Here is a 227,862-nt window from a genome sequence, read left to right on the forward strand (position 1 = left end):
GCATCACGATCTGGTGTTCGCGGTCCGCTCGATGCAACTGGATTTCCTCAAGCCGGCCCGGCTCGACGACGCGCTGTCAGTGTCGGCGGTATTGCTGCGATGCAAACGGGCCAGCCTGCTGTTTGCGCAGTCGGTACGTCGCGAGGGCGAAGTGCTGCTGACCGCCGAGGTGCGCATTGCCGCACTCGGCACCAGCGACTTCCGCCCACGCGGAATGGACGATGCGCTGTATGACGTGTTGAAAGCTCTAGAAACTCCAGAATCCGATTACTGAGGAACAAACGGATGTCGATTGCATTGCTCCTGGCCCTGCAGGACACGGTAGTGGAAGCACTACCGCAGGACGTTGCCGCCGCTGCGGCACAGACCGCCAGCGTGGCGCACAACAGCAGCATCAACTATGTCGATCTGATCCTGCGGGCGAGTATCCCGGTCAAGATCATCGTGTTGCTGCTGCTGATCGGCTCGTTTATCAGCTGGGTGATCATTTTTCGCAAGGCGCGCGCGTTCAAGCAGGCCAACCGCGAGGCGGACGAGTTCGAAAACCGCTTCTGGTCCGGCGCCGATCTGGCCAAGCTCTACGCGTCGGCCACCGACCGCAACCGCACCGTCGGCGGTCTGGAGTCAATGTTCGAGAGCGGCTTCCGCGAGTTCTCGCGCCTGCGCGACCGCCGCCGGCTGGATGGGCGGGTGCAACTGGAAGGCGCACAGCGCGCCATGCGCACCGCCTTCACCCGCGAAGTCGACCAGCTCGAGCGCAATCTCGAGCTGCTGGCCAACATCGGCTCCACCGCGCCGTATGTCGGCCTGGTCGGCACCGTGTTCGGCATCATGGTGACCATGCACGACATGGTCAGCAGTGGCGAGCAGGCTGGTATCGCTGCCGTGGCGCCAGGTATTTCCGAAGCCCTGTTCGCCACCGCCATCGGTCTGTTCGTGGCGATTCCCGCCGTGTGGGCCTACAACCGCTTCACCACCCGCGTGGAACGGCTGTCGGTGCGCTACGAGACCTTCGCCGACGAGTTCAGCTCGATCCTGCAGCGCCAGGCCGGCGCGGACGAGTGATGCGCGTGCCCTGTGCCAGCTGGCAGGCAGGCGGGTCGCTCGCCGTGGCCCGCGCATCACGGTGCGCGGGCGTGGCAGGTGCGGCGTTCGCTCGTGCCCGTTTCGCGCGGCGCAAGGCTCGGACAGGCCAGCCACTCGCGACAGCTCGCACATACGTGTGCGAGGGATTGGATGGGCGAGTCCCTCGCAAGAGCCCGCACATCCATGTGCGGGGGATCAATAGGAACGTTCCGCGATGATTTCCGGTATTTCCCGCCGTAAGAAGCGCAAGCTCAAATCCGACATCAATGTCGTGCCGTACATCGACGTGATGCTGGTGCTGCTGATCATCTTCATGGTGACCGCACCGCTGCTGACCCTGAGCACCGACGTCAACCTGCCGAGCTCCCGCGCCAAGGCGCTGGAGAGCAAGCAGGATCCGGTCGTGGTGGTGGTCGCCGCCGACGGCCAGCTCGCATTGCAGCTGCCCAAGGGTAAGCCGCAGGCAATGGACGTGGCTGCGCTGCAGGCGCAACTGGCTGCCATCGTGGCGCAGGACAAGGAAGCGCGCGTGGTCGTGGCCGGCGACCGTGCCGCACCCTATCAAAAGATCATGGACGCCATCGACGTACTCAAGCAGGCCAAGGTCGAGAAGGTCGGCCTGATCTCCGACTCCGGCGGCACTGCAGGCAGCGATGCACGCTGACGCACTCTCCCCCCAGACGGCGCGCGAGGATGGTTGGCTGCGGCCGGTCGTGCTGGCCCTGGTCGTGCACGTGCTGGTCGCGCTGGTGTTCATCGCCGGCTGGTTGTGGTCGCCCGAACGCTCGGTCGAGCCTGCAGCGGGCGATCCCAGCATGGAAGCCTCGCTGGACGTGTCCGCGGCTGAAGCACGGGTCGCGCGCCAGGCACTGAAGGCCACGCCGGTGGAAGCGCCGCCACCGCCGGCGCCGCTGCCCGAGCCCGCGCCGGAAGATACCGTTCCGCCGCCGCAGCCGATTCCCGAGCCGCGTCCGCAGGATGCGCCCACGCCGCAGCAGGCGCAGGCGCAGGAGCGCGTCGCGCAGCCGGACAAGGTCGACCAGGACCGCGTCGACGCGCTGGCGCTGTCGGCGGAAAAGGCCAAGCAGGAACAGGAGGCCAAGCGCCGTCAGGAGCAGATCGACCTGACCGAGCGCAAGCGCCAGGAAGAGGCCGAGCAGAAACTGCGCCTGGCCAAGCAGCAGGAAGAAGCCGACGCCAAGAAGAAGCAGGCCGCAGCGCAACAGGCTGCCGCCGATGCCGAGCGCGAGAAGAAGATCGCAGACATCCGCCGCCAGCGCGAGCAGGCCACCAAGGAAGCCGCGCTGGCCGAGCAGAAGTTGCGCCAGGTCGCCGCCGCGCGTGCGCAGCAGGCCTCGTCGGCTGCCGCCGCCACTGCGCAACCGACCGCAGGGCAGGGTGGAACCAATACCGATCTGTCGGCCAAGTACGCCGCGGCGATCCAGCAGAAGGTGCTGGCGCAGTGGGTGCGCCCGCCGTCGGTGCCGCCAGGTCAGAAGTGCAGCATCAACATCCGCCAGTTGCCGGGTGGCACCGTGATGGAAGCCAAGGTGGCGCCGGGTTGCCCCTACGACGAGGCCGGCCAGCGCTCGATCGAGGCCGCGGTGCTGAGTGCGCAGCCATTGCCGTATCGTGGGTTCGAGTCGGTGTTCCAGCGCAACCTGACGTTTGTGTTCACCCCGCAGGACTAGCGATTCCCAGGTCCCGGGTGGTCGGGGTGCGGCAGCATGACCTGCGCTGCGCCTGGGCTGGGGTGCGGGTTTGCGGGTAGTGGCAGACTGTCTGGCGCAGGTTTGCCGGGTGGTCGATGTTGCGCACCACCGCACGCATGCTCGCTCGTTTGCATCGACGCAATTGCCTGATGGTCGACCACTCGCTCCATTTTCACGCTGTTTCGTTCACGATTGCGAGTATGTTCACTCGCTGATTGGTATCCCTTGCACACTTTTCCTGCCATATCCGAGCCGTCCATGAAAAAACCGCTGCGTTGGCTAGCTGCCTTGACCGCCCTGTTGTTGCCGCTGAGCGCACTCGCGCAGCAGCAAGGGCTCACCATCGATATCGTGGGCGGTAGCGCTTCGGCGACGCCGATCACTGTCGTTCCAATGCCGTACCAGGGCTCCGGCACTGCGCCGCAGACCGATGTGTCTGCCGTCGTCGGCGCCGATCTGGACCGTTCCGGCCAGTTCCGCACGTTGCCGGTTGCGCAGATCGTCGAAAAGCCGACCCGCGGCACCGAGGTGCAATTCCAGACCTGGCGCACGCTCAAGCAGAACTACATCGTGGTCGGCCGCGTCATGGATGCCGGCGAAGGCGCCTACCGCGTGGAGTACGAACTGTTCGACGTGGCCAAGGGCGAGCGCCTGCTCGGTCTGGCGATGACGGCGCGTGCCAATGCGATGCGCGATGTCTCGCACCAGATGGCCGATGCGATCTACGAAAAGATCACCGGCGTGCGCGGCGCGTTCTGGACGCGGATCGCCTACGTGACCGCCAGCGGCAAGGGCGGCGCGATGCGCTATGCGCTGATGGTGGCCGACTCGGACGGCTACAACCCGCAGACCATCGTGCGTTCGGCCGAGCCGCTGCTGTCGCCGAACTGGAGCCCGGACGGCAAGAAGCTGGCCTATGTGAGCTTCGAGCGCGGCAATTCGTCGATCTATCTGCAGGACATCGCCACCGGCGCGCGTGAGCTGGTGTCCAGCTTCCGCGGCATCAACGGCGCACCTTCGTTCTCGCCGGACGGTCGCCGCCTGGCGCTGGCGCTGTCGCGCAGCGGCAACCCGGAAATCTACGTCATGGACCTGGGCAGCAAGCAGCTGACCCAGCTGACCAATCACTTCGGCATCGACACCGAGCCGACCTGGGCGCCGGACGGCGGCAGCATCTACTTCACCTCCGATCGCGGCGGTCGCCCGCAGATCTACCAGGTGGCCGCAAGCGGCGGCAGTGCCAACCGCGTGACCTTCCAGGGCAACTACAACGCCACCGCCAGCGTCTCGTTCGACGGCAAGAAGATCGCCGTGGCGCAGGGCAGCGGCAATAGCTACCGCATCGCCATGATGGATCGCAGCCTGGGTTCGCCGAGCTGGAGCACGCTCTCGCCGGGTTCCCTGGACGAGTCGCCGAGCTTCGCGCCGAACGCCAGCATGGTGCTGTACGCCGCACGTGAGGGTGGTCGCGGCGTGCTCTACGCCGTCTCCTCCGACGCGCGCGTCCGCCAGCGTCTGGTCCTGGCCGATGGCGATGTGAGAGAACCTGCATGGGGGCCTTACCGAACCGCGCATTAATGTTAATATTTCGCTGCGTTAAACCACTCATTGGCCCAGAGCCTCCATAGGTATCCCATGAACAAGTCCACCCGCGTCTTGCTTGTCTCCCTGTTGTCCGTTGCCGTGCTGGCCGGTTGTTCGAAGAAGGTGAAGGAAACTCCGCCTGCTCCGACTGACACCACCGCTGGTTCCTCCGTTCCCACCGGCCCGGCCACCTCTGGCCTGTACGGCCCGGGCGACCTGGATACCGATGCCTGCCTGCGCCAGCGCGTTGTCTACTTCGATCTGGATCAGGACTCCCTGAAGCCGGAATTCCAGGCCATCATGGCGTGCCACGCCAAGTACCTGCGTGACCGTCCTTCCTCGCGCATCACCCTGCAGGGCAATGCCGACGAGCGCGGTTCGCGTGAGTACAACATGGGTCTGGGCGAGCGTCGCGGCAATGCCGTGTCGTCCTCGTTGCAGGCTGCTGGCGGTTCCGCCAGCCAGCTGACCGTCGTCAGCTACGGTGAAGAGCGTCCGGTCTGCACCGAAACCAGCGAAAGCTGCTGGTCGCAGAACCGTCGTGTCGAAATCGTGTACACGGCTCAGTAATAAGCGATGCGCTTTCGAGTGACATCCCTGTTGGTCGCGGCGGCCTTTGTGGTCGCCGCGCCCGCTCACGCGCAGCGAGCCAGTCTCGCTGATCGTGTTGCCGTTCTCGAGCAGCAGCAGGCCAACAGTCAGGCCAACAACGATCTTCTCAATCAGCTGCAGCAGGCGCGTTCGGACCTGCAGGGCTTGCGAGCGACGGTGGAGCAGCTGCAGCACGACAACGAACAACTCAAGCAGCAGTCCAAGGATCAGTATCTCGATCTGGACGGACGCCTGAATCGGCTGGAAGGTGCAGGTGGCGCAACACCGCCATTGCCATCGCCCACCGGTAGCGTCACACCCGCCCCGGCTCCGGCCGCGCGGCCTGCAGCGGCGGCAACTTCCGAGAAGCCGCCCAGCGTGCATGGCGATCCAGGCACGATGGCCGTCAGCAACGAAGAACGCACTGCCTACAATGTCGCCTTCGATGCATTGAAGAACGGCAAGTACGACGATGCCTCGCAGTTGTTCCTGAGCTTCCTGGAGCTGTATCCAAACGGCGTCTACACCCCCAATGCCTTGTATTGGCTGGGCGAAAGTTATTACGCCACCCGAAATTTCCAGCTGGCCGATGCGCAGTTCCGCGATCTGGTCAGCCGCTATCCCACGCATGACAAGGCCTCCGGCGGCCTGTTGAAGCTTGGCCTGTCGCAGTACGGCGAAGGCAAGAACGACGAAGCCCAGAAGACCTTGCAGCAGGTCGCATCGCAGTATCCCGGCTCCGACGCAGCGCGTGTGGCCCAGGAGCGTCTGCAGTCCATCCGTCTCGGCCAGCAACTGCGCTGAGCCCGCGCGCGCGCCTTCGGGCGTGGCGCATACTTTGTCCATGAACGCCGCAGCCGTCCCCAGCGAGATCGTCCAGTCGCCGTTGCCGCGATTGAAGATCACCGAAATCTTTTTGTCCCTGCAAGGCGAAGCCGAGGCCGCAGGCTGGCCGACCGTGTTCGTGCGTCTGACCGGTTGCCCGCTGCGCTGCCATTACTGCGACACCGCCTACGCCTTCCACGGCGGGGAATGGCACGACATCGACGCGATCGTTGCCGAGGTTGCCAGCCACGGTGTGCGCCATGTCTGCGTGACCGGCGGCGAACCGTTGGCGCAGAAGCGCTGCCTGGTGCTGCTGCAGAGACTGTGCGATGCCGGCTTCGATGTCTCGCTGGAAACGTCCGGCGCATTGGATGTGTCGGCCGTCGATCCACGCGTCTCGCGCGTGGTCGACATCAAGACCCCCGCATCCGGCGAGGAACAGCGCAATCGCTGGGAGAATCTGCCGCTGCTGACCGCACGCGACCAGATCAAGTTCGTGATCTGCAGCCGCGCAGATTACGAGTGGTCGCGCAAGCTCGTCGCTGCGCATGCGCTGGACCGCCGCTGCACGGTGTGGTTTTCGCCCAGCAAGAGCGAAGTGACGCCGCGGCAGCTGGCCGACTGGATCGTGGCCGATCGTCTGCCGGTGCGTTTCCAGATGCAGCTGCACAAGCTGCTGTGGAACGACGAGCCGGGGCGCTAGGCGCAACCGACACGACGCCTGCGCTTGCCGCCAGGCAGGCACGGGCGTTACTCGGCATCGGCATGTGCCACTCATACACTGCGTTTCCTGGCACGCCGTCCGCACTATCTGACCACTCGCGACGTTTTGTTGGTCGCTCTGGTCCTTAGTGCAAGGCGCTGCCTGCCAAGAGGCAGCGCTCTGCGTTGTTACGCCGCGATCCTGTTCAATTCCTCGACGGCATTGGCCGGCAGTTTCAGTTCTGCTGCGAACAGATTCGCGCGCAGATGCGCCACCGATGACGTTCCCGGGATCAGTAGGATGTTGGGCGAGCGCTGCAGCAGCCATGCCAGTGCCACCTGCATCGGGGTTGCGGCCAGGCGCTCGGCAACAGCGGTGAGCGTCGACGATTGCAACGGCGAGAAGCCGCCGAGCGGGAAGAACGGCACGTAGGCAATGCCGTCGCGCGCGAGCGCGTCAATGAGTGCGTCGTCGTGTCGATGCGCGATGTTGTACATGTTCTGCACGCAGACGATGTCGGTCATGGCACGTGCCTCGGCCACCTGCGTCGCGGTGACGTTGCTGATGCCGATGTGCCGCACCAGGCCATCGCGTTGCAGTTTGACCAAGGTCTCCAGCTGTTCGGCAATCGAGCCTTCTGCCGGTTCCTGCGTCTTGAACATCACGCGCAGGTTGACCACATCCAGCGTTTCCAGGCCCAGGTTGCGCAGATTGTCGTGCACCGCCTCGACCAGTTGCTGTGGCGAGAAGGCCGGTCACCAGGATCCGTCATTGCCGCGGGCACCGCCGATCTTGGTGACGATGGTCAGCGCCTGCGGGTAGGGATGCAGTGCCTCGCGGATCAGCTGGTTGGTGATGTGCGGCCCGTAGAAATCGCTGGTGTCGATATGGTTGATGCCCAGCGCAACGGCTTCGCGCAGCACCGCCAACGCGCCCTCGCGATCCTTGGGCGGGCCGAACACGCCAGGCCCGGCAAGCTGCATCGCGCCGTAGCCGATGCGGACGACGCTGCGATCTCCAAGAAGAAACGTGCCGGCTTTATCGATGTTGGTCATGGCGTTGCGCTCGCGTGTCGTTGAGCCAACAACGATAGGAAACGTGGTGCGGCTTGTGAATTCGCATTTGCTGCGGCGCCAGTTCATCGCTGCCAAGGCTTGCAATGCATGGGCGCAGGGGTATCGGCTGAGCTGATCCTCGGGCGGGATGTGCCGGAGTTTCAGGTTTTGATGGTCCCACTATCAGTGCTTCCGCTGGGTTTTCTCGCAACCGTCGCCGCAGCATTGCGCTTGTGCGTTGACAGGCTTCGAAAGGCACCGTCATCGACCTGCCGGCGCTGGAACAGACGCTCGGGTACCGGTGGTGGAAACAGTGGTGCGAAGCTTCTGGCCAATCCCATGGACGTAGGACAGGCTCTCCCGGCCGCTCACCTTTCCGATGATTTTTCAAAGGCACAAAAAAAAGCGCCTTCGGCGCTCTTCAAGCTGCTGATTCGATTGGTGGGCCGTGATGGATTCGAACCATCGACCAAAAGATTAAAAGTCTTCTGCTCTACCGACTGAGCTAACGGCCCACTGTCCCGGCAGTGCGCCGGGGTGCGCATTCTACCCTACACCGGCGTCAAGGCGAAATGGCGTAGTGGGTGGGGTCCGGGACGCCGGCGTCGGCAAAACCGGCCGCGCGCAGGCGGCAGGCGTCGCAATGGCCGCAGGCGCGTCCGTCGGCGTCGGCGCGGTAGCAGGACACGGTCAGGCCGAAGTCCACGCCCAGGCGCACGCCTTCACGCACGATGTCGGCCTTGCTGAGGAACTGCAGCGGCGCGTGCACGCGCAGGCCGGCGCCTTCCACGCCGGCCTTGGTGGCCAGATTGGCCAGCACTTCGAAGGCGCGCACGAATTCGGGCCGGCAGTCGGGGTAGCCGGAATAATCGACCGCGTTGACGCCGCAGAACAGGTCGTTGGCACCGATCACCTCGGCCCAGCCCAGCGCCAGCGACAGCATGATGGTGTTGCGCGCCGGCACGTAGGTGACCGGGATGCCGGCGCCACCGGCATCGGGCACGTCGATGTCGTCGGTGAGCGCCGAGCCGCCGATGCTGCGCAGGTCCACGTCCACCACCTTGTGCGCGATGACGCCTTGCGCCGCCGCCACGCAAGCGGCGGCGTCCAGCTCGGAGGTATGGCGTTGGCCGTAGCGCACGCTCAAGGCATGCACGGCGAAGCCCTGCTCCTGCGCAAGCGCGATGACGGCAGCGGAATCCATGCCCCCGGACAACAGAACAACGGCTTTTTTCATGACGGATCGGCAATCACAGCGGAATAAGCGGAAAGGCTAGCAGGCTCGGCGTGGCACGGCGACCCGGCAATCGCTGCGGCGCGACAGCGAGGCGCCAGACACGGCGTCTGTGCCAACCGCGCGAGGGCAGGGCAGCGCTCCCTCTGCACTCCAATCCAGTGCGGCACTCCGCCAGCGGTTGCGCGCCCCAGGCGCCAACGCCGCCAGCCGAGATTGCGCGCGCTATGGCCGGCCTCAGCGCAGGCTCGCAGCCGCCGCCTTGCGCAATGTCTGGCCAGGCTGCTGCAAGGCGCGCGAGCGCACTGCCGCGCATTGCCAATAAAGCGGTACGTCGAGCCAGCGAGTTGGTTCGATAACGCTCAGCATCTGCCCCTGTGATCCGGGAGATGCCCGTGTTTCTTCAAACCGCAATCGCTGGCTTAATCGCCAGCGCGGGTCTCATCATCGCAATCGGTGCGCAGAATGTATTTGTGCTGCGGCAGGGACCGCGGCGCCAGCATGTCGGTCTGGTGGTGGCGATCTGCGCGTTCGGCGACATCGCGCTGATACCTTCCTCAACCCGCACGTCTATCTGCACACGATGCTGCTGCTCGGCAGTCTGGCCGCGCGCTACTCGGGCCAGTTGCGCTGGGCGTTCGCTTCGGGCGCGTGCCTAGCCAGCATCACGTGGTTTCCGGCCTGGACTATGGCGCGCGTTTGCTGCAGCCGGCCTTCCGCGATCCGCGCGCATGGCATGTGCTGGATGCGGCGATCGCAGGATTCATGCTGATGCTGTGCGCACTGTTGCTGTTGCCCTCGCAGGCGCTACTCTGAGGCCTCACTGTCCTGGAGTTGTTGTCATGTCGCCGCTGCGCGTCTCTACCGATCAATCCGAGCTCGATGTTGCGCTGATCCATCGCTACCTGGCGCAGCACACCAACTGGGCCAGGGACATCCCGCTTGCGGTGGTGCAGCGCTCCATCGCCAACTCGCTGTGTTTCGGCGGGTTTCTGGAGGGCGGGCAGGTGGCCTTTGCGCGGGTGGTGTCCGACTACGCAACCGTCGCGTATCTGGGCGATGTGTTCGTGTTGCCCGAGCACCAGGGCAAGGGCTATAGCAAGCGATTGATGGACGCGGTCATGGCGCACCCCGATCTGCAGGGGCTGCGCCGTTTCAGCCTGGCGACCAGCGATGCGCATGGTCTTTATGCGCGCTACGGCTTCACCCCGCCGCTGTCTCCGCAGTCGCTGATGGAGCGCTATCTTCCCGGTCTCTACACGCGCTAGCCGCTTTACGCCGACTGCTGCAGGGCTGCACCGGCATGGCGCTGCGTCGAGGCAGAAGGACGGTTCAAACGCGCCGCCACGCCGCCACGCCGAGCGATGCTAGGCGTGCACTGCGACCTCGCCGATGATCCTTCCTGATTGAGAAGGCGTGCCGAGCGGTGACGAGAGCACGCACGGACACACCTGCAATGCCGGCATTGCCGGCTGCGGATGTCGTGGGTACCGATGGCGAAGATGCCGCCTGCGCTGCAGACGGTGGCCGGGCTACCATCCGGCCTGCTCTCTTTCGACTGGCGCAGCGTAACCAGGCATGGCATTCAAAAAAGCACTCTTCGATAACTCAAGTGTTTGTTTTCGTAGTTATTTTGTGTGCAATGGGGCGCGTTCCGGATTGCCCGGAGTGCATGCGGCGGATGCCGGTGGAGCGTTTCGGGATAAACGAAGAAAGCGCCCTTGCGGGCGCTTTCTTCGTGTGCGACATCGGTCAATGGCGGCGGCCACATCCGCACCGTCGCGTCAACATGCCTGCGCCGAGGATCTGATCGACGGCGCAGTGCCGACCGCCAGCTCAGGCAGTTCGGACCTTGCTCAGCAACTGTGCGACCGGTGCTGCTGCGCGCGTGGCGGACTGCCGCGCCTGCCGTGCATCGATCTTGAAGATCGCCACCGCATCGGTGAGCTGCACCGCCTGTTCTTCCATCGCGCGTGCAGCGGCAGTGGCTTCTTCCACCAGTGCGGCGTTCTGCTGCGTGGTTTCGTCCATATGCGTGATGGTCTGGTTGACCTGCTCGATGCCGGCCGACTGTTCCTGGGAGGCTGCAGAAATTTCGCCCATGATGTCGGTGACGCGTTGCACGCTGGCCACCACCTCGCCCATGGTCTTGCCGGCGCTGTGCACCAATGCCGAACCCTCGGCCACGCGTTGCACCGAGTCGTCGATGAGGCCCTTGATCTCCTTGGCGGCGCCGGCCGAACGCTGCGCGAGCGTGCGTACTTCGGAGGCCACCACGGCAAAGCCGCGCCCCTGTTCGCCGGCACGTGCGGCTTCCACCGCCGCGTTCAGTGCCAGGATATTGGTCTGGAAGGCGATGCCGTCGATGACGCTGATGATGTCGGCGATCTTCCTGGACGAGGCCTCGATACCGGTCATGGTGTCCACCACCTTGCCAACCACCTCGCCACCTTGCGAGGCAACGCGTGCGGCGCCGATCGCCAGCTGATTGGCCTCGCGTGCGCTTTCGGCATTCTGCTTGACGGTTGAGGTCAGTTCTTCCATCGATGCTGCGGTTTCTTCGAGGTTGGCCGCCTGCTGTTCGGTACGTTGCGACAGGTCTTGATTGCCGGCGGCGATTTCGCTGGCCGCGGAGTTGATCGACACAGCCGATTCCTGGATGTCGCCGACGATCTGCGCCAGCTGGCTGGCCGTGGCATTGGCGTCATCGCGCATCTGTGCGAAGACGCCGTGGAATTCGCCACTCATGCGTGCGGTGAGGTCGCCAGAGGCGATGGACTGCAGCAAGGACGACAGCGACTGCAAATTGCCGTCGGCCGTGGACATCAGGTGGTTGAGGCTTTCGACCATGATGCGGAAATCGAACTGGAAGCGCTCGGCATCGCCGCGCGCGCTGAAGTCGCCATTGGCGGCCGCCTGGGCGAGATGCTTGATCTCATGATTCATCGCCGACAGGTTGAGCTTGACCTGCGACATGGTTTCGCTGAAAACGGCCTTTTCGCCCGGCAACGGCTGCATGTCTTCCGAGAGTTCGCCGACGGCATACCGGCCCATGATGCGTGCCAGATCGGTTTGCACTGCCACGTGCGCGGCGACCAGCAGGTTGGTGTCGTTGGCCATGCGTCCGTAGTCGCCCGGGAATGCCGCCGCATCTATACGGAAGCTGATCTGGCCGTTGTCGTGATGCCTGGCCATGTCGGTTTGCGCGGCGATCAGATTGCGCAGCTGCAGCTGCATGTTGTCCATGGCCTTCAGCAGACGGCCGGTTTCGTCGGTGGCGCTGGTGTGCACATCGTTGTGCAGGTTGCCGGCTGCGATGGCTTCCGCAGTGCGTGTGGCCTGGCTGAGCGGTTGGGTCAGGCTGCGTGTAATCAACCATGCGAGCAGGCCGCTGATGACCAGTGCCGCAATACCGCCAGTGATCAGGGTGACTTTAGCTTTATGCATCGATGCAACCGCGGCCGCATAGGCATCTTTGCTGAGGCGGCGTTCCAGTGCAGCGTTATCGCGGATCGCGGTCTGCTGCGCGTCCATGGCTGTTGCGGCGTCGCCTTGCAGCAACGCCTGTGCTTCCTGATTCTGATCGCGAAGGCCGTACTCGAGAACCTGGTTATTGAGCTTGACCGAGATGTCGCGCTTGTCCTTTAACAGCTTGAGCGCCTGCTTTTCAGGCTCACTGCTGGGCATTGCGGCCAAAGCGTCGTGTGCCTGCTTGTAGCGTGCGCGGTTCTTTTCGATCGTGTCCATCGCGCGGCGATTGGCGGCTTCGCCAGCGACCATGACGATATCGCGCAGACCGATCGCCACATTGGTATTGGCGTCGAGCATTTCCGAGGATAGCTGGATCCTCTCCATGTTGCTGTTGACGATGGTATCCAGCTCGAGACGAGCGTTGGACATGGTGACCATGCCGATCGCAACAAGCAGGCCCGACAATAGGATCAGGATGCCGAAGGCCATGCCCAGGCGACGACCGACATTGAGGCGTTGCAGATATGTGTTCATTACCGCATCCAGGTAGGGCAACTGAGGGCTCGGTGGATGAGGTCATCCACCCAAACGTCTTGCTCAGCTAGCGGCCGGATCGCGACGAGCTAAAGGCGCGTATTTAAAAATACTTACATTGAATTCATCGTGTGGAAGAAATTTCCCGACAGCTGTCAGTAGCGACCTGACGCGCGCGCAGAAACTGTGTCTTCATTGCGTTACGGCTGGATCGACGCACGCCAGCAGCGGAACCCTTTTCCGACGTTCTGCCGAAACGCACCTGGAGCAAGTCAGATCTCGGGACAGGAGCGAATGCGTCATGTGTCGAGGTACCGTCAATACGCTGTCTTCAGGCAGTGCCGGTGCCGGTGCTGCGGAGTGGTCACGCGATTCGATCGGCTGTGATGCGGTGCGACAAGGCCGACNCGGCGCTTGAGGCATCACGCGTGTGGCGGCACTGTGGGTGTTGCGCTCAACTTTCCAGCGCAGCAAGCACCTCTGCATGTAACTGCTCGGCGCCGCTTTCGGTATTGAAGCGTGCAAAGATTTCCTCGCCGGAGAGCAGGCCGACCCGTACCGAATGGCAATACGACCCGAAGTTTTCGCCTGCATTGAAGGGATCGCTGATGACGGAGATATGGTTGAGGCGGACCCGGGTGGTGCCGAACTTGATGAACATCTGCAATCTCCTGTGTGAGCGCCCAGTTTCCCACTTTGTCGGGCAGCGCAGAAGCCGGCCTCACGCATCCGTCGACCCAGCACGTACACTGCCGTCCCCTGAAGCCGAGCTCGCCCGATGTCCGATCCGATCCGTCTCGACAAATGCGTGGCCGCGTTGTTCGGCTGCTCGCGTGGCGAGGCGCAGCAATACATCGAGGGCGGCTGGGTCAGTGTGGACGGGGTCGTGGTCGAAGAGCCGCAAGCCTTGGCGACCGCGGCGCAGGTGACGCTGGCGGACAACGCCGTGCTCGAACCTGCCGAGCCTGCCACGCTGCTGCTGCACAAACCGGCAGGCATGAGCGCCGAAGCGGCGCTGGCACTGGCTACTGCCGAAACGCGCAGCGCACTGGACCAGCTCGAGATGCGTGTGCTGAAGCGGCACTTCCTGCGCTTGAACGCGCCGCTGCCGTTGGAGGACGAAGCGAGCGGTCTGCTGGTGCTGAGCCAGGACGGCCGCGTCCTGCGCAGGCTCAGTGCCGATGCATCCTCGATCGAACAGGAATTCCTGGTGGAGGTGCGCGGTGAGCTGCGCCCATACGGCATGGCGCGGCTTGCGCATGGCCTGGTGTATCAGCAACGCAGCCTGTCGCCGTGCAAGGTGAGCTGGCAGAACGAGGAGCGCTTGCGGTTTGCGATCAAGCACGTGCAACCCGGCCAGCTGCGTTACATGTGCGGTGAGGTGGGGCTGGAGGTGGTCAGCATCCGGCGCTTGCGCGTGGGCCGCGTGTCGCTGGGCAAGCTGGCCATCGGCCAATGGCGCTATCTGCCGACAGGCGAACGTTTTTGATTGGCATTGCACGTAAAACGCGTGTGGTTGCAACGCGGTCGTCTGCCGATATTGTGGACACCTCGCATGCATCGAACACCGCGCGGCCTTGACCCCGCGGCGTCGTTACCGAGCGCTGCTGTTCGGGCAGCTTCAGCACTGGTGCGTTTTTGCGCGGGAACTGGAGCATAACGGCTCATATCAGAAAATGGCCGGCCCGATTTAGACCGGGCCCGGCAGATCAGCAATTCAGGACGATTGCGCATCGAACGCAAGCTGCGTTGCGTATCCCGATATCCGACCCGCTCCCTTCACCGCTTACTTCTTGTTGCGTTTCTTCTTGGCGCGCGTCACCAGCCAGAACACAACGGCAATCACACCGACGACCAGAATGATGAAGGCCGGTGACAGAAACGAATTGTCGCCCATGAGAATTTCCTGAAAGTCTTCGCAGCCAAGCGCTGCACTGACATCAGCCTAGCGAGCGACCTGCTTGATAGTGTGAAATACACCGCATTGCGTTCCGCCATACCGTTGCGGCCGTCTACGTCATGCAACCGGGGTAGAAAGCACCAGGTGCTTGGCCATCACACTGCGGATCGCGCTCAACAGCTGCTCGGGGGTATAAGGCTTTTCGAGGAAGGCCACACCGTCCGGCAGGATCTCTTCCACATACTCGACCGCCAGTCCGGAGGTCAGCAGCACGGGCAGGTTATAGGGCGCGTGCGTCGTCTTGAGTGCCAGATCCACGCCGGTCAGACCACCCGGGAAATGGATGTCGGAAAACAGCACGTCGACGCGCGGGTCGCTTTCGATCAGGGCCAGGGCCTCTTCGACCGAGCCTGCGCTACGGCAGGTAAAACCATAGCTTTCAAGCACAAGGCAGCTGAGTTGTCGGGTGCCATCGCCGTCTTCGACGACGAATACAACTGGCCGTTCCTTGTTCTGTGACATGAGCACGTCTCGTAAGGCAGGCCACATTCTCAGCGATGCGGCAGTGAACCCTCTGTCAACGCAGACGGAGCCGTACGGTTACCAGCCGAACGGACCCGGACCATAGCCGCCGGGGCCGTAGCGCGGTCCGAACAGCGCGCCTTCGCCGCGCCCGACGCTGATGCTGACGCCGATCTGATGCGCCTTGCCGTCGTCGTCGTAATAGGTCTTGCAGGAATTCAGGTTGACGGCCTGCCAGTTGCTGTTGCCGCCGCGGTTGGAGTAGCCCATGCCGGTTTCGACCGCGCCATGCAGCTTGCCCTGGCATTGCTCGGCGCGTTCGGCAGCAAGCGAGGCCGCGCCGGGGCGGGTCAGCGCAGGCTTGGGGCCGCTTTTGTCGCCGTAGAAGGTGCCCGGTGGGTCGGTGCTGTATTCCGGATCGGAGCGGTACTGTACCGGTGCCTGCGGAACGCTCAGGTCCAGCGACCGCGCCGACACCGGCTCGGCGCTGCTCTCGCCGGCCTGGGCGAGCGCGCTGCCGGCGGCAAACAGAGTGGCCAGGAGAAGCAGGCTGCGTTTCATCGGGTGGACTCTACCAAGAGTGACTGACAGCGCGTGCCAGATCGCCTTGTGAAACTAGCAACGGCTGATTGAATGCGCGCTGTCGATTGTGCGGATTTTTGTGCCAGCGCCGTCACTGCGATGACACATGCTGTCGCATCAGCCCTGCTCGCGCACGATCTCGATCAGCTGCGCTCCATACCGGGCCAGTTTGCCGCCACCGATACCGCCGACACGCGACAGGGCGTCGATGCTGGTCGGCCGCTGTTCGGCGATATTGCGCAGCGTGCTGTCGTGGAAGATCACGAAGGCCGGCACGTTCTGCTCCTTGGCCAGCTCCGCGCGCAGGCCGCGCAAGGCGTTGAACAGCACCAGATCCTGCGGCTGCACCGGCAGGCCGGTACGTTGCGCGCTGCGCTCGCGCCCGGCGGCCGGGTTTTCGCGCCGCATCATCACCTGGCGCTCGCCCTTGAGCACCTGGCGGCTGGCGTCGGTCAGGCGCAGGCCGCCATGGCCTTCGCTGTCGACCTCCAGCAGGCTGGCCGCCACCAGCTGGCGGAACACTCCGCGCCAGGTGCGCTCGTCCAGGTCGCGGCCGATGCCATAGGTGCTCAGCTGGTCATGGCCGAGCTGCTTGATGCGCTCGTTCTCGCTGCCGCGCAGGATGTCGATCAGATGGCCTACACCGAAGCGCTGCCCGCTGCGGTACACGCAACTGAGCGCTTTCTGCGAGGCCACGGTGGCGTCCCACGCGGCGGCGGGCGTCAGGCAGTTGTCGCAGTTGCCACAGGGCTTGGGATAGGTCTCGCCGAAGCCGGCCAGCAGCACCTGGCGGCGGCATTGCATCGATTCGCAGTAGCCGAGCAGGTGATCGAGCTTGGCGCGCTCCAGGCGCTTGCGCTCCTCGGCCGCTTCGCCCTGTTCGATCATCTGCTTGAGCAGCACCACATCGCCCAGGCCGTAGCAGAGCCATGCCTCGGCGGGGTCGCCATCGCGGCCGGCGCGGCCGGTTTCCTGGTAGTAGCCTTCCAGCGACTTGGGTAGATCCACATGCGCCACGAAGCGCACGTCCGGCTTGTCGATGCCCATGCCGAAGGCGATCGTGGCGGCCATGATGATGCCGTCCTCGCGCAGGAAGCGGCGCTGGTTTTCCGCACGCACCTCGGCTGGCAGGCCGGCGTGGTAGGGCAGGGCATTGAAGCCTTGCGCACACAGATACTGCGCGGTCTCTTCGACCTTGCGCCGCGACATCGCATAGACGATGCCGGCCGAGCCGCGGTAGCGGCCCAGGAACTCCTGCAGCTGCTTGCGCGCGTTGTCCTTCTGCACCACGGTGTAGCGAATGTTGGGGCGGTCGAAGGAGCTGACGAAGTGGCGCGCGTCGACCAGATCCAGCCGTTCGGCGATCTCGCGCTGGGTCGGCGGATCGGCGGTGGCGGTCAACGCCATGCGCGGGATATGCGGCCAGCGTTCGTGCAGCACGGTGAGCTGGCGGTATTCGGGGCGGAAATCGTGGCCCCATTGGGAGACGCAATGCGCCTCGTCGATGGCGAACAGCGCGATGCGGCTGCGTTCCAGCAAGGACAGGAAGCGCTGGGTCAGCAGGCGCTCCGGCGCGACGTAGAGCAGGTCCAGCTCGCCCGACAGCAGGGCGCGTTCGACCCGCTGGGCGTTCTCCGCATCCAGCGTGGAATTGAGGAATTCGGCGCGCACGCCGAGCTGGCGCAAGGCCTCGACCTGATCCTGCATCAGCGCGATCAGCGGCGAGACCACAATGCCGATGCCGTCGCGCAACAGCGCCGGCACTTGATAGCACAGCGACTTGCCGCCACCGGTGGGCATCAACACCAGGGCATCGTTACCTGCAGCGACGTGTTCGACAATGGCTTGCTGTGGGCCGCGGAAGTCGTCGTAACCGAAGACGCGGCTGAGCAGTTCGTGGGCGGGGGAAGACATCCGCTTAGGATACCGCGAGGGTCAAGCCCTGGTCGGTGTCGTGCCGGCGGTGTCGCGCGATGGCGGGTCGGGGATTGCCGTGATGTGAGGGTGTGACGAACAATGCCCAGGGGAAGGGCAGGGGGGAAGGGGCATTGTTTGCGTGGCGCGGGCGATGCCAAGTAGACGCTGCAGCTGACATAGTCGGGCTTTTGCGCCGTACCCTCACCCCAACCCCTCTCCCGGCGAGAGAGGGGCTCAATTTCCGATCGTCGATGCGGATGGCGTGGCAAAGGAATGCTGTGTACTGCAGAGCCGGTGCACCCTGCGCTCCATCACCATGAACATGACACCAAGAGCCCCTGAGTCAGGGGCGCGCCAAAGGCGCGGGGTGTGGCAGGGAATGGAGCAGGGGCCCAAGGTTTCGGCGCAGCGAAACCTTGGGCAAACCGGCAGGGGTCAAGCCCAAGGGTTTACTGCAGCAGCGAGCGCAGCATCCAGGCGTACTTCTCGTGGGTCTGCAGGCGCTGGGTCAGCAGGTCCACGGTCGGGTCGTCGCCGGCGTCGTCGGCGGTACCCAGCACCTTGCGCGCGGTGCGGCAGACCGCTTCGTTGCCGCTGACCAGCTGACGCACCATTTCACGCCAGTCGGCGCTGTCGCTCAGTCCCTGTTCTTCCGGGATCGAGGTCAGGGCGACGAACTCGCTGTAGGAGCCCGGTGCGTTGTAGCCCAGGGCGCGGATGCGCTCGGCCACTTCGTCCAGCGCGGCCCACTGCTCGGTGTACTGGGTCTCGAACATGGTGTGCAGCGAGTTGAACATCGACCCGGTGACATTCCAGTGGAAGTTGTGGGTCTTCAGGTACAAGGTGAAGGCGTCGGCCATGTAGCGGGCCAGACCATCGGAGATCTGCTTGCGATCGCTGTCCTTGATCCCGATATCGATGTGTGGTGCCGATGCTGCGGCGACCGGCAGTGCGTCCAATGCTTCATTGACGACGACGGGCTTGTTGGCGTTCTTTTTCTTGGACATGGGAATGGTCCTCCTGAGGAAACTGATATCGGGTCACAATAGACAGGCTAAAGGATCTCTTGTCATTCAATCTTTCACATTTTTCCATCAATGAGCGCTATCGACACCGATCTTGCCAACACCTTGCGTGAGCGCCGCCGCGCCGTCGATGGCGCGATGAGCCGCGACCGTGGCCGGTTGCTCGGTCTATGGTCGCGCTGGCAGGGCAAGCCCGGCAACCCGCAGGTGCGCGAGGCGTTCGAGCAGGCGCTGGCGGCATCGCAGGCGCAACGCCAGGCGCGCGTCGAGCAGCAGCCGGCCATCACGCTGGATGAGCAACTGCCGATCGCGCGCGAGGCCGAGCGCATCATCGCGCTGATCCGTGACCATCAGGTCGTCGTCATCGCTGGCGAAACCGGCTCGGGCAAGACCACCCAGCTGCCCAAGCTGTGTCTGGCCGCCGGGCGCGGTGCGGCCGGCATGATCGGTTGCACCCAGCCACGCCGGATCGCCGCGCGGGCGGTGGCCGCGCGCGTGGCCGAGGAGCTGAAGACGCCGCTGGGCACCACGGTGGGCTTCCAGGTGCGCTTTACCGACCGGGTCGGCGAGCAGTCGCGGATCAAGTTCATGACCGACGGCATCCTGCTGGCCGAGATCGCCAGCGACCGCTGGTTGTCGGCCTACGACACCATCATCGTGGACGAGGCGCACGAGCGCAGCCTCAACATCGATTTCCTGCTCGGCTATCTTAAGCAACTGCTGCACAAGCGCTCCGATCTCAAGTTGATCGTCACCTCGGCCACCATCGATACCGAACGCTTCGCCCGGCATTTCGACAACGCGCCGGTGATCGATGTGGAAGGCCGGACCTTCCCGGTCGAGGTGCGCTACCGGCCGCTCGAAGGCGAGGCCGACGACGGCGGCGACGGCGATGGCGAGCGTGGCAATGGCCGCGATGGCGAGCGCACCGTCAACGATGCGATCGTGGCGGCGATCGACGAGATCACCCGCATCGATCCGCGTGGCGACGTGCTGATGTTCCTGCCCGGCGAGCGCGAGATCCGCGACGCGCACCAGGCGCTGGAACGGCGCAAGTACCGCGAAACCGAAGTGGTGCCGCTGTACGCGCGGCTGTCGGCGGCCGACCAGGACCGCGTGTTCAACCCGGGGCCGCGCCGGCGCCTGGTGCTGGCCACCAACGTGGCCGAAACCTCGCTGACGGTGCCGCGCATCCGTTATGTGGTGGATCCGGGTTTTGCGCGGATCAAGCGCTATAGCCCGCGCCAGAAGCTGGACCGTTTGCATATCGAGCCGATTTCGCAGGCCAGCGCCAACCAGCGCATGGGCCGCTGCGGACGCATCGCCGAGGGCATCTGCTACCGCCTGTATGCCGAAGCGGATTTTGCCGCGCGGCCGGCATTCACCGATCCGGAAATCCGCCGCTCGTCGTTGTCGGGCGTGATCCTGCGCATGCTGCAACTGGGGCTGGGGCGAATCGAGGATTTCCCGTTCCTGGAGGCGCCGGACGAGCGTGCAGTCGCCGACGGCTGGCAGCAGTTGCTGGAGCTGGGCGCGATCGATGCCGATCGGCGCCTGACCGCGACCGGTCGCCAGATGGCGCGCCTGCCGGTGGACGTCAAGCTGGCGCGCATGCTGGTGGCCGCGCAACAGCATGGCTGCCTGCGCGAGATGATCATCATCGCCTCCTTCCTGGGCATCCAGGATCCGCGCGAGCGCCCGCCCGAGGCACGCGAAGCGGCCGACAACGCGCATGCGTTGTTTGCCGATGCACGCTCGGAATTCGTCGGCATCCTGCGATTGTGGGAGGCGTATCGACAGGTGCACGAGGATCTCACCCAGTCCAGGTTGCGCGACTGGTGTAACCGGCATTTCCTCGGCTTCTTGCGCATGCGCGAATGGCGTGAGCTGCATCGGCAGCTGCGCCTGTTGTGCGAAGAGCTGGGTTGGAGCGAGGAGCCGGCCGCTGCGATGCTGGCGCCGCTGCTGGCCGGTGCCAGCGCGCCTGCGCGCGAGGACGGGCACAACGCCAACCGGCCGACGCGCGGGCAGCTGCATCGCGCTGCGCGGCTGGCGCGCGAAGGCAAGCCGGATCCGAACGCGCCACCTGCACATCACGCCTCCGCCGCTGCCAGCAGGCAGGCCGAAGCGGCCGAGGCGTCGGCACGCACCAGCGAGCGCGAACGCGCAGCGGCGTATCAGGCCTTGCATCGCGCGCTGTTGGCCGGCCTGCCGACGCAGATCGGCCATCGCACCGAAAAAGGCGATTTTCTCGCCGCGCGGCAACGCCGGTTCGTGCCGTTCCCCGGCTCGGCATTGGCACGCAAGCCACCGCCGTGGATGTTGGCGGCCACGCTGCTGGATACGCAAAAAGTCTGGGGCATGACCAATGCCGCGATCGAGCCGGACTGGGCGATCGCCGAGCTGGGGCATCTGCTGGCACGCAAGCATTTCGACCCGCATTGGTCGCGTGCGCAGGGGCAGGTGGTGGCCTCCGAACAGATCAGCCTGTTCGGCCTGGTGCTGGCGCCGAAAAAGCCGGTCCATTTCGGCAAGATCGACCCGGCCGGCGCGCATGACCTGTTCGTGCGCCAGGGCCTGGTCACGGGCGAGATCACTACGCGTGCGGCGTTTATTGCCGACAACCTCAAGGTGCTGGAGCAGGCGCGCGAAGAAGAAGCCAAGCTGCGCCGCGCCGGTATCGTTGCCGATGAAGACTGGCAGGCGCGCTGGTATCTGGACCGCATTCCGGCCGAACTGCATTCGGCCAGCGGGCTGGATGCATGGTGGAAAACCCTGCCGCCGGACAAGCGCCGCAGCCTGCACTGGACGTTGAACGACCTGTTGCCGGGCGAAGGCAGCGAGGCCGATCGTTTTCCGAAGTATTTCCCGCTGGGCGATGCGCGGCTGCCGCTGCATTACCGCTTCGAGCCGGGCGCCATCGATGACGGGGTGACGCTGGACGTGCCGCTGCACCTGCTCAACGCGCTGGATCCGGCGCGGCTGTCGTGGCTGGCGCCGGGCTTCGTTGCCGACAAGGCATCGGCCTTGATTCGCAGCCTGCCCAAGGCGCAACGGCGCAACTATGTGCCGGCACCGGATTTCGGGCGCGCGTTCTACGAGGCCTACAGCATCGCCTCGGCCGACGATCTCCGCGGCGAGCTGGCGCGCTTTCTGACCAAGGCCACCGGCACGCAGGTGGCGGCGCTGGATTTCGACGAGGAGTCGCTGGACACGCATCTGCTGATGAACCTGCGCCTGCGCGATGACGACGGCAAGGTGTTGGCCGAGTCGCGCGACCTGGACGGATTGCGCGCACGCTTTGGCGAGCGTGCCGGCCACGCCTTCGCCGCCCGTGCAGGACGCGCCCTGGCGGCCGAGGGCTTGCGCGACTTTCCGTCCACGCCGATTCCCGAACAGGTCGCCGGCGAAGCCGGCGTGCCGGCGTACCCGGCGTTGGTGGATCAGGGCGAAGACGCAGCGCTACGCATCTTTGCCGACCGCAACGAAGCGGCGCAGACGCATCCGCGCGGCGTGCGCCGGCTGCTGGAGATCGCGTTGGCCGACAAGATCAAGCAGGCGCGCAAGCAGCTGCCGGTGTCGCCCAAGACCGGCCTGCTGTACGCGGCGATCGAATCGCAGGAGCGCCTGCGCGGCGATCTGGTCGATGCCGCGCTCAACGCGCTGCTGGCTGATGGTCTGGGGGCGATTCGCGACCCCGGCGCCTTTGCGCAGCGCCGCGACGAGGCGATCAAGCGCCTGTTCGGCGAGGCGATGGAACGGCTAAAACTGGCCGAAAGCATTCTCGGTTCGGTGGCCGAACTCAAGCCCTTGCTGGAAGCGCCGTTGATGGGCTGGGCGCGCGGCAATCTGGACGATATGGAGCAGCAGTTGCGCGCGCTGGTGCATGCCGGCTTCCTGCGCGAAACACCGGCCGAGGCGTTGGCCAATTATCCGCGCTATCTCAAGGCGATGATCCTGCGGACCGAGCGCGCCAAACGCGATCCGGCCCGCGACCAGGCGCGCATGCTCGAACTCAAGCCGTTCGTGGATGCGCTGGACGAGGCGGCTGCGCGTGGTCTGCAGCAACGTGATGCGTGGCAGTCGCTACGCTGGGATCTGGAGGAATTGCGCGTGTCGGTGTTCGCGCAGGAGCTCGGTGCCAGGTCGGGCGTGTCGGCGAAGAAGCTGTCGCAGCGGGTGGCTGCGTTGCGCAACTGAATGATGCTGGATGCGCTGATGAGGACGGCTTGCCGTCATCGCCAGCGCGCTGCCTCAGCGCAGGTCCTGCCATCGACCGGCCGCTCAGGCCGAGCGCTGCGCTTTGAGCGGTGAACGCAACCCAGCGCGCAGTGGTCAGCTGGGCGTGGACGGTGCCGGGAAAAACGGCGTGTACGCCCGGTACATGCCGGTTCCGGGCACCGGCCGCACCGCCTGGCGGTGCGCGCCGTCCTGTTGCCAGCCGCTGTCAGAACTTCATGTGCAGGCTCGCCATGTAGCGACGCCCGCTCCTGTAGCGACCGGCCAGGTGGTCGGTGTCGCCGAGATACTGCAGGTATTGCTCGTCCAGCAGGTTCTGCGCGTCGATCTGCAGCGACCAGTTCGGGCTGAATGCATAGCCGATGCTTGCGCCGAGTTCGGCATAGTCGTCCACGCTTGCCGGCGCGGCGCCGGCCACGTAACCGCCGGCCAGGTAGCTGTCGCGCCAGTTGTAGGTCAGCCGCGCATTGAGCGGGCCTTTTTCGTAGTACGGGCTGACTGCCACGCTGTTGCGCGACTGGTAGGGCAGGGCATCGCCGGTGTTGTTTTCGCCGTTGGCGTAGGTGTAGTTGGCGGTCAGGCCGAAGCCGCTGTCGCCGAACGGCTGCTGGAACGCGATGTTGAAGCCCTTGACCTTGCCATCGCCGGCATTGCGTGGCCGCTGGATGCTGTAATCGCAATAACCATCGGCGGTGCAGCCGTTGCTGCCGAGCAACTGCGCCCAACTCTGCGGCGCGGTATCGCGCAGCGCGTTGTACTGGCGCTCCACGCTGGCACTGGTGTCGATGTAGTTGTCGATCTTCTTGTAGAACAGCGACCACGCCACCACCGACTGCTGCGCGAAGTAATACTCGGCCGACAGGTTGAAGTTCCAGGATTCGTACGGCGACAGCTCGGCATTGCCACCACTGCCGGTCAGCGTGGTGTCGTTGAGGAAGGTGTTGTTGACCATCTGGTTGTACGGTGCCCAGGCGATCACCTTGGCCGCAGCAAAACGGAACACCCAATCGTCGGCGGCCTCGTAGGCCAGCGTGAGCGAAGGCAGCAAAAAATCCTCCTTGCGCGTGCGGGTCTGCCACAGGCTGTCGGCGTTCTGCAGGGTGGGCGTGCCGCTGTAGACGAAGCCGCTGCCGTCGGTTTTTGAATCGACATAACGCAGCCCGAGGTTGCCGCGCAGGCCGCCACCGGAGACGTTCAACTGGGCATAGGCGGCGTTATTGGTCTGCTGCAGCGCCCAGGTGTTGTTGAGGAAGCTGGCCGGATCCGGCGCGCCGTAGTCGACCGGGCTGTTGCGGATCCAATTCAGCACGTTGTTGCGGCCTGCCTGCACATGGCGGCCGTGGTCGGGATGGAAATCCTGCAGATCGGTCAGCCCGATCGTGCCTACATCGGCCAGCGTGCCCGGCGTCACGCCGCCATAGACGTTGAGCTCGAAGCGCTCCTCATGCTTGCCATGGCGCACGCCCAGCAGCAGTTGGTTGAACACGCTGTCAAACTGCAGATTCATATCGAGTTGGCCGTAGGTGTCCTTGCTTTCGGTGGAAAAGATGCCGTTATTGCCGAACCAGCCGCCGGCCGAGCCCCAGTTGGCCGGATCGCGCGCGCGCGCCGGATCGTCGAAGCGGATGCCGCGCCGCGTGTCCCAGCTGAAACCGCCGTTGTAGAACGGCTCGATGAAGTACTGCGACAGGTCCCTGTTCTCGGATCTGCTTTGGCCCACCTGCCCGTTCAATCCCCAGCCATCCCCGCGGAACGCGCCGCGCAGGTCCAGGCCCTTGGTGGTCACTTCCGATTCGCGCACGTTGTTGTCGTAGATCACGGTGCCGCCGAGCGGGTCGGCATTGGCGCCGGAGTGCCCGCTGGTCACCACGCCGTTGCGCAGGCCGCCGAGTCGATCCACTGCCGCTACCGTACCGGCATTCCAGGTCAAAAAGCTGTACATCGACTGGTTGTAGTTGTCGAAGTTCTCGTTGATGTACAAACCGCTGAGGTTGAATTCCAGCGCCTGGCTGGGCTTGAGTTGCAGGTTGACCACGGCGCTGTCGCGCTCGCGATCCTGCTGGAACCAGGCCGCGTTGATGGAGTTGGGCACGTCCGCATCGGCGGGCACGCCGCCTGCGGCATTGGCGAACGTGCCGGCCGGCGCGTAGCCGAACACTTCCATGCCGCGGCGATCGACGCGTTCTTCGTAATGCTGCGCCGACACCGCGATGCCGAAGGTGTCGGCCGCGTTTTTCCAGCTATACAGCAGTGCAGCGTTCGGTTTGCCTTCGCTGGCCTGCGCGCTGTAGCTGTAGCCGATGGAGGCGGCGACCTCGTTGACGTCCAGGTCCAGCGGCTGCCGGGTGTGCATCAACACGGTGCCGCCCAGGCTGCCCTCGGTCAGGCGTGCTTCGGAGGATTTGAGGATTTCCGCACGGCCCAGGATCTGCGGTGCCAGCAAGGTGTAGTCGAATCCGCGGCTGGGTTGCTCGCCGTAGAGCCAGATCGCCTGTGCCACCGGGTGGCCGTCCAGGAACGACAGATTGAGGCTGGGGTCGGTGCCGTCGATGCTGACGCGCTCGCCCTGGCCGAAGCGCCGGTCCAGGGTGACGCCGGGAATCTGCGACAGCGCCTCGGCCACGTTGGTGCTTGGAAACTTGCCGATGTCTTCGGCGGTGATCGCTTCGGAAATGCCTGTGTTGTTGCGTTTGGTGTCGAGCGATTTTTCCAGGCTGGCACGGATGCCGACCACTTGCACGGCATCCAGATCGGTGGCCTGTCGGTCAATCGTGTCCTGGGCTTGCGCAGCGAATGCCAGCGACAACGCGATCGCGCTGGACAGCAGGGTGATGCTGTATTTCATGATGTCTCTCCTCATCACGCACAGGGGTGGACGGCGGGCTGCTGCTCGCCGGATGCGGGGTCTTGCAGACGCGCGCTCGTGGCCGAGCGCGTGGTGAATCGCTTACGACACGTCAGCGTGGTGTTGCAGATACCAGTTGGCCGCGCCGAGCACGCCCAGTTGCCCATGCTCGACCAACTTGACCGGAATGCGTTCGAGCACCGCGCGCATGCGGCCCTTGGCCAGAAAGCGTTCGCGGAAAGCGCTGTTCTGCAGGAACGGCCCGATCGTCGGCAAGAAGCCGCCGGTCAGATAGATGCCGCCGGCCGCGCCGTAGGCCAGCGCCATGTCGCCGACCGCGCTGCCTAATATGGCGCAGAAGATCTGCAGGCAATCGCGTGCCAATGCATCGTCTTCGTGCAGCGCGGCATGCGTGATTGCGGCCGGCAGCCGATGGCGCGGCGTGGCGCCCTGCAGCTCGCACGCGGCGTCGTAGAGATGCAGCAAGCCGGGTCCGGACAGCACATGTTCGAGCGGCAGATAGCGCTCGCCACGCAGCAGGATCCGCAGCAATTGCACTTCCATCTCGTCGTTGCTGGCCAGGGCGACCTGACCGGCTTCGGTGGCGAGCACGATCGCCCGCGGCCTGGCATCGATCCAGACCGCCGCACCCAGCCCGGTGCCTGGGCCGACTACCAGGATCGGGCCGGTGGCGCGCGCATGCGGCGGCGTCGGCCCGCTCAGTTGCAGCGCGACGCGGTGTTCCATCAACGGTGCGGCGTAGGCCACCGCTTCGAACGCTTCGAAATCGTTGACCAGGTGCACGCTGGGCACGGCAAGCGCGGCGCGAATGCGGCCAGGCGAAATCGTCCACGGCAGGTTGTTGCTGATGAAGCTGCCATCGTCCAGCGCGACCCCGGCACTGGCGATCACCACCGCCTCGACATCGCGCCGTTGCTGCAGGAAATCGGCAAGGATGGCGTCCAGACCGGCATGTTCGGCGCAGCGGTAGGTGCGGTAATGCGACAACTCGATCGCAGCGTTGCCCGCCCGCGCGATGTGGCCGACCCGCACATGCGTGCCACCCACGTCGGCCGCGATGAAACCGGTGGCAACCGGTGCGGTGGGCAAGCCAGAAGCGAGAGCAGAACGCGAAGTCGCAGCCACGTGCAGTCCTTTGGATTCGTCCGACCGGCCAATGCGATCGGCGGGTAGCGGCCTGTGTAGAAGTTGGTGACAACGATGTCAATGGTTCAGTCGGGTTGGATCGATCTTGCTGGCGGACTCAAGTGCGAAATCGCCCGGCTCAATGCTGTGTGCGCGGATGTGTTTGCGCACTGCGGGAGAGTTTCCACACAAGTCATTGTCCGTCTGCGACGGTGGCGTCTGTTGTCGCTATCTGGACGCTTGACCATCGTCGCGGTCGCCGCAGATATTCGATATTCGATACCGACAGCGTGTTGGTTGCGTCTGCTATCGGAGGAGTCGCAGACTCATCGGGCAGCCGCCGCAGAGGCAGCGTCCGGCAGGGTGCTGCAGGCCGCGCCGTCGGTGGGTGGCGCCTGCGTCGGGTAGTGCTGCTTGCCGAGCACGTAGGTCTGGCTGGTGGCGACGAAGCCATCCGCGTAGGTGGCCTCGACGAAGTACGCGCTCCAGCCGGTGTCGGGAATCTGCACCGGTACCGACACGGTGTTGCCGCGTACAGGCGCGACCGGCGTTGCGCTGTAACGAATGCCGCAGGCATAGCGGAAATCGCGCGCCGCCGGGTTGCTCGCCTGCCACAGACGCAACTGCGCAGGCCGCTCGGAGGAGTGGAAGCGGATCTGCGGGTGCTCGCCCGTGCGCAGGGAAGCGCGCACCGTCGGCAACGTACGCTGCTGCTGAAGACGGGTCACGAAGGGCACCAAGCTGTCGACGATCGAGGCGCGGATGCCGTTGTGCGCGCTGTTGGGCACCATACGCAGCGCCTTGCTGCCGGGTAGCGCGTTGTAGAAGAACTGCGTGTTGTCCGGCAGGAAGAAATCGTCGCCGCAGGCATTGACGATGTACTTGGGCACGGCCAGGCGTTTGCGCTGCGGCGTGTGCAGATAACTCAGCGGGTCCTGCAGTTGCACCAGTTGCGCAAATGCCGGCGTGTGCAGCTGCGCGGTGATTCCGTGCCTGGCGTAGGCGCCGAATGCGATCGGCCAGTTGCCGCCATAGGCCCGGGACATGTGCTCGAGCACGGCCGGCAGATTGAGGATGTCGATCACGAACGGCACCACGGCCTCCACGCGGGCATCGGCAATGGTGGCGTGCCAGCTCGCCCAGCCGCGCTTGGAGGCGCCGGCGAGGATGAAGCGATGAATCCGCAACGGCGCCAATTCGCGTTCGGCCAGGCTCATGGTGCGCGCGATCGCCGCGGCCATCGGCACATGCAGCGGCATGGTCTTGCGTTGGTGCGGCGATGTCAGAAACAGCGACCAGCTGTAGGCGACGCTGTCGTCTTCGCGGCGCGGCGTGCCATCGTTGCGATAGGTCAGCGCCTGGCTGGGGATGTCGCCGAGCGCGATCACCACGGTGCGGCTGCGCTTTGCCAGCGCCGCCAGGGCATCGGGCGACAATTCGCTGGACGGCTGCGGCGCGCCGCCATCGACTGGATGACGGGTGCCATTGGTGGAGATCAACAGTGCACGTGTCGGCAGCGCATCCGTTGGTACATAGATCGCGACATCGTGTTGCCAGCTGGCCGGCTGCACCAGTGCCTCGGGCGACCATTGCTGCGAGGTCAGCAGGTAATCGCGCCGCTCGACGCCGGCCACCGTGCTGGTGGCCACACGCCGGTAGACCAGCGGTTGGCGCTCGATGGCATCGTGATAGCACACCAGCGCCTGGCTGAAGCCGACCTCGGGCGCATCGGCGCACTGCTGCGCTGACAGGGCGGGTGCAGTGGCCGTCGCTGCAGGCGCAGCGCCCGCCAACCAGCCCAGTGACGCCAGCAACACCAGGCTGCAACGTGTCATCGAACGCATGGGTGTCCTCCGCGTGTCGTGCGTGCGTCAGTCCCCGGTGGTGGGCCGCGCCGCGCCCCGGTCGCGCTTACTTGATCCGGCGGACCTTAGCCTGCGTGTTGTAGCCCTCGATCTGCAGATACCACACGCCGACCAGACCCGGCTTGATCTTGACCTTGGGCGCGGCCTTGCGCACGCCCGACAACGTGGCGGCGTCGGTCTGCTCCCAGTCCTGGCCATTGGCGAGCGTGTAGACGCGCCCGGTCGAAAAACCCTTGAACTCGCCAACGATGTTGCTCTCGATCGGCTCCTTGCTGCCGAAATCGAAGAAGCCGCGGTTCTTGACGATCACTTCCTGGCGGCCGGCTTCCTTGGCCTGTTCGACCACGACCGCAGCTTCCTTGGCGACCTTGCCCTGCAGCCAGTCGTTGAGCGCGGCCAGTTCGCCGGCATCGAGCTTGTCCAGGCCGGCGGCCTTGAACTGTTCGGCGCTCATCTGCGACTGCAGGTCGCCCTGCACCGCGCGCTGTGCCAGGGCCGGGCTGGCGTTCAGGGCAAGGATCAGGCAGACCAGCAAGGGAATGCGGCGCGCGAGCGACATGGAAGCCATCCAGAAGACGAAGAGGCCGCTAGTGTAGACGCTGGAGCGCAGCGTGCAGCCTGAGACCACAGGTGCTGATGTGTGCGGGACAGCCCCAAACCGCCTCGCACAGCGTGGAGACACCACCAGCGTGTGGGGGCGCTCCGCCACCGGCGACGTAAGGTCTACGCGGGCACTTTCGCACGCTCGGGACGGCGGTAAACAAACTCCGGCGGCGTTGCGGCGGCCTCGCGTTCGGCGGTGGCGCGCACCTCGGCATGCCGTGGCGAGCGTTCGCAGACCGGGTCCAGCGTGGCGGCATCGCCGCTGAGCGCCAGCGCCTGGCAGCGGCAGCCGCCCCAGTCGATCTCGCGCTTGGGGCAGCCCTGGCAGACCTCCGGCATCCATGCGGTGCCGCGGAAGCGCACGAAGGCCTCGCCGTTGTTCCAGATGTCGGCCAGCGAACGCTCGCGCAGGTTGTCGAAGCGCATGCCCTCGATGGTTTCGGCCGCGTGGCAGGGCAGCACGTCGCCGCGCGGGGAGATGTTGACGAAGCGCTGGCCCCAGCCGCCCATGCACGGCTTGGGCTGACGGGCGTAGTAATCGGGGGTGACGAAGTCGATCGCCAGGCGGTCGCCGAGCTCGCGGCGGGCGGTTTCCACCGCATCAATCGTGGCCATCAGCTGCTCGCGGCTGGGCATCAGCGCGGCGCGATTGCGCAGGCCCCAGCCGTAGTACTGGGTGTGCGCCACTTCGATGCGTTCGGCCTGCCATTCCAGCGCCAGCGCGATCATGCCGGGCACGCGCTCGGCGTTATGGCGATGCAGCACCGCATTGAGCGTCAGCGGCAGGCCGCGTGCACGCACGGCGGCGGCGAACTCGCGCTTCTTCGACAGACTGTTGCGGTAACCGGCGATGCGGTCGGCACCGGCCGGGTCGACGTCCTGCACGCTCAGCTGCACATGCTCCAGTCCGGCCGCCTGCAGCTGGTCCAGCATCGGCTCGCCGCCGGCCACGCCGGAGGTGATCAGATTGCTGTACAGCCCGAGCGCGCGTGCATGCGCCACCAGCTCGGGCAGGTCCTTGCGCAGCATCGGCTCGCCGCCGGAAAAATGCGCCTGCAGCACGCCCATGTCGGCGGCCTGCTGCAGCAGCGAGCGCCAGCCGGCGGTATCCATTTCCTCGCGCAGCGCCGCCAATGCGATCGGGTTGGAGCAATACGGGCAGGCCAACGGGCAGCGATGGGTCAGCTCCAGCAGCACCGACAGTGGCGGCGGGGCGATGGTCATAGCCGCAGCAGACGCTTTTGATGCAGCGTGTTGGTGAACTCGATCACGTCGCGTTCGATATCGGCCGCGTCGGCATCGAATTCGTCAGCCAGTTCCTGCGCGATCTGCGCCAGCGAGCGCGCGCCATCGTAGCGCTGTGCCACCACCACTGCGATCTCGTCCAGCTCGACCACGCGTTCCGGCGCCAGCAGCACCCACTGGTCGCGTGCGCGGTCGTGCTGCAGGCGCACGCCTGCGCGCAGGGCTGGCTGGCTGTCGCGGGTGATGCTGCTCACGCCGCGGCCCGGCTGGCGTCGCGGTCGGGCACGAACGCATCCGGCCACACGATGCCCGGGGCGACGTAGGCCACGTGCAATGCATCCAGCTGCACCCACAGCACCGAGCACTTGAAGTGCAGCGCGGCCTTGACCAGGTCCTGTTTCTCGACGGTATCGGCGTGCCGCTTGACGTAGTCCAGCGCGAAATCCGAATCGCGTGGCGCTTCGGTCAGGCGATGCTCGAAATACGCCAGCGCTTCGGGCGAGACGAAGTCGTAATGCTTGAGCATGCCGGCCACGCGCCGGCCGATGATGTTGGGGGCGAACAACTCGGTCAGCGAGGAGGCGATCGCCTCGAGCAGGCTTTTTTCGCGCACGAAGTGCAGATAGGCCTGCACCGCAAACCGGGTGCCGGGCAGTAGCGCACGGCCGGATTCCACCAGTGCGCGATCCAGGCCGAGCGCATCGGTCAGGTGCAGCCAGCGCGCGATGCCGCCATCGCTGGGGCTGTTGCCGTCGTGATCGACAATGCGTTGCCGCCAGATCCGCCGCAACGCCGGGTCTTCCATGCGCGCCAGGATCGCGGCGTCCTTCAATGGAATGCAGCGCTGGTATTCGAAGCGGTTCAGCGCCCAGGCCTGGACCTGGCCGCGATCGAGCTTGCCCTCGTGCAGGAGCGCATGGAAGGGATGCTGGTCGTGGTACAGGCGGGCGCCGATGGCGCGCAGGTCCGCCTCCAGCTGGTCCGGGGTGAGCAGGGTGGTCACAGGGTGATCTCCAGGCCGTCGTGCGCGACGTCCCAGCCGCTGGCACGCGCGCTGGCGTACTCCGGGGAGTGGATGTCGAGCACGGGATTGGTGGTGTTGAGATGGATGAAGATCTTGCGCGCCACCTCCAGCGGGGCAAACGCGGCGATGCTGCCGTCGGGGCCATCGATGCTCATGTGGCCCATGCGCTGACCGGTCTTCTGGCTGATGCCCAGTTGCACCATCTCGTCGTCGCGCCACAGCGTGCCGTCGAAGAACACCAGTTCTGCGTCTTGCAGGCGCACACGCAAGGCATCGGTCATCGCCGCGCAGCCGGGGATGTAGTGCACGCGGTGCTGGCCATCGTCGATGGTCAACCCGAGGGTTTCTTCATTGGAGCCGGCCAGGTCGCCCCCGCTGCGCGATTCCATGAACAGCGGCACCTTGCCGGGCACCGAGAATGGCGTGAGTTGCAGGCCCAGCAGCGCCAACGGCGTGTCCAGCGCAAACGGCTGGCGCTGCACGTACGTTGGATTGACCGCATCGAAGATGGGGTTCTGCGACAGCAGATCGAGCACGCGGCTGCTGGCATGCAGCGAGAACGCCTGGCTTTCGCGCATCGACAGCAATCCGGCGATATGGTCGATCTCGCCGCTGGTCAGCAGCACCGCTTCGATCGGCGAATGCCGCAGACCGTGCTGCGGCCAGAGTGCCGGCGTTGCAAGAATTTGTTGACGGAAATCGGGTGAGGCGTTGATCAGGACCCAACGCTGGCCATCGGCGCTGACGGCGATGCTGGCCTGGGTACGACGTCGGGCACCGTCGGCTTGTTGCCATGCCCGCCGACTGGCGGGTGTATGGCAATTCCACTGCGGGTGCCCACCGCCGGCCGCCGATCCCAGAACGATGATGCGCATGGAGAACTGTTACCTGTCTGCCGGCGACTGCCGGTCATGCATCGGGAGCAAGGGCGGCAGGTGAACTCAGAATTCGCCGGAGACGTAGCAGTTGATCTCGGCGCCACAGTTGACTTCACGAACGACAGGCTTCTTCCAGGTCTTCATCGGCTACCTCGCAGTTGGTTGGGGTGACGTCGCCGCGGCAGGACGCAGCGACAACGCCACTGGAGGATAGGCAGGCGGTTTAAGCGAGTTGTAAAAAGCATGTAAAAAGCCGATTGAGCGTTCCGATCGGCCTGCAGCGCTGCACCTGTTGCGGCGCACAGCGGTTGCGAATCAAGGCGTTGGCGGGTGAACCGACCATAAGCGCAAGCGTGCGGGATTGCGCCGACGATGCAGCGATTGCGCGTTGTGGAGAAGGTGACGCGCACGTTACCGTAGCTGTCAGTTCCCTGTTGTTGCCCATCGCCGTGTCCACCGCTGTGACCAGTTCTTCATTCGACCGTCTGCATACATTGCTGCAGCGTCCCGCCATTGCGTCGATCGCGCCGGACTTGCGTGATGCGTTGGCGCAGGCCTGGCAGCAGCTGCCGGCGCCGAGCGAGAACATGGCCTGGGCGCTGCTCGCCGACACGCTGGACGCATTGGCGTTGCTGGCGGCGGATGAGGCCACCCTGATCGCGGCACTGCTGTTCGACCTGCCGGCGTTGCGCGGCACGATCGCCGGCCTGCCGTGGCAACCGGCGGAGCGCCGGGTGGCAGTGGAAGGACTGCTGGAGGGGCTGGATGCGGCCGACCAGGTCTGGGCCCTGCACGCCGGTCGCGAGGCCGGGCGCAACAGCGAAGGCCTGCGGCGGCTGTTGCTGTCCATCATCCACGACCTGCGGGTGGTGCCGATCCTGCTGGCGCGGCAGTTGGCACGCATGCGCGTGGCCGACCGTCTGAGCGAAGAACAGCGCCGTGCACTGGCCCAGCTCACCCGCGACATCCATGCGCCGCTGGCCAACCGGCTGGGCATCTGGCAGGTGAAGTGGGAGCTGGAAGACCTGGCGTTCCGGCATCTGGAGCCGGACACTTACCGCCGCATCGCCCGCGAGGTGGACGAAACCCGCGTGGCGCGCGAGCGCTATCTGGACGCGGTCAAGCGCACCCTGTCGACGACGCTGGCCCAGCAGGGCCTGCGCGCGGAGGTGAGCGGGCGGCCGAAGCATATCTACAGCATCTGGCGGAAGATGCAGAAAAAGCGCCTGTCCTTCGACCAGCTGTACGACATCCGCGCGGTGCGGGTGATGGTCGAGGACGTGGCCGCCTGCTATGCCGCCCTGGGTGCGGTGCACTCGCTGTGGGCGCCGGTGCCGAGCGAGTTCGACGATTACATCGCCCGGCCCAAGGCCAACGACTACCGCTCGCTGCATACCGCGGTGGTCGGCCCGGAAGGGCGCACCATCGAAATCCAGATCCGTACCCACGAGATGCATGCGCAGGCCGAACTGGGCGTGGCCGCGCACTGGAAGTACAAGGAAGGCGGCAAGGGCGGCGAGAAGGCCTTCGACCGCAAGATCCTGTGGATGCGCCAGCTGCTGGAACAGGTGCAGGAAGGCGACCACGGCGAGCTGGCCGGTGCGCTGGATGCCGAGCTGATCGAAGACCGCGTGTATGCGCTGACGCCCAAGGGCGAGGTCATCGACCTGCCGCAAGGCGCCACGCCGCTGGATTTCGCCTACCACGTGCACACCATGGTCGGGCATCGCTGCCGCGGCGCGCGCGTCAACGACCGCATCGTGCCGCTGACCTATCGGCTGCGCAGCGGCGACCGGGTGGAGATCATGACCGCCAAGGAAGCCGACCCGCGTCGCGACTGGCTGCTGGTGTCCAACGGTTTTCTGGCCAGCGGGCGCTCGCGCGACAAGGTGCGCGCGTGGTTCCACAAGCTTGACCGCGCGCGCAACGTGCAGGCCGGCAAGGACCTGCTCGATCGCGAACTCAAGCGGCTGGGCTTGCAGCACGCCGACCTGGGCGTGGCCACACGCAAGTTCCACGCCGAGACTGTCGACGATCTGTATATCCAGGTGGCGCTGGGCGATACCGGGCCCAACCAGGTCAGCCGCGCCTTGCTGGAAGCCGAGCGGGCCGCCTCGCAACCCGCGGTGCCGGCGCCGCCACGGCCCACCGCGCGCCGCGAGGGGTTGGGCAAATCCAAGTTCACCGTGCAGGGCGTGGGCAATCTGCTGGTGCAGCTGGCGCGTTGCTGCCAGCCGGTGGCGGGCGAGCCGATCGCCGGCTATCTGACCCGCGGCCGCGGCATCACCGTGCATCGCACCGATTGCGCGGCACTGTCGCGTCTGGCAGCGGCACATCCGCAGCGGGTGTTGCCGGTGGAGTGGGGCCAGGCCGGCAGCGGCTACGAGGTGGATGTGCAGGTGCGCGCGGTCGACCGCCGCTGGCTGCTCAAGGACATCACCAACCTGATCGCGCAGGAGGACGCGCACGTGCTGGAAATCAACAGCGACAACGTGCGCGACACCGGTAGGGCGCAGCTGCGCCTGCGCCTGAAGGTCAGCGATTACGATCAGCTGTCCAGCTTGCTCGGCAAACTTGATGCTTTGCCTGGGGTGAGTGAGGTGCGGCGACTCGGTTGAGTGCGCCGCAGCTCGCCGGCGCCAATCGCTTTGAAACAGGCGGCACCCACAGCAAGCGCGGTGTGCTTGCCTGCCGATTCCCGATTCCCCAAACCCACATCGTCTTCGCAGCAGACAGCTACCATGGTTGGGTGAAAGCGTCCCCCTCAGGTCGCGCCAAGGACGGACGCCACCGCATGTTCCCGCTTCCGCGCTGGGCCAGATCGCCCCGCCTCTGGGCGCCATTGCGCAGTCGCGCGCTATGGCGCGTGGTCCTGGCGTTGTGTGCCTGTCTATTGCTGACCACGGTCGTGCTACGCAAGCCGTTGGCCGATTGGCTATGGCCGGACACGCGCATCCAGCAACTCCTGCAACGGGGCGATGCGGCGCTGGCGCGCGGCCATCTCAGTGCGGCCGATGGCAATGGCGCGCGCGAACTGTTCGCTGCTGCGCTTGCCCTGGACAGCGACCGTGGCGAGGCCCGCGCCGGCCTGGCGCGCACTGGTGCCGCCGCCGTGGTGCAGGCACGTGCGGCGGTCGCAGCCGGGGACGCCGCCGCTGCACAACGTGCGTTGACGCTGGCGAACGCGCTGGAGGTGCCGCAGGCGCAGACCGCCCCGGTCGCGCTGCGCCTGCGCGCGCTGCAGGCGCGTCGGGCCGGACTGGACGCCTTGTTCGCACAGGCGGTGTCCGCGCAACAGCAAGGACGCCTGGATGGCAGCCCGGACAGCGCGCTGCCGTTGTACCAGCGCATTCTGACCCTGGCGCCGGACCGTACCGATGCACTGGAAGGGCGCGAGGACGCATTGACCGATCTGCTGGCGCAGGCCCGCCATGCACTGGCACGCGATGCGCTCGGCGATGCGGCGATGCTGCTGGCCGCCGCCAAGCGCTATGACCCCGGGCATGCCGATGTCCCGCTGACCGAGGGCCACTACCACCGCGTGCTCGAACAGCGCCGTCAGCGCGCGCAAGGCCTGTTGCGGCGTGGGCGCCTGGCACCGGCTGCACGCGATTTCAACGCGGTGCTGGGAGCCGAACCGGAGGATGCGGCCGCCCAGCGTGGGCTTGAGCGGGTGGCAGGCGAATATGCCGCGCAAGCCGGCCGGCAGGCGGCGGACTTTCAGTTCGACGCCGCGTTGCAGTCGCTGCAGGAAGCGAAAGCGTTGCTGCCGGGCGCTGCATCGATCGCGCAGGCCGAGCAGGCGATTGCGCGTGCACGCGATGCGCAACGCAGCCCGGAAACCGGGCTGTCGCGCGGTGCCCGCGAGCGCCGCCTGCGCGCGCTGCTGCAGCGGGTGACGGATGCCGAAGCGCGACAGCAGTGGATGACGCCGCCCGGCGCCAGTGCCTACGACGCGGTGCGTGCTGCGCAGGCGCTGGCGCCGCGCGATCCACGCGTGCTGCAGGCCGCCGCACGCGTGGTGCCGGCGAGTCAGCGCTGCTTCGAGGACGAGCTGCGCAACAACCGCCTGCGTGCCGCGCGCGGCTGTCTGGATGCCTGGCAGGCGCTGACGCCCAATGGCGATGCGCTGGCCGGCGCGCGCCGCCGACTTGCGCAGCGCTGGGTTGCGGTGGGCAGCGAACGCCTGGGACAAGAGGACGCAGCGTTCGCGCGCCGCGCGCAGCACGAAGCGCACCAGCTGGATCCGGGGCTGCCGGAACTGGCCGAGTTCACGCGCCGGGTCAAGGCCGTGGTGGAGCAGCGTTGACGCGGCGGCTGTCTTCGACGGCACCACCCAGAGCGCAATGCCCGAGCGCCCGGCGCACACTCACCCCGCAATGAACAGCTCGCGCACCGTGCCACGCGCCGCATCCAGCGAAAAATGCCGGGCCACGTTATGTAACCCGTTGTCGGCCAGGCGCTGCCACAGCGCCGCATCGCGATACAGACGCACGATCGCATCGGCGAACGCGTCGGCGTCGTCCGCCACGCAGACATCCTCGCCATCGCGCAAGTGCATGCCTTCCACCGCACACGTGGTGCCGACGACCGGCTGCCCATGCGCCATGCTCAGGTTGATCTTGCCTTTGACGCCGGCGCCGAAGCGCAGCGGCGCCACCGCGATGCGTGCGGTCTCCATGAATGGCAGCAGATCCGGCACATGCCCGTGCAATTGCACGCCGGGGCATTCGTCGGCCAGCAGCGTCAGCGCTTGCGGCATGTCCGCGCCGATGCAGTGGAAGGTCACCTCCGGCAATTGCGCGCGCACCTGCGGAAAGATCGCGCTGATGAACCACTGCACCGCATCCACATTGGGTGGATGCCGGAAGCCGCCGACGAACACCAGATCGCGGCGTTGCGCGAAAGGCTGCCCGCTGCCGGCCACCTCATGCAGATTGGAGAGCAGGGCGGTGCGGATCTGCGGTGCGTCCGCCTGCAGTTGCGCCTGCTCGGCCGCCGAGACCAGCAGCGTGACATCGGTGGCCGCCATGATCTCCAGTTCGCGCAGGCGGGTGCGCTCTGCCGCGCGCAACAGGTTGGCATCGCCGGCCAGCTCGGCGCCGCGGCGCTCGCGCAGGTAATGCAGGTCGACGGTGTCGAACAGGGTGCGCGCCTGCGGGGCGTAGCGTCTGAGCAGCGGTAGACAGGCATGCGCGACGTGGTGACGTACCAGCAGCACCACGGCAAACCGCGGGCCGTGCGTGCGCAGCCAGCTGCCGATGCCCTCAAGAAACGGCGCGTACCAGACTTCCACGCCCAGTTGCTGCAGCGCCTGCGTGTGCCGTCCGGCGTGTTCGCGGCGGGTCGGCACGAACACCACGTGCGCGCCTTCATCGCACAGCAGGCGGATCAGGTTGAACTGCCGCAACGAGCCGGAGTCGCGATCCGGTTGCGGCACGCATTCGTCCAGGATCAGCACCTGGCGCTGGCCACGATGCAGCAGCGCAGGTCCGGGAACCGTGCCGACCGGCAGTTGCGTTGCCAGCGCCTGCTGCCATTTGTCGGCGAACACGCCTTGATTGCGCACCTGATACGCCTTCACCCCGGTGCGGGTGTCGGTGCCATTGCTGGTGCCCTCGTCGTGCACCACCACGCTGGCCGGCTGCACCAGCACCCGGTGGCCGGCCGCACGCACCGCAAACGCCAGGTCGGTGTCCTCGTAATACGCCGGCATGTAGCGGCGATCCAGCCCGCCCAGCGTCTGCAACAGCACGCGTGGCAGCGCGATGGCCGCACCGGAGCAATAGTCCATCGCACGCACATAGGCATGGCGCGGGTCGTCGGCCGATTCGAAACGGCCATAACTCCACGCGCTGCCATCGGTGAACACCACGCCGCCGGACTCCTGCAGGCGTCCATCCGGATACACCAGCTGCGCGCCGACCAGGCCGGCGGTGGGGTGCTGGGCAAAGGTGTCGATCAGCCGATCCAGCCAGCCAGGCTGCGGGATGGTGTCGTTGTTGAGCAGCACTACGTACTCGCCGCGTGCCAGCGCGATGCCGTCGTTGCAGGCGGCGATGAAACCGCCATTGCTGATGCGCCGGTGGTAGTGCAGCCCCTGCACCTGCGGCAGCTGCGCTTGCGTGGCATCGCTGCTGCCGTCGTCCACGACGATGATCTCCACCTCCAGCAACGGCGGATGCGCCGCCAGTGCGCGCAGACACGCCAGCGTGTGCGCGATGTGGTTGTAGACCGGAATCACCAGCGTCACGCGCGGGGCGTCGCTGTGCGGAACCGCAAACGCGGCAAACGGCGCCGCCTCCGGCAACCACAACGGCGTGCCGAGCGCCACCGGCGGTGCCTGCGTATGCACGCGAATGCGCTGCCAGGTGGCGCGCCAGCCGCGTGTGCGCATGCTCGCCACGCTGCGGTGGATCAGCCCGAGCACGCGATTGAACAGATAGCGTGCGTCGGCCAGGGACATCGACATTCCGTTGGAACTCCAGACATGGCGTGGCGAGGAAAACCGGGCGAGCAGTGGCCAGGCAGGCGAGGACGGCGCAAGGCAAGCGCGGGGTACGCAGGGTACCCGCAGATGCCGAGGATGGTCCTCGCCCGCCTGACGGCAGGCGTCGCAGGTTTTGTTAGCCGCTCTTAAGTCAAAGGGTCCGGCTGACCACAACCACGACAGCGCTGCGCTAGACTCGCCGGACTCTACATTCTCGCATCCCTGTGCCCCGACGCCACGACAACGACGCTCCCGACGATTTCGAGGACGATTCCACCGAGCAAGGCTCCCGCTGGCAACGCAGGCTGATTGTCTGGGCCTTTGCGGCATTCGCGCTGGCGCTCGGGTTCCTGATTCCCTACACGGTATATCTGAACAAGCAGGTCACCCAGCGTTTCGGCGAGCTGCGTTGGCAGATCCCGACCCGCGTGTACGGGCGGCCGCTGGTGCTGGCGCCGGGCAATGCGCTGGATGCGGCCACCCTGAAGACCGAGCTGGACGCAGCCTCGTACCGCGACGACGGGCAGGCCAAGCTGGCCGGCACCTACCAGCAGGACGGCAGCCGCTTCACCATCGCCAGCCGCGGCTATATCGATGTGGACGGGCGCGTGCCCGCGCGGCGGGTTGAGGTCAGCCTCTCCGGTGGGCGCGTGGCCAGCCTGCGCGACGCCGGCGACCGCAAGGCGCTGAAGAGTGCGCGGCTGGATCCGGCGCGCATCGCCACGCTGTACGGGCAGAAGCAGGAAGAACGCCGCCTGGTGCGCATGGAAGAAGTGCCCGAGCTGCTGGTCACCGGCCTGCAGGCGGTCGAGGACCGCGACTTCAACAGCCACCACGGCATCGACCTGAGCGGCATGGTGCGCGCGGCCTGGATCATGGCGCGCTCCGGCGGCCAGGTCCGCCAGGGCGCCAGCACCCTGACCCAGCAGCTGGCGCGCAGCGGCCTGCTCGGCATCGGCAAGGAACAGACCCTCACCCGCAAGTTCAACGAGATCCTGTACGCGGTGATCATGGAGGCGCGTTACGACAAGCGCACCATCCTGGAGGCCTATCTCAACCAGGTCTATCTGGGCCAGCGCGGCGGGCAGGCGATCCACGGCGTGTCCTCGGGTGCGGAGCTGTGGTTCGGCCGCGAGCTGAATTCGATGACCACCGAGCAGATCGCCTTGCTGATCGGGCTGGTCAAGGGGCCGTCCTACTACGACCCGCGACGCAACCCGGAGCGCGCGCTGGATCGACGCAATTTCGTGCTGGGCAAGCTGCACGAAAACAACCTGATCGACGCGGCCGAATACAAGCGCGCACTGGCCGCACCGCTGGGCGTGCCGACCGAGCCCGGCCTGGTCGCGGCCAACCGCTTCCCGGCCTATGTGGATCTGGTGCGGCGCCAGCTGGCGCACGACTATCCGGAAGGCGTGCTGCAGGGCGCCGGCATGAGCGTGCTCACCGGCATGTCGCCGTCCGCGCAGGCGTATGCCGAAGGCGCGGTGACCGGCACCATCAAGCGGCTGGACAACAAGAAGCGCCCGCCGCTGCAGGCCGGCCTGGTGCTGACCGACGTGCATAACGGCGATGTGCTGGCGGTGGTCGGCAGCCGCGACGTGGCCAAGCCGGGCTTCAACCGCGCGGTCGAAGCGCAGCGGCAGGTCGGCTCCTTGCTCAAGCCGTTCGTGTACCTGCTGGCGCTGGCCTCGCCGGACCGCTGGGCTCTGTCCAGCTGGGTCGACGATGCGCCGGTGACGGTGCAGCTCAGCCGCGGCAAGACCTGGTCGCCGGGCAATTCCGACAACCGCAGCCACGGCACGGTGCGGCTGATCGATGCGCTGGCGCATTCCTACAACCAGTCCACGGTGCGCGTGGGCATGCAGGTCGGCCCGGAGCGCATCGCCCAGCTGATCCAGGTCTTGGCCGGCATCAAGGCCGACACCAATCCCTCGCTGATCCTCGGTGCCACCGACCAGAGCCCGTACGGCATGGCGCAGCTGTACCAGTTCCTGGCCGCCGGCGGCGAAATCCAGCCGCTGCATGCGGTGCGCGGCGTGCTCGATCCGCAGGGCAAGCTGCTCAAGCGCTACGACAAGACCCCGGCGCCGGCGCAGGAGGGCGATTCGGTGGCCGCCAACCTGATCAGCATCGCGCTGCAGCAGGTGGTCAGCGGCGGCACCGCACGGCAACTGCTGGGCGATGGCCTGGGGCGGCTGTCGCCGGCTGGCAAGACCGGCACCTCCAACGACGGCCGCGACAGCTGGTACGCCGGCTACACCGGCGACCATCTGGCGGTGATCTGGATGGGCAACGACCAGAACGAGCAGACCGGCCTGTACGGCGCCACCGGCGCGATGCGGGTGTGGTCGAGCATCTTCGCGCGGCTGCCGAGTGCGCCGTTGAAGGTCAGCGGCAAGGGCCTGGACTGGCAGTGGGTGGATGCGGCCGGCACCGGCGTCACCGATGCCGGCTGCCCGGGCGCGCGTCAGTTCCCGTTCGTGGTCGGCTTCACCCCGGCCTATGCCCCCTGTGCCGGCAATGTACCGTCGATCGAAGGCGTGCCTGGCGATGCATCCGCGCCGGCCGAACAATCCGGCGGTGGTGGCTGGCGTCGCTTCTTCGGTCTGGAAAAGAAGCCGGAAGACCCCGCGCCGGCACCCGCCGCGGCTCCACCTGCACGTTGACTGGAGTGACCCGATGAACCGACTGCACCGTTTGCTTGCCCTCGCTGGCGTGTCTGCCGCACTCACCGCCTGCGTCAGCGCGCCGCCCGCGCCACCACCGGCCCCGGTGGACCCGACCACGCCGACACAGCGCCTGTTGCTGATCGAACGCGAGGCCGGCGTCGACGACACCGAGCTGTCGGTGCAGCCATTGCGCGACCCGCAGGTGGACGATCTGCGCGAGACCGCCAAGAGCAAGCGCCAGGCCGGCGACCTGGCCGGCGCGGCTGCGGCGCTGGATCAGGCCGTGGGCCTGGTCTCCGGCGATCCGGCCATCCTGCAGGAGCGTGCCGAAGTGGCGGTGCTGCAGGCCGATTGGCCCGCCGCCGAGGGTTTCGCCAAGCAGGCCATCGAGCTGGGCTCCAAGACCGGGCCGCTGTGCCGTCGGCATTGGGCCACCATCGAACAGTCGCGGCTGGCGCGTGGCGAGAAGGAAAACGCCGCCTCGGCCAAGTCGCAGATTGCCGGGTGCACGGTGCCCGGCGTGAAACGCTACTGAGCACGGCAGCGACGCCGGCTGCGCTTGCCGCAAGGCAGGCGCGGCAAGCGTGTGGCCTGTACCACTTGCGCCCACCTGCACGACGCGAGCGATTCCTGCCCGCGCACGACCGCCAGCGGCGCTGCGCAGTTCGCCGTGGGTCGTAAGTGCCGCTGCGCGGCTGGTGCCGCCACCGGTCCACAAGCGCAAGCCAGGCAGCGTCACCGCGCACGCGCTAGGCTGTCGCGCTTCCTGCCCCAGCTTCCGGTCCCATGTCCCAACTTGCCACTGCCAGCATCGAGGCGCTCAGCGAGGGCGGGGCGCTTGCGCGTCAGCTCGATGCGTTTGCGCCGCGTGCCGCGCAGTTGCGCCTGACCGGCGCCATCGCCGAAGCGTTCGAGGCGCGCGAGGTGCTGCTGGCCGAAGCCGGCACCGGCACCGGCAAGACCTACGCCTATCTGGTGCCGGCGCTGCTGTCGGGGTTGAAGACCATCGTGTCGACCGGCACGCGTGCCCTGCAGGACCAGTTGTTCCATCGCGACCTGCCACGCGTGCGCGCCGCGCTCGGCATCGGCCTGCGCAGCGCGCTGCTGAAGGGGCGCGCGAACTATCTGTGCAAGTACCGCACCCAGCAGGCGCGGGGCGAGCCGCGCTTTGCCACGCCCCAGCAGGTCTCGCAGTTCCAGCGCATCGTGGCCTGGAGCGGGCGCACCCAGTTCGGCGACATGGCCGAGCTGGAAGCCTTGCCGGACGATTCGCCGCTGCTGCCGCTGGTGACCTCCACCGTCGACAACTGCCTGGGTACCGAATGCCCGTTCTACAGCGAATGCTTCGTGGTGCAGGCGCGCCAGCGCGCGCAGGCGGCCGATCTGGTGGTGGTCAACCACCATCTGCTGCTCGCCGATCTGGCGCTCAAACAGGAAGGCTTTGGCGAGATCCTGCCCGGCGCGCAGGCCTTCGTCATCGACGAGGCGCACCAGCTGCCGGAACTGGCGGCGAACTTCTTCGGCGAAAGTTTCGGCATGCGGCCGTGGCAGGAACTGGCGCGCGATTGCATGGTCGAAGCGCGCCTGGTCGCCGGTGCGCAGGCCAGCCTGCAGGAACCGATCCTGGCCCTGGACGAGGCCTTGCGCGGCCTGCGTGCGGGCATGGAAGGCCTGCCCTCGCGCGGCACGCAATGGCGTGCGCTGTCCAGGCCGCAGGTGCGCGAAGGCTTCGATGCGGTGTTGTCGTCGTTGGCGCGCTTGGGCGAGGCCCTGCTGCCGTTGCGCGAGGCCTCGCCGGGGTTCGATGGTTGTTCTGCACGTGCGCAGGAAGCGTTGGCGCGGTTGTCGCGCTGGCTGGGCGAGGACGCGCCGGTGCCGGATTTCGACCAGGAGCTGCCGGATACTGTCGACAACGACGTGCTGTGGTACGAGCTCAGCCCGCGCGGTTTCCGCTGCCAGCGCACGCCGTTGGACGTGTCCGGGCCGCTGCGCGAGCACCGCGAGAAATCCCACGCGGCCTGGGTGTTCACCTCGGCCACGCTGGCGGTGGGCGGCGAGTTCGACCACATCGCGCAGCGCCTGGGCCTGAGCGATCCGGTGACCTTGCTGCAGCCCAGTCCCTTCGATTGGGCGCGCCAGGCGCTGTGCTATCTGCCGCCGAACCTGCCCGATCCGGCTGCGCGCGGATTCGGCACGGCGCTGATCGCGGCGCTGACGCCGGTACTGGACGCCTCCAACGGCCGCGCCTTCCTGTTGTTCGCCTCGCACCGCGCGCTGCGCGAGGCCGCCGACGCATTGCGCGGTGCGCCGTGGCCATTGTTCGTGCAGGGCGAAGCGCCGCGTGCCACCTTGCTGCAGCGTTTCCGCACGTCCGGCAACGGCGTGCTGCTGGGGTCGGCCAGCTTCCGCGAGGGCGTGGATGTGGTCGGCGATGCCCTGAGCGTGGTGGTGATCGACAAGCTGCCGTTCGCCGCGCCCGACGACCCGGTGTTCGAAGCGCGCCTGGATGCGATCCGCCGCGACGGCGGCAACCCGTTCCGCGACGAACAGTTGCCGCAGGCGGTGATCGCGCTCAAACAGGGCGTGGGCCGGCTGATCCGCAGCGAAACCGATCGCGGCGTGCTGGTGCTGTGCGATCCGCGGCTGGTGAACAAGGGCTACGGCCGCACCTTCATGAAGTCGCTGCCGCCGTTTGCGCGCACCCGCGAGATCGGCGACGTGCGCGCGTTCTTTGGCGTCGCCGAGCCGGTGGGCGACAATGGCGTGCTCGCGTTGCCGTTCGGCGACGACTGAGCTCTCCCTTCCTGCCTGCGGTCCTGCCATGAAAGTCCTCGCGTTCGAGACCTCCACCGAAGCCTGTTCCGTCGCGCTGCACGTGGATGGCCGCGTGCTGGAGCGCTTCGAACTGGCGCCGCGTCGCCATGCCGAACTGGCGCTGCCATGGGCCGGGCAACTGCTGGCCGACGCCGGCATCGCGCGCCGCCAGCTCGATGCGATCGCGGTCGGTCGTGGCCCGGGCGCCTTCACCGGCGTGCGTCTGGCGATCGGCATTGCGCAGGGCATCGCGCTGGGCCTGGACGTGCCGGTGCTGGCGGTGTCCACGCTGCAGGTGCTGGCTCTGCGCGCGCCCGCCGAGGCGGCGCAGGTGGTGGCCTGCATCGATGCGCGCATGGGCGAGGTGTATGCCGGCGTCTTCGCGCGCGATAGCGACACGCTGCGGGAGCTGGTGCCGGAAGTGGTGTGCGCACCGCAGGAATGCGTCGTGCCGGACACGCTGCACCGCTTTGCCGGTGTCGGCAGCGGATTCGCCGCTGCCGATGCAGTGCTGCAACAGCGATTTGCAACCCGGCTGAGCAGTATCGATGCCGCCGCATTGCCGCATGCCGCCGATCTGCTCACGCTGGCCGTGCCGGCGCTGCTGCGCGGCGAAGGCGTGGCGCCGGAGCGGGTGGAACCGGCGTATCTGCGCGACAACGTGGCGCTGACCCTGCTCGAGCAGCAGGCCGCACGCGCAGCCAAGGCCGCTGGCGCCGCGCCATGACCGACGCGTTGCAGCGCGCACGTTTCCGCGGCTGCCTGCTGGGCCTGGCGGTGGGCGATGCGCTCGGCACCACGCTGGAATTCTGCGCGCCGGGCAGCTTCACCCCGATCGACGACATGTGCGGCGGCGGCCCGTTCGCGCTGCGCGCCGGGCAGTGGACCGACGACACCTCGATGGCCCTGTGCCTGGCGCACAGCCTGCTGTATCGGCAAGGCTTCGACGCCGCCGACCAGATGAACCGCTATTGCAACTGGTACCAGCACGGTTACCTCAGCAGCACCGGCGCCTGCTTCGATATCGGCGCAACCGTGCGGCAGGCGCTGGAGCGCTATCTGGAGGGCGGGCCGGCCTTCAGCGGCAGCACCGATCCGCGCTCGGCCGGCAATGGCTCGCTGATGCGGCTGGCGCCGGTGGCGATGTATTACGCGCACCGCCCCGCCGAGCTGGGCGAGCGCGCCGCCGACAGCTCGCGCACCACGCATGCCGCTGACGAAGCGCTGGATGCCTGCCGGCTGTTCGCCTTCCAGTTGCGTGCCGCGCTGCTCGGCAGCCAGCGCCAGCAGGTGTTGCAGGCCCGCTGCGAAGGGCTGTCGACGCCGGCGCTGCGTGCGTTGTCGGTGCGCGACCATCGGGCGGTTCCCGCCGCCCGGATCCGCGGCACCGGCTACGTGGTCGATGCGCTGTCGGCGGCGCTCTGGTGCGTCGCCACCACCGACACGTTCGCCGATGCGGTGCTGCGTGCGGCCAACCTGGGCGACGATGCCGACACCACCGCGGCCATCTGCGGTCAGCTGGCCGGTGCGTTCCATGGCATCGACGGGATTCCCGCCGCCTGGCGCGCGCGCGTGCAGGATGCAGACGCGATCGTCGACCTGGCCGATCGGCTGTACGCAGCTGCGCAGGTCGCGTAACGCCGCACCGCGCACTGGCCAACGCAGTCCGCGGGAAGGCATGCCGCAGAAAGACGCGTCCCGACCGGACGCGCGACAGCTCAACGATCGTCGTGCAGTTCGCCGCCGGGCAAAAACAGCCAGGTGCGGGTGACCTGCAGGATATCCACGTCGTCTTTGGTCCTGGGCAACGGCGGGAACGGCTGTGCCAGCTGCACCACCCGCAGCGCTGCCGCATCCAGGGCCGGGGTGCCGCTGGAGATCAGCACGCGGCTGCTTTCCACGCTGCCGTCGCGGCGCACGCCCACACTGATCACCACCTTGCCGCCGAGTCGGCGACGGCGCGCCTCATCCGGGTAGTTGAGATTGCCGACGCGCTCGGCGCGGTCCACCCAGGCACGCAGGTAGTTGGCGTAGGCGTACTCGCGGGTACTGGCCGAGACGAACTTGCGATTGGGGCGCTTGGCATATTGCTCCGAGCGCAGATGCACCTCGGCGGCGAGCCGGGCCATTTCCGCATCGCGCTGCACGCGTTGCGCATCGGTGGGCGAGAACGGGTCGGTCTGCGGGTTCGGCTGCGGGGTGGGGACGGCCTGCTCGCCGCGGCGACTGACCACCACGCGGGTCTGGGTCGGTTCCGGCGCCTGCACCGTGGTCGCGTGTTGCGCCTGCGGTGCCAGCCCGCTGCGGTCCTGCGGCACCACCCCGGGCTGGCTGTCGCGCGGGCGTTGCGCTGTGGCGTGATCGCCGCCGCCCTGCTGGTTGGCCTGGGCCAGGAAATCGGCCTGCCTGGGCGTCAGCGGGGTGCTGGTCTGGCTGAAGATCACATCCAGCGTCGGCACCAGCGGTGCGTCCTCGCTGACCGCAAATCCTACGCCCAGGATCAGCGCGCCGTGCAGCAGCAGCGAGATCGCCAGCGTCGCGGTCAGCCGTCGACGCTCGTCCCTGAGAGCCGCCGGTGCCGCGGCCGCGCTCATTGCGCCGCGCCGGCCTCGATCGCGTCGAACAGCAGCCCGGCGATGTTCAGGCCGAACTGCGCATCCAGCTCACGCACGCAGGTGGGGCTGGTGACGTTGACCTCGGTCAGGTAATCGCCGATCACGTCCAAGCCGACGAAGCGCATGCCGCGGCGGCGCATTTCCGGGCCCACCTGCGCGGCGATCCAGCGGTCGCGCTCGGACAGCGGCCTGCCTTCGCCACGTCCGCCGGCGGCCAGATTGCCGCGGAATTCGTCGCCTTGCGGAATCCGTGCCAGGCAATAGTCCACCGGCTCGCCATCGACCAGCAGGATGCGCTTGTCGCCGGCGGTGATGTCGGGGATGAAGCGCTGTGCCAGGGTCAGCTTGCGATTGCCGTCGGTCAGCGTTTCCAGGATCACGTTGAGGTTGGGGTCGCCGGCGCCGCTGCGGAAGATCGAACGCCCGCCCATGCCGTCCAGCGGCTTGAGCACGGCCTGGCCGTGTTCGAGCACGAAGGCCTTCAGCGCCGCCGCATCGCGGCTGACCAGTGTCGGCGGGCAGCACTGCGGAAACAGCAACGCGGCCAGTTTTTCGTTGTAGTCGCGCAGGCCCTGCGGGTCGTTGACCACCTGCGCGCCGGCGCGCTGGGCCACGCTCAGTACCTGGGTGTCGTAGACGAACTCCGCATCCACCGGCGGGTCCTTGCGCATCAGCACCACCTGTCCGGGACCGAATTCCAGTTCGGCGAACTCGCCCAGGCTGAACCAGCCGGTCTTGTCCTCGCGCACGCTCAAGGGCGCGACCTGTGCCACCGCGCGTCCCTCACGCAGGCTGAGTCCGCCGGGACGCACATACTGCAGCCGGTGACCACGCCGCTGCGCTTCCAGCAACATGGCGAAGGTGGTGTCTTTGGCGATCTTGATGGAGGCGATGGGATCCATCACCACAACGACGTCGAGCGACATGGGAAGCCAAACCTTTAGAACAGGCTGCAGATGGTAACTTCAAGCGGTGGGCGATGGCGCGCCCGGCCGGGCGTGAATGCGCGACTTGCCGGTCGGCCCGCAGCTGCGCACAGTCGGAACGTCCGCCCGGCGGGCCCCCGGCAACGCGCCCTTGACAGTCAATGCGGGTCTTGGGATATACATGCAGTTTCGTAGCGACGCCGGAAGGTGAAGAAGCGTCGCGCGTCCGGGGATCTTTGCATGACTGAAAATATTGCTGCGGGTGGGGAACTCGCAGGACTGAAGGTGATGGTGATCGATGATTCGAAGACCATTCGCCGCACCGCCGAGACGCTGCTGAAGCGGGAAGGCTGTGAAGTAGTGACGGCGACCGATGGTTTCGAGGCACTGGCCAAGATTGCCGACCAGCAACCTCAGATCATTTTTGTCGACATCATGATGCCGCGCCTGGATGGGTACCAGACGTGCGCGTTGATCAAGGGCAACCAGCTCTTCAAGTCGACGCCGGTGATCATGCTGTCGTCCAAGGACGGCCTGTTCGACAAGGCACGCGGCCGCATCGTCGGCTCCGAGCAATATCTGACCAAGCCGTTCACACGTGAAGAACTATTGAGCGCGATTCGCACGTACGTCCACGCCTGACCAGGGGGAAAGGCAACATGGCTCGAATTATATTGATCGAGGACTCGCCCACCGACAGGGCAGTCTTCAGTCAATGGCTGGAAAAAGCAGGCCATACGGTCGTCGCCACCGACAATGCCGAGGAGGGACTTGCGCTGATTCGCAGCCAGGCGCCCGATCTGGTGCTGATGGACGTGGTGCTGCCCGGCATGAGCGGCTTCCAGGCAACGCGTGCATTGGCGCGCGACCAGGCCACCAAGGACATCCCCGTGCTGCTGGTCAGCACCAAGGGCATGGAAACCGACAAGGCCTGGGGTTTGCGACAAGGTGCCAGCGACTACATCGTCAAGCCGCCGCGCGAAGACGACCTGATCGCCCGCATCAAACAACTGGTGCGTTGATGCGTTCTCCATTCGACATTCTCGAAGACTACGAGCGTCGTAGTCTTGCGCACGCCACGCCGCTGCCGGAACGCCAGTTCTCGGCCGATATCTGGCGCGGCGTCGGTTATCGCGTCGGTACCCGGCGGCTGGTCTCGGATTTCCGCGAAGTCGCAGAAATCGTGCCGATGCCGCCGGTCACGCCGGTGCCGGGCGCACAGCCCTGGTTGCTCGGCGTGGGCAACCTGCGCGGCAACCTGTTCCCGGTGATCGATCTGAAGCAGTTCCTGGAGGGCCGGCGGACGGTGCTGCAGGAAGGCCAGCGTGTGCTGATCATGCGCCAGAGCGGCGGCGACGTCGCGCTCACCATCGATGAGCTGTACGGCCAGCGCAGCTTCGAGCAGGTCCAGGCGGTCGAACCCGGCGAGCTGGCGCAAGGCCGCTACGCCCACTTCATCGACCGTGCCTTCCGCAACGAGACGCAGGACTGGGGTGTGTTCTCCCTGGCGTTGCTGTCGCGCACTCCTGAATTCCGGCAGGCCGCGGCCTAAGCCGCGACCCCGCCACGTCATACAGATCGAGGTCGAACCATGAGTACCGCCCCGGACGCCCGCAAGACCAACAAGCTCGGCAGCGTCAGCACCAGCTTCTGGCTTGGTTTGCTGGTGTTGTCGATGATCGTGTTCGGCGCCAATACCGGCGTCGCCACCTGGCAGGGCAGTCGCCTCGCCGGTGCCGGCACCGGCGCGGCCGATCTGCAGGTGCTGTCGCAGCAGCTGGCCAACCAGGGCCGCGAAGCGGTCTCCGGCGACCCCAAGGCGTTCGCCGCGTTCAAGGAGACCAAGGGCCGCATCGACAGCACCGTCAGCGAACTGGATGGCCGCTACGGCCAGGAAGGCTCGGTCGCCAGTGCGATGGCCCAGCTCAAGGCGACCTGGGTGCCGCTGAGCAAGAACGCCGATCAGGTCATCGCCAGCGAACCGGCGGTGCTCGGTCTGGCCGGCAACGCCGAACGCTTCTCCGGCAGCGTGCCGCAGCTGCAGGCGCAGTTGAACGAAGTGGTGCGCGCGATGACGGTCAGCGGCGCGCCCGCGTCGCAGGTCTACAACACGCTGCAGCAGGTCGTGGTCGCCGGCACCATGGCGCGCCGGGTGACCGAAATGCGCGCCGGCGGCGCCAGTGCCGCCGCCTCCGGCGATGCGCTGGCGCGCGACTCGGTGGTGTTCACGCAGATGCTCGAAGGCCTGCGCGCAGGCAACGAGGAACTCGGGATCGTCGCAGTGCGCAACCCGGCCGCGCTGTCGGCGCTGGAGCAGTCGCAGGCGCAGTGGGCGACGATGAAGAAGGACGTCGACGCCATCCTGACCAGCTCGCGCAACCTGTTCGCCGCGCAGTCCTCGGCCGCCGCGCTGACCGCCGGCTCGAACAGGATGCTGGACGACAGCAAGAAGCTGTTCGATGCGTTCTCGGCGTTCGGCTCGGTGCGCGACACGCGCCTGTTTCCGAACTTCTGGCTGGGCGTGGTGTCCGGCCTGCTGGCGCTGCTGGCCATTATTGGTTTCGTCTGGAGTTGGGTGCGGGTGCGCTCGCGCGAACAGGACGTGCGTTACCAGGCGCAGGTGGAATTCAACAGCCGCAACCAGCAGGCGATCATGCGGCTGCTGGACGAAATCAGCTCGCTCGGTGAGGGCGACCTGACCGTCAAGGCCTCGGTGACCGAGGACATGACCGGCGCGATTGCAGACGCCATCAACTACGCCGTGGACGAATTGCGTCACCTGGTGACCACCATCAACGACACCTCGGCCAAGGTCGCCGTGTCGACCCAGGAAACCCAGGCCACGGCGATGCAGCTGGCCGACGCGGCCGGCCAGCAGGCCAACCAGATCACCACCGCCTCCGAGCGCATCAGCGAAATCGCCGCCAGCATCGAACAGGTGTCGCGCAACTCCACCGAGTCGGCCGAAGTGGCGCAGCGCTCGGTGGTGATCGCCGCCGAAGGTGCCGGCGTGGTGCGCGAGACGATCCAGGGCATGGACCAGATCCGCGACCAGATCCAGGAAACCTCCAAGCGCATCAAGCGTCTGGGCGAATCCTCGCAGGAGATCGGCTCGATCGTGGAACTGATCAACGACATTTCCGAGCAGACCAACATCCTGGCGCTCAACGCCGCGGTGCAGGCGGCCTCGGCGGGCGAGGCCGGTCGCGGCTTTGCGGTGGTGGCCGACGAAGTGCAGCGCCTGGCCGAACGCACCTCCGGTGCGACCCGCCGTATCGAGGGCCTGGTGCAGACCATTCAGGCCGATACCAACGAGGCGGTCAGCTCGATGGAGCAGACCACCTCCGAAGTGGTGTCCGGTGCACGCCTGGCCGAAGACGCCGGTACCGCGCTGACCGAAATCGAGCGCGTGTCCAACGCCTTGAACAACCTGATCAAGAACATCTCCATCGCCGCGCACCAGCAGTCGGCCGCAGCGACGGATATCACACACACCATGGGCGTGATCCGTCAGATCACCAGCCAGACATCGCAGGGTGCGGAGCAGACGGCCGAGTCGATCGGCAACCTGGCTCAGCTCGCTGCCGATCTGCGGCGTTCGGTCGCCGACTTCAAGCTGCCGGCGTGAGCACGACGCGGAACGGGAAAGGATCAGCAGATGGCGCGTAGTCGCGTTACGTCGATGCAGGAACAGACCGGTGGCCGCCTTGGCGGTACGCCGGCCGTAGGCAGGGGGCTGCAATGAGTGCGCTTCGCGATGCGATGAGTCACGCCGCGCTGGGCTGGGTCAAGCCGGAGCTGGACGAGACGTTGCGCCAGGCGCGCAACGAGATCGAGTACTTTGCCGAAGAACCGTCCGACACCAGCCGGATGCGCTTCTGCGCCGGCTATCTGCACCAGGTGCAGGGCACCTTGCGCATGGTCGAGTTGTACGCCCCGGCGATGGTGGCCGAAGAGCTCGAGCTGCTGGCCCAGGCCGTGCAGGTCGGCGAGGTGGCCGACCGCGACGAAGCCTGCGCCATGCTGATGCGCGGCACCGTGCTGCTGCCCGATTACCTGGAGCGCCTGCAGAACGGTCACCGCGACATTCCGATCGTGCTGCTGCCGCTGCTCAATGAAATCCGTGCCACGCGTGGTCAGCTCGGTCTGAACGAAAGCGTGCTGTTCGCGTTCGATCCGCAGGCCGGCGTCGCCACCGAGGCCGAACTGGATCATGCCCGCGGCAGTCTGAGCGGGCGCAATCGCGAATTGCTCGACACCGTCGGCAACGCGGTCAAGGAAGAATTGCTGCGCGTGAAGGATGCGCTTGACCTGCACCTGCGCACCGGCGGCGAGATCGCCGAACTGCAGACCCAGGTCAAGGATCTCGGTAGCGTTGCCGACACCCTGGGCATGATGGGACTGGGCGTGGCGCGCAATGTGGTCGTGCAGCAGCGCGATGCGCTGGCGCGCGTGGTCGACGGCCAGGTGCAGATGGACGAAGGCGTGCTGCTGGATATCGCCGGCGCGCTGCTCTATGTCGATGCCTCGCTGGATGACCAGGTCGCCAGCCTCGGCGCCGATGTCGGCGACGGCAATGAAGCCAGCAACAGCGCCACTTCTTCGGAAGTGCGGCGCACCGTGGACGTGCTGGCGCAGGAGGCGATCGCCAATTTCGGTGCGGCGCGCGAGCATTTCGTCGCCTTCATCGAGACCAACTGGGATCATGCCCGTCTGACCGATGTGCCGCATCTGCTCGGCGAAGTCGGCGGTGGCCTGCGCATCCTCGAACTGCCGCAGGCGGCCGATTATCTGGAAGGCGTGCGCCGCTACGTCGATCTGGAATTGATCGGCAAGCAGCGCGTGCCCAGCGGTCGCCAGCTGGACACCCTGGCCGATGCGATGGCGAGCCTGGAGTACTACCTGGAAGCCCTGCGCGAGCGCCGTCCCGGCCGCGAGGAGATTCTGGAGATCACCCGCAACAGCCTGGAAACGCTGCGCTACTGGCCGCTGCCCTCGGGCCAGCCGTCCGACCTGCCGGTCGGTGCCGACCAGCCGGGCAGCGTGGCCGAGCCGCAGCCGCTCGCCGCATCGCTCGCACAGCAAGCCGGTGCTCCGGCGCTGGCGGCCAACGACGCTGCACCGACGCCGTCGCTTGAGTGGGCCAACGAAACCGTGGTCGAGGTGCCGTTTGCCGCCAGCGTGGTGCACGACACCGGCGCTGCCGCCACCGATACGGTGTTCTCGTTCGACCCGGTCGCCGCCGAGGAAACCGTCTCCGGCCAGGCGCATGTGCCGTTGACGGTTGCACCGCTGGACCTGTCCGACGATGGCGCGCAGGCGCCCGGCGACTGGCAGCTGGAAACCACCGAGCAGACCGCACCGATCGCCACCTCCGTATTCGACCCGGTGTCGGCCGAGCAGGACGGCAGCGTGTCGGCCGATGCCACGCAGGTCAGCTACACCGTGGACCTGAGTGCGCTGGAGCAGGACGACAGCGCCACGCCGGCGGTTGCCGACCAAGCGCCGCTGCAGATCGAGCAGATCGAGCTGCCCGGCGACGCCGACCAGACCGGGGCACCGCTGGACTTCATCGCGCAGGCTCAAACCGGCCGCGCGCAGACCAGCATGGACGATGCGTTCTCGCCGCCATCGCTGCCGCCCGTCGCGCCAAAGGAGCTGGACGACCCGTTCGTCGAATCCGTACCCGAACCGCAGCCAGCCCCGGCCGACGAAGGCTCCGAGCACGGCACGCCACGCGTGCAGCAGGCCGTGGTCAGCGAGTTCGAACTGGACGCCGCATCGACGGCGTTCCTGGCCCAGCTCGACGCGGCCGCCGCGCAGTTCGACGTGCAGCATCTGCAGGCAGCGCAGACGACCGCTGCCGACGCCCAGGCTGCGAAGGCAGCGCCCGAGCCTGCAGGGAGCGAACCGGCCCAGGCCGATGCCGATGCCGGCATCTTCGGCGGCTTTGGCGACAGCGATATCGACGACGATATCCGCGACGTGTTCCTGGAGGAATTCGACGAAGAACTGGTCAACCTGGGCCAGCTGCTGTCGGTATGGCGTGCCGCACCGCACAGCCAGGACAACCTGCGCCCGATCCGCCGCGTCTTCCACACCTTGAAGGGCAGCGGCCGCCTGGTCGGCGCGCAGGTGCTCGGCGAGTTCAGCTGGAAGATCGAGAGCATGCTCAATCGCGTGCTCGACAATTCGCGGCCGGCCAGCCCGGCGGTGGTGGCGATGGTCGAACTGGCCTACGAAGTGCTGCCGCAGTGCAACGCCGCATTGCGCGGCCAGGGCCGCATCAGCGCCGATCTGCAGGACATCCAGGCAGTTGCCGAGCGTGTGGCCGCGGGCGAAGAGGCCTATTACGTGGCCGCGCCGGCGATGCCGGTGGCTGCGGAGGTCGCCTTCGTTCCGGCAGTGGCAGGCGTGTTCGCTGCGAGCGGCGGCACCCCGGCCTCGGTGGACAGCGTGCTGCGCGAGATCCTGGAAGCCGAAGTCGCCACCCATCTGGACACCGTCAACGCATGGCTGCAGGCCAGCCAGGCCGAGCCGCAGTTGGCGAGCGAAGCATTGCTGCGCGCCGTGCACACCATGAGTGGCGCGTTTGCGATGACCGACGTGCCGGAAATCACCCTGGTGACCACCCCGGCCGAAAGCTACGTCAAGCGTCTGCTCGCCGCATCGCTGACTCCATCGCAGGAAGGCATCGACGCCATCGCCGCAACGGCAGCGGCAATCGCCACCACCGTGACCGCCTTGCGCGCCGATGCGCCGTTGATTCCGTCGTTTGCGCCGTTGACCGAGCGCCTGCGCGCGTTGGTGGAGACGCTGCCGGAAGCGCAGTGGCCACCGCAGGCACTCCTGGACGAACTGGAGGAACTGGAGGCGCCGGGCGAAACGGCCATCAGCAGCGAGTCGGCGGTCGAGCTGACCGGTGCGCAGGATCTGTCGCAGTATCTGGACGCCAGCGCCCTGCCGTCGGATGCGACCGATCCCCGTGCGCCCGTGCATGTCGCCGATGACGCGGCGCAGGATGCCGATGCGCCCGCCGACGCAGCGATCGCGGTGGACGAGCTGGCCGAGGCCGAGGCCGAAGACACCTCGGCGCTTGCGCTGGAAGCACCGGCACCGCACGAACAGGCGCAGGCGGCTGACGTTGCTGCGCTGGAGCAGGAGCAGGGTGTCGAATCGGTCGATACCGCGCAGGTAACGGCCGGGGATGCACGCGCATCCGATGCGGGAACGGAGCAGGTCGCCGAGGCGTTGCACGGCGGTACTAGCCAGCACCAGCAACAGCGCCAGCACGCAGACGAAGCCGAGTCGCTTGGCGTCGATGCGCACGACACGCCGGCCGATGAGCCGGTGGTCGACGCCGATGCCTGGGATGCGACCGGGTTGCAGCAGGCCGGCAGCGTCGATGCTGCATCGCATGATCAAGCAGGCGACGTAACGGAAGCTGGCGAGCACGTGGCAGTGGACGAGTTGTCCGACGCCGAAGCCGTGTTGGGCGACGCGCAGACGCTCGCCGCGCCCGAAGCCGGGCATGTTGATGCCGAACGTGCAGACGCCGAGCAGCCGTCGTTGGGCGAGCGGTCGTCTTCCGAACAGCACGCCCTGTCGGGCGAGCAGGCGCAGCCGCAGGAATCTGCGTACGCGCCTGCGCAATCGGAAGCGCCCGTCGATTCGAGCGAGCAGGAGCGCCCGGACGCACACGCACACGCGCATGCCAACGAAGCCCGATACGTTGCGGAGGCAGACCACGCTGCAGAAGCGGAGCACGCTGTAGCGGCAGAACAGGCCGCAGATGCAGAGCACGCGGCGGAAGCCCAGCAGGCTGCCGAAGCGCTACCCGAGCAGACCATCGAGTCGGTGCAGGCCTTCGAGATGGCGCAGGTCGCCGATCGGGTCGAAGAGACCGGCGATCCGCAGTCGGACATCGCGCCGGAGCTGCAGTCGGACGTCGTCGCGGACGCCGAGGCGGATACCCATGCCGATGCCGAGGTCCACGCGCAGCATCCAGACGCAGACGCAGACGCAGACGCGACGCTCGAGGCTACCAACGCAACGGATCCTCTCGGGCATCCGGAGCAAGTCGAACACACCGAACAAGTCGGACACACCGACCAAGTCGAGCAAGTCGAACAAGCCGAATCCGCAAGCGAACACGAAGGCGCTGCAGCCGTGCCCTTCAGCGCGCCGGTGGAAGACGCCGCATCAGCCGATATCGCCGCCAACGCTGTGGGCGCAGCCTTCGATACCGGCCCGCTCAACTTCGACCAGCTCGATGGCGAACTGGTCGACATCTTCGTCGAGGAAGGCCGCGATCTGCTCGACCATTGCGATGGTCTGCTCGCCCGCATGCGCGAAGTGCCGGAAGACCGCGAGGTCCTCAACGGACTGCAGCGCGATCTGCACACGCTCAAGGGCGGCGCGCGCATGGCCGGCATCAATGCCATCGGCGATCTCGGCCATGCGATCGAATCGCTGCTCGAAGCGGTGGCGGCCAACCGTACCGACATCGACCGCGACGACGTGCGCCTGTTCGAGCGCGGCTTCGACCGTCTGCACCAGCTGTTGACCCGCACCGGCATGCACCGCGCCGTGGCGATGCCGACCGACCTGGTGGACGCCTTCGAGACCCGTACCCGTGGCCGCAATGCCGCCGCGCCCAGCGACGCCGATGCGCGTGCGATCGCCAAGGCATCGGTGGAGCCGGCACCGCTGTCGGCGCCGGTGCCGGTCGAGGGCCAGAGCGAAGAAGACTTCCTGCCGCGCGTGCAGCAGGAGCAGGTGCGCGTGCGCGCCGACCTGCTCGACCGCCTGGTCAACCACGCCGGCGAAGTGGCGATCTACCGCTCGCGGCTGGAGCAGCAGTTGGGCGCGTTCCGCGGCGCCATGGGCGAACTGGATCGCACCAACGCCCGTCTGCGCGACCAGTTGCGGCGTCTGGATCTGGAAACCGAAGCGCAGATCGTGGCGCGTTATCAGCGCGAGCAGGACCAGGGCGATCGCACCTTCGACCCGCTGGAACTGGACCGCTTCTCCACCCTGCAGCAGCTCAGCCGCGCGCTGAACGAATCGGCCGCCGACCTGGGCGGTCTGCAAGGGGTGCTGGAAGATCTCTCGCGTCAATACGACGGCCTGCTGCAACAGCAGTCGCGCGTCAGCTCCGAGCTGCAGGACGGTTTGATGCGCGCGCGCATGGTGCCGTTCGACGGCCTGGTGCCGCGTCTGCGCCGCGTGGTCCGCCAGGCCGCCAGCGACACCGGCAAGCAGGTGCATCTGCTGCTGGAAGGCACCCAGGGCGAGCTGGATCGCAACGTGCTCGATCGCATGGTCGCGCCGCTGGAACACATGCTGCGCAACTCGGTGGCGCATGGTCTGGAAACGCCGGAGCAACGGCGCGACGCAGGCAAGCCGGAAGAGGGCAGCATCGCGATCCGTCTGCGCCGCGAAGGCTCGGAAATCGTGCTGGAAGTGGCCGACGACGGCGCCGGGCTGGACCGCGAGGCGATCCGTCGCCGCGGCGAGCAGCGCGGCCTGATCGAACCCGGCCAGGAGCTCAGCGAGGCCGAACTCGATGGGCTGATCTTCGCCTCCGGCTTCAGTACCTCCGAGCAGGTCAGCCAGCTGGCCGGCCGTGGCGTGGGCATGGATGTGGTGCGCAACGAAGTGCGTCAGCTCGGCGGCTCGGTGGACATCCACTCGGTGCGCGGCCAGGGCGTGACCTTCACCCTGCGCCTGCCGCAGACGCTGGCGGTCACCCAGGCGGTGTTCGTGCGTATCGGCGACACCACCTTCGCGGTGCCGGTGGGGTCGGTCAGCGGTATCGGCCGCATCTCGCGCAGCCGTTACGAGTCCGGGCAGGGCGGCTACCACTACGCTGGCGAAGAGTACGTCCTGCACGATCTCGGCTCGCTGGTCGGCCAGGCCGCCGCGCGTGCCGATGGTCAGGCGCAGGTGCCGTTGCTGCTGGTGCGCGCGGGCGATCTGCGCGCGGCGGTGGCGATCGACCAGGTGCTGGGCAACCGCGAAATCGTGGTCAAGCCGGTGGGCCTGCAGATCGCCTCGGTGCCGGGCATCTACGGCGCCACCATCACCGGCGATGGCCGTGTGGTGGTGATCCTGGACGTGGCCCCGCTGGTGCGTCGCTATCTCAGCCAGCCGGCGCGTCCGGCGCTGGAAACACCGGCCGAATCGCAGCGCCAGGTGCCGTTGGTGATGGTGGTGGACGATTCGCTGACCATGCGCAAGGTCACCAGCCGCGTGCTGGAACGCCACAATCTGGATGTCACCACCGCACGCGATGGTGTCGAGGCATTGGAACTGCTGCAGGAGCGCGTGCCCGACCTGATGCTGCTGGACATCGAAATGCCGCGCATGGACGGCTACGAGCTGGCGACCGCGATGCATGCCGACCCGCGCTTCAAGGCGGTGCCGATCGTGATGATCACCTCACGCAGCGGCGAGAAGCATCGCCAGCGCGCCTTCGAGATCGGCGTGCAGCGTTATCTGGGCAAGCCTTACCAAGAGTTGGATCTGATGCGAAACGTGTATGACCTGCTGGGGATCGCCCGTGTCCGAGAATAATGGCCCAATGGGAACTCCGGTCGCCCTGCTGGGCCGTCCCGGGCAGGCGCGCGAGCGTCTGCGTGAAGCGCTCGGCCTGGCCGGTGCGCACGTGGTGCTGGAAGACGAGCCGGCGGCGGTGGACGTGCAGATGCTGCGCGATGCCGAACCGGTGGCGGTGCTGGTCGCGCTGGAGCCGTCGATCGAAGATGCGCTCGAGGCGCTGGAGCCGGCCTTCAACATGCCCGGCGTCACGGTGATTTTCGACGAGGCCGAGCTGACCGTGCGCCGCGAGGGTTGGGAAGCGCAGCGCTGGGTGCGCCATCTGGCCGCCAAGCTGCATGGCCACGCCGACGTATTGCCGCCGGGCACCGAGAGCGAGCCGTCGCTGCATCCCGAGCCGGGGCTGGAACTGGCGCCGCGGCAGCATTCGGATCTGCAGCTGGACCAACACCTGCAGGCAGCCGCGCACGCCTTCGACAGCGTGCCCGGCGATGCCTTGTTCGCGCGTGGCGCGGGCACGTCCGAGGCCGCAGCGGCGGTCGACAAACCGGCCCTGACGCTGGGCGATTCCAGCACCTGGGGCCTGGTCGACGAGGTCGCGGTGGTGGTGCGCCCGCGCGCCGAATTGAACATGGACGCGTTGTCGACCGGCGGGCTGTCGCTGGTGGAGCTGGACCAGGCCGGTGACATCACCGGTGCGGTGCTGGTGCTGGCCGGTATCGGCGGCCCGGATGCGATCCGCCGCCTGCTGTCCGCGCTGCCGCCGGAGTTTCCGCGCGCCGTGCTGGTGCGCATGACCCTGGACGGCGGCCAGTACGGCAACCTGGTGCGGCAGATGGGACGCGTATCGGCGTTGCCGGTCGAACTGGGCGAAGCCGGCCAGGTGATTGCATCGGGCAAGGTCTACGTGTTGTCCGACGACATCGGTGTGCAGCAACATGCCGGCGCGCTGGCGTTTGTCGCGCAGGCCGATCCGGCCGGGCTGGTGGCCGCGTTGCCGCCGGCCGACAGCGCGGTGCTGATGCTCAGCGGCGCCAACGAGGCGCTGGTCGAGTCAGCGCTGGCGCTGGCCGAGCAGGGCGGCTGGCTGGCGGGTCAATCCGCCGACGGCTGCTACGACCCGGCCGCGGCGGCGCGTCTGGCACGCCAGGGCATTCTGACCGGCGACCCTGCGCAGTTGGCGCAGGCGTTGGCACAGCGCTGGCCGGCGTAAGCCGGGCGCTTCCTCTCAAGATCGGAACAGGTGCGATGAGCTACGCCAACAATGACGAAATCCGCGGCGTCCTGATCCAGGCCGGCACCGAGCGCGTGCTGCTGCCCAACGCCACGGTGGCCGAGGTGATGTCGCGGGTGGCGGTCGAGCCGATGGCCGATATGCCGCGCTGGGTAGTCGGGCGCATCGACTGGTACGGCTGGAAGGTGCCGCTGCTGTCGTTCGCGCGCTTGAGCGGCATGGGCGATGAGCCGACCGCAGTCAACAACAAGGTGATCGTGTTAAAAGCGCTGGGCGGCAATCCGGGGCTGCCGTATTTCGCCTTGCTCACCGCCTCGTTCCCGCAGCTGATCTCGGTGCCGCGCGACGGCCTGCTGGCCGACGCCTCCGAAGACGCGTTGCCCGATGGCGTGCACATGCGCGTGCTGCTGGGCGAGCAGAGCGCATTGCTGCCGAATCTGGATACGATCGAAGCGCAGGTCGCGCAGGCGCTTGGGGCGATTGCCGCGTAAAGCGCCATTGCTGGACGACGACGCTGCCCACTTGCGGGCAGTGTCGGGATGAGGATCGGGATGGGGGCTGTAACGGCCGGTCGGGCGCCGGCCTTGCTGCGTGCAGTCGCTGCCGGCATGGCAGATGCCTGAGCCTCTTGCTGGCTTTCGGCGACCATTTGCGGGGGCGTGATCTGTATGCGGCAGCCTGATCCACACAACACGCATGACGCGCGCAAGGCGCGACCGCGGCCGTCATGAGTCTTCCCGTCTTCGCCCCCGTCCAGCATGCCGAGGGTGTACTGCTGTGCGATCTGGCCATCGTCGATCCGGCCGCGATGGCCGACTACCACCGCCGTAATCGCGCGCATCTGGCCGCTGCGATGCCGCTGCGGCCGCCGGCGTTCTACACCACCGACGGCTGGCGCCGGCTGAGCATCGCCTACCGCACTGCAGTGCCGGGCGAGCGCGAGTTGCAACTGGTGTTGCTGCGCGATGCGCAGGCGATCGGCACGGTCGGCTTCACCCAGATCCAGCGCGGTGCCTTCCAGGGCTGTCATCTGGGTTACGGCCTGGATGCGCAGCAGCAGGGACGCGGTTTGATCCAGTGGGCGGCCACGCAGGGCATCGCGTTTGCGTTCGGCCCGCTTGGCCTGCACCGGGTGATGGCGCAATACGTCCCCGACAATCTGCGCAGTGCGCGCGTCCTGCAGCGGCTGGGCTTTCAGATCGAAGGCTATGCGCGCCGTTACCTGCAATTGAACGGCGTCTGGCGCGACCATGTGTTGACCAGCAAATTGCGCGCCGACGCCGACGCCTGTGCCGGGTGAGTCTTTCCGCCCCTCATGGTGGGGGCGGCCCGGCTGTAGCGCGCACACAGCGGGCCCGACGCAGCGGCGGTTGTGCGCGGATCCGCAGCCGACAGCGCCGCAAGGCGGTTTATCCGCGCGCAGCGCTGCCGCATGATGGAAGGCTGTGGCCGCGCAGTGCGGCTGCCTGTCTTCTTCCTGCATGGAGTTCGCCCGGATGATCCAACGTCGTCACTTCCTCAAGAGCGCCACGCTTGGTGCGATCGCTTCCGGTCTGGCCGGGTGGGGCGCACGTGCGCAGGCAGCCGTCGGTGCCGGTACGGGCGGACGCGTTACCGCGTTGCCGCGCGGCGCGGCGCGGGTGATTTCCACGTGGGATTTCGGCATTGCCGCCAATCAGGCGGCCTGGAAAATCCTCGGCAGCGGCGGCATCGCACTGGATGCGGTGGAAGCCGGCGTCCGGGTGCCCGAAGCGGACCCGAGCAATCCCACCGTGGGGCTGGGCGGCTATCCGGACCGCGACGGCCGGGTGACCCTGGATGCCTGCATCATGGATCACCTGGGCAATTGCGGCGCGGTGGCATCGCTGGAAGACGTGGTACACGCGATCTCGGTGGCACGCGCGGTGATGGAAAAGACCCCGCATGTGATGCTGGTTGGCGACGGCGCGCGGCAGTTCGCGCTGGAACAGGGCTTTCCGCAGACCAAGCTGCTCACGCCCAGTTCGGAAGCGGCGTGGAAAGAGTGGTTGAAGACCTCGAAGTATTCGCCGGAAGCCAATATCGAAAACCGCGCCTGGCGCGATGCCAAGCTGCCGGGTGGCAAGGACAACCACGACACCATCGGCATGCTGGCGCTGGATGCGCACGGCAACCTGTCCGGCGCGTGCACCACCAGCGGCATGGCGTGGAAGATGCACGGCCGGGTCGGCGACAGCCCGATCATCGGCGCGGGCCTGTATGTGGACAATGAGGTGGGCGGTGCGACCTCGACCGGCGTTGGCGAAGAGGTGATCCGCAATGTCGGCAGTTTTGCGGTGGTGGAAATGATGCGCCAGGGCAAGTCGCCAGCCGATGCCTGCCGCGAGGTGGTGATGCGGCTGATCCGGCGCAAGCCCGAACTCACCCGCACCTTGCAGGTCGGATTTCTGGCGATGAACAAGCGCGGCGAGGTGGGAGCGTTCGCGATCCAGAAGGGTTTCAGTTATGCGGTCTGCGATGCGCAGCGGCAGGATCTGCTGGTGCCTGGCGAAAGCCACTACACCACCGAGCCTGCAGCATGAGTGCGTTGGGGCTGGAAGTGGCCGCCGATTCGGTGGGGTCGGCCCTGGCGGCGCAGGAAGGCGGTGCGATGCGCGTGGAGCTCTGCGGTGGCCTGGATGGCGGCGGGCTGACGCCGTCGTTCGGCACGCTGGCGGTGGTGCGTGAGCGGTTGCAGATTCCGCTGTATGTGTTGATCCGTCCGCGCGTGGGCGATTTCGTCTTCGATGCGGCCGAGGTCGAGGTGATGCGGCGCGATGTGGAGCAATGCGTGCGGCTGGGCTGCGATGGCGTGGTGCTGGGGGCGCTGGATCCGCATGGGCAGGTCGACATTCCCACAATGCGGGTGTTGACCGCCGCAGCCGGGTCGCTGGGTGTGACCTTCCATCGTGCGATCGACGTCAGTGCCGATCCGCCGCGCGCGCTGGAAGATGCGATCGCGCTGGGGTGCGAGCGCGTGCTGACCTCCGGTGCGCGTGCGAGTGCGATGGAAGGTGTCGACACCATCGCTGCGCTGGTGCAGCAGGCGGGCGACCGTATCAGCATCATGCCGGGTGCAGGCGTGTCCGAGAGCAACGTGCTTGCGCTGCGCGCCAGCACCGGCGCGCGCGAGTTCCATGCCTCCTCGCGCGGGCCGGTTGCGGCGCAGGTGCATGCGCCGCATGCGTACATCTCCGACCTGGGCGGCGATTACCAGCGTACCGATGTGGCGCGTGTGCGGCGGATTGTGGGGTTGTTGCAGCAGATGTGAGGCGCTGTGTGCCGATTGTGGAGCACGTGATCTGGGGCCTTTTTGCAAGCTGTGGCTGGCAATTTAGGTGAAGCGAAGACGTAGCATGGGATCTGTAGCTTGGCTGCCGGGCCCTCGACCAACCAGGCTTTGTTGCGTTGAAACGGCGGCAAATCAATTGCGCAGCGCTGAGGACGCTGCGCGCTCGACCTATTCCGGACTGTGTGGCAGTGACGTCGTGTCATCCGCTTTGTTGCCAAGGCGTGTCGGATCCAGGACGACATGCTTGATGCGTTGGCGCTTCCAGGTGTAGCTGATATGGACCAGGCCATCGCGGGTCTGGATCACCGCCGGATAGGAGAACTCGTCCTTTGCGCTGTGTTCCAGCGTGAGTGCGCGTTGCCAGTGCACGCCGTCGGTCGATAGCGCCACCGCAAGCGTGCCGCGACCGTCCCACCAGTCCTTGCCGGCGATACCGGGGTTGTAGACCAGCAGGGCGCGGCCGTCGCGCAGCATCATCGCGTCGGTCCCGGCGTTGGGGTTCTCCACGTCCAGCAACTGCATCGGTTGCCAATGCAGGCCGCCATCATTGGAAAATGTACTGAACAGCTTGTTCTGCTGGCTGCGTCCGAGCACCTGCACGCGCCCGTCTGCATGCAGCAGGACGCTGGGCTGGATCGCGCCGATCACCGCCGGTTCGTTGAGCGGCATGCCGCGTTGCCAATGCGCGCCGTCGTCGTCGCTCCATTCCAGATGCGCACGCCAGCTACGGTCTTCGCTGCTGCTGGGTGCAAGGATGCGTCCATTCGGCAACTGCACCGGCTTGTTCTTGATCGGGCCGAGAATGCCGTCGGGCAGGCGCTGCGGTGGCGACCAGTGCGCACCGTCATCGCGTGAGCTGATGCGCAGGCCCCACCACTGCCGCGGATTGGGACCGAGCCTGTAGTACAGCTGCACCGGGCCGGTGCCAGACTGGAACAGCACCGGATTCCAGGCCGGCAGCGCGGCGCCATCCACGCCGGCATGCGCGCCGTCGGCGATACGTCGCGGCGGCTGCCATTGCTGCGCGCCGCGTTGTGCGAGCCAGATACCGACATCGGCCGCTCCCTCGTGCGCGCCGCCGAACCAAGCCGCCAGCAGCGTGCCGTCGCGGGTTTCCAATAGCGTGGAGGCGTGCGCCTGTGGCGTCGGTGCGGTGTCGGCGATGAACTCGCTGAGCACGATGGGCGAGCGCGGTGGCAACTGCGGCGATGTGCCCGATTCGGCCTGGACTGCGAAGGCGGCAAGGCCTGCGACCAGGCAGGTCAGCAGGCGTGACGGATGCATCGTGGTCCAGTCCTGTGCGGATTTTAAAGATACCTATTTATCATCTATTAAATACCATATGCTCTGGTCATCCCAGGCGGCCGTGGTCGCCGACCACTGCGAGGACCCGCGATGTCATCACACCCGCTCTCCCCGTTGCGCTGGCTGGCCGCCCTCGGCCTGACCGCGCTGACCCTGCCCACCGCCATCGCGCAGAACGTTGCCGAGGTCAAACCCTCGCCGCAGCAGGTGGCCTGGCAGGATCTGGAATTCGGCGTGATCGTGCACTTCAATCCCAACACCTGGCTGGACCAGGAGTGGGGTGACGGGACCGCCAGCGCCAAGACCTTCAACCCGACCAATGTGGACCCGGGCCAGTGGGCGCGCGCGGCCAAGTCGGCCGGTGCGAAGTACGTGATCCTGGTGGCCAAGCACCACGACGGGTTTGCGCTGTGGCCGACCGCCGAGAGCAATTATTCGGTCAAGAACAGTCCGTGGATGGGTGGCAAGGGCGACCTGGTCAAGCTCACCAGCGATGCGGTGCGCAAGGAGGGCATGGGCTTCGGTGTGTACCTGTCGCCGTGGGATCGCCACGAGCCCAAATATGCCGATTCCAAGGCCTATGACAAGTTCTACGCTGCGCAGTTGGTGGAGCTGGCCTCGCATTACGGCCCGATCACCGAGTGGTGGCTGGACGGCGCCGGCAGCGCCGGCCACGTGTACAACTTCGACAAGTACATGGAAGAGCTGCGCACCTATCAGGCCAATGCGATGGTGTTTGCCGACACCGCCTTGTTCGAGTACGGCGACGTGCGTTGGGTGGGTAACGAGGCCGGCTTCATCGAAGGCGAAAACTGGAACGTGATCGATCGCCATGGCTATCTGCGCTGGCGCCCGGTGGAAGTGGATACGCCGCTGCACAAGCTGCAGTGGTTCTGGCATCCCAACAGCGACCAGACACTCAAGAGCGTCGATGAGCTGGTGGAGATCTGGGAAAAGAGCGTCGGCCTGGGCGGCCAGCTGGTGCTGGGTCTCGCGCCGGACAAGCGCGGCCTGTTGCCGGAAGCCGACGTTGCACGCCTGCAGGAACTTGGCCAGGCGCTGCAGGCGCGCTACGGCGCAGACAGGAATCTGGTGGCCGGCAACATCAAGAAAACCGATGCTATCGACGCGGCAGTGGACGGCGATCGCGAGACGTTCTGGAGCGCGCCGGCCGGTTCGCATAGCGCGGTGCTGGAGCTGCAGTTCAAGCAGCCGGTGACCTTCGACAGTGCGCTGAGCATGGAGTGGATCAACGACGGCCAGCTGGTGCAGAAATACGCGGTGGAAGCCTGGCAGGACGGCAAGTGGGTGCCGCTGGCGAAGGCGCAGGCGATCGGCCGGATGAAGATCGATCACTTCGCGCCGGTGACCGCGTCGCGGGTGCGCTTGAACATCCAGTCCAGTGCGGATGCGGTGCATATCCGCGAGTTCCAGTTGTTCAATACCGGCAAGGGTACGGCGACGCGCTGAGCGCGGTTGATCGGGTTGTTGGCACGTAACGAACGTGCCGATGGCCCGGACCGGCTCCCGATCGGGAGCCGATTGGCCATGTGGTGACAGGTGGCATCGCCCAGCGGTTGCGCGCGGCCACAGTGCGCCTGCGCTGTCGCCGGCGCCGCGGCTGCGCTCAGGCGGCGCTGTCGTTGCGTTCCTGTGGCGGCAGCAGGATCTGCGGCTGCCTGGCCGAGTGGGTCTGGCTCAGGAAGGTCATCAGGTGCGCCGCTTCGGTGCTGCCGATCGGCTGGCCGGGGGCGGGCTTGCTGTGGACGTGTTCGGCGAAGGCGTGCTGGGTCTGCTCCGGCACCGCGGAGACAGGGTCTTGCGTAACGGTGGACGACGACATGAAACGCTCCTGGAACTCACGAACTGACCGTCGCCCGATGGAACGACGGGAATGCACCACTGCCTTCCACAACGGCGTGAGCCGGTGATCTTGCCTGGAATGCGATCGGTCCGATACCGCAATCGGTAGCAGACGCTGCGCGGGCAGCGGACGTCCAGATAGCGGCGCGCGCGCGGCAGTCTGAAGGCCCGTCAGTCCGGGAGCGCCCGGCGGGTTGCCTGGCGGTTGGTTTGGGCGTCGGCGGGCATGGACGTGCGGCTTGCGATTGCCACGCCAGGCCGGGCCGGACCGGTGCGCGATCGCCAGCGGCCCGCCACCCGCGTGCCCGTTACTCCTTCGGCGTAATCCACACCTGCTGCTGCAGGCCGCGCACGCCGGGCTTGGCGGTGCTGTCCAGGTCGAACACCACCACGCTGTTGTCGCCCTTGCGCTGGAACGGGGCCGGGAAATACAACGCCCGCTGCGGGCCGATGGCCCAGTGGCGGCCCAGGTTGACGCCGTTGGCCCAGGTCATGCCCTTGCCGAAGGCGCGCATGTCCAGATAGGTGTCGGTCGGTGTGCCGATGCGCAGGGTGCCGCGGTGGAAGGCGGGGCCTTGCACGGGCTTGCGGGTCCAGCCGCGGATGCTGTCGGGCGAGCGCATCGGCAGCGGGAAGGCCTGCCAACCGGTGAGCTGCCGGTTGTCCAGCAGTACCGGGTCGACCAAGCCGGCGCGGCCGTCGGCCATGCGCGGGCCGTAGTTGATGCGGCCGCTGTTTTCGACCAGCACATCCAGCGTGTGCTGGCCTGCAGGAATATCCACATCGGTGGAGACCTGCTGCAGCCGGCGTTCGACACTGCCGACCGGCTTCTGATCGACGTACACCCGCGCCACATCGCGCACCTCGCCCAGGTACAGCGGCCCCTTGCGCGGGCCGGTGACGGTGGTGCGGTAGAGGATGTAGCCGTAGTCCTGACCGAAGTGCTCCATCGGCTGCGGGGTGTCGATGGCGATCGGTGCGGGCAGGTTGTCCCACAGCGAGGCGGATTCGCGCAGTTGGGTGTCTGGCAGTGCGGCGATCGCGATCGGTTTCGGCAGCGCGGGCGGCTGCACGCCGGTGACGCGGGCGATGGCGTCGCGCATCAGTGCGAACTTGGGCGTGGGGCGGCCGGCTTCGTCCAGGATGGCGTCGTAATCGTAGCTGGTGGTCTGCGGCGCATAATGGTCGCTGGGATTGCCCTGGAAATTGGCACCATTCATGAAGCCGAAACTGGTGCCGCCGATGAACATGTAGAGGTTGGCCGAGTGGCCCTGGCGCAGGATCCACTCCAGCTCTTCGGTCTGTTGCCTGGCGTCGGTGCTGGCATGTGGCTTGCCCCAGTGATCGAACCAGCCGGCCCAGTATTCGCCGACCATGCGCGGTTGCCCGGGGCGGAACTTGATCAGTTTGTCGAAGGCGCTCTTGGCCTCGCCGGGGGCGAAGTTCACCACCGCCAGGGTGTCCGGCAAGGTGCCGTTGGCGAGCATGTCGGCGCCGTCGGAGGTGAACAGCAAGGCGTCGTCGAAGCCGGCCTTGACGTACATGGCGCGGTTGTCGGCCATGTAGGCGTGGTCGTCGTCGTAGGAGCCGTATTCGTTCTCGACCTGCACGGCGATGATCGGCCCGCCGTTGTGATTGAGCAGCGGACGTACCTGTTGGGACACGGCATCCAGATAGGCATGGCTGGCGGCGAGAAAGCGCGGGTCGCGGCTGCGCACGCGGATATTGTCCTTGCCGAACAACCAGGCCGGGTAGCCGCCGGCTTCCCACTCGGCGCAGGTGTAGGGGCCGGGCCGCAGGATCACGTTGAGGCCTTGCGCGGCGGCTTCGCGTACGAACGCGGCCACGTCGTTGTTGCCGGAAAAATCGAACTGGCCTTGCTGCGGTTCGACCAGGTTCCAGAACACGTAGGTCTCCACCGTGTTCAAGCCCAGTGCGCGCGCCTTCTGCAGGCGGTCCTTCCAGTAGGCGCGCGGGATGCGCTGGAAATGGATGGCGCCGGAGAGCAGTTGATACGGCTTGCCGTCACGCACGAACTGCGTGCCCTGGGTGCCGAAGCTGGGCCAGGTGTCTGCGTTGGTGTCGGCGGCACTGGCGGCGACGGGAAGCGCCAGCGCGAGGGCCAGGACGAGGGGGCTGAGGGTGCTGCGCAACATGGGCGATTCTCGGCGGTAACGAGTGACTGGTGACGATGGGGGTGGATTGGTTTTTGCGTGAGGCCGCTTGCGTGTTGGCCCTCATCCGCCCTTCGGGCACCTTCTCCCGCTTGCGGGAGAAGGAAAAGCAAGCCTCCCGCTTGCGGGAAAGGGAGGGGCAGCCTCCCATTGCGATCGGCGCGATGCCGGGCAAGTACGCTATGCGAACGAAGGCGGCAGATCCTCCTTGTTCGCGCCGAAGGCCGGATTCGGTTTGGCACCCATCGTGAATTCCAGCGTGCCGCCAGCGGCCAGATCGGCATGCCGCATCCAGCTGCGGTTGATCGGTTTGCCGTCCCAGGTCAGCGACTGCACATAGACATTCTGCGCGCTGCTGTTGTGGGCGACGATGCGCAGCGTGCGGCCGTTGCCGACATCGAGTTCTGCGCGCTTGAACAGCGGGCTGCCGAGGATGTAGTTGCCGCTGACCGGGTCCACCGCATACAGCCCGAGCGCACTGAGCACGAACCACGCGCTCATCTGCCCGCAATCCTCGTTGCCGGACAGGCCATTGCGCGCGTCGTGGTACTGTTCGCGCAGCAGCCGGCGCACCATCGCCTGGGTCTTGTACGGCTGGCCGGCATAGGCGAACAGATAGGCCACGTGATGGCTGGGCTCGTTGCCGTGCGCATACTGGCCGACCAGGCCGTCGATATCCGGTGGCGCATCGGCGGGCAGTTCGGAGCTGGTGGAAAACAGCTCGTCGAGCTTGGCGACGAAGCCGTCGCGGCCGCCGTACAGGTCCATGTAGCCGTACAGGTCGTGCTGGTTGAGGAAGCTGGCCTGCCAGGCGTTGGATTCTGTGAAGTCGCGCCACTTGCCGATGTGGCCCATGCCGCGCGGGTCGAACGGTGTGGCCCAGCTGCCGTCTTCCAGCCGCGCCTGCACGAAGCCGCTGTCGCGATTGAACACGTTGCGGTAGTTGCGCGAGCGCTCGCGCAGTGCGCGTGCATCGTCGGTGGCACCGGCGGCCTGCGCCAGATGCGCGCAGGCCCAGTCGTCGTAGGCGTATTCCAGCGTGCGGCTGACCGCTTCGTCCACCTTGTCGGCGGGGATGTAGCCGAGCTTGCGGTAATACGCCAGGCCGTGGGTGGTGTCGTCCATGGCGCGCTTGCGGTAGGCCGGCCAGGCGGCGGTGTAGTCGATGCCGGTGAAGCCCTTGGCATGCGCTTCGGCCAGCACAACCGCAGAGTGGTAGCCGATCATGCAGCCGGTTTCCACACCTTGCAGCGGCCAGATGCCCACGCCATCCGGGCATTCGTTGGCGCCGCGCACCAGGCATTGCAGCAGGTCCGGTACGCGCTCGGGCTGCACCAGGGTGAGCAGCGGATGCGCGGCGCGGTAGGTGTCCCATAGCGAGTAGGTGCTGTAGTTGTGATAACCCTTGGGCGCAGTGTGAATCTGCAGATCCATGCCGCGATAGCGGCCATCCACATCGCTGAAGAGGGTGGGCGCGAGCAGGCTGTGATACAGGCCGGTGTAGAAGATGCGGCGCTGCGCGTCGTCATCGCTGTCGATGCGTACGCGTGCCAGTTCCTTTTCCCAGGCGGCCACGGCCTGCGCGTGCACGCGGGCGAAGTCGAAGTCCGGCAGTTCCGCATCCAGATTGGCCAGCGCATTGTCGGCGCTGACGGCGGAGATGCCGACCTTGATCAGCAGCGGTGCGTCGGAGGCGTCGGGGTAGTGCAGTGCGGCCTTGAGGTGTACGCCGTCGACGCTGCGCGTGCCTGCGGCCAGCGGTTGGTCGTCGTTGTACAGCTGCACGTGTTTGAACGGCCGCGACAGCCGCATGGCGAAATAGATGTAGCGGCCCTGCGCCCACTGGTAGACGCGCCGGCCGCCAGTGAGGGTGCGCTCGTCGACCACGCGCAGGTGCGCGTCGGTGATGCGGGTGGGGATGCCGGGTTTGTCCTGCATGCCGTGGCACAGGTCCAGCAGCACATGCGCCGGCTTGCCCTTGGGGAAGTGGTAGCGATGCAGGCCGGCACGCGCGGTGGCGGTGAGTTCGGCATGCACGCCGCTGTCCTTGAGCCGCACGCGGTAGTAGCCGGGCGAGGCAGCTTCGTCGGCATGGTCGTAGCGCGAGCGGTAACCGCTGTCCGGTGCGTCGAGTGCACCGGGCACGAGCTTCACGTCGCCGGTGGCAGGCACCAGCAGAACGTCCAGCATGTCGCCGATGCCGGTGCCGGACAGGTGCGTGTGCGAGAAGCCCATGATCGAGCCGTCGGACGCGTGATAGCCGGAGCACGAATCCCACACCGCGTTGTAGGTGTCCGGGCTCAGCTGCACCATGCCGAACGGCAGCGTCGCGCCGGGGAAGGTATGTCCATGGCCGCCGGTGCCGATGAACACATCGACATGGCGGGTGAGCTCGGCGCGGGTGCGCGCATCGGCCGGCAGTGCGTAGTTGCCGGCGCGTGCGCGGGCAAGCCCGGGCAGGCCGGTGCTGCCGAACAGGGCTGCTGCGATGGCGCCTTGGAGAAAACCGCGTCGTGTTGCCATGGTGTGGTCTCTGAATTTGCGGGCCGATGCCGGGGGACCCTCATCCGCCCTTCGGGCACCTTCTCCCGGCGGGAGAAGGGAACATCAAGTGCTGCGCCGTTTCTGCCCGGGGTGGCAGATCGCGCGCTTCGAACCATCAGCTACTGCGCAGCAGCTGGGGCTTGCGTTGGTGCAGGTCGATGATCAGTTCGCCGAACAGGGTGTTGGCCCAGGCGAACCAGTCGCGGGTGAAGGTGCTCGGGTTGTCCTTGTCGAAGGCTTCGTGCATGAAGCCGGTGCCGGCATGGGTGGTCTTCAGCCACTGCAGGCATTGGCGCAGTTGTGCGTCGTCGTCGCTGACCAGTGCGTACTGGATGATCGACATCGGCCAGATCGTGCCCATGCCGCTGTGCGGGCTGCCGACGCCTTCGGCCGCACTGCCGCGCGAGAAATACGGGTTGCGTTCGCTCCAGGCCAGCTGGCGCGTGCGCAGGAACACCGGGTCGGCGCGGTCGCAGCAGCCCAGGTAGGCCAGGCTGAGCAGGCCGGGGGCGTTGGCGTCGTCGATGAACAACTGGTTGCCGTAACCGTCCACTTCGAACGCCCAGTACGCCTGCCCATCGGCGTCGCGTTGCTGGCCGAACTTGCGTGTCGCCGCTTCCACTTCGTCGGCCAGCGCGGTGCAGTCGGCGGCGAACTCGGCATCGCGGTGCAAGGCCGTGCTCATCGTCGCCAGCTGGCGCAGCGAGGCCACCGCGAACAGGTTGGCCGGCACGAACAACGGATACACGCAGGCATCGTCGGAGGGGCGGAACATCGAGTGGATCATGCCGTTGGGCCGGGTCGGCTGGCCGTAGCCTTCCAGCACCAGGGTCTCGGTCGCCAGCGGCGAGGGCCGCTGGAACACGTACGGGCCGCGGTTGTCCTTGCGCTGCTGTTCGCGGAAGGTCCTGACCACCACGTGCATCGCCGCGCGCCAGTCGTCGTCGAACGGGGCGCTGTCGCCGGTGGCGCGCCAGTATTCGTGCGCGATGCGGATCGGGTAGCACAGCGAATCGATTTCCCACTTGCGCTCGCCCACGCCGGGCTTCATCTCGGTGATGTCGTTGAGCGACCACTTCAGGCGCTGGGTCTGGCCATCGGGCAGGAAGGCGTTGGCATAGGGGTCGAGCCGGATGCACGCGGCCTGGCGCTGGATCAGGCCATGGAACATGCGTCGCAACGCGGGGTCGCGCCTGGCCAGCGGCACGTATGGATGTACCTGGGCGGAGGAGTCGCGCAGCCACATCGCATGGATGTCGCCGGTGATGACGAAGGTGTCCGGTTTGCCGTTGCGGGTGCCGGTTTCCACCGTGGTGTCGAGCGTGTTGGGGTAGCAGTTCTCGAACAGCCAGGCCAGTTCGGGATCGGCGATGCGCGCGGTGATCTGCACGATCTGCTGCTCGACCGCCTTGCTGACGAAGCGGCGCTGCGCCTTGGGCGGGCGCTTGCTGACGAAGTTGCCGGCGGCCGTGGAGGTGCCGGCGGCGAAGGCGGGCAGTGCGCCGGCCAGCAGGCCGGCGCCGGCGCTGGCGCCGAGCAGCTGAAGGATGTCGCGGCGGGTGTGCATGACCTGGAGCTCCCTGGGATTTCAGCAAGCGGTCGACGCAACGGGCACCCTTCCATCGACGGCATGACGTGCCCGGTGGATGATGAGACCTATGCATGACCAATTCTCGATGACCATACAACGTGTGCGCCGAACGTGCATAGTGCGTCCGCACAATTCGCTGCGGTATGCGTGGCCTGCGGAAGCGGGTGCGACGGAGCCGGCCACGACGTCTGCTGTCTCGTTACCATCGCCTTGCCGCCTTGCTATGGGCGTGGGCGCGGAAAAACCACAGCTGGATCCGGAGGCGCGTGCAGCGCCGAACACGCTGCCGACCGACATCGCCTGCGCTGCGGCGTGCCCAGTAGGCAGGCGCCATCGCCGACGCCGCGGCGGACGGCATCTTCGTCCGGCTCGCCGAGTGCGTGCGATGGTGGGGCACCGCGCCACCGGCATGTCGCCGCTGCTGACCACGCGCACGCGGGTATGCGCGCTGATGGCCTGGGGGATCAGCCCGGCCGGGTTGATGAAGCTGACCCGCCGGGCGTCCGGACTCAGCCGCTCGGCCAGGCGCGCCCGGTCGAGCGCCACCGGTACGTGCGCAAGGCCTTGGCCACGCCGCGGGGGCCGGTGGTTTGCCGGCTGGAATGACCGTTGCCGATCGGTGGCCATACAGCCGATGTCTGCGGGTAGTTGGCGGCCGCGTTGCTTACTTCGGCAGCGGCGAACGCCCCTGAATTGTCAGCGCGGCCGCTGCACCGGGTGCGCTGGTGCCTGGCTGCCCGCCACCGACGAACAACTGATAATCGCCGGCTTCCACTGCACGCTGCCCGGCGCGATCCACATCGCTCAAGGCGCGCGCATCCAGGGTGAAGCGCAGCGTGCGCTGCTCGCCCGGTTGCAGATGCACACGCTGAAACCCGACCAGGCTGCGCAACGGAGACTGCGGCCGATCCGGATATTGCAGATACACCTGCGCCACCTCGTCGCCGGCACGCGTGCCGGTATTGCGTACGGTGGTGGTCACCTGCAACGGACTGCCAGCTTGCAGGGTTGCAGTGGACAGCTGCGGCGCGCTGTAGGCAAAGCGGGTGTAGCTCAAACCGTAGCCGAACGGAAACAGCGGCTCGCCCTTGAAGTAACGGTAGGTGCGGCCCTTCATGTCGTAGCTGATGTAGGGCGGCAGGTCCTTGGTGGAGCGATAGAACGTCACCGGCAGGCGCCCGCCGGGGCTGTCGTCGCCGGCCAGCATGCGCGCGATCGCGATGCCGCCTGACTGGCCCGGATACCACGCCGCCACGATCGCATCGGCATGCGTCCTGGCCCAGTTCAGGGCCACTGCGCTGCCGCTCATCAGCACCACCACCAGCGGCTTGCCGGAAGCCTTGGCGCGTTCCAGCAGCGCCTGCTGCGGGGCGGGCAGGGCGATGTCGTTGCGGTCGCCGCCGTCGAAGCCAGGTACGTCGATACGCAGTTCCTCGCCTTCCACATCCGGCGACAGGCCGACGAAGGCCACCACCGCATCGGCTTGCGCCACCGCCTGCTCGGCCTCGGCCAGTTGCGCCGCCGCCGGTGCCAGCCACTCCAGGCGCACGCCCTGATCCTGGCCGCGGTGTTCCATCTCCAGGCGGATCCTGCGCGGGCGGGCGTCGTCGAAGTGCAGCACGGTTTCCACGCTGCGGCCGTCGGCATTGTGCATGCCGGCCGGCACGTGCTTGTCTTCGGCATTGCCGGCGACCACCAACTTGTCGTCGATGTACAGCCGCACCGGATCGTGGCCGGCGCAATCGAAGCAGCGCGCCACCCGCACCGCCAGCGTGTAATCGCCCGCGCTCGGTGGCAGCAACTCGCCGCTCCAGCGCACCGCGTAGCGATCGGCCGGCACGCCCTTTGCGGGGGTGACCTGGTCCCAGTTGAAACTCACCGTGCGATCCTGCCGCACCACGCGCGGCGCACCGTTCAGATCGACAGTGTCGAAATATTCGCCACGCAAGCCCGGCTTGCCGTCGCTGCGCAGCGCGGTTTCCGGAATCATGCCGGGCACGCCTGCGGCCAGCGGCGCGCCTTGCGCATAGCTGACCTGCTGCACGCCGAAGCGCTGGCGCAGGCCGAGCAAGGGCGTCACCGGCTCGGACGAGGTGCCTTGATAATTGGCTTCCAGCGCCGCCAACGCATCGGCATTCGGGCCGATCACCGCCAGCCGCGTGCCGGCCTTCAGCGGCAAGGTGTCGGCCTGGTTCTTGAGCAACACGATCGACTCGGCGGCCGCTGTCAGTGCCAACGCACGATTGGCGGCGTTATCGATGTCCCTGGCGCCAAGCCGCGCGTACGGATCCTTGCGCGGCGCTTCCAGTTCGCCCAGGCGATAGCGCGCCGCGAACAGGCGCACCAGCGACTGGTCGAGCAGGGCTTCGTCCACTTCGCCGCGTTCGATGGCCGTGCCCAATGCGCGATACGCGTAGCCGCAGTTGAGATCGTGCCCGGCCTTGAGCGCGGCGGCCGAGGAGCCGGCATTGTCGGGGCGGAAGTAATGGAACTGGGTCATGTCGTCCACCGCGTCGCAGTCGGACACCACAAAGCCCTTGAAGCCCCAGTCGCCACGCACGCGGCCATTGAGCAACCAGTCGGCCGCGCAGGCCGGCGTGCCGTGCAGCGAGTTGTACGCGCACATCACCGAGCCGGCCTGACCGTCTATCAATGCGGCGCGGAAGGCGGGCGTGTAGGTCGCCTCCACATCGCGCGGCGACACGTCCACATCGAAGCTGTGCCGGCCCGGCTCCGGGCCGCTGTGCACGGCGATGTGCTTGGGCGTGGCGATGGTGCGCGGGTGATTGAGGTCCTCGCCCTGCAACCCGCGAATGAAGCCCACCGCCAGTTGCCCGGTGAGAAAGGGATCCTCGCCGTAGGTTTCCATGCCACGGCCCCAGCGCGGGTCGCGGAAAATATTGATGTTGGGCGACCAGATGGTCAGGCCCGCGTAGCGCTTGTGATCCTTGCCAGGCCCGCCGGCCTGATTGAACTTGGCGCGCGCCTCGGTCGACACCACCGCGCCCACCTGCTGCATCAGCGCGGTGTTCCAGCTCGCGGCCAGTCCGATCGCCTGCGGAAACACCGTCGCATAACCGTTACGTGCGATGCCGTGCAGGCCTTCGCTCCACCATTCGTAGGCGGGGATGCCCAGGCGCGGAATCGCCGGCGCATCGTTCATCGCCTGCGCGACTTTTTCCTCGCGGCTCATCTGCGCGACCAGCGCGGCAGCGCGTTGCTCCGGTGTGCTGTTGCGGTCGGCGTGCGCGATGCAGGGCAGGCCCAGGCTCAGGCCCAGTGCCATGGCAAGACGCGATACAAACACGGATGACATCGATTCACTCCTGCGCAGCGGCGAGATTCGCCCGGCGTTGTTCTGGTGTTGCCGCAGGGGGCTGCGGCGGGTTGAGGATCTGGCGTGGCGGCGTCACGCACGCCAATGGGTGTGGTGGCTGTTGCCAGTACTGCGGGCCCTCATCCGCCCCTGCGGGGCACCTTCTCCCGCCAGCGGGAGAAGGACACCCAACGCGGGACGAGGCCACGCGAGGAAGGAGAGGCGCGCGCCTGTGGGAAAGTGCACGCATGACAGGACATCAAGTCCTCTCCCCGCGCGCGGTAGATGCCATGCGAAAGTGCGAAAGAGCACGTATGACAGGAAACCACATCCGCTGGAGACGCCATACGCGGAACAAGCGTGTGCCTGAGCGGACATCACGTCCTTCTCCATGCGCTGCGGGAGCCGCCATACGCTGGAGCCGCCATACGCGGAAGAACCCATACGCGGAAGACGCGCATCCAAGACCGGACATCGAGTCCTTCTCCACGCGCTGCGGGAGCCGCCATACGCTGGAGCCGCCATACGCGGAAGAACCCATACGCGGAAGACGCGCATGCAATACCGGACATCGAGTCCTTCTCCCGCCTGGCGGGAGAAGGTGCCCGAAGGGCGGATGAGGGCCGTCTCGCGGGTCATTTCGCCGCCGCTGCCTCCGTTGGCTCCGGCGGAGCGCCTGCCAGCGTCGATGCCAGGTCGCGCACCTGCAACGCAGACTGCACCTGCGCCATCGGCAGCTTGCTGGACACGTGCACCGTCAGCGGTTCGCCCGGCAGCAGGTCGAAGGCGTTATCGGCCACGCTAACGTCCACATCGCCGAACGACAGCCACACCTCGCGCGCCAACGTGTTGCTGGACAACGTCAGCGCGTAGCCATCGCCATCGGCGCGCCACTGGCTGTCGATCTTCGCGGTCGGCAAGGCCAGCTGCTTGGCCGGCGCGAAGAACACCACTGCGCGCGACAGCAGCTTGTCGCCGTCGAACAACTCGAACACCGCGTAGCTGCGCTTGGGATCGGCGCTGCCCAGCAGTTGCTTGTCGCTGAAGTTGCCCACCTGCAGGCTGCTGAGCGGTTTGACGGTGGCCTTTTCCTCGCGCTTGCTCAGCAGCTTGCCGTCCATGCGCATGACCCGCATGCGCCAGCGGGCCGCCAGCGGGGTGGTGCGGTCGGAGACTAGCGACACCTCGGTTTGGCCCTTGTCGTTACGCAATGCGGCGATCAGCTCCGGCGCGTAGAAGCGGCGTGCGTGGTAGTGCAGCGCCTTCCAGCGGCCGTAGTAGTCCACGCTGGACCACGACGCACCCGGCCACACATCGTTGAGCTGCCAGTACAACGAGCCCATCGATTGCGGGCGCGAGGCGCGTAGATGCGAGGCGGCCAGGTTGATGCCTTCGGCCTGCATCAGCTGGCTCAGGTAGACGAAGCTCTCGAAGTCCTTGGGCTCGCCGAATTCGCGCCGGATGTACAGCATCAGCCGCTTGTTGCCGTTGCCCTTGTCGAACTTCTGATGCACGCGCATCACCGGCGATTCCGGATCCATGTCGCCGGGTTCGGCGAAGGCACGCACGGTGCGCATGTCCGGGAACGACTGCAGGCCGTATTCGGACATGAAGCGCGGGGTGACGTTGAGGTATTCGGTCACCGGCAGCGCGGGGCCGCCCCAGACCTTCCAGTAATGCATGTCGCCATCGTTGGCCTGGTCGGCGGCGCCGTCGAAGTTGGTGCCCGGCGAGGTGGACCAGTACGGCACGTCGCTGTCGTAGGTGGCCACCACTTCGCGGAACACGGTGCCGAACAAGGTGGTCATGCCGCGCTCGATGCGGCTGCGTTCTTCCGGGTCCACCGACTGCTTGAACTTGACCCGGTCGCCCCAGTTTTCCCAGCCGGTCTGCACTTCGTTGTTGCCGCACCACAGCACGATGCTGGGGTGGTCGCGCAGGCGCTTGACCTGTTCGATCGCCTCCTGCCGGGTGTTCTCGCGGAACTCCACGTCGTACGGCGGCACCGCGCCGCCGAACATGAAGTCCTGCCAGATCATGATGCCCAGCTCATCGGCCACCTCATAAAAGCGGTCGTCCTGATAATGCCCGCCGCCCCACATGCGCAGCATGTTCATGTTGGCATCGCGCGCGTCCTGCAAGGTGCTGCGCATGCGCTCGGGGCTCACGCGCGCGGGGAACGCATCCAGCGGGATGAGATTTGCCCCCTTTGCAAAGATCGGGATGCCGTTGATCACGATCTCCATGCTCTTGCCGTACGTGTCTTTCTCGCGCCGCAGCTCCACCGAGCGCAGGCCGGTGACCCGCTTGATCTGCTGGCTGTCGCCATCGGCATCGCGCACGCTGGCCACGAAGGTGTAGCGGTCCTGCGCGCCGTAGCCGGCCGGGAACCAGCGCTTGGGCTGGGCGATCCGCACCGGCAGATCGATGCGGTTCTGCCCCGGGTCGACCACCGCCTGTTGCGTGAATTGCCCCACCTTCTGCCCATCCGGGCCGACCACGTCCAGCGTCACCTGCACCGGCCCGCTGCGGCCGGCCTGCAGTTCCAGCTGCGCCTGCAGCTGCGCGCTATCGGCGTCCACGCGTTGCTGGGCGATATGCAGCCCGTCCACGCGCACCGCGTCCCAGGCTTCCACACGCACGTCCTTCCAGATACCGGCATTGACCATGCGCGGGCCCCAGTCCCAACCGAAGTTGTACGGCGCCTTGCGCACATAGGTGGAGCTGTGGCGCGACTCGGGCTCGTCGCCGAAGGCGGAATCGTAGGCGCCCGGCAGCGCGTACGGCTGCTTGGCCAGCCACGGCTGGATCTTCTTGATCGGCGAGAACAGCCTGACCTCCAGCACGTTGTCGCCGCGCTTGAGCAGGGATTTGGCGTCCACGCGCCACTGCCGGAACATGTTGTCGGCGCTGAGCAGCGGCTTGCCGTTGAGGGTGACCTCGGCAAACGTATCCAGGCCGTCGAACACCAGCTCGACATGCGCGCGCTTGAGCGTGGCCGCATCCACGTTGAAGCGGGTCTGGTACTGCCAGTCGCTCAGACCCGCCCACTGGATCTTGCCTTCGTTGTCGCGATAGAACGGGTCCGGCACGATCTTGGCGGCGATCAGATCGGTCTGCACCGCGCCCGGCACCTGCGCCGGCAACCAGGCCGCCGCTTTCGGATAGGTCCTGGCCTGTTCCTGGCCCGGCACCAGCCGCACCTGCCAGCCGCTGTCCAGGGGCGTTGCGGTGGGCGGGGCGGCCCAGGCCTGCGAAACGGCAACGGCCAGGGCAAGCCCGAGGCGGGCGGGGGCGGGAACGCAACGACGACGGGACAGGGGCATGGATGACTCTCCTTGGATGGATCAGCGCGTGGCGGCGGGGGGCGCCTGCGCGGTGGTTTCAATCAACTGGACGGCGCCGATGGCATACAACGGGCCGCGAATCGGCGCGGTGAAGCGCAGGCACAGATCGTGGATGCCGGTGCGTGCAGGCAGTGCGGTTTCCAGCGTGAACTGTTCGCCCAGCGTGGCGCTGTTGGGCAATTGCACGCTGGCGATCAGCTCGCCCTCGCAGCCCTGGCGCACTTCCAGCTCGCCGCGGCGGCTCTGGGCCGGGTACTGCACCACCTTGGATTGCTCGTGCGCCAGGCCGAAGTTGTTCGGCAGGCGTGCGGCCTCGATGCGGATCGCGCGGACGCCGTCCAGGCGCGCCTGCGGATAGAGGCGGCAGGCATGGAACAGGTCGACGTTGTAGACCGGCGTATCGGCAGCGGCCAGTTCCGGCAGCAGCGGCAGGCGCAGGCCGAGCGCGCCTGTGTCAACGCAATCGCGCAGGCCCTGGGTGTCCATGCGCAACAGGCCGGCACGATCGAACGTGCGGCTGCGCGTGGCCGCCAACGCGGTGCCGCCGGCATCGAAGGCGGTCGCCTTGACCGTGGTCGGCAGCTGGATCGTAAACGGCGCCTCGTAGCGCGGCGATGCCGGCGTGGGATCGCTGCCGTCGACGGTGTAGCGTAGCGTGCCCGCACCGGCCTGGGTGCCGAGCGCCACCTTGGCCGGGCCACCGGCCAGCACCGGGTTGGGTCCGCTTTCCAGTGCGATATCGGCGGCGAAGGCGCCGTCGCTGTAGTCGATGCCCAATGCCTTGTAGCGCTGCAACTGCGCCGGCATGCGCGCCAGGAAATCCTTCCAGTTGCGTGCAGCCACCGGCGACCAGGTCACTTCCGCGATGGCGGACAGACGCGGGAACAGCGCGTGATCGATATGCCACCTGGATGGAATGTATTCGGCCCACAACGCGCCTTGCGCGCCGAGTACATGCGTGGACTGCTCGGCGCTGAGTTCACCAGGCACCGGGTCGAAGGCGTAGACCTTGGACAACGGCAATATGGTCAGGCGGCCGTTGGGTTCGTCGCTGCGCGTGGTCTGCAGGTTGTCCAGATACAGCCAGTCGCCTGGCGCAAGCACCACATCATGGCCTTGTCTGGCCGCCGTCACCGCACCTTCGATGCCACGCCACGACATCACCGAGGCACTGGCCGGCACGCCGCCCTCGAGGATTTCATCCCAGCCGATCATGCGCCGGCCGTGCTGGGTGAGGTATTGCGCCAGTTGCGCGTTGAACCAGCCCTGCATCGCATGCGCGTCCTTGACCCCGAGCTTGCGCATCTGCGCGCGCACCGCAGGCGAGGCTTCCCATTGATCCTTGATCGCCTCGTCGCCACCGATGTGGATATACGCCGACGGGAACAAGGTCAGCACCTCATCAAGCACATTGGTGATGAAGCGCAGGCTGCGCTCGCTGGTGTTGAACAGGTACGGATTGACGCCCCAGTTCACACCGACCTGCGTGCGCTGGCCGGGCACGCCGACGTCTTCCGGATACGCCGCCACCGCGGCCTGCGCATGCCCGGGCATGTCCAGCTCCGGCAGCACGGTGATGTGCAGGCGCGCCGCGTAGGCGACGATCTCGCTGATCTGCTGCTGGGTATAGAAACCGCCATAGCGCTCCGGTGTGCCGTGCTGGCCGGCGCCGGGCGGGGTGCGCCAGGCACCGACCTCGGTGAGTTTGGGGTAACGCTTGATCTCGATGCGCCAGCCCTGGTCGTCGGTGAGATGCCAGTGCAGCACATTGAGCTTGTGCGCGGCCATCGCATCGAGCACATGCTTGACCGTGGCCACATCGTGGAAGTGGCGTGCCGCATCCAGATGCTGGCCGCGCCAGCCAAAACGCGGCCAGTCGCGGATCGCCACCGCCGGCACGGCGACATCGCCCTTGCGCGCGTCCGGCGTCATCAGTTGCCAGGCGCTGATCGCGCCATAGAACAGGCCCGCGCCATCGCGCGCGGCGATGCGGATGCCGTTGCCATCCACGTCCAGGCTATAGCCTTCCCTGTGCGCCACCGGCGCCTGCGGTGTGCGCTCCAGGCGGATGCTGTGCGGTGAGGCGCTGGTTTCGGTGCGCACTTCCAGGGTCAGGCCGCGGGTGCGTTGCAACAGGCTGGCCAGCGACTCGGCGCTGCGGCGCACCTCGGCATTGCCGGTGGGAATGGAGATCACCGTGCCGGTGCCGACGCGAAAGCTGCCGGTGCCACGCCTGGCTTCGGCCGGGGCGGGAATCAGCGGCAGCGGCGCAGTGGTCGCAGGCAGTGTCGAGATGGTGCGGGGATTGGCCGCAGCCGGCGCGTTCGCCGTATCGCGTTGGCCGCAACCGGCCAACACCATCGCCGTAAGCGCCATCGCAAGCAGGCGCGAGCACGGTCCGTGCGATGACGGCAGGCGCGACGATAGGCTGCGCGGCGACGGCTGCCTGGATAACGGTGAGCGCACGCTCGGTGCGGAGTTCGACATCATGCAATCACATCCCGGTGTGGCGAGGGAAATACGGCAGCCACGCACAGTAGCAAAGCCGTGCCGGATGGCGCAGGGACTGGCGCACGCTTCGCCGGGGTGCGCGATGTGTGGTGTCCTGCAGCGATCGCGCATTCGCCTCATTCGCTGCAGGAGGGGCGCGGGCAGTGCATGCGTCGGCTTGCAGTGGATGCATTTCGATGCGAACACCGACCGCGCCCGTCATGTCGTGCAGCAGTGCGATGACGCGTTCAGCGCTGTGCAGTCGGCAACTCGTCCCACACCTTCGGGTCTTCGGCGCCCAGCACCCAGCAGCTGAAACCTTCCAGGCCGTACTGCTTCACCAGGTCGTAGCGTGCCTTGAAGCTGCGCGCGTCCGGGCGGAACACCCACTCGCGCATGTCGTCGCGGTAGAAGTAGAACCACGATTCCTGCTCGACCGGATCCCATTGCACGGTGGCGTTCTGCTCGATCGCCAGGGGGAACGATTCGTCGGCATCGATGTAGGTGGCGGAGATGTTCGACGCCTCGGTGCCGTCTTCCTTGACCGGGTTGCCGGTGTACCAGCGGTAGCCGTAGGTGGCGATGCCGAGCGAGAGCTTGTCCTTCGGCACCTGGGTGATCGCGTAATCCAGATGCTTCTTCAGCCACACCATGCCGTCGACCGGGCCTGGCGTGGTCCAGCGGGTGTGCTGGTCGTAGGTCATGATGCTGACCAGATCCGCGGCCTGGCCCAGCGCCTTGAGGTCGTACGCACCGCGCCAGTATTCCCACATCCACTTGGAGAACTGGCCGCCTTCGGCATGGCCCGGGGCATTGGGCACCACCGCCACCGACATCTTGAAGCCGGCCTTGTGCAGCGCATCGGCGGTCTGCTTGACCATCAGCGTATAGGCGTCGCGGTCGGTCCAGGCGATGTTCTCGAAATCGAACTGGAAGCCGTAGTACTTGTGCTGCTTGCCGTGGATCAGCAGCGATTCGATCATGCGCTTCTTGGCGGCTTCGTCGTGCATCAGCTTGTGGAAGCCGTCGCGGCCGGTGGTCATCGACAGGATCGGCATCACCCGCAGGTTCTTCTGCTTGGCGATGTCGTACAGGTAAGTATTGGGCGTGCCGTTGACCAGGCCGTTCTGGTCGACGCCATACCAGGTCGGCACCACCACGTCGATCTTGTCGACATTGGCCAGGAACGAGTTGGTCGATTTCTGCGTGTTCATCAGATAGAACAACGCCGTGGGGGTTTTGGCCAAGGCCGGCGCGCACACCAGCGCCAGCGCCAGCAGGATCCAGGTCAATCGCTTGCTCATGAAAACAGCATCCGTCAGGGAGTGGAGGAAGAAGAAAGATCGATGCGCAGCACGTAGGCGTGCTCGCCGACCGGCTTGGCAGGCAGGCTCAGATGCAGGCCGTCGGCCTGTTGCTCGAACGGCACCTTCCTGCCGTTGGCCAGCAGCGTCACGCCGCGCACGCCATCGGCCGGCGTGAGCGAACGGATCACCGCCTTGCCACCGGCCGGCCAGCCGAGTTCGATCGCATACAGCGCACCATCGCGTGTGGTGAAACGGAAATCTTCGGCCGTATACGGCTTGGTCTTGACGTCCTGGAAGGTGCCGCCGACCACCTCGGTCGGGCCTTCGCCATATACGCGCCACGGCTTGCTGTCGTAGATCGCGCCGCCGTTGGTCTTGAGCCACTTGCCGATCGAAAGCAAAATGCCGCGCTCGGTGTCGGGGATCGAGCCATCGGCACGCGGGCCGATGTTGAGCATCAGGTTGCCGTTCTTGGCCACCACGTCGGCCAGCATGTGGATGATGAAGGTCGGCGACTTGTAGGTGTCGTTCTCGATGTAGCCCCACGACGCATTGCTCACCGAAGTGTCGGTCTGCCAGTGGGTGGGATGGATGCCGGTGAGCTGGCCGCGCTCGATGTCCAGCGTGCCGGCGCCTTCCGGAAATGCGCCGAGCTTGTAATTCACCACCACGCCGCGATCGGCTTCGGTGCGCGCTGCACCCTGGTTGTAGTAGTAGGCCAGCATGGTAGGCAGACTGCTGCGGAAGGTGGGGTGGGCAATCCACCAGTCGAAATAGATCAGGTCCGGCTGATAGGTGTCGATCAGCTCGGTGGTGCGCGCCAGCCAGTCGTCCAGCCAGGCCTGCGACACCGGCGTCCAGTCGTTGGCCACATCGGCATCGTCCTTGCCCGGCAGGCGCACCTGCGCCGGGCCGTACAGCGCTGCATAGCGCGGGTCGTTGACGTCCGAATCGAACTTGCGCCCGCCGTCGAAGAACCAGTTGTGCTCGGCGCGATGCGAGGACAGCCCGAAGTGCAATCCCTGTGCGCGGATCGACTTGGACAACTCGCCCAGCAGATCGCGTTTTGGGCCCATCTTGACCGCGGTCCAATCCGACAACCGGGAGTCGTACAGCGCAAAGCCGTCATGGTGCTCGGCCACCGGCACCACATAGCGTGCGCCGGAGTCGCGGAACAGCTTGGCCCAGCCATTGGGGTCGAACTTGGGCGCGGTGAACTTGGGAATCAGATCCTTGTAGCCGGAGCTGGCCTGCGGGCCATAGGTCGCCACGTGATGCGCGAACTCCTTGGAACCTTGCAGATACATGTTGCGCGAGTACCACTCGCTGCCGAACGCCGGCACCGAGAACACGCCCCAATGGATGAAGATGCCGAACTTGGCGTTGTCGTACCACGCCGGCGATTGATAGGCCTTGAGTGCGGCCCAATCGGGACGGAACGGCCCCTTGCGCGCGCCTTGTTCTGCCTCATGTACCAGGCGCTCGCGCTCGGGTGCGTACTTGGCGGTGGCGCTGAGCCACTGCTGGTCGATCTGTTCCGGGCTGAGCGTGGTGGCGGTGGGCGCGGTGGGCGCGGTGGGCGATTGCGCGCTGAGCGTGGCAGCAGGCAACGCGAGCAGCAGACCGAGCGCGAGCATTCGCGTTTTGGGTGCAGCTCCGGCGTGGCGGCGGGATGGAGCCGCAGGGCGGCTATCGGACGTCATGGGAACTGCACTCCTTCAAGCGAGACATGTCGGTTGCAGCGCAGCCGGCACGTGGATGGCAAAAGCGGGCCTGGCCATGCTCCCTCAACCGCGAAGGGGCGTGGCCAGTACCACTCCTTGGTACAACATCGAGCTGTGCGCTGCATGCAACGCACAGCTCAAAAAAACGCGCCACCGTGGAGGGTCGGTGGCGCGCCGGTGCTACATCAGAACTTGAAGTTCAGCTGGGCCTGATAACCGCGGCCGTTCTTGTAGAACGCTGTGGGGGTATCACGGGTGTTGCTGAAGACCCGATAGGTGGAATCGAGCAGGTTGGTCGCGCCGAAGGTGATGCCCATGTAATCGGTGATTTGATACGAGGCATTCAGATCCAGCTGCTTGTAGGCATCTGCAAAGTCACGCGATTCCAGGCGGCCGATCTGGGTGAAGTACTTGGAGCGGTAGCTGTAGTTCACGCGCACCGTCCAGTCGCCGTGTTCCCAGTACGGGATCACGTTGTAGGTGTCGCGCGACAGGTAGGGCAGGTTCAGGCCGGAGCTGGAATCGGATTCGGCAAACGTGTAGTTGGCCTGCAAGCCAAAGCCCAGGCCGAAGGTCTGCTGGTAGTTGACCGACACGCCCTTGACCTTGGCATCGGACACGTTGACCGGCGTGGTCACCTGATACAGGCCGGCAATGGCCGGCGGTGCCGGATTCAGCTGCTGGGTGGTGGTGGTGCTGACGATGTAGGAGCTGATGTCGCGATAGAACACTTCACCGGACAACATGCTGGACGGAGCGAAATACCACTCGGCCGCCAGGTCGTAGTTGGTGGATTCGTACGGCTTCAGATCCGGGTTGCCGCCATTGGCGGTCAGATCGCCGGTGCCGCTGTTGATGGTGAAGGTGCCCGCCAGATCGGCGTAGCGCGGACGTGCGATGACCTTGGCCGCCGAGAAGCGCAGCACGGTGTCGTCGGTGATGTCGTAGGCGATGTTGAAGCTCGGCAGCGCCTTGCGATAGTCGTTGGTCTCGGCGACACGGTCGAAGTTGGTGCCGCCGTCGTTGCTCTGCCAGAACTCGGACTTGTCGGTGGTGTCGACCAGGCGCACCCCGACATTACCGCGCCACTGGCCGGATTCGAAGTTCAACTGCGTGTAGACGTTCTGGGTGATTTCCTTGACCTGGAACGAGGCGCCGAAATCGGTGCGGTACGGGCCCTGCGGCTGCGACAACAAATAGTTGCGCACGGCATTGAGGTTGGCGGTCGGCCAGGTGGTCAGGTCGCCGCTGGCGCCCAGGCCGTCGTACAGGCTGCTGGGCGTGCTGCCCGGATTGAACTGCGTCAGCGAGACCGCATCGGTGGAGTTGATGCGGTTGCCGCGCGCGTCCACGCCATTGTTGTGGTTGATGTACTTGTAGCCGAATTGCAACTTGGTGAACGGGCCCCACTCAAGATCGCGCGAAGCATCCCACTGGAAGTACTTTTCCTCGTCCTTGCTCTTCTGGTACGCGATACCGCCGGCCTGCATGATGCCGGTGTTGGTGCCGGGAATATTGCCCTGCTGACCCGGTGCCAGGCCTGCGGGATTGCCCGGCAACACCCAGTTCGAGGCGCCGCCGTTGTCGTAGTTCACCGAGGTGTTCTGACCGTCGAAGGCGTAGTTGTAGCCGCCGTCCTGCATCAGGAACTTCATCAAGTACTCGGGGTTCTTGCCGCCGGTGGCCTGCGTGCTGCCGACCTGGCTGGTGAACACCCACTTCTCGCCGGACCAGTCGTGGCGCAGGTTCAGGCTCTTGGTGGTGACGGTGCTTTCGCGGTAGTTCGCATCCAGCTGCGCGTAGGGCTGCCCGGCGGCGCCATCGCTGACCGTGGCCGAGGTCACCACACCATTTTCCACGTTGGCGCTGGTGATTTTCTGGCGGTCGTCATTACATGCCGGGCACACGTAGCGCGCCTGGCTGAAGTTGTTGTACTTGCCCTTGATGTACAGACCGGTCAGGTTGAACTCGTTCTGCTCGTTCGGCTTCCACTGCAGTGCGCCCTGCACGCCGCTGCGTTCGCGGGTTTGCTGGAAGAACGCGCTGCTGATGCCGGCCGGAACGCGTGCGGTAGCCACATCGCTGCCGTCGCCGGTGATGGTGGCAGTCGGTGGAATGCCCTGGCCGGTGGTGTAGCCGAAATATTCGATACCGGCGCGTGCCAGGTCCTGCTTGTCATGCGTGGCGGAGATCAACGCGCCGAAGGTTTCGTCGTCGTTCTTCCAGCTCCACAGCGCCGAGCCGCGCGGATTGCCTTCTTCCGAACGGTCGTTGTAGTTGTAGCCGACCGAGCCGCGGATGGTGTTCTTGGGCAGGTCCAGCGGCTTGCGGGTGTGCACGATCACGGTACCGCCGATCGAGCCTTCGTCGATGCGCGCTTCCGGGGTCTTGTAGACCTCCATCAGGCCGATGATTTCCGGCGACAGCAGGGTGTAGTTGAAGGTACGGCCGCTGGTGTCGGTCGGGTTGCCGCCCCAATCGCCCGAGGCGATGGTCTGGCCGTTGAGCAGCACGCGGTTCAAGGCCGGGTCGGTGCCGTTGATGCTGACCTTTTCGCCTTCGCCGAACTGACGATCGACGCTGATTCCCGGCAGGTGCGACAGCGATTCGGCGGCGTTGATGTCCGGGAACTTGCCGATGTCTTCGGCGCTGATCGCATCGACGATCGAGTTGGCCGAGCGCTTGACCGACTGGCTCTTTTCCAGCGATGCGCGGTAACCGGTGACGGTGATGGCATCCAGCTCGGTGGTCGCCGACGGTGTGGCGGCGGAAGCCTGTTGGTCTTGTCCGGCAGCCATTGCAGAGCCGGAGCAGTACAGAGCGGCAGTGATACAGAGTGCTAACGTCGTGGTGCGGCTGTGCATGGCTAAACCTCGTTGGTTAGTGCTGTGAGCGCGCTGCCTTTGAAAGGCGTCACGCGCTCGGCGTGGCCGGCAAAACAACACGCCCTGACCGATCGCGGTGATCGCACTGGCGCGTGTCGTGAGAGGCCGGTCCAGGTGATTCGCGTGGTAGAGGAGGTGTCCCCCGTGTGGTGAAGCGGTGAAGCGAATGCGACTTCAGCGAGTCGAACATCGGGTGATGTCCCGCTCACGAATCTGGAATGCGCCGGCGAGGGAGTAGCCCGTTCCTGAGTACCGAACAGTCCGTGGCCCCTCCTGCCAGAACTCCGATTTGGATCGAGTCTCGCGTAGCGTTGACAGCGTTGTCAACACATCGTCACAGATCTCTGACGCTGCTGCGATTGCGCTGCAATGCAGCATTTCCCGGTGGTGCCGCGCACTGCGCCGAGACGGCTGCGCAGCGCGCCGATGGGGCCTCCGCATTGCGATTAGCTGTTTCTATGGGCAATCACGCGCACGCAGGTGAGCGGGTGCGATTTGTGCTGAAATCGTTGCCCCAGGTGCGGATTTTTAGTGGATGATGAAATTGGCAGCATCCTTTGCAAATCGTGATCGCCACGGTTGCGTTACAAGGCGATTGCTGACAACGTTGTCTATCCGTGACCGTTCGTCGGACAACGGAAGATGACGCCAGCCCGCGGCCACTTATCAGGAGAATGCGTGAGCGCAAGCAGTCCAATGGAAGCGGCGGCCTTTCCGCGCCCCGACACCTTCGTTGCCGCAGATGTGGGCGGGACGCATGTGCGCCTGGCGCTGGTGTGCGAAAGCGTCGATCCACGCCAGCCGGTCACGGTGCTGGACTATCGCAAGTACCGGTGCGCCGATTATCCGGGCCTGGGCGAGATCATGGCCGCGTTCTTTGCGGAGCTGGGCTGCGCACCGGTGACGCGCGGCGTCATCGCCAGTGCCGGTTATGCGCTGGAAGACGGCCGCGTGATCACCGCCAATTTGCCGTGGGTGCTGGCGCCCGAGCAGATCCGTCGCCAGCTCGGCATGCAGGCGCTGCATCTGGTCAACGATTTCGAAGCGGTGGCGCATGCGGCCAATTACATGGCCGGCAATCAGGTCCTGCAGTTGTCTGGCCCGCCGCAGGGCGCGCCGGGTCCGGCGCTGATACTGGGCCCGGGCACCGGCCTGGGCGCGGCGTTGTGGATTCCCAACGGCGCCAACCCGGTGGTGTTGCCGACCGAGGCCGGCCACGCCGCGCTCGCCGCCGCCAGCGATCTGGAAGTGGACTTGCTGCAGGAGCTGCGCCGCACCCGCACGCACGTGGCCACCGAGCACCTGCTTTCCGGCCCGGGCTTGTTGAATCTCTATACCGCACTGGCCGCGCTGCGTGGCGTGCCGGTGCTGCACGCCAGCCCGGCCGAGGTCACCGCCGCCGCACTGGCTGGCGAGGACGTGCTGGCCCGCGATGCGCTGCAGGCGTTCTGCGGCTTCATGGGCAGCGTGGTGGGCGACATGATGCTGCTCTACGGCGTGCGCAGCGGTGTCTATCTGGCGGGTGGATTCCTGCCGCAGATCGCCGCATTCGTGGCCGCGAGCGATTTCGTCGCACGTCTGCTCGACAAGGGCGCATTGCGTCCGGCGCTGGAGCAGGTGCCGGTCAGCATCGTCGAACACGGCCAGCTCGGTGTGATCGGCGCGGCCAGCTGGTTCCTGCAGCACGGCCGCTGAGCGCCCGCGCATCGCCAGGTGCAGCAGTCTGGCTGCACCAAACCGATCAACTCTACATCCCCGTAGGAGCGCACCCGGGCGCGACGAGGTGTTGCCGATGACGCTCCGTCGCGCCCAGGTGCGCTCCTGCGACGACAGCGCGTTATAAATCCCCGAACCGCGACTGCAGCGCCGCAATCGCCGCCAGCCCCGCCGTTTCGGTGCGCAAAATACGCGGTCCCAGTTGCAGGCCGCTGAAGCCGGACTCGGCGAGGGTCGCGCGGTCGCGCGGCGACCAGCCGCCTTCCGGGCCGATCGCCACGATCACATGCGGTTGCGCACCCAGCGCCAGGCTGCTCAGGCGATGCTCGCCGTGCGGGTCCAGCGTCAGCCGTAGCGCCTGTGGGTCGCTGGCCTGCGCCGCCTCCTGCAGGCCGTGCGGCGCAGCGACCGTGGGAACACGCGCACGCCCGGATTGTTCGCAGGCCGACACCACCACGCTGCGCCAATGCGCCAGGCGTTTTTCCATGCGCGCCGGATCCAGCTTGACCTCGGTGCGCTCGGCGTTGACCGGCACGACTGCCGTCACCCCCAGCTCGGTGGCCTTCTGCAGGATCAGATCCATCTTCTCGCCGCGTGCGATGCCCTGGATCAGGGTGATCGACAACGGCGATTCGTTGCACAGCGGCTCGACACGTTCCACCAGTACGCGCGCCTCGCGTTTGCCGGCCAGGATGATGCGCGCGTGGTAGTCGCTGCCGTCGCCGTTGAACAGCACGCAGGCATCGCCTTCGCGCAGTCGCAAAACGCGTAGCAGGTGACTGGCCGACGCTTCCGGCAGCGTCACCTCCTGGTCGCAGTACAGCGGCAGTGCGACATGGGAGCGGGTCAGGCGCATGCCACGGCCTCCTCGATGGCGTGGCGGGTGGTCGCCGCCAGTAGCGCAAGCTGCGCGTCGTCCACGCAATACGGCGGCATCCAGTACAGCACGTCGCCGAGTGGGCGCAGCACCACCCCCTTGTCCAGTGCGGCGCGATAGGCCTTCAGGCCCACCCGCGCCGCAGACGGGAATGGCGTGCGCTTGTCGCCCCCCTGTGTGAGTTCGAAGGCCACGATCATGCCGGCCTGGCGCACGTCCGCCACTGCCGGGTGTTCGCCGATCTGCGCAGCGAGCGTGGTCATGTGCGCGGCGGTGCGCCGGTTGCGCGCAATCACATCGTCGTCTGCAAAGATCTGCAGGGTCGCCAGCGCGGCGGCGCACGCCAGCGGATTGCCGGTGTAGCTATGCGAATGCAGGAACGCACGTTCGCGCGAGTCGTCCAGGAACGCCTCGTACAACTGCTGCGTGGCCAGCACTGCCGACAGCGGCAGGAATCCGCCGGTCAGCCCCTTGGACAGGCACAACAGGTCGGGCATGACCGCGGCCTGTTCGCAGGCGAACAGGCTGCCGGTGCGACCGAAGCCGGTAGCGATCTCGTCGGCGATCAGGAATGCGCCATGCGCGTCGCACAGTTCGCGCGCGCGGCGCAGATAGGCCGGGTGATACATGCGCATGCCGCCTGCGCACTGCACGCGCGGTTCCAGGATCAGCGCGCAGATTTCGCCGGGCGATTGTTCGAACACCGCCTGCAGCGCATCGGCCGCCTGCAGTGCGTAGTCTTCCGCGCTCTGTCCAGGCTCGGCCAGGTAGGCATCGGGCGAGGGCGCAAAGATCGACTCCAGCAGCAACGGCGCATACACGCGCCGATACAACGGAATGTCGCCGACCGACAGCGCGCCGATGGTCTCGCCGTGGTAGCCGTTTTCCAGCGCGACGAAACGCGTGCGGCGATGCTCGCCGCGGTTGTGGAAATAATGGAAGGCCATCTTCAAGGCCACTTCCACGCCGGCCGAGCCATTGTCGGCATAGAACACCTTGGACAACGGCGCGCGGCCGGCCTGGCGCGGCGCGATCGCCAGCAGACGCTCGGCCAGCTGCACGGCGGGCGCATGGGTGAAGCCGGCCAGCATCACCTGCTCCAGTTCGCCAGCCTGGCGCGCGATGGCCGCGCCGATGCGCGGTTCGCGATGGCCGAAGAGGTTGGTCCACCAACTGCTGACCGCGTCCAGATAGTGGCGACCGTCGTGGCCGATCAACCACGCACCATCGCCGCGGGCGATCGGCACCAGCGGAAGTGTGTGCGGGTGCTCGCGCATCTGCGTGCACGGGTGCCACAGCACCTCGAGATCGCGTTGCCGCCAATGTTCGTCAGCTTGAGAGGCTGCCGGGTCTGCTAGGATTTCGGGCTCATGAACATGTCGATGCATACGCCTATTCTATCGGTCGGCTCCGCCGCTGCGTGCGACGCATGAGCCCGCGCCTGCCGACCATCCACAAGATCATCGATCTGGGCGACGGGCCGTTCCGTCGCCAGCAGCTGGATCTGGAATTTTCCAACGGCGAGCGTCGCCTTTACGAGCGCCAGCTCAGCCAGGGCCATGGCGCGGTGGTGGTGGTGCCGATGCTCGACGCGCAGACCGTGTTGCTGGTGCGCGAGTACGCCGCCGGCGTGCATCGCTACGAGCTGGGTCTGGTCAAGGGCCGCATCGATGCCGGCGAAACGCCTGAGCAGGCAGCCGACCGCGAGCTCAAGGAAGAAGCCGGTTACGGCGCGCGCCAGGTGCAGGTGCTGCGTGCGATGACGCTCGCTCCTACTTATATGAGTCACCAATCCTGGTTGGTACTGGCACGCGACCTCTATCCCGAGCGCCTGGTGGGCGACGAGCCGGAAGAGATGGAAGTGGTGCCCTGGCCGATCGCCCGTCTGGACGAATTGATGCTGCGCGACGATTTTTCCGAAGGCCGTTCGCTGGCCGCCTTGTTCATTGCGCGCGAGTGGCTGGAGCGCAACCCATGATCCGCATCCCGATGGAACTGCGCGAAACCGTGATCGCCATCGCCCGCGAGGCGGGGGAGGCGATCATGGATGTCTATGCGCAGGAGTTCGCGGTGGAGATCAAGGACGACGCCAGTCCCCTGACCCAGGCCGACCTGGCCGCCAATCGCGTCATCGTCGATGCGCTGCGCCGGGTCACTCCGGACGTGCCGGTATTGTCGGAAGAATCCGCGCACGTTGCCTGGGAAGACCGTCAGTTCTGGACCAGCTACTGGCTGGTCGACCCGCTCGACGGCACCCGCGAGTTCGTCAAGCGCAACGGCGAGTTCAGCGTCAATATCGCACTGATCCACATGGGCGCACCGGTGCTCGGCGTGGTGCAGGCGCCGGTCGATGGCCGGGTCTGGTACGCCGCGCGGGGCGAGAACGCCTACCGCCGCGATGGCGACCGCGACGAGATGCTGCATACGCGCACGCCGGCGGCCACGCCGCTGCGGGTCGCTGCCAGTCGCTCGCATCGCGACGCGCGCACCGCCGCCGCGCTGGAGCGCATGGGCGAGATCGAGGTGGTCGCGCAAGGGTCGTCGTTGAAGTTCTGCCGCATCGCCGAAGGCGACCTGGATGTGTATCCGCGCTTCGGCCCCACCTCCGAGTGGGACACTGCGGCCGGCCAGTGCGTGCTGCACGCTGCCGGCGGTGTGCTGCTGGCCGGCGGCACCGGCAAACCGTTCCGTTACAACCGCCGCGACACCTTGCTCAACGGCGATTTCATCGCGCTGGGCGATCCCAATCTGCCGTGGCGCAGCTGGCTGGTGTGAGCAGCGCCGATCGCAGCCTGCGCGCTCGCCGGATGGATCCGGCGGCGGCGCGTCGTGCCGAAGCGGTCATGTCCAACGCGGTCCTTGTCCATCGCCTGCCGCCAGGTGACGCTGCGCGTGCCGGCGGCATCGCCTGGGCACACAACCCAACTGCACCACACCTGCCAGGAATACACCATGCCTCAGTCCCCGCCGACCGGCGACCTCCAGCACTTGCTTCAGCTGATGGCGCGTCTGCGCGATCGTGAGCACGGCTGTCCGTGGGACGTGGCGCAGACCTTCGCCAGCATCGCGCCGTACACCATCGAAGAAGCCTACGAAGTCGCCGACGCCATCGATCGCAACGACCTGCCCGGTCTGCGCGACGAGTTGGGCGACCTTCTCTTGCAAGTGGTCTTCCATTCGCAGATGGCGGCCGAACAGGGCGCGTTCGGATTCGCCGAGGTGGTCGCCACGCTCAGCGACAAGCTGGTGCGCCGCCACCCGCATGTCTTCGCCGATCAGCGCGCCGACGATGCGCAGGCGGTGAGCGCCAACTGGGAGCAGATCAAGCGCGACGAACGTCGCGCGGCGGGCCATCAGGACGACTCCGCACTCGCCGGCATCGCACGCGGCCTGCCGGAATGGCAACGCTCCACCAAGCTGCAGGCGCGTGCGGCACGGGTCGGCTTCGATTGGCCCGGCCCGGCACCGGTGCTGGAAAAGTTGCAGGAAGAAATCGAGGAGCTGCGCGTGGAGTTCGCCCGTGGCCCGGTCGCCGACAACCAGGCCCGGCTGGAAGACGAGCTCGGCGATGTGTTGTTCGTCTGCGCCAACCTGGCGCGCCATGCCAGGGTCGACGTGGGTGCGGCGCTGCGGCACGCCAATCTCAAGTTCGAGCGCCGCTTTCGCGCAATGGAGGCACAGGCGCAGGCGGACGGCACCACGTTGCCCGCCCTATCGCTGCAGCAACAGGAGGCGCTGTGGCAACAGGTCAAGCGCGGCGAACGTGGTAGCGATCCGTCTGCTCTCGGTCAGCCGGCTGCCGCGACGCCTGCCACTGACGCGCCCGTGGTCGGCGATCAGGCGCGCGACACCTCGGAGCTGCAGCAGGCTGACATTGGCAAGCAGGGCTTCGACAAGCCAGTACGCGAATGAATGTCGCACCGACCACGCTGTTGCTGTTCGCGGCCACCGCCGTCGCCGAGCTGGTCGGTTGCTATCTTCCTTATCTGTGGCTGCGCAAAGGCGGCAGCATCTGGTTGCTGCTGCCGACGGCGTTGAGCCTGGCCATCTTCGTATGGTTGTTGAGCCTGCATCCCGATGCCAGCGGGCGCGTGTATGCCGCCTATGGCGGGGTCTATATCGCCAGCGCGCTGCTGTGGCTGTGGTGGGTGGATGGGGTGACGCCGACGCGTTGGGATCTGCTTGGCGCAGTGTGCTGCCTGCTCGGCATGGCGATCATCATGTTCTCGCCGCGCAGCGCCTGAGCGTGCACGCGCACCAGCGTCGGCGCGGCGCAAACCACGGCTGCCTGCCCGTTGCGGCGAGATACGCAACGACGACACCCTGCCCGAGGGAGTGCGCCACAGCGCCGCTCCGATGCGATCGCCAACGGCAGCGTGCAGGCGATCAACTGCTTCGTCGCACGGAAATGTGTGGAGGCGTTCAAGGCGCTGGTCACCGCGCCCAACCGCAAGGGCGCGGCAGCGCACTGCCGCGTCGCCTGCGCCGTTCCCCCAAGCGCGGCTGGGCGGCGATAATGGTCCCCTTTCCCTTGGACCGGCGCCCATGACCCAGAAGACCATCCTCAACGACACCCATCGTGCGCTAGGCGCCAAGATGGTCGACTTCGGCGGTTGGGACATGCCGATCCATTACGGCTCGCAGCTGGACGAGCATCATCAGGTGCGTCGCGACGCCGGCATGTTCGATGTCAGCCACATGACCGTGGTCGACCTGCACGGTCCACGCGTGCGCGAGCTCCTGCGCTATCTGCTCGCCAACTCGGTGGACAAGCTCAAGGTCTCCGGCAAGGCGCTGTACACCTGCATGCTCAATCCGCAGGGCGGGGTGATCGACGACCTGATCGTCTACTTCCTGCGCGAGGACTTCTTCCGCCTGGTGGTCAATGCCGCCACCCGCGAGAAGGACCTGCAGTGGATCGGCGAACAGGCCGCACCTTTCGAGGTGCGCGTGGAAGAGCGCGGCGACTTTGCGATGATCGCCGTGCAAGGCCCCAACGCGCGCGCCAAGGTCATCGCACTGGTGGATCCGGCCGATACCGCAGCGGCGAGCAAGCTCGGCCGTTTCGCAGCGCTGCAGACGCGCTCGCGCGATGGCGTGGAGCTGTTCCTTGCGCGTACCGGTTACACCGGCGAAGACGGTTTCGAAATCGTGTTGCCGCAGGATGCGGCAGTGACGTTCTGGAACGCGCTGCTCGCGCAAGGCGTCAAGCCGGCCGGCCTGGGCGCACGCGACACCTTGCGTCTGGAGGCCGGCATGAATCTCTACGGCCAGGACATGGACGACACGGTCAGTCCGTACGAAGCCGCGCTGGCCTGGACGATCGCCCTGGACGAAGGCCGCGACTTCATCGGTCGCGCCGTGCTTGAGTCGCAGAAGGCGCAGGGCGCACCGCGTCAATTGATCGGTGTGGTGATGGATGAGAAGGGCGTGCTGCGGCATGGCCAGACCGTGCTCAGCGCCAGCGGCGAAGGCGAGATCCTGTCCGGCACCTTCTCGCCCACACTTGGCAAGGCGATCGCATTCGCACGCGTGCCGGCCGGCAGCATCGACGCACTGCGCGTGGACATCCGTGGCAAGCAGGTGCCGTTGCGCGCGGTGAAGTTTCCGTTCGTGCGCGACGGCCAGGCGCAGCCCGGCGTCCTCGGCGAATGAGTCAAACGCTGCCGGGCGCACAAACGTCCGGCAGCGTGCAGCATCCATCGCCACCCACCAGCCGACACGCGTGCACCTGTCTTGTCGTGCGGTCTAAACTAGCCACCTGTCCCCAACCCATCAGTTTTCCCGGAGCACACCCATGAGCGAGATCCCTGGCGACCTCAAGTTCCTCAAATCCCACGAGTGGGCCCGCGTCGAAAGCAGCGGCCGCGTGACTGTCGGCATCTCCGACCACGCGCAGGGCTTGCTGGGCGACTTGGTCTACGTCGAATTGCCGGGCGTCGGCGACACCGTGCAGGTCGGCAACGGCGCGGCGGTGGTGGAGTCGGTCAAGGCCGCCTCCGACGTCTACAGCCCGGTCAGCGGCACCGTCGTCGAGGTCAACAGCGCACTCACCGACAAGCCGGAAACCATCAACGAAGACGCCTACGGCGACGGCTGGATCTTCGTGGTCGAACTCGACGACAAGGAAGAGCTCAACGACCTGCTGTCGCCGGACGACTACGCCGAGCTGCTGGAAGACGACGCGCACTGACCTCGCCTCGCCAGTCGCAGACCGGGATGGCCGTTCTTTGGAGCGGCCATTTTTCTTGCCTGCGCGGCGGTGACCGCGCGTCCATCCTCCTGGCGATGGCGTGCTGCGTGCGACCGACCGGCGACGGCTGTCGATCGTAGTCGAAGCCTTTGCCGAGGTTCGACAATCACGCACTCGCCGGCGCCATGCGCGCCATATCGTCGAACGCGACGCGACTGTCGCGGTGTCGGCTTTCTGACGTGAGCCAGTCGTGAGGAGATGGCGTGCGGCAGGTGAAAAATGTTTGCAGCATCGCGTGCGTCCAACCTCGACACAGTGTGCAACGCATGCCGTTGGCAGCGCATGCGGATGCACGCATGGGTCGAGAACGGCGCAATAAGTTTGCGCATTTCTGCTTGTGCGACGCCTCGAGCAAGGTTGGCGGATAAAAAATTTTCAGCTGGCGGACAGGCGGCACGCACTGCGGCGAGCAGGCGTGCGCCGCTACGTCGGTGCAGTGGGGAATATCGCACTCGTTTGCCTCGCTAAAAAAAAACAGCACAAAAGAAGTGCTTTTTTGAAAGCCCCGTTGCGCGACTGCCTACGGAGGACAGCTGCGCGCGCCATCGCGCGGCGTCTTTGGACCATCTCGACAGGACGCATCGCGACACGGTGTCGAAAAAAAAATGCAAAAGAGTGTTGACAGTAAAAAAAAGCGTGATTAGGTTTCGCCCAGCAGACGTTGCTGCGAAAGAGAGTGAGCAGAATCGACATCAAGCCGACACGCTTGTTCCCGATGTCCACCCAAGCGCTATCCACGGTGGAGTCGGGTCCGCTTCTCTCCAAAAAAGCAGCAGTCGCTCCGATCACGCACCCGCGTCGCTGTTCGATGCGGGTGTTTCTGTATCCGTCCCGTCGCGCATTACCTGCGGATGGTTCCCGCCGACGGCGTGCCGTTGCGGGGTTTGCTTCAACTGGGCGTTTCACCTCCATAGTTCACTGACGAGGAGCCAATTACATGGCCACTGCAAAAGCTGCGAAAAAGAAACCCACTGCCAAGAAGGCAGTGAAGAAGACTGCCGCCAAGAAGGCAGTCAAGAAGGTCGCCAAAAAGGCAACCGCCAAGAAGGCAGTGAAGAAGACTGCTGCCAAGAAGGCCGTCAAGAAGACTGCAAAGAAGGCAACCGCCAAGAAGGCAGTGAAGAAGACTGCAAAGAAGGCAACCAAGAAGACTGCCGCCAAGAAGGCAGTGAAGAAGACTGCAAAGAAGGCGACCAAGAAGACCGCCGCCAAGAAGGCCGTCAAGAAGACCGCAAAGAAGGCAGTAAAGAAGACCGCGAAGAAGGCAGTTGCCAAGAAGGCGACCAAGAAGTCCGCCACCAAGAAGACTGCCGCCAAGAAGCCTGCTGTGAAGAAGGTCGCCAAGAAGAAGCCGGCCGTTCGCAAGAAGAAGGCCGCTCCGGTCGCGCTGCCCGCAACCCCGGCGCCGCTGATCTGATCCGCACTACCCGATCGCCGTAAACATCGAGCTCTCTCCCCGACGCCCAGCGGGGAGGGAGCTTTTTTATTGGATGGCCGAAGGCGCCCATGATCTCGGGAGTGCCGATCGCGCGCAGACAACCGCAGCTATCGCCACCGGACGCGCGCGATCCGTATGCCGGGATGTCGGGGCCGGGTGACCGTGCCGATCGCCGCACCATCGCCACTGGCCATTCGTCACTCGCTTGCTCCGGTCCAACGCTGCCGGTGGGCTGGGCCGCTGCGCCACCCATGCAGCTGGCCATCGTCTATCCCGATCGGGAGTGCCGCCGTCGATTGGCGTCGCGGTGCGATGTATTGGTCGGTGCGAAGTGAGGAGATGCAGGGGGTAGCATCGTGCGTGGGGCGAGCTATCCGCCCGCCTCTCGGCGAGGTCTTACGCACGCACTCGACAAGGTTGCCCGGGCGTGCACCGGCAATGACCGGCACCGCATGGCGGTGGATCGATGTCCGGCCTTCCGGCTACTGATGTCGATACGCCACGATGCAATCCTGCAGGCCAGAAACAACACAGGCGGCCGAAGCCGCCTGTGTGAGGTCGCAGCAAGGCCCACTCAGCGCGGCGATGCCACCGACTTGCCGGACGAGGCACCCTTGCCGGCAGGATCGGGACGCTCGGCCAGCATGTTCTCGCTGCCGAAGTCGCCATCCACATCGATATCCAGCCAACGCTTGGCGGGCAGACCCAGCGCACGATCCAGAATGGTCGGTAGCATCCCGGAGGGCAGGCCGCTCTCGCCGTTCCACATGATCGCGATGCCGAGATCGCGCTCGGGCAGCAGCGCGACCAGGCCGCGATAGCCTTGCACTGCGCCGGCATGGAAGACGACCTGATGGCCTGCGTAATCGAACACGCGCCAGCCCAGCGCGTAGCTGGCAGCGTCCACACGCTCGTGGCGCCAACCCGAGCGCATCTCCCCTGGCGTGGAGATCAGCGGCGCGTGCAGCGTCGCCAGCAGCGGCGCAGGCAGCACGTCGGTACGGTGGCCGGTGTGCGCGAGCAGCCACTGCGCCATGTCGCTGGCGCTAGCATTGACGCCGGCAGCGGGGGCGAGACGGTAGTAGGTGGGCTTGGGCGTCAGCGACACCCAGCCATTGCGGCTGCGCACGTGCGGGCGCGCCCAGCGCGGGCTGGCCTGGATACCGGCCAGACCCATGCTCGCATCGTTCATGCCCAGCGGCTTGAAGATGCGGCGTTCCACCGACTGCTCGTAGAAGCTGCCCGATGCAGCGAACACCACATCGCCGACCAGGCTGAAGGCCACGTTCTGATACGCATAGCAATTGCCGGGCGCGCAGCGCAGCGGGGCGGCGGCCAGCTTGTGGCTGAGCGAGTAGTAATCGACGTTGGATTCGATATCGCTGTCGTAGGCATTGCGGGTCAGCCCGACGCGGTGGCTGAGCACCTCGGCGACGGTGAGCTGCCGAGTGGCGACGTTATCGCTGAGCTGGAAGCCGGGCACGTAGTCCACCACCTTGCTGTCCCAGCGCAGCACGCCGTCGTTGACCAGCAGCCCGGCCATGGTGCCGGCAAACGCCTTGGACAGCGATGCAAGACGGAACACGGTGTGGGCATCGACCGGCTGCGGGTGATTGACGTCGGTGACGCCATAGCCGCGCGCGCTCAGTACCTTGCCGCCCTGCACGATCGCCATCGCCATGCCGGGCAAACGATTGCCGTAGGTCAACTGGTTGGCCATCGATTCGAACGCGGCCACATCGAACCCGGCGGCCGGGGCCAGCACTTGGCTGGCCGGGAGCGACGCACGGTATTGCAGCGGGGCGGTGGGCGACTGCACGACGCCGGCCGGCTGCAGCGCAGAGGCAGTGGGCGCGGGTGTCTGCGCGGTCGAGGAGAGAGCCAAAGGCAATAACGCCCCGAGCAGCCCGATGGCCAACGGTCGGAACCGTCGGCGCCTGCGCATCTGAGTCATGGTTGTCCTGCCTGTTCCGCTGCCTTCGGCGATTCTAGCGCCGCGCTTCCCAATAGCACAAACTGCCAGAAGATGAATGGGCATCATATTGATCCTATTGATGATTTTAGGTTCATAATTCGCCCTGCGCGGCGCCTTTGCAGCGCAACTCGGAGCCTGTGCGAAGACGGATGCAAGCAGCGTGCCGTATCCATACGCGATCGATTACGCGATCGATGTGGTCCGTGCCGGCCGCTGCTGCTGGTGATGCAGCGCGGCATCGGCTAACTTGCGCGCTTGTTTCGCGGGTATTGCCGCCGCCATGTCCTTGCTGTCGCGCCCGTTGATGCGAGCGAGCTTTACCCGATGACCAGCCCATCTTCGCCGCGCTCTGCGGCTGGCCGTCTGAGCGCGGCATTGCGCAGCTCGCCGCCGCTGGCGTGGTCGTTTCTGTACTTCTTCTGCCTGCTCAGCGGCTACTACGTGCTGCGCCCGGTGCGCGAGGCGATGAGCGCGTCGGCGGACGTGGAGGCGATCTTCCCCACCGGCATGATCGCCTTCTTCGCCGCGCATGGCGTGCCGCTTAAAGACTTCACCCTGCAGGTGCTGTTTACCTGCACCTTCCTGATCATGGTGTTGCTGCAGCCGGTCTACGGTGCGCTTGTCAGCCGCTATCCGCGCCGGGTGTTCCTGCCGGCGGTGTATGGCTTCTTCATCGCGACCCTGTTGCTCTTCTACGTGCTGTTCGACAGCGGCGTGCCCGGGCGCGGCATGGCGTTCTTCTTGTGGGTGACCGTCTTCAACCTGTTTGCGGTGGCGGTGTTCTGGAGCTTCATGGCCGACGTCTTCAGCAATGCCGAAGCGCGCAATTACTACGGTTATATCGGTGCGGCCGGCACGCTGGGCGCGTTTCTCGGGCCGATCCTCACCCGCACGCTGGTCGAACGCATCGGCATCGCGCATCTGATGCTGGTGTCGGCAGGGTTTCTGGCGGTGTGCGTGGTCTGCGTGCTGCGTCTGCGCTTGTGGGCGGTTGTGCGCGAGCAGGAGCGACAGCTGAGCTCCGGCGAAGTGCCGATGGGCGGCGATGTGCTGGGCGGGCTCAAGCTGATCGTGCGCGAGCCGTTGCTGCGCTGGCTGGCCTTCATGGTGTTGTTCGGTGTGGGCGTCGGCACCTTGCTCTACAACGAGCAGGCAGCGCTGGTACGGCGGCTTTACACGGACGCAGCGGCGGCTACCGCGTATTACGCCAGCATCGACCTCGCCATCAACGCGCTTACCCTGGTGTTGCAGCTGCTGGTGACGCGCGCGCTGTTATCGCGTTTCGGCATCGCGCCGGCGCTGCTGATTCCGGGCGTGGCGATCATGCTGGGTTATGCCGTGCTGACGGCCTCGCCGTTGCCGATGATGCTTGCGATCGTGCAGGTGATCACCCGCTCGAGCGAATTCGCACTCGCCAAGCCGGCGCGCGAGACCTTGTACACGCGGGTGGATCGGCAGTGGCGTTACAAGGCCGGCGCGGCGATCGACACCGTGATCTACCGCGGTGGCGATCTCACCTTCGTGTGGGTGCACAAGCTGGTGTCGGCCTTCGGCTCCAGCGCGGTGTTCGGCGTCGGTCTGCTGGTGGCCTCGGGCATGACCCTGGGCGCGTTCGGCCTGCTGCGCGAGGCGCGCAAGCTGCCCGCAGAGCGCGATGCGCAGACGAGCAGGCAGACCTCCGACTAGGCGCGGCCAACAAACGACTTCGTGGGCATCAGGCGGGCGTGACCGTTGTTCGGTGCGACATGGTGTGGGAGGACCAGCCGGTGCGTAGGGTTTTCGACAACGCAACCTGCAAACCTCCGCGTGTGGTGAGGGCGGCGTGGATTCGGTTGACCAGTTTTTTTGATCGATCTACCAAACGTCGCTTTGACTCGGTGTTCGGTTGTCTTGTCCGGGGTTGGTAAGACAGTGCGGATAGATCACTTATACAGCGGATGATCTGTGGCCTGGTTGCATGGCCCTTGCCCGCCCACCATCGCGCGACACGCCGCACGTACGTCCATATCGCGCTGGCGCGTTGGGTTCCATCGCCTGCTCTGAACAGCAGGGCCGCAATCGCAGCTATGCTGGCCGCCACATCCAGCATGCCGATCTGCCATGCCCCTGTTCGCCATCGTCGCCGGCCTGTGCGTCGCTCTGCTGCACGTCTACATCCTGGTGTTGGAGATGGTGCTGTGGACGCGGCCACTGGGCTTGAAGACCTTCCGCAATACCCTTGAGAAGGCGCAGGACACGCGCGTGCTGGCGGCCAACCAGGGCCTGTACAACGGCTTCCTGGCGGCGGGCCTGTTCTGGGGCGCGTTGCAGGCACGCACCGACGTGCTGAGCTTCTTTTTGGGCTGTGTCGTCGTGGCGGGCTGCTACGGCGCCTACAGCGTCAACCGCCGCATCTTCTTCGTGCAGGCATTGCCTGCGTTGATTGCCCTGGCGTTGCTGTGGTTGCCGCGGTGAGGCGGAGTCCCCGCCTTCTGTAGGAGCGGACCTGGCCGCGACGGGGCTTCACCGGTAACGCCTCATCGCGGCCAGGTCCGCTCCTACCTGGCAGCACGCTGGCATTGCAGCTGCGATGAACTCGTCGAAGACCACGGCGACAGGCAGGCAGCCGCGAGATGGTCGGTCTCCACAATAGCCAGTCTCCACACACGACAACGGCGGGCCGAAGCCCGCCGTCGTCTGCTGTCACCCTGGCCTGAGCCTTACGCCGCTTCGCGCGGTTGCTGGGCCTGCGGTTTGTCGTAATAGCTGGCCGCGCGCAGCTCATGCGGATCGAAGTCGTCAACGGTGATGGTGTCCATCATGATTTCGCGCAGCTCTTCCAGCTGCCTGCGTTCGTCGCCGGTGATGACGCCTTCGGCCACCGCCTCGTCCAGCTGCGCAGTGAAATCCAGCGCTTCGATGCCCTTGGTCTTGAGCGCCTTGAGGAACTTGCGCTCCACCGGCTCAGCCAGCACGGCCTTGGCCAGGTAGCTGGCGATACGTCCGCCCGGATTGTTGGCGCACGGGGTCAGGAACACGCCCTGGCCCAGACGGTCACGCGCTTCGTTCGGCGTCATCAGGATCGATGCCACGCGGTGCCCCAGGCGGTCGCCCGGCGCTTCGGCACGCCGGCCCAGCGGGAAGATCAGCACCCACATCAACCAACCCACCGGCCGGATCGGGAAGTTGCGCAGCGCCGCGGACAGCGCGGTTTCGATCTTGTGCACGCTGTCGTGGAACGCCCAGGCCAGCAGCGGCTGATCGGTCGCCGGCGCGCCTTCGTCGTGATAGCGCTTGAGCATCGCGCTGGTCAGGTAGATGTGGCTGAGCACATCGCCCAGACGGCCGGACAACGATTCCTTGAACTTGAGCTTGCCGCCGAGCATCAGCATCGACACGTCGGCCATCAGCGCCAGGTTGGCGGAATACCGATCCAGCTTGCGGAAGAAACGACGCGTGTACGCATCGCCCGGCGCCGCACCGATGCGCGCACCGGTCAGCCCGAACCAGAACGAACGCACCGCGTTGGAGATACCGAAGCGGATATGCCCGAACAGGCTCTGGTCGAATTCTTCCAGGCCACGACGCGTGTCCGGATCCTGCGCCGCCTGCATTTCCTTCATCACCCACGGATGGCACAGGATCGCGCCCTGACCGAAGATCAGCAGGCTGCGGGTCATGATGTTGGCGCCTTCCACCGTCACGCCGATCGGCGCAGCCTGCCAGGCACGGCCGGCGAAGTTGCGTGGCCCCAGGATGATGCCCTTGCCGCCGATCACATCCATCATGTCGCTGACCACTTCGCGCCCCATGGTGGTGCAGTGATACTTGGCGATCGCCGACGGCACCGACGGCACATCGCCACGGTCCACCGCCGCAGCGGTGGCCTGCGACAACGCACTGATCGCGTACGCCTTGCCACCGATTCGCGCGAGCGCCTCCTCCACGCCCTCGAAGCGGCCGACCGACAGGCCGAACTGCTTGCGAATGCGCGCGTACGCACCGGTGACCACTGCGGCGTACTTGCCGCCGCCGCTGGCCGTGGAGGGCAGGGTGATCGAGCGGCCCACCGCCAGACACTCGTTGAGCATGTTCCAGCCTTTACCGACCATCTCCACGCCGCCGATCAGCTGGCTCAGCGGGATGAACACTTCCTCGCCGTGGATCGGGCCGTTCTGGAACGGCGAATTGAGCGGGAAATGGCGACGGCCGATTTCCACGCCGGGTGTCTCGCGCGGCAGCAGCGCCAGGGTGATGCCGATGTCCTTCTTGTCGCCGATCAGGCCATCCGGGTCGTAGGCGCGGAACGCCAGGCCGATCAGCGAGGCCACCGGCGCCAGGGTGATGTAGCGCTTGTCGAAGGTGAGCTTGACGCCGAGCACATTGGCCCCGTTCCACTCGCCCTTGCAGACGATGCCGTAGTCGGGAATCGAGGTGGCATCGGAGCCGGCGAACGGGCCGGTCAGACCGAAGCACGGTACCTCGGCACCCACCGCCAGACGCGGCAGGTAATAGTCTTTCTGTTCGGGCGTGCCGTAATGCAGCAGCAGTTCACCCGGCCCGAGCGAGTTGGGCACGCCGACGGTGGAGCTGACCACGCTGGAGATCGAGGACAGCTTCTGGATCACCTTGTGATGCGCCAGCGCACTGAAGCCCAGGCCGCCGTACTGCTTGGGAATGATCATGCCGAAGAACTTGTTCTTCTTGATGTACTCCCACAGCTCCGGCGGCAGGTCGGCGTGGACATGGGTGATCTCCCAGTCGTTGACCATCTTGCACAGCTCTTCGACCGGGCCGTCCAGGAATGCCTGCTCTTCGGCGGTCAGTTGCGGCTTTGGATAGTTGAGCAGCTTCTGCCAATCCGGGTCGCCGGTGAACAGCTCGCCTTCAAAGCCCACCGAGCCGGTTTCCAGCGCGATGCGTTCGGTCTGCGACAGCGGTGGCAGCACCTTCCGGAAGAAGCCCATCAGCGGCGTGGTCAGCAGCGGCTTGCGCAGGAACGGCAACAGCACCGGCGCCGAGACCAGCACCACCAGCACGGCAGCGACGATGGTTGCGGTGAGATTGGCACCCAGCAACCAGCAGGCCACCAGGGCACAGGCGCTCAGCGCAACCCAGGTGGCAAGGCGCATGCGGTGATAGGCAGCGATGCCCGCCGCCAGGATGACGAAGAGGAACGGTGCAACGATGCTCATGGTCTTGCTCCAGTGACATGCTCGGTAATGTTGGACGCTGCGATGGTGCCAACCGAGGGCAGTGCGTCCAGATAATGCAACACGGTTGCGGTAAACGTGGTGTTGTCGTCGCCTGCCAGCATGTGCGTGGCATCGGGCAGATGCACGTGCTGCGCATGCGGCGCGATCGATAAGAATTCGTTGATATTGTCCGGCGTGACCAGATCGCTGCGTCCGCCGCTGATCAGCAACATCGGGCAACGCACCTGCGCGGCGGCGTCCAGCAAGGTCTGCTGCTGTGCGTGCGGCTCCTGTCTTACCAGCTCATCGACCAGCCGCGGATCCCAGTGCCAGTGCCAACGGCCGTCCGCACGCTGCCTCAACAAAGCCTGCAACTGCTCGGCCGTCTTGCGCGGGCGCTGCGGCAAATACGCGGCAATCGCGTCGGCAGCGGCATCCAGCGATGCGAAGCCACCCGGATGCGCGGTCATGAAACGCAGGATGCGTTCCACGCCTGCAGTCTCCCAGCGCGGCGTGATGTCGACCAGCACGAGCGCGCGAAACAGACCTGGCCAGCGCGCTTCCGCGAGCAGGCCGAACAGGCCGCCCATCGATGCGGCGACCAGCACCGGCGGCGCGGCCTGCTCGCCTGCCAGCACAATCAAGTCATCGGTGAATTGCGTTGCCGAGTAGGGCAGGTTCACGTCATTGAACCCGGAATCGCCATGACCGCGCGCGTCGTAGGCCAATGCCCGGTAGCCGGCTTCGGCCAATCGGGCCGCAGTGCTTTCCCACGCATGCCGAGTTTGTCCAAACCCGTGTGCCAACAGCACCGTCGGCGCGTGGGCCGCGCCTCGCACCGATACCGCAAGCGATGTCTCGCCAGCGTCGATGCGCGTGGTGGACGCACTGTGGGCGAGGCTAGGAGAAGAGGTGACCATACCTCATGGTATGGACCTGCCTGGGCTGCTGTCAATACTGCCTGGTATGGACGGTTAAGCCATTGAATCGTGGCAGTTGTGTGTCCTTTTTGTGATGCATACTGCAACTGACTCAAGCGTATGGTTAAATCGCGGCAATGAATGACATCACCGATCCAAGCCTCACCACGCCCCGCGCCACGTCCGGTCGCGGCAACCGCCTCAGCGCGGACGATTGGGCGCAGGCCGCACTGGACCTGATCGCCGAACAAGGGGTGGGCGCCGTCGCGGTCGAGCCACTGGCACGCCGTCTTGGGGTGACCAAGGGCAGCTTCTACTGGCATTTCCCCTCGCGCGATGCGTTGCTGCAGGCAGCCCTGGAACGCTGGGAGATCTTCGAACAGAAGGAAGTGTTCGGCAGCCTGGAAGACGTCCCGGATCCCAGCGCACGCCTGCGCGCGCTGTTCCAACTGGTGGCGCACGAAGTCAAACCGCACGTCATCTATAGCGAACTGCTCAAGGCACTCGACCACCCGGCCGTGCGCCCGGTCATCGACCGCGTCTCGCAGCGCCGCCTCGATTACCTGATCGCCTCGTTCCGCCAGGCCGGCCTGAGCCGCACCGACGCCCAACACCGCGCCCGCCTGGCCTACGCCGCCTACGTCGGCTTCCTGCAGCTCTCGCTGCAACTGCAGCAACCCAAGCAAGCCCGCGAAGACTTCGAAGCCTACGTCGAGCATGTGATCCAGACGTTGATTCCGGGGTGAGCAACACCCGTTGGGTGCTGAGTTCAACACTCCCTTTTTAAACTTCAGACAAAACTACGGCCCCATTTGGGGCCGTAGTTGTTTTCATCCCGCAGCCTCTATCAGAAGCGCTGACGGTACTGCATGTACATGTAGCGGCCCGGCAGGTCGTACTGCGGGTCAAACATGTTGTATGCGGTGCTATACGCGACCGGCGGATCCTTATCGAAGGCGTTGTTCAAACCAACCGATACCGTTGCATTCCAAGGAGTGCTGTAACGCACCTGGATGTCGTGATACGTGGTTGCACCGATGTGGTTGCGCGGCGATGCGCCATCGGCGGTAACGCGGTCAGGCTCGGAGCAATAAGCCTGCGCCAGTGCTGCCGACAACGGGCAGACTTCCTCCATGCCGGACTTGTAACGCAGGCCCCAATTGATGCCGAAATCGCCGAACGACCAGTCGACATAGAGGTTGGAGCGAATGCGCCAGTACGGATCCTGATTCAGGTAACGTCCCTGGAACTGTTCCAGCTCGGAGTCTGCAGTAGCCTTGGTTTCCCAGCTCGAAAGATAGGTTGAATCCCAGCTGATGGTGAACTGGCCGAAAGCCGTTTCCGGCAAGCGGTAGTTGATGCCCAGATCCCAACCTTCCACCTTGTACGACGCCAGGTTTAATAGCGGCATGTTGATGTTGGTGACGGTATAGGCGCCATCACTGTAGTTCGGATCACGCGTGACGAGCGCGCAGTATTCGGCCTGCTCGCCAGCACTGCCGCCATAGCACTTGTCCAGAATGAACTGCGCCGCCGGGCGCGTAATGGCGTTTTCGATTTCGATCTGCCACCAGTCCAACGTCACATTCAGGCCCTGCACGAAGCTGGGGCTGAACACGAAACCGAGGGTGCGGCTGGTCGATGTCTCCGGCTGCAATTGCTCATTGGAGGTGTAGGTGAACGGCTCCAGCGTCTGCTTGGCACCGGTACCTGCACCGGGCTGTATGAAATTGGCAGGCACGCCTGCTGCGGCGCAGTTCTGTGCCACAACCGGGTTGCTCAGCTGACCCGCCTGGGTAGAGCAGGGATCGGCGTAGGTTTCGAACGAATCCGCATTACCTGCGAACAGGTTATTGATGCTCGGAGCGCGGAAGCCTTCGCTGTAGTTACCGCGGATCATCAAGTCCTGGATAGGCTTCCAGCGGAAACCGAACTTGTTGTTGACGGTATCGCCGAAATTGCTGTAGTCCGAATAACGTGTGGCGAGGCTGAAATCCAGCAATTGGGCGCCCGGCAGATCTGCCAGAACCGGGACCGAGAGTTCCAGATAGAACTCGTCCAGGCTGTAGGAGCCTGCAGTCGGACGCGCGCCGTTGCCGGTGCTAAGGCCTGCTGCGATAAACGCGTCCGGATCGAACTGGCCGCTCTCCTTGCGGTATTCGTAGCCGGCAGCGAAGGCGAGCGGGCCAGCCGGCAGATCGACGATGTCACCGCTGAGATTGGCTGTGTAGCCCTTGGACTCGACGGAGGACGAATCGTGCGCGGTGAAGCTGGTGTAATCCAGCGCCGCCTGGCTGATCGAGCCACGCGGTCCCAGCGGATTGACCGGGACGCATCCAGGAATTACATCGCCGCCGGGCGCGGAGACGCATACCGGCACGCCACCACGCAGCTCCGAGGGGCCGTAGGCGTTATTAAGATTAGCAAGGTTGAACAAGCCGTAGGTCAGGTCATTCTGATCGGACTTGTCGTAGCGATAGCCCACATCCCAATCGAAGCTGTGATCAGCAAATTCAAAGAAGCCTTCCAGGCCACCGTAGAAGTGCCAGTTTTTGACGTTCTGATTGAACGAGCGACCACCGGTTTCGATGAATCGACGGTTGACACTGGTCAGGTTCTGATCAAACGGGTTGTAGAGGCTATCTGCACTCAGGGTCAAGCCGGTGACTGGCATTGCTGCCAGCAGCTGCTCGGACTTGCGTTCGTTGTACATCGCCTCGGTGCGGAACGTCACGTTATCGGTGAAGTTGAAGCTACCTTGAGCGAACAGCGAGGTGCGTTCCTGCGGAGTCAGCAGGTAGTTGTCCGGCGCGGTGTTGTAACCGTGCACATTGGCCACGTACGGCGTTTCGACGCCATTGATCAAGATACGCCGCGTACCATTACGCACATACGAACCCGGGAAGCCGGTACCGCTCTGACCGCTGAAGAACGGAGGACCGCCAGCAGAGATCTGCCGATCGCCCGCCATGACCGACTCTTCCTGTACGTAGGAGGCGCCCAGCAGCAAGCTTGCGCGGTCAGTGGTGGTGCCGATCGTGAAATCGTACGCCTGGCGCTGGCCATCGCCATCGCTGTACTGACCAACGTTGACACCGGCCTCTGCGCCGTCGAAGTTCTTGCGGGTGATGATATTCACCACACCGGCAATGGCGTCGGAGCCGTAAATCGTGGAAGCGCCATCTTTCAGGATGTCGATGCGCTCAACCATTGCAGTCGGAATGGTGTTGAGGTCGACGCTGCCATCCAGACCTGTGGTCCAGCGGCGGCCATTGACCAACACCAGGGTACGTGCGCTGCCGAGGTTGCGGAGCGCAATGCCGGAGCTGCCGTCGCCACCATTGTTGAAGGTGCGGTTCAGCGCCGCACCGTTGGCTGCCACGCGTTGCAACACATCGGCAACAGAGGTGACGCCCTGCTTGTCGATATCCTGACGAGTCAGTGTCAGGACGGGCTGCGACGTTTCAACGTCTGCGCTCTTGATGCGGGAGCCGGTCACTTCGATCTTGTCAAGGTTGGTGGTGCCGGCTTCCTGAGCGATGGCGGTACCGGTACCGCCGACGCCCACGACAAGCGCGAGGACGACTGCATCGCGCAGCTTGTTGGACTTGCAATTCATTAGCTCTCTCTCCAAGTGATCTTGGGTACTGCCAAGGGTTGTTTGCCTGTCGGGGGTCCGAAAGAAGCGGATCCAAAACGTCAGGGTGAACCGATGGTATATGCGTTATGCGAGAAATTAAAGTCCCGTTAACGAAAAAGAAGGAAGGCGTGAAGGGCGGCTGTAAGCACAGACCCGGAACGCAGAACGCCGCCGGCTTTAAACCGGTGGCGCTACGTTAAATCATCTAAAATCAATGACTTAGAGGTCTTGCTCGTATCGGACGTACGGAATCGTACCGTCGCTGTTGCTCTCGTTACTCGGCGCAAACGGGTTCTTGCCACGGGAAATCACGTTCTCTGCGCCGACCGTCAACTGGCCGCTCCAGGGGGTGCGCCAGGTCAGGCCCAGGCCCAGGCCTTCCCACTTTTCCGGCTGGCCGGGGACGTCGACGACGCGGCCGATGACGTTGGCGCTGAAGGCGCCGTAGCCGCCACCGACGCTCAGGGTCTTGCTGTCCCACTGGTCGGCGATCGCCGGCGAGACGTCGGCCAGCGGTACCAGGCGCGCGCGCGCATAGGTGCCGCCGATCGAGACGAAGCCTTCGCGGCCAATGTTCTTCTGCCCGAATACGGTCAGGTCGTTCTGTTCGACGCGGGTCAGCGGTGCCTTGCCGGCGCCGATCAACCAGGCCGGCAGGGTGTCGCGGCCAGTGCCGGCGGTGACGCCGGCGCGGGCGCCGGCACGGTTGAAGCCCAGGGTGGCCGAGACGCGGCGCGATGCAGCGGCGCTGTCTTCTTCGTCATCGCCGATGCCTGCGAGCAGACAGTGGCTGGCGAGTCCGTTGATGTTGGTACCGCGGCTGCTGTTGCAGATCAGGCCCAGCGAATCGCCGGAGGTCAGGCCGAAGGCTGCGTCCAGCGAGTTGCGCCCGAAGTGCCAGCGTGCACCGGCTTTCTGCTCGCCCGTGGGCTCCAGGTACAGAAAGGCCTCGACCTTGCCGCTGCCCTTGTTCCACACCGGCAGGATGGTGCTCTCGCGCAACTGCTGCGATGCCGACTGCGCGTGCACACCCGTGGCTGCCGCGAGGGCAACCAGCAAAGCGAGCGGAAGGCGAAGACGGTGGCGCATACCAGAGTTCAGACCCAGGGGCAGTTGTTAAGTTCCCGAGAGCGGGCAATGAGAATGCTAGGGTGTTTATGATTATTTAACAAGTGGCCGCGTTCCCCGGAAGGCGGCGTCAACGCTATCTATTGCAACCTTTCCGGCGCGTCCAACGACGGTTGGGCCCCGCTGAAAAGTACGTCCAGCGCGGTCAACGGAAAGTGATACTCACGCCCGCAGAACTCGCAACGGACCTCGACCTCGCCGGTCGCCTCGGCAGCGGCGCGCGCCTCGTCTTCGCCCAGGGACTGCAGCATCGAGGCGACCCGCTCGCGCGAGCAGGAGCAGCCGAAGCTGAGCGGCTTGCTGCCCAGCAATTGGGTGTCTTCCTCGTGGAACAACCGGTGCAGCAGGTCCTCGCTGGCGACCGAGAGCAATTCCGCTGCGCCCAGGGTGTCGAACAGCGCGCCGATGCGGGTCCAGCCATCGTTGTCGCCTTCGTCGCCGGGCAGCTTTTGCAGCAACAGGCCGGCGGCCTGCTCCGGGCCTGCAGCCAGCAGCAGGCGGGTCGGCAGCTGCTCGGACTGATGAAAATAGGTTTCGAAGGCTTCTGCCAGATCCGGCGCCTGCATGCCCACCAGGCTCTGGTAGCGCTGTGGTTCGCGCGGATCCAGGCCGGGGTTCTCGATGGTGATCGCCAGCAGCGCTGCCTCGCCCAGTTCGCGCAGGTCGGTGGGCGCATCGGCGCCGTCGGCCAGCTGCACGATGCCGCGCAAGGTGCCGGCCGCGGTGCATTCGGCAAACAGGGTGCGTAGTGTCTGGTTGCCGCGCAGTTGTACCGACAGGCGCCCATCGACCTTGGTGTGGCCGGTGAACAAGGCTGCGGCCACCGCTGCCTCGCCGAGCAACTGGCGTGCGGCGGGCGGGTAGTCGGCGGCTCCCTGGATGTCGTGCCAAGCCTGGGTCAGGCGGACGTGGACGCCGCGCACGCCGGCAGCAGGCAGCAGGAAACGAGAAAGCTGATCGTGATCGGTCATGGGAACATCGGACGTAAGGGACGCCGGTTGCCGGATAATGCAACGAGCATCGGGATGAAAGGTCGTAGCGAACAATGGGGACGGATGCATTGGATGGCAAGCAGGTGGCGCCACCGCGGCGTGTGCGGCGCTGGCTGCGTTGGCTGTTGGCAGCACCGCTGCTGTTTGCCGCCGCGAGCGTGCTGCAGGTGCTGGTGTTGCGGGTGATCGATCCGCCGATCAGCAGCATGATGGTCGGGCGCTATCTGGAAGCCTGGGGCGAGGGCGATTGGGATTTTTCGCTGCACCAGCAATGGCGCGACTACGACAGGATCGCCGCCAGCCTGCCGATTTCGGTGGTGGCTGCGGAAGATCAGCAGTTTCCGCTGCATCACGGCTTCGACCTGCAGGCGATCGAAAAGGCGCGCGATCACAATGCGCGCGGCGGACGCGTGCGCGGGGCCAGCACGATCAGTCAGCAGGTCGCCAAGAACGTGTTCCTGTGGCAGGGCCGCAGTTGGGTACGCAAGGGCCTGGAGGCCTGGTACACGGTGCTGATCGAGTTGCTGTGGCCGAAGCAGCGCATTCTGGAGATGTATCTCAACGTGGCCGAGTTCGGCGACGGGGTGTATGGCGCGCAGGCCGCTGCCCGGCAGTTCTGGGGCAAGGATGCGGCGGGGCTGTCGCCGACCGAGTCGGCGCGCCTGGCGGCGGTGCTGCCCTCGCCGCGCCGCTATGACGCGCGTCGTCCCGGCGCCTATGTGCAACGGCGGACGGCATGGATCCAGCGGCAGGCGCGCCAGCTGGGTGGCCCTGCGTATCTGCAGGCGCCGTGAGCATGCGCACGTCCGGCCCCGCACAGTTGCCGGTGGCAGCAGATCGCCTGACGGTGGTGATTGCAGCCTATAACGAGGAGACCAGCATTCCGCTGCTGCATCCGCGCTTGTGCGCAGTGCTGGCAGGCCTGAGTGGAGTGCAGACGCATGTGCTGTATGTCGACGATGGCAGCAGCGATGGCACCTGGGGCGTGTTGCAGGCACTTGCCGATGCAGACGCACAGGTGAGCGCGGTGCGCCTGTCGCGTAACTTCGGCAAGGAAGTGGCCATTTCTGCAGGTCTGGACCATGTGTTGCCCGGTGCGGTGGTGCTGCTCGATGCCGATGGGCAGGACCCGCCGGAGTTGATCCCCGAGTTCGTCGCGCTGTGGCGGGCCGGTTACGACAACATCTTCGGAACGCGGATTTTTCGCGAGGGCGAGAGCTGGTTGAAGCGCAGTGCGGCGCACGCGTTTTATCGGGTGATCCGGCAGTTGTCGCGCACACCGATTCCGGCCGATACCGGGGATTTCAGACTGTTGTCGCCGCGGGTGGTGGAGGCCTTGCAGCAGCTGCGCGAGCGCCATCGTTTCATGAAGGGCCTGTTCGGTTGGGTCGGGTTTCGCCAGGTGGCATTGCCGTACCGGCGTGCGCCGCGGTTGTCGGGGCGCAGCAAGTTCACGGTGTGGCGGCTGTGGAACTTCGCGCTGGATGGCATCACCAGTTTTTCCACCGTGCCGCTGCGCGTGGCGACCTATCTGGGCTTGCTCACCGCGCTGGTGGCATTCCTGTTCGGTGGCTGGGTGGTGATCAAGGCGGCGCTGATGGGCGACCCGGTGGCCGGCTGGCCGACCATGATGTCGGTGATCCTGTTCCTTGGCGGCATCCAGCTGATCGCCCTGGGCCTGATCGGCGAATACCTGGGCCGGTTATATGACGAGGCCAAGCAGCGTCCGCTGTACCTGGTCGATACCCACCGCGGCGCGGTGGGAGTAGTCTGCGACCACCAGACCAAGCGCGGAGCGGGCCATGCAGACCGTACGACAGCTGTTGGGGACCAAACAGGTTGAGGTATTCGCGGTAGCGGCAGACGCCGCAGTGATCGAGGCGATCCGGCTGATGGCCGAGAAAGGCATCGGCGCGGTATTGGTGATGGACGGGCCACGCCTGGTCGGCATCGTGTCCGAGCGCGATTACGCGCGCAAGGTGGTGCTGCGCGATCGCGCCTCATCGACCACCAGCGTTGCCGACATCATGAGTGCCCAGGTGGTGACGGTGTCGCCATCGGACACGGTGGAGCGCTGCATGCAGTTGATGACCAACGGACGCTTCCGGCACCTGCCGGTAGTCGACAACGGCCGCGTGCAGGGCGTGATTTCCATCGGCGATCTGGTCAAGGCGGTGATCGAGAACCAGCAGCGCGATATCGATCAGTTGCAGCGTTACATCGCCAGCTAGAGCCGTGCCGGCTGAGTTCCCTGCGTCTTGTCTTGAACCACGCTGCTGCGCGACATGGCTGCGTGTGCCTGCTGAGGCGTGTGGCGGGCGGATAGGTCAGCGGTAGAGCGATTGATCTGCGGGGTTGCTGCCAGGGCCCTTGCCCGCCCACCATCGCGGGACCCGCTGCAAGTACGTCCATGTAGCTCTTACGCGGCATCCATGCCGCGTAAGGTCCCGCGACAGTGGGCGGGCAAGGACCAGTCGAGATGGTCGGTGTGCATGGTGTAAGCAATGCACGATGCAGTTGTTCGATAACGATGCGTGTCAGCGTCCGATGCCCTTTGCGCTACCCGCAGCTTTTCACGTGACCACCGACCAACGTTCTGGTGCGGTGTCCTTGCCGGTTGCGGGACCCTTGGCGGCATGGATGCCGCCACGGAGCCTCCAGGGACGGATCTACGGCGTGTCCCGCAAGCGGTGAGGGCACCGCGCGCTCGACTCACCGAGTTACAGCGCTGGACAGGTTTGCTGGTCGCCCAAAGTGGTGTAGTGCACTTACTTCGCGAACTTGCCGCCGCAGTCGCTGTCCTTGCCGGGACCCGGTTCGAAAGTTGCGAGCAAGGCAGCCGGCGGGGCGATCATGCCCAGGCCGACCGCAAGCGCGCCGCGCAGACCCAATGCCTTGAAGTCGGGACGGAAGGTCGGGTCCTTGAAGCTGCCGCCGATCCGTAATGGCGAGCGCAAGCTCAGGATGCTGCGGTCTTTCGGGCGTGGGCGCAGTAGCAGATCCAGCGTCTCGTCTTTCAAGCTGATGCTGCCTTCGCCAATGATGATGGTGTCGGTGCTGTCGAAGGCCAGCGCACGCGATTGCATCAGACCGTCCTGCACCCCGAAGTCGCCGAAGATGCAGCGCACTGGAATCTGGCGATCCTTGGTGAACAGATACTTCAGCGACTCGGCGATATCCAGCCCGGCCAGTTCCATGATCAGATTGCCCACATGACCGCGGCCCATGCCGACGCCGATCGTGCCGTCGGCGGTACCGAGCATCGCCCCGATCGAGTTGCCGCGGCCACGCAGATCGAATTCGCCACCGATGGCACCGGAGGCCTGCTTGGCAAGCGCGGTATCGGGGAAGAGCTGATCCAGCCGAATGCCGCGAAGGCCTGCCTTGAGTTGCGTGGTGATCACTTGCTTGCGCGCATCCATGCGGATGGTGGAGCGGATATCGCCACCTGCAACGCCGAAGTTGAGCGGATCCAGCTGCAGCAGACCGTCCTTCAATGTGAGCGAGGCATCCATGTCGTCCAGCGGCCACGATGGCGCATTGATGCGCTGTGCACGCCAGCGTACCTGCGCATCCATCGCGCGTAGCTTCGACAAGTCGTAAGGGGTGCTAGGCAGCACGCGTGCACTGGCTGCGAGTTGTGCCGCCTGCTTTTTCTGTTCGGCATTTGCCGACTCGTTCGCGCCGGTTTTCGGTGGCGCGCCGACGAACCCTGCCAGGTCGTCGAAATCCAGGCGTTTGGACGCCAGATCGGCACGCAGGAACGGACGCTTGTTGCGCAGGTCCACTTCGGCAGTGCCCGACAGATCGCTGTCGCCGGCGATGCCGGTGAACTTTTCGTAGCGCCAGAGCTGGCCGTTGCGGCGCAGATGGCCATCGAGCTTGTACGGCGGTGTCGACGGCATGGCCACGCCGGTCAGCGGATACAGATCCTGCATGTCCTGGCCGCTCAGGGCCATTTGCAGATCGAACACCTGAAACTGGAACGGGTTGGTCAAGGTGCCGCGTACATGGGTGCGAGTTGCGCCGGCGCTGCCGCGCAGATCGATACGGAACGGATGCTCGCTCTGACTCAGCTCCAGCGGCGAGGCGGTATTGCCCTTGAGCGTAAAGGGATAGCCCTTCCAGCGGCCCTTGCCGTCGATGCCGATCGGCGCCGCACGCTGGTCGCTGCTCGGCGGGGCGAGGCTGTTGATCGCCACATCCACGTCCGAGCGATTGGCTGCATCGATGTACTGCAGGCGCCCGTTGTTCACCAGCAGGCGGCCAAGGCGCGGCATCGTGCCATCGCTATCGTCCTGATCGAATACCCAATTGCCGGGATGGGTGTCGTCGCCGGCTTCCAGCAAGACGGTTGGGTGATCCAGACGGATTTCCGGCAGACGCAGCTTGCCGCGCAGCAGCGGCCACAACTCGACATCGATCTCGGCCGAGTTGAGCTCGGCCATCGGACCGCGCTTGGACCATGCTGCGTTCGCCAGGCTCAGCCGATTGCCACGCACGGTGGTCGTGCGACCCAGCTTCACATCCAGATAGCCAAGATGGAATTCGCGACCGGTCTTGGCGCTGACCACGCGCTCGACCGGCCCACGCAGCCAGTTCCACTGGAACAGCAGCACGAAAACCACCACGATGGCGGCGACGATCGCGAGCCCGGTCAGCCAGCGTCGACGACGCGGCGTGCGGGAAGAAGGTGCGGTTGAGGTGTCGGTCACGTTGTTCACGCGGCCATGGTTGGCGATGCCTCGTGCACGGCGCGCGAACGTGCCGCAGATCGTGCCTCACATCACCTGCGCAATCACCGCAACGAAGTGGCAAGCGCTGCCGGCCAGCACGAACAGATGCCAGATCGCATGGAAATAGCGCTGCGTGTCGCGTTGGTAGAAATACGTGCCCAAGGTATAGAAGAGTCCGCCAGCCAATAGCCAGCACAGAGACCAGGTATCGACCGAGCGCAGCAGTGGCTGGATCGCCACCACGATCAGCCAGCCCATCGCCAGATACAGCACCGTCGACAGCAGGCGGAAACGGCCGGTGAAGAACAGTTTGAAGACTACGCCGGCCGCGGCGATCGTCCAGATCGCGGCGAACAACCCCCAGCCCCAGGAGTCGCGCAGATTGATCAGCGTAAACGGGGTGTAGGTGCCGGCGATCAACAGATAGATCGCGCAGTGATCGAGCACCTGCAGGCGCGCCTTGGCGCCCGGATGCGGGATGGCATGAAACAGCGTGGAGGCCACGTACAGCAAGACCAGGGTGGCGCTGAAGACGATGGAGGTGGCCAGTTGCCAGCCGTCGCCATAGATGGCGGCCAGCGTGATCAGCACCGAGCCGCCAGCCAATGCAGCAATGGCACCCAGGCCGTGGGTCACGGCACTGGCTATCTCGTCGCGCAGGTCGGTCGAGGGGGAGGCGTCTGCGTTCATGCCAAAAAGGTACCGCAATTGCGAGCAATTCGCATCGCCGGCAGGCGCGGTTGCATGCGTCGGTTCAAGCCGCGGTCAATCGATCGCCTTGGCATGCGCATGCTCGCGCGTTGCCGAGAAGCGCACGTCCGGTGCGCGTTCCTGCGCCAGTTGCAGATTCACGCGGGTGGGTGCGAGATAGACCAGCTGGCCGGCCGCATCGATGCCCAGATTGCCGGCGTTTTTCTCGCGGAACTCCTCCAGCTTCCTGGCATTGTCGCAATGTACCCAGCGCGCGGTGGTGACGCTCACCGGCTCGAAGATCGCGTCCACACCGTATTCGTCCTTGAGCCGGTAGGCCACCACGTCGAACTGCAGCACGCCTACCGCACCCAGGATCAGATCGTTGCTCATCAACGGGCGGAAGAATTGCGTGGCGCCTTCTTCGGAGAGCTGTGCCAGGCCCTTTTGCAGCTGCTTGAGCTTGAGCGGGTCGCGCAGGCGCGCACGCCGGAACAACTCTGGCGCAAAGTTGGGAATGCCGGTGAACGACAGCGATTCGCCTTCGGTGAAGGTGTCGCCGATGGAGATGGTGCCGTGGTTGTGGATACCGATGACATCGCCCGGCCAGGCTTCGGCGGCGATCTCGCGGTCGGAGGCCATGAAGGTCAGCGCGTTGGCCAGCTTGACGTCCTTGCCGCTGCGCACGTGCAGTGCCTTCATGCCGGCAGTGAACTTGCCCGAGCACACGCGCATGAAGGCCACGCGGTCGCGATGCTGCGGGTCCATGTTGGCCTGGATCTTGAAGACGAAGCCACTGAGCTTGGCTTCGGTCGCCTCGACCCGGCGGCCGGTGGTGTCGCGCGCCTGCGGCGGCGGTGCGTGCTCGATGAAGAAATCCAGCAGCGGCTGCACGCCGAAGTTGTTGACGCCCGAGCCGAAGAATACCGGGGTCTGCTGGCCGGCGCGGTAGGCCTGCAGGTCGAACGGATTGCTGGCGCCTTGCACCAGTTCCAGTTCGTCGCGCAGCTCGGCCAGCATCTGCGGGCCGATCTTGTCGGCCAGCCCCGGCGCATCCAGCGACGGGAAGATGGTCGAATCCTGACGGGTGAAATTGCGGCCCTGTTCGTACAGGTGCACCTCGCCGGTGATCAGGTGCACCACGCCCTTCAGGCGCTGGCCCATGCCGATCGGCCAGGTGACCGGGGCGCACTGGATGCCGAGCACGGTTTCGACTTCATCCAGCAGGTCGATCGGGTTCTTGCCCTCGCGATCGAGCTTGTTGATGAAGGTCATGATAGGGGTGTCGCGCAGGCGGCAGACTTCCATCAGCTTGATGGTGCGTTCTTCCACGCCCTTGGCGACGTCGATGACCATCAGCGCCGAGTCCACCGCCGTCAGCACCCGATAGGTGTCCTCGCCGAAGTCGGCGTGGCCGGGGGTGTCGAGCAGATTGACGATCTTGCCCTCGTACGGGAACTGCATCACCGAGGAGGTGACCGAGATGCCGCGCTCCTTTTCCAGCGCCATCCAGTCCGAGGTGGCGTGACGGGCGGCCTTGCGGCCCTTGACCGAGCCGGCCATCTGGATCGCACCGCCGAATAGCAGCAGCTTTTCGGTCAGCGTGGTCTTGCCCGCATCGGGGTGGGAAATGATGGCGAAGGTGCGGCGGCGCGCGGCTTCGTTGGAGACGTCGGACATGGGCTGAGCGCGCCCGGTCGGACGCCTGCGGAAACTGAGGAAGCCGGTGATTATAGCGGCTTCGCTGTGGCGGGCCTCTCTGGCCCTGGCCTGGGCCTCCCCGGTCGGCAGGTTGGCGCTCCCGGGCGGCCGCCGCTCACGGTGCCGGCGAGGGAAACTGCAACTCGCCTTGCGGGCCCAGCATCCGGAACGGCAGCGAGATCAGCCGCATGTCCGCATTGCGCTGGAGCGCGAAATGCAGGTGCGGGGCCGTGCTGAAGCCGGTACTGCCCGAGGCACCCAGGCGCTCGCCGGTGCGCACCACCTGGCCCGGGCGCACCGCCACGCCATCGGGCGCCAGGTGGGCATAGATGGCCATGCTGCCGTCGGCGTGCAGCACCCGCACCAGGTTGCCGCCTCCAGCTGCCTGGTCCTGCCGGCCGCCTTCGATGACATCTTGCCGCACCTCCATCACCACGCCCTCGCGCGCTGCCAGCACCGGCGTGCCCTGCGGCAGCGCGAAGTCTACCGCGTGCCAGTTGGGCGCATCGGTATGGCTGAAGGCCCCACCAAAGCCCTGGTCGACTTGGATCGGTGCATCGCGAAACGGGAGCTGGTAGCGCACCTGCTGCTGCGGGTGGGCCTGCGGATCGCCGGGTACCACGTCGAGTTTGAGTCCAAGCCCACCCAGGCTGCGCCGGTTGCTGGCCGGATACAGCCGGGCGAGCAGGCGGCGCTCGTGCGCAGCCAGTTGCACCGTCAGCGGCAACTGCGGCACGGCGCGGTAATCCTCGCTGGGCGGTGCGTTCAGCTGCACCTGTGCAGGTCCGGACAGTGGGTTGTTCACCCAGGCCAGATAAGCCGGGGCCTGCCATTCCAGCTGCAGTGACGGGCCGGCGCCGGGCGATGCGGTCGCAGTCTGCGCAGCTGCGACTGCTGGCGAGCTCGCAATCGTGTTTGCGGCACCGGGCCAATGCCAGCGTTGCTGCGCGTTGGCGGGCGCTACGCACGCCAGGGCCGCAATGATGAAAGACCAGGCGAGGGCGGTCGGGGCGCTGCGAGACACGTGGTGGCGCACGCGATCAGCTCGAACACAGGGGCCTCAAGTATGCGGTCCATCACAGGCGAGAGTGGTATCGGATGAAAATATATCTTTCCATCCGCATGAAGAGATTGACATCGCAAAAAAGCGGTGGCATCTTAGCCTCACCATCGAGACCGGCGGAGGGACAGGCCCTTTGATGCCGGGGCAGCCAGCGGAGCGCGCAAGCGCCCGCGTTTGGTGCCAAATCCTGCGGGGACCACCGCGTCCGCCGAAAGATGGTTCGAATCGTGCCTTGCGCACGTCGAACGCGAGCTCCCGCGAAGCTCGATGGCCGATCCACCCCCGGATATCGCCATGAGTCTCGTGAATACAGCATCGCCGTCACCGACCGATTACGCCGATACACCCGCCGCTACCGATGACGGCTTGCTTGCCGTGCGCGGCGAGCGTGTCATTGCCTTGCCGATGCGCCATGCCGGCATGCGCGAGCTACGGCTGCGCTATGAGCTGGTCGGCGCCGCCCATGCGCCGGTGGTGTTCGTGGCCGGCGGGATTTCCGCGCATCGCCATCTGGCCCCCAGCGGCCTGTTCCCCGAGAAGGGCTGGGTGGATGGCCTGGTTGGCGCCGGCCGCGCGCTGGATCCGGCATCGCGTCGTCTGTTGGCATTCGATTTTCTAGGTGCGGACGGCACGCTGGATGCGCCGATCGATACCGCCGATCAGGCCGATGCGATCGCCGCATTGCTGGATGCGCTGGGTATCGCGCGTTTGCATGGCTTTGTCGGCTACTCGTACGGCGCGCTGGTCGGCTTGCAATTCGCGACCCGTCATGCAGCCCGCGTCGGCACCTTGGTCGCGGTCAGTGGCGCGCATCGCGCCCATCCCTATGCCGCTGCCTGGCGTGCACTGCAGCGTCGCGCGGTGGCGCTGGGTCAGCTGCAATGCGCCGAAAATCATGGGCTGGCGCTGGCACGGCAGTTCGCCATGCTCAGCTACCGTACCCCGGAAGAATTCAGCGAGCGCTTCGACGCGCCGCCGGAAGTGATCAATGGCCGCGTGCGCGTGGCGGCCGAAGACTACCTGGATGCCGCCGGCGCGCAGTACGTCGCGCGCACACCGGTGAACGCCTACTTGCGGCTGTCCGAATCCATCGACCTGCATCGCATCGACCCGGCGCAGGTGCGCGTGCCCACCGTCGTCGTTGCGGTGGAAGGCGACCGCCTGGTGCCGCTGGCCGACCTGGTCGGCCTGGTCGAAGGGTTGGGGCCGCGCGGCAGCCTGCGCGTGCTGCGCTCGCCGTATGGCCACGACGCCTTCCTGAAAGAAATCGATCGCATCGACGCGATCCTCGCCACTGCCCTTCGCCTCACCGGAGAAACCGCATGAGCTTTCGTGACCCCACCGACGCCCCCTGTACCGCTGCTACCGCCGCTGTCCGCGCCGGCATCGATCGCGACACCGCCTACGGTGCGGTGACGCCGCCGATCGTGCTGTCGTCGAACTTTTCCTTCGATGGTTTCGGCAACAAGCGCCAGTACGATTACACCCGCAGCGGCAACCCGACCCGCGATCTGCTCGGCGAAGCGTTGGCCGAGCTGGAAGGCGGCGCCGGCGGGGTGGTCACCTCCACCGGCATGGGCGCGATCAACCTGGTGCTCAATGCGCTGCTGCAGCCTGGCGATACCCTTGTGGTGCCGCACGATGCCTACGGCGGCAGCTGGCGCCTGTTCAATGCGCTGGCCAAGAAGGGCCACTTCGCGTTGATCACGGCCGACCTCACCGACCCACGTTCGCTTGCCGATGCGCTGGCGCAGTCGCCCAAGCTGGTGCTGATCGAAACCCCGTCCAACCCGTTGTTGCGCATCACCGATCTGCGCTTCGTCATCGAAGCGGCGAAGAAGGTGGGCGCGCTGACGGTGGTGGACAACACCTTCCTGTCGCCGGCATTGCAGAAGCCGTTGGAGTTCGGTGCGGATCTGGTGTTGCATTCCACCACCAAGTACATCAACGGCCACAGCGACGTGGTGGGCGGTGCGGTGGTCGCGCGCGATGCCGAGCTGCACCAGCAGCTGGTGTGGTGGGCCAATGCGCTGGGCCTGACCGGTTCGCCGTTCGATGCCTTCCTCACCTTGCGCGGTCTGCGTACGCTGGATGCGCGTCTGCGCGTGCATCAGGAAAACGCCGACGCGATCGCCGAGCTGCTGGACGGACATGCGGTGGTCAATCAGGTGTATTTCCCCGGCTTGGCTGCGCATCCGGGTCATGCATTGGCCGCGCGCCAGCAGAAGGGCTTCGGCGCGATGATGAGTTTCGAGCTCGATGGTGGCGAAGCCGCGGTGCGCGCGTTTGTCGATGGCCTGCGTTATTTCACCCTGGCCGAGTCGCTGGGCGGTGTGGAAAGCCTGATCGCGCATCCGGCCTCGATGACGCATGCGGCGATGACCGCCGAAGCACGCGCTGCCGCCGGTATTTCCGATGGCCTGCTGCGCTTGTCGATCGGTATCGAATCGGCCGAGGATCTGTTGATCGACCTGCGCGCCGGCCTGGCGCGTGCCGAAGCGACGCTGAGCACCGCAAGCCGCAAACAGGTCGACGCGTGAGCACCGTGCTGCCTGTTTCGCGTCGTGCTTCGGTGGCAGCGGTGACGCCGACACCACGGCTGGCCTTGCTGGGCACCGGGACGGTGGGGCGCGCGTTCGTGGCGCGCTACACCGCGCTGCAGGAGCGCCAGCTGCAGTTGCCGCGCTTCGACTGGCTGGCCAATTCGCGGATTGCCCACGATTGCGGCACCAGCGCCGCCCAGGCCTTGCAACAGGCCAACGCCGCGCCGCGTGGTCAGGCCGTGCTGCAGCCCTGGGCGGAGACCACCGCCTTGCGTGCCGGCGATGTGCTGGTGGATGCGACCGCCAGCGATGTCGTTGCCGATTGGCATGTGGAATGGCTGCTGCGCGGCGTGCACGTGGTCACTGCCAACAAGCTGGGACAGGGCACCGCGTTGTCGCGGGCGCAGGCCTTGCACGCAGCGCGTCACGCCAGCGGTGCGCACTACGGCGATAGCGCCACCGTCGGAGCGGGCTTGCCGGTGTTGAGCAGCGTGCGCGCGCTGGTGGTGGGCGGCGACCATATCCATTCGATCGAAGGCGTGTTGTCCGGGTCGCTGGCCTGGCTGTTCCATCGCTACGACGGCAATGGCGCGTTTTCCGATTGCGTGCGTGAGGCGATGGCGGCCGGCTATACCGAGCCGGATCCGCGCATCGATCTGTCGGGCGAGGACGTGCGGCGCAAGTTGCTGATCCTGGCGCGCGCGGCGGGTTGGCAGCTGGAAGCCGAACAGGTGCATGTGGAATCGCTGGTGCCCACGCGCATTGCGCGGGTGCCGCTTGATGCCTTGGATGCGCAGCTGGACGCGCTGGATGCCGTGGTCGGTGCGCGTTGGCAGCAGGCGCGCGGCGCAGGACGTTGCCTGCGCTTTGTGGGCCGTGTGGATGCGCATGGTGCCAGCGTCGGCTTGCGCGAGTTGGCGCTGGATCACCCGCTGGCAGGTGGTGCCGGCACCGATAACCGCGTCGCCATCAGCAGCGATCGCTATCGCGAGCAGCCGTTGCTGATCCAGGGACCGGGCGCGGGTGCCGAGGTGACCGCGGCGGCCTTGCTGGATGATGTGTTGCGGATTGTGGCTGGGTAACCGCTCGAGAAGTGGAGAGGCGCCGGCTCTGCTTGAGCGCGGCTGCCGGTGCGCGTGCAGTCGATTACCTCATCGACTGCACGGATGACCTGCCGTCCGTTCTGCACGTTGCAAACGCATCCAGCTGCAGCCCGCCTGTGCGCGAGCTGCAGCTTTCGGAGACGTGCTGGTCATGCCAATCGCATTGCCGCCGGCACTGTTCACTGCGCAATCGCCTTCAATAACGCGGCATTGAAACGCGTCGGGTCCTGCACCTGCGGCGAATGTCCGAGCTCGGCGAATTCGACGAGCGTCGCGTTCGGGATCGCCTCGGCTGCGCGCTTGCCCAGCCTGGTGTAATCGCCGACCCGTGCCTTGACCTCGGGCGGCGCGGTGTCCTTGCCGATCGCGGTGCGGTCCTTGAGGCCGATGAACAACGTGGTCGGCACGGCGAGCTTGGGCAGTTCATAGACCACCGGTTGGTTGAACACCATGTCGTAGGTCAGCGCCTGGTTCCAGGCGACGGCCTGCCTGCCGTTGCCCAGCGACATGCCGGCCTGCATGCGCGCCCAGCGTTCGAACTCGGGCTTCCATTGGCCGGCGTAGTAGACCTCCATCTGATACTTCTTGATGCGCTCGAAGCTGATTTTCAGCTCGTTGTCGTACCAGGCATCGACACTACGCCACGGAATGCCTTCGGCCTTCCAGTCTTCCAGGCCGATCGGGTCGACCAATGCCAACTGCTCGGTGGCCTGCGGATACATCAGCGCATAGCGGATGGCAAGCATGCCGCCCATCGAATGACCGACCACCACGGCACGCTCAATGCCCAGCTTCTTCAGCAGTGCCTGCGTGTTGTCGGCCAGCTGGGCGAAGGAAAACTGATAGGTGGCCGGTTTGCTGGATTTGCAGAAGCCCACCTGGTCCGGCGCGATGACGCGGTAGCCGGCGGTGCTCAACGCGGCAATGGTCTGCTCCCAGGTGGCGGCGCAGAAGTTCTTGCCGTGCAGCAGCACGGCGGTACGCCCGTTGGGCTTGCCGGTGGGCGCGACATCCAGGTACGCCATTTCCAGCGGCTGCCGTTGCGAGGTGAACGCAAAGGTCTTGACCGGATAGGGGTAGTCGAAGCCTTCCAGGCGCGGGCCGTAGCTGGTTTCCTGTGCCATCAAGGGGCCGCAGGCAATGGCCAGGGCGAGAGTGCAGACAAGCTGTCGCATCGCGATCTCCGTCGGAATCCAGCATAAGACGGTACACGGCCGCATGTGGTGGGGACGTACAGCGTCGCTGCGCCGGGTGGACATGCATGGCGCGGCCCGCGGCCGCGCCCGGCTCAGCATTCGATGACGTTCACCGCCAGGCCGCCGCGGCTGGTTTCCTTGTACTTGTCCTGCATGTCGCGGCCGGTGTCGCGCATGGTCTTGATGACCTTGTCCAGCGACACCTTGTGCTTGCCGTCGCCGCGCATGGCCATGCGGCTGGCATTGATCGCCTTCACCGCGCCCATTGCGTTGCGTTCGATGCACGGGATCTGCACCAGGCCGCCGATCGGGTCGCAGGTCAGGCCCAGATTGTGTTCCATGCCGATTTCGGCGGCGTTTTCGATCTGCCCCGCGTTGCCGCCCAGCGCGGCGACCAGGCCACCGGCCGCCATCGAGCAGGCCACGCCCACTTCGCCCTGGCAGCCGACCTCGGCGCCGGAAATGGAGGCGTTCTCCTTGTAGAGGATGCCGATGGCCGCAGCGGTGAGCAGGAAGTCGAAGATGCGCTGCTCGGACGCGCCGGGGCAGAAGCGGTCGAAGTAATGCAGCACCGCCGGGATGATGCCGGCCGCGCCGTTGGTGGGCGCGGTGACCACACGGCCGCCGGCTGCGTTTTCTTCGTTGACGGCGAGTGCGTACAGGTTGACCCAGTCCAGCGTGGTCAGCGGATCGCGCATTGCCGCTTCCGGTTTGGACGACAGTTCGCGGTACAACGCCGGTGCGCGCCGCGAGACGTTCAGGCCCCCCGGCAGCGTGCCTTCCTGGCGGATGCCGCGCGCCACGCAGGACTGCATTGCCGCCCACAGCTCGCGCAGGCCGGCGCGGATCTCGTCTTCGCTGCGCCAGCTCTTTTCGTTTTCGAACATCAACGCGGCAATGCTCAGGCCGCTGCGCGCGCATTGCGCGAGCAGTTCGTCGCCACTGAGGAAAGGGTAAGGCAGCGGCGTTTCGTCGGCCACGATGCGGTCGTCGGCGGCATCGTCCTGGTTGACCACGAAGCCGCCACCGACCGAGTAGTAATCGCGCGTGGCGATCACCGCCTCATCGGCGTCGTACGCGGTGAAGCGCATGCCGTTGGTGTGATACGGCAGCTTCTGCCGCTTGTTCATCGGCAGGTCGCGCTTTTCGTCGAAGGCGATGGCGTGCTGGCCCATCAGGCTGATGCGCTTGCTGGCGCGGATGCGCTCCAGCGTGGCCGGGATGATGTCCGGGTCGATCAGGTTGGGGCGGTGGCCTTCCAGGCCGAGCAGCACGGCCTTGTCGGTGCCATGGCCGCGGCCGGTCAGGGCCAGCGAGCCGAAGACTTCGGCGCGGATGCGCACCACATCCTGCAGGCGGCCGGCGTCGAGCAGCCAGCGATGCACGAAGCGCTCGGCCGCGCGCATCGGCCCCACGGTGTGGGAGGAACTCGGACCGATGCCGATCTTGAACAGGTCGAACGTGCTGACAGCCATGCTTGCCGGAGAGGTGAGCGTAAAGGCGGCTATTCTAGTCGGTCGGCGATTGCGGCACGGCTGCAGCGCAGCATGAGACCTCCCGATGGCCTTGATCCTGTACCAGCGCGACGACTGCCACCTGTGCGACCAGGCCGTGGAAGTGTTGGCGCAGTCACGCGCTGGCGAGTTCAGCAGCGTCTTCATCGATGGCGATGCGGCGCTTGAGTCCGCTTACGGTGAGCGTGTGCCGGTGTTGCGCGATGCGGATGGGCGCGAGTTGGACTGGCCGTTCGACAGCCGGCGTTTGCGCGAGTGGTTGGATGCCGGCACGCGATGATGTGGCGTGCGCGCACTCGGCACGCGCCAGATGTGGATTCTGAGCGGCTGAAAACGACGTCGCGCCGGCCTGGTGCAGAGCGGATGATCTGGGCCTTCGCTGCAGGGCGATCTGCCACTGGGCTGCAGGGCCCTTGCCCGCCCACCGTCGCGGGACACGCTGCAAGTACGTCCTTGTAAGCGCTTACGCGGCATCCATGCCGCGTAAGGTCCCGCGACGGTGGGCGGGCAAGGACCAGTCGAGATGGTCGGTCTGCATGGCTTTCAACAGAGCAATCGGCAAATTTTCTGGTGCGGTGTCTTCGCCGGTTGCGGGACCGTGTGGCGGCATGGATGCCGCCACCGAGCCCCATGGACGGGTTCACGGCGTGTCCCGCGAGCGGTGAGGGCGCCGCACCCTCGACCGACTCAGCGTTTGACCTTGGCTTTTGACTGCATCTAACAAGATGGGGCCAACGAACTCATTTTGTCGGCCGCCCGTTCAAGCTGTCAGCCGTACCCGGGATGGATGCCGAGTCTAGCTGTCGCGCGGTGTCATCCGGTCCCCAGGCATAAAAAGACGGCGGACCCGACGAGGTAGTCCGCCGCCCAATGGCCGCATCCGGTTGCGGCCGGTGGCGTTACTTCGCCTTGAGCACGACCCTGGTGCTGATCGCGGTTTCGTTGGGGATGGTCTTGGTATCGGCCCAGTCGCCGCCGCCCACGCCGAAGTCCAGGCGCTTGACCGTCGCCTTGCCGGCCAGCACCGGCTGCGCGCCCGGGGTCCAGGTGAAGGTCAGCGTGACCGGCTTGCTGACGCCGCGCAGTTCCAGCGTGCCGTCGGCAGCGTACTGATTGCCGCCGAGTGCGCGGAACTTGTCGGCGCGGTAGCGCGCGGTGGCGAACTTGGCGACGTTGAAGAAGTCCGGCCCCTGCAGGGTCGAATCACGATCGTTGTTGCCGCTGATGGCGCTGGCCAGCGGAATGCGCACATCGAGCTTGGCGCCGGCAAGATTGGCCGGGTCGAAACTCAGCGTGGTGTTGAAACCCGGGAACTTGCCGGTAAACACTTCGCCGTCGTACTTGCTGGCAAACACCAGCGACGAGCCGGGCGCCTGCACGTAGTCGGCAGCGAGGACCGGGGCGGCAGCGAACGTGGCCACCAGGGAGGCGGCGACCAGCAGGGGAGAGGCGAACAACCTGGACGACATGGGGAATCCTTTAGGGTTTGGAAGAGAGCCAACCGCGCGGCAACATCCGCACCAGGGTGGCGTCACGCTGGAACAGGTGGTGGTAGAGCGCAGCGCCGGCATGCGCCAGCACCACCGCAATCAACAACCAGAAGCCCCACTCGTGGATGAAGTGCGCAATCGCGCGCAATTGTTCGTCCGGCGGGCTGAGCTTGGGGACGGCAAACAGGCCAAACCAGCGGAACGGGCGCAGTCCGCTGGTGGAGTCGTACAACCAGCCCGACAGCGGCATTGCGAAGATCATCGCGTACAGCAGCCAGTGGGTCAGCCCGGCGATGCGTTCCTGCCAGCGCGGGGTGCCGGCCACCGGCGGCGGCGCGCCCGCGTAGACGCGCCAGCCCAGCCGCACGATCACCAGTGCCAATACGGTCAGGCCCACCGATTTATGCGCGGTGTAGACCCAGAAGTATTTCGGCGTCTTGGGCAATTCGCCCATGGTCAGGCCGACGATGCCCAGCACCAGGATCAGCAGTGCGATCAGCCAGTGCAGGGTCTGGCTGACACCGCCCCACCGTTCGACGTTCTTCAGGGTCATGCTCAGGATTCCGGGCTGGTGGCAGTGTCAGGGGCGGCGGGTGCGCTTTGCGGTTGCGGCGCGTCGTCGTCGGCGCGGCCTTCGCGCACGGCTTCGGCTTCGATGCGCAGTTCCACCGTATCGCCGATCATCGATTTCCACGCGTCGATGCCGAACTCCGCACGGCTCAGCGTTGCAGTGGCCGAGAACCCGGCGGTGCGGCGGAACGGCGGCAGCGGATGGCGCTTGAGCGCATTGAGGGTGACATCCAGGGTGACCGGGCGGGTGACCCCGTGCAGGGTCAGATTGCCGGTGACCCTGGCGTGGTTCTGCCCGCTGGCTTCCACCTGCGTGGAGACGAAATGCGCGTCGGGAAACCGCTCGGCGTCGAGTAGGTTGCGTGCCAGGGTGGCCTCGTTCCACTTGGCATCGCCCAGGTCGGCGCGCTGCAGCGGCACGGTGACGTCCAGCCGTGCCGAGGCCCAGTCGTCCGGGTCGAACACCAGCGTGCCGCTGGTTCCGGAAACGGTGCCCAATGCCTTGGAAAAGCCGGCATGTTCGACCGCGAACAGCACCCGCGTGTGCACCGGATCCAGCGCATAACGCACCGGCGCGGCGGTTGCGGCGAGACTGGTCGCGAACAGGGCGGGAAGCAGCAACAGGCGGGCGAGGGTTGTCATGGGTGGATTCTAGACATATCCCGCTGCAGCGCGCTCGGCTTGCGCTCGCAACGATCCGTTGCGAGCATGCGGGCTGGACGTGGAAAGGATGCCCACATGCGTGCGCTTGCTGTTTTGCTGGTCTTGCTGCTGGGCGCACTGCCCTGTGCGGCGAAGATTCCGGAGATTCCCCGTTTCCGGATCGTAGGTCCCAGCGACGGACTCCCATCGACCATGGTGGTTGCGATCCACCAGGATCGTGCCGGCTATCTGTGGCTTGGCACCCTGGATGGTTTGGTGCGGTACGACGGCGCAGGATTCAGGACCTGGCGACACGATCCTTCCGACCCGGCATCGTTGCCCTGCAACGCGATCCAGGCGCTGCACATCGATGCCCTAGACAGGATCTGGATCGGCTGCGGCAAGACGCTGAGCGTCATGGATGCGGGACGAAGCCACTTTCGGCACTACCGCACGGTTGACCACCCGGCGATGAAAGATGGCGAGATCTACAGCATCGCTGCGTTCGACGGCGCTATCTGGGCCGGAACCACGACCGGTGCGCTGATTCGTATCGATACGTCCGGGGCGATGTCGTCGGTGGATCTGGGTGCGGTCGATGGCGACCTTGACCAGGCCATGGTCATGAATCTTGCGGCGGACAACCGGCAGCGGCTGTGGATCGGAACCAGCAGTGGACTGGCGTACTACGACGGAAAACGTCTGCACCGCGTCTATGTCCCGGACGAACCGAACCGTCAGTCTGCCATCTTCGGTCTGCAATGGGCGGGGAACCGTCTGTGGCTGGGTAGTGAGTCGGGGTTGCACGTCATGGGCCCCGGCGATCGATGGCGGCCGCTGCCCTGGGGGACGATGTTCGGCACCGGCAACGAATTCTGGGGTGCAGTGGCTGCCCCGGACGGCGAATTCTGGCTGGGAAGCGGACGCGGTCTGTGGCGTACCCGCGGCGAGCGTCCACCGGTCCCCGCCTTCAGCGGAGAGGGGCCATTGTCACGCCGTAATGTCATCGGCCTGCTCGGAGCGGCTGATGGAGGGCTATGGGTTCCGATGCACGGCACCGGCCTTGGGTATTTGCCGGCAGACTGGAAGCGCACTGCGGTGCTCAAACCCGCCGTGCCGACGGGCGATGCCATCTATTGCAACCTGGCCCCTGCCACACGTTCCGGTGGCTTGTGGCAAGTGGATGCGGAAGGTCGCTTGTTGCGTGTCGATCCAAGCACTGGCGACACGTTTCGGACAGGGTTGCAGTCGTCGCATCTCAAGGACATGGAATTGGTGTCGGCGCTGGAAGATCGCCTGCAACGTGTCTGGCTGGGCAATTTGAGCTTTGGCCTTTCTCGCATGGATCTGCGTACCGGCGAATTCATCCACTGGCCGTCCGATGGCCCTGAACCGGCGTCGGCGCTATCGGCGCCTGACTGGATCATCGAGCATGGCGATACGGTGTGGATGGCCTTCATCGACATGCTGCAGCAGCGCGATTTGCGTAGCGGGCGTGTCTTGCAGCGCATCACGCAGCAAGACTTGCACGGCCTGCGCGATATCGCCGTACAGCAGCTGGAACAAGGTCCGGACGGACGTGTCTGGGTTGCAGGCGAAGGCGGCATGTTTGCCTGGGACGAAGCGTCACACCAGTTCGTGCCGGTTGCAGGGCTGGAAGGGACACAGATCCAGGCGTTTGCCAGCCAATCGCCGGAGATGGTGTGGGTGTATCGAGCCAGCGGTGCAGAGCAATGGAAAAAAACCGCAGCAGGTTGGATGCGCGTGCGCCAGGTGGGCCAGGCCGACGGCCTGACCGGGTTCGACGCGTCCGCCATGCGGATCGACTCGCGTGGCAGGGTCTGGATTTCCAGCTTGCGCGGGCTGTGGCGGATCGACCCTTCGGTGACGCCGGCACGGCTGCGCAATATCGGCACGCGCGATGGACTGACCAGTCAGGAGTTCATTCAGCATTGTCTGCTGATGGCGGGCGATACCTTGATCGGGGCGACCAGCGATGGCTCTACCGTGCTGCTGGATACAGCGATGCCCGATGTCGCACCGTTTGTTCCGGCATTGCAGCTGGAGCATGTCAGCGTGCTGCGCAATGGCGCACGCATCGCGTTGCCAATGGATCGCCCGTTTCAGCTGGGTCCTAGTGATCGGCAGTTGCAGATCGTCAGCCGCCTGCTGTCGTACAGCGATCCGCTTTCCAATCGTTATCGCACTTTCTTGAAAGGCTTCGACACCGAATGGCAGACCTCGGGCAACGCGGGAATCCGGGAATTCGCCAGCTTGCCTGCCGGTAGCTACGAGCTCGCGCTGCAGGGAGTAGATCCGCTGGGTAATCGCTCACAGATGCGCTCGCTGCGGTTCTCGGTCAATCCACCATGGTGGCGCAGTGACGCAGGCATCGCGCTCATTTGCCTGCTTGTATTGCTGCTGAGCACATTCCTCGCCGCCGCCTATCGCCGCCGTGTGCGCATGCGCGCGCAATGGCAGCTGGCCCAGCACAAGCGCGAGCTGGCCGAACAGGCATCGTTGGCCAAGACGCGCTTTCTGGCGACCCTCGGGCATGAGGTGCGGACGCCGATGACCGGTGTGCTGGGCATGAGCGAGTTGTTGCTGCAGACGCCGTTGGATGGACGTCAGCAGGGCTATGCCGGCGCGATCCAGTCGGCAGGCAAGCATTTGCTGCGGCTGGTCAACGATGCGTTGGATCTGGCGCGGATCGAGGCGGGCAAGCTGCCGTGGGATTATCGCGACTTCGATCTGCGTCAACTGATCAGCCAGGTGGCCGAGCTGGTGCGCCCGAGCGCCGCGCAGAAGCAGTTGGCCTTCGCGTGCGAGCTGGATGACGCGCTGCCGCCGGCATTGCACGGCGATGCCAGCCGGGTGCAACAGATCCTGCTCAACCTGTTGTTCAACGCGGTCAAGTTCACCGAGCGTGGCAGCGTCAGCCTGCGTGTGGCGGTGGTGCCGCAAAGCCATAAGCAAGGGATCCGGATCGAAGTGTGCGATACCGGCCCGGGCATGAGTGCAGAACAACGCGGGCGCCTGTTCCAGCGCTTCGAGCAGGCCGAAGGCGCTGTGACGCTTGCCCGGCATGGCGGCAGCGGCCTGGGCCTGGCGATCTGCCGCGAACTGGCAGCGGCGATGGGCGGTGCGGTGACGGTCAGCAGCGAACTGGGGCAAGGAGCATGTTTTGTGGTCGAACTGCCGCTGCGCTGGGTGAGTGCGCTCCCCGCGATACCTGCACCTGCACGCGCAAGCTCGCCGCAGGCACAGGCGCCATTGCAGTTGCTGCTGGTCGAAGACGACCCGACCGTGGCGCAAGTGATCGTTGGCCTGTTGCAGACGCGTGGTCATCAGGTCACCCATGTCCTGCATGGTCTGGCGGCGTTGGCCGAGGTGAGTACCCGCACCTTCGACGCGGGTCTGTGCGATCTGGACCTGCCGGGCATCGACGGTGCGGCGTTGGTGGCGCAGTTGCGCGCGCGCGGCGTGGGCTTTCCGATCGTCGCGGTCACCGCCCGTGCCGATGCCGACGCCCAACCGCAGGCGATGGCTGCCGGCTGCAATGGCTTCCTGCGCAAGCCGGTCACCGGCGAGTTGCTGGCACAGGCACTGGCACGTGTGCTGGACGCCGCCGCCGCCGCCGCCGCTGCGCACGATGCGCCGGCCGCCGACTAGGAACGGCTAACACAACGTAGGCAGCGGTTGTCAGGTGGGTACGGACGGCGCGCTCAGAACCGGAGTGTACGATTGATACAGGCCGATTCCGAGCACCGGCCGCGCCCGCCTGACGGCGGCGCAATCGTTTTGTTGGCCGCTTTTAGGCCGGTTGCTGTGGAGCGGGTAAAGTGCAGTCCCGCCAGGGAGTGCGCGCGGCCGCGCAGGTGGCGATAGGGACAGGGATGAACATGAAAAACGTGCTGCTGTCGTTGCTTGCACTCTTGCTGTTGCTGCTTGGCGCGGATGCAACAGCGGTGAACCAGATCGAGACCCCGCGCATGCGCCGGTTCGGGCCGGCCGAAGGCTTGCCTTCGCGCATGGTGCTGGCCTTGGCGCAGGATGGGCAGGGTTATGTCTGGGCAGCCACCAGCGACGGATTGGCACGCTATGACGGCATCGGTTTGCAGGTCTGGCGGCACGATCCGGCCGAGCCGCGCTCGCTCCCTGGTAATCAGGTGGAGACTCTGTTTGTCGATGATCGTGACCGGGTCTGGATCGGCGCCAACGGCTCGCCTGTAGGCATGCTAGATGCAGAGCGCAAGGGTTTCACGCGGTTTCCGGAGATCAACGAGGCCTGTGAGGGGCAGATCTGGTCGTTAGCGCAGGCGCAAGGCGCCATTTGGATAGGCACCAGCGATGGTGGCTTGTGCCGACGCGAAGAAAACGGCCGAGTCACCTCGTTTCATGCGACACCCAATGCAGCGGACGGTCTGCCCAGCGATACCATTTTGAGCATGGCGACCGACGCGCGTGGTCGGCTCTGGATTGCCACGGCCAGTGGTCTGGTGATGCGTGACGGCGAGCGCTTCGTGCGCATTGCTCCGACGCAATTGAGTACGACCGTGATCAAGCTGAGCAAGGATTTTGACGGAACGCTGTGGGTGGGCAGCAGCAAGGGTTTGTTCCGCGTAACGTCGGCAGGTGTGCTGGAGCCCGCACCTTGGGCCGGGTCAGCTACCGTGCGTGCCGGCACCGTGGTGCACGATGCCCACGGCGGTTACTGGATCGGTGCGGCCGATGGTTTTTTTCGAGTTGCGCCTGGCGAAACTGCACTGCGGGTCATGGAAGGCGATCGTGGTAGTGGGTTTCTTACTGCTCATAGCGGCGTTCTTGATGTTATGCAGGACCGCCAGGGCGGTCTGTGGCTCGGGATGATTTCGCAAGGCATGGCGTATCTGCCGCCGGATTGGCAACGGTTCTCCACATTTTTCGAAACCCAGGGAAAATCTCTGGAGAGTTTGTATCTGGTGAACGTCGCCGCTGATGGTGATGATTTTTTAGTGACCACCGGGGAGGGCCTGTATCGGGTCGGCGAAGAAGGTACGGTGGTGCCAGTGGTGCATAGCGATGTGCTGGGCGGTGGCACCGTGCAGTCGGTGTTGCCGGCAGGTCGTGGCAGCCTATGGATCGCAATGCGCGAGGGCATCACGCGCTACACGCCTGCCACCGGCGCGCGCCGCGACTTTCCTGTGGATGTCGGCACGCCCGATATCCACCGTGTGGAGCTGATGGTGCCGGGTATCGATGGCGAGTTCTGGCTGTCGATCGTGCAAGGAGGCGTGCAGCGGCGTGCGGCAGATGGACATGTGCTGTCGACGTTCCGCTTCGGCACCGATTTCGGTGAGGTTGGAGGCATGGTGCAGCAACTGCTGATACGTCCCGATGGCTCGGCGTGGGTTGCAGCCGGTGATGGGCTATGGGTCTGGCAAGGCGAGCGCTTTCGGCAGGTGATCGGCGATGCCAATCGCGAAGTCTACGCGCTGGCGTTCATATCGCCGCAGGAGTTCTGGGTCGGTCGCCCGGGTGCGCTGGAGCGCTATCACTGGGATGGCCGGCAGGCGCGCTTGCTGAAGCGGGTCGGGCGCGACCACGGTCTGCCGTCTACCGAAATACGCGGCCTGGCCCTGGGCGGCACAGACACGGTGTGGGCGACGACCTCGCGAGGCCTGTTCGCCTACAAGCGCGGCAAGTCCCAGGTGCGCATGTTCGGCCAACGCGATGGCCTGCCGGACAGCGAATTTTCGATGCGTCCGCCGGTCACCGGACCCAATGGGCAGGTGCTGGCGCTGACTACGAGCGGCATCGTGCTGTTCGATCCGGCGCGGCCGTTCGCTCCGGCCCCATCGGCGCGGCTGGTCATCGAATCGGTGCAGGTTCGGCGCAACGATGCCGAGCGCTCGCAGCCGGTCGCGCACAACCGGCCAGTGGTCCTGCAGGCGCGCGACCGCGATCTGCGCATCAGTGCGCGATTGCTGTCGTTCGTCGACCCGGCCTCTACGCATTATCGGTACCGTATCAATGGCTACGACGAACGTTGGGTGGAGCAGGGCGCCAGCGGCGAGCGGGTGATCTCGCGCTTGCCGCCGGGCGACTACCGCGTCGAAGTGCAGGCGCGGGCCGGCGATGGCGACTGGGTCGTCGCGCCGACGCTGCAGCTGGAAGTGCGCCCACCGTGGTGGTTGAGTACCGCGGCGCAACTGGTCGCCGCAGCGCTGTGCGCGCTGTTGTTCTGCCTGGGCGTATGGGGACGGCGGCGACGCGTGCGGCGGCAGCAGCAATGGGTGCTGGCGCAACAGCGGCAGCAACTCGCCGAGCAGGCATCGCTCGCCAAGTCGCATTTTCTGGCAACGCTGGGGCATGAGGTACGCACGCCGATGACCGGTGTGCTCGGCATGAGCGAGCTCCTGCTGGCCACACCGCTGGATGCCAGACAGCGCAGTCACGTCGATGCGATCCGCAAAGCGGGCTCGCATCTGCTGCGGTTGGTCAACGACGCGCTGGATCTGGCACGTATCGAAGCCGGCAAACTGGAACTGGTGCAGCAGCCGTTCGACCCGGGGCAACTGACCCAGGAGCTGGCAGACTTCATGCATCCGATCAGCGAAGCGCGCGGATTGCGCTTCCACTATCGCAATCAACTGCCTGCGCCGTTGGTCGTGCTGGGCGATGCCACCCGGGTACGCCAGATCCTGATCAACCTGCTCGGCAATGCGATCAAGTTCTCCGAACGCGGCGAGGTCTCCCTGACCGTCAGTCAGCATGCAGAACTCCTGCGCTTCAAGGTGCGCGATTCCGGGCCGGGGATCGGGCCGGAGCAGCAGAAACGCCTGTTTCAGCGCTTCGAGCAGGGCGAAGGCGCACGTACCAGTTCGCGCTATGGCGGCAGCGGTCTGGGGTTGGCCATCTGCCAGGAGCTGACCGTGGCGATGAAGGGCCAGATCCGGGTGCGCAGCCGGATCGGCGTCGGCACCCAGTTCACCGTGGATCTGCCGTTGCCGATCGACCGCTCCGGCACGCGCCCTGGCGGTGGCGAGGTGCGTGCGGTTGCCGGTGAGTCCCTGCGCATCTTGCTGGTGGAAGACGACCCGACCGTGGCCGAGGTGATCGCCGGCCTGCTGAGCGGCCGCGGTCATCGCGTGGTGCATGCCGCGCACGGGTTGGCTGCATTGTCGGAGGCTGTCGATGGCAGCTTCGATGTCGCGCTGCTGGATCTGGATCTGCCCGGTCTGGACGGTTTCGCCCTGGCATCGCAGCTGCGTCAGCTCGGCCACGCGTTTCCGCTGCTGGCGGTGACCGCACGCGCCGACGGCGATGCCCAAACACAGGCGCAGGCCGCAGGCTTCGATGGATTTCTGCGCAAGCCGGTCACGGCCGACCTGTTGGTCGAAGCGATCGCGGCTGCGCAGCAGGCACGCGCGGCTCGGGTGGAGACGGTGGAGGAATCCCCGTGGAGTGAAAACGGATGAGCCACGCGGCAAGCTCGCTCGGGCTTGCTCGCACCGCGCGCGGCCCGCACTATGCGGCGACTTGTCGTGAAACCTGTCCAGTGCGCCTTTTTTTGTGTCTTTCCTATTGGTTGATCGCGGCAGCGTCGCTGTGTCTGTGCGTCACGATGCAACCTGCGCTGGCGGCCACGCGCGCGCTGCTCACGCCGGTGCCGAGCCAGGTCACGGTTGCCGACGGGTTGCCCTCGGACACCGTCAGTGAGCTTGCCGAAGACCAGCAGGGCTATCTCTGGATCGCCAGCGATGACGGCTTGGCCAGATTCGATGGCCGCAACTACCGCATCTGGCGGATGGAAGAAGGGCTGACCAGCAACGCGATCTGGACTATCTGCGTCGATCGCGACAATCGGGTGTGGATGGGTTTCGAGAACGGCGGTGCCGGCTTTCTGGAGCCCAAGACACGCACGTTCAGGCGGTTGGAGAGCCCGCAGTTTCCGGAGCTGCGCGAAATCACGGTCTGGGCGCTGGCCCACACCACGAACGGTGATGTCTGGCTCGGCACGGCTGCCCATGGGCTGTATCGGCGGCGTCCCGACGGCAGCGTGCAGCGATTTTCCAATGTGCCCGGCGACCCGACCAGCCTGCCGTCCGACAGCGTGATCGGGTTCGCGGTCGCGCCCGATGGGACATTGTGGATCGGGACCCATGGCGGGCTGGCTCGCTGGGACGGCGCGCGTTTTCAGCGGGTGGCGCTGCCTGGAACAACGCAGGCGGTCAATCGGCTGCACATGGAGCGCAGCGGCGACACGTTATGGGTATCGGATGTGGTCGGCGATGCGTTTCGCGTGGACGCCGACGGCCAGGCGCGGCCCCAGCCGTGGCAGAAAGCCGTGAGCAAGCGGCGGGTCATGGGGGTGTTGCTGCATGATCGCAGCGGGCGCTATTGGCTGGACACTGACAGCGGCCTGGGCCTGTCTGTCGCAGGAACCGAGATCAGCAGCGTACCGGTCTACAGCCTGTCGGCGCACGGCCTGGTCAGGCGCAACTGGATTGCGGCCTACGAAGATCGGGAGGGCGGGCTCTGGTTTGCGGCGCTCGAAGGCGGCCTGTGGCACCTGCCTCCGCATTGGGACACCTTTGCGGTAGTGGCCCCCCCCGGCGGTGATCCACAATCGCTGACCAACCCGTCCGTGCTGGCGACGGCGCCTTCGGCTGCGGGCGGAGTCTGGCTGGCTGGCTCACGGCATGTGCTGGAATATCTCGATGCCGCGACCGGCCAGCTGCAGACGCACCTGGCCAACATCGACGCCCGTCCGCCCGACTCCATGCTCGAAAGCCGGCGCGGGTTGGTATGGATCGGCGTCGAAGGAAAATTGATCCGGTATGACCCGCAGACCCGGCAAGCCAAACGCTGGCAGTTGCGTGAGGATGTCGAGCCCGATCCCGACGGTGCCGCGGACCGACCGGGCTGGATGGCGGAGGACGCGCAGGGCCGACTGTGGGTGACGGTGCTGGAATACGGCCTGCAAATCCGCAACCAGGAGGGCCAGCTGCTGCGGACCATCCTCAATGGCAGTCATGGACTGGAGGTGCTGACCATCCTGGACATACGCCTTGGCCCGGATGGTCAGATATGGCTGAGCAATAACGCCGGTCTGCGGCGCTGGGACCCCGCAGCCGACCGCTTTGTCCCCGTCGACGGTACGCCGTTCCTGCCGACGTATCTGTTCCGGCTTGGAGAGGGGGGCGTGGTCTGGACCGGATTGGCCGGCGAGATCCGGCGGTATCTGTGGGACGGAAAGCGGCTCAAGCACCTGGATACGGTCGGAAAAGAGCAGGAATTTCCGCTGGTGGCGCCCAACGGCCTTGTGGTCGACGCGCGTGGGGTGGCCTGGGTGTCCAGTCAGCGCGGTCTGATCCGGATCGATCCCGGCAGCAGACTGGTACGTGTGTATGGGGTGCACGATGGGCTCCCCAACCAGCAGTTGCAGATCAATACCCTGGTGCAGGCCGGCAGCGGGCGGATCGTGGCTGCATCGCCCGACGGCGTGGTGGTGTTCGATCCGGCCACGATGCGCCCCAGCACACGCAGGCCGCGGTTGATTATCGAACGCGTGGGCCTGCGGCGCGGGGAGCGCGGTCTGGATATCACTGGACAAGAGCCGCTCACGATGCAGGACGGCGACCGCGATCTGCACATCGTCGCGCGCCTGCTCAGCCTGGCCGATTCGGAGTCCAACAGTTACCGCTTCCGCCTGAGTGGCTACGACCCGGACTGGATCGATGTCGGACCCAGTGGCGAGCGGCTGTTTTCGCGACTGCCCGCAGGGCATTACACGCTGGAAGTGCAGGGGCGCACCGCCGACGGGATCTGGTCGGCCAGCCGGACGCTACGTTTTCAGGTGCTACCGCCCTGGTGGCTGGCGCCATGGGGACTGTCTGTTTTGGGGCTGCTCGCGCTATGCGTCACCGCTGCAGCGGTGCTGTTGTATCGCCGCCGCCTGCGGCGCTTGAATGCCTGGCAACTGGCGGTGCACAAGCAGGAACTGGCCGAGCAGGCGTCGTTGGCCAAGACGCGTTTTCTGGCCACGCTCGGCCATGAAGTGCGTACGCCGATGACCGGTGTGCTGGGCATGAGCGAGCTGTTGCTCAAGACCTCGCTGGACAACAAACAGCGCAGCTATACCGAATCGATCCGCCGTGCCGGCGCGCATCTGCTGCGCCTGGTCAACGATGCGCTGGACCTGGCGCGGATCGAATCCGGGCGCCTGGAACTGGACCTGGAGCCCTTCTCGGTACGCCAGCTCGTGGCCGAGGTGGAAGGCCTGATGGCGCCGCTGGCGCAGGAGCGCGGACTGCGTTTCAGCCTGGAAGTCGGGCTGCTTGGCGACATCACCGCCAGCGGCGATGTCACCCGCATCCGCCAGATCCTGCTCAATTTGCTCAGCAATGCGATCAAGTTCACCGAGCGCGGCGTGGTCGGGCTCAAGCTGACCACGCTGGGGTCGTATCAAGGGCTGCGTTTCGAGGTGGCCGATACCGGGCCGGGCATCAACGCCGATCAGAAAGCGCGCCTGTTCCAGCGCTTCGAGCAAGGCGACGGCGCCAAGACCGCCTCGCGCTACGGCGGCAGCGGTCTGGGCCTGGCCATCTGTCAGGAACTGGCAATGGCGATGGGCGGGCATATCGAGGTGATCAGCCGGCTGGGCGCCGGCACGCGCTTCGTGGTCGATCTGCCGCTGCGCTGGGTCGCCTCCAACGCCACGCTCGGCGGCGAGGTGGCGCGCACCGGGGGCGCGGTCGCCCCGCAGCGCATTCTACTGGTGGAAGACGATGCCACGATCGCCGAGGTCATCGTTGGCCTGCTGCGTTCGCAAGGTCACTCGGTGGTACATGCACCGCACGGGCTGGCCGCGCTGACCGAAGCGGCCGACAACACCTTCGATGTGGCCTTGCTGGATCTGGATCTTCCCGGGCTGGATGGCCTCGCCCTGGCGCGGCAGCTGCGCGTGTTCGGTTACGACATGCCGTTGATTGCGGTGACCGCACGCTCGGACGAAGAGGCCGAGCCCACCGCGCAGGATGCCGGGTTCGACAGTTTCCTGCGCAAGCCGCTGACCGGCGACATGCTGGCCGACACCATCGCCGAGGCACTGCAACGCGAACGCCCGCGCGATGAGATCTAGAACCGTGTGCCGCGGGTAAGATCGCGCGCCATTCGCCCGCACTGTCGACCAGGCATTGCTATTCGGCGACTTCTTCCACCTGTTTGGGATGCGGCCGCGTCTCGGCCAACTGCCAGAAGATCAGTGTCGAGGACAAGGTGATGCCACCGACGCACAGGAAGGTCGCATGCAGCGCGGCGGTGGCGCCGTGGCTGTCGCCCAGATGCGTGTTGAAGGCGGCCAGCAGACTGCCCGCTGCCGCCGCGCCGAAGCCGGTGGCCAACATCATCACCATCGACAACAAACTATTGCCGGGGCTGGCCTGCTCGCGATCCAGGTCGCGCAGGGTCACGGTATTCATGACGGTGAACTGCAACGAGTTCACCGCGCCAAAGCAGGCCAGCTGCAGCAGCCGCAGCCCCAGCGGCTGGCCGACATCGATCAAGGCGAAACTGGCCATCGCCAGGCCCACCAGCACGGTATTGAGCATCAAGACGCGGCGGTAGCCGAAGCGGCCGACCAGCTTCACGGCGGCCCGCTTGGCGGCCATGCCGGCCAACGCCACCGGCACCATCATCAGCCCGGCATTCATCGGGCTCATGCCCAGGCCAACCTGCAGCAGCAGCGGAATCAGGAACGGCATCGAGCCGCTGCCCACCCGCGCGAACAGGTTGCCCAGGATGCCGATGCGATAGCTGGCCACCTTGAACAAGGCCAGCGGAAACAACGCCGCCGGGGTGCTGGCCGCATGCAACCAATAACCGGCCAACGCGGCGAGCCCGCCGATGGCCAGCAGCATGACAAACGCGTGGCGCAGGCCGAGTTCGGAGATGCCGTCCAACGCCAGCGACAGCGCCACCATGCCGAACGCCAGCATCAGATAGCCGATCAGATCGAAGCGCTGGCGCGCATCGCCGTAGTGGTCGGGCATGATCTTCAGCGCAGCGATGAAACCGATCACGCCGATCGGCAGGTTGATCAGGAACACCCAATGCCACGAGGCGACTTCCACCAGGTAGCCGCCCAGCGTGGGGCCGATGAGTGGGCCGATCAATGCGGGAATTGCGATGAAGCTCATCGCGCGCAGGAAGTCGGCGCGCGCCACGGTCTTGAGCACCGCCAGCCGGCCCACCGGCAGCAGCATCGCCCCACCGATGCCTTGCACCACGCGCGCGGCCACCAGTTGCGGCAGCTGCTGCGCGGCCGCGCACAGCAGCGAGCCCAGCGTGAACACGATGATCGCCGCCAGGAAGGTGCGCCGGGTACCGAAGCGGTCCGCAATCCAGCCCGATGCGGGAATGAACATCGCCACCGCCAGCGCATAACTGAAGACCACCGACTGCATCTGCAGCGGGCTCTCGTGCAGGCTGCGCGCCATCGACGGCAACGCCGTATTGACGATGGTGGCATCCAGCATCTGCATGAAGATCGCAAGCGACACCAGCCACAGCAGCGGCTTGATGGTGTCGTAGGCGCGCAAGGCGGGAACGGGCTGAGACATGGTGACCACTGTCGAGGAACTGGGCATTATCCCCGTGCCGATGTGCAGGAACTCAGAAAAACATGCGCATCCGCGGCCCAGGCATTCAACGCGTGTCCTGCAATCAGTCCATCACACCACGCTGGGATGGATCATCGCCTCACACCGCACGTCACGCTGGATCTAGCAGCGACCAACCGCGTGTAACGCACGCTTGGTCGCGTGGTGCATTAGCGCTTGCTCAGTGTCTGCACCGCTTCCACCAACACCCCAACATGTTCGGGATTCATGTCCGGCGACATGCCGTGGCCGAGATTGAAGATGTGACCTTCGCGCGAGCCGCCGTTGCCTTGTGCGTAGCTGTCCAGGGTCTTGCCGACTTCGGCGCGGATCGCCTCGGGCGAGCCGTACAGGGTGGCCGGGTCCAGGTTGCCCTGGAGTGCGACGCGGCCGCCGGCGCGCTGGGCAGCGTCGGCCAGCGAGATGGTCCAGTCCACACCTACCGCTTCGGCGCCGCTGGCCGCCAGCTCGCTGACGTAGGCACCGTTGCCCTTGCCGAACAACACCAATGGGGTGCGCTCGGCACCGTCGCCGCGCTCCAGCTCGCGCGCGATGCGGCTGAGGTAGGGCAGCGAGAATTCGCGGTACATCGCCGGCGACAGCACGCCGCCCCAGGTGTCGAACACCTGCAGCGCCTGCGCGCCGGCCGCGCGCTGTGCCGACAGGTAGGCGATCACGGCATCGGTGACGGTGCCGAGCAGGTGATGCAGCACGTCCGGCGCGTTGAACGCCATGGCCTTGATGCGCGCGTATTCCTTGCTGCCGCCGCCTTCGATCATGTAGCAGGCCAGTGTCCACGGGCTGCCGGAGAAGCCGATCAGCGGCACCGCGCCGTCCAGCTCACTGCGGATCAGGCGCACCGCATCCATCACGTAACGCAGCTCGGTTTCCATGTCCGGCACGCCCAGCCGATGGATCGCGGCGGCATCGCGCACCGGGTGGCGGAACTTGGGGCCTTCGCCTTCGACGAAATACAGCTCCAGGCCCATCGCATCGGGAATGGTCAGGATGTCGGAGAACAGGATCGCCGCGTCCAGCGGAAAGCGTTGCAGCGGCTGCAAGGTGACCTCGCAGGCGATCTCGGGGTTCTTGGCCATGCCCAGGAAACTGCCGGCGCGCGCGCGGGTGGCGCGGTATTCCGGCAGGTATCGGCCGGCCTGGCGCATCAGCCAAACGGGGGTGCGGTCCACGGGCTGGCGGTTGAGGGCGCGCAGCAGGCGATCGTTCTTGAGCATGGGAAGAGATGTCCTCAAAGCGGCGCGTCGGCGCCGCCGGTGATGAGTTGGAAGCCGCGTTTGAGGTGGGTGTCGCGCGCCTTGTCGAAGGCCCGGTCCGCTTCGTCCTGCAGCAGGTATTGGTCGCGTCGCAACTGCGAGCGTCCACCGATCTCGCCGCTCTCGCGCAGCAGCTCCCAGCCGCCGAACAGATCCGGTTGCAGGGTCAGCTGGACGTAGCGGAGCGGCGCGTTGCCGCCAGGATCGTGTTGCAAGTGGATGCGCATGACGCCGATTGTAGCCGGGCGGTGCTGAAGGCTGGGAGGCGGTGGGCGCGCCGGGTTGCTCCGGGTGCGAAGGTCCAGCGGGCAGTGCTGGCAACCGGTGCCGTGGATGCCCGCAGGCAGGCGCGTTGAGCGGGGGCTATCTGCCGAGTTGGTGACAGGCTGTCGACGCGGTGGCGGATAGGCGCTGCGGACGCAGTAGGGCGCGTCGGCAATGGCCGCGCGTGCCAGCGCGCTCTGCGCGAGCGACGTGCCGCCTCGCCTGCGCAGGCGAGGCGGCAGACAGGCATTGCGTAGGAGCGCACCTGGGCGCGATGGGGATTTACCGAGAAGGCCCCATCGCGCCCGGGGGCGCTTCTACAAATGCGCGGCCGTCCAGCGTTCCGTGCCTGCCTGGCCGGCAGGCCTCAGCCCGCCAGGATCTCCAGCACCGCCGCCTCGTCGACGTCAGGTACCACCTCGGCCTTGCCGATGCCGCGCCATAGCACCAGCCGCAGGCGGCCGGCGATGTTCTTCTTGTCCAGCCGCATGCGCCCCAGCAAGGCCTGCGGCGACAGGCCGGGCGGAATGTCGGTGGGCAGGTCGAAGTCGCGCAGCAGGGCGCGCAGCGCCTCGGTGTCCTGTGCAGCGCTCATGCCCAGCGCGGCCGACAGCCGGGCCGCCAGCACCATGCCCACCGCGACCGCTTCGCCATGGTTGAGGTTGTCGTTGCCGGGCGCGCCGTAGCCTTGTTCGGTCTCGATCGCATGGCCGAAGGTATGGCCCAGGTTGAGCAGGGCACGCTCGCCCTTTTCCAGCGGATCGCGCGCCACGATGTCGGCCTTGTGCTCGCAGCTGCGTGCGATCGCCTGTGCGAGGGCGTCGGCATCGCCCTCCAGCAGCGCCCGACGTTCGGCATGCAGCCACTGGAAGAACAGCGGGTCGCGGATGGCGCCGTACTTGATCACCTCGGCCAGCCCGGCGCGCAGCTCGCGCGCGGGCAGGGTATGCAAGGTATCGGTATCGGCGATCACGGCGCGTGGCGGATGGAACGCGCCGACCAGGTTCTTGCCCTGCGGGATGTCCACCGCGGTCTTGCCGCCGACCGAGGAGTCCACCATCGCCAGCAGGCTGGTGGGCAGTTGCACGCAATCCACCCCGCGCATCCAGCACGCCGCCGCGAACCCGGCCAGATCGCCGACCACGCCGCCGCCGAGCGCGAACACGCAGGCGTCGCGGGTGGCGCTCAGCTCGGCCAACGCCGCGATCGCGGCGCCGAAATTGTCCAGCGTCTTGGAGGCTTCGCCGGCGGCGATCACCAGCTCGCCCAGCTGCAGGTCCGGACGCGCCTGCAACAGCGCCTTGCGCACCCCGGCGGCGTAATGCGGGGCCACCTGCGAGTCGCTGAGCAGCAGCACGTGGCGACCGCGCACATGGCCGGCCAGACGTGCGCCGTCGGCCAGCAGGCCCGGCGCAATGGTGATGGTGTACGGCTGCGCGCCGTCGACATCGACGCTGCGCGAGGAACGGGGAAGTGTCATGCGGGGGTACTCGACATGCGCCATTGCGCGGCCAGGCGCAGCACCAGCTGCGCGGTGGCCTCGGCGGGGGAGAAGTGATCGGTTTCCAGGCTGAGGTCGGCGACCTCCTGGTACAGCGGGGTGCGCTGCGCGGCCATCGCATGCAGCACCTGCTCGCGGTCGGCGCGTTGCAACAGCGGCCGGTTGCGGTCGCGCGCCAGCCGGGTGAGCTGGGCCGGCACGCTGACGTGCAGGTACACCACGAACCCACGCGCGCGGATGCGCTGGCGGTTGAGCGGGTCCAGTACCGCGCCACCACCGGTGGAAATCAGCTTGTTGTCCTGCTCCAGCAGCGTCTGCAGGGTCTGGACCTCGTGTTGCCGGAACCGCGCTTCGCCGTGCTGCTCGAAAATGGCCGGAATGCTGCTGCCGACCTGCTCGACGATGGCCTGGTCCACATCGACGAACTCCAGCCCGAAGCGCTCGGCCAGGCGGCGGCCGATGCAGCTTTTTCCGGCGCCCATCGGGCCGACCATCACGAGATTGGGAGCGGGGTTCATGCGCAGGGATCGTAGCATTCGGGCCCGCGCATCGGGCCGGTCGGCATGGACTGAAACCATTCCGGCGCGGCGACCGTCGGCTGCGCGCAGCAGCATCGACGCCCGCGCTGCGCGGACAACGGCCGCAGCGACTGCTGAAGATCGATTGGCTGCACGCAACCTGTGGCGAGTGCTTGGCAGCCAGCGGCAGTGATGCGAAGACGCCGAAGAGCACACGCGCGACGTGCTTTTCAGGCGCCAGCCGCAGGTCCTGGCAGTGAGCGCGGGCCTGTCGACCGCCGCGCATAGGCGAAGCAGGCGCGATGCGCCCACAATAGGCGCCAATCTTGCTGCCCTCGCACCGTCATGACCGATCTGTACGCAGAAGCCCTTGCCACCTTTACCGCGCTGTACGCCGAAGCGCACGCCGGCGCCGAGCTCGAAGCCAGCGCAATGACCGTGGCCACTGCCAACGTGGACGGCCGGCCGAGCGCACGTACCGTCTTGCTCAAGGCCTTCGATGCGCGCGGGTTCGTGTTCTACACCCATCTGGACAGCGCCAAGGGCCGCGACCTGCAGACCCATCCGCAGGCCGCGCTGCTGTTCCTGTGGCGCAGCCTGCGCGAGGCCGGCATCCAGGTGCGCATCGAAGGCGGCGTGCAACTGGTCGGCGCGGAGGAATCCGATGCCTACTTCGCCTCGCGCCCGCGCATGAGCCAGATCGGCGCCTGGGCCTCGCTGCAGTCGCAGACGCTGGGCTCGCGCGAGGAGTTCGACGCGGCCATCGCCAAGGTCGAGGCCACCTTCGAGGGCCGCGCGGTGCCGCGCCCGGATGGCTGGGGCGGGTTCCGGGTGGTGCCGCAGGCGTTCGAGTTCTGGTATGGCGCCAGGTTCCGCCTGCACGAGCGCTGGCGTTACGAGGCCGATGCGGCCAGCCACTGGAGCAAGCGGATGCTGTATCCGTGAGCGTGCAGGCCGGGTGGCGAGGCCAGGGTTGCACGGAGCTGGCCTCCGATGCGCTGCTGGAAGACGGCGGCGCCCAGGCGGCGCGTGCGGCGTGCGGCTTCGAGCCAACTGAACGGGTGGTCTACTACCGCCTGCAGCTGGCCTGACCGGCTGACTTGCGGCCCTTTCTGCCGGTCGCGGACAGTCTGTAGTATGTCCGCCCATTGCACGGCTGCTGCTGCAAGACCGCCGCTGCATCTGCATCACCACCGCTGCATGACCAAAGGACAGGACATCGTATGACGCAGTACACCACTGTCGAATTGCACGGCCTGCTGGCCGAGCGCTACCGCGACCAGCCGATCGAGGTCGAGCTGATCGACGGGCTGGAACCGGCCATCAACCTCACCCTGGCCGAGCATGGCGACATGCAGATCCAGGTCGCCGCCTCCGGCTCGCAGGTGTTCGTTTCCACGCTGCTGGCCAACGCCGACCAGGTCAGCGACCGCGCGGCGTTCAACGACGCCTGCCTGCGGCTGAACCCGCTCAACCCCTTGTCCAACCTGGGCCTGGTGCAGGTCGACGGCAAGGATAGCTATGTGGTCTTCGGCGAACTGTCGGCGTCGTCCACGCTGGACCAGATCGACGAGGAAATCCAGACCCTGGCGGCCAATACGCTGGATGCCGCCGAATCTCTCAAGCCGTTCTTTTCCTAAAGGCGTGTTGTCATGAGTATCTTTTCAAAGCTGATCACGCTGCTGCGTGGCACTGCACACGAAACCGGCCAGAAGGCGGTCGACGCCAATGCGCTGCGCATCCTGGACCAGGAAATGCGCGATGCCGGCGCCCAGCTCACGCGCTCGCGCGAAGAGCTGACCAAGTTGATGGCGCAGAGCAAGCTCGCCCAGCAGAAGATCGACGCGCGCGCCGGCAAGATGGCCGAGTACACGCGCTATATCGAAGGTGCGCTGGCCAAGGGCGACGAATCGCTGGCCCATGATGTGGCGACCAAACTGGCCGCGCTGGAAAGCGAGGATGCCGGCGACAAGGCGTCCAAGACGTCGCTGGACCAGTCGGTGGTGACGCTCAAGGCCACCATCCAGAAGACCGAGAACCAGCTGCGCGGCATGCGCCAGCAGATCGACACGGTCAAAGCCACCGACGCGGTACAGAAGGCGCAGGCAGCGATTGCCGCGCGCCATTCCGGCGCCAGCAGCAAGATGGGCTCGGCACTGGAATCGCTGGAGCGGATCAAGGCGCGTCAGGCCGAAACCTCCGCACGCATCGAATCGGCCGAAGAGCTGGAAGCGTCCAGCGGTGATGGCGATCTGAACCGGCGTCTGGCCGCGGCCGGCCTGATGGAAGGCGAGTCCAACGCCGCCGCGGTGCTGGCGCGCTTCAAGAAGCCGGCCCAGCTCGGCCACGACAGCGCCAGCGGCAGCGCGCCGCTGATCGGCCAGGTGCGCGACGTGCAGCAGGTTCCGCGCAGCGACAGCTGATCCACCCCACGGCACAGGACGCGCCATGATCATCGTCGGACGCTTGATCCGGGTACTGCGGCGCCACGTGCGCCGCGTCAGCTGGGGCATGGTGGCGCTGGCATTGCTGGCGCACATGGGGCTGAGCTGGGTATTGCTGCTGCTGGCCGGCGAGTACAAGCTCGTCGGCCTGGACGCGTTTCCGTATTACTACATGACCACGGCCACCACCATCGGCTATGGCGACCTGTCGCCGGGCTCGGTGGCCGGGCGTTATATCGCCGCGTTCGTGTTGATGCCGGGTGCGGTGGCGCTGTTCGCCACGGTGCTGGCCAAGACCAGCGGCGTGCTCATCACTTTCTGGAGGCGCCACCACATGGGCAAGATGGCTTACGCCGATCTGCGCGGGCACACCATCCTGATCGGCTGGCAGGGCGCCGCCTCCACGCACTTGCTGGAGCTGCTGCTGTCCGACACCGCCACCGACGACGAAGGCGTGGTGCTGATCGCCGAGGGCGTGGCCGAGAACCCGATGCCCGACCACATGCGCTTCATCGCCGCCGAGTCGTACACGCATAGCGAGGTGTACCTGCGTGCCGGCATCGCGGGTGCGGCGCGGGTGATCGTCAACCCGCCCTCGGACGACCAGACCCTGGCGGCGGTGTTCGCGCTGATGGCGCACGCGCCGCGTGCGCACGTCGTGGCCCACTTCGACTCGGGCAGCGCCGCGCGGCTGGTCAATTGCCACTATCCGGCGATCGAATGCACACCGCCGATGACCGCCGAGATCCTGGCGCGCGCTGCGCAGGATCCGGGCAGCGCGGCGATCACCGCCGAGCTGCTGTCGGTGGACGATGGTCCGACCCAGTCCAGCCTGGCGGTTCCTGCGGATGTCGATCCGCTGGATTACCGCGTGCTGGCCGCCGACTTCAGCCAGCGTGGCACCCTGCTGCTGGGCCTGCGCGCGCCCGATGGCGCACCGCGCTTGAACCCGCCAGCACACACCGCCGTGCCGGCCGGTGCCATGCTGTATTCCCTGGCCGAGCAGCGCGTGCCCGTGCATGCCATCGCATGGCAGGCCCTGCGCGCCGCCGCCGTGTCCCGTTCCCCATCGCCACAAGGTGCATGACGATGCGTTTTTTCAGCAAGTTGTTCGGTCAACCGCAACCGCCGCCGTTGCCCAGCTCCGGCACGGGCGCCATCGGTCACGCGCTGCCGCTGGGGCTGCGTGTGGGTGGCCAGGTGGAGATCGACACCACGTTGTATCGCATGGCACCGGAGGCCATGACCGCCGAGCTGCCGGGCGGGCACCAGGGCATTCCGTGCTACGGCCACGTCAATCTGGGCGATGGCTATTCCCTGCATCGTTTCTACCTGGACGATGACGCGTTCCTGCAGGTCACCACGGTCGGCGGCGACCTGGAGGCGATGAAGGCCTTCGTGTATTGCGAGACGGTCAATCCGCCCAGCAAGCAGGCGTTTCAGGAGTTCGTGATGCAGCATCCGCATCTGGGTGCGGCGCAGATCGACTACGCCGGCAAGCGCTGGCAACGCGCCACGCAGTCCACCGACGATGCCGCGCGGATCCCGCCGATCGCCTACGACGAAGTGCTGTACCGCTATCAGCCGCCGCGCCGCGATGGCGATCTGACCCACTACGCCATGCTCTACAGCCGCGATGTGCCGGAGCTGCAGCGCGAGGAATTCCTGCTGGTCACCGGCGAGGATTCCGGCCCCAATGAATTCTGCGTCACCTATGCAGTCGGCATCGATGTCACCGTTGCCGATCTGGATATCACCTGAGCGTGCGCGCTCGTCTTCCACTTACCCTGGTCCTGTCATGAACCCGATCAACCTGCAGAGTTTTCTCGCGTTTCTTTCCTACTTCGGCACCGGCCTGGGCGTGTTGATCGTGGCGGTGGTGCTGGTGACCCTGGTCACCCCGCACAAGGATTTCACCCTGCTGCGGCAGGGCAACGTGGCGGCGGCCACCGCCCTGGCCGGCAACCTGATCGGTGTGGCATTGCCGCTGCATTCGGCCATCACCCATTCGGTGAGCCTGGTCGATGCGCTGATCTGGGGCGCGGTCGCCTGCGGCATCCAGATCGTGGCGTATCTGCTGGCCAACCTGGTGGCCGGCCGCATCTCGCGGCAGATCACCGACAACGTCACCGCCGCCGGCATCTTTTCGGCCGGCGTGTCGATCGCGGTCGGGCTGATCAATGCCGCGGCGATCACGCCGTAACGGAGCGCAGGCATGAAGCGATCACGCAACCTCAAGCTCACCCTGATGGCCGCATTGCCGGCCGCCCTCGTCACCGGCTGCGGTTCCGAACCGGAAACCGGCGTGGTGCTGCAGTCGGCCTCCGACTGCTACCAGATCAAGCAGGAACAGACCGACATCCAGCAATGCCTCAAGGCATACGACGAGGCGGTGACCAAGCATCAGCAGGCCGCGCCGCGCTTCAACACGCGCTACGAGTGCGACGAGCAGTTCGGCAGTTGCACGGCGGTGCAGACGGCCCAGGGCCAGCAGAGCTGGATCCCGCCGATGGGCGGGTTCCTGCTGGGCTACGCGTTGGGCAACATGACCGGTGGTGGCGGCTACCGCTATGGCGGCTCGATTCCGCTGTACCGTGATTACCGCAGCGGCGGGTACTACAAGCCCAATGGCGATCTGGCCAGCAACCGCATCGGCACCGTCCGCGGGCGCAGCGGCGCCATCGACATGCCATCGCGGGCAATCACCGTGTCGCGCTCGGGTTTCGGCTCCAGTGCGGCGGCGCGCAGCTCGTTCGGCAGCGGCGGGCGCAGCTCCGGATACGGCGGCTGACATGCAACGGATCGCAATCGCCGAGCGCCCGGACTGGCGCGAACAGGCCGAATCGCTCGGCTTCCATTTCCACACCATCGACGGCGAGCGGTACTGGGACGAAAGCGCGTATTACGCGTTTACGCTGCAGCAGATCGAGGACGACATCGAAGCGCCCACGCAGGAACTGCACGACATGGCGATGCAGTTGGTGGACGAGGTGGTGGGCTCGGAACAGCTGATGACGCAGCTGGCGATCCCGCCGTTCTACTGGGACTGGATCGCCACCTCGTGGAAGGACCGCGACCCGCATCTGTACGGCCGCATGGACCTGGCCTATGCCGGCAACGGCCCGGCCAAGCTCTACGAACTCAATTACGACACGCCGACCTCGCTGTACGAATCGGCGTATTTCCAGTGGCTATGGCTAGAGCAGCAGATTGCCGCCGGTGCGTTGCCCAAGGGCACCGATCAGTACAACCTGATCCAGGACCTGCTGTGCGAGACCCTGGGCGCGTTGGCCGCCGATGGTGCGCTCGGTGCGCAGATGCATTTCTCCGCAGTGCGCGATTCGCTGGAAGACCGCGCCACGGTGCGCTACCTGCGCGACTGCGCGCATCAGGTGGGCATCAGCACCGAGGAAGTGGCCATCGAAGACATCGGCCTGAGCGCCGATGGTTGGTTCACCGATGAGCAGGACCGGGTGATCCATACGCTGTTCAAGCTCTACCCGCTGGAATTCATGATGGAAGAACGCTTCGGGCCGGCATTGATTGCCAACCGTGTGCGCCTGATCGAGCCGGCGTGGAAATCGGTGCTGAGCAACAAGGGCATCCTGCCGCTGTTGTGGGAGCGGCATCAGGGCCATCCCAATCTGCTGCCGGCGCGCTTTGCGCAAACCGGCGAAGCGCCGACGGCAGGCTGGGTGCGCAAGCCGCTGCTGTCGCGCGAGGGCGCCAATATCTCCCTGATCACCGCACAGGGCGACGCTGTGCACACCGACGGCCCGTATGTGGACGGGCCGGCGATCCTGCAGGCGCATCATCCGTTGCCGGTGTTCGATGGGCGGCACGCCCTGGTCGGCAGTTGGGTGGTCGCCGATCGTCCGGCCGGGCTGGGCATGCGCGACGACGATGGCCCGATCACCCGCGACACCTCGCGCTTCGTGCCGCACGTGATCGTGGACTGATGCAGCAGTGATTGCGCATCGCCGCTGCGACGTGGCGATGCCGTGTGTCGTTATTGCCTGGCGTCTGGTGACGCGTGGGGATCGTCTTGTGCTTAGCCGCGTCGGACGCCACGGTTCGCGCTGCGTGACGCAGCTGCCGCTCCGCATCGCCTGACACGCGCTGCAGTGGCGCGCAAGTCCTGCGCGGCCTGCCGGGCAGCGCGGGTTTTCCACACCCCCTGTGGATGGAACTTGCACAAGGCTGTGGACAAGTGGGTGCAGGCCCCGGCCTGCAACGCTGTCAAGATGGGTGGCGAAAAAATGACCAGTCGCCCGCGGTTGCGTTTTTTCAGTCTCGATCGCAGCGATCTCGACAGGATCGGCAAAGTCGGTTGCGCCTTGATCACTGCGATGTCCTGACCTGCAGTGCGCCGTGCCAACGCGCAGTGGTGAGCATACGGATCCTGCAAGCCATGCAGGGCGCACGCGCGGTGCATGCGAGGCGAGCGATACGCATCGACCGACCGCGATGTGCCAGCGCTCGCGACCGGTGCTCCCTTGCTTCGACACCTTGCGCACGCCGCACACCGCGCGCCCTTCACACCCGCCGCGCCACGAAAAAGCCTGCCACAGCCAGCAGCCACGCCAAGGCAAACACGCTCAGGTAGGCGGCCGCAGTCGCCCAGGCCAGCAGGGCGGCAAACAATGCGCCGGCCAGCGCCAGCATGCCGGCCACCGCGATCGCCTCGCTCAATTGCAGCGCCGAACTGTTGGCGCCTTGTTGCGCTGGCGGCGACAGCGACAACGTCAACACCGACAGGCTCGGATACAGCAGGCCCATGCCCAGGCCGGTCAGCGCCCAGCCGGCAATCGCCACCGGCACCGGGATGACCGGCCACACCGCACCTGCGCTGATCACGATGCCCAGCGACATGAAGCACGCACCGGTCTTGAGCAGGCGTGGGCGCGACCAGCCGGCGCGGCTATGGCCCTGGTACCAGGAGCCACTGAACCAGCCCAGCGCACCGACGCTCAGCGCCACGCCGGCCAGCAGCGGCGAGAGGCCGCGCTCGCGCGACAGCAGCAACGGCAGGAACGCTTCGAACCCGAAGAAGGCCGCCGCCGCGATACCGCGCAGCGCGATCACGCTGGGCAGCCCACGCGCAAGCCGCAGCGTGCCGGTCGGCAACAGCTGCCAGGCGCAGCACACGCTGAGCACCAGTGCCGGCGCCATCGCCAGCAACGCGCTCAGGCCATGCAGCTGTCCGCCCAGATACACGCCGAGCACGCCCAAGGCCGCGCCTATCGCCCAGCGCAACGCGGAATGCGATGCGCCGGTGGTGTCGCTCGACCACGTGCGCCCACGGATCGCCGGCCACAGCATCAACCCGGCCGGAATCGCCAGCAGCGGCACCGACAGGAACACCCAGCGCCAGCCCACGTGCTGCACGATCAACCCGCTGATGCCTGGCCCGATCAACGAGGGCACCACCCAGCCGGCCGAAAACGCGGCAAACACGCGCGGCCGCAAGGCGTCCGGATACAGGCGCCCGACGATCACGTACAGCGCCACCGAATACGCGCCGGCGCCCAGGCCCTGCAGCAGGCGCCCGGCAATCAGCACGGGCATGCTCGGTGCCAGTCCTGCCACCAGCAGGCCGATCACGAAACACAGCAGGCCGTAAGCCAGCGCGCCGCCCGGGCCGCGACGATCGCTCCAGCGCCCGGCAGCCGTCATGCCGACCACGCTGGTCGCTAGGGTGCCGCCAAATGCCAGCGCGTACAGTGGCAGGCCGTTCAATGCGCGCGCGACGGTCGGCATGGCGGCGGCCACCGCCAGCGATTCGAAGGCATTGAGCGACACCAGCGCCACCATGCCCAGCGTTGCGGCACGGTACGGAGCGGCCAGGATGGAGCTGGGTCGGGTGTCGCCAGGTGAGCTGGCGGGCAGGGCGGTATCGGTGGGCATCAAACATCCAGGACGGCAGTGTGTAGGGCCATGACGACGGTGCTTGCACCGGTCGTGGCGGCGCAGCATCCTGCCTCAACCAAGGTTGAGGTCAAGGCAATGCAGCGTGAGTTGTCCGTGGGCGAGGTGGCCAGGCGTAGTGGCGTGGCGGTGTCGGCATTGCATTTTTACGAGCGCAAGGGCCTGATCCAAAGCCTGCGCACGGCAGGAAACCAGCGTCGCTATGCGCGCGACGTGCTGCGGCGCATCGCCGTGATCCGCGTCGCGCAACGGCTCGGGGTGCCGTTGCAGCAGGTGCTGGATGCGTTCTCGGTGCTGCCGGACCAGCGTACGCCCACACGTGCGGAATGGGCACGCATGTCGGCGCGTTGGCGTGGGCAGCTGGATGCGCGCATTGCCGAGCTGCAGGCCTTGCGCGACCAGCTCACCGACTGCATCGGCTGCGGCTGTCTGTCGCTGCGCCGCTGCCGGTTGAGCAATCCGGGCGATACGCTGGCCGAAGGTGGGGATGGCGCGTTGCGACTGTCGCCACTTGCTGCCGAGTGAGGTGGCGCGCGCGGGCTGCGCCGCCGCCGGGGCAGCGCTGGCATGATCGGCCTTTGCAGATCGCGCACGGACCACGGCGGCTGCGCCGTTTCTACGCCCCGGACAGCCTGTCACCCTCAAGGGTTCAATGCCGCAACCGGGACCAATGGCAGTGCCGTGAGGGGCAAAGGCGACCGTAGGATGGGGATCCCCCTCCACCGCAGGACTTCACGCATGTTCCCCACTTTGCGCCGATCGCTCGCCGTCGCGCTGTCGCTGGCGTGCATCACCGCGTACGCGCATGCCGCGCCCGCAACCAGCGCCGCCGCGCCGCCGAGCGCTTTCGACCCGCTGGCCCTGTTCGCGCCGCTGCAACTGCCCGATGCACCCAACGCCTACCGCAGCGGCAGCGGCGTCCCCGGCCCGTTGTTCTGGCAGAACCGTGCCGACTACACCCTCAACGCCAGCATCGACCCGGCGACGCACACGCTCACGGGCGAGGCGGCGATCCACTACACCAACCGCAGCCCGGACACGCTGGACGTGCTGTGGCTGCAGCTGGACCAGAACATCTACCGCGCCGATGCCCGCGCTGCCGCCAGCCGGCCGTCGCGCCGCACCCGGTTCACCGACGGCATGCAGATCGCCAGCGTCGAGATCGACGATGGCGGGCGTCGCCAGCCTGCGCACTTCGTCGTCGACGACACCCGCATGCGGGTGGACCTGCCGCAGCCGTTGGCGGGGCAGGGCAAGGCACTGACCGTGCATGTCCGCTACCGCTACACGATTCCGGGCACCTGGGGCGGGCGCACCGCGGTCAGCGCCAGTAAGCGGGGCGAGATCTACGAGATCGCGCAGTGGTATCCGCGCATGGCCGTCTACGACGATCTGCGCGGCTGGGACACGCAGCCGTACCTGGGCTCGGAGTTCTATCTGGAATACGGCGACTTCGACTATGCGGTGACCGTGCCGGAGGGCTTTCTGGTGGCCGGTTCCGGCACGCTGACCAATCCGGCCGAGGTGCTCAGCCGCAGGGAGCAGCAACGCCTGCAACAGGCACGCGGCAGCGATCGCACGGTGCTGATCCGTACGCCTGAGGAAGTGAGCGCGCGCGCTGCCAAGCCAGCGGGGAGCGCCACGCGCACCTGGCGCTTCCATATGGACAACACCCGCGATGTGGCGTTTGCCGCATCGCCTGCGTTTGTGTGGGATGCGGCGCGCATCAAGTTGCCGGGCGGCAAGCAGTCGCTGGCGATGTCGGTGTATCCGCTGGAAGGCGTTGGCGCTGACAAGTGGAACCGCTCCACCGAATACGTCAAGGGCGCGATCGAACATTTCTCGCAGTGGTACCCGTATCCCTGGCCGGCCGCGATCAACCTGGGCGGGTACGGTGCCGGCATGGAGTATCCCGGCATCGTCTTCGATGGTTTCGAAGACAGCGGCAAGGAATTGTTCTGGATCACCGCGCACGAGATCGGCCACACCTGGTTCCCGATGATCGTCGGCTCCAACGAGCGCCGCCACGCGTTCATGGACGAAGGCTTCAATACCTTCATCGACGTCTATGCGTCCGATGCGTTCAACAAGGGCGAGTACGCGCCCAAGCGCGACTCGGAATATGCGCCCAAGGGCGGCAACCCGGTCGACGAAATCCTGCCGCTGCTGGCCGATACCGGCGCGCCGACGTTGATGGACAACGCCGATTCCACCAGCGAGACCTACCGTCATTCGTTGACCTATTTCAAGGGTGCGCTGGGATTGGTGCTGTTGCGCGAGCAGATCCTGGGGCCGAAACGCTTCGATCCGGCCTTCCGCAAATACATCGCGACCTGGGCCTATAAACACCCCACGCCGTCGGACTTCTTCCGGCTGATGGAAAGCGAGAGTGGCGAGAATCTGGCCTGGTGGTGGCGCGGTTGGTATCTCAACAACTGGCAGCTGGATATGGGCATCAGCGAGGCCCATTACGTCGATCACGATCCTGCCAAGGGCCTGCAACTCACGCTGCGCAGCAGCCAGAAACTGGTGATGCCGGTGACCGTGCGGGTGGACCTGGCCGACGGCAGTCATCTGGACCGCCGCGTGCCGGTGGAAACCTGGCTGCAGAACACCGCGCCCAGGCTGACGCTGCCGACCACGCAGAAAGTGCTGCATGTGACGCTGGATCCGGACCATGTATTGCCCGATGCCCAGCGTGGCGACAATCAGGTCAATACGATCGGCTAGCAGTTGCCGATGCGAGCATCCCCTTCGGCAGCACCAGGCAAAGCACGCTGGTGTGCGCCTTCCATCATCTATGGCTGGAAAGCCAGCGCCGCGGCATGCCGGGCACATTTGGCAATTACTGCATGGAAACCGTGGCCTCGCGCGTGGACCGTTTCGCACTATTGCGCGAGCCCGCAGTCAATTACGCCTATCACCTGGATGCGGCGCTGTATGCCAGGTTCCTGCGCACGCGCAGCGAGGCCTGCGGTGTCAGGCGCATCGAAGGCAGGATCCGGCAGGTAATGCTGCAACCGGACAGTGGCGATGTCGCCAGCCTGCTGCTGGAAGACGGGCAGGTGATCGAGGGCGATCTGTTCGTCGATTGCAGCGGCTTTCGCGGCCTGCCGATCGAACAGGCGCTGCACACCGGTTACGAAGACTGGAGCCATTGGTTGCCCTGCGACCGCGCCGTTGCGGTGCAGACCGAAGCGCTCGGCCCGCGGTGCCGTACACCCGCGCCATCGCGCACGAGGCCGGATGGCGTTGGCATATTCCATTGCAGCATCGTGTGGGAAACGGTCTGGTATTTTCCAGCAAGCACCTGTCCGACGACGAGGGGCATGCCAAGCTGCTGCGCGATGTGGCCGCGCCTGCGCTGAAGGATCCCTGGCTGGTGCAGTTCCGCACCGGCCGCCGTCGCAAGGCCTGGAACAGGAATGGGGTGTCGCTGGGCCTGGCCAGCGGCTTCATCGAACCACTGGAATCCACCAGCATCCATCTCACCATTGCCGCGGTGGTGCGTCTGATCACCTTGTTCCCTGCAGATGGCATCGCGCCCTCGCAGGTGGGCCTGTTCAACGACATCAGCCGCGCCGAGATGGAGCACGTGCGCGACTTCATCATGCTGCATTACCACGCCACCCAGCGCGACGAACCGCTGTGGCGCCAGTGCCGCGCGATGGAGCTGCCCGCATCGCTCGCGTTGCGCCTGCGCGCCTGGCGCGAACGCGCACATGCCTGGCAAGCGGCCGATGAACTGTTCCGCGTCGACGCCTGGACCCACGTCTTGATGGGGCAGGGCGTCGTGCCCGCGCAGCATCACCCGCTGGCGCGCGCAGTGTCCGATCGCGATCTGCATCGCCTGCTCGACGGCATTGCCCAGCCGATCCGGCACGCGGTGGACCAGATGCCCTCGCAGCAGGCGTTTATCGACGCGTATTGCAAGGCAGGGGCGAGCGTGTGGGGCCTGCGCAGTCCGGTGATGACTTAGAGCGGCCGGCAAAAGGTCGCCCTTACTGACCGCAGTGCGCGGCCAGATCGATTTGCGACTGCGTAACGCAAGGCGCCAGGGCATGCCCGCATCCGGATGTCAGGAGGCCGCAATTGCGGCGCACCCCATGTGTAGAGCGACCTGTCCGATGACTTGATCTGAATCGGTCACGCCGATCCATCCGTCGCCTTCGAACGGTGAGCTTTCATCGTTTGCCGTCAGAGCTCCTGTGCGATGAACTCGTTCAACGCAGGCGAACGATAAAACGCCATGCATTGCGCGAAGATCCTGTTGAACGGGCCCCGGCGCGCTTCGTCCTTCATCGGCACGTCGGCACGATGGAAGTCTGCCGTCTGCTCGGCCACGAAGCGATGCAGGCGGTCGGTGGCACCAGCCTTGGTATTGTCGAGCGCATAGGTCGTCAGCAGATACGAGCGATCGCGCAGTTGGTCGGAGGTGTATTTGCCGCTGCGCTCATAGTTGTTGTCCAGGCACAGCTGGAGCGCGTAGGCCTTGACGTCGTCGCGAGGAGCTGGCTTGCCGGCCGCGCTGGCGGTGACCTGTAGCGACAAGGCCAGGAGTGCAGTTGCGGCGATGAGGTGAGGATTGCGTTGAACGGGCATGCCGATCCAGGTGAAGGACGATCTGCCCAGTCTGCATCATCCGGGCGATGCAGACGAAGTGCTGCATGCTGATCGACGTACCTGTTGGATAACGTCCACGGATCGGCGCGCCGAACATCGATGCACATCGATCGATCCACAAAGCACATCAAACAATCGACCACACTTCGCGCAGGCCAAGCGCAGTCGAACGTGGCAGGCGATACCCGCCTGCCACGTGCACCGACCGCTTACTGGCCGAAATAGGTGGAAATGGTGGAATACACGTCCGAGAAGCGCGAGTAGTAGTCAGGATCGGTCTGCGCGGTGCAGAACGAGTAGCCGCCGTACAGGCCGCCGCGCAGCTGATAGGCGCCACCGCTGGCGATGGTGAACAAGCCCGAGCCGGACGAGCCACCCTCGGTGACGCCATCGCTCCAGACCACACGGTATAGCGGGCTCTTGCCGTCGATGCTGGTGCTCAGCCCATTGACGGTGCCCAGCGAGTACTTCTTGACGTCGCCGGCCGGGTGGTGGATGCCGACGATCGATGTGCCGGTCGCGCCGATCGCCGCACTGTTCCACGCCGCGTAGAACGCGCCGCTCGGCGGTGCGGTCTTCAGCTCCAGCAACGCGGTGTCGCGCGTGGTATTGGCGTGGCGCAGGAACGCACCGCCGGTCAATGTGGTGGCCTGCGAGCTGACGGTGTTGCCGTTGCAGCTGGCCGCATCGTAGAACCAGTAGGTCTGCAGCGAGTTGGCGACGGTCTGCGTGCTGATGCAATGCGCCGCGGTCCAGAACAGGTTGCGCTTGGGCGAGTTGGTGTTGTTGAGCAGCGTGCCGGTGCACAGGAACGAGCCCTCGCTGGTGGTGAACACCATGCGCGCCACCGCCTTTGCGGCATTGGTGAAGCCGGCGGTGGGATTGGCGCGGCAGACGACATCGTTCTGGCAGGAATCGCTCTCGCCGATGGCAATGGTCATCATGTCGCGCGTGCTGGCGGTGGGGCTGATATCCAGATGCGACAGCTGCGGGATGCTCAGGCTGAAGTTCTCCGGATACTGGCCGGCCGGCAGCGACAGTTCCACCAACAGATTCTCACCGCTGACGGTCGGCGACCAGCCGATCGCCTCGCCGCTGGCGGCGAAGCTGGCACCGGATTGTTCGAACACCCGGCCGTCGTCGCCGGCAAAGCGCAGCGTCACCTTGGACGGATCGCCCGGCGTGGCGCCAGCGCCACGCAGGATCAGCGACGCACGCAGCGAGGCCGCCTGCGCGGAGCCGACCTTCAAGGTCGCCACGCGCGAGCCATCCTTGGCCATCTGCCAATCGAGCGTGGCCAGATTCACCAAGGGCTTGGCAACCGCGCGCGAAAAGCCGATCTGCAGGGGCTGCCCATGTTTGACCTGTGCGATGCGACGCTCACGCACGCGAGTGATCTCGGTGCTGGTGGGCGCAGTGAGTTGCGCCACACGCGTGGGCAGGATGCCGCCACGCAGACTTGCCGACTGCAATGTCGCCGCGCCGAGTTTGATCGCCTGCGGGGCGGTACTCACCGGCGCTGCGTCCATTTCGGTCGGTGGCGTTGCCAGTGCAGAGCCGGAAACGGCGGAAAACAGCGCCAGGTACAACGCATTCTTGCGATTCATGGATAGTCCTTCTCGTCAGGGAACGACAGGCTGCGGCGGGGGCCGCACCCTGCGGGCGCCATCGTTGGCGCCGAATGAGCCTAGCGAATGTTTGAAGCTGAATGTGTGCTGAAAATCTCGTTCAGAGATCTGCGGCCGATAAAAAGATAATCGTGTCTTACGTGCAGCGGTCTACATGTGCATGCCTTGGCAGTCGCCTTGCGCATCTGCACGGCGCCGCAGCGCGGCATCATAGGAATCGTCTGCAACACCCGCGCCGCTCCACCTGCGGTAACGCGATCGCGCAGTGCAACTGCAGCGACGCCTTGATCAACCTGTCAGGCGATGCAGTCAGGCCCGCTGCGTGCGTGAAGGCCTGCAGCGAGAATCCTTGCAGGCTTGCAGGCTTGCAGGCTTGCAGACGGCGTGCGCTACGTACCTGCAAGCGGGCATGTCGACGCGCGCCAGCCACCAGCTGTAAGCGCTGCACATTGGCTTGCGACAGGCTATTCCAGCGCGTCGCTGGCGCGGAAGTCGGTCGAGCGACCGCTGGCGTTCAAAAACCCCAGCACTGCAAGCCCGACCACCATCCAGGCCGTGCCGCCGAGTTGCGCATGCCGGTCGGCATTGATCAGCACATACGCCAGGATGAGGATGCCGATCAACGGCGTCGCGACATGCAACAGCATGCTGCGGCCGCGCCCGCGAAAATGCCACAGCACCGCCACGTGCAACAGGATGAAGGCGGTCAGCGCGCCGACATTGCACAACGAGGACAGCAGCGCGATCTGTCCGACGAAGACTTCGCCCAGCACCATGCTCAAGCCTGCCACCAGCACGATGGCGCGCTGCGGCACGCCGGTGCGCGGGTGAATGTAGCGCAGAAAGGCCGGCAGCTGGCGGTCGCGCGCCATGGCGAACAACAGGCGCGAGGTGGCCGCCTGCGCCACCAGCGAATTGGCGATCGCCGCACTGATCGCCACCGTGAGCGCGATGACGATCTGCAACCAAGGCCCGGCGATCAAGCGCCCGATCTCGAAGAAGGCATCGTTGGAGGCCTGCGCGTTGGGATAGCGTTGCAGGGTGGGTTGCAGCAGCGCGGCCAGCCAGGTCTGCAGCACGAACAGGCCGGCCACCAGCAGCAGCGCCAGCAGGGTTGCCCGCCCAACCACGCGGTTGCCGCCACGGGCTTCTTCGGACAGCGTGGAGATCGCATCGAAGCCCAGGAACGACACCACCGCCACCGACAAGGCACTGAAGATCAGCTGCGGCGAAAATGCCTGCGGGTTGTAGAACGGACGCAGGTTCCAGTGCGCGCCATTGACGCCACGCTGGATCGCCACGGTGGCCAGCACCACGAACACTGCCAGCACCACCAGCTGCGCGTAGAGGAAGAAGCGATTGGCACGCGCGGTGGTTTCGATGCCGCGCAGGTTGACCAGCGTGTTGAGCACCACGAAGAAGGCGATCCACGCCGGCTGCGGCACCGCCGGCAGCACGTTGTGCATGGCATTGGCGCCGACCACGTAGAGCAGGGTCGGCACCAGCAGATAATCGAGCAGGATCGCCCAGCCGGCCAGAAAGCCCATGCCGCTGCTCAGGCCACGCCCCACATACGCATACACCGAGCCGGCGACCGGAAACGCCTGCGACATCTGCTGGTAGCTCAACGCGGTGAACAGCATCGCCACGAAGCCGATCAGGTAGGTCAGCGGCACCATCCCGGCACTGATGTCGAACACGCCGCCGAAAATGGAGAACGGCGCGGTCGGCACCATGAACACCAGCCCGTAGATCAGCAGGTCCTTGAGCGTGAGCCGCCGCTTGAGTTCCTGGGCATAGCCAAAGCGTTCCAGCGCGGCCGCGTCGTCGCGGCGGGGGGTGTCGGTCATGCAGGTGTCCGCTGAAAGGAATGCCAGGTCGCGACGCAGGCGCCGTGGGAGCGTCCGAACGTCGATGCTGCAGTGCAGCCGTCTGACTTGCATTGTGACGATAATGTGGCCGCCAAGCCCATCCATTGGTAAAAGTGCTAGGTTTTCCATGCCGGATGTCATCCAGCGGCATACGTCGACACCGAAGGGACCCCACATGTTCGACACTCTGGCCAGCCTGGGCCGCGATCTGCAGGCGCTGCCCACGCTCAATGCCTGCCTGGACCGGGCGTTTGCCGATGTCTGCGGGCTGGGCTTCCAGTCGCTGGTCTACGACTACGCGCCGGTCCCGCTGAGTCTGGAAGGCGCATTGATCACTCCGTCGGTGTTCTTGCAGCGCAATGCGCCAGGCGATATGCAGCACGTCTGGTGCGAGCACGGCTATTACCAGCACGACCCGGTGCAGCAGCGCGCGACGCGACGTACTACGCCATTCGTGTGGTCCTACCGCAGCGACGGCGAGATGGAGGGCGTGGAATACGTCGGCAACCAGCATCGGCAGGTCACGCGCTATCTATGCGATAGCGGCATGGGAACCGGTGTCACCGTGCCCTTGCACCTGCCGGGCGGCGCATTCGCGACATTCAGCGCCGCGGTCGACGCGGTCGCGGCCGAGGCGCCACGGCTGGCCGAAGCGCAGCTGTCGCCCTTCCTGCTGCTGGCGCATACCTTCCAGGCACGCGCGCAGGAGCTGCTCGATCCGCAGGAGCGCCGCTGCCAGCACATCGCGTTGACCCGCCGCGAGCGCGAATGCCTGCAGTACTCGGCCAAGGGGCTGACGGCCAAGAACATTGCCGCTGCGCTCAACCGTTCCACCGCCACGGTGAACCTGCATCTGAACTCGGCAGCACGCAAGCTGGGCGCGCGCAATCGCGTCGAGGCCGTGGTACGCGGCATGCATTATCGATTGCTGGAGCCGTAAGCGCGGCGTGTTCAGCTGCGACGGCAGGCCGCGATAGACGAGTTGCCAGCGGGGAAAATTTGCGATCGGTAGGCGCAATCGCTGCACGGGTTGGTGCCCGTCCTGGCGACCAACTACGCGCTCGGCTATCGCGCAGCGGGCTCCGACCTTCGAAAGCGCCACGAACCTGTGAGTTTTGCCAGTTAACGCGCGGCGGTTCGCTCGCTAGGCTCGGCGCTCATTCTTGCCGTTAGCAGGCGCAGGTCATGCAGTCCACCGAGGGTTACGTCGAATTTCGTGGGTACCGGACCTGGTACCGCATCACCGGCGACCTGCGCAGCGACGCCTGCCCGCTGATCGTGCTGCACGGCGGCCCCGGCTGCACCCACGACTATGTGGACAGCTTCAAGGACCTGGCGGCCAGTGGCCGCGCGGTGATCCATTACGACCAGCTCGGCAACGGCAAGTCCACCCACCTTCCCGATGCAGACCCCGGTTTCTGGACGGTGGGGCTGTTTCTGGATGAGTTGCAGGCCCTGATCGCGCAGTTGGGGCTGTCGCAGTACGCGCTGCTGGGGCAGTCCTGGGGCGGGATGCTGGCGGCCGAGCATGCGGTGCGCCGGCCGGCCGGCCTGCGTGCGTTGGTGATCGCCAACTCGCCGGCATCGATGGGCTTGTGGCGCGCTGCCGCGCTACGTCTGCGCGCGCACCTGCCCGAGGACATCCAGGCAGTGCTGGACGCGCACGAAGCGGTCGGCACCCTGGACGACCCGGCCTATCGCGCCGCGAGTCAGATCTTCTACGCCCAGCACGTCTGCCGCGTGTTGCCGTGGCCTGCCGACGTGGCGCGCACCTTCGCCGCCATCGATGCCGACCCGACCGTGTATCACGCCATGAATGGCCCGACCGAATTCCATGTGGTGGGCAGCCTGCGCAACTGGAGCATCGTCGAGCGTCTGCATCGCATCAGCGCACCTACGCTGGTGCTATCGGGCAAGTACGACGAAGCCACACCGGAAACGGTGGAGCCATACGCGCGCCTGATTCCGGACGTGCGGTGGCATGTGTTCGCCAATTCCAGCCATATGCCGCATGTGGAAGAACGCCAGGCGTGCATGCGCCTGGTCGGCAACTTTCTCGACGACCACACGCCGTGGCCGGGCGCGGACCTGGCGCATACGTCCACGCTGGCCAGCCGCGCGGTGTGAGCGGATGGGGCGGGGCGCGTGAGTCCGCACGACCCCGAGCGTGCCCAGCCTGTGAGGCGCTGCTGCGCCGCATCGTGATGGATGCATGACCTGCGCTGCGTGTCGCCTGCGTCGGTGCCAGCAATGTCCGCAGAGCGGTCGTGAAGCGTCGTGGTATCGCGCCACGCAGGTGCGCCTCGACGAGTGGCCGAATCGGTGCATCCAACCCGGATCGCCGCGCTGCGGTCGCACGCTATCGGAGGCGCCGCCTGGTCGGGCCGAAGCGGCCCGGCATTGTCGAACCAGGCAGCGTAGCGCCAGCGCTCGCCCACTGTCGCGATTGAACCGGACAGGCGCAATCACGCCCCGTCTTCAGCGCAGTGGCATGTGATGCCGTACAAACCACGCGCCCCTGCGATGGCGTTGCCGCGACCCACCAATGACCGCCGCAACACCCATCCGTGTGCAGTTGTCACTGCGTAGCGTCCGGTAGCGCATGTGGATGCTTGAAAGCGCATTTGCCGCTACCGACTGCGCTCGAAAGCGCGCGTGAGCAAACCAGCATCGGTCTGCGTTTGCATGCATGAAAAACACATCTGCATACGGAAAAAAATAGCGCGCGCCGCAACCGTGTCCTGTCCCGGGTGTCCCTTGCTGTCTCTTTTGCATGTCCTGCAAGGAGAACACCGTGGCGCGTCAAAGTTTCAGTGATGGATAATTGTTTTATGTTTTAAATCGCGCGAAGAATGCGGCCCCCACGCACCGCTTTGCTGTTGTCGTCGCTCCGGCGCAGGCAGCACGCATCGCTTTTCCACTTCTTTGGGAGAGGCTGCATGATGATCAAGACATTCCAGGGTGCACTTGCGCTTGCACTGTCCGCTTGCGCTGCGGGCGCCATCGCCGGCCCGGTCGGGTACGGTGCCGCCACCACCGGCGGCGGCAGCAAGACACCGCTCAACGTAGCCACCTTCGAGGCGATGCAGGCCGCCATCGACAGTTATTCCGGCAGCGGCGGGTTGGTGCTCAACTACACCGGCAAGTTCGACTTCAACACCATCAAGGACGTCTGCGCACAGTGGAAATTGCCGGCCAAGACCGTGCAGATCAAGAACAAGAGCGACATCACCATCAAGGGTGCCAACGGCTCGTCGGCCAACTTCGGGCTCTGGGTGGTGGGCAATTCCAGCAACGTCATCATCCAGAACATGACCATCGGCCTGCTGCAGGGCGGCGAAGATGCCGACTCGATTTCGTTGGAAGGCAATTCCAGCGGCTCGCCGTCCAAGATCTGGGTCGACCACAACACCGTGTTCGCCTCGTTGACCAAGTGCTCGGGCGCTGGCGATGCGTCTTTCGATGGCGGCATCGACATGAAGAAGGGCGCTCATCACGTCACCGTGTCCTACAACCACGTCTACAACTATCAGAAGGTCGCGCTCAACGGATACAGCGATAGCGACACCAAGAACTCGGCCGCACGCACCACCTATCACCACAACCGTTTCGAGAACGTCGAATCGCGCGTGCCGCTGCAACGTCGTGGGCTGAGCCACATCTACAACAACTACTTCAACAACGTCACCACCTCGGGCATCAATGTGCGCATGGGCGGGGTGGCCAAGATCGAGTCCAACTACTTCGAGAACATCAAGAACCCGGTGACCTCGCGCGACAGCAGCGAGATCGGCTACTGGGACCTGATCAACAACTACGTCGGCGGCGGCATCACCTGGGGCACCCCGGATGGCAGCAAGCCTTACGCCAACGCCACCAACTGGATTACCACCAAGGTATTCCCCGAACCGCTGGGCTACACCTACAGCATCACCCCGGCCGCACAGGTCAAGGCCAAGGTGATCGCCACCGCCGGTGCAGGCACCAACCTGGCCGAGTAAGCGGCAACGGGTTGCGGTCGCACGGATCCCCGGCCTGTCCGGGGATTCGTGTCTGTGGGGTGCGGCATGCAGACGATTCGCGCATCGCCCGCGTATAGCCAGGCACGGCGGTCACTGGTTGTTGCGCACCTGGAGGTGAATCCCCAGGCGGTGGATGCAGGCAAGAGCGCTTCGGGCCGATCGACTCCCGCTCCCGGGCCGGCGTCAAGAGGCGCGGCAGGCGCCGCGACGCGGTATCGTGTCGCGATCCCATCCATCCAAGCCCGTCCATGCCGCTTCCGACCGATCCCGTTGCTGAGCACGCTCCGTCCGCCGCGCCCGCGTTGCGCCATGCGCTGAAACCGCGGCAATTGATGATGATGGGCCTGGGCACGGCGATCGGCGCCGGACTGTTTCTGGGCTCGGGCGTGGGGATCCACGCGGCGGGGCCGGCAGTGCTGGTGTCGTACCTGATCGCCGGAGCGCTGGTGATCATCGTGATGAACGCGCTGGGCGAAATGGCCGCCTCCAAGCCGGCCAGCGGTGCATTTTCGGTGTATGCAGCCGACGCGATGGGGCCGACCGCCGGTGCGACGGTGGGCTGGTTGTGGTGGCTGCAGATCGTGGTGGTGATCGCCGCCGAAGCGGTCGGTGCAGCGGGCCTGCTCGCCTCGGTCTGGCCGGCGTTGTCGGTGCCGTTGCTGGCGGTGGTGTTCATGGCCACCTTCACTGCGATCAATCTGCTCGGCGTGCGTAATTTCGGCGAGTTCGAATTCTGGTTCGCCATCCTCAAGGTCGTTGCGATCGTGGTGTTTCTGCTGATCGGCGTGGCCTTGCTGGCCGGCTGGTTGCCCGGCGTGGCGTCGCCGGGGGTGTCCAACTTCACCCGGAACGGCGGATTCGCGCCGAAGGGACTGGCCGGCATCGGTTCGGCGCTGCTGGTGGTGGTGTTCGCCTTCGGCGGCACCGAAATCGTGGCAGTGGCCGCTGCGGAAACCGCCGACCCGGGCCGCAGCCTGGCACGCACGATTCGTACCGTGGCCTGGCGCATCCTGGTGTTCTACATCGGCTCGATCAGCGTGATCGTGGCGGTGGTGCCGTGGACCAGCGCGACGCTCAGCTCGCCGTTCGCTGCCGTGCTGGAGGTGGCGCGCATTCCCGGCGCGGCCACCGCCATGACCCTGGTCGCCGTGGTGGCGTTGTTGTCGGCGCTCAACGCCAATCTGTACGGCGCCTCGCGGATGATCTTCTCGCTGGCGCAGCGCGGCGAAGCGCCGCGGTTGCTCGGCAGGACCAGCGGCGAGCAGGTGCCGCTGGTGGCGGTGATCGCCAGCGTGCTGTTCGGTTTTGCCGCGGCGGCGCTGGAATTGCTGTACCCCAATAAGGTGTTGCCGATGCTGCTCAACATCGTCGGTGCCACCTGTCTGCTGGTGTGGACCATCTCTCTGCTGTCGCAACTGATCCTGCGCGCACGCGCCGACCGCGCCGGCATCGCGTTGCCGTTCCGCATGCGGGGTTACCCGTTTCTGACCTTGCTGGCCTTGGCGATCCTGGCAGTGATCTTCGTGCTGCTGGCGTCGTCTGCGGACACCCGCGCGCAGTTCCTGTCGATGGTCGGTTTGACTGCCTTCATTGCGGTGGTCAGCGAGCTTGCCCGGCGGACGCGCAGCGCCGCCTAGCATGCTGCAGCGCCTTGCATGCGTACCGTCTGGCGGCAGGACAGGCGCGACGGTTTGACGCAGATGCGACCCCGTGTCGCATCGGGAACCTGCTCGAGCTTCCCTATCATGATGCGGTAGCGCAGGCGGTTGCGATCGACCACCGCAGCGAGTCTCGGCGATCGATCTGCACCCGGTACGCTGCGGTCTCCCCGTTTTCCTGGAGGATTCTCCATGGATGCCTTGCTGTTATCGCGGATCCAGTTCGGATTCGTCATCGCATTCCACGTGCTGTTTCCCGCCTTCACCATCGGGCTGTCCAGCCTGCTGGCTTTTCTCGAATGGCGCTGGCGGCGCACCCGGCTGCCGGTGTGGCGCGAGCTGTATTTCTTCTGGCAGAAGATCTTCGCGGTGTCGTTCGGCATGGGCGTGGTCAGCGGCATCGTGATGGCCTTCCAGTTCGGTGCCAACTGGCCGGAGCTGAGCCGGATCGCCGGCAGCGTGATCGGCCCGTTGCTGAGCTACGAAGTGTTGACCGCGTTCTTCCTCGAAGCCAGTTTCCTGGGCGTGATGATGTTCGGCTGGGGGCGCATTTCCGAGCGTCTGCATTTCTTCGCAACCTGCATGGTGGCGCTGGGCACGCTGTTTTCCACATTCTGGATCCTGTCGTCCAACAGCTGGCTGCAGACCCCGGCCGGCTATGAGGTGGTCGACGGCATCGTGCATCCGGTGGCGTGGCTGAAGATCATCTTCAATCCCTCGTTCCCGTACCGGCTTGCGCACATGGCGCTGGGCTCGTTCATCACCACCTGCTTCGTGGTCGGTGCGGTGGGGGCGTGGTATCTGCATCGCGGCGTGCACCGCGAGGCCGGGCTGCGCATGCTCAAGCTGGCGGTGGCCTTCGCGGCGATCACCGTGCCGCTGCAGATCTTCGTCGGCGACATGCATGGCCTGAACACGCTCAAGCACCAGCCGATGAAGATCGCGGCGATGGAAGCGCACTGGCATGACGAGGGCCAGGACAAGGGCTTGCCGCTGGTGCTGTTCGCCTTGCCCAACGCGCAGGCCGAGCGCAACGATGACGAGGTGGCGATCCCGCGCCTGGGCAGCCTGATCCTGACCCACAGTCTGGAAGGCAGCATCAAGTCGTTGACCTCGGTGCCGCCCGCCGATCGCCCGCCGGTGATGCCGGTGTTCTTCGCCTTCCGTATCATGGTCGGGCTGGGCTCGTTGATGCTGCTGGTGGCCTGGGTCTCGGCGTTCGCCTGGTGGCGCGGCAAGTTATTGCAGTGGCGCTGGCTGCTGGCGACCTGGCGCTGGATGTTGCCGAGCGGCTTCATCGCGCTGGTGTCGGGCTGGTTCGTCACCGAGATGGGGCGGCAGCCATATGTGGTCTACGGCCTGTTGCGCACCGGCGATGCAGTGGGCCCGCAATCGACGCTGATGACCGCGATCTCGCTGGCGGTGTACGTGGTCGGCTATGCCTTCGTGTTCGGCTGGGGCATCTGGTACCTGGTCAAGATCGGCAAGATCGGGCCGACCCCGCATGACGCGCCGCAGCTGGACCACGGCGAACACACGCCGGCACGCCCGCTGTCGGCGGCCGATGAACCGATCGACGGAGCCGCATGATGGACATGAGCAGCGTATTGCCGGTGGCGTGGTTCGCCGTGATCGGCTTCGGGGTGCTGATGTACGTGGTGCTGGACGGCTTCGTGCTCGGCATCGGCATCCTGGCGCCGTTTCGCAAGGACGAAGCGCAGCTGGACCTGATGATGAACACCGCCGCGCCGATCTGGGACGGCAACGAGACCTGGCTGGTGCTGGGCGGGGCAGGGCTGCTGGCGGCGTTTCCCAAAGCGTATGCGGTGATTCTGTCGGCGCTGTATCTGCCGGTGTTGTTGATGGTGATGGCGCTGGTGTTCCGCGGCGTGGCGTTCGAGTTCCGCTTCAAGGCGCATCGCTCGCGGCGGCTGTGGAGCAATGCCTTCGCTGCCGGCTCGATCCTGGCGACGTTTGCGCAGGGCGTGATCCTGGGCGCGCTGGTGCAGGGCCTGCCGATCGAAGACGACCGCTATGTCGGCGGCATCTGGGGCTGGTTCAGTCCCTTCGCGATGTTGACCGGCGCGGCGCTGGTGTTCGGCTACGCCCTGCTCGGCAGCACCTGGCTGATCCTCAAGACCGAAGGCCATGGGCAACAGCTCGCGCGCCAGTTGAGCCGGCCGTTGACCATCAGCGTGTTGATCTTTATCGGCCTGGTCAGCGCGTGGTTGCCGTCGCTGCAATCGCATGTGATGGACCGCTGGTTCAGCGGTGCGCATTACCTGTGGCTGGTGCCGGTGCCGGTGCTGGTCGCCATCGTGGGGTTCGCGCTCTGGCGTTGTACCGACGTGGGGCGGCCGGATACGCCGCCATTCCTGTTGGCGATGGGCCTGTTCGTGCTCGGCTTTCTCGGCCTGGTGCTGGGCATGTGGCCGTATCTGGTGCCGCCGGTCTACACCATCTGGCAGGCCGCCGCGCCGTCGTCTTCGCAGTTGTTCGCGCTGATCGGCCTGGTGGTGTTGCTGCCGCTGATCCTGGGTTACACGGTATGGTCGTATCGCGTGTTCCGCGGCAAGGTCACCGCGGATACCGGGTACCACCATTGATCGAGCGCAGACCGCATCCGCGCGATGCGCCGCCCGCTCAGCGCAGGCGCTGCTTGAACATCCACTCCCACATCGCCGGGTCCGCGTAGGTCGCGTCCCAGGCGTTGTGGTTACCGTCCGGATATTCGCTGTAGCGCACGTTGGCACCGATGCCTTTGGCGGCGCGGTACAGCGCACGGTCGTCGTGCGGTGGCACCGAGTCGTCCTTGGCGCCATGGAACATCCAGATCGGCACGTGCCTGAGCTGGGTGACCGCAGCGGTATACGGGTCGGCTTCCTTGGCCACCAGGCTGACATAGAGCGTGCGACGCTCGTCGCGGGGCGCCTTGAGCGCACCGCAGATCGGCACGATCGCGGCAAACCGCTGCGGCTGCATCAGCCCAATTTCCCAGGCGCCATAACCGCCCATCGAGATGCCGGTGAGATAGGTACGCTGCGGGTCCGCATCGAATTCGGCACTGGCCGCATCCAGCGCGGCGATCGCCATGCGTGCATTGATGCCCAGCCACTCCTCGTCGTCGGGCACCTGCGGCAACACCACCAGGGCGGGGAACTCGGCGGTGTGTTCGCTCAGGTACGGGCCAACGCCCACTTCGGCCTGATCGCGCCCGTTGTCGCCGCGTTCGCCCGAGCCATGCAGGAACAGCACGATCGGGCGCGGTTGCGGCGCCTTGGAGGTCGGCACGAACACCTGATAGCGGTAGAGCCGTCCTTCCAGCTGCAGCGTGCGGGTGACGAAATGGCCGCGGCGTCCGTCGTGGTGGCGCTCAGCCATGCTGGAACAGCCGGCCAGTACCAGTGCAAGAATCGCAAGAACAAGACAACGACGGATCACGCCCACCTCCTGACCGATGACATACCCGCAGTATCGCCGCAGGCAGGCGTGCTGGCATGTCGCATTGCGGCGATTTCTGCCGAATCTTCGTCCGATCCTTGCCGCTGTGTGCCCGGCACGAAGTTCGGCGCAATTGCCGGACACGACGGCTACGGCAGCAGGATCAGCGTCGCCAGGCCGAGGAAGCTCAGAAACCCCATCACGTCGGTCAGCGTGGTCAGGATCACGCCACCGGCCAATGCCGGATCGAAGCCCAGCCGTTTCAGCGTCACCGGGACCAGTACCCCACCGAACGCGGCGGTGAGCATGTTCAAGGTCAGCGCGGTGCCGATCACCAGCGACAGCATCGGCTGCTGGAACCAGGCCAGCACGATCAGGCCCAGGCCCACGCCCAGCACCAGGCCGTTGATCAGCGCGACGGTGAGCTCCTTCTTGAGCAAGGTCATCACGTTGGAAGAGCCGATCTGGCCCAGTGCCAGGCCGCGCACCATCAGGGCCAGCACCTGGGTGCCGGCGTTGCCGCCCATGCCGGCGACGATCGGCATCAGCGCCGCCAGTGCCACCAGCTTCTCGATCGTGCCTTCGAATCGGCTGACCACGCTGGACGCAAGGAACGCGGTGCACAGGTTGATGCCCAGCCAGATCAGGCGGCGGCGGAATGCGCGCCGCGCCGGGCTGAACATATCCTCGTCCTCGTCCAGACCGGCTGCGCTCATGGCCTGGTGTTCGGCCTGTTCGCGGATGATGTCGACCACGTCGTCGATGGTGATGCGGCCGAGCAGGATGTTGTTGTCGTCCACCACCGGCGCGGAGATCCAGTCGTGATCCGAGAAGCGCCGCGCGACCTCGTCGGAGCCATCGCCGACATCGATCGCCGGTTGTTCGTCGTCGATCAGGCGATTGACCGGCGTGCTGTCCTCATGCGTGACCAGCGCGGCCAGCGACACCCGGCCCAGGTACTGATGGCGCCGGCTCACCACGTACAGGTGATCGGTGTGATCGGGTAGTTCGCCGCGCAGGCGCAGATAGCGCAGCACCACATCGACATTGACGTCGGCGCGCACCGTCACCACATCCGGATTCATCAGGCGGCCGGCGGTGTCTTCCGGATACGACAGCACCTGCTCGAGCCGCTCGCGGTTCTCGCGGTCCATCGACTTGAGCACTTCGTCGATGACGGTGTCGGGCAGGTCTTCGACCAGATTGGCCAGATCGTCGATGTCGAGGTCTTCGACCGCGGCGACGATCTCGTCGGTGTCCATGTCGGCCAGCAGGCTTTCGCGCACTTCATCGCCGACATGCAACAGCACTTCGCCGTCGTCTTCCGGGTCGACCAGCCCCCACACCACTTCGCGCTTGCCGGGCGGCAGCGACTCCAGCAGGTTGCCGATCTCGGCCGGCGCCAACGTATTGACCAGCCGTCGTACCGGGCCCAGGCGTCCGCTATCGAGCGCATCGGACAGCAATCGCAGCTGGCGCGCGGTCTTGTCGTGGCGGACGGCTTCGGCCATGCGCGGCTCCCTGGAAGAGTGGACACGTCCCGATGGAAGACGCGGTGCTGAGTCAGCACGGCATTATCGCTTGCGCATGGTGACGAAACATACAGTGCCGCTCGCAACGCGCTTGAACATCGCCTGCGCGATGACGCAATCACTCAGCGCGTCAGGCCCTGCGCGACGTTGGCCAGCCACTTCTCGATACCCTTGCGGTCGCGCGCGCGCAGCAGCTTGTCGCCCTGCACGCGCAACTCGCCCAGGTGGATGTCGCGCACCGCACGGCGCACTTCCAGCAGCGTGGCCGGATGCAGGCTGAACTCGGTGAGCCCCAAGGCCAGCAACATCGGTACGAAACGCGGGTCGCCCGCGATCTCGCCGCACACCGCCACCGGCTTGGCATACGCGCGCCCGGTGGCGATCACCTGCGCGATCAGGCGCAACACCGCCGGATGCAGCGGCGAATACAACTCGCCCAATGCCTCGTTGTTGCGATCCACCGCCAGCAGGTACTGCACCAGATCGTTGGTGCCGATCGACAGGAAATCGATATCGTCGACAAAGCAGTCCAGCGCCAGGGCCGCAGCCGGTACTTCGATCATCGCGCCGAGCGGAACGTGCTCGGCGATCTCGTGCCCTTGTTCGCGCAACTGCGCGGCCAGCTTCTTGATCTGCCGGCGCAGCAGCTGGACTTCCTCGCGGCCGCTGACCATCGGCACCAGGATGCGCACCGGCCCGTAGCCGGAGGCGCGCAGGATTGCGCGCAACTGCGCCTGCGCCACCGCAGGGCGGGCCAGCGACAACCGCACCCCGCGCAAGCCCAGCGCCGGGTTGTCCTCATCGCTCAAGGTCAGGCCGGTGCGGTCGGCCTTGTCGGCGCCCAGGTCCAGCGTGCGGATGGTGACCGGTCGGCCGCTCATGCCCAGCACGGTGTCGCGATAGGTGTGGAACTGTTCTTCTTCGTCCGGCAGCTCGTTGCGCTGCAGGAACAGGAATTCGGTGCGATACAGGCCAAGGCCGCTGGCGCCGAGCGCGTGCGCCTTGGCCACGTCCTCCAGCGATTCGGCATTGGCCAGCAGCGTGATATCGACGTTGTCGCGCGTGCGCGTGGGTTTGGAGCGCAGCCGGCCGAGTTCGCGCTGTTCCTTGGCCAGCGCGCGCAGGCGCTCGCGGTAGTCGCGCAGATGCTCGGGCTTGGGATCGACGATCACCTGGCCGGAACCGGCATCGACGATCAATACATCTCCATCGTCGATCCGCTGTACCGCATCGCTCACCCCCACCACCAGCGGCAGGTGCAGGCTGCGCGCCAGGATCGCGCTATGCGACAGCGCGCTGCCGGCAGTGGTGACGATGCCGACCACCCCTTGTGCCTGCAGCTGCGCCAGCTCCGACGGCGCCACGTTGTCGCAGACCAGGATCTCGCCGGCCACGCCCTTGAGGTCGGGCGCGCGCTTGTGCAAGAACGCATGGATGCGGCCGATGACGTGATCCAGATCGTCCATGCGGCTCTTGAGGTAGGCGTCCTCCATGCCGTCGAACACCGCCGCCAGCCGGTCGCGCTGCACGCGCAAGGCGTAGTCGGCGCTGTAGCGGTGGGTGCGGATCAACTCGTCCAGGCCTTGTAGCAGCTCCGGGTCGTCGAGCAGCAGCGCATGCAGTTCGAGGAATTCGCCGACCTCGCGCGCAAGCGCGCCATGCAGGCGATCGCGCAGCTGCTGCATCTCGGTGCGTGCCGCCTCGATCGCCACATGCAGGCGCTGCAGCTGCGTCTCCACCTGGCTGGCAGGCACGCGCTGTTCGGCCACTTCCAGCGTGTGGCTCTGGCGCACGCGCGCGCGTCCGAGCGCGTTGCCGCGCGAGGCGGCGTGTCCACGCAGACGCAGGCTCATGTGCGGCCCTGGCGCGGCCGCGCCCTGTCGGTCAGCCCCGCACCGACGCAGCGCATGCTCAGCTGTCCTCGTCGAAACGACGCTCGAACAGGTCCACCAGCGCCTGCAGGGCCTGCGCTTCGTCTTCGCCATCCAGCCGCACCACCACGCTGGTACCCTGGCCGGCGGCCAGCAGCATCACGCCCATGATGCTCTTGGCATTCACCTCGCGGCCCTTGGCCGCCAGGGTGGCGTTGCTGCGATAGGACGACAGCGTCTGCACCAGCTTGGCGGTTGCCCGCGCATGCAGTCCGAGTCGGTTGGAAACTATGAGTTCGCGTTCAAGCATCGTCGATGATCGCTCCGTTGCGGGTACCTGCCGCCGCGGTGGCGGGCAGCTCCTGCAATCCTTGTTCGGGGTAGTTCATCACCCGCAGCAGCATCGGCAGGCTGAGCGCGGACACCCGGCGAACCGGCGTGCCGAGCTTTGCCAACCGGCTGGCGAGATTGCTGGGGCTGGCGCCGTACAGGTCGGTCATGACCAGCACGCCGTCGCCGCTGTCGACCCGTCGCATCGCCGACGAGGCCTGGGGCAGCAACGCGTCCAGGTCTGCATCGAGCGGCACATCGAAGGCTTCGGTCTTCAGCGGCAACTGCCGCAACAGCCCCGTCGCCACGTTCAACAACGCCGCGCCGATGCCGGGATGAGTAATGAGGAGAATGCCACAGGCCATGCCGAAACGTTAACAGGTCGGCATGACCGCGCGATAGCGTTTGCCGGCACCGATGTGTTGCGAAATGAATAGCCGTTTAGGACGCCATAACGTCACGCGCGCAATGCCTGCAACGCGCGCTGCGGCCGGCGCGGCCACGATCCGTGACGTCGGTCGTCTTCGATGCGTTCCGCATCACAAGCGAGCGCTGCAGTCAGTAGGCGGGCAAGCAACGCATGATCGAAATACGCTGATGAAATGCACCAATGACATGTTTTTTGCAGACCGCATGACACCGCTTTGCCGAATCCCGATTTCCCAATCCCAGCCCTTCAATCCTGCTCCCGATGAAACGTCGCCACCTCCGGCCAGCCCTGTTCGCGCGCATGCCGCGCCATGCGCTCGGCCAGATACACCGAGCGGTGCTTGCCGCCGGTGCAACCGAAGGCGATGGTCACGTAACTGCGGGTATCGTTGCGCAGCCGCGGCAGCCAGGTGTCGAGCAGGTCCACGATCTGCGCGCTGTAGCGCACCACGTCCGGTTCCTTGTCCAGATAGTCGCGCACGCCTGCATCGCGGCCGGTGAGCGGGCGCAGCTCCGGGTCCCAATGCGGATTGGGCAATACGCGCGCATCGAACACGAAGTCGGCCTCGGCCGGCACGCCGCGTTTGTAGGCGAACGATTCGAACAGCAGCGACAGCCGGTCGTTGCTGCCGAGCGCGAATTCGGTGACTACGCGGCGACGCAGCTGGTGCACGTTGAGCGTGCTGGTGTCGATGATGGCATCGGCCTGCGTGCGCAGCGGTTCGGTCAACTGCCGCTCGCGGGTGATCGCTTCCGGCAATGCCAGGCCGAGATGGCTGAGCGGATGGCGGCGGCGGGTATCGGCGTAGCGCTTGATCAGCGCCTCGTCGCTGGCCTCGAAAAACAGCAGCCGTGCTTCGATGCCGTATTCCTGCGCGGCCTGGCGCCATTGCGCCAGCTGGGTCAGATCGCTGCGGCTGCGCACATCGATGCCCACCGCCAGGCGCTGATCGCCGAGCGGGTTGCCACGCAGGCGGCTGCGCACGAAATCCGGCAGCAGCTCCACCGGCAGGTTGTCCGAGCAGTAGTAGTCCAGATCCTCGAAGGTCTTCAACGCGACCGATTTGCCCGAGCCGGACAGCCCGCTCACGATCATCAACGTGGAGGGCGCGGTACTCATGGCGTGCGTCGCTCCAGCAGGTTGCTGTGGCGGGCGATGAACATCGCCGCCGGGTCGATGCCCTTGGTGCGCAGGATATGCAGGCGCGTCGCAGCTTCGGTCAGCACCGCCAGGTTGCGGCCGGGCATCACCGGCAGGGTGATCAGCGGCACGTCCAGGTCCAGCACATGCCGGCTGCCGGAATCGCCGGTCAGGCGTTCGTAGCCGGACGGGGTGGGCTCGGTCATCGGGCGGGTCAGGTGCACGATCAGGCGCAGGTACTTGTTCTTCTTCACCGCGGTGTCGCCGAACATGTCGCGCACGTTCAATACGCCCAGGCCGCGCACTTCCAGCAGGTCCTGCAGCAGTTCCGGGCAGGTGCCGTCGAGCACGTCGGGCGCGATCTGGGTGAACTCGGGCGCGTCGTCGGCCACCAGCCGGTGGCCGCGGCTGAGCAGTTCCAGCGCCAGCTCGCTCTTGCCCGAGCCGGCTTCGCCGGTGATCAACACGCCGATCGAATAGATCTCCATGAACACGCCGTGCAGCGTGACCCGTGGCGCCAGCGTGCGTGCCAGGTGATAGGACAGATGATTGAGCAGCTCGTGGCCGCGCTTGGGCGAGATCCACAGCGGCGTGTTGGATTCGTCGGCGGCCGCGCGCAGGTCTTCCGGGCAGGACTGGTTCTTGCTGATCGCCAGCGCCAGCGGCTGCACCTGGATGATCTTCTCGATGGTTTCCCAGCGTTGCCGCGCATCCAGCGAGTCCAGCCAGGCCAGCTCTTCGGTGCCCAGGATCTGCACCTTGTTTGGATAGATCACGTTGAGATAGCCGGCCAGCGACGGGCGGCGCGCATTGTTGCTGCCAGCCTCGATCTCGCGGTGCTCGCCCTTCTGGCCGGCGACCCAGCGCAGCGCCAGCTTGTCGCGCTGCTGGTCGAACAGTTCGCGTGCGGTGATGCTGGTATTCATGCGGCGCTGGCCTGTGCTGGCGGTGCGTCGGTAAGCAGCGCCATCAAGGCGTCCGCATTGGGGGCGGCGCGCAACTGCTGACGGAAGTCCGCATCGGAAAATCGCTCGGCCAGTTCCGACAGCAGCATCAAGTGCTGGTGGGTGTAGTGCGCAGGCACCGCCATCGCGAAGATCAGGTCCACCGGCTCATCGCCACCGAAGGCCACCGGCGTGTCCAGCCGCAGCAATGCGCCACGGGGTTCGGTGAGATTGGGACAACGCCCATGCGGGATGGCGATGCCGTGGCCGATGGCGGTGCTGCCCAGGGCCTCGCGTTCGCACAGGTTGGCGTAGAGCTCGTCGGCGCCGGCCTGACGGCAGGACAGCAGGTCGGCGGCGGTATGCAGGACGGTGTCGCGATCGGCGGCCGGCGACACCACGGTGCGCACGGCCGCCATCAGATCGGTTAAAGGCATGAGGGCATCAAGCGGGAAGCGTCATGCGGGATTGTCGCGCACCTCGCGTGCATGGTGGTTACATTTCTTTTCCTTGTGCTTGAGCACCAGGCGGTCGAGCTTGTCGACCAGCAGGTCGATGGCCGCATACATGGTGGAGCCGCTGGCATCTGCGTGCAGGGTGCGACCGGGAAGGTTGACGGTGGCGACCACGTGATGGTCTGGCTTGCGAACGGCCAGCTGGGTTCGGACTTCACAGTGCTGGTCGAAATGGCGCTGCAGTCGTTGCAGCTTGCTTGCCACGTACTCCCGCAGCGCGGGGGTCACTTCAAGCTGGTGGCCATACGTCTCGATACGCATCGGATACCTCCATTGGTCGGTGGGCCAATGAACCTTTCCGGTGATCCGACTAACGCGGCGCAGGCCGGCGTTGCGGTGGGTGCAACGTCAGGCGATACGGACGCGTTCGTGGGAGGCGGAAATGTTCATGGCCTCACGATACTTCGCAACCGTGCGCCGCGCCACTGGCACGCCGGAAGTTTTCAGCAGATCCGCCAACTTGGCGTCCGAGAGCGGTTTGCGCGGGTTTTCCGCCTCGATCAGACGCCGGATCATGGCCTGGATGGCGGTGCTGGAGGCCTCGCCGCCGCTGTCGGTGTCGATCCCGGAGGCGAAGAACGAGCGCAGTGCGATGGTGCCGCGCGGGGTGCGCACGTATTTGCGGGCGATCGCGCGGGAAATGGTGGATTCGTGCAGGCCGAGCTCGCCGGCGATCTCGCGCAGCGTGAGCGGGCGCAAGGCCTGCGCCCCGAATTCCAGGAACCCGGCCTGGTGCTGCAGCAGGCAGCGCACCACCCGCAGCAGGGTCTCGCCGCGCGCCGCCAGGCTCTTGAGCAGCCAGCGCGCCTCCTGCAGCTGGCCGCGCAGGTAGCCGGCGTCGGACTCGCCGCAGCTGCGGATCAGGTTCTCATAGCCGCGGTGGATGGTGACCTTGGGCTGCGCACGACCGGCCAGCGAGGCCCGCCACACGCCACGCTGGCGCCAGATCACGCAGTCCGGCACCACATAGGTGTCCTGCGAGAGGTCGCCGATCTGCTTGCCCGGGCGCGGGTCTAGCGAGCGCACCAGCTGGACCGCCTGGTCGACATCGGCGGTGGAGCGCTTGAGTTCGTGCGCCACCCCGGCCACGCCGCTGCGCGGCAGGCGCTCCAGCGGGCCGGCGACGATCTGCAGCGCCAGCTCGCGCCCCGGGGTGGCCGGGTCGAGCGCGGCCAGCTGCAGTGCCAGGCATTCGCCCAGGGTGCGGGCACCCACGCCGACCGGGTCGAAGCGCTGGATCTGGTGCAACACGGTGAGCACGTCGGCCTCGTCCACCGCCGCGCCGAGCGCCAGCGTTTCCAGAATGGCCGACAGCGGTTCGCGCAGGTAGCCGTCTTCGTCCAGCGCATCGATCAGCAGCGCGCCGATCTGGCGGTCGCGCGGCGACAGCGGCGACAGGTGCAGCTGCCAAAGCAGGTGGTCGGCCAGCGTTTCGGGTTCGGCCACGCGCTCGGCGGCATCGCCGGACTCGTCGTCGTCGAAGCTGCCGCCGCTGCCCGAGCCGGTCCACTGCAACTCGTCCTGCGACCAGTCGTCGTCGCGCTCGGCCGGCGCGGGCTCTTCGCGCGGGGTGTCGTCGGTGGAGGCGGCCAACGACGCTTCCACCGGCAGCTCGTTGGCCGCATGCGCGGCTTCGTCGGCCCATTCCAGCAGCGGGTTGGTCTCCACCGCTTCGGCGATTTCCAGTTCCAGCTCGGTGGTGGACATCTGCAATAGCTTGATCGCCTGACGCAACTGCGGCGTCATGACCAACTGCTGTCCTAGCGATGTCTGAAGCCGGGCTTTCATGCGGGCACTGACTGGAAAAATCGATGGCGCGGCGACGCGCTCAAAGGCGGAAAGTTTCCCCCAGATACACGCGACGGACGTCGGGATTGGCTAGCAGCGCATCTGGTGCCCCCTGCGCCAGCACGCCCCCCTCGGCGAGAATATACGCGCGGTCACAGATTCCCAAGGTTTCGCGCACGTTGTGATCGGTGATCAGCACGCCGATGCCGCGTTCCTTGAGGTGGATGATGATGCGCTGGATCTCGCCGACCGAAATCGGATCGACGCCGGCAAACGGTTCGTCGAGCAGCATCATCCGCGGCTTGGCCGCCAGCGCGCGCGCGATCTCGCAGCGCCGCCGCTCGCCGCCGGACAGGCTGGCGCCGAGCTGGTCGGCCACGTGGGTGATCTGCAGTTCTTCCAGCAGCGAGACCAGTTCCTTCTCGCGGCCGGCGCCATCCAGTTCTTCGCGCAGCTCCAGCACCAGGCGGATGTTGTCGGCCACGGTGAGCTTGCGGAAGATCGAGGGCTCCTGCGGCAGATAGCCGACGCCGAGCTTGGCGCGCGCGTACATCGGCTCGGCGGTGAGATCGCGGCCGTCCAGCTCGATACGCCCGGCATCGGCCTCGACCAGGCCGACGATCATGTAGAAGCAGGTGGTCTTGCCGGCACCGTTGGGCCCGAGCAGACCGACCACTTCGCCGGCCTCGAGCGTGAGGCCGAATTCCTTGACCACTTCGCGTTGCTTGTACTTCTTGCGCAGACCGGTGGCGACCAGCATTACTTCTTCCCCTGCGGCTTGGTCGCGGGCTTGGCGGCCGGCGTGGCAACAGGCGTGGCTGCCGCTGGCGCCGCCGTCTTCGGCTGGATGATGGTGCGCACGCGGCTACCGTCGCCGCCGCTCTGCATGTTGCCGGTCTTGGTGTTGTAGACCATGCGCTGGCCGGCGTTGGTGCCCTTGGGCGAGTCGACCTTGTAGTTGCCGGTCAGCACGATGACTTCGTTGGCGACCTGGTACTCGATGGTGTCGGCCTGGCCGTTCATCATCGCGCCGTCGTCCATCTGCTGCTTCAGCGTGGCCTGCTTGCCGGTCAGCACGACGCGGTCGGTCTGGCCGTTCTTCTGAAAAATGTCGGCGGTGTCGGCGTGGATTTCCAGCGTGCCCTGGGTGATCACCACATTGCCGCTGAAGCGGCACTTGCCGCTGTCGTCGAGCATGTTGCAGTCGTTGGCATTGGAGTCGATCGCCATCGGCTGATTGCGGTCGCTGGTCTTGGCCATCGCAAGGGCGGGCAGCAGCAGCGCGGCAAACGCCAGCTTAGCGGGCAGCATTCGGTTCATAACGGGTCTTGACCTGGGAAAGGAGCTTGTACTGGCGTGATTTGAGATCGGCCTCGAAGCCGACCCCGCTCTGCATGATACCCGGCCGGCTCATGCTCACCGGGGCAGCGGTCTTGGCGAGATTCTGCTGCGGGAACACGTCCAGGCTCTGGGTGCGGAACGTGGTCGGCGGGGTCGCGCCGCCGGTGGGGCTGTCGCCCTCGACATCGCCGCGCAGGCGCAACTCGTCGCCCTTGGGGCTGATCCAGCCGGTCTTGGAGCGCAGCGTCCACGGTTGATTGGTGTTGTCGGGCAACAGGAACACCGGGGTGGTGACCTCGGAGGTGCGATCGGCGCGGTTGCGATGCATCTCCGGCGCACGCAGCGTCATCGATTCCTTGCCGGTTTCCTTGTCCAGCGCAATCAGTTCGAAATCGCGCAGCACGTAATCGGCGCGCGAATCGTCCACCGCCGCCGCAACCGGGCGCGCGCGCTGCTGCCAGGCCGACCAGCCGGAGATCACCGCGGCAGCCAACAACACCACGCCCAGGGTGGTGCGCCAGTTCCAGCTCATGCGGAAAACCTTTCGATGATGCCCTCGACCTGGCCTTGCGCGGCCAGCACGACATCGCAGACCTCGCGCGCGGCACCTTCGCCGCCACGTGCCCGGGTATGCCACTGCACGCGCTCGGCGATCCACGGGTGCGCGTTGGCCGGTGCGACCGGCAGGCCGACCGACAGCAGGGCCGGCAGGTCGGGCAGGTCGTCGCCCATGAACAACACCTGGTCCAGCGACAGGCCGTGCTCCTGGCACAAGGCCAGCACGGCCAGACGCTTGTTCTTGACCCCGATCTGCACGTGCAGGCCCAGATCCTGGCCGCGCTTCTCCGCCGACAGGCTGGCGCGCGCAGTGATCAGCGCGACATGGATGCCGGCATGGTCGAGCTGCTTGAGCCCCTGGCCGTCGAGCACATTGAAGGACTTGCTCTCGTTGCCGGCGTGGTCGTAGTACAGACGGCCGTCGGTCAGGGTGCCGTCGACGTCGAAACAGGCCAGGCGGATACGCGCGGCGCGGTCGGTGATGTCGGCGGGCAGGTGCTGCAAAGGGGAGTAGGGCATCGGCACGGATCGGTGAGAACGGGGTTCCAACGGTAGAAAACTGAACCTGTTAAACCACTTTGGCGCGCAACAGGTCGTGAATGTTCAATGCGCCGACCGCGCGCTGCTGCGCGTCGACCACGATCAAACCGTTGATCTTGTAATCCTCCATCAACCGCGCGGCTTCGGCGGCCAGTTGGTCGGCGCCGATGGTGCGTGGGTTGCGCGTCATCACCTGCGCAATGCCGGCGCTGCGTACGTCGATGTCGCTGTCCAGTGCGCGGCGCAGATCGCCATCGGTGAACAGACCGATCAGGCGGTCCTCGCCATCAACCACCGCGGTCATGCCCAGGCGCTTGCGGCTCATTTCCATCAGCGCCTCGCTCAGGCTGGCGTCCTCGCGCACGCGCGGCAGGTCATCGCCGCTGTGCATCACGTCGGTGATGTGCAGCAGCAGGCGCCGGCCCAGGCTGCCGGCCGGATGCGAGCGCGCAAAGTCGTCGGCGGTGAAGCCGCGCGCGTCCAGCAGCGCCACCGCCAGCGCGTCGCCCATCGCCAGCGAGGCGGTGGTGCTGGAGGTGGGCGCCAGATGCAGCGGGCAGGCTTCGGCGGACACGCTCACATCCAGATGCACGTCGGCCGCCTGGGCCAGCGAGGAGCTCGGGCGCCCGGTCATGGCGATGATCGGGTTGCCCTGGCGCTTGAGCACCGGCAACAGCATGCGCACCTCGTCCGATTCGCCGGAGTAGGACAGCGCCAGCACGATGTCGGCCTCGGTGATCATGCCCAGGTCGCCGTGCCCGGCCTCGCCCGGATGCACGAAAAACGCCGGGGTGCCGGTGGAGGCCAGCGTGGCGGCGATCTTGCGCGCGATATGCCCGGATTTGCCCATGCCGGTAGCCACCACGCGCCCGCGCGAGGCCAGCACCAGCCGGCAGGCCGCGGCGAAGTCGCTGCCGATCCGCGCGCCCACGCCGGCCAGGGCCTCGCGCTCGATATCCAGTACGCGCTGGCCGCTGGCGACCAGGCTGGCGTCGCTGGCGGTGGCGGAGGGCAGGTGCGAGACGGCCATGCGGGACTCGGGTGAAGAGTAGAATGTGCGCTCATTTTATGAGGAAACGCCCTTTGGACGCCGAAACCATCCGTAAACTCATCGAATCCGGCTTGCCCGAAGCCCGCGTCGACGTGCACGGCGACGACGGCGTGCACTTCGAGGCGACCGTGATCAGCCCCGCCTTCGCCGGCAAGGCCCCATTGGCGCGCCACCGCATGGTCTACGCGACCCTGGGCGAACTGATGGGCGGAGCGATCCACGCGCTGCAGCTCAAGACGCTGACGCCCGACGAAGGCTGAGCGTCTGTCGGACATTGGGCTGGTCGGGCTGTGCATCCGCCCCGACTGCCAAGTGCCCGGCCGCTCCTGGCGCCCTTACCTTTCCCCCGACGTCCCTTTTCGGATTCCCCAAGCTCCCATGGCAAAAATCGTAGTGACCGGCGGCCAAGCGCTGCACGGTGAAGTCAATATTTCCGGCGCCAAGAACGCGGTGCTGCCGATCCTGTGCGCGACCCTGCTGGCCGATGCGCCGGTGGAGATCAGCAACGTGCCGCACCTGCACGACGTGATCACCACGGTGAAGCTGCTCAGCGAACTGGGCGCCGAGGTGACCATCGACGAAGGCACGCTGGCCAAGGGCCGCTCGATCCTGGTCGACCCGCGCTCGGTGACCCACCAGGTTGCGCCCTATGAGCTGGTCAAGACCATGCGCGCCTCGATCCTGGTGCTGGGCCCGCTGCTGGCGCGCTACGGCACCGCCGAAGTGTCGCTGCCCGGCGGCTGCGCGATCGGCTCGCGCCCGGTGGACCAGCACATCAAGGGCCTGCAGGCGCTGGGTGCGGAGATCAGCGTGGAAAACGGCTACATCAAGGCCACCAGCAACGGGCGCCTGAAGGGTGGCCGCTACGTGTTCGACATGGTCAGCGTCACCGGCACCGAGAACGTACTGATGGCCGCTGTGCTGGCCGACGGCACCACCGTGCTGGAAAACGCGGCGATGGAGCCGGAAGTCACCGACCTAGCCGACTGCCTGACCGCGCTCGGTGCGCAGATCGAGGGCGCCGGCACGCCGCGCATCGTGGTGCAGGGCGTCGAGCGCCTGGGCGGCGGGCACCATGCGGTGCTACCGGATCGCATCGAGACCGGCACCTTCCTGGTTGCCGCGGCGATGACCGGCGGCAGCGTCACCGTGCGTCGTGCACGTCCGGACACCCTGGACGCGGTGCTGGACAAGCTCACCGAAGCCGGCGCCAGCATCACCACCACCGCCGACAGCATCACGCTGGACATGCACGGCAGGCGCCCGCGCGCGGTCAACCTGATCACCGCGCCGTACCCGGCGTTCCCGACCGACATGCAGGCGCAGTTCATGGCGCTCAACTGCGTGGCCGATGGCGTGGGCGTGATCAACGAAACCATCTTCGAAAACCGCTTCATGCACGTCAACGAGCTGCTGCGCCTGGGCGCGGACATCCAGGTCGAAGGCCATACCGCGATCGTGCGCGGCACCGAGCGTCTCAGTGGCGCGCCGGTGATGGCGACCGACCTGCGCGCCTCGGCGTCGTTGATCCTGGCCGGACTGGTGGCCGACGGCGATACCACCATCGACCGCATCTACCACCTGGACCGTGGCTACGAAAACATCGAGGAGAAGCTGGGGGCGCTGGGCGCGACCATCCGGCGCATCGCATGATCCTGCGCGGGCGGTTCACCACCCGGCGCAAGATCCTGCTCGGCGCGATCGTGCTGATCCTGGCGTGGCTGGCGTATGCCTGGTCGGTCGGTATGGCGATCACCCAAGGCGTCGAGTTCAAGGACATGGACTGGAACAACGACGGCACCGCCAGCCGCGACGAGATCGCGCAGTCGTTCTATGCGGTGGCGGTGAAAAAGACCGTCGAAGGCAAGCGTCATTGCGATCTGTTCTATTGGCGCAAGAATGACCAGCAGATCCGCGTGGACTGCCGCACGGTGTTCTCCAGCGGCGATGACAAGGCTGCGGCCAAGCCCTGAGGAGTGATAGGTCGGTGTGGATAGATCAGCCGTTGAGCGGCTGATCTGCGGCTTGGTTGCAGGGCCCTTGCCCGTCCACCATCGCGGGACACGCTGCAAGTACGTCCTTGTAAGCGCTTACGCGGCATCCATGCCGCGTAAGGTCCCGCGACGGTGAACAGGCAAGGACCCGTCGAAATGGTCGGTGTGCATGTTTTCAACAAAACAACCCACTCACTCTCTGGTGCGGTGTCCTTGCCGATTGCGGGACCGTGTGGCGGCATGGATGCCGCCACCGAGCCCCCAGGGACGGGTTCACGGCGTGTCCCGCGAGCGGTGAGGGCACCGCGCCTTCGACCCACTGACTCCTAAAGCCTTGCGCCTTGGCGCGCTCTTAAAATGCCAGGTGCATCCCGCTTAGCGCAGGCCCTTGATGGTCAGATCCAGCGCGTCCTGGCCTTTTTCCTTCTGCAACAGGCGCGCCGGCACCGGCAGGTCCTTGACCACCCAGGCGATCAATTCCTTGTCGCCGTCCACGCGCGACACCTTGGTCGCCTGTTCCTGCTTGCCGTTGACGGTGATGGTTTCCTTGCCGATCACCTTGTAGCTCATCGGCTTGATGCGGCCTTCATCGACCATGCGGTAGTTCAGCGGCTTGCCGGCTGCCAGGTCGCGGGTGATCGCCAGGTTGATCAGCAGCGCATCCATGTCGCCGGGCTGCAACTTCACCGGGCCACGGCGATCCGGCTTGATGTCGCCGCCCCAGGTGGCCTGGCTGGTTTTCCAGTCGTAATTGGCGGTGACGTTGCGGCGCTTGACCATCATCGACGAGGTGTCGTTGCTGCTGACCGGGCGCAGTTGGCCGTTGCTCTCTTCGAACACCGTGCTCTGGGTCAGGTTGGCCAGCTGGTTCTGGATGGTGAGCGTGTAGCGCCACTGATTGGCGCCGGCGGCGGCCAGGGTCATGGTGCCATTGGCCTGCATGCCCATGTAGTTGGCCGAATAATCGGCCTGGAACGGCTGCATGGCGAACGCGGGCAGGCTGGCCACGGCCAGTGCGGCAGCGGCAATCAGCGAACAGGTGCGGGAAACGGTGTGCATGGGTCAGGCTCCTTGATATTCGACCAGGCGTAGATCGACCTGATCCTCACCTTTGTCACGTTGCAGGATGCGTACCGGCGTGGGAACTCCGTTGGCGATCCAGAGGATGGTTTCGTTGTCGCCGCTGTTGACGCGGTACACGCGCAACGCGTCGTAGCTCAGATCGCCGACCTGCACCACTTCGGTGGCATCGGCGACCTTGTAGTCGTATTTGCGCACCCGGCCGACATCGACGTAGCGATAGCTCAGGCTGCGCCCGGGTTGTGCGTCGCGCATCAGCGACAAGTTCAGCGACAGCGCGCTCTGGTCGCCGCGCTGCAAGGGAATCGCCTGCTGGCGCTCCTTCTTCAGATCGCCGTCCCACTGGGCGCTGGCGGTCTGCCAGTTGTAGACGCCGGTGACCTTCTTGCCGAAGAACATCGCCTTGCGCACGGTGCTCTGGCTTAACGGCACGTAGGTGTCGCCATCGACGCGAAACACCGTGCTCTGTTCCAGATTCAATCCGAGGATGCTGGCAAAACCCTTGCGGCCGCGCACCGACATGTCGATACGCCACTGGCTGCCTTCGCCGTTGCTGACCTGCATGGTGGCATCGCCGGCTTCCTTGCCGCGGTAGAACGCCTGGTACGTCGCCACGAAGGGCTGCAGTGGCGGCGGCGTCCAGGTGCCTGCAGACAGGGCGGCTGATGCCGGCGGCGCCGCAGTCGGAGCAGGGGCCGCTGGCGCAGGCACGGCAGGCGCCTGTTGCGCACGGCCGGCACCGGCCGGGGCGAGCAGGGCAGTGGTCAGCAGCGCGGCGGCGATCGGGAGGAGTTTCATGCGCTGAGAGCGAGGCAGGGGGCCGCCAGGATGTCCGAGACAGGATGAGGAGGGCGTATCCGCATTCAGGCGAGTGCGGTGTCAGCGGACTCTAGTCGCAATGGCGTAAACAGGCACTGACCGTCGATGTGGACGCCATCGCCACGTACGTCCACGCGCCCGCTGGCAAGCAGGTCCAGCGTGGCCAGCAGCAGCGGGTGTTCGCGCGCCAGCACGCGCGCGGCCAGCTGCTCGGGGCTGTCGTCGGGCAGCACCGGCACGCGCGCCTGCGCGATCACCGTGCCGGCATCCAGTTCCGGCACCACCAGATGTACGCTGGCGCCATGTTCGGCATCCCCGGCTTCCAGTGCGCGGGCGTGGGTGTGCAGACCACGGTACTTGGGCAGCAGCGAGGGGTGGATATTGAGCATGCGCCCGGCAAAGCGACGCACCAGCGGCTCGCCGAGGATGCGCATGTAGCCGGCGCAGATCACCCAGTCCGGCCGCGCGGCGGCGATCGCATCGCCCAGTGCGGCGTCGAAGGCGGTGCGGTCGGCGAAGTCGCGCGGGCTGGCGCTCCAGCGTAGTGCCTCATCGACCTTGTGCAGGGCCGGCGCTTGCGGGCGATCGGAAAACACGCCGACCACCTCGGCCCGCAGCCGGCCGCTGGCGATGGCATCCAGGATGGCCTGCAGGTTGCTGCCACGGCCGGAGGCCAGAACGGCCAGACGCAGGCTCATGTGGTCGGATTCGCTGAAGTCATGGGGCAGTGCGCGTCACGCTGCGGTGGCGGTGGGAGCGAACAAGGCCTTGACCTGCGGGCGCAGCAGCACCACCAGCGTAAACACGCCGACGACGGTACCGAACGGCATGAAGGAGCAGGAAATGCCGGCCACGATCAGGCACAGCAGATGCCGTCTGCGCTGGGCAATGCAACGACCGGCGTAGGCCATGAAACCTGCCAGCGTCAGGCCGCAGACAATGAACACACCTGCGAACGCCACGAAGAACCAGCCGAACAATCGCGGATCCATCGATGTTGCATCCGCATTGGCATTTGTCATGGGCAGGTGCCCGCTGATGATCGCAATGCCCATGAATAGGTGGATCAACGGGAAAAGCGAAAACAGGGCAGTGATGGCGGCCAGCACATAGTGAAAGATCGACAGCAGTTTCAGGTGCTGGAGATCGTCAGCGCTGGCCGGTGCCGGCAGTGCGAGTGGGGCAGCGTCCATGCAGGTCTCCTCGATTAACCGATCCGCACGCGCTCGTCGCCTTGCGCCGGCACCACCTGGCCGATGCGCCAATGCGCCAGCGACTGCGCCTCCAGCGCCTGTTCCAGCGCAGCGGCCTGCCCGGGCGCGGCGATCAGCACGAAGCCGATGCCGCAGTTGAAGGTGCGCCACATTTCCGCATCGGCCACCGCGCCTTCGCGCTGCAGCCAGGCGAACACCGGCGGCAGCGTCCAGGCGGTGGCGTCGATGTCCAGGCCCAGGCCGTCGGGGATCACCCGGATGATGTTTTCGGTCAGCCCGCCGCCGGTGATGTGCGCCATGGCGTGGATGCTGTCGCCATGCGACTTGAGCAGCGCCAGGATCGGTTTGACGTACAGCGCGGTCGGCGCCATCAGCGCATCGATCAGCTTGACGCCGTCGTCCAGCACCAGCTCGGCGGGTGAGCCGGCGCGTTCGTAGATCCTGCGGATCAGCGAGTAGCCATTGGAATGCGGGCCGGACGAGGCGATGCCGATCAGCATGTCGCCTGCGCGGACCTGCGCGCCGTCCAGCAGCTGCGATTTTTCCACCGCGCCGACGGTGAAGCCGGCCAGGTCGTACTCGCCCGGCGGATACATGTCGGGCATCTCGGCGGTTTCGCCGCCGATCAGGGCGCAGCCGGACAGCTCGCAGCCGCGCGCGATGCCGCCGACCACCGCCGCGGCGGTGTCCACGTCCAGCTTGCCGGTGGCGAAATAATCCAGGAAGAACAAGGGCTCGGCGCCTTGCACCAGCACGTCGTTGACGCACATGCCGACCAGGTCGATGCCGATGGTGTCGTGCCGGCCCAGCTGCTGGGCCAGCTTGAGCTTGGTGCCGACGCCGTCGGTGCCGGACACCAGCACCGGCTCCTTGTACTTGCCGGACAGGTCGAACAAGGCGCCAAACCCGCCCAGGCCACCCATCACCTCCGGCCGGAAGCTGCGCTTGACCAGCGGCTTGATGCGTTCGACCAATGCATTGCCGGCATCGATGTCGACGCCTGCCTCACGGTAGGTCATGGGCGAGGAATTGGAAGGCGTTGGGCTGGTCACGGGCGGGGAGGGCTCGGCTGTAAAGGCGGCGATTTTAGCAGCCACGTTGGCGCTGGCGTCCCATTCGGGCAACAATTCACCCGGATACGCTTAAGTCATGGAACCGTCGATGCGCCGCAGTCTCGCTTTCTTTCTCGCCCTCGTGGTCGCCATGCCCCTCGCGCCGGCCTTTGCGCAGGCCGATCTACGCACCGAAGGCGACGTCGCCAAGGCGCAAAGTGCCTACGAGGCCGAAGTGCCGGTCAACAGCCAGAGCGAGTCCGATCGCCCCGGTGCGCTGGCGCGCGCGCTCGGCGCGGTACTGGGCAAGGTCTCCGGCGACCGCGGCGTGATGAGCCGCCCCGGCGTCTCGCAGGCATTGCGCGGCGCGCCGGGCTATGTCGAAAACTACGATTACCGTCAGGACCAGGGCACCTCGCGCACCGGCGCGCCGACCTTCCGCACCGTGCTGGTGGCACGCTTCCGGCAATCGGACGTGGATGGCCTGATCGCTGCGTTGGGCCTGCCGGTGTGGCCACTGCCGCGGCCCAAGCCGGTGCTGTGGCTGGCCATCGACGACGGCAGCGGCCCGCGCCTGGTCGGTGTGGCGCAGGCCAATGCCGCGCGCAGCGTGCTGGACCGGGCGATCGAGCGCGGCTACCGGCTCGGCCTGCCCGGCGGTGCCGCCGCCGAGCAGGTGCTGGCCGGCGCGATCTGGCGCAAGGACGCCGCCGCAGTGGCGCGCGCCTCAGCCAAGTACAGCCCGCCGATGCAGTTGATCGGCAAGCTCTACCGCAATGACGCCGGCTGGACCGCCGATTGGGTCTTCGTCGACAACGGCAATGTGCTGTCCAGCTGGACCAGCAGCGACGGCGACGCGCGTCGCGCGATGGCCGCCGGTGCCGACGGCGCGGCCGATGCCCTGGTCAAGCGTTACGCCAAGCGCGTGGATTCGGGTGTGCCCGGGGTCTACCGCGCGGTGATTACCGGCATCGGCAGCGCCGACGATTACCTGCGCGTCTCTGCCGCGCTGCAGGGTGTCTCGGTGGTGCGCAGCATCCGCCCAATCAGCGCCAACGGCGACCGCATGGAAGTGGATCTGGAATTGCTCACGGGCATTTCCGGTCTCAACCGTATGCTCGGCGACAACAGCCCGTTGGTACCCGTTTCGGTGCCGACCGAGGGCCCGATCATTCTCGAAAACGAGCACGCCGAGTACCGCCTGAAATGACTTTGACTCCCGAAGCCGAAATCGCCCTGTTTCTGCGTCGCCTGCAATGGGTGGCGGTGACTGTCGGCGCGTTGTGGGTGGTGTCGCTGCTGTCGCCGATCCTGACGCCGTTCGTGCTGGCGCTGTTGCTGGCCTGGCTGGGCGACCCACTGGTGGACCGCATCGAGCGCGCCGGCCGCTCGCGCAACATCGCCGTGGTGCTGGTATTCGTGCTGGCGCTGCTGCTGTTCGTGCTGGCGCTGATGATTCTGGTGCCGATGATCGAGCGCCAGATCATGACCCTGATCGACGCGCTGCCGCAGATGCGTGCCTGGGCGATCAGTACCGCCATCCCGTGGCTGGAAGCCAAGACCGGCGTGGAACTGATGGGCTGGCTGGACCCGGAGCGCCTGATCGACTGGATCCGCAGCCACTGGGAACAGGCCGGCGGGGCCGCCAAGACCTTCTTCGGCTACGTGCAGCGTTCCGGCTTTGCGATGGTGACCTGGGTGATCAACCTGGCGTTGCTGCCGATCCTGGCGTTCTACTTCCTGCGCGACTGGGACCGCCTGGTGGAGCGTGTGGCCGCGGTCATTCCGCGCGCCTACATCGGCACCGTGAGCCGGCTGGCACGGGAATCCAACGACGTGCTGGGTGGCTTCATCCGCGGCCAGTTCCTGGTGATGCTGGCGCTTGGGGCGATCTACGCTGCCGGCCTGTCCATCATCGGGCTCAATCTGGGCCTGTTGATCGGGATCATCGCCGGCTTCATCAGCTTCATTCCGTACCTGGGCGCCACCACCGGCATCGTGCTCGCCCTGCTGGCGGCGGTGGTACAGGCGCAGGGCTTCGACCTGAAGTTGCTGATCGGCGTCGGTGTGGTGTTCACCGTCGGCCAGTTGCTGGAAAGCTATGTGCTGACGCCGCGTATCGTCGGCGACAAGATCGGCCTGCATCCGGTGGCGGTGATCTTCGCGGTGATGGCCGGTGGCCAGTTGTTCGGCTTTCTCGGCATGCTGCTGGCGCTGCCGGTGGCGGCGGTGGCCAATGTGCTGCTGCGCTATGCGCATGAGCAGTACACGCGCAGCGATCTGTATGCGGGCGAACGTGCCGGCATCGTGCTGCAGTCCACGCCCGATCGCAGCGTGATCATCGACCCAGGCAAGGACACGGATCGCTCGTGAGTGTTCCGCAGTTGCCACTGGCGTTACGCGCGCCGCCCGACCAGCGATTCGATAGCTACATCGCCGCGCCCGCCGGCCTGCTGTCGCAATTGCAGGCATTGGCGGTTGGGCAGGTGAACGACTGGCTGTATCTGTCCGGCCCCGCCGGCACCGGCAAGACGCATCTGGCGTTGTCGTTGTGCGCGGCCGCCGAGCAGGCCGGGCGTGCCCCGGCATACCTGCCCCTGCACGCCGCCACCGGTCGATTGCGTGATGCGCTCGAAGCGCTGGAAGGACGCAGCCTGGTCGCACTGGACGGCGTGGACAGCATTGCCGGGCAGCGCGACGACGAAGTGGCGCTGTTCGATTTCCATAACCGTGCGCGCGCTGCCGGCACGACCTTGCTGTACACCGCGCGGCACATGCCCGACGGCCTGGCGTTGGTGTTGCCGGATCTGCGCTCGCGGCTGTCGCAGTGCATCCGCATCAGCCTGCCGGTACTCGACGATGCAGGGCGCGCGGCCGTGTTACGCGATCGCGCGCAACGGCGCGGACTGGCGCTGGACGAGGCGGCAATCGACTGGCTGCTGACCCACAGCGAACGCGAACTGGCCGGACTGGTGGCATTGCTGGACCGGCTGGATCGCGAATCGCTGGCTGCCAAGCGACGCATCACCGTTCCGTTCCTGCGGCGGGTGCTGGAAGATCGCGGCTCTTCGAGCAGCTGACGCAATTGCCACGCTCACCGCTAGGCAGAAGCAGGCTGCTTAGCGCTTCCCATCAGCACAGCTATCGCAGTGCCCAGGGACCTGAGGCACAACGCCTAAAAGCTCACAGAGCGGATGGTCTGTGGTTCTGCTGCAGGGCCCTTGCCCGCCCACCATCGCGGGACACGCCGCAAGTACGTCCATGCAGGCTCCGGCGCGGCATCCATGCCGCGTAAGGTCCCGCGACGGTGGGCGGACAAGGACCTGTCGGGATGGTCGGTATGCATGGATACAGCAGGAGCGGCGGTCGGCGAGTCAGGTCGACGGGTTCCATGGACCTTGTGTGATCTGACCGACGTGATCTGATTGCAGCGACACTGTCCGTCGAATGCGCGCGGAGAGGCGATCTGGATCGCCCCTGTCGCGACATAGCCATGCATCCATGCATACAGGCGACTATGCCGCTACCTTAAGTCATCTGGCTTAAGTCATCTCGCTTGTGCAGTTCCATCAGCGCACGACCAACTTGGCAGGCGTGATGTCCTTACCGGTTCCGGGACCCTTGGCGGCATGGATGCCGCCAAGGAGCCTCCAGGGACGGATTCACAGCGTGTCCCGGAAGTGGTGAGGGCATCGCGCCCTCGACGAACCAGGCCGTTGATTCAAGCATCGGACTGCACCTATTCGCCGCCACGCTCCAAGTCTCGATTTGCTTCAGGGGGAGACCTGAGCAACGCGGAGAGATCGGTTGCAGAGCGGCAGAGCTGCAGGTTGGCTGCAAGCCCATCGAGATGGGCGATCGAGCAATGCACGACGCGTGGCCGGGCGTTTGCAGCGGCTTGGATGCGATCAGCCGCCGTCGCGCAGCAACTGGGCATCCAGTTCCGCCAGCCGCTGCGGCGTGCCGACATCGGTCCAGCGTCCGGCATGGTGGATGCCGTCGATCAGGCCTGCTGCCATCTGCGCGCGCAGGATCGGCGCCAGCGCGAAGCGCGGTGCCGTGCCGGTGGGCTCTGGGAGCTGGCCGATGACCGACTGCCAATCGTGCAGCAGTGCCGGTCGATACATGCCGATGCCGGCGTAGGTCAGCGTCGCGGGTAGATCTGCGCGCACCTTGCCATCGGCATCCAACGCAAAGTCTGCGCGCGTTGCATAGGCGGGGCGATCGACCAGCACCAGCTGCGCCAGGCCCGCCGGCGCACCCGACAGCCGCGCGAAATCGAAATCGGTCCAGATATCGCCGTTGACCAGCAGGAACGGCGCATCGCCCAGCAACGGCAACGCATGCAGCATGCCGCCGCCGGTTTCCAGCGGGGTGGTGCCCTCGAAGGAGTACGTCAGCCGCAGCCCGAACGCGCTGCCATCACCCAGTCCCTGCGGAAACTGCTCGGCCAACCACGAGGTATTGATCACCACCTCGTCCACGCCCAGTGCGGCCAGCTTGCGCAGATGCCAGACGATCAGCGGCGTGCCGCCGACCGACAGCAGCGGCTTGGGCGTGCGCTCGGTCAACGGACGCATGCGCTCGCCGAAACCGGCCGCGAAGATCAGTGCCTTCATGCGCCGGCCTGTGCGGAGCGTGCCGCCAGGGCAGGTTTGATCAGGTTTTCCAGCAGGACGATCAGCGGCGCAAGGTCGGGATGACGCGGCAACACCTCGTCCAGATAGGCGATAAAACGCGGCACGTTATCCAGATACCAATGCTTGCCGTCGCGATGGCTCAGGCGCGCGAAGATGCCGAGATTCTTGAGGTGCCGCTGCACGCCCATCCAGTCCGCATCGCGCAGGAATTGCGCCAGCGGCGGCACCGGCAATCCGGCCGCTGCGGCACGTGCGTGGTAGCGCTCCAGCCAGCCATCCACGCGCGCCAGCGGCCAACTCACCGAGGTGTCCTTGAACAGACTGATCGGGTCGTAGGCGATCGGCCCGATCATGCAATCCTGAAAATCCAGCACCGCCGGCCCGTCGCCGACCGGCATCAGATTGCGCGGCATGAAATCGCGATGGGTGAAGACGCGCGATTGCGCCAGTGCGTTGTCCATCAAGCGGCGCTGCACCAACTGCAGCTGTTCGGCATGCCCGCAGTCCAGCTGCAGGCCCAGGTGGCGGCCGAGAAACCATTCTTCGAACAGGCCGGCATCGCGTTGCAGCAGCGCCTCGCCGAACACGCCGCTGTCGGCGGGCGGCGGAATGCGCTGCAGCAGCAACAACTGACCGATCGCAGCATCCAGCAGCGCGTCGGCGTTGGCGTCGGTCAGTACCTGCGCCAAGGTCGGCACGCCCAGGTCTTCCAACAGCAAGAAGCCCGTTTCAAGATCTTGCGCAAGCACCTGCGGCACGCGCACGCCGTGCGTGCCGAGCAGTGCGTGCATGCGCAACCAGGGCGCCACATTTTCCAGTGCAGGCGGCGCATCCATCAGGATTCGATCCACGCCGCGTCCCTGCGTACGCCAGTAACTGCGGAATCCCGCATCCACGGAAGCACGTTGCAGCGTGACTTCAGGATCGTTCAACGCATGCTGCGCCCACTGCAGACGGAGCGCAGCGCGCGCGGTATCGGGAAGCAACGATGACGTCATGGGTGAGTGCTGTGTCGTGAAGTGAGGCGTAGCCAGGTCGAAAGCGATGCCGGGTCGATCAACGCTTGCTGCCGCTGAACAGACGTAGCAGTGCCAGGATCGCGATCGCACCCAGCAACGCACCGACGAAACCGGCCGGTTCGCCGGCGTGGTACCAGCCCATGTAGCGGCCGAACCAGCTGGCCACCACTGCACCGGCAATGCCCAGCACGATGGTCAGCAGGCAACCCAGTCGCTGCGTGCCGGGCGTGATGAAACGGGCCAGCAGCCCGACCACGAAGCCGACCAGAATGATGTAAAGCCAGCTGTCGCTACCGAAGAGAGTGTTCATCGCAGGCACTGAGGGAAGTGGGATCGGCAGACTAGCACTTCACCAAGAGCAAGCTCCAAGCCCCTCTCCCATCGGGAGAGGGGTTGGGGTGGGGATACGCAGCAAGGCGATGCGTAAAAACCACACAGCCAACCACCCACGCACCTGCGCGCGAACCCTCACTCAGTGCGATCTAGCACTTCCATCAGCCGATGCACGCCAAGGGCGTGCATCGGTTAAACCGCCAACTCAGCAGCAGCCATGCCCGCCATGACGGGTGCCGCTGTCGGCGGCCACCGGCGAGCCGCTGGTCTCGCCGCGCAGGCAGGCGGCGTGATGCTCGGCGATCACCTTGGACACGCAGGCCGTCACCCGCTTGCCCATCGGGATGTGCAGGAACTCGTTCGGACCATGCGCATTGGAATGCGGGCCGAGCACACCGGTGATCATGAACTGCGCGCCGGGGAACTTCTCGCCCAGCATGCCCATGAACGGAATCGAGCCGCCTTCGCCCATGTACATCGCCGGCTTGTCGAAGAACGCCAGGCTGGCGTCGTCGATGGCTTTTTCCAGCCATGGCGCCATCGCCGGCGCATTCCAGCCGGACGAGGCCTTTTCCAGCTCCAGCGTCACCTGGGCGCCATTGGGCGGGTCGCGTAGCAGCGCTTCCTTGAGCAGTTCGCCACAGGCCTTGCCGTCGGCGGTCGGCGGCAGACGCAGCGACAGCTTCACTGCGGTCTGCGGACGCAGCACATTGCCGGCCGAAGCCAGCGGCGGCATGCCGTCCACGCCGGTGATCGACAGCGCCGGGCGCCAGGTGCGGTTCAACACCAGCTCGGTGAGGTCGTCATGCATCGGCACCAGGCCATCGACCATCGGGAATTTGTCGAAGATGGCGGTATCCAGCGTCGCCGCCGCGGCCTTGGCCTGCGTCAGCCGTTCGGCCGGCACGTCCACATGCAGTCCATCCAGCAGGATGCGGCCGCTGGTTTCGTCCTCGATCCGCGACAGCAACTGGCGCAGCAAGCGGAAACTGGACGGCACCACACCGGAGGCATCGCCCGAATGCACGCCTTCCTCCAGCACCTTCACGCTCAGATTGCCGCCGGTCAGCCCGCGCAGCGAGGTGGTGCACCACAACTGCTCATAGTTGCCGCAGCCCGAATCCAGGCACACCACCAGCGATGGTTTGCCGATGCGTGCGGCCAGATGATCGACATAGGCCGGCAGGTCGTAGCTGCCGGATTCCTCGCAGGCCTCGATCAGCACCACGCAGCGCGCATGCGGCAGGCCCTGGGTGCGCAGCGCCAGCACCGCCGCCAGCGAACCGAAGATCGCGTAGCCATCGTCGGCGCCACCGCGCCCGTACAGCTTGTCGTCGCGCAGCACCGGTTCCCACGGGCCAAGGTCGGCGTCCCAGCCGGTCATTTCCGGCTGCTTGTCCAGGTGGCCGTACAGCAGCACGGTGTCCTCGCCCGATTCGGCGCCGGTTGCCGGAATCTCGATGAAGATCAACGGCGTGCGGCCTTCCAGGCGCACCACCTCGACCTGCATGCCGGCGATGGCCTGCGCGCGCGCCCAGGTTTCCATCAGGGTGACCGCCTGCTCCATATAGCCATGGGCGACCCAATCGGCGTCGAACATCGGCGATTTATTGGGAATGCGGATGTAATCGACCAATTGCGGGACGATTTCGCGGTCCCAGGTGTCGCTGATGAATTGGTCGATCTTGGCGCTGTCCATGGAGACTCCGAATACGTTACGTAATGGCACATTCTACGCCCGCGCATGGGGGTAGGTATTTCCCTACAGGGCGGCGCGCAGTTCACCGGCTGTGTGAAAAGTTCGTTGACGATAGGATTGCTGCATGTGGCGCGGGACACTGGCTCCGCCGGCAGGAATGCTGGCTAGGACCATCACCCAAGCCACAAGGAGCGTTGCAATGAAGTCATTTACCGTAGCCCTGAAGTCCCTGCTACTGGCGTTGCTGTTGTCCTCGAATGCGTATGCACTCGACAAGGTCGATATCAACACCGCGTCTGCTGAGGAATTGGACAAGGTGCTGACGAATGTCGGGCGATCAAAAGCCGAGGCAATCGTCGAGCACCGTCAGGCAAACGGTCCCTTCAAAAGTGCCGAGGAACTGGCACTGGTCAAGGGCATCGGACTCAAGACGGTCGAACGGAATCGAGACCTGATCGAAGTAGGAGCCACGATGGCTCCCGCCAAGAAGGCTGCCAAGGGGGCGGCGGTGAAACCGGTGGGACGACGTTAAGGGGAAGGGATCCGAGATACGGTTCGACGCGAGGATGCGTGGCCGCAACCTAACTGGACAGGATGTCCGGGGGATGGCTGGAAGCCGACAAGGACGTGGAATCGCCCGGTGTTGCACTTGGATGTGCAGCCGGGCGTTTTTCGTTTTGGGGTTTGGCGCGGTGGATTGGCTGTCGCGAGCGGCCGTTCCGGGGATACCGGTCGTGCGGTGGAAATGGAGTGGCGCAGTGGGTGCCGTTCGCGGCGATCTGCTTCCGGCGGTAGGCCGATTCCGCTGATCGACCGTCTGCCTACAAGCATATTTTCAGCTGCAGGCGTCCGCCTGATGAGTGGCGTCTTGCAGGTGAGTGCTGGTTGCCTGCACGTGGTTGGCATTGGCTGCCGCTGTTGCACGCATCTGCAGTGGAGCTGGTCTACGCGCCAGTGCGCCGAGCCGGGGAATGACGGAGCACCGCAGCGCTTGGGGCACAATGCGCCAATGCAGCTGACAGACCTGAGCAGCCGGGTGATTCCGGCCACCGACTACCGGCGCGAACGATGGCGCAATCAACTGGGCTGGACGCGCGAGATCTTGCGCCTCGGCGAAGCCGACGCGTGGTCGCTACGCCTGTCGATCGCCGAGATCGAGCAGGACGCGGCGTTTTCCGCATTCCCGGGCATCGATCGCGAGCTGGTGCTGTTGCACGGCAATGGCATGCGGCTGCAGTTTGGCGATGCTGCCAGCGGCACAGGCACAGGCACAGGCACAGGCACCGGTGCAGGCATTGGCATTGGTATTGCTACTGGCGGCGGCAATGGCAGCAAAAGCGATAGCGGCAGTGGCAATGAGGGCTGTGGCGCTGACTGTAGCGGCCATGACGCCGGCGCCGATGGCGGTACCGATGTTCCTGGCAGCAGTCATCGCAGCTACGAATTGCTGCCCCCGCACCAGCGCGTCCGATTCGCAGGCGAAGAAACGGTACATGCGACGCTGCTCGGCGGGCCGACCCGGGATTTCAACCTGATGTGGCGGCGCGATCTGGTGCAGACCGAACTGCTGCATCGGCCGCTGGTCGGCACCATGCTGTTTTTCGCCGATCCGGGCAGCGCCTGGGCGATCCATCTGCTTGCAGGCCACGCCAGCTTTGGGCGCGATAGCGGCTTGCCACCGTTGGCTGCCGGCGATACCGCGTGGCTGAGTGCCTCCACGCGTACCCGCTATGTGCTCGATGGCGGCGGTGAGTTACTGGCGATCCGGATCAGTCCGGTCTAGGACGCTTCATCTTTATCCGTAAGCAGCTCGTGCCCCCTCAGCACGCGCCCTGGCGCATTCGTGTCAACGCAGACAAACGATGGTATCGCCGTGCCACCTGGCTCGGGAATAGTGCAAACGTCGGGAGTGGTTCCGGCAATTCCAGGGGGAAATCAATGAGTACCATCAGCTCGGTCGGAGCCGGCTATGCCGCCTACACGTCCTATGCAAGCCGTAGTGCGACCACCGGCAACAGCGCATCCGCTGCGCAGTCGGAAAAAACCAATCCGCTGACACAATTGTTCAAGTCCATCGATAGCGACAGCGATGGCAGCCTGACCGCGTCGGAGCTGTCGACCGCGCTGTCGTCCAATAGCGATGACGACAGCAAGATCGACATCGATGGGTTGCTGAGCATGCTCGATCAGGATGGTGGCGGCACCGTCAGCGAGAGCGAACTGGCGCAGGCACTGCCGCCGCCGCCTCCGCCGCCGGGGCAGCAAGGACAGGACGTGCAGTCGTTGTTCGCCGGCCTGGACAGCGATGGCGACGACAGTGTCAGCAGCGGTGAATTGAGCACGCTGGTCAATGGCGACAGCGCATCGAGCACGCAACTGCTGGACCTGCTCGACAGCGACAAGAGCGGCGCGCTGAGTCTGCAGGAACTGCAAGAGGCGATGCCGCCGCGCGATCCGCCGCCGCGACCGCCGTCATCGGCCGATGCATCCAGCAATGACGGTACGCAGCAGGCGTATGCAGCGTTGGTACAGATGGCCGTGGGGCAGTACCGCAGCATCGGTGGCAGCGCGACAACGAGCAATCTGGTCGATCTGGCAGCGTAACGCGGTGATTGAGCGATAACATTGGCGCTGGGATGGCTGCTACGGAGCAGCTGTTTTCATCGCTCTTGGCAGTGCCGCACGCGATGGTTCAGTACACGTCGCGGCGATAGCGGCCGTTGCGTAGCAGTTCCTGTCTGACCTCGGCACCGAGAATGGAATCCAGCGTGTGGTCGAGCTCGGGTGCCATGCCGCGCAGGCTGCCGCAGACGTAGATGCAGGCGCCTTGATCGATCCAACGACGCAGGCGGTCGGCGGCTGCGGCCAGTGCGTGTTGGACGTAATGCGGTGGCCGTTGTTGATCGCGCGAGTAGACAAGCTCCAGGCGTTCGATCCAGCCGTCCTGCTGCCACCGCTGCAGCTCGTCGGCATACAGCGCGTCGTGTGCGGCATTGCGTTCGCCGAACAGCAGCCAGTTGCGACGCGCGCCGGCTGCGATGCGTGCACGCAGATGCGCGCGTAGACCGGCAATGCCGGTGCCGTTGCCGATCAGCAGCATCGGCTGGTCGGGTGCGGGCGGGTGGAAGCCGGGGTTGCTGCGCAAGCGCAGCGCGATGTGCGCGCCGATCGGTGCATGGACGCAGAGCCAGCCGCTACTCAGACCCAGGCTGCCGTCGGCGTGCCGGTGTTCGCGCACCAGCAGTTCGGCGTGGCCTTCCTCGGGGATGGACGCAAGCGAGTAGTCGCGATGGGGCAGGGCGGCCAGGCGACGCACGAATGCTTTTGCGTCCATTATTGAACTTATGTCTGTACCTGTACCTGTATTCGTACCCGTACCCGTACCCGTACCCGTACCTTGGCCGATGTTGACTTCGGCCTCGACATCGGGACTGGCACCCATACCGATACCAACATCGGCATCGGCATCGACGGGAAGTTGCGCGCCGCCGAGCCAGTCGCGCAGAGTGCGGCCGTCGATGCGCTGTCCACCATAGCTGTGGTTGCGCTGCAGCCAGGACTCCACCGCATCCGGTGCGTTATGCGGTGCGATCTCCGCGATATCGCCTGCGCTCCACTGCAGCAATGCGCCATCGCATGGCACCAGGCGCAGTCGGTAAATCGGCGCACCCGCACTGCCGGGATTGACGTGGACACGCTCGCGTAGCTGCCAGGTGGTGTAGGTCGGCAGGCTCCAGTCGGGTTGCGTCGCGAGTGCGGGCGCCAGTTCCATCAGACGGCGCTGCCAGTGCTGCAGTGCGTTCGGGTCGGCGTTATCGACCTCGATGCGTTCGAACAGGCGCGTGGCGCCACGCGTCTGCAGGCGATCGTCGAGGCGCCGGCCGAACGCGCAAAAGTGCGCGTAACCACGGTCGCCCAGGGCCAGCACCGCGTACCGCACGGCAGTCAGATCCTGCGCGTCGTCGGCCAACCAAGCGCGCTCGGCTGCCTGCGCATGGTCGGGCGCATCGCCTTCGCCGGTAGTGCTGACGATGCACAGCAGCCGCGGCACGCATGCGAGTTGATCGCTATCGACGGTTTCGATCGGCAGCGCATGCGCACCCACGCCTGCCGATTGCAGCGCGGCAACGCTGCGTTGCGCCAGCTCACGCGCAAATCCGGTCTGGCTTGCCCATACGATCAATACGCCGCTGGCGTCTGCGCGTTGTGCGCCGACGCGCTTGCGCGCACGCAGCAGCACGGCCGTGCACAGACCCAGATACAGCGCCAGCCCGAGAGCTGCCAGTTGCCAGCGCTGCGGCGTGGGTGCATTCCACCATGTGCCGTCATGCAGGCCGCCCAGCCAGCCGACGATGACGGCAAGCGCCAGCAGAACCAGCCCGTTGCCCAGCCACACGCGTGAGTTGGCGTTGGTCATGACGCGGACAAATGGCGTTCGAATGCGGGACTCATGGATTCGAGCAGGATGCCGTCGTTGCGTGCCAGAAATCGCACGGCCAGTTCCGCCTTGCGTGCTTGGGCAAGACCGGCCTCGACGCCAAGCACGGTCATCGCGGTGGCCCAGGCATCGGCCTGCATCGCATCGGGCGCGAGCACGGTGACGGCTGCGGGCGCGTGCGGCACCGGCGCGCCGGTGCGTGGGTCGAAGGTGTGCGTGTAGCGTGCGCCATCGGCTTCGAAGCGGTGCCAGCGATCGCCGGAGGTGGCGACCGCCAGAGCGTCCAGCACCAGCACGCGTGGTGGTAGCGCGCTGCCGGCGTCTTCGTCGGGGGCGGATTCGACCAGCACGCGCCACGTGCTGGCATCGGGCTTGCGTCCGTAGCCGAACACTTCGCCGCCGACCTCGATCAATGCACTGTCGATACCCGACTGCAGCAAGGCGCGATGCACGCAGTCCACACCGAAGCCTTTGGCGATGCCGGATAGATCCAGTGCCGCTGCGCCCGGTTGCAGCACACGCATGCCATCCAGCTGTAGGCGTTGCCAGCCGCAGCGCAGCCTCGCCAATGCGATCGCCTTCGCTGCCGGCACGCGCTGACGCGCGCCGGCGGCACCGAAACCCCATAGCTCGACCATCGGGCCGACGGTGGGATCGAAGGCGCCACCGCTGGCCTGTGCGATCTCCAGTGCGGCGCTCAGCACTGCGTGGAACTCGTCTGGCAGACGGTGCCAGCTGCCTGGCGGTGCGCGGTTATAACGGCTGATATCCGAATCAGCTTCCCAGGGACTCATCTGCGCGACCACGCGATCCAGTGCGGCCTGGATGCACGCATGCAAGGGGTGCAGATCGCGTCCGCGCGGCACCACCAGCTTCACGCTCCAGGTGGTGCCCATGCTGCGGCCGCCGAGCGTGGCGATGGCGTGGTCGGTGGAAGACGGTGCGGGCATGGGCGGATCTTATGAAGATGGGGCGGCAGGATGCACGCTATGCGCGCTCCTGCCGCGTGCCGGCAGATTATTGCGGCAACACTTCCAGCGTGGCGACATAGCCCAGGCGGCGCTGCTTGGCCTGCGGCAGCGAGGTCTTGGTGTCTTCGGTGGTGGTTTCCAGCCAGTACATGCCCGGCTCCGGCCAGGTCACGCTGAAGCCGCCCTTGGCATCGGTCTTGAGCTTGATCTCGTCCTGCGCATCGCGATAGCGGGTGCCACCGCGCACGATCTCGATCTCCAGCCCGGCCGCCGGCTTGCCATCCAGCTGCAGCGTGAATTGTGCCGCTTCGCCGGCAACCAGATCGTTGGGATGAGTCACCGGAATCAACTCGATGCCCTTGCCGGCGGGCTTGAAGACCGTGGTGGTCGGCGCACCGCGGGTGACAAAGGTTTCCACCCGGTTGAAGGACTGCGAGACCTGCAGATCCTGCGCGTTCTTCGGCACCTCGGTGGCGAAGCGGGCTTCGTTGCCACGCCAGCGCTTGGGCTTGCCGTCTTCCTTCCAGCTGGCGAACAGGCCGGCGTTGACGATGCTCAGCTTGTAGGTGCCGGGCTGGGTGAGCTGCAGGTCGAACACGCTGCGGTACTTGCCGGTGGCCGGATTTTCCGGCTTGAGCGCGCTGCCATCGGGCGCGGTGATGCTCAGGTTGTCCAGGCGCAGCGGCACGTGGTTGAAGTAGAACAGGTCGTTGGACACCGCTGCATCCACGGTGATCCACGGCGCCTCACCGGCGATGACGGTCTGCGACGGCAGCAACCAGGCCTTGTGGGCGAGTGCGCTGAGCGGCAGTGCGGCGAGCATGGCGATCAGGACGAGCGAACGTTTCATGACAACTCCTTGAAGGATGATCAGGACGGTGGGTCACGTGTCTGATCAGCGCGCAGGTATGGCGCTGCGTGGATGCGTGGGAAGCGATGTGTATCTGGCAACGCGATGCAATGCGCGTATGCGCCGTTGCCTGCCGCGCATGTTGCCTGCGGCCGACAACAGCGGCGCCAGGCTCAGGGTTTGGCGACCAGGCTGACGGCGCCGAGCTCGCTGCTGCCGCTGGCCTTGGCGGTTTGCGCAGACGTCGCCGGCCAGCTGAAAGGCAGCTTGACCAGCTCGCGGCCGCCGACCTCGCGCGCGGCTTCCACCACCAGCGTGTACTGGCCGGGCGGCAGCGACTTCAATGCGCCCTTGGTGTCGGAGAACGACAGCGCATGCGCGCCGGCCGGACGGGTGGGGCCGGTGACGCCGTCGACCGGCACCTCGAGGGTGCGCCCGCTCTTGCGCCACCACTGGCGCAGATCCGGCAGCCACTTGGTGCCGTGGCCTTCGGCGGTGTCCTTGGATTGATACCAGACCGCCAGATTGGCGGCGACCTTCTGGTCCGCACCTTCCAGCCAGATCGCCACATACGGGCGGTGATATTCGGCGACGTTGAGCTTGGGGATCTCGACATTGATGTCGAGCGTGGCGGCGTATGCCGGCATGGCGAGCAGGCCGCTCAGGGCGATGGTCAGGGTGGCGCGCATGATCGTCTCCGGTAGAAAGGTCAGTGGATCAACAGCAGGGCGAGCAGCAACGGAATCAGCAAACCCAGGCCGACCAATGGCCAGGTCATGCGGCGCTGGCGCGCATGCAGATGCAGCAGGAACAGCCCGGTAATGCAGAACACCAGGCAGGCAATGGCGAACACGTCGATGAACCAGCCCCAGGCCGGCCCGGCATTGCGTCCCTTGTGCAGATCGTTGAGATAGGCGATGGCGCCGCGCCCGGTACGCTCGTATTCGATCGCGCCGGTGCTGCGGTCCAGGCTCAGCCAGGCATCGCCGCCAGGACGCGGCAGCGCCAGATACACCTCGTCGGCCGACCATTCGCCGGCACGGTTACCGATGCTGATATCCAGCTCACGTCCCAGCCACTGCGCCACGCGTGGCGGCAGCGGGGCGTCGCCGTCCTCGCGGCTGCCCAGGGACTTCAGCAGGGCGGGCGGCAGCGTGAGCGTGCGGTGTTCGGTCGAGGGGCTGGCTTCGATGCGCGCGGCATGGTTCAAGGTCAGCCCGGTGATGGTGAACAGCAGCATGCCGATCAGGCACAGCGCCGAACTGATCCAATGCCACTGATGCAGCATGCGCAGCCAGAAACCGCGGCGTTGCTGTGTGGTGGCAAGGCTGTCGTTGGAGGTCGCCATGCCGCGCTCAGGCCACATCCGCTGCGGGCGACGGCTGCAACTGCGATTGCCGCACGGCCACCTCGCTCAGCAACGCGCGCAGACGTGGTTGCGTTGCACCCGCCAGCAACGGGGTGAGCTGTTGCAGGAAGCCGGCATGCCCGCCGGCGATCGCACGGCGCATCCATCGCTCGGCCTGGTCGATGTCGCCGCCGTCTGCCAGCAAGGTGGCATAACCGGCCTGGCCGCGAAAATCGCCTGCTTCGGCAGAGCGGCGATACCAGTGGTGCGCAGCGATCGGATCCGCGGCGCAGGCCAGGCCCTGGTCCAGATAGCGCGCCAGGAAGTTCATCGACTTGGCATGCCCGCGTTCGGCGGCGGTGCGATACAGCGCCAGCGCCTGCGCGTGATCCTGCGCCACGCCACGGCCGGAACCGTACAGATGCGCGAGGTTGTACATGCCCCAATCCAGCCCATGCTCGGCGGCGCGGCGATACCACAGTGCCGCCAGCACCTCGTTGCATGCGGTGCCAAAGCCCAGTTCGTGGCAGCGCCCCAACTGGTTCATCGCTTCCGCATGCCCGGCGTTGGCGGCGACTTCGTACCACAGCATCGCCATGGCCGGATCGGCGCGGATGCCGCGTCCTTCGGCGTAGAGCTGGGCGAGCAGCAGTTGCGCCGCCAGATCCTGGCGCTCGGCGGCCTTGCGCAGCAGCGCGACCGCACGATCTGGGTGCGTGTGCAGCAGCTCGATCAGCTGCGCCGGGTCCAGTGCGGGCTCAGACATCGGCCCATTGCCGCAACAGGTTGTGGTACACGCCGGTGAGCTGGATCAGCGACGGATGGCCGGGGGTGTCCTGGGTGAGCCGCCGGATGGACACATCCAGTTCGAACAGCAGGCGCCGCTGCGCATCGTCGCGCAACATGCTCTGCGTCCAGAAGAAACACGCCACGCGGGCGGCGCGGGTCACCGGCATCACCCGATGCAGGCTGGTGCCGGGATAGATCACCAGGTGCCCGGCCGGCAGCTTCACCGACTGCGTACCGTAGGTGTCCTCGATCACCAGCTCGCCGCCGTCATAGCTGTCCGGGTCGCTGAGAAACAAGGTGGCGGAGACGTCGGTGCGGATGGGATCTGCGCCGCCGCGACTGCGGTCGTAACGGATCGCGTTGTCGACGTGATACCCGAACGATTGCCCGCCGCTGTAGCGATTGAACAGCGGCGGATAGATGCGCCGCGGCAACACCGCCGAAAAGAACGTGCTGTTGCGGGCAAGCGCCTCGAGCACCAGCGCGCCGGCCTCGCGTGCCACCGCGCCGTCTTCGGGCAGTTGTGCGTTGTCCTTGGCCTGCGCCGACTGATGGCCGGCAGTGATGCGGCCGTCCGCCCAGTCGGCTGCGTCCAGCCGTGCCCGCAACTCGCCGAGTTGTGCGGGGGTGAGGACATCGGGAATGGGCAGCAACATGCGCAGATCTCCACGCCGCCCGCGCTGTGCGGACGGCGTGCCGGAGGCTTAGAAACTAAACGTGGCGCTCAACACCGCCGAGCGGCCTTCGCCAGGAAGCGCCCAGCCGTTGCCCGCCGTGACAGTTCCTGCCGCGTTGACGGTGAGGTTGTTGCGCACGCTGGTGTAGTACTCCTCGTCGAACAGGTTGTTGACGTTCAACTGCAGGCTGAGCCGATCGTTGAGGCGCAGGCCGACCATCGCGCGGTGCACCCAGTAGTCATCGGTCTTGATATAGGCGGCCGCCGAGGAATTATTCGGATAGAAACCGCCCTGGTAGGTGACGCCGTAGCCGAAGGTCCACTGGTTGAGCGTGTAGGTGGTCCAGATGTTGCCGGCATTGCGCGGGGTCTGCACCAGGTCGCGTCCGGCCACCGGGTCGCCGGTGAGGCTCTCGGTGCGGTTGGACACGCTCTGCAGCACTTCGCTGTCCAGGAAGGTGTAGTTGGCGAAGATCGACCAGCGCTCGGTCAGGTAACCGGCGGCGCCGAGCGCGATGCCGTCCACGCGCGCCTTGCCGTCCAGTACCTGCTCGGGGATCAGCGGATCGCCGCTGTTGACCTTGTAGTTTTCGCGCTCGTTGCGGAACAGCGCAGCGGTCAGTGCCAGGCGCTGGTCCAGCACGTCCCACTTGCCGCCCAGTTCGATGTTGACCGCCGTTTCCGGCTCGACATTGCAGTTGGCACCGGCGGTGGCAGTGGCGATCGGCGTGCACGAGCCGTTGACCGAGGCCTTGGACGGCGTCTTGCTGTTGGCGTAGGACAGATACAGGCTGGCGTTCTCGGCCGGCTTGAACACCAGGCCGGCGCGGTACGAGAACAGGTCCTCTTCGCTGCCGGCCGGGAAGCCCGGGCTCACACCGGTGACGTTGCCGGCGGCGTTGAGGGTGTAGGTGGTGCTGTCGCCTTCGTTGTGCTCGTAGCGACCGCCCAGGTTGAGCATCCACTGTTCGTTGAACTGCAGCGTGTCGAACAGGTACACCGCCTGATTGGTCAGGCTGCCCTTGCTGCGCCCGGTGCGGAAATAATGTTGCGGGCCGGTCCAGATGTTGTACGGATTGTCGAAGGACTGCACCGGGTAGGTGATGCCGGCGGTGGAGCCATCGGCATTGCGGAAGGTAGTGCCGCTATCGAGTTCGAAGTCTTCCTTGCTGAAGGCCACGCCTGCGACCACGCGGTGCTCGATGGCGCCGGTGTGCAAGGTGGCGGTCAGGTCGGTCTGGCTGTGCGCGATGAAGTTCTCCGTCTCGCGCACCAGGCCGCGCGGGCCGCTGTTCGGATTCCAGCTGGCCGCTGGCTGGCCGGCGCAGGCGCGGCCGGTGTACGGATCGGTGCCGTCGGGCAGGCACCAGGTGCCCTGCAGCGCGGTGGCGTTGGTGGTCTGGTCGACCCGCTGCACGCGCGCCAGGCTGCGCAGTTTGACGTTGTCGTCGAAATCCATTTCCAGCACGCCGGTCAGCATGTCCACGTCGATTTGCTGACGCGAGGTGTTGCGGTACCCGAAGAAGGTCTCCGGGTCCACGCCGGGCAGCGGGCCGTCGTTGAACCGGCTGAGCGCGAACGGCACGCCGTACTGCGGCAGGTTGTTGTCGTGCTGGTGCAGGTAGCTCAGGGTGAAGCGTGTATCCGAGCCCAGGCCGAACGCCACCGACGGCGCAAAGCCCCAGCGATGACGGAACTCCTCATCGCGTCCCGGCACGTCCTGGGTGTGGCCCATCGCGTTTAGGCGCACGGCGGTGCCGTTTTCGAAATCGTAATTGCTGTCGGCGGTCAGCCGGCCGTAGCGGTCGCTGCCGCCCCCGACCACGACGTTGGTGAAGTCGCCCTGGCCGGCGGTCTTGGTGACCAGATTGATGTTGCCGCCGACCGAGCCGGCGCCGGACATCGCCGAGTTGGCGCCGTTGATCAGCTCCACCGCTTCCAGATTGAAGGTGTCGCTGCGGCTGTACTGCGCACTGTCGCGCACGCCATCGGTGGTGATGTCGCTGCTGGCGGTGAAGCCGCGCAGGTTGATGCTGTCGCCATAGCCACCGCCGCCTTCGCCCGCGCCGAAGGTGATGCCGGGCAGGGTGCTGAGCACATCGCGCAGCGACAGCAGGTTCTGCTGGTCCATGGTCTGCTTGGTGACCACGGTGATCGTCTGCGGCGTATCGCGCAGCACCTCGGTGTACTTGGGCGAGGACGCCTTTTGCGCACGTTCCTGCTGTACCCGGATGGCGTCCAGATCGACCGCACCCGGCGGCGCCGGTGCATCGGCAGGCTTGGCGAAGGCAGGAGCGGACAGCGTCAGCAGCACGGCCGAGGTGAGCGGGGAAATCCTGGGAGTCATGAGGCGTCTCGAAGAGGAAAGCGAGGATTCGGCCTGGCGATGGCTCGGCGGATGCGGGAGGGAAGGCGGATCGGAGAATGCGCGCCCGCTAGCCCGAGGCGGCCAGTTGGCCCGACCAGTCTCCGGACACGCACAGGCACTGCGCAGCAAGGCGCATGCGGGGCAAGGTCAGTAAAAAGGTGTCGAGCAGAGCTGGGCGCATGGGATCGCAGGGCAGGCCAGTTGTTAAGAAGGCCTGAAGGATTGTGATATTAAATGAAAATCATTCTTTTTTGCAATCGTTGCCGGCTGACGCCACGTACCGAGGCAATCGCGCTGTCCGAGGCGTCAGGCCACTGCAGTAATCAATGCGGGGTCGCACATGGAAATGCGCGGGTCTGTGCCTGCTAGCGGGGCGAAGTGCCGCTATCGAGCCTGGTCGATCTCGCTGACATGGCAGCGAGTCTTCTCACGGGTGCGCGGATCTGCGGCCTTCTGGTGTGCATGCCGGACGGGACCGGGGCTGCAGGCCAGAGCCCTCAGTGGCCTCAACTCAAGGCTGCCGTATCACGTGCGGATCCGGTCGTTGTCAGCGGTCGTCGCGGGTCCAGATGCCGCCGTGTTCGCGCTTGACCGGAAACTTGGGCACGGCAGAGTAGGCCGGTGCACATAGCGGACGGCCGTCGCGGATGTCGAAGCGGGCGCTGTGCAGCAGGCACTCGATGCTGCCTTCTGCCGGGTCGAACGTGCCCGGCGACAATTCGTAGTCTTCGTGGCTGCAGCGGTCTTCGAGCGCGTACAGCTCGCCGTCGAGATTGAAGATGACGATCGGGGCGTCGGTCACCTCATCCCAGACGGTCTGCAGCTCGCCGGGCAGCAGTGCCTCGCTGGCGCAGACGAAGGTCCAGGTGTCGCTCACAGCGCTGCGCCGCCAAGCGGTTTTTCCAGTACCTCAAAGCGCAGGTCCTGGCGCAGCGGCACGCCGAAACGTTCATCGCCATACGGGAACGGTTTGGTGATGCCGGTGCGGCGGTAACCGCGTCGCTGGTAGAACGCGATCAGCTCGTCGCGGATGTCGATCACCGTCATCCGCATCACCGGCAACTGCCACTCGGTGTAGGCGATACGCTCGGCCTCGGCCAGTAGCGTCTTGCCGAGCCCGCTGCCCTGCAGCGAGGGGTCCACTGCGAACATGCCGAAGTAGCCGGCACCGTGGTCGTCGGCGATATGCGCACAGGCCAGCAAACGGCTGTCCTGTTCGACCAGCAGCACCAGGCTGCGATCGCGCAACAGGTCCTCGCGCAGCACCGCAGGATCGATCCGCGCGCCGTCGAGAAAGTCGGCCTCGGTGGTCCAGCCAACGCGGCTGACATCGCCGCGATAGGCCGAGGTCACCAGTGACACGAGGGCGTCGATGTCGTCAACGGTGGCGGTACGGAAGGTGGTGGTCTGCATGGGAGCAGTTTAATCGGGAATCGGGAATCGGGAATCGGGAATCGGGAATCGGGAATCGGGAATCGGGAATCGGGAAAAGCGTTGCGCTGCTTAAGGGCTGCGCTCCACGTATCGAACTGCAAGGCTGCTCGGGAGAGCCGCTTTGTCGATTCTCCATTCCCGATTCCCGATTCCCGATTCCAATCAACCCAGCAGGCGACGCACCTTCACCAACGCAGCAACAAAGCGCTCGATCTCGTCATGCGTGTTGTAGAACGCCAGCGATGCGCGGCAGGTGGCGGCGACGCCGTAGTACTGCAGCAGCGGATGCGCGCAGTGCTGGCCCGAGCGGATCGCGACGCCTTCCAGGTCGAGCAGGGTGGCCAGATCGTGGGCATGCGCGCCTTCGATCAGGAACGACACCACCGCGGCCTTGTCCGGCGTGGTGCCGAAGATGCGCAGGCCGTCGATGCGCTGCAATTCTTCGGTGAAGTGCGCCAGCAGCTCGGCTTCGCGCGCTTCCACATGCGCCAGGCCGACCGACTCCAGGTAATCGACCGCCGCGCCCAGGCCGATGAAACCGGCGATGTTGGGCGTGCCGGCTTCGAACTTGTGCGGGGCATCGTTGAACACCGTGCCCTCGAAACTGACTTCCTTGATCATCTCGCCGCCGCCCAGGAACGGCGGCATCGCCTGCAGGTGTTCGCGACGCGCCCACAGTGCGCCGGTGCCGGTGGGCCCGCACATCTTGTGGCCGGTGATGGCGTAGAAATCGCAGCCGATGCCGGCCACGTCGATACGCTGATGCGGCGCCGCCTGCGAGCCATCCACCACGGTGACGATGCCGCGTTTGCGCGCCTCGCGGCAGATCTTGCGCACCGGATTGACCGTGCCCAGCACATTGGACACATGCGTGACCGCCAGCAGCTTGACCTCCGGCGTCATCGCCTTGCGCAAGGCGTCCAGATCCAGCGCGCCGTCCGGGGTGATCTCGGCCACGCGAATGGTGGCGCCGGTGCGTTGCGCCACCAGCTGCCACGGCACGATGTTGGCGTGGTGCTCCATGCGCGAGATCAGGATCACATCGCCGGTGCCCAGGCGCGGTAGCGCCCAGGAATAAGCGACCAGATTGATCGCAAAGGTCGTGCCGCTGCACAGCACCAGTTCGTCGGCGCGTACGTTGAGAAAGCGTGCCAGCTTGCTGCGCGCGCCTTCGAAGGCATCGGTGGCCTCGGTGCCCAGCGCATGCACTGCGCGGCTCACATTGGCGTTCTGACGACGGTAGAACTCGTCGGTCGCGGCAATGACCTGCAGTGGCTTCTGCCCGGTGTTGGCGTTGTCGAAGTAGATCAGCGGCTTGCCATGCACCTGTCGCATCAGCAACGGGAAATCCGAGCGCACGCGCTCCCAGTCCGGCGCGGCGGGGTGCGTGGTGGCGGGCGCGTTCATGCCACGCCTGCCGAGGCCAGTGCGCGGTCCAGCTGCAGCGCCAGCACCGCGCCCAGCGCGCTGGGCAGCATGCGCAGCGGCTCGTGGCAGAACGCGGCGCTCAGCAAACGCTGCGCCTCGGCCTGCGGCAGGCCGCGCGAGCGCAGATAGAACAGGGCATTGTCATCGAGCTGGCCGACGGTGGCGCCATGCGCGGCCTGCACTTCCTCGGCATCGATCACCAGCACCGGCTGGGTATCGATCTCGGCATTGGCCGACAGCAGCAGGTTCTTGTTCGACAGCCGCGCGTCGGTGCCGTCGGCGCCGGGACGGATGTTGATGCCGCCGTGGAAGACCACCCGGCTGCGATCGGCGCCCACGCCGCGCCAGACCAGCTCGCAGGTGGTGTCGCGTGCGATGTGTGCGATGCCCAGACGTGTATCGACATGGCGGCGGCCGTTGCCGAGCAGCACGCCATTGGCGGTGAGCTGGGCATTGTTGCCTTCCAGGCGTACGTTGAGCTCGTGGCGCGACAGGTTGGCACCCAGTTCCAGATCCACGCGCTGGTAGCGCGCATTGCGTGCCAGCACCGCATCGGTGCGCAGCAGCGACGTTGCGTGTGCACTGTCGGCCTGCACGCGCGCATGCGACAGCACCGCATCCTGGGCCAGATGGACATGCATCAGGCTGTTGTGCAGATGCGCGGCATCGCCGACATGCAGGTGGTGCTCGACCACGTTCAGCGCCGCGCCGGCGCGCAGTTCGATCAGATGGCGGTGATGCCAGGACAGGTCGTGCTCGCCGGCCACGCCGATAAAGACCAGATGCAGCGGCGCCTCGATCTGCGCGCCGTCCTGCACGCGCACCAGCACGCCTTCGTCGGCAAGTGCGGCATTGAGGCGCGCAAAGATTTCATCGCTGCCTTCGAAACGGCGGCCAAGCAACTGCTGGGCGTCGTCGCCGGCGGCCAGCGACGCGGACAAGGTGTCCAGTTGCACGCCGTCCGGCAGCGTCGACAGGTCGCTTAATGCGTCGGACGGGCGACCGTTGACGAACACCAGCCGCGGCGACGGGATGTCGGCCAGCAGCGCCGCGTCGATCAACGTCGGCACCAGCGGCGCGGGTTGGAAACTGCGTCGCTCCAGCTGCCGCAGCGAGGTGTATTTCCAGGCTTCGGCGCGCGGGCCGGGCAGGCCGGTCTGCAGCGCGGCATCGAGTTCGACCCGGCGCGCATCGTTGCCGTTGAAGCCGCGGGCGAGGGATTCCAGCAGGGCGCTCATCAGGCAGCCGCCTCGGGCACCACGCGGTCCTTGAGGAAGTGGTAGCCGTGCTTTTCCAGCTCCAGCGCCAGCTCCGGGCCGCCGCTCTGCACGATGCGTCCCTCGGCCAGCACATGCACCACGTCCGGGGTGATGTAGTCGAGCAGACGCTGATAGTGGGTGATCACCAGGAACGAACGCTCCGGCGAGCGCAGCGCGTTGACGCCGTCGGCCACACTCTTGAGCGCATCGATGTCCAGGCCCGAATCGGTCTCGTCCAGGATGGCGAGCTTGGGCTCGAGCACGGCCAGCTGGAAGATTTCGTTGCGCTTCTTTTCGCCGCCGGAGAACCCTTCGTTGACGCCGCGATGCAGCAGCTCGTCCTTCAGGTGCAGCACGGCCAGCTTCTGCCGCACCAGCTTGAGGAACTGCATCGAGTCCAGCTCGTCCTCGCCACGCGCCTTGCGCTGCGCATTGAGTGCCGCGCGCAGGAAGTAGGTGTTGTTGACGCCGGGGATTTCCACCGGGTACTGGAAGGCCAGGAACAGCCCGGCTGCCGCGCGTTCTTCCGGCGGCAGCTCGAGCAGGTCCTTGCCTTCGAACTGCACGGTGCCGGCGCTGACGTCATAGCCGTCGCGCCCGGCCAGCACGTTGCCCAGCGTGGACTTGCCGGCGCCATTGGGCCCCATGATGGCGTGCACCTGGCCCGGCTGGATGTCCAGCGACAGGCCCTTGAGGATGTCTTTGCCGGCGATGCTGGCGTGGAGGTTGTTGATCGTAAGCATGTGAATAGGGAATCGAGAATAGGGAATGGGTAATGCGAGACGTTGGCGCGGCAAGGAGCAGGAAAGAGAACCGATACCGATTCTCCATTCCCCACTCCCGATTCCGTCGGCGTCAGCCGACGCTGCCTTCCAGCGAGACTTCCAGCAGCTTCTTGGCTTCCACCGCGAACTCCATCGGCAGTTCGCGGAACACCTGCTTGCAGAAGCCGTCGACGATCAGCGACACCGCGTCTTCCTGGCTGATGCCGCGCGCGCGGCAATAGAACAGCTGGTCGTCGCTGATCTTGGAGGTGGTGGCCTCGTGCTCGACGGTGGCGCCGGGATTCTTTACCTCGATATAGGGGAAGGTGTGCGCGCCGCACTGCTTGCCGATCAACAACGAATCGCACTGCGTGTAGTTGCGCGCGCCGTCGGCATTGCGGTCCACCTTGACCAGGCCGCGATAGGTGTTCTGCCCGCGCCCGGCACTGATGCCCTTGCTGACGATCTTGCTCTTGGTGCGCTTGCCGATATGGATCATCTTGGTGCCGGTGTCGGCCTGCTGACGGTGATGGGTCAGCGCCACCGAGTGGAACTCGCCGACCGAATCGTCGCCGAGCAGCACGCAGGACGGATACTTCCAGGTGATCGCCGAACCGGTTTCGACCTGGGTCCAGGTGACCTTGCTACGCGCGCCACGGCACTCGGCACGCTTGGTGACGAAGTTGTAGATGCCGCCACGGCCTTCCTCGTCACCCGGATACCAGTTCTGCACGGTCGAATACTTGATTTCGGCATCTTCCAGCGTCACCAGCTCGACCACCGCCGCGTGCAGCTGGTTTTCGTCGCGCATCGGCGCGGTGCAGCCTTCCAGATACGACACATAGGCCTTGTCCTCGCACACGATCAGGGTGCGTTCGAACTGCCCAGTGTGGCCGGCGTTGATGCGGAAATAGGTGCTCAATTCCATCGGGCAACGCACGCCGGCAGGAATGAACACGAAGCTACCATCGGAGAACACCGCCGAGTTGAGCGCGGCGAAATAGTTGTCGCCGACCGGCACCACGCTGCCCAGATACTGTTTGACGATCTCCGGATGTTCCTTGATCGCCTCGGACATCGAGCAGAAGATCACGCCCTTCTCGGCCAGTTCCTTGCGGAACGTGGTGCCGACCGAGACCGAGTCGAATACCGCATCCACCGCCACGCCGGCCAGCCGGGCGCGCTCGTGCAGCGGCACGCCGAGCTTGTCGTAGGTGTCGAGCAGTTCCTTGGGCACATCGTCCAGCGAGGCGTACTTCGGCCCCTTGGGTGCGGAGTAATAGCTCAACGCCTGGAAATCGATCGGCGAGACCTTTAGCTTCGCCCATTCCGGCATCGGCATCTTCAGCCAGTGCCGATACGCCTCAAGACGCCAGTCGGTCATCCATTGCGGCTCGTCTTTCTTGGCCGACAAGGCACGGATGACGTCCTCGTCCAGGCCGGGCGGGAGCGAGTCCGATTCGATCTCGGTGATGAAACCGGCGTCATAGCGTCGGCCCAGCCGTTCGATAATTTCGGCATTCTGCGGGGGTGCAAGTTCGGTGGCCATCGGGCTGCCTACAGGGTCAGGTGGTCGCGACGCGTGCGGCGATCGAACGCCGACGGCTGTCGCCAGGGAGAGAGAGGGGCTGCAACATCTGTGCGAGCGTGACGCGACGCAATGCATCGCCGACCACGTCGTTGATCAGGCGCCAGTTGGAGCGCACCCCGCATGTCTGCGCGATGCCGCACTGGCCGTGGTCCTGGCTGCATTCGGTGATCGCCAGCGGGCCTTCCATCGCCTCGACGATTTCCACCAGCGTGATCTCGCTGGCCGAGCGCGCCAGCCGGTAGCCGCCATGCACGCCACGCAACCCTTCGACCAGGCCGGCCTGCGACAGCGGCTTGAGGATCTTGCTCACGGTCGGCGCTTCCAGGCCGGCCTGCTCGGCAAGTTCGCTGGCGCTGAGCACCTGGCCGCAGCGCGCTGCCAGGACGGTCAACACGACAGTGGCGTAATCGGTGAGTTTGGTGACGCGCAACATGAGAAGGCGATAAATCCTAAAGCGGACCGAAATTGTACGCTTTTGGCCGAGGCAGGGCCACCTGCCCGGTTCAGCCGCCGGCAAGCAGCAGCCGTTGCCGGTACTGCTGCGCTTGTGCTTGGCGCATCGTCGCACTGCAGTCACAATGAGCGGCCCCCTCACCGGACCCCTACATGTCGCGCAAAGTTGCCGCCCGCAAGTCACGTATCCACGGCAATGGCATGTTCGCCCTCGCCGCGCTCCGCAAAGGCGAGCGCATCATCCAGTACAAGGGGCGCCTGCGCACGCACGCGGAAGTGGATGCCGACGACACCGGCGATGTGGAGAGCGGCCACACCTTCCTGTTCACGCTCAGCGACGACTATGTACTGGATGCCAATTACGAGGGCAATGTCGCGCGCTGGATCAACCACAGCTGCAACCCTAATTGCGAAGCGGTAATCGAAGAGGCCGAAGGCGACGACCGCAGCAAGGACAAGATCTTCATCGAGGCCAAGCGCGCGATCAAGGCCGGCGAAGAGCTCACCTACAATTACGGCATCACCCTGGCCGAGCGGCATACACCGCGTTTGAAGAAGATCTGGGCATGCCGCTGCGGGTCGAAGAACTGCACCGGCACGATGCTGCAGCCCAAGCGCTGAGCACCGGTATCCTGGCGCCGCACTGACGCGGCGCACACATCGATTCACTCATGCGCAACAGGCACATGCCTAGCGTGCGGGCTTCTTTTCAGAGAGGAGTTCCCGCATGTCGTATTCGCTCTCCGGCAAGACCATCGCAGTGCTGGCCACCGATGGCTTCGAACAATCCGAACTCACTGAGCCCAAGCGCCTGCTGGAATCCTGGGGCGCCAAGGTTGATGTGATTGCGCCCGGCGACGCTGCGCAGATTCGCGCCTGGAACAAGACCGACTGGGGCGATTCGGTGCCGGTGGACCAGCGGCTGGATCAGGCCAAGGTCGACACCTACGATGCGCTGGTGCTGCCCGGCGGCGTGCTCAACCCCGATACCTTGCGCGGCGATGCCAGGGCGATCGCATTCATTCAGGCCTTTGCCAGTGCAGACAAGCCGGTTGCCGCGATCTGCCACGGCCCGTGGCTGCTGGTGGAAAGCGATCTGGTGCGCGACCGCGATGTCACCTCATGGTCGTCGGTCAAGACCGACCTGCGCAATGCCGGCGCACGCTGGCAGGATGCGGAGGTGGTGGTCGACGGGGCGCTGATCACCAGCCGCAAGCCCGACGATATCCCGGCCTTCACCGCTGCAGTGGCCAAGGCCCTGGTGGTCTGATCGGTCCGTTGCAACGTTGACAAGGATGAAAACAAAGGCCCGGCGTGGTGGCGCCGGGCCTTTGTCTTGATCCAATGGCCGTTCGCGCAGATCGGCGCGACGGCATGACGGTGTACTTCAGTCCTGCGTCGCAACTGGCGCGTCAGCCTATTTCCCGGACAATGCAGCGGCCGGCACCAGTTGCTCGATGTTCTGGTTGAACTTCACCGCGACGCGGCCGTTCTGGATGCCGACCGACTCCACCTGCACATTGCCCATCGCCGCCGCGATGGCCGGGTCGATACGATAGATCGGCTCCTTGCGCGCGTAGTCGGCCAGCCAGGCATTGAGCAGCTGGCGGGTGCTGTGGTCGAGTTTTGCGCCAGCGTTGGCCGGGCGGAAATCGTCGATGGTGGGTTGATCGAGATAAAAGCCCTGCTTGGCCGTGTCGTAGCGCAGTGCGCTGGTCAGGGTCACATTGCCGACCGGTGCGGGCGCGCCGCCGGCAGTGGCGAGCGCCAGGTCGAAGGCCATCTTGAGCCGGTCGCCTGGCGGCAGCGACAGCGCCGGATTGCTGACCGTCATCTCGACCAGGCCGCCCAGCGCATCGTGCGTCTGCGGGAAGCGGCCACCCAGGAATTGCTGCAGGTCGCTGCCCTGTACGCTGATCTGGTGTCCCTGGATCTGCGGCGTCGCCCACGCGCCGGTCGTCGGTATCGCCAGAGCGAGGGCAAGCAGAGATCCGGCAAGCGAACGCAGTTTCATCGGGTGACTCCGGCAACAGGTGACATCACCTTAGTCGGTGCCGGTGAACCGTGGGTTAGCGCAATACCGGGTGCAGGGTGGCCGAATAGATCTCCCAGCCGTCGCTGCCGTTGCGCGGCTGCAGCCGGTAGGCGCCGACCAGGCGTTGGGTGCCGACGTCGGTGCGCACGATCAGTTGTACCGGCACTTCGATCCGGCGCGGGGGCTGTCCCTGATCCAGTGCGATGGGCGGGTCGTTGTCGATGCGCATCGACTGGATATTGCCGATCCCGCGCAGCGCCGCATCGTCCGGCACCGGCGCAGGGCGACCGCCGCTCCACAGTGCATCGGCATCGCCGCGTGCCGCGCCAGGCAACGCGCCCAGATACCGTTGCACGGTTGCGCTTGCTTTGGCGAAATTGGCGCGCTCGATGGCATCGCCAGGGGTGGCATCGGTTGCGGGTCGTGCGGGCGCATTGCGCTCGGTGGCAACACTCGGCGTTTCCGTCGCCGCTACTTGCGAGGACGATGCCGCGTTGTCTGCTTCCTGGTCTGCAGTGCGATGACAACTGCAGCCGGCGATTGCCGCTGCAAGCATGACGATCCCCAACCCACGCATGGCGCATCTCCCGTCCCCGATGCGCGCAGTGTAGCGATCGCCGCGACGCCGGTCTCAGGGGCTGGGGGCCGGCTGCACGCGCTGCAGGCGCTCCAGCAGCAACTGCAGTTTTGGCCGCAAGGCCTCCAGTGCATCGCTTGGTTGAGCGCGCGGGCGGGCAGCCAGGTCTTCCAGCAGCTGCGAGCCGACTGTCAGCGCCGCGCATTCGTCGCTGCTCAGATCGCGTCGCAGGTGCAACTCCTCGAGCAGCCGCATCCAGTCGGCCCGCGAGCGCTGTTCGAATTCGATGGTGCAGCGATCGCTGCAGGGGCGGCCATCGCTCTCGATGGGCGTGACCGTAATGCGATACCGTTTTCGGGACATGGAAGGGGCGTCGTTCCTTGGGCTGACTCCACCATAGGCGCAGCCAGCAACGGCCTCGATAGCTCAGGCCATGACGCAGTGTTCCAGCATGCTCACTGTGCCGACTGTGGCACGGGTTTGCGCAGCAACGGCAGCGGATCGTACGCACCGTTGCGCCCATAGACACCATAGTGCAGATGCGGCGGCGTGCCGCGCGCGTTGCCGGTGGTGCCGACCATGCCGAGCGGTGTGTTGGGCTCGACGACATCGCCAACGGCCAGGCCGGCGGCCCAGTCGTCCAGGTGCGCGTAGTAGTGGCGTTCCATCGCCGGCCCGAGCACCCAGACCTGTTTGCCGCCCAGGCCGTGATCGCGGATGGCGCTGACCACCCCGCGCGTCGCGGATAGCACCGGCGTGCCGCGCGGCGCGAAGATATCCACGCCGGCATGGCGTCGATCGCGACCGCGCGCTGCGCCGAAGGTGTCGGCGATGCGGCGCGCCTGCACGCCTTCGACCGGAACGTGTAACTGCACGGGTGGGGGCATGCGCGACAGCTCCCAGCTGGTGCGCAGTTGTTCGGCAATCGGCAATTGCCATGCCCAACGCGCCGCGACACCCAGGGCGCACAGCAGCGCAATCGACACCAGCAGGTGGCGCATGCGGCGTGCAGGGCTGCGGGTTGCCGGCGACGGCGGTGTGGATGGGCGAGGAGACGATGGATCGGTCACATGCACCTGCTGGGTTGCCAATCAGCGTGCAGGGTAGGCAAGCGGCGATGAGCGGCATGTGGGTAGTGACGCGGGCGGTCAAGCGCGCTCAAAAAAAAGACGGCCCGCAGGCCGCCTTGGTGACACCGCAGGCGTGCTCGATTAGAGCGCGGCGTCCTTCAACTTCTTCAGCAGGCGCGCCTTGACCTTGAAACTGGCCGGCTTCGCTGCAAAGGTCTGCTCTTCCTTGGTGAACGGGTTGATGCCCTTGCGCTTCGGCTTGGCCGGCACATGGACGCTGGTCAGCTTCAGCATGCCCGGCAGGGTGAACGAGCCGGCGCCCTTCTTGCTCAGCGACGAATGCGCGGCCGATTCCAGCGTAGCCAGAACGGCGCGGACGTCCTTCGGAGCCAGCTGGGTGGATTCGGCAATGTGCGCGACCAGGCCGGTCTTGCTCAGCGCTTCCTTGATCGGCTTCGGCGCAGCGGACTTGGCAGCAGCGGCCTTGGCCGGCTTTGCGGTCTTGGTCGCGGCGACCTTTTTCACTGCCTTCTTGGGGGCAGCCTTCTTAGCGGCGGTTTTTGCCATGAGTTATGTGTTCCGTGATCGTTGGTGGTGTTGGGCCTGCCGACCCAGTCGGCAACGCGAAATGTAGGGCAACTGCTGCGCGCCGCCAATAGGTAAACGATGAAACAACCGAAAAAAAGCGTATTTTGACGGGGATTCGTTCACCGGCGGCAGAAAACCTCCGCGAAAGCGCTGTCAAAGCGGCTGCGATGCGCAGGGCGATGCGGTGTCTGACGCATAGCAGCAGATCGTTTGCGCGAAGGCATATGTGCGTTTTTGCATCGTGCGTGGCACCGAGCATTGTCAACATGTACAGCCAGCGGTGGCGTCCGCTGAGGCGACCAAGCGTCGCTGCGTGGCTGCGTGGCTGCGCTGTGCAGGATACGTTTGGCATCGCCAACTGTTTGTATGCGCTGGATGCCTTGTTTTGATCCGTCGCTCCGCTGCGTTCGCGTCGCTGCTGCCATGTGCGCCCATCGCGCGTGCCGGGTTTTTCAGCGGCTCACAGGCGCAGACGCGCTGGGTGTCGTTACGGCTTCACTGCGCACTTGCCTTGGCACTCCTGCGCGCGGCCCGCCGGCCGCTGCGAGACATTCCGACTTTGGATGACGCCCAGCCACAGGCCGACTAATCATTGGCCGCCGACAGGCTGCGGCCGCGCTCGGTCGCTGCGGCAATCGCCTTGGCGGTGAGCGCTTCGAACTGGCCGGCCTGAAATGTCTCGATTGCCGCCTGCGTGGTGCCGTTGGGCGACGTCACCCGGCGCCGGAGCAGCTCCGGTGCTTCGCCCGATTCGGTCAGCATGCGCGAGGCGCCGAGCAGGGTCTGCAGCACCAGCGTGCGTGCGGTTTCGGCTGGCAGGCCTTGCGCACGCGCGGCCGCTTCCATCGCTTCGGCCAGCAGAAATACATAGGCCGGCCCGCTGCCGGAGACGGCGGTCACCGTGTCCATCTGCGCCTCGTCGTCGATCCAGACGGTGACACCGGCGCTCTCCAGCAAGCCGGTCGCCTGCGCACGTTGCGCCTTGGACACGCGTGGATTGGCGTACAACCCGGTGACGCCTGCACCGAGCAGAGCGGGCGTATTGGGCATTGCGCGCACTACCGCAAGCTCGCCGCCGGACCAGCGCTCCAGCTGCGGAGCGGTGATGCCGGCGGCAATGGACAGCAGCAACGGCTGTTGCGCCTGCGCAAGATCGGCCAGCTGCGCGCATACCGCTGGCAGCACCTGCGGCTTGACCGCCAACACCCAGACGGCTGCGCCGTCCACTGCGCTGCGCGCCTGTTCCACGGCGTGCACGCCAAAGTCGCGTGATAGCGCATCGCGCAGTTCCGCCACCGGCTCGGCGACGCGGATGCTGGCAGCGGGCACGCCCTGCCGGATCAGCCCGGCAATCAGGCTGCGCGCCATGTTGCCGCCGCCGACGAATGCGGTGAGCGCAGTGGCGGAAGGCGAGGGCGCGGGCGAGGAGGGCAGAGTCATTGCGACACCTTAAGTAAGAGGAAACAGCGACGCGCTAACGCGAGGCTGATCGGAAAAGACGGTCAGGAAGCTGCGGCAGCCGACGAGGCGCGTTCGCCGAACAGCGCCGTCCCGACGCGCACCATGGTCGCGCCGGCCGCGATCGCTTCGGCAAAATCCGAGCTCATGCCCATCGACAAGGTATCCACCTGCGGATAGCGACGCTTGAGGTCTTCGAACAGTGCCTGCATGCGGGCAAACGCCGCCATGCGGCGCACCTGCTCGGGGAAGGGCGCGGGAATCGCCATCAGGCCGCGCAATTGCAGCTGGGGTTGCAGCGCGATGGCCTCGGCCAGTCCGTCGACCGCCTCCGGCGCGCAGCCGTGCTTGCTGTCCTCGTCGTCGATGTTGACCTGGATCAGGACATTCAAGGGTGTGCGATCGGCCGGACGGTGGTTGGCCAGCGGCACGATCAGCTTGGCGCGGTCCACGGTCTGCACCCAGTCGAACCACTGGCTGGCCAGTTCGGCCTTGTTGGATTGCAGGTGGCCGATCAGATGCCACTCCAATCCCAGCGTCTGCAGCTGGGCAATCTTGGTTTGCGCTTCCTGCACGTAGTTTTCGCCGAATGCGCGCTGGCCCTGCGCCGCCAGCGCGGCAATCGCGTCTGCCGGCCGGGTCTTGGACACCGCCAGCAGGCGCACATCGGCGCGCGCGTGCCGAGTCGCGGCGGCGTGGATGGCATCGAGAATCTGCTGCAGCGACGAAGCCGGCACGTGGCAATCCAGGCGGAAAAGGAACGCTATAGTGCCGCCCCCGGCTGCGTCCTTCCAGCCGGGTCGCCGAACCGGGCCGGCCAATGATGCTGCAATGGCGCGCGGACGCGCCGGGCCCCGCCCACATGCGAGGCGAGCTGGCGATCGACGCCCGAGCTTGGCCCAGGCAAGGCCCGTGCCCGCACCGCGTCCCCAAAACCAACGCCTTCAGGCCCGCCCGACGGTGCCGGCCTGAACCGGCTGCGGGCCGCTTCCCGCCAGCAGCCAGAACGCTATACTGCCGCCCGGGGAGTACCTTCCAATCGCAGCCTAGGGGAAAAGCAGCGCATGGATATCGCTGAACTATTGGCGTTTTCTGTCAAGAACAAGGCATCGGACCTGCATCTGTCGGCGGGCTTGCCGCCGATGATCCGTGTCGATGGCGATGTCCGTCGCATCAATATTCCGGCCCTGGACCACAAGCAGGTGCACGCGCTGGTCTACGACATCATGTCGGACAAGCAGCGTCGCGATTACGAGGAATTCCTCGAGGTCGACTTCTCGTTCGAGATTCCGTCGCTGGCGCGCTTCCGCGTCAATGCCTTCAACCAGAACCGCGGCGCCGGTGCGGTGTTCCGTACCATTCCGTCCGAAGTGCTGACGCTGGAGGACCTGGGCTGCCCGCCGATCTTCCGCCAGCTGATCGACCAGCCGCAGGGCCTGATCCTGGTCACCGGCCCGACCGGTTCGGGCAAGTCGACCACGCTCGCCGGCATGATCGACTACATCAACAAGAACGAATACGGCCACATCCTCACTGTCGAGGATCCGATCGAGTTCGTGCATACCTCGCAGAAGTGCCTGATCAATCAGCGCGAAGTGCATCGCGATACGCACGGCTTCAATGAGGCGCTGCGCTCGGCGCTGCGCGAAGACCCGGACATCATCCTGGTGGGCGAATTGCGCGACCTGGAAACCATCCGCCTGGCGTTGACCGCCGCGGAAACCGGCCACCTGGTGTTCGGCACCCTGCACACCAGCTCGGCGGCCAAGACCATCGACCGCATCATCGACGTGTTCCCGGCTGGCGAAAAGCCGATGGTGCGCTCGATGCTGTCCGAATCGCTGCGCGCGGTGATTTCGCAGGCGTTGCTGAAGAAGGTCGGCGGCGGACGCACCGCCGCCTGGGAAATCATGGTCGGCACCCCGGCCATCCGTAACCTGATCCGCGAGGACAAGGTGGCGCAGATGTATTCCTCGATCCAGACCGGCCAGCAATACGGCATGCAGACGCTGGACCAGCATCTGCAGGACCTGGTCAAGCGCAGCCTGATCACGCGCAACCAGGCGCGCGAATACGCCAAGGACAAGCGGATATTTGAGTGATTCGGGAATAGGGAATCGGGAATGGGGAATCGCAACAGCACGTTTCCCTGACTGGTCCGGCTCCTGGCTCCTGGCTTTTCCAATTCTCGATTCTCGATTCCCCATTCCCGGCTCCGAAGGAGCACGCCATGAGCACCATCGACTTCACCTCCTTCCTCAAGCTGATGGCGCACCAGAAGGCGTCGGATCTGTTCATCACCTCGGGGATGCCGCCGGCGATCAAGGTGCACGGCAAGATCAGTCCGATCACCCAGACGCCGCTGACCGCGCAACAGAGTCGCGATCTGGTGTTGAACGTGATGACGCCGTCGCAGCGCGAAGAATTCGAAAAGACCCACGAGTGCAATTTCGCCATCGGCGTGTCCGGGGTCGGGCGCTTTCGCGTGAGCTGCTTCTACCAGCGCAACCAGGTCGGCATGGTGCTGCGCCGGATCGAAACGCGCATCCCCACGGTGGAAGAGTTGAGCCTGCCGCCGGTGATCAAGACGCTGGCGATGACCAAGCGCGGCATCATCATCTTCGTTGGCGCTACCGGGACCGGCAAGTCCACCTCGTTGGCGGCGATGATCGGTTACCGCAACCAGAATTCCACCGGGCACATCATCACCATCGAAGATCCGATCGAATTCGTGCACAAGCACGAAGGCTGCATCATCACCCAGCGCGAAGTCGGCATCGATACCGACAGCTGGGAAAACGCGTTGAAAAACACCCTGCGCCAGGCGCCGGATGTGATCATGATCGGCGAGGTGCGCACCCGTGAAGGCATGGATCATGCCGTGGCCTTTGCCGAAACCGGGCATCTGGTGCTGTGCACCCTGCACGCCAACAACGCCAACCAGGCGATGGACCGCATCATCAACTTCTTCCCGGAAGACCGGCGCAACCAGCTGTTGATGGATCTGTCGCTCAATCTCAAGGGCGTGGTCGCGCAGCAGTTGATTCCGACCCCGGATGGTCGCGGCCGGCGCGTGGCGATGGAGATCATGCTGGGCACGCCGCTGGTGCAGGACTACATCCGCGATGGCGAGATCCACAAGCTCAAGGAGATCATGAAGGAGTCCACCAACCTGGGCATGCGCACCTTCGATCAGAGCCTGTTCGAGCTGTATCAGGCCGGAGAGATCAGCTACGAAGATGCGCTGCGCTACGCCGACTCGCAGAACGAGGTGCGCCTGCGCATCAAGCTCTCGCAGGGCGGCGACGCCAAGACCCTGGCGCAGGGCCTGGATGGCGTGGAGATCGCCGAGGTTCGGTGAGCTGCGCAGGAGTGCTGTGCCCTGGCGCATTCTGGTGCATGGTCGTGGCGTAGCACGCTGAAGCAATTCACTGCAGACGCTTCCGGACCTTGGTGCGTCATCTCTGCGCGCAGGCGTTTGCTGCAAAAAGACAGGGCAAGGACCGCGCTGTCGGTCGATGAACATGCAGCGCAGCAGTGCGCACATGCTGTGACGTTTCAGATGTAACCAGGCGGGCCGATAGTGTCTAATATCGCACCCCATTGCAGTGCCCGAACCTGTGACCCTTCCCGATTCCGATCTGCGTCCGGAGCAAGAACCGCTGCCCGATGACGGCGCTGTGGTCACCTCCGGCCCGTTGACGCCGCCACCGGATTCGGCCGGCACCGCGGCCGACGACCATGCCTATCACCACTCGGTGGCCGAGGACGCGCAGGGCATGGTGCTGGCGACGCTGGTGGCATCGCTGGGCCTGGCGATCTTCGCCAAGGGCGGGCTGATGATCGGCGGCATGGCCGGTGTGGCGTTCCTGCTGCATTACGCGCTGCACTGGAATTTCGGCCTGGTGTTCGTGCTGGTCAACCTGCCGTTCTACTGGCTGAGCGTGCGCCGCATGGGCTGGGAATTCACCTTGAAGACCTTTGCCGCGGTCGGTGCTTGCGGTGCACTGACCGACCTGATGCCGCGCTGGGCCGAGTACGCACATATCAGCACGCTGTTTTCGGCGATCGTCGGCGGCGCGCTGGCGGGCCTGGGCATCCTGTTCTTCATCCGCCATCGCGGCAGCCTGGGCGGCATCGGCATCCTGGCGGTGTACCTGCAGCGCGAGCGCGGCTGGAGCGCCGGCAAGGTGCAGATGAGTTTCGATGCGATGCTGATGCTGGTCGCCTTCAGCATTCTCACTCCTGACAAGGTGCTTTACTCGGCGCTGGGTGCGTTGATGCTGAGCCTGGTGCTGATGTTCAATCACCGCCCGCATCGTTACATGGGCGTGTGATCCAGCAGGTTGTCGGCAGCCATGGCTGCCGCCGGAATCGGCAGCGGCGCGTATCACGCCGACGCGGCAGTCGCGTATCGCCGCTGCATCTGGGCGCCGTGCGGCTGCTTGCCGGCATGGAGTCGCTGACTTGCCGCTAGGCGTTGCCGTTGTGCATCCACGGCGGCGACAGCGCCTGGATGCGCGCAAACGCCGGACAATCGGCATGATGCGCGCCGGGCAGGTAGCCCAGGCTCATCAGGAATTCGCCGGTGATCTCGCCGCCGGTGAAGCGGAAGGTCTTCTTGAACAGCTTGACCCAGGCGGCTTTGTCGAGTGGGTGCTGTGCGTCCAGCCATTGCGCGAAACTACCGTGCGCCGCGCGCAGTTGCTGGATGACCTGCGCGTTGTGGATGGCCGCCAGCACCTTCAACCGGTTGCGGATGATGCCGGCATCGCCGAGCAGCCGTGCAATGTCGCTCTCGCCGTAGGCCGCCACCGTGTCCACGTCGAAGCCCTCGTAGGCGCGCTGGAAGTTGCTGCGCTTGCGCAGGATGGTTTCCCAGCTCAGCCCGGCCTGATTGATTTCCAGCACCAGGCGCTCGAACAGCTCGCGCTCCTCGCGCTGCGGAAAGCCGTATTCGTGATCGTGGTAGTGCCCGTGGATCGGATGGCCTGGGGCGATGCTGCAGTAGCCGCTCATGAGGTGCCTGTTGTGCGTGGACCAGTTGTAGGTGGATCAGGGCGCGACGGCCGGAAGTCCGACCCGCGACGATAACGACCGAACAGCGATGCGTGGTGCACCGAACGACGGCGGTGCCGGAGCAGGTCGATTGGCAGCACAGCACGGCCTGGAAGTACGTGCTGCGCAGCCGCCAGCAATCTGAACGGGCCGGTCTTGCCTGCCGGGAGCCATCGGTGGCCTCTGCGAGGTCGATGCCCATCGGCAGCATCGGCAGTCCCATGCCGCCCGCGTACAGCAAGTATGGCAGCGGCTCTGCGCGCGGCGAAGCGAACGGCTAGAATGCGGCCATGTCTGTTTTGCCCACGCCTCTGGCCAACCAACTGCTGATCGCGCTTCCGGCGCTGTCCGATCCCACCTTTTCGCGCAGCGTCGCGCTGATCTGCCAACACGACGAGAACGGCGCCATGGGCGTGCTGGTCAACCGGCCCTCCGAATACACGCTGGGCGAGGTCCTGTCGCAAATGGGCATCGACACCGTCGACGACCACCTACGCGAGCAGATCGTGCTCAGCGGCGGGCCGGTGCACCCGGAACGCGGTTTTGTCATCCACGACGATGCGCGCGACTGGGATTCCAGCCTGGAAGTGGGGCAGGGCGTCTACCTGACCACCTCGCGCGACATTCTCGAAGCCATGGCGGCCGGCGAAGGCCCGCGCAATGCGCTGGTGGCGCTGGGCTGTGCCGGCTGGGGCGCGGGCCAGCTGGAATTCGAACTGGGCGAGAACAGCTGGCTGACCGCGCCGTCGGATGCCAATGTGTTGTTCTCCACCGCGCTGGAAGATCGCTGGCAGACCGCTGCCGGGCGCATCGGCGTGGATCTGTTCCGGCTGACGGATTATTCCGGGCATGCCTGAGGCGGGCGCGATCCGCCCCGATGGCACGGTGCTGGGCTTCGACGTGGGGTCGCGCCGGATCGGCGTGGCCGTCGGCACCGCGCTGGGCGCCGGCGCGCGTGCGGTGGCCGTCATCCATGTGCATGCCAACGGCCCCGATTGGGTCGCGCTGGATCGCGTGCACAAGCAATGGCGCCCCGACGGCCTGGTGATCGGCGACCCGCTGACCCTGGACGACAAGGATCAACCCGCACGCAAGCGCGCGCATGCCTTCGCCCGCCAACTGCGCCAGCGCTATGCGCTGCCGGTGGTGCTGATCGACGAGCGCTCCAGTTCGGTCGAAGCCGCGCAGCGTTTCGCGCGCGAGCGCGCCGATGGGCGCAAGCGCCGCCGCGATGCCGAGGCGCTGGACGCGATGGCGGCTGCCGTGATCGTCGAACGCTGGTTGGCCGCACCCGACCAAGCCACCCCTCTTCCCTGACACTCCCGACCTGCGATGACCACCATGCAACTCGATTCGGACGGACGCCTGCGCCACCTGCTCACCCTGGAAGGACTGCCGCGCGCCACGCTGCTGCAGCTACTCGATCGTGCCGGCCAGATCCGCGACGCGGCGGTGGGGCGCGTGGGCAAGCGCAGCGTGCTCGCCGGCACCGCGGTGTGCACGTTGTTCTTTGAACCGTCCACGCGTACGCGCAGCTCGTTTCATCTGGCTGCGCAGCGGCTGGGTGCAGACGTGCTCAACTTCGATGCCTCCACCTCGTCCACCCGCAAGGGCGAGACCGCGCGCGACACGCTGAAGAACCTCGAGGCGATGGGCGTGCGCGGCTTCGTGGTGCGCCATCCCGACGACGGTGCGGTGGAGGCGCTGGCCGCAGCCGCAGGCGAGGGCACCGCCTTGATCAACGCCGGCGATGGACGCAGTTCGCATCCCACCCAGGGCCTGCTCGACATGCTCACCCTGCGCCAGGCCAAGGGCACCGATTTTTCCAAGCTCAAGGTGGTGATCGTTGGCGACGTGAAGCATTCGCGCGTGGCGCGCTCGGACCTG

General features: G+C 66.0%; 187 protein-coding genes, 1 tRNA gene, 3 other RNA genes, 4 pseudogenes and 1 riboswitch (2 of these 196 running past the window's edge). Of the genes and pseudogenes, 87 read left to right on the forward strand and 108 right to left on the reverse strand.

What is annotated here, in order from left to right; translation table 11 throughout:
* The 9 genes from ybgC to XaplCFBP3123_RS09950 all read left to right on the forward strand — a co-directional run.
* Nucleotides 1-274, forward strand: partial view of a tol-pal system-associated acyl-CoA thioesterase gene (gene ybgC / locus XaplCFBP3123_RS09910; protein ID WP_104533901.1) — the 3' portion only. Its footprint begins 185 nt before the window's first position; the window shows 274 of its 459 coding nt (coding positions 186-459); the start codon falls outside the window, past its left edge; it ends in the stop codon at nt 272-274.
* Nucleotides 275-285: 11 nt separating this feature from the next.
* Entirely contained in the window at nt 286-1,065 is a 780-nt protein-coding gene (gene tolQ / locus XaplCFBP3123_RS09915) for a protein TolQ (protein ID WP_016904125.1), read from the forward strand.
* A gap of 235 nt (nt 1,066-1,300) precedes the next feature.
* Complete coding sequence (gene tolR / locus XaplCFBP3123_RS09920; RefSeq protein WP_104533902.1) at nt 1,301-1,750, forward strand: protein TolR; 450 nt, start codon at nt 1,301-1,303, stop codon at nt 1,748-1,750.
* Nucleotides 1,740-2,777 carry a cell envelope integrity protein TolA gene (gene tolA, locus XaplCFBP3123_RS09925; protein ID WP_104533903.1) on the forward strand — a complete coding sequence of 346 codons (1,038 nt, stop codon included), beginning with the start codon at nt 1,740-1,742 and terminating at the stop codon, nt 2,775-2,777. Before tolR ends, tolA begins: the two co-directional genes overlap by 11 nt.
* Before the next feature lie 279 nt (nt 2,778-3,056).
* Nucleotides 3,057-4,376, forward strand: coding sequence for a Tol-Pal system beta propeller repeat protein TolB (tolB, locus tag XaplCFBP3123_RS09930; RefSeq protein ID WP_104533904.1), 1,320 nt, complete (start codon nt 3,057-3,059; stop codon nt 4,374-4,376).
* Nucleotides 4,377-4,433: 57 nt separating this feature from the next.
* Nucleotides 4,434-4,952, forward strand: a complete 519-nt coding sequence (gene pal / locus XaplCFBP3123_RS09935; protein WP_039563635.1) for a peptidoglycan-associated lipoprotein Pal — start codon at nt 4,434-4,436, stop codon at nt 4,950-4,952.
* A 6-nt stretch (nt 4,953-4,958) separates the two neighbouring features.
* Nucleotides 4,959-5,777, forward strand: a complete 819-nt coding sequence (gene ybgF, locus XaplCFBP3123_RS09940; protein WP_104533905.1) for a tol-pal system protein YbgF — start codon at nt 4,959-4,961, stop codon at nt 5,775-5,777.
* A gap of 40 nt (nt 5,778-5,817) precedes the next feature.
* Complete coding sequence (queE, locus tag XaplCFBP3123_RS09945; protein ID WP_104533906.1) at nt 5,818-6,501, forward strand: 7-carboxy-7-deazaguanine synthase QueE; 684 nt, start codon at nt 5,818-5,820, stop codon at nt 6,499-6,501.
* Between the two features lie 62 nt (nt 6,502-6,563).
* Nucleotides 6,564-6,636: non-coding RNA, sX9 sRNA (locus XaplCFBP3123_RS09950), on the forward strand.
* A 53-nt stretch (nt 6,637-6,689) separates the two neighbouring features.
* Here XaplCFBP3123_RS09950 and XaplCFBP3123_RS09955 read toward each other — a convergent pair.
* The 4 genes and pseudogenes from XaplCFBP3123_RS09955 to XaplCFBP3123_RS21690 form a co-directional block, all read right to left on the reverse strand.
* Nucleotides 6,690-7,556 (reverse strand): annotated as a pseudogene (locus XaplCFBP3123_RS09955) (aldo/keto reductase family oxidoreductase).
* A 439-nt stretch (nt 7,557-7,995) separates the two neighbouring features.
* Nucleotides 7,996-8,071, reverse strand: a tRNA-Lys gene (locus XaplCFBP3123_RS09960).
* A gap of 47 nt (nt 8,072-8,118) precedes the next feature.
* Nucleotides 8,119-8,793, reverse strand: coding sequence for a 7-cyano-7-deazaguanine synthase QueC (gene queC / locus XaplCFBP3123_RS09965; protein ID WP_104533907.1), 675 nt, complete (start codon nt 8,791-8,793; stop codon nt 8,119-8,121).
* Between the two features lie 234 nt (nt 8,794-9,027).
* Nucleotides 9,028-9,147 (reverse strand): annotated as a pseudogene (locus XaplCFBP3123_RS21690) (ArgP/LysG family DNA-binding transcriptional regulator); the annotation flags it as partial.
* 38 nt (nt 9,148-9,185) lie between these two features.
* Between XaplCFBP3123_RS21690 and XaplCFBP3123_RS09975 the strand changes: the two are divergent.
* Nucleotides 9,186-9,606: pseudogene (locus XaplCFBP3123_RS09975) on the forward strand (LysE/ArgO family amino acid transporter).
* A gap of 26 nt (nt 9,607-9,632) precedes the next feature.
* Nucleotides 9,633-10,058 (forward strand): GNAT family N-acetyltransferase, encoded by a 426-nt coding sequence (locus XaplCFBP3123_RS09980; RefSeq protein WP_104533908.1) that lies wholly within the window; start codon nt 9,633-9,635, stop codon nt 10,056-10,058.
* A gap of 568 nt (nt 10,059-10,626) precedes the next feature.
* Here XaplCFBP3123_RS09980 and XaplCFBP3123_RS09985 read toward each other — a convergent pair.
* The gene (locus XaplCFBP3123_RS09985; protein WP_104533909.1) at nt 10,627-12,795 is read right to left on the reverse strand and encodes a methyl-accepting chemotaxis protein; all 2,169 of its coding nucleotides are present in this window, start codon (nt 12,793-12,795) and stop codon (nt 10,627-10,629) included.
* A gap of 454 nt (nt 12,796-13,249) precedes the next feature.
* The gene (locus XaplCFBP3123_RS09990) at nt 13,250-13,456 is read right to left on the reverse strand and encodes a hypothetical protein (RefSeq protein WP_104533910.1); all 207 of its coding nucleotides are present in this window, start codon (nt 13,454-13,456) and stop codon (nt 13,250-13,252) included.
* A gap of 117 nt (nt 13,457-13,573) precedes the next feature.
* On the opposite strand from XaplCFBP3123_RS09990, the gene XaplCFBP3123_RS09995 reads away from it, so the two are divergent.
* Nucleotides 13,574-14,284 (forward strand): rRNA pseudouridine synthase, encoded by a 711-nt coding sequence (locus tag XaplCFBP3123_RS09995; protein WP_104533911.1) that lies wholly within the window; start codon nt 13,574-13,576, stop codon nt 14,282-14,284.
* 528 nt (nt 14,285-14,812) lie between these two features.
* On the opposite strand, the gene XaplCFBP3123_RS10005 is transcribed toward XaplCFBP3123_RS09995, so the two are convergent.
* The 4 genes from XaplCFBP3123_RS10005 to XaplCFBP3123_RS10020 form a co-directional block, all read right to left on the reverse strand.
* Nucleotides 14,813-15,217 carry a response regulator gene (locus tag XaplCFBP3123_RS10005; RefSeq protein ID WP_104533913.1) on the reverse strand — a complete coding sequence of 135 codons (405 nt, stop codon included), beginning with the start codon at nt 15,215-15,217 and terminating at the stop codon, nt 14,813-14,815.
* Between the two features lie 78 nt (nt 15,218-15,295).
* Nucleotides 15,296-15,778, reverse strand: coding sequence for a hypothetical protein (locus XaplCFBP3123_RS10010; RefSeq protein WP_104533914.1), 483 nt, complete (start codon nt 15,776-15,778; stop codon nt 15,296-15,298).
* 138 nt (nt 15,779-15,916) lie between these two features.
* Nucleotides 15,917-17,713, reverse strand: a complete 1,797-nt coding sequence (gene recQ, locus XaplCFBP3123_RS10015; protein ID WP_104533915.1) for a DNA helicase RecQ — start codon at nt 17,711-17,713, stop codon at nt 15,917-15,919.
* Between the two features lie 452 nt (nt 17,714-18,165).
* Nucleotides 18,166-18,723, reverse strand: coding sequence for a Dps family protein (locus tag XaplCFBP3123_RS10020; protein WP_104533916.1), 558 nt, complete (start codon nt 18,721-18,723; stop codon nt 18,166-18,168).
* Between the two features lie 90 nt (nt 18,724-18,813).
* Here XaplCFBP3123_RS10020 and hrpA point away from each other — a divergent pair, with 90 nt between their 5' ends.
* Nucleotides 18,814-22,941 (forward strand): ATP-dependent RNA helicase HrpA, encoded by a 4,128-nt coding sequence (gene hrpA, locus XaplCFBP3123_RS10025; protein WP_104533917.1) that lies wholly within the window; start codon nt 18,814-18,816, stop codon nt 22,939-22,941.
* 109 nt (nt 22,942-23,050) lie between these two features.
* Here hrpA and XaplCFBP3123_RS10030 read toward each other — a convergent pair.
* From XaplCFBP3123_RS10030 to pqqA, 10 genes are all read right to left on the reverse strand, one after another.
* Nucleotides 23,051-23,127, reverse strand: a non-coding RNA gene (locus XaplCFBP3123_RS10030) — sX9 sRNA.
* A gap of 61 nt (nt 23,128-23,188) precedes the next feature.
* Complete coding sequence (locus XaplCFBP3123_RS10035) at nt 23,189-25,825, reverse strand: TonB-dependent receptor (RefSeq protein ID WP_104533918.1); 2,637 nt, start codon at nt 25,823-25,825, stop codon at nt 23,189-23,191.
* 102 nt (nt 25,826-25,927) lie between these two features.
* A complete protein-coding gene (locus XaplCFBP3123_RS10040) occupies nt 25,928-26,971 on the reverse strand; it encodes a glucokinase family protein (protein WP_104533919.1) in 1,044 nt (347 codons plus the stop codon).
* 326 nt (nt 26,972-27,297) lie between these two features.
* Nucleotides 27,298-28,815, reverse strand: a complete 1,518-nt coding sequence (locus XaplCFBP3123_RS10045; protein WP_104533920.1) for a PhoPQ-activated pathogenicity-related family protein — start codon at nt 28,813-28,815, stop codon at nt 27,298-27,300.
* Nucleotides 28,816-28,882: 67 nt separating this feature from the next.
* Nucleotides 28,883-29,395, reverse strand: a complete 513-nt coding sequence (locus tag XaplCFBP3123_RS10050) for a hypothetical protein (protein WP_104533921.1) — start codon at nt 29,393-29,395, stop codon at nt 28,883-28,885.
* A gap of 164 nt (nt 29,396-29,559) precedes the next feature.
* The gene (gene pqqE / locus XaplCFBP3123_RS10055; RefSeq protein WP_104533922.1) at nt 29,560-30,663 is read right to left on the reverse strand and encodes a pyrroloquinoline quinone biosynthesis protein PqqE; all 1,104 of its coding nucleotides are present in this window, start codon (nt 30,661-30,663) and stop codon (nt 29,560-29,562) included.
* Nucleotides 30,660-30,938 carry a pyrroloquinoline quinone biosynthesis peptide chaperone PqqD gene (gene pqqD / locus XaplCFBP3123_RS10060; RefSeq protein WP_104533923.1) on the reverse strand — a complete coding sequence of 93 codons (279 nt, stop codon included), beginning with the start codon at nt 30,936-30,938 and terminating at the stop codon, nt 30,660-30,662. Before pqqD ends, pqqE begins: the two co-directional genes overlap by 4 nt.
* Nucleotides 30,935-31,687, reverse strand: a complete 753-nt coding sequence (pqqC, locus tag XaplCFBP3123_RS10065; protein WP_104533924.1) for a pyrroloquinoline-quinone synthase PqqC — start codon at nt 31,685-31,687, stop codon at nt 30,935-30,937. The genes pqqD and pqqC overlap by 4 nt, the downstream gene beginning before the upstream one ends.
* The gene (gene pqqB, locus XaplCFBP3123_RS10070) at nt 31,684-32,583 is read right to left on the reverse strand and encodes a pyrroloquinoline quinone biosynthesis protein PqqB (RefSeq protein ID WP_104533925.1); all 900 of its coding nucleotides are present in this window, start codon (nt 32,581-32,583) and stop codon (nt 31,684-31,686) included. The genes pqqC and pqqB overlap by 4 nt, the downstream gene beginning before the upstream one ends.
* Before the next feature lie 66 nt (nt 32,584-32,649).
* A complete protein-coding gene (pqqA, locus tag XaplCFBP3123_RS10075) occupies nt 32,650-32,730 on the reverse strand; it encodes a pyrroloquinoline quinone precursor peptide PqqA (protein WP_002812057.1) in 81 nt (26 codons plus the stop codon).
* 290 nt (nt 32,731-33,020) lie between these two features.
* Here pqqA and XaplCFBP3123_RS10080 point away from each other — a divergent pair, with 290 nt between their 5' ends.
* Nucleotides 33,021-35,204: a RelA/SpoT family protein gene (locus tag XaplCFBP3123_RS10080; RefSeq protein ID WP_104533926.1), complete on the forward strand. Its 2,184-nt coding sequence runs from the start codon at nt 33,021-33,023 to the stop codon at nt 35,202-35,204.
* A 176-nt stretch (nt 35,205-35,380) separates the two neighbouring features.
* On the forward strand, nt 35,381-36,895 hold the full coding sequence (locus tag XaplCFBP3123_RS21505) for a hypothetical protein (protein WP_172453193.1): 1,515 nt from the start codon (nt 35,381-35,383) through the stop codon (nt 36,893-36,895).
* 60 nt (nt 36,896-36,955) lie between these two features.
* Here the strand turns inward: XaplCFBP3123_RS21505 and XaplCFBP3123_RS10095 are convergent, their stop codons facing one another.
* Nucleotides 36,956-39,058 carry a glycosyltransferase gene (locus XaplCFBP3123_RS10095; RefSeq protein WP_104533928.1) on the reverse strand — a complete coding sequence of 701 codons (2,103 nt, stop codon included), beginning with the start codon at nt 39,056-39,058 and terminating at the stop codon, nt 36,956-36,958.
* A 242-nt stretch (nt 39,059-39,300) separates the two neighbouring features.
* Here XaplCFBP3123_RS10095 and mrcB point away from each other — a divergent pair, with 242 nt between their 5' ends.
* The 5 genes from mrcB to XaplCFBP3123_RS10120 all read left to right on the forward strand — a co-directional run bounded on the left by mrcB (nt 39,301) and on the right by XaplCFBP3123_RS10120 (nt 46,200).
* Nucleotides 39,301-41,745, forward strand: a complete 2,445-nt coding sequence (mrcB, locus tag XaplCFBP3123_RS10100) for a penicillin-binding protein 1B (protein WP_104533929.1) — start codon at nt 39,301-39,303, stop codon at nt 41,743-41,745.
* Between the two features lie 13 nt (nt 41,746-41,758).
* Nucleotides 41,759-42,283, forward strand: a complete 525-nt coding sequence (locus XaplCFBP3123_RS10105) for a hypothetical protein (RefSeq protein ID WP_104533930.1) — start codon at nt 41,759-41,761, stop codon at nt 42,281-42,283.
* A 251-nt stretch (nt 42,284-42,534) separates the two neighbouring features.
* A complete protein-coding gene (locus XaplCFBP3123_RS10110) occupies nt 42,535-44,541 on the forward strand; it encodes an ATP-dependent DNA helicase (RefSeq protein ID WP_104533931.1) in 2,007 nt (668 codons plus the stop codon).
* 28 nt (nt 44,542-44,569) lie between these two features.
* The gene (gene tsaB / locus XaplCFBP3123_RS10115; protein ID WP_104533932.1) at nt 44,570-45,289 is read left to right on the forward strand and encodes a tRNA (adenosine(37)-N6)-threonylcarbamoyltransferase complex dimerization subunit type 1 TsaB; all 720 of its coding nucleotides are present in this window, start codon (nt 44,570-44,572) and stop codon (nt 45,287-45,289) included.
* Entirely contained in the window at nt 45,286-46,200 is a 915-nt protein-coding gene (locus tag XaplCFBP3123_RS10120) for an ADP-ribosylglycohydrolase family protein (protein ID WP_104533933.1), read from the forward strand. Before tsaB ends, XaplCFBP3123_RS10120 begins: the two co-directional genes overlap by 4 nt.
* A gap of 80 nt (nt 46,201-46,280) precedes the next feature.
* On the opposite strand, the gene XaplCFBP3123_RS10125 is transcribed toward XaplCFBP3123_RS10120, so the two are convergent.
* Nucleotides 46,281-47,156, reverse strand: a complete 876-nt coding sequence (locus XaplCFBP3123_RS10125) for an energy transducer TonB family protein (protein ID WP_104533934.1) — start codon at nt 47,154-47,156, stop codon at nt 46,281-46,283.
* Nucleotides 47,153-48,103, reverse strand: a complete 951-nt coding sequence (gene gshB, locus XaplCFBP3123_RS10130; RefSeq protein WP_104533935.1) for a glutathione synthase — start codon at nt 48,101-48,103, stop codon at nt 47,153-47,155. The genes XaplCFBP3123_RS10125 and gshB overlap by 4 nt, the downstream gene beginning before the upstream one ends.
* Before the next feature lie 240 nt (nt 48,104-48,343).
* Here gshB and pilG point away from each other — a divergent pair, with 240 nt between their 5' ends.
* The 10 genes from pilG (at nt 48,344) to XaplCFBP3123_RS10185 (ending at nt 63,186) form a co-directional block, all read left to right on the forward strand.
* The gene (gene pilG, locus XaplCFBP3123_RS10135; protein ID WP_024711139.1) at nt 48,344-48,745 is read left to right on the forward strand and encodes a twitching motility response regulator PilG; all 402 of its coding nucleotides are present in this window, start codon (nt 48,344-48,346) and stop codon (nt 48,743-48,745) included.
* Nucleotides 48,746-48,762: 17 nt separating this feature from the next.
* Nucleotides 48,763-49,125 carry a response regulator gene (locus XaplCFBP3123_RS10140; protein WP_024940328.1) on the forward strand — a complete coding sequence of 121 codons (363 nt, stop codon included), beginning with the start codon at nt 48,763-48,765 and terminating at the stop codon, nt 49,123-49,125.
* On the forward strand, nt 49,125-49,655 hold the full coding sequence (locus XaplCFBP3123_RS10145; protein WP_003482487.1) for a chemotaxis protein CheW: 531 nt from the start codon (nt 49,125-49,127) through the stop codon (nt 49,653-49,655). The genes XaplCFBP3123_RS10140 and XaplCFBP3123_RS10145 overlap by 1 nt, the downstream gene beginning before the upstream one ends.
* 39 nt (nt 49,656-49,694) lie before the next feature.
* Complete coding sequence (locus tag XaplCFBP3123_RS10150; protein WP_104533936.1) at nt 49,695-51,731, forward strand: methyl-accepting chemotaxis protein; 2,037 nt, start codon at nt 49,695-49,697, stop codon at nt 51,729-51,731.
* Nucleotides 51,732-51,844: 113 nt separating this feature from the next.
* Nucleotides 51,845-58,681 (forward strand): Hpt domain-containing protein, encoded by a 6,837-nt coding sequence (locus XaplCFBP3123_RS10155; protein ID WP_104533937.1) that lies wholly within the window; start codon nt 51,845-51,847, stop codon nt 58,679-58,681.
* A gap of 7 nt (nt 58,682-58,688) precedes the next feature.
* Nucleotides 58,689-59,876, forward strand: a complete 1,188-nt coding sequence (locus XaplCFBP3123_RS10160) for a chemotaxis protein CheB (protein ID WP_104533938.1) — start codon at nt 58,689-58,691, stop codon at nt 59,874-59,876.
* A gap of 35 nt (nt 59,877-59,911) precedes the next feature.
* The gene (locus XaplCFBP3123_RS10165) at nt 59,912-60,388 is read left to right on the forward strand and encodes a chemotaxis protein CheW (protein ID WP_104533939.1); all 477 of its coding nucleotides are present in this window, start codon (nt 59,912-59,914) and stop codon (nt 60,386-60,388) included.
* Nucleotides 60,389-60,624: 236 nt separating this feature from the next.
* Nucleotides 60,625-61,197: a GNAT family N-acetyltransferase gene (locus XaplCFBP3123_RS10170; protein WP_104533940.1), complete on the forward strand. Its 573-nt coding sequence runs from the start codon at nt 60,625-60,627 to the stop codon at nt 61,195-61,197.
* Nucleotides 61,198-61,393: 196 nt separating this feature from the next.
* A complete protein-coding gene (locus XaplCFBP3123_RS10180) occupies nt 61,394-62,458 on the forward strand; it encodes a N(4)-(beta-N-acetylglucosaminyl)-L-asparaginase (RefSeq protein ID WP_104534236.1) in 1,065 nt (354 codons plus the stop codon).
* The gene (locus tag XaplCFBP3123_RS10185; RefSeq protein ID WP_172453194.1) at nt 62,455-63,186 is read left to right on the forward strand and encodes a copper homeostasis protein CutC; all 732 of its coding nucleotides are present in this window, start codon (nt 62,455-62,457) and stop codon (nt 63,184-63,186) included. Before XaplCFBP3123_RS10180 ends, XaplCFBP3123_RS10185 begins: the two co-directional genes overlap by 4 nt.
* A 189-nt stretch (nt 63,187-63,375) precedes the next feature.
* Here the strand turns inward: XaplCFBP3123_RS10185 and XaplCFBP3123_RS10190 are convergent, their stop codons facing one another.
* Nucleotides 63,376-64,491, reverse strand: a complete 1,116-nt coding sequence (locus XaplCFBP3123_RS10190; protein ID WP_104533943.1) for a sialidase family protein — start codon at nt 64,489-64,491, stop codon at nt 63,376-63,378.
* Nucleotides 64,492-64,602: 111 nt separating this feature from the next.
* On the opposite strand from XaplCFBP3123_RS10190, the gene XaplCFBP3123_RS10195 reads away from it, so the two are divergent.
* Nucleotides 64,603-65,982, forward strand: a complete 1,380-nt coding sequence (locus tag XaplCFBP3123_RS10195) for an alpha-L-fucosidase (protein ID WP_104533944.1) — start codon at nt 64,603-64,605, stop codon at nt 65,980-65,982.
* A gap of 157 nt (nt 65,983-66,139) precedes the next feature.
* Here XaplCFBP3123_RS10195 and XaplCFBP3123_RS10200 read toward each other — a convergent pair whose 3' ends face one another.
* From XaplCFBP3123_RS10200 to XaplCFBP3123_RS10245, 10 genes are all read right to left on the reverse strand, one after another.
* A complete protein-coding gene (locus XaplCFBP3123_RS10200) occupies nt 66,140-66,355 on the reverse strand; it encodes a hypothetical protein (protein ID WP_104533945.1) in 216 nt (71 codons plus the stop codon).
* A 328-nt stretch (nt 66,356-66,683) separates the two neighbouring features.
* Entirely contained in the window at nt 66,684-68,531 is a 1,848-nt protein-coding gene (locus XaplCFBP3123_RS10205; protein WP_104533946.1) for a glycoside hydrolase family 35 protein, read from the reverse strand.
* A gap of 198 nt (nt 68,532-68,729) precedes the next feature.
* Complete coding sequence (locus XaplCFBP3123_RS10210) at nt 68,730-71,072, reverse strand: GH92 family glycosyl hydrolase (protein WP_104533947.1); 2,343 nt, start codon at nt 71,070-71,072, stop codon at nt 68,730-68,732.
* Between the two features lie 136 nt (nt 71,073-71,208).
* Nucleotides 71,209-72,660, reverse strand: coding sequence for a glycoside hydrolase family 125 protein (locus XaplCFBP3123_RS10215; RefSeq protein ID WP_104533948.1), 1,452 nt, complete (start codon nt 72,658-72,660; stop codon nt 71,209-71,211).
* A gap of 688 nt (nt 72,661-73,348) precedes the next feature.
* Nucleotides 73,349-76,000, reverse strand: coding sequence for a glycoside hydrolase family 3 C-terminal domain-containing protein (locus XaplCFBP3123_RS10220; RefSeq protein WP_104533949.1), 2,652 nt, complete (start codon nt 75,998-76,000; stop codon nt 73,349-73,351).
* A 635-nt stretch (nt 76,001-76,635) separates the two neighbouring features.
* A complete protein-coding gene (locus XaplCFBP3123_RS10225) occupies nt 76,636-79,326 on the reverse strand; it encodes a beta-mannosidase (RefSeq protein ID WP_172453195.1) in 2,691 nt (896 codons plus the stop codon).
* 21 nt (nt 79,327-79,347) lie between these two features.
* The gene (locus XaplCFBP3123_RS10230; RefSeq protein ID WP_253254185.1) at nt 79,348-81,837 is read right to left on the reverse strand and encodes a family 20 glycosylhydrolase; all 2,490 of its coding nucleotides are present in this window, start codon (nt 81,835-81,837) and stop codon (nt 79,348-79,350) included.
* A gap of 248 nt (nt 81,838-82,085) precedes the next feature.
* A complete protein-coding gene (locus XaplCFBP3123_RS10235) occupies nt 82,086-83,141 on the reverse strand; it encodes a glycosyl hydrolase family 18 protein (RefSeq protein ID WP_104533951.1) in 1,056 nt (351 codons plus the stop codon).
* 14 nt (nt 83,142-83,155) lie between these two features.
* Nucleotides 83,156-84,847, reverse strand: a complete 1,692-nt coding sequence (locus XaplCFBP3123_RS10240; RefSeq protein WP_104533952.1) for an alpha-L-fucosidase — start codon at nt 84,845-84,847, stop codon at nt 83,156-83,158.
* 206 nt (nt 84,848-85,053) lie between these two features.
* Nucleotides 85,054-87,732 carry a TonB-dependent receptor gene (locus tag XaplCFBP3123_RS10245; RefSeq protein ID WP_104533953.1) on the reverse strand — a complete coding sequence of 893 codons (2,679 nt, stop codon included), beginning with the start codon at nt 87,730-87,732 and terminating at the stop codon, nt 85,054-85,056.
* Between the two features lie 717 nt (nt 87,733-88,449).
* Here XaplCFBP3123_RS10245 and XaplCFBP3123_RS10250 point away from each other — a divergent pair.
* Nucleotides 88,450-89,448 (forward strand): glucokinase family protein, encoded by a 999-nt coding sequence (locus XaplCFBP3123_RS10250; protein ID WP_172453224.1) that lies wholly within the window; start codon nt 88,450-88,452, stop codon nt 89,446-89,448.
* A gap of 142 nt (nt 89,449-89,590) precedes the next feature.
* Here the strand turns inward: XaplCFBP3123_RS10250 and XaplCFBP3123_RS10255 are convergent, their stop codons facing one another.
* Both XaplCFBP3123_RS10255 and bioA read right to left on the reverse strand, forming a co-directional pair.
* A complete protein-coding gene (locus XaplCFBP3123_RS10255) occupies nt 89,591-90,325 on the reverse strand; it encodes a 16S rRNA (uracil(1498)-N(3))-methyltransferase (RefSeq protein ID WP_104533955.1) in 735 nt (244 codons plus the stop codon).
* Entirely contained in the window at nt 90,316-91,734 is a 1,419-nt protein-coding gene (gene bioA, locus XaplCFBP3123_RS10260) for an adenosylmethionine--8-amino-7-oxononanoate transaminase (RefSeq protein ID WP_104533956.1), read from the reverse strand. The genes XaplCFBP3123_RS10255 and bioA overlap by 10 nt, the downstream gene beginning before the upstream one ends.
* Nucleotides 91,735-91,775: 41 nt before the next feature.
* Between bioA and nudE the strand changes: the two genes are divergently transcribed.
* From nudE to XaplCFBP3123_RS10305, 7 genes are all read left to right on the forward strand, one after another.
* The gene (gene nudE, locus XaplCFBP3123_RS10265) at nt 91,776-92,324 is read left to right on the forward strand and encodes an ADP compounds hydrolase NudE (RefSeq protein ID WP_172453196.1); all 549 of its coding nucleotides are present in this window, start codon (nt 91,776-91,778) and stop codon (nt 92,322-92,324) included.
* Entirely contained in the window at nt 92,321-93,121 is an 801-nt protein-coding gene (cysQ, locus tag XaplCFBP3123_RS10270) for a 3'(2'),5'-bisphosphate nucleotidase CysQ (RefSeq protein WP_104533958.1), read from the forward strand. The genes nudE and cysQ overlap by 4 nt, the downstream gene beginning before the upstream one ends.
* A gap of 177 nt (nt 93,122-93,298) precedes the next feature.
* Nucleotides 93,299-94,258, forward strand: coding sequence for a nucleoside triphosphate pyrophosphohydrolase (gene mazG / locus XaplCFBP3123_RS10275; RefSeq protein WP_104534237.1), 960 nt, complete (start codon nt 93,299-93,301; stop codon nt 94,256-94,258).
* Entirely contained in the window at nt 94,255-94,590 is a 336-nt protein-coding gene (locus XaplCFBP3123_RS10280) for a YnfA family protein (RefSeq protein ID WP_104533959.1), read from the forward strand. Before mazG ends, XaplCFBP3123_RS10280 begins: the two co-directional genes overlap by 4 nt.
* Nucleotides 94,591-94,891: 301 nt before the next feature.
* Complete coding sequence (gene gcvT / locus XaplCFBP3123_RS10290; RefSeq protein ID WP_104533960.1) at nt 94,892-96,001, forward strand: glycine cleavage system aminomethyltransferase GcvT; 1,110 nt, start codon at nt 94,892-94,894, stop codon at nt 95,999-96,001.
* A 142-nt stretch (nt 96,002-96,143) separates the two neighbouring features.
* The gene (gene gcvH / locus XaplCFBP3123_RS10295) at nt 96,144-96,539 is read left to right on the forward strand and encodes a glycine cleavage system protein GcvH (protein ID WP_104533961.1); all 396 of its coding nucleotides are present in this window, start codon (nt 96,144-96,146) and stop codon (nt 96,537-96,539) included.
* A gap of 997 nt (nt 96,540-97,536) precedes the next feature.
* A complete protein-coding gene (locus tag XaplCFBP3123_RS10305; RefSeq protein ID WP_039519650.1) occupies nt 97,537-98,016 on the forward strand; it encodes a hypothetical protein in 480 nt (159 codons plus the stop codon).
* Nucleotides 98,017-98,611: 595 nt separating this feature from the next.
* Here XaplCFBP3123_RS10305 and XaplCFBP3123_RS10310 read toward each other — a convergent pair.
* Entirely contained in the window at nt 98,612-99,955 is a 1,344-nt protein-coding gene (locus XaplCFBP3123_RS10310; RefSeq protein WP_172453225.1) for a serine hydrolase domain-containing protein, read from the reverse strand.
* Between the two features lie 381 nt (nt 99,956-100,336).
* Between XaplCFBP3123_RS10310 and XaplCFBP3123_RS10315 the strand changes: the two genes are divergently transcribed.
* Nucleotides 100,337-101,698, forward strand: a complete 1,362-nt coding sequence (locus XaplCFBP3123_RS10315; protein ID WP_104533963.1) for an NTP/NDP exchange transporter — start codon at nt 100,337-100,339, stop codon at nt 101,696-101,698.
* Between the two features lie 414 nt (nt 101,699-102,112).
* Entirely contained in the window at nt 102,113-102,466 is a 354-nt protein-coding gene (locus XaplCFBP3123_RS10320) for a DUF1304 domain-containing protein (protein ID WP_104533964.1), read from the forward strand.
* 245 nt (nt 102,467-102,711) lie between these two features.
* Here XaplCFBP3123_RS10320 and XaplCFBP3123_RS10325 read toward each other — a convergent pair whose 3' ends face one another.
* Together XaplCFBP3123_RS10325 and XaplCFBP3123_RS10330 are read right to left on the reverse strand one after the other, a co-directional pair.
* Nucleotides 102,712-105,186, reverse strand: a complete 2,475-nt coding sequence (locus XaplCFBP3123_RS10325) for an acyl-CoA dehydrogenase (RefSeq protein WP_104533965.1) — start codon at nt 105,184-105,186, stop codon at nt 102,712-102,714.
* Nucleotides 105,183-106,106: an alpha/beta fold hydrolase gene (locus XaplCFBP3123_RS10330; protein WP_172453197.1), complete on the reverse strand. Its 924-nt coding sequence runs from the start codon at nt 106,104-106,106 to the stop codon at nt 105,183-105,185. Before XaplCFBP3123_RS10330 ends, XaplCFBP3123_RS10325 begins: the two co-directional genes overlap by 4 nt.
* Before the next feature lie 137 nt (nt 106,107-106,243).
* Between XaplCFBP3123_RS10330 and XaplCFBP3123_RS10335 the strand changes: the two genes are divergently transcribed.
* Nucleotides 106,244-106,852: a TetR/AcrR family transcriptional regulator gene (locus XaplCFBP3123_RS10335; protein ID WP_016902764.1), complete on the forward strand. Its 609-nt coding sequence runs from the start codon at nt 106,244-106,246 to the stop codon at nt 106,850-106,852.
* 101 nt (nt 106,853-106,953) lie between these two features.
* Here the strand turns inward: XaplCFBP3123_RS10335 and XaplCFBP3123_RS10340 are convergent, their stop codons facing one another.
* The 3 genes from XaplCFBP3123_RS10340 to XaplCFBP3123_RS10350 form a co-directional block, all read right to left on the reverse strand.
* Nucleotides 106,954-109,725, reverse strand: a complete 2,772-nt coding sequence (locus tag XaplCFBP3123_RS10340) for a TonB-dependent receptor (RefSeq protein WP_172453198.1) — start codon at nt 109,723-109,725, stop codon at nt 106,954-106,956.
* A gap of 240 nt (nt 109,726-109,965) precedes the next feature.
* Nucleotides 109,966-110,802 (reverse strand): hypothetical protein, encoded by an 837-nt coding sequence (locus XaplCFBP3123_RS10345; RefSeq protein ID WP_172453226.1) that lies wholly within the window; start codon nt 110,800-110,802, stop codon nt 109,966-109,968.
* Nucleotides 110,803-110,954: 152 nt separating this feature from the next.
* Entirely contained in the window at nt 110,955-111,845 is an 891-nt protein-coding gene (locus XaplCFBP3123_RS10350) for an Hsp33 family molecular chaperone HslO (protein ID WP_104533968.1), read from the reverse strand.
* 74 nt (nt 111,846-111,919) lie between these two features.
* Between XaplCFBP3123_RS10350 and mtgA the strand changes: the two genes are divergently transcribed.
* Genes mtgA through XaplCFBP3123_RS10365 form a run of 3 tightly spaced genes read left to right on the forward strand, consistent with a single transcriptional unit; the run spans nt 111,920 to nt 114,097 of the window.
* The gene (gene mtgA, locus XaplCFBP3123_RS10355) at nt 111,920-112,660 is read left to right on the forward strand and encodes a monofunctional biosynthetic peptidoglycan transglycosylase (RefSeq protein ID WP_104533969.1); all 741 of its coding nucleotides are present in this window, start codon (nt 111,920-111,922) and stop codon (nt 112,658-112,660) included.
* A gap of 2 nt (nt 112,661-112,662) precedes the next feature.
* A complete protein-coding gene (locus tag XaplCFBP3123_RS10360) occupies nt 112,663-113,709 on the forward strand; it encodes a glycosyltransferase family 2 protein (RefSeq protein WP_104533970.1) in 1,047 nt (348 codons plus the stop codon).
* Nucleotides 113,669-114,097 carry a CBS domain-containing protein gene (locus tag XaplCFBP3123_RS10365; RefSeq protein WP_104533971.1) on the forward strand — a complete coding sequence of 143 codons (429 nt, stop codon included), beginning with the start codon at nt 113,669-113,671 and terminating at the stop codon, nt 114,095-114,097. Before XaplCFBP3123_RS10360 ends, XaplCFBP3123_RS10365 begins: the two co-directional genes overlap by 41 nt.
* 537 nt (nt 114,098-114,634) lie before the next feature.
* Here XaplCFBP3123_RS10365 and XaplCFBP3123_RS10370 read toward each other — a convergent pair.
* The 4 genes from XaplCFBP3123_RS10370 to XaplCFBP3123_RS10385 form a co-directional block, all read right to left on the reverse strand.
* Nucleotides 114,635-116,581, reverse strand: coding sequence for an AsmA family protein (locus XaplCFBP3123_RS10370; protein WP_172453227.1), 1,947 nt, complete (start codon nt 116,579-116,581; stop codon nt 114,635-114,637).
* A 66-nt stretch (nt 116,582-116,647) separates the two neighbouring features.
* Nucleotides 116,648-117,292: a PAQR family membrane homeostasis protein TrhA gene (gene trhA / locus XaplCFBP3123_RS10375; protein WP_016902756.1), complete on the reverse strand. Its 645-nt coding sequence runs from the start codon at nt 117,290-117,292 to the stop codon at nt 116,648-116,650.
* Between the two features lie 75 nt (nt 117,293-117,367).
* Nucleotides 117,368-118,972: a peptide chain release factor 3 gene (locus tag XaplCFBP3123_RS10380; RefSeq protein WP_104533973.1), complete on the reverse strand. Its 1,605-nt coding sequence runs from the start codon at nt 118,970-118,972 to the stop codon at nt 117,368-117,370.
* Nucleotides 118,973-119,108: 136 nt separating this feature from the next.
* Nucleotides 119,109-120,029: a M23 family metallopeptidase gene (locus tag XaplCFBP3123_RS10385; RefSeq protein ID WP_104533974.1), complete on the reverse strand. Its 921-nt coding sequence runs from the start codon at nt 120,027-120,029 to the stop codon at nt 119,109-119,111.
* A gap of 128 nt (nt 120,030-120,157) precedes the next feature.
* Nucleotides 120,158-120,278, forward strand: a riboswitch (SAM riboswitch).
* Between the two features lie 72 nt (nt 120,279-120,350).
* On the opposite strand from XaplCFBP3123_RS10385, the gene metX reads away from it, so the two are divergent.
* Genes metX through XaplCFBP3123_RS10400 form a run of 3 tightly spaced genes read left to right on the forward strand, consistent with a single transcriptional unit; the run spans nt 120,351 to nt 123,681 of the window.
* On the forward strand, nt 120,351-121,382 hold the full coding sequence (metX, locus tag XaplCFBP3123_RS10390) for a homoserine O-succinyltransferase MetX (RefSeq protein WP_104533975.1): 1,032 nt from the start codon (nt 120,351-120,353) through the stop codon (nt 121,380-121,382).
* Nucleotides 121,379-122,596 (forward strand): O-succinylhomoserine (thiol)-lyase, encoded by a 1,218-nt coding sequence (locus XaplCFBP3123_RS10395; protein WP_104533976.1) that lies wholly within the window; start codon nt 121,379-121,381, stop codon nt 122,594-122,596. The genes metX and XaplCFBP3123_RS10395 overlap by 4 nt, the downstream gene beginning before the upstream one ends.
* Nucleotides 122,593-123,681 (forward strand): homoserine dehydrogenase, encoded by a 1,089-nt coding sequence (locus XaplCFBP3123_RS10400; RefSeq protein WP_172453199.1) that lies wholly within the window; start codon nt 122,593-122,595, stop codon nt 123,679-123,681. Before XaplCFBP3123_RS10395 ends, XaplCFBP3123_RS10400 begins: the two co-directional genes overlap by 4 nt.
* A gap of 200 nt (nt 123,682-123,881) precedes the next feature.
* Here the strand turns inward: XaplCFBP3123_RS10400 and XaplCFBP3123_RS10405 are convergent, their stop codons facing one another.
* Together XaplCFBP3123_RS10405 and XaplCFBP3123_RS10410 are read right to left on the reverse strand one after the other, a co-directional pair.
* Complete coding sequence (locus XaplCFBP3123_RS10405; protein WP_104533977.1) at nt 123,882-124,877, reverse strand: alpha/beta fold hydrolase; 996 nt, start codon at nt 124,875-124,877, stop codon at nt 123,882-123,884.
* 113 nt (nt 124,878-124,990) lie between these two features.
* Complete coding sequence (locus XaplCFBP3123_RS10410) at nt 124,991-126,373, reverse strand: L-serine ammonia-lyase (protein ID WP_104533978.1); 1,383 nt, start codon at nt 126,371-126,373, stop codon at nt 124,991-124,993.
* Between the two features lie 85 nt (nt 126,374-126,458).
* On the opposite strand from XaplCFBP3123_RS10410, the gene XaplCFBP3123_RS10415 reads away from it, so the two are divergent.
* Nucleotides 126,459-126,692, forward strand: a complete 234-nt coding sequence (locus XaplCFBP3123_RS10415; RefSeq protein ID WP_104533979.1) for a glutaredoxin family protein — start codon at nt 126,459-126,461, stop codon at nt 126,690-126,692.
* Between the two features lie 619 nt (nt 126,693-127,311).
* On the opposite strand, the gene XaplCFBP3123_RS10420 is transcribed toward XaplCFBP3123_RS10415, so the two are convergent.
* The 3 genes from XaplCFBP3123_RS10420 to XaplCFBP3123_RS10430 are packed head-to-tail and all read right to left on the reverse strand — an operon-like array spanning nt 127,312 to nt 129,114.
* Nucleotides 127,312-127,881, reverse strand: coding sequence for a YceI family protein (locus tag XaplCFBP3123_RS10420; protein WP_104533980.1), 570 nt, complete (start codon nt 127,879-127,881; stop codon nt 127,312-127,314).
* A gap of 10 nt (nt 127,882-127,891) precedes the next feature.
* Nucleotides 127,892-128,455: a cytochrome b gene (locus XaplCFBP3123_RS10425; protein WP_104533981.1), complete on the reverse strand. Its 564-nt coding sequence runs from the start codon at nt 128,453-128,455 to the stop codon at nt 127,892-127,894.
* A 2-nt stretch (nt 128,456-128,457) separates the two neighbouring features.
* A complete protein-coding gene (locus tag XaplCFBP3123_RS10430; protein ID WP_104533982.1) occupies nt 128,458-129,114 on the reverse strand; it encodes a YceI family protein in 657 nt (218 codons plus the stop codon).
* A 96-nt stretch (nt 129,115-129,210) separates the two neighbouring features.
* Between XaplCFBP3123_RS10430 and XaplCFBP3123_RS10435 the strand changes: the two genes are divergently transcribed.
* Entirely contained in the window at nt 129,211-132,786 is a 3,576-nt protein-coding gene (locus XaplCFBP3123_RS10435; protein WP_104533983.1) for a hybrid sensor histidine kinase/response regulator, read from the forward strand.
* Between the two features lie 4 nt (nt 132,787-132,790).
* Here XaplCFBP3123_RS10435 and XaplCFBP3123_RS10440 read toward each other — a convergent pair.
* Nucleotides 132,791-132,867, reverse strand: a non-coding RNA gene (locus XaplCFBP3123_RS10440) — sX9 sRNA.
* Nucleotides 132,868-133,016: 149 nt separating this feature from the next.
* On the opposite strand from XaplCFBP3123_RS10440, the gene XaplCFBP3123_RS10445 reads away from it, so the two are divergent.
* Both XaplCFBP3123_RS10445 and XaplCFBP3123_RS10450 read left to right on the forward strand, forming a co-directional pair.
* Complete coding sequence (locus tag XaplCFBP3123_RS10445; RefSeq protein ID WP_104533984.1) at nt 133,017-136,574, forward strand: sensor histidine kinase; 3,558 nt, start codon at nt 133,017-133,019, stop codon at nt 136,572-136,574.
* A 146-nt stretch (nt 136,575-136,720) separates the two neighbouring features.
* Entirely contained in the window at nt 136,721-140,239 is a 3,519-nt protein-coding gene (locus XaplCFBP3123_RS10450) for a hybrid sensor histidine kinase/response regulator (RefSeq protein WP_253254186.1), read from the forward strand.
* Between the two features lie 58 nt (nt 140,240-140,297).
* Here XaplCFBP3123_RS10450 and mdtD read toward each other — a convergent pair whose 3' ends face one another.
* The 5 genes from mdtD to XaplCFBP3123_RS10475 form a co-directional block, all read right to left on the reverse strand.
* Complete coding sequence (gene mdtD, locus XaplCFBP3123_RS10455; protein WP_104533986.1) at nt 140,298-141,719, reverse strand: multidrug transporter subunit MdtD; 1,422 nt, start codon at nt 141,717-141,719, stop codon at nt 140,298-140,300.
* Nucleotides 141,720-141,928: 209 nt separating this feature from the next.
* A complete protein-coding gene (hemE, locus tag XaplCFBP3123_RS10460; RefSeq protein ID WP_104533987.1) occupies nt 141,929-142,993 on the reverse strand; it encodes a uroporphyrinogen decarboxylase in 1,065 nt (354 codons plus the stop codon).
* A 14-nt stretch (nt 142,994-143,007) separates the two neighbouring features.
* Nucleotides 143,008-143,259, reverse strand: coding sequence for a WGR domain-containing protein (locus XaplCFBP3123_RS10465; RefSeq protein WP_104533988.1), 252 nt, complete (start codon nt 143,257-143,259; stop codon nt 143,008-143,010).
* A gap of 404 nt (nt 143,260-143,663) precedes the next feature.
* On the reverse strand, nt 143,664-144,776 hold the full coding sequence (gene aroB, locus XaplCFBP3123_RS10470) for a 3-dehydroquinate synthase (RefSeq protein WP_104533989.1): 1,113 nt from the start codon (nt 144,774-144,776) through the stop codon (nt 143,664-143,666).
* Nucleotides 144,773-145,315, reverse strand: coding sequence for a shikimate kinase (locus XaplCFBP3123_RS10475; protein WP_047129095.1), 543 nt, complete (start codon nt 145,313-145,315; stop codon nt 144,773-144,775). Before XaplCFBP3123_RS10475 ends, aroB begins: the two co-directional genes overlap by 4 nt.
* Before the next feature lie 345 nt (nt 145,316-145,660).
* On the opposite strand from XaplCFBP3123_RS10475, the gene pdxH reads away from it, so the two are divergent.
* The 9 genes from pdxH (at nt 145,661) to XaplCFBP3123_RS10520 (ending at nt 151,718) form a co-directional block, all read left to right on the forward strand.
* On the forward strand, nt 145,661-146,260 hold the full coding sequence (gene pdxH / locus XaplCFBP3123_RS10480; protein ID WP_104533990.1) for a pyridoxamine 5'-phosphate oxidase: 600 nt from the start codon (nt 145,661-145,663) through the stop codon (nt 146,258-146,260).
* Nucleotides 146,257-146,406, forward strand: coding sequence for a hypothetical protein (locus tag XaplCFBP3123_RS10485; RefSeq protein WP_429001623.1), 150 nt, complete (start codon nt 146,257-146,259; stop codon nt 146,404-146,406). The genes pdxH and XaplCFBP3123_RS10485 overlap by 4 nt, the downstream gene beginning before the upstream one ends.
* A 132-nt stretch (nt 146,407-146,538) precedes the next feature.
* Complete coding sequence (locus XaplCFBP3123_RS10490) at nt 146,539-146,955, forward strand: YjfI family protein (protein ID WP_104533991.1); 417 nt, start codon at nt 146,539-146,541, stop codon at nt 146,953-146,955.
* A 12-nt stretch (nt 146,956-146,967) separates the two neighbouring features.
* Complete coding sequence (locus tag XaplCFBP3123_RS10495) at nt 146,968-147,738, forward strand: PspA/IM30 family protein (RefSeq protein WP_104533992.1); 771 nt, start codon at nt 146,968-146,970, stop codon at nt 147,736-147,738.
* A gap of 25 nt (nt 147,739-147,763) precedes the next feature.
* Nucleotides 147,764-148,846 (forward strand): ion channel, encoded by a 1,083-nt coding sequence (locus XaplCFBP3123_RS10500; RefSeq protein ID WP_104533993.1) that lies wholly within the window; start codon nt 147,764-147,766, stop codon nt 148,844-148,846.
* On the forward strand, nt 148,843-149,520 hold the full coding sequence (locus XaplCFBP3123_RS10505; protein WP_172453201.1) for a YjfK family protein: 678 nt from the start codon (nt 148,843-148,845) through the stop codon (nt 149,518-149,520). The genes XaplCFBP3123_RS10500 and XaplCFBP3123_RS10505 overlap by 4 nt, the downstream gene beginning before the upstream one ends.
* 37 nt (nt 149,521-149,557) lie before the next feature.
* Nucleotides 149,558-149,962 (forward strand): DUF350 domain-containing protein, encoded by a 405-nt coding sequence (locus XaplCFBP3123_RS10510; protein ID WP_047126964.1) that lies wholly within the window; start codon nt 149,558-149,560, stop codon nt 149,960-149,962.
* Between the two features lie 12 nt (nt 149,963-149,974).
* A complete protein-coding gene (locus tag XaplCFBP3123_RS10515; protein ID WP_054591475.1) occupies nt 149,975-150,550 on the forward strand; it encodes a DUF1190 domain-containing protein in 576 nt (191 codons plus the stop codon).
* A 1-nt stretch (nt 150,551) separates the two neighbouring features.
* Nucleotides 150,552-151,718 carry a glutathionylspermidine synthase family protein gene (locus XaplCFBP3123_RS10520; protein ID WP_104533995.1) on the forward strand — a complete coding sequence of 389 codons (1,167 nt, stop codon included), beginning with the start codon at nt 150,552-150,554 and terminating at the stop codon, nt 151,716-151,718.
* 577 nt (nt 151,719-152,295) lie between these two features.
* Here XaplCFBP3123_RS10520 and XaplCFBP3123_RS10525 read toward each other — a convergent pair.
* Complete coding sequence (locus XaplCFBP3123_RS10525; RefSeq protein WP_104533996.1) at nt 152,296-153,666, reverse strand: MFS transporter; 1,371 nt, start codon at nt 153,664-153,666, stop codon at nt 152,296-152,298.
* Between the two features lie 99 nt (nt 153,667-153,765).
* On the opposite strand from XaplCFBP3123_RS10525, the gene soxR reads away from it, so the two are divergent.
* The 3 genes and pseudogenes from soxR to XaplCFBP3123_RS10540 all read left to right on the forward strand — a co-directional run.
* Nucleotides 153,766-154,212, forward strand: coding sequence for a redox-sensitive transcriptional activator SoxR (gene soxR, locus XaplCFBP3123_RS10530; protein WP_104534241.1), 447 nt, complete (start codon nt 153,766-153,768; stop codon nt 154,210-154,212).
* A 213-nt stretch (nt 154,213-154,425) separates the two neighbouring features.
* Nucleotides 154,426-156,417 carry a M1 family metallopeptidase gene (locus XaplCFBP3123_RS10535; RefSeq protein WP_104533997.1) on the forward strand — a complete coding sequence of 664 codons (1,992 nt, stop codon included), beginning with the start codon at nt 154,426-154,428 and terminating at the stop codon, nt 156,415-156,417.
* A 20-nt stretch (nt 156,418-156,437) separates the two neighbouring features.
* Nucleotides 156,438-157,666 (forward strand): annotated as a pseudogene (locus XaplCFBP3123_RS10540) (tryptophan halogenase family protein); the annotation flags it as partial.
* A 218-nt stretch (nt 157,667-157,884) separates the two neighbouring features.
* Here the strand turns inward: XaplCFBP3123_RS10540 and XaplCFBP3123_RS10545 are convergent.
* The 3 genes from XaplCFBP3123_RS10545 to XaplCFBP3123_RS10555 form a co-directional block, all read right to left on the reverse strand.
* Nucleotides 157,885-158,289, reverse strand: coding sequence for a hypothetical protein (locus tag XaplCFBP3123_RS10545; RefSeq protein ID WP_104533998.1), 405 nt, complete (start codon nt 158,287-158,289; stop codon nt 157,885-157,887).
* A 230-nt stretch (nt 158,290-158,519) separates the two neighbouring features.
* Nucleotides 158,520-159,917 carry a trypsin-like serine peptidase gene (locus XaplCFBP3123_RS10550; protein ID WP_104533999.1) on the reverse strand — a complete coding sequence of 466 codons (1,398 nt, stop codon included), beginning with the start codon at nt 159,915-159,917 and terminating at the stop codon, nt 158,520-158,522.
* Between the two features lie 485 nt (nt 159,918-160,402).
* Nucleotides 160,403-161,788, reverse strand: coding sequence for an APC family permease (locus XaplCFBP3123_RS10555; RefSeq protein WP_104534000.1), 1,386 nt, complete (start codon nt 161,786-161,788; stop codon nt 160,403-160,405).
* A 196-nt stretch (nt 161,789-161,984) separates the two neighbouring features.
* Between XaplCFBP3123_RS10555 and XaplCFBP3123_RS10560 the strand changes: the two genes are divergently transcribed.
* From XaplCFBP3123_RS10560 to cydB, 6 genes are all read left to right on the forward strand, one after another.
* Nucleotides 161,985-162,749, forward strand: coding sequence for a LuxR family transcriptional regulator (locus XaplCFBP3123_RS10560; protein ID WP_104534001.1), 765 nt, complete (start codon nt 161,985-161,987; stop codon nt 162,747-162,749).
* Between the two features lie 245 nt (nt 162,750-162,994).
* Nucleotides 162,995-163,936 carry a proline iminopeptidase-family hydrolase gene (locus tag XaplCFBP3123_RS10565; RefSeq protein WP_104534002.1) on the forward strand — a complete coding sequence of 314 codons (942 nt, stop codon included), beginning with the start codon at nt 162,995-162,997 and terminating at the stop codon, nt 163,934-163,936.
* Between the two features lie 812 nt (nt 163,937-164,748).
* Nucleotides 164,749-165,810, forward strand: coding sequence for a pectate lyase family protein (locus tag XaplCFBP3123_RS10575; RefSeq protein ID WP_104534003.1), 1,062 nt, complete (start codon nt 164,749-164,751; stop codon nt 165,808-165,810).
* A gap of 269 nt (nt 165,811-166,079) precedes the next feature.
* Nucleotides 166,080-167,468, forward strand: coding sequence for an amino acid permease (locus tag XaplCFBP3123_RS10580; RefSeq protein WP_104534004.1), 1,389 nt, complete (start codon nt 166,080-166,082; stop codon nt 167,466-167,468).
* Between the two features lie 213 nt (nt 167,469-167,681).
* On the forward strand, nt 167,682-169,079 hold the full coding sequence (locus XaplCFBP3123_RS10585; RefSeq protein ID WP_104534005.1) for a cytochrome ubiquinol oxidase subunit I: 1,398 nt from the start codon (nt 167,682-167,684) through the stop codon (nt 169,077-169,079).
* Nucleotides 169,079-170,095, forward strand: coding sequence for a cytochrome d ubiquinol oxidase subunit II (cydB, locus tag XaplCFBP3123_RS10590; RefSeq protein WP_104534006.1), 1,017 nt, complete (start codon nt 169,079-169,081; stop codon nt 170,093-170,095). The genes XaplCFBP3123_RS10585 and cydB overlap by 1 nt, the downstream gene beginning before the upstream one ends.
* A gap of 37 nt (nt 170,096-170,132) precedes the next feature.
* Here the strand turns inward: cydB and XaplCFBP3123_RS10595 are convergent, their stop codons facing one another.
* The 15 genes from XaplCFBP3123_RS10595 to XaplCFBP3123_RS10665 form a co-directional block, all read right to left on the reverse strand.
* Nucleotides 170,133-170,870 carry a prolyl oligopeptidase family serine peptidase gene (locus XaplCFBP3123_RS10595; protein WP_253254190.1) on the reverse strand — a complete coding sequence of 246 codons (738 nt, stop codon included), beginning with the start codon at nt 170,868-170,870 and terminating at the stop codon, nt 170,133-170,135.
* A gap of 209 nt (nt 170,871-171,079) precedes the next feature.
* Nucleotides 171,080-172,441, reverse strand: a complete 1,362-nt coding sequence (gene mgtE, locus XaplCFBP3123_RS10600) for a magnesium transporter (protein WP_016904202.1) — start codon at nt 172,439-172,441, stop codon at nt 171,080-171,082.
* 143 nt (nt 172,442-172,584) lie between these two features.
* Nucleotides 172,585-174,315, reverse strand: coding sequence for a phosphoenolpyruvate--protein phosphotransferase (gene ptsP, locus XaplCFBP3123_RS10605; protein ID WP_104534007.1), 1,731 nt, complete (start codon nt 174,313-174,315; stop codon nt 172,585-172,587).
* Nucleotides 174,316-174,373: 58 nt separating this feature from the next.
* Complete coding sequence (locus tag XaplCFBP3123_RS10610; protein WP_016904613.1) at nt 174,374-174,643, reverse strand: HPr family phosphocarrier protein; 270 nt, start codon at nt 174,641-174,643, stop codon at nt 174,374-174,376.
* On the reverse strand, nt 174,636-175,028 hold the full coding sequence (locus tag XaplCFBP3123_RS10615; protein WP_016904612.1) for a PTS sugar transporter subunit IIA: 393 nt from the start codon (nt 175,026-175,028) through the stop codon (nt 174,636-174,638). The genes XaplCFBP3123_RS10610 and XaplCFBP3123_RS10615 overlap by 8 nt, the downstream gene beginning before the upstream one ends.
* A gap of 311 nt (nt 175,029-175,339) precedes the next feature.
* Nucleotides 175,340-176,212: an RNase adapter RapZ gene (rapZ, locus tag XaplCFBP3123_RS10620; protein ID WP_172453203.1), complete on the reverse strand. Its 873-nt coding sequence runs from the start codon at nt 176,210-176,212 to the stop codon at nt 175,340-175,342.
* Complete coding sequence (hprK, locus tag XaplCFBP3123_RS10625; RefSeq protein ID WP_016904610.1) at nt 176,209-177,159, reverse strand: HPr(Ser) kinase/phosphatase; 951 nt, start codon at nt 177,157-177,159, stop codon at nt 176,209-176,211. The genes rapZ and hprK overlap by 4 nt, the downstream gene beginning before the upstream one ends.
* Nucleotides 177,156-177,614 (reverse strand): PTS sugar transporter subunit IIA, encoded by a 459-nt coding sequence (locus XaplCFBP3123_RS10630; RefSeq protein WP_104534008.1) that lies wholly within the window; start codon nt 177,612-177,614, stop codon nt 177,156-177,158. Before XaplCFBP3123_RS10630 ends, hprK begins: the two co-directional genes overlap by 4 nt.
* A 21-nt stretch (nt 177,615-177,635) precedes the next feature.
* Nucleotides 177,636-177,953 carry a ribosome hibernation-promoting factor, HPF/YfiA family gene (gene hpf, locus XaplCFBP3123_RS10635; RefSeq protein ID WP_005913379.1) on the reverse strand — a complete coding sequence of 106 codons (318 nt, stop codon included), beginning with the start codon at nt 177,951-177,953 and terminating at the stop codon, nt 177,636-177,638.
* An 87-nt stretch (nt 177,954-178,040) separates the two neighbouring features.
* Entirely contained in the window at nt 178,041-179,438 is a 1,398-nt protein-coding gene (locus XaplCFBP3123_RS10640) for an RNA polymerase factor sigma-54 (RefSeq protein ID WP_253254187.1), read from the reverse strand.
* Between the two features lie 82 nt (nt 179,439-179,520).
* Nucleotides 179,521-180,240 (reverse strand): LPS export ABC transporter ATP-binding protein, encoded by a 720-nt coding sequence (lptB, locus tag XaplCFBP3123_RS10645; protein WP_016904606.1) that lies wholly within the window; start codon nt 180,238-180,240, stop codon nt 179,521-179,523.
* Nucleotides 180,240-180,800 (reverse strand): lipopolysaccharide transport periplasmic protein LptA, encoded by a 561-nt coding sequence (lptA, locus tag XaplCFBP3123_RS10650; protein ID WP_104534010.1) that lies wholly within the window; start codon nt 180,798-180,800, stop codon nt 180,240-180,242. Before lptA ends, lptB begins: the two co-directional genes overlap by 1 nt.
* On the reverse strand, nt 180,778-181,353 hold the full coding sequence (gene lptC / locus XaplCFBP3123_RS10655; protein WP_104534011.1) for an LPS export ABC transporter periplasmic protein LptC: 576 nt from the start codon (nt 181,351-181,353) through the stop codon (nt 180,778-180,780). The genes lptA and lptC overlap by 23 nt, the downstream gene beginning before the upstream one ends.
* Nucleotides 181,350-181,898, reverse strand: a complete 549-nt coding sequence (locus tag XaplCFBP3123_RS10660; RefSeq protein WP_104534012.1) for a KdsC family phosphatase — start codon at nt 181,896-181,898, stop codon at nt 181,350-181,352. The genes lptC and XaplCFBP3123_RS10660 overlap by 4 nt, the downstream gene beginning before the upstream one ends.
* A 49-nt stretch (nt 181,899-181,947) precedes the next feature.
* Nucleotides 181,948-182,949: a KpsF/GutQ family sugar-phosphate isomerase gene (locus XaplCFBP3123_RS10665; RefSeq protein ID WP_104534013.1), complete on the reverse strand. Its 1,002-nt coding sequence runs from the start codon at nt 182,947-182,949 to the stop codon at nt 181,948-181,950.
* A gap of 53 nt (nt 182,950-183,002) precedes the next feature.
* Here XaplCFBP3123_RS10665 and XaplCFBP3123_RS10670 point away from each other — a divergent pair, with 53 nt between their 5' ends.
* The 3 genes from XaplCFBP3123_RS10670 to XaplCFBP3123_RS10680 all read left to right on the forward strand — a co-directional run bounded on the left by XaplCFBP3123_RS10670 (nt 183,003) and on the right by XaplCFBP3123_RS10680 (nt 184,943).
* Nucleotides 183,003-183,230 carry a BolA family protein gene (locus tag XaplCFBP3123_RS10670; protein WP_016905061.1) on the forward strand — a complete coding sequence of 76 codons (228 nt, stop codon included), beginning with the start codon at nt 183,003-183,005 and terminating at the stop codon, nt 183,228-183,230.
* A 118-nt stretch (nt 183,231-183,348) separates the two neighbouring features.
* A complete protein-coding gene (gene murA / locus XaplCFBP3123_RS10675; protein ID WP_104534014.1) occupies nt 183,349-184,623 on the forward strand; it encodes a UDP-N-acetylglucosamine 1-carboxyvinyltransferase in 1,275 nt (424 codons plus the stop codon).
* Entirely contained in the window at nt 184,620-184,943 is a 324-nt protein-coding gene (locus XaplCFBP3123_RS10680) for a hypothetical protein (protein WP_104534015.1), read from the forward strand. Before murA ends, XaplCFBP3123_RS10680 begins: the two co-directional genes overlap by 4 nt.
* Nucleotides 184,944-185,339: 396 nt before the next feature.
* Here the strand turns inward: XaplCFBP3123_RS10680 and XaplCFBP3123_RS10690 are convergent, their stop codons facing one another.
* The 5 genes from XaplCFBP3123_RS10690 to purM all read right to left on the reverse strand — a co-directional run bounded on the left by XaplCFBP3123_RS10690 (nt 185,340) and on the right by purM (nt 189,204).
* Nucleotides 185,340-186,023 carry a DUF3108 domain-containing protein gene (locus XaplCFBP3123_RS10690; protein ID WP_104534016.1) on the reverse strand — a complete coding sequence of 228 codons (684 nt, stop codon included), beginning with the start codon at nt 186,021-186,023 and terminating at the stop codon, nt 185,340-185,342.
* 3 nt (nt 186,024-186,026) lie between these two features.
* Nucleotides 186,027-186,842 carry a DUF3108 domain-containing protein gene (locus XaplCFBP3123_RS10695; RefSeq protein ID WP_104534017.1) on the reverse strand — a complete coding sequence of 272 codons (816 nt, stop codon included), beginning with the start codon at nt 186,840-186,842 and terminating at the stop codon, nt 186,027-186,029.
* A 65-nt stretch (nt 186,843-186,907) separates the two neighbouring features.
* Nucleotides 186,908-187,561, reverse strand: coding sequence for a phosphoribosylglycinamide formyltransferase (gene purN, locus XaplCFBP3123_RS10700; protein WP_104534018.1), 654 nt, complete (start codon nt 187,559-187,561; stop codon nt 186,908-186,910).
* Between the two features lie 36 nt (nt 187,562-187,597).
* Entirely contained in the window at nt 187,598-188,056 is a 459-nt protein-coding gene (locus XaplCFBP3123_RS10705) for a hypothetical protein (protein ID WP_104534019.1), read from the reverse strand.
* Nucleotides 188,057-188,070: 14 nt separating this feature from the next.
* Nucleotides 188,071-189,204 carry a phosphoribosylformylglycinamidine cyclo-ligase gene (purM, locus tag XaplCFBP3123_RS10710; RefSeq protein WP_172453204.1) on the reverse strand — a complete coding sequence of 378 codons (1,134 nt, stop codon included), beginning with the start codon at nt 189,202-189,204 and terminating at the stop codon, nt 188,071-188,073.
* A 22-nt stretch (nt 189,205-189,226) separates the two neighbouring features.
* On the opposite strand from purM, the gene XaplCFBP3123_RS10715 reads away from it, so the two are divergent.
* From XaplCFBP3123_RS10715 to hda, 3 genes are read left to right on the forward strand one after another with little or no spacing between them, the layout of a single operon-like run.
* A complete protein-coding gene (locus XaplCFBP3123_RS10715) occupies nt 189,227-190,339 on the forward strand; it encodes a DUF2066 domain-containing protein (RefSeq protein WP_104534021.1) in 1,113 nt (370 codons plus the stop codon).
* Nucleotides 190,336-191,502: an AI-2E family transporter gene (locus tag XaplCFBP3123_RS10720; RefSeq protein ID WP_104534022.1), complete on the forward strand. Its 1,167-nt coding sequence runs from the start codon at nt 190,336-190,338 to the stop codon at nt 191,500-191,502. Before XaplCFBP3123_RS10715 ends, XaplCFBP3123_RS10720 begins: the two co-directional genes overlap by 4 nt.
* Nucleotides 191,499-192,209 carry a DnaA regulatory inactivator Hda gene (gene hda / locus XaplCFBP3123_RS10725; RefSeq protein WP_104534023.1) on the forward strand — a complete coding sequence of 237 codons (711 nt, stop codon included), beginning with the start codon at nt 191,499-191,501 and terminating at the stop codon, nt 192,207-192,209. The genes XaplCFBP3123_RS10720 and hda overlap by 4 nt, the downstream gene beginning before the upstream one ends.
* Before the next feature lie 828 nt (nt 192,210-193,037).
* Here hda and murU read toward each other — a convergent pair.
* The 4 genes from murU to XaplCFBP3123_RS10745 form a co-directional block, all read right to left on the reverse strand.
* The gene (gene murU, locus XaplCFBP3123_RS10730; protein ID WP_104534024.1) at nt 193,038-193,748 is read right to left on the reverse strand and encodes an N-acetylmuramate alpha-1-phosphate uridylyltransferase MurU; all 711 of its coding nucleotides are present in this window, start codon (nt 193,746-193,748) and stop codon (nt 193,038-193,040) included.
* The gene (locus tag XaplCFBP3123_RS10735; RefSeq protein WP_104534025.1) at nt 193,745-194,767 is read right to left on the reverse strand and encodes an aminoglycoside phosphotransferase family protein; all 1,023 of its coding nucleotides are present in this window, start codon (nt 194,765-194,767) and stop codon (nt 193,745-193,747) included. Before XaplCFBP3123_RS10735 ends, murU begins: the two co-directional genes overlap by 4 nt.
* A gap of 58 nt (nt 194,768-194,825) precedes the next feature.
* On the reverse strand, nt 194,826-195,098 hold the full coding sequence (locus tag XaplCFBP3123_RS10740) for a GlsB/YeaQ/YmgE family stress response membrane protein (protein WP_104534026.1): 273 nt from the start codon (nt 195,096-195,098) through the stop codon (nt 194,826-194,828).
* A 228-nt stretch (nt 195,099-195,326) separates the two neighbouring features.
* Complete coding sequence (locus XaplCFBP3123_RS10745; RefSeq protein WP_104534027.1) at nt 195,327-196,820, reverse strand: M20 family metallopeptidase; 1,494 nt, start codon at nt 196,818-196,820, stop codon at nt 195,327-195,329.
* Nucleotides 196,821-196,977: 157 nt separating this feature from the next.
* Here XaplCFBP3123_RS10745 and XaplCFBP3123_RS10750 point away from each other — a divergent pair, with 157 nt between their 5' ends.
* From XaplCFBP3123_RS10750 to xopAW, 3 genes are all read left to right on the forward strand, one after another.
* A complete protein-coding gene (locus XaplCFBP3123_RS10750; protein ID WP_016904771.1) occupies nt 196,978-197,352 on the forward strand; it encodes a ComEA family DNA-binding protein in 375 nt (124 codons plus the stop codon).
* Between the two features lie 477 nt (nt 197,353-197,829).
* Nucleotides 197,830-198,603 (forward strand): HutD/Ves family protein, encoded by a 774-nt coding sequence (locus tag XaplCFBP3123_RS10755; protein ID WP_104534028.1) that lies wholly within the window; start codon nt 197,830-197,832, stop codon nt 198,601-198,603.
* 155 nt (nt 198,604-198,758) lie between these two features.
* Complete coding sequence (gene xopAW, locus XaplCFBP3123_RS10760; RefSeq protein WP_104534029.1) at nt 198,759-199,424, forward strand: EF-hand domain-containing protein; 666 nt, start codon at nt 198,759-198,761, stop codon at nt 199,422-199,424.
* A gap of 88 nt (nt 199,425-199,512) precedes the next feature.
* On the opposite strand, the gene XaplCFBP3123_RS10765 is transcribed toward xopAW, so the two are convergent.
* From XaplCFBP3123_RS10765 to XaplCFBP3123_RS10835, 15 genes are all read right to left on the reverse strand, one after another.
* Nucleotides 199,513-201,237 carry a flavodoxin domain-containing protein gene (locus XaplCFBP3123_RS10765; RefSeq protein WP_104534030.1) on the reverse strand — a complete coding sequence of 575 codons (1,725 nt, stop codon included), beginning with the start codon at nt 201,235-201,237 and terminating at the stop codon, nt 199,513-199,515.
* Complete coding sequence (locus tag XaplCFBP3123_RS10770; RefSeq protein ID WP_104534031.1) at nt 201,234-202,208, reverse strand: FAD:protein FMN transferase; 975 nt, start codon at nt 202,206-202,208, stop codon at nt 201,234-201,236. The genes XaplCFBP3123_RS10765 and XaplCFBP3123_RS10770 overlap by 4 nt, the downstream gene beginning before the upstream one ends.
* Before the next feature lie 67 nt (nt 202,209-202,275).
* Nucleotides 202,276-203,079: a DUF4198 domain-containing protein gene (locus tag XaplCFBP3123_RS10775; RefSeq protein WP_104534032.1), complete on the reverse strand. Its 804-nt coding sequence runs from the start codon at nt 203,077-203,079 to the stop codon at nt 202,276-202,278.
* A gap of 173 nt (nt 203,080-203,252) precedes the next feature.
* On the reverse strand, nt 203,253-203,768 hold the full coding sequence (locus tag XaplCFBP3123_RS10780; RefSeq protein WP_104534033.1) for a DUF2271 domain-containing protein: 516 nt from the start codon (nt 203,766-203,768) through the stop codon (nt 203,253-203,255).
* 20 nt (nt 203,769-203,788) lie between these two features.
* The gene (locus XaplCFBP3123_RS10785; RefSeq protein WP_104534244.1) at nt 203,789-204,427 is read right to left on the reverse strand and encodes a PepSY-associated TM helix domain-containing protein; all 639 of its coding nucleotides are present in this window, start codon (nt 204,425-204,427) and stop codon (nt 203,789-203,791) included.
* 7 nt (nt 204,428-204,434) lie between these two features.
* On the reverse strand, nt 204,435-205,193 hold the full coding sequence (locus XaplCFBP3123_RS10790) for a tetratricopeptide repeat protein (protein ID WP_104534034.1): 759 nt from the start codon (nt 205,191-205,193) through the stop codon (nt 204,435-204,437).
* A complete protein-coding gene (locus XaplCFBP3123_RS10795; RefSeq protein WP_104534035.1) occupies nt 205,186-205,872 on the reverse strand; it encodes a Fe2+-dependent dioxygenase in 687 nt (228 codons plus the stop codon). Before XaplCFBP3123_RS10795 ends, XaplCFBP3123_RS10790 begins: the two co-directional genes overlap by 8 nt.
* Before the next feature lie 48 nt (nt 205,873-205,920).
* The gene (locus XaplCFBP3123_RS10800; RefSeq protein WP_104534036.1) at nt 205,921-208,239 is read right to left on the reverse strand and encodes a TonB-dependent receptor; all 2,319 of its coding nucleotides are present in this window, start codon (nt 208,237-208,239) and stop codon (nt 205,921-205,923) included.
* Between the two features lie 568 nt (nt 208,240-208,807).
* Nucleotides 208,808-209,137 (reverse strand): non-heme iron oxygenase ferredoxin subunit, encoded by a 330-nt coding sequence (locus XaplCFBP3123_RS10805; protein ID WP_104534037.1) that lies wholly within the window; start codon nt 209,135-209,137, stop codon nt 208,808-208,810.
* Nucleotides 209,134-209,673, reverse strand: coding sequence for a GNAT family N-acetyltransferase (locus XaplCFBP3123_RS10810; RefSeq protein WP_104534038.1), 540 nt, complete (start codon nt 209,671-209,673; stop codon nt 209,134-209,136). The genes XaplCFBP3123_RS10805 and XaplCFBP3123_RS10810 overlap by 4 nt, the downstream gene beginning before the upstream one ends.
* A 183-nt stretch (nt 209,674-209,856) precedes the next feature.
* On the reverse strand, nt 209,857-211,101 hold the full coding sequence (locus tag XaplCFBP3123_RS10815; protein WP_104534039.1) for a cysteine desulfurase: 1,245 nt from the start codon (nt 211,099-211,101) through the stop codon (nt 209,857-209,859).
* Nucleotides 211,098-212,360 carry a Fe-S cluster assembly protein SufD gene (sufD, locus tag XaplCFBP3123_RS10820; RefSeq protein WP_104534040.1) on the reverse strand — a complete coding sequence of 421 codons (1,263 nt, stop codon included), beginning with the start codon at nt 212,358-212,360 and terminating at the stop codon, nt 211,098-211,100. Before sufD ends, XaplCFBP3123_RS10815 begins: the two co-directional genes overlap by 4 nt.
* The gene (sufC, locus tag XaplCFBP3123_RS10825) at nt 212,360-213,124 is read right to left on the reverse strand and encodes a Fe-S cluster assembly ATPase SufC (RefSeq protein ID WP_104534041.1); all 765 of its coding nucleotides are present in this window, start codon (nt 213,122-213,124) and stop codon (nt 212,360-212,362) included. The genes sufD and sufC overlap by 1 nt, the downstream gene beginning before the upstream one ends.
* Nucleotides 213,125-213,236: 112 nt before the next feature.
* Complete coding sequence (gene sufB / locus XaplCFBP3123_RS10830) at nt 213,237-214,694, reverse strand: Fe-S cluster assembly protein SufB (RefSeq protein WP_102584994.1); 1,458 nt, start codon at nt 214,692-214,694, stop codon at nt 213,237-213,239.
* 16 nt (nt 214,695-214,710) lie between these two features.
* A complete protein-coding gene (locus tag XaplCFBP3123_RS10835) occupies nt 214,711-215,169 on the reverse strand; it encodes an SUF system Fe-S cluster assembly regulator (RefSeq protein ID WP_104534042.1) in 459 nt (152 codons plus the stop codon).
* Between the two features lie 173 nt (nt 215,170-215,342).
* Here XaplCFBP3123_RS10835 and XaplCFBP3123_RS10840 point away from each other — a divergent pair, with 173 nt between their 5' ends.
* Both XaplCFBP3123_RS10840 and XaplCFBP3123_RS10845 read left to right on the forward strand, forming a co-directional pair.
* Nucleotides 215,343-215,810: an SET domain-containing protein gene (locus tag XaplCFBP3123_RS10840; RefSeq protein ID WP_016902346.1), complete on the forward strand. Its 468-nt coding sequence runs from the start codon at nt 215,343-215,345 to the stop codon at nt 215,808-215,810.
* A 106-nt stretch (nt 215,811-215,916) separates the two neighbouring features.
* A complete protein-coding gene (locus tag XaplCFBP3123_RS10845) occupies nt 215,917-216,459 on the forward strand; it encodes a type 1 glutamine amidotransferase domain-containing protein (RefSeq protein WP_104534043.1) in 543 nt (180 codons plus the stop codon).
* Between the two features lie 147 nt (nt 216,460-216,606).
* Here the strand turns inward: XaplCFBP3123_RS10845 and XaplCFBP3123_RS10850 are convergent, their stop codons facing one another.
* From XaplCFBP3123_RS10850 to XaplCFBP3123_RS10880, 7 genes are all read right to left on the reverse strand, one after another.
* Nucleotides 216,607-217,203: a DUF1439 domain-containing protein gene (locus XaplCFBP3123_RS10850; RefSeq protein WP_104534044.1), complete on the reverse strand. Its 597-nt coding sequence runs from the start codon at nt 217,201-217,203 to the stop codon at nt 216,607-216,609.
* A 55-nt stretch (nt 217,204-217,258) separates the two neighbouring features.
* Nucleotides 217,259-217,801: a hypothetical protein gene (locus tag XaplCFBP3123_RS10855; RefSeq protein ID WP_343125490.1), complete on the reverse strand. Its 543-nt coding sequence runs from the start codon at nt 217,799-217,801 to the stop codon at nt 217,259-217,261.
* 54 nt (nt 217,802-217,855) lie between these two features.
* Nucleotides 217,856-218,164, reverse strand: coding sequence for a DUF3861 family protein (locus XaplCFBP3123_RS10860; RefSeq protein ID WP_104534046.1), 309 nt, complete (start codon nt 218,162-218,164; stop codon nt 217,856-217,858).
* 92 nt (nt 218,165-218,256) lie between these two features.
* Nucleotides 218,257-218,802: a M23 family metallopeptidase gene (locus XaplCFBP3123_RS10865; RefSeq protein WP_146091322.1), complete on the reverse strand. Its 546-nt coding sequence runs from the start codon at nt 218,800-218,802 to the stop codon at nt 218,257-218,259.
* Between the two features lie 210 nt (nt 218,803-219,012).
* Complete coding sequence (locus XaplCFBP3123_RS10870) at nt 219,013-219,438, reverse strand: HU family DNA-binding protein (RefSeq protein WP_026064288.1); 426 nt, start codon at nt 219,436-219,438, stop codon at nt 219,013-219,015.
* A 606-nt stretch (nt 219,439-220,044) separates the two neighbouring features.
* The gene (gene proC, locus XaplCFBP3123_RS10875; RefSeq protein ID WP_104534048.1) at nt 220,045-220,899 is read right to left on the reverse strand and encodes a pyrroline-5-carboxylate reductase; all 855 of its coding nucleotides are present in this window, start codon (nt 220,897-220,899) and stop codon (nt 220,045-220,047) included.
* Nucleotides 220,900-220,961: 62 nt separating this feature from the next.
* Nucleotides 220,962-221,654 (reverse strand): YggS family pyridoxal phosphate-dependent enzyme, encoded by a 693-nt coding sequence (locus XaplCFBP3123_RS10880; RefSeq protein ID WP_104534049.1) that lies wholly within the window; start codon nt 221,652-221,654, stop codon nt 220,962-220,964.
* Between the two features lie 327 nt (nt 221,655-221,981).
* On the opposite strand from XaplCFBP3123_RS10880, the gene XaplCFBP3123_RS10885 reads away from it, so the two are divergent.
* The 3 genes from XaplCFBP3123_RS10885 to XaplCFBP3123_RS10895 all read left to right on the forward strand — a co-directional run bounded on the left by XaplCFBP3123_RS10885 (nt 221,982) and on the right by XaplCFBP3123_RS10895 (nt 225,254).
* Nucleotides 221,982-223,019: a type IV pilus twitching motility protein PilT gene (locus tag XaplCFBP3123_RS10885; protein WP_003489919.1), complete on the forward strand. Its 1,038-nt coding sequence runs from the start codon at nt 221,982-221,984 to the stop codon at nt 223,017-223,019.
* A gap of 128 nt (nt 223,020-223,147) precedes the next feature.
* Nucleotides 223,148-224,278, forward strand: coding sequence for a PilT/PilU family type 4a pilus ATPase (locus XaplCFBP3123_RS10890; protein ID WP_016902355.1), 1,131 nt, complete (start codon nt 223,148-223,150; stop codon nt 224,276-224,278).
* Nucleotides 224,279-224,579: 301 nt separating this feature from the next.
* A complete protein-coding gene (locus XaplCFBP3123_RS10895; RefSeq protein WP_172453229.1) occupies nt 224,580-225,254 on the forward strand; it encodes a YitT family protein in 675 nt (224 codons plus the stop codon).
* A 136-nt stretch (nt 225,255-225,390) separates the two neighbouring features.
* Here XaplCFBP3123_RS10895 and XaplCFBP3123_RS10900 read toward each other — a convergent pair whose 3' ends face one another.
* A complete protein-coding gene (locus XaplCFBP3123_RS10900) occupies nt 225,391-225,936 on the reverse strand; it encodes a DNA-3-methyladenine glycosylase I (RefSeq protein WP_104534050.1) in 546 nt (181 codons plus the stop codon).
* A 329-nt stretch (nt 225,937-226,265) separates the two neighbouring features.
* Between XaplCFBP3123_RS10900 and XaplCFBP3123_RS10905 the strand changes: the two genes are divergently transcribed.
* The 3 genes in view from XaplCFBP3123_RS10905 to XaplCFBP3123_RS10915 are tightly spaced (at most 15 nt apart) and all read left to right on the forward strand, a layout consistent with a single transcriptional unit that may run on beyond the window.
* The gene (locus tag XaplCFBP3123_RS10905) at nt 226,266-226,832 is read left to right on the forward strand and encodes a YqgE/AlgH family protein (protein WP_104534051.1); all 567 of its coding nucleotides are present in this window, start codon (nt 226,266-226,268) and stop codon (nt 226,830-226,832) included.
* Entirely contained in the window at nt 226,825-227,292 is a 468-nt protein-coding gene (gene ruvX, locus XaplCFBP3123_RS10910) for a Holliday junction resolvase RuvX (RefSeq protein WP_104534052.1), read from the forward strand. Before XaplCFBP3123_RS10905 ends, ruvX begins: the two co-directional genes overlap by 8 nt.
* 15 nt (nt 227,293-227,307) lie before the next feature.
* Nucleotides 227,308-227,862 carry the 5' portion of an aspartate carbamoyltransferase catalytic subunit gene (locus tag XaplCFBP3123_RS10915; RefSeq protein ID WP_104534053.1) on the forward strand. It continues 393 nt past the right edge of the window, so the window shows 555 of its 948 coding nt (coding positions 1-555); the start codon lies at nt 227,308-227,310; its stop codon lies beyond the right edge, outside the window.

The organism is Xanthomonas arboricola pv. populi, from assembly GCF_002939945.1.
Taxonomy (GTDB): Bacteria; Pseudomonadota; Gammaproteobacteria; order Xanthomonadales; family Xanthomonadaceae; genus Xanthomonas; species Xanthomonas arboricola_A.

Excerpts from the sequence above, each read along its gene's own strand:
- pilG (WP_024711139.1), top strand. The coding sequence starts at position 48,344 with ATGACTGAAAATATTGCTGCGGGTGGGGAACTCGCAGGACTGAAGGTG.
- XaplCFBP3123_RS10615 (WP_016904612.1), bottom strand. The coding sequence starts at position 175,028 with ATGGCCTGTGGCATTCTCCTCATTACTCATCCCGGCATCGGCGCGGCG.
- XaplCFBP3123_RS10195 (WP_104533944.1), top strand. The coding sequence starts at position 64,603 with ATGTCATCACACCCGCTCTCCCCGTTGCGCTGGCTGGCCGCCCTCGGC.
- XaplCFBP3123_RS10500 (WP_104533993.1), top strand. The coding sequence starts at position 147,764 with ATGATCATCGTCGGACGCTTGATCCGGGTACTGCGGCGCCACGTGCGC.
- XaplCFBP3123_RS10450 (WP_253254186.1), top strand. The coding sequence starts at position 136,721 with ATGCAACCTGCGCTGGCGGCCACGCGCGCGCTGCTCACGCCGGTGCCG.
- hprK (WP_016904610.1), bottom strand. The coding sequence starts at position 177,159 with ATGAATACCAGCATCACCGCACGCGAACTGTTCGACCAGCAGCGCGAC.
- XaplCFBP3123_RS10110 (WP_104533931.1), top strand. The coding sequence starts at position 42,535 with ATGTCCCAACTTGCCACTGCCAGCATCGAGGCGCTCAGCGAGGGCGGG.
- XaplCFBP3123_RS09980 (WP_104533908.1), top strand. The coding sequence starts at position 9,633 with ATGTCGCCGCTGCGCGTCTCTACCGATCAATCCGAGCTCGATGTTGCG.
- XaplCFBP3123_RS10745 (WP_104534027.1), bottom strand. The coding sequence starts at position 196,820 with ATGGACAGCGCCAAGATCGACCAATTCATCAGCGACACCTGGGACCGC.
- XaplCFBP3123_RS10365 (WP_104533971.1), top strand. The coding sequence starts at position 113,669 with ATGCAGACCGTACGACAGCTGTTGGGGACCAAACAGGTTGAGGTATTC.
- XaplCFBP3123_RS10420 (WP_104533980.1), bottom strand. The coding sequence starts at position 127,881 with ATGTCGTCCAGGTTGTTCGCCTCTCCCCTGCTGGTCGCCGCCTCCCTG.
- XaplCFBP3123_RS10575 (WP_104534003.1), top strand. The coding sequence starts at position 164,749 with ATGATGATCAAGACATTCCAGGGTGCACTTGCGCTTGCACTGTCCGCT.
- XaplCFBP3123_RS10445 (WP_104533984.1), top strand. The coding sequence starts at position 133,017 with ATGAAAAACGTGCTGCTGTCGTTGCTTGCACTCTTGCTGTTGCTGCTT.
- XaplCFBP3123_RS10660 (WP_104534012.1), bottom strand. The coding sequence starts at position 181,898 with ATGCCCTACTCCCCTTTGCAGCACCTGCCCGCCGACATCACCGACCGC.
- XaplCFBP3123_RS10170 (WP_104533940.1), top strand. The coding sequence starts at position 60,625 with ATGAGTCTTCCCGTCTTCGCCCCCGTCCAGCATGCCGAGGGTGTACTG.
- tsaB (WP_104533932.1), top strand. The coding sequence starts at position 44,570 with ATGAAAGTCCTCGCGTTCGAGACCTCCACCGAAGCCTGTTCCGTCGCG.
- sufD (WP_104534040.1), bottom strand. The coding sequence starts at position 212,360 with ATGAGCGCCCTGCTGGAATCCCTCGCCCGCGGCTTCAACGGCAACGAT.
- XaplCFBP3123_RS10640 (WP_253254187.1), bottom strand. The coding sequence starts at position 179,438 with ATGACGCCGCAGTTGCGTCAGGCGATCAAGCTATTGCAGATGTCCACC.
- XaplCFBP3123_RS10105 (WP_104533930.1), top strand. The coding sequence starts at position 41,759 with ATGAACCGACTGCACCGTTTGCTTGCCCTCGCTGGCGTGTCTGCCGCA.
- XaplCFBP3123_RS10255 (WP_104533955.1), bottom strand. The coding sequence starts at position 90,325 with ATGCGCCTGACCCGCTCCCATGTCGCACTGCCGCTGTACTGCGACCAG.
- XaplCFBP3123_RS10505 (WP_172453201.1), top strand. The coding sequence starts at position 148,843 with ATGACGATGCGTTTTTTCAGCAAGTTGTTCGGTCAACCGCAACCGCCG.
- XaplCFBP3123_RS10250 (WP_172453224.1), top strand. The coding sequence starts at position 88,450 with ATGGAAGCGGCGGCCTTTCCGCGCCCCGACACCTTCGTTGCCGCAGAT.
- ptsP (WP_104534007.1), bottom strand. The coding sequence starts at position 174,315 with ATGAGCCTGCGTCTGCGTGGACACGCCGCCTCGCGCGGCAACGCGCTC.
- XaplCFBP3123_RS10155 (WP_104533937.1), top strand. The coding sequence starts at position 51,845 with ATGAGTGCGCTTCGCGATGCGATGAGTCACGCCGCGCTGGGCTGGGTC.
- XaplCFBP3123_RS10360 (WP_104533970.1), top strand. The coding sequence starts at position 112,663 with ATGCGCACGTCCGGCCCCGCACAGTTGCCGGTGGCAGCAGATCGCCTG.
- queC (WP_104533907.1), bottom strand. The coding sequence starts at position 8,793 with ATGAAAAAAGCCGTTGTTCTGTTGTCCGGGGGCATGGATTCCGCTGCC.
- XaplCFBP3123_RS10395 (WP_104533976.1), top strand. The coding sequence starts at position 121,379 with ATGAGCTTTCGTGACCCCACCGACGCCCCCTGTACCGCTGCTACCGCC.
- XaplCFBP3123_RS10720 (WP_104534022.1), top strand. The coding sequence starts at position 190,336 with ATGACTTTGACTCCCGAAGCCGAAATCGCCCTGTTTCTGCGTCGCCTG.
- XaplCFBP3123_RS10525 (WP_104533996.1), bottom strand. The coding sequence starts at position 153,666 with ATGCCCACCGATACCGCCCTGCCCGCCAGCTCACCTGGCGACACCCGA.
- XaplCFBP3123_RS09995 (WP_104533911.1), top strand. The coding sequence starts at position 13,574 with ATGTCCGATCCGATCCGTCTCGACAAATGCGTGGCCGCGTTGTTCGGC.
- XaplCFBP3123_RS10890 (WP_016902355.1), top strand. The coding sequence starts at position 223,148 with ATGAGCACCATCGACTTCACCTCCTTCCTCAAGCTGATGGCGCACCAG.
- XaplCFBP3123_RS10320 (WP_104533964.1), top strand. The coding sequence starts at position 102,113 with ATGCCCCTGTTCGCCATCGTCGCCGGCCTGTGCGTCGCTCTGCTGCAC.
- mazG (WP_104534237.1), top strand. The coding sequence starts at position 93,299 with ATGCCTCAGTCCCCGCCGACCGGCGACCTCCAGCACTTGCTTCAGCTG.
- pal (WP_039563635.1), top strand. The coding sequence starts at position 4,434 with ATGAACAAGTCCACCCGCGTCTTGCTTGTCTCCCTGTTGTCCGTTGCC.
- pqqA (WP_002812057.1), bottom strand. The coding sequence starts at position 32,730 with ATGAAGACCTGGAAGAAGCCTGTCGTTCGTGAAGTCAACTGTGGCGCC.
- XaplCFBP3123_RS09990 (WP_104533910.1), bottom strand. The coding sequence starts at position 13,456 with ATGTTCATCAAGTTCGGCACCACCCGGGTCCGCCTCAACCATATCTCC.
- trhA (WP_016902756.1), bottom strand. The coding sequence starts at position 117,292 with ATGAACGCAGACGCCTCCCCCTCGACCGACCTGCGCGACGAGATAGCC.
- XaplCFBP3123_RS10555 (WP_104534000.1), bottom strand. The coding sequence starts at position 161,788 with ATGACCGACACCCCCCGCCGCGACGACGCGGCCGCGCTGGAACGCTTT.
- lptC (WP_104534011.1), bottom strand. The coding sequence starts at position 181,353 with ATGAGCTGGAACTGGCGCACCACCCTGGGCGTGGTGTTGTTGGCTGCC.
- XaplCFBP3123_RS10005 (WP_104533913.1), bottom strand. The coding sequence starts at position 15,217 with ATGTCACAGAACAAGGAACGGCCAGTTGTATTCGTCGTCGAAGACGGC.
- XaplCFBP3123_RS10585 (WP_104534005.1), top strand. The coding sequence starts at position 167,682 with ATGGATGCCTTGCTGTTATCGCGGATCCAGTTCGGATTCGTCATCGCA.
- pqqE (WP_104533922.1), bottom strand. The coding sequence starts at position 30,663 with ATGACCATCGCCCCGCCGCCACTGTCGGTGCTGCTGGAGCTGACCCAT.
- XaplCFBP3123_RS10705 (WP_104534019.1), bottom strand. The coding sequence starts at position 188,056 with ATGGACGCTGCCCCACTCGCACTGCCGGCACCGGCCAGCGCTGACGAT.
- sufC (WP_104534041.1), bottom strand. The coding sequence starts at position 213,124 with ATGCTTACGATCAACAACCTCCACGCCAGCATCGCCGGCAAAGACATC.
- XaplCFBP3123_RS10185 (WP_172453194.1), top strand. The coding sequence starts at position 62,455 with ATGAGTGCGTTGGGGCTGGAAGTGGCCGCCGATTCGGTGGGGTCGGCC.
- XaplCFBP3123_RS10380 (WP_104533973.1), bottom strand. The coding sequence starts at position 118,972 with ATGTCCGACGTCTCCAACGAAGCCGCGCGCCGCCGCACCTTCGCCATC.
- XaplCFBP3123_RS10800 (WP_104534036.1), bottom strand. The coding sequence starts at position 208,239 with ATGACTCCCAGGATTTCCCCGCTCACCTCGGCCGTGCTGCTGACGCTG.
- XaplCFBP3123_RS10610 (WP_016904613.1), bottom strand. The coding sequence starts at position 174,643 with ATGCTTGAACGCGAACTCATAGTTTCCAACCGACTCGGACTGCATGCG.
- recQ (WP_104533915.1), bottom strand. The coding sequence starts at position 17,713 with ATGTCTTCCCCCGCCCACGAACTGCTCAGCCGCGTCTTCGGTTACGAC.
- XaplCFBP3123_RS10405 (WP_104533977.1), bottom strand. The coding sequence starts at position 124,877 with ATGCGACAGCTTGTCTGCACTCTCGCCCTGGCCATTGCCTGCGGCCCC.
- XaplCFBP3123_RS10350 (WP_104533968.1), bottom strand. The coding sequence starts at position 111,845 with ATGACCGATCACGATCAGCTTTCTCGTTTCCTGCTGCCTGCTGCCGGC.
- XaplCFBP3123_RS10900 (WP_104534050.1), bottom strand. The coding sequence starts at position 225,936 with ATGAGCGGCTACTGCAGCATCGCCCCAGGCCATCCGATCCACGGGCAC.
- lptB (WP_016904606.1), bottom strand. The coding sequence starts at position 180,240 with ATGCTGGTCGCCACCGGTCTGCGCAAGAAGTACAAGCAACGCGAAGTG.
- XaplCFBP3123_RS10550 (WP_104533999.1), bottom strand. The coding sequence starts at position 159,917 with ATGAATCGCAAGAATGCGTTGTACCTGGCGCTGTTTTCCGCCGTTTCC.
- XaplCFBP3123_RS10905 (WP_104534051.1), top strand. The coding sequence starts at position 226,266 with ATGTCTGTTTTGCCCACGCCTCTGGCCAACCAACTGCTGATCGCGCTT.
- XaplCFBP3123_RS10755 (WP_104534028.1), top strand. The coding sequence starts at position 197,830 with ATGCAGCTGACAGACCTGAGCAGCCGGGTGATTCCGGCCACCGACTAC.
- pqqB (WP_104533925.1), bottom strand. The coding sequence starts at position 32,583 with ATGCGCATCATCGTTCTGGGATCGGCGGCCGGCGGTGGGCACCCGCAG.
- XaplCFBP3123_RS10535 (WP_104533997.1), top strand. The coding sequence starts at position 154,426 with ATGTTCCCCACTTTGCGCCGATCGCTCGCCGTCGCGCTGTCGCTGGCG.
- gcvH (WP_104533961.1), top strand. The coding sequence starts at position 96,144 with ATGAGCGAGATCCCTGGCGACCTCAAGTTCCTCAAATCCCACGAGTGG.
- XaplCFBP3123_RS10515 (WP_054591475.1), top strand. The coding sequence starts at position 149,975 with ATGAAGCGATCACGCAACCTCAAGCTCACCCTGATGGCCGCATTGCCG.
- XaplCFBP3123_RS10125 (WP_104533934.1), bottom strand. The coding sequence starts at position 47,156 with ATGAGCGCGGCCGCGGCACCGGCGGCTCTCAGGGACGAGCGTCGACGG.
- XaplCFBP3123_RS10665 (WP_104534013.1), bottom strand. The coding sequence starts at position 182,949 with ATGGCCGTCTCGCACCTGCCCTCCGCCACCGCCAGCGACGCCAGCCTG.
- XaplCFBP3123_RS10775 (WP_104534032.1), bottom strand. The coding sequence starts at position 203,079 with ATGAAACGTTCGCTCGTCCTGATCGCCATGCTCGCCGCACTGCCGCTC.
- XaplCFBP3123_RS10010 (WP_104533914.1), bottom strand. The coding sequence starts at position 15,778 with ATGAAACGCAGCCTGCTTCTCCTGGCCACTCTGTTTGCCGCCGGCAGC.
- gcvT (WP_104533960.1), top strand. The coding sequence starts at position 94,892 with ATGACCCAGAAGACCATCCTCAACGACACCCATCGTGCGCTAGGCGCC.
- pdxH (WP_104533990.1), top strand. The coding sequence starts at position 145,661 with ATGACCGATCTGTACGCAGAAGCCCTTGCCACCTTTACCGCGCTGTAC.
- XaplCFBP3123_RS10475 (WP_047129095.1), bottom strand. The coding sequence starts at position 145,315 with ATGAACCCCGCTCCCAATCTCGTGATGGTCGGCCCGATGGGCGCCGGA.
- ybgF (WP_104533905.1), top strand. The coding sequence starts at position 4,959 with ATGCGCTTTCGAGTGACATCCCTGTTGGTCGCGGCGGCCTTTGTGGTC.
- XaplCFBP3123_RS10465 (WP_104533988.1), bottom strand. The coding sequence starts at position 143,259 with ATGCGCATCCACTTGCAACACGATCCTGGCGGCAACGCGCCGCTCCGC.
- XaplCFBP3123_RS10220 (WP_104533949.1), bottom strand. The coding sequence starts at position 76,000 with ATGTCATCCGTGTTTGTATCGCGTCTTGCCATGGCACTGGGCCTGAGC.
- XaplCFBP3123_RS09985 (WP_104533909.1), bottom strand. The coding sequence starts at position 12,795 with ATGAACACATATCTGCAACGCCTCAATGTCGGTCGTCGCCTGGGCATG.
- tolR (WP_104533902.1), top strand. The coding sequence starts at position 1,301 with ATGATTTCCGGTATTTCCCGCCGTAAGAAGCGCAAGCTCAAATCCGAC.
- XaplCFBP3123_RS10495 (WP_104533992.1), top strand. The coding sequence starts at position 146,968 with ATGAGTATCTTTTCAAAGCTGATCACGCTGCTGCGTGGCACTGCACAC.
- sufB (WP_102584994.1), bottom strand. The coding sequence starts at position 214,694 with ATGGCCACCGAACTTGCACCCCCGCAGAATGCCGAAATTATCGAACGG.
- XaplCFBP3123_RS10245 (WP_104533953.1), bottom strand. The coding sequence starts at position 87,732 with ATGCACAGCCGCACCACGACGTTAGCACTCTGTATCACTGCCGCTCTG.
- XaplCFBP3123_RS10810 (WP_104534038.1), bottom strand. The coding sequence starts at position 209,673 with ATGCAGACCACCACCTTCCGTACCGCCACCGTTGACGACATCGACGCC.
- XaplCFBP3123_RS10735 (WP_104534025.1), bottom strand. The coding sequence starts at position 194,767 with ATGACGTCATCGTTGCTTCCCGATACCGCGCGCGCTGCGCTCCGTCTG.
- XaplCFBP3123_RS21505 (WP_172453193.1), top strand. The coding sequence starts at position 35,381 with ATGTTCCCGCTTCCGCGCTGGGCCAGATCGCCCCGCCTCTGGGCGCCA.
- hemE (WP_104533987.1), bottom strand. The coding sequence starts at position 142,993 with ATGCTCAAGAACGATCGCCTGCTGCGCGCCCTCAACCGCCAGCCCGTG.
- XaplCFBP3123_RS10870 (WP_026064288.1), bottom strand. The coding sequence starts at position 219,438 with ATGGCAAAAACCGCCGCTAAGAAGGCTGCCCCCAAGAAGGCAGTGAAA.
- XaplCFBP3123_RS10230 (WP_253254185.1), bottom strand. The coding sequence starts at position 81,837 with ATGATGTCGAACTCCGCACCGAGCGTGCGCTCACCGTTATCCAGGCAG.
- tolQ (WP_016904125.1), top strand. The coding sequence starts at position 286 with ATGTCGATTGCATTGCTCCTGGCCCTGCAGGACACGGTAGTGGAAGCA.
- mgtE (WP_016904202.1), bottom strand. The coding sequence starts at position 172,441 with ATGGCCGAAGCCGTCCGCCACGACAAGACCGCGCGCCAGCTGCGATTG.
- XaplCFBP3123_RS10860 (WP_104534046.1), bottom strand. The coding sequence starts at position 218,164 with ATGTCCCGAAAACGGTATCGCATTACGGTCACGCCCATCGAGAGCGAT.
- XaplCFBP3123_RS10160 (WP_104533938.1), top strand. The coding sequence starts at position 58,689 with ATGGGAACTCCGGTCGCCCTGCTGGGCCGTCCCGGGCAGGCGCGCGAG.
- gshB (WP_104533935.1), bottom strand. The coding sequence starts at position 48,103 with ATGTCGCTCGACGTCGTTGTGGTGATGGATCCCATCGCCTCCATCAAG.
- XaplCFBP3123_RS10835 (WP_104534042.1), bottom strand. The coding sequence starts at position 215,169 with ATGTTGCGCGTCACCAAACTCACCGATTACGCCACTGTCGTGTTGACC.
- soxR (WP_104534241.1), top strand. The coding sequence starts at position 153,766 with ATGCAGCGTGAGTTGTCCGTGGGCGAGGTGGCCAGGCGTAGTGGCGTG.
- XaplCFBP3123_RS10545 (WP_104533998.1), bottom strand. The coding sequence starts at position 158,289 with ATGCCCGTTCAACGCAATCCTCACCTCATCGCCGCAACTGCACTCCTG.
- XaplCFBP3123_RS10740 (WP_104534026.1), bottom strand. The coding sequence starts at position 195,098 with ATGAACACTCTCTTCGGTAGCGACAGCTGGCTTTACATCATTCTGGTC.
- lptA (WP_104534010.1), bottom strand. The coding sequence starts at position 180,800 with ATGAACCGAATGCTGCCCGCTAAGCTGGCGTTTGCCGCGCTGCTGCTG.
- XaplCFBP3123_RS10335 (WP_016902764.1), top strand. The coding sequence starts at position 106,244 with ATGAATGACATCACCGATCCAAGCCTCACCACGCCCCGCGCCACGTCC.
- XaplCFBP3123_RS10415 (WP_104533979.1), top strand. The coding sequence starts at position 126,459 with ATGGCCTTGATCCTGTACCAGCGCGACGACTGCCACCTGTGCGACCAG.
- XaplCFBP3123_RS10885 (WP_003489919.1), top strand. The coding sequence starts at position 221,982 with ATGGATATCGCTGAACTATTGGCGTTTTCTGTCAAGAACAAGGCATCG.
- XaplCFBP3123_RS10680 (WP_104534015.1), top strand. The coding sequence starts at position 184,620 with ATGATCCTGCGCGGGCGGTTCACCACCCGGCGCAAGATCCTGCTCGGC.
- cysQ (WP_104533958.1), top strand. The coding sequence starts at position 92,321 with ATGATCCGCATCCCGATGGAACTGCGCGAAACCGTGATCGCCATCGCC.
- XaplCFBP3123_RS10305 (WP_039519650.1), top strand. The coding sequence starts at position 97,537 with ATGGCCACTGCAAAAGCTGCGAAAAAGAAACCCACTGCCAAGAAGGCA.
- XaplCFBP3123_RS10215 (WP_104533948.1), bottom strand. The coding sequence starts at position 72,660 with ATGCACACCCGCCGCGACATCCTTCAGCTGCTCGGCGCCAGCGCCGGC.
- XaplCFBP3123_RS10770 (WP_104534031.1), bottom strand. The coding sequence starts at position 202,208 with ATGCCCGCACCGTCTTCCACCGACCACGCCATCGCCACGCTCGGCGGC.
- XaplCFBP3123_RS10715 (WP_104534021.1), top strand. The coding sequence starts at position 189,227 with ATGGAACCGTCGATGCGCCGCAGTCTCGCTTTCTTTCTCGCCCTCGTG.
- XaplCFBP3123_RS10050 (WP_104533921.1), bottom strand. The coding sequence starts at position 29,395 with ATGTCGCTCGCGCGCCGCATTCCCTTGCTGGTCTGCCTGATCCTTGCC.
- XaplCFBP3123_RS10340 (WP_172453198.1), bottom strand. The coding sequence starts at position 109,725 with ATGAATTGCAAGTCCAACAAGCTGCGCGATGCAGTCGTCCTCGCGCTT.
- XaplCFBP3123_RS10315 (WP_104533963.1), top strand. The coding sequence starts at position 100,337 with ATGACCAGCCCATCTTCGCCGCGCTCTGCGGCTGGCCGTCTGAGCGCG.
- XaplCFBP3123_RS10840 (WP_016902346.1), top strand. The coding sequence starts at position 215,343 with ATGTCGCGCAAAGTTGCCGCCCGCAAGTCACGTATCCACGGCAATGGC.
- XaplCFBP3123_RS10795 (WP_104534035.1), bottom strand. The coding sequence starts at position 205,872 with ATGTTGCTGCCCATTCCCGATGTCCTCACCCCCGCACAACTCGGCGAG.
- XaplCFBP3123_RS10165 (WP_104533939.1), top strand. The coding sequence starts at position 59,912 with ATGAGCTACGCCAACAATGACGAAATCCGCGGCGTCCTGATCCAGGCC.
- aroB (WP_104533989.1), bottom strand. The coding sequence starts at position 144,776 with ATGACACTTCCCCGTTCCTCGCGCAGCGTCGATGTCGACGGCGCGCAG.
- XaplCFBP3123_RS10045 (WP_104533920.1), bottom strand. The coding sequence starts at position 28,815 with ATGCGTTCGATGACACGTTGCAGCCTGGTGTTGCTGGCGTCACTGGGC.
- XaplCFBP3123_RS10140 (WP_024940328.1), top strand. The coding sequence starts at position 48,763 with ATGGCTCGAATTATATTGATCGAGGACTCGCCCACCGACAGGGCAGTC.
- tolA (WP_104533903.1), top strand. The coding sequence starts at position 1,740 with ATGCACGCTGACGCACTCTCCCCCCAGACGGCGCGCGAGGATGGTTGG.
- nudE (WP_172453196.1), top strand. The coding sequence starts at position 91,776 with ATGAGCCCGCGCCTGCCGACCATCCACAAGATCATCGATCTGGGCGAC.
- XaplCFBP3123_RS10425 (WP_104533981.1), bottom strand. The coding sequence starts at position 128,455 with ATGACCCTGAAGAACGTCGAACGGTGGGGCGGTGTCAGCCAGACCCTG.
- XaplCFBP3123_RS10410 (WP_104533978.1), bottom strand. The coding sequence starts at position 126,373 with ATGGCTGTCAGCACGTTCGACCTGTTCAAGATCGGCATCGGTCCGAGT.
- proC (WP_104534048.1), bottom strand. The coding sequence starts at position 220,899 with ATGACTCTGCCCTCCTCGCCCGCGCCCTCGCCTTCCGCCACTGCGCTC.
- XaplCFBP3123_RS10430 (WP_104533982.1), bottom strand. The coding sequence starts at position 129,114 with ATGACAACCCTCGCCCGCCTGTTGCTGCTTCCCGCCCTGTTCGCGACC.
- XaplCFBP3123_RS10325 (WP_104533965.1), bottom strand. The coding sequence starts at position 105,186 with ATGAGCATCGTTGCACCGTTCCTCTTCGTCATCCTGGCGGCGGGCATC.
- murU (WP_104534024.1), bottom strand. The coding sequence starts at position 193,748 with ATGAAGGCACTGATCTTCGCGGCCGGTTTCGGCGAGCGCATGCGTCCG.
- XaplCFBP3123_RS10765 (WP_104534030.1), bottom strand. The coding sequence starts at position 201,237 with ATGACCAACGCCAACTCACGCGTGTGGCTGGGCAACGGGCTGGTTCTG.
- XaplCFBP3123_RS10855 (WP_343125490.1), bottom strand. The coding sequence starts at position 217,801 with ATGCGTGGGTTGGGGATCGTCATGCTTGCAGCGGCAATCGCCGGCTGC.
- hrpA (WP_104533917.1), top strand. The coding sequence starts at position 18,814 with ATGAGCGCTATCGACACCGATCTTGCCAACACCTTGCGTGAGCGCCGC.
- XaplCFBP3123_RS10180 (WP_104534236.1), top strand. The coding sequence starts at position 61,394 with ATGATCCAACGTCGTCACTTCCTCAAGAGCGCCACGCTTGGTGCGATC.
- XaplCFBP3123_RS10780 (WP_104534033.1), bottom strand. The coding sequence starts at position 203,768 with ATGCGCGCCACCCTGACCATCGCCCTGAGCGGCCTGCTCGCCATGCCG.
- XaplCFBP3123_RS10565 (WP_104534002.1), top strand. The coding sequence starts at position 162,995 with ATGCAGTCCACCGAGGGTTACGTCGAATTTCGTGGGTACCGGACCTGG.
- XaplCFBP3123_RS10595 (WP_253254190.1), bottom strand. The coding sequence starts at position 170,870 with ATGGCTGAGCGCCACCACGACGGACGCCGCGGCCATTTCGTCACCCGC.
- XaplCFBP3123_RS10240 (WP_104533952.1), bottom strand. The coding sequence starts at position 84,847 with ATGACGTCCGATAGCCGCCCTGCGGCTCCATCCCGCCGCCACGCCGGA.
- XaplCFBP3123_RS10095 (WP_104533928.1), bottom strand. The coding sequence starts at position 39,058 with ATGTCGATGTCCCTGGCCGACGCACGCTATCTGTTCAATCGCGTGCTC.
- mdtD (WP_104533986.1), bottom strand. The coding sequence starts at position 141,719 with ATGTCTCAGCCCGTTCCCGCCTTGCGCGCCTACGACACCATCAAGCCG.
- XaplCFBP3123_RS10210 (WP_104533947.1), bottom strand. The coding sequence starts at position 71,072 with ATGGCAACACGACGCGGTTTTCTCCAAGGCGCCATCGCAGCAGCCCTG.
- XaplCFBP3123_RS10190 (WP_104533943.1), bottom strand. The coding sequence starts at position 64,491 with ATGCATCCGTCACGCCTGCTGACCTGCCTGGTCGCAGGCCTTGCCGCC.
- XaplCFBP3123_RS10145 (WP_003482487.1), top strand. The coding sequence starts at position 49,125 with ATGCGTTCTCCATTCGACATTCTCGAAGACTACGAGCGTCGTAGTCTT.
- XaplCFBP3123_RS10850 (WP_104534044.1), bottom strand. The coding sequence starts at position 217,203 with ATGAAACTGCGTTCGCTTGCCGGATCTCTGCTTGCCCTCGCTCTGGCG.
- XaplCFBP3123_RS10510 (WP_047126964.1), top strand. The coding sequence starts at position 149,558 with ATGAACCCGATCAACCTGCAGAGTTTTCTCGCGTTTCTTTCCTACTTC.
- purN (WP_104534018.1), bottom strand. The coding sequence starts at position 187,561 with ATGAGCCTGCGTCTGGCCGTTCTGGCCTCCGGCCGTGGCAGCAACCTG.
- XaplCFBP3123_RS10225 (WP_172453195.1), bottom strand. The coding sequence starts at position 79,326 with ATGCCCCTGTCCCGTCGTCGTTGCGTTCCCGCCCCCGCCCGCCTCGGG.
- cydB (WP_104534006.1), top strand. The coding sequence starts at position 169,079 with ATGGACATGAGCAGCGTATTGCCGGTGGCGTGGTTCGCCGTGATCGGC.
- hpf (WP_005913379.1), bottom strand. The coding sequence starts at position 177,953 with ATGCGTATCGAGACGTATGGCCACCAGCTTGAAGTGACCCCCGCGCTG.
- XaplCFBP3123_RS10035 (WP_104533918.1), bottom strand. The coding sequence starts at position 25,825 with ATGAAATACAGCATCACCCTGCTGTCCAGCGCGATCGCGTTGTCGCTG.
- XaplCFBP3123_RS10330 (WP_172453197.1), bottom strand. The coding sequence starts at position 106,106 with ATGGTCACCTCTTCTCCTAGCCTCGCCCACAGTGCGTCCACCACGCGC.
- XaplCFBP3123_RS10695 (WP_104534017.1), bottom strand. The coding sequence starts at position 186,842 with ATGAAACTCCTCCCGATCGCCGCCGCGCTGCTGACCACTGCCCTGCTC.
- XaplCFBP3123_RS10815 (WP_104534039.1), bottom strand. The coding sequence starts at position 211,101 with ATGAACGCGCCCGCCACCACGCACCCCGCCGCGCCGGACTGGGAGCGC.
- xopAW (WP_104534029.1), top strand. The coding sequence starts at position 198,759 with ATGAGTACCATCAGCTCGGTCGGAGCCGGCTATGCCGCCTACACGTCC.
- tolB (WP_104533904.1), top strand. The coding sequence starts at position 3,057 with ATGAAAAAACCGCTGCGTTGGCTAGCTGCCTTGACCGCCCTGTTGTTG.
- XaplCFBP3123_RS10435 (WP_104533983.1), top strand. The coding sequence starts at position 129,211 with ATGCGTGCGCTTGCTGTTTTGCTGGTCTTGCTGCTGGGCGCACTGCCC.
- XaplCFBP3123_RS10560 (WP_104534001.1), top strand. The coding sequence starts at position 161,985 with ATGTTCGACACTCTGGCCAGCCTGGGCCGCGATCTGCAGGCGCTGCCC.
- XaplCFBP3123_RS10490 (WP_104533991.1), top strand. The coding sequence starts at position 146,539 with ATGACGCAGTACACCACTGTCGAATTGCACGGCCTGCTGGCCGAGCGC.
- XaplCFBP3123_RS10865 (WP_146091322.1), bottom strand. The coding sequence starts at position 218,802 with ATGCGCCACCTGCTGGTGTCGATTGCGCTGCTGTGCGCCCTGGGTGTC.
- XaplCFBP3123_RS10200 (WP_104533945.1), bottom strand. The coding sequence starts at position 66,355 with ATGTCGTCGTCCACCGTTACGCAAGACCCTGTCTCCGCGGTGCCGGAG.
- XaplCFBP3123_RS10205 (WP_104533946.1), bottom strand. The coding sequence starts at position 68,531 with ATGTTGCGCAGCACCCTCAGCCCCCTCGTCCTGGCCCTCGCGCTGGCG.
- XaplCFBP3123_RS10235 (WP_104533951.1), bottom strand. The coding sequence starts at position 83,141 with ATGAGCAAGCGATTGACCTGGATCCTGCTGGCGCTGGCGCTGGTGTGC.
- XaplCFBP3123_RS10020 (WP_104533916.1), bottom strand. The coding sequence starts at position 18,723 with ATGTCCAAGAAAAAGAACGCCAACAAGCCCGTCGTCGTCAATGAAGCA.
- XaplCFBP3123_RS10280 (WP_104533959.1), top strand. The coding sequence starts at position 94,255 with ATGAATGTCGCACCGACCACGCTGTTGCTGTTCGCGGCCACCGCCGTC.
- XaplCFBP3123_RS10150 (WP_104533936.1), top strand. The coding sequence starts at position 49,695 with ATGAGTACCGCCCCGGACGCCCGCAAGACCAACAAGCTCGGCAGCGTC.
- bioA (WP_104533956.1), bottom strand. The coding sequence starts at position 91,734 with ATGCATCGACATGTTCATGAGCCCGAAATCCTAGCAGACCCGGCAGCC.
- murA (WP_104534014.1), top strand. The coding sequence starts at position 183,349 with ATGGCAAAAATCGTAGTGACCGGCGGCCAAGCGCTGCACGGTGAAGTC.
- XaplCFBP3123_RS10790 (WP_104534034.1), bottom strand. The coding sequence starts at position 205,193 with ATGTCTGAGCCCGCACTGGACCCGGCGCAGCTGATCGAGCTGCTGCAC.
- XaplCFBP3123_RS10520 (WP_104533995.1), top strand. The coding sequence starts at position 150,552 with ATGCAACGGATCGCAATCGCCGAGCGCCCGGACTGGCGCGAACAGGCC.
- metX (WP_104533975.1), top strand. The coding sequence starts at position 120,351 with ATGAGTCTCGTGAATACAGCATCGCCGTCACCGACCGATTACGCCGAT.
- ruvX (WP_104534052.1), top strand. The coding sequence starts at position 226,825 with ATGCCTGAGGCGGGCGCGATCCGCCCCGATGGCACGGTGCTGGGCTTC.
- XaplCFBP3123_RS10630 (WP_104534008.1), bottom strand. The coding sequence starts at position 177,614 with ATGCCTTTAACCGATCTGATGGCGGCCGTGCGCACCGTGGTGTCGCCG.
- rapZ (WP_172453203.1), bottom strand. The coding sequence starts at position 176,212 with ATGAGTACCGCGCCCTCCACGTTGATGATCGTGAGCGGGCTGTCCGGC.
- XaplCFBP3123_RS10750 (WP_016904771.1), top strand. The coding sequence starts at position 196,978 with ATGCTGGCTAGGACCATCACCCAAGCCACAAGGAGCGTTGCAATGAAG.
- XaplCFBP3123_RS10845 (WP_104534043.1), top strand. The coding sequence starts at position 215,917 with ATGTCGTATTCGCTCTCCGGCAAGACCATCGCAGTGCTGGCCACCGAT.
- queE (WP_104533906.1), top strand. The coding sequence starts at position 5,818 with ATGAACGCCGCAGCCGTCCCCAGCGAGATCGTCCAGTCGCCGTTGCCG.
- XaplCFBP3123_RS10785 (WP_104534244.1), bottom strand. The coding sequence starts at position 204,427 with ATGGCGACCTCCAACGACAGCCTTGCCACCACACAGCAACGCCGCGGT.
- mtgA (WP_104533969.1), top strand. The coding sequence starts at position 111,920 with ATGGGGACGGATGCATTGGATGGCAAGCAGGTGGCGCCACCGCGGCGT.
- XaplCFBP3123_RS10580 (WP_104534004.1), top strand. The coding sequence starts at position 166,080 with ATGCCGCTTCCGACCGATCCCGTTGCTGAGCACGCTCCGTCCGCCGCG.
- XaplCFBP3123_RS10690 (WP_104534016.1), bottom strand. The coding sequence starts at position 186,023 with ATGCACACCGTTTCCCGCACCTGTTCGCTGATTGCCGCTGCCGCACTG.
- XaplCFBP3123_RS10120 (WP_104533933.1), top strand. The coding sequence starts at position 45,286 with ATGACCGACGCGTTGCAGCGCGCACGTTTCCGCGGCTGCCTGCTGGGC.